The following is a 168,021-nucleotide window of genomic DNA, read 5'->3' as shown; positions in this document are numbered from 1 at the left end:
ACCCCAGTCAGCCCGACGCGACTCGTGCTCGGCTTCGCCTCCGCGCGTGTCGCCACCTCGCTTCGCTCGGCTCGAGGTCGGGCTGACTGGGGAACGAGGCGGTCAGCAAATCACGAGTGATTTGCTGGCCGCCTCTTGGTTTTCTAAACCCCAGTCAGCCTCCGAGGGTGCGTACGCCAAACGCGTCGAGCAGCTTGGTCGGGGCGATGTTGCCGATGAGCACGAACACGGAGTCGACCTCGCGGAGCATGAACGGGGCTTGGTCGCGCTTGACCTGCCGGAACTGCACGCGGCCCGGCTCGACGTTGACGACCTCGGTGCTCCACAGCATCTCGACCCGGCCGGCCTGGATCAGGCGCCGCAGCTCGTCGATGTTGCGTCGCTTGCCGCGGGTGAAGTCGGCCCCGCGGTAGCTGATCGTGACGCGGGTGTCGGGTTGGTTGACCAGGCCGATCGCGGCCTCCATCGCGACGTCGCCGAGCCCGACCACGCAGATCGTGCGACCGGCGAAGCTGCGCGCGTCGGCCAGGCTGTAGTGCACGTGGTCGAGCATGCCGTCGGCGATCGGGGCGTCGAGCAGGCGGGGGGAGCCGCGGCGCCCGAACGCGAGCAGCACCCGCGCGCAGTCGAGGCTGACGGGGTGGCCGTCGAGATCGCTGGCGAGCACCCGCAGGCGCCCGCCGCCGAGCTGCTCACAGCCGCGCACGCGCACGCCCTCGCGGATCTTCAGGTTGTGGCTGTGAATGATCCGCAGCCACTTGCCGAGCAGCTCCTCCTTGGTCGACTCGCGCAGCCACAGCTCGCCGACCATGGGCATGCCGAGCGGTTGATCGAACACCAGCTTGCCGCGCGGGAAGCTGCGGATGCTCTGGGCCGCGGTGGCTTGCTCGAGCACGATGTAGCGCAGGCGCTGCTGCTCGGCCTCGAGCGCGGCGCTGATCCCCGCTGGGCCGGCGCCGACGATGATTAGATCGAGCTGCTCGCCGCCGCCGCGGGGGCCGTTGCGGAGTGACTCCGCGATCGCCGCGACCGCGTGGGCGCCCTGGTTGATCGCGTTGCGGATCAGCGGGAGCCCGGTGACGTCGCCAGCGAGGTGGACCCCCGGCGCGCCCGTGGCCGCGAGCGCGTCGTCGATCCGGGGCAGCTCCGCGATGCGCTCGCCCTCGCTGATGATCAGCGATCCGTTGGGACATCGCTGCTCACACAGCGTGAGCCCGCAGCAGTCGTCGGGCTTGCTGACGACCGCGACGTAGGCCCGCATCTCCAGCACGTCGTAGGGGCAGGCGTCGATGCAGGCGCTGCATCCGATGCAAGTCGTGGCGTCGATCGTCGGGAGTCGCCGTCGCTCGGCCGGCCGCAGCGAGGCGTCGGCCTGGTTGCCGGCCTGTTCCTGCGCGAGCTTGGCCATGACCTCGAGCTGGATGCGATCGCGTCGCCGCGCCCACAGCCGCGTCGCACCCAGGCCCAGGCCGCCAGCGGCCAGGCTCGCGCTCAACCACCAAAACGGCGCGAGCCAACCGCCGCTCGAAGGCGCGGCGTCGGTCGGGGCTTCGAGTGCGGCGGCCTCACGGCTGAGCTCCCACAGCGCCGCGCGCTCGCTGCCCGCTGCGACCAACAGCGGAGTGTGCTCGTCGAAGCACACGGCCGCGTCGGTCGGCCCGCGATGACCCGCGAGCGCGCAGTGAGCCATGGGATCGTCGGCGCGCTCGGGATCGTGGCAGGTCGAGCAGGCCGAGAGCTCGACCAACGCGACGCTGGCAGCCTCGCGCCCCGACCAACCACGCGTGCCGATCGGCTCGAGCTGCGGGAGCGGGCCCTCGCCGCCGTTGCGCCAGCGGATCGCGGGCTCGCCCGGAACGAAGGCCACGCCACCCATCGCCGTGTGGATCTGGTGGCAGGTCGTGCAGCGCATGGTCTGGCTGGCGAGCAGGGCCGCGTGGGGGGCTCGCTGCGAGCGTTGCTGCGTGTGGCAGGTGGCGCAGGCGCTGGCGGGATCGTGCTGCGCGGTGGCGGGTCCGGGTCGGGCGTCGCCGTGGCAGCTGCTGCAGTCGAGCCCGGCGAGCCGATGGGGCCGGGAGATCGCGCGACCGCCCGTCTTGACCGCGTCGCCCCCGGTGAACACCAGCGCGGCCAGCAACCCGAGCGCGCCGGTCAAACTACCGACCAACCACCCACGGGTGCGCGTGACGTCGGAGCTGCGCTCGATCTTTGGCGCGCTGCGTCGCCGCCCGCGGATGCCCTGTGGCAGTCGAACCAGCGCGGGCGCGCTGCTCGGTGTCGGTGGTTGGTCGCGACTCGGCATCTGAAGCTCACCCACCCGCGAACAGCGTGACCGCGACAACGTGAACCACCAGCGCGACCAGCAGCGCGCCGGTCAGCAGCACGTGGGGGCCCAACCACCCACGCAGCAGCGCGGTGAGCAGACGCCGGGCTGGAAGCGCGCGCAGCTCGACGCAGGTGCGCAGCAGCGGCTCGAGGCCCGCGAGCGCCTGCTCGCGCGCGTGGGGGCGGCCGCCATCGCGACGCAGCTCGGCCGGCAAGCTGGCCTCCACGCGCTCGCGCAGCAACGACCGCGTCGCGCCCAGATCACGGCCCGAAGCGACGAGCTCGAGCGAGCCGAGCGGAGCCCTGGCCCACGGCAGTAGCTGTTGCGCGACAAGTTGCTTGAGCACCCCGGACTTGCCCGACAGCTCGCGTTGCAGCCGATCGAGCAGCAGCTCGCGCTCGCGGACCAGATCCTCGGGCAGCGCCCCACCGCGCTCGAGCTTGGTCAGACGCGAGGGGATCAGCGCGTAGCAAGCACCGCCGAACATGCCGAGCCCGAGCGTCATCCAGCTGAGGATCGCCAGGGTCCCGGCCGCGTTGGCGGGGACCGACAGCCCGGTGTGGGCGAGCACGAGCCCAGGCAGCAGCAAGCCGAGGCTGAGATGGGCCAGGTAGTACGGCCGGATCTTCGAGCGGGTGATCGGGGCAGGCTTGTCCTCGGCCAAAGCGCGCGCGCTGGCCTGCCGCTGCTTGGGTCGCATCCACCGCGAGACCAGGCGCTTGGGCAGCGCGTGCGCGACCAGGCCCAGCATCGCGAGCGCCGCGCTGACGCCCGCGAGCAGTCCGGGCCCAGTCGCGGGCGAGAGCTGCCCGCGCGCCGACAGCCCGACCGCCGCGATCAGCAGAGACAGCCCCGCCGCCGCCGCGAGCCCCACGAAGATCCCGCCCCATGGGATCACCAGACGCCGCGAGGCCGGACCGGTATCCCCGAGGTTCAGCATCGACGCCACCTCGGCGAAGTCGCGCTCGGGCTCGAGGCGGATGATCGCCTCGGTCGGGCACGACTGCACGCAGGCCGGAGCCTCGTAGTCGCGGCACAGATCACACTTGGTCGCGACCTCCGGGAACATCGACTCGAGGCTGAGCGAGCGCCGCTCGGCGGCGGCGATCAGGCTCGGCGCGAATTGATCGCGGGTCGGCTTGCCAGCCGCGATCGTGCGCGGCGCCATGCGAATGTTCTCCCACGGGCAGGCCTTCGCACAGTTGCCGCAGCCCGTGCACAGGTCCTCGCGGATGAACACCTCGCCCTGCGGATCCCGACCGATCGCCCCGGTCGGGCAGTCGATCATGCACACCGGGTTCTTGCAGTGCTGGCACGAGTTGGGCAGCAGCAGCTCGCGGGCCGCCTCCCCGCCGTCGAGCACCCGCAGCGAGGTCACGACCTTGTCGCCGCGCCGGACCAGCCGCGCGACTCCGTGGACTTGCTCGCAGCTCCACGCGCAGTGACCACAGCGGACGCACGCGTCTTGATCGATCGTCAGCAGCGACCGCGCCATCTGCATGCGATACAGATCCGCGAACACGTGGCGGGTCGTGTGCGGTGACGCCTCGACGGTCGCGGCCTGCCGGGCCTCGCGGGACGCGGAGATCCGACGCAGTCGCGGGATCACGTGGGGGTTGCGATCGACCAGGCTGCGAAACGCTTTGGGCGCGATCAACAACAGGTGACTCTCGCCGGTTGCGACGGCGAACAAGCTGCGTCGCTCGCCGTCGAGCAGCTCGGTGTCGCCGAAGAAGTCGCCGTCGGAAAGGTAAGCTCGGACCACGACGCCGCCGTCGGGCTCCTCGGTCTGCAATTGCACGAGCCCGTGCGTGATCAACCACAGTCCATCGCTGACGTCGCCGGCCGCGTAGACCCGCTCGCCACGCCGCAGCTCGCGGTGCTCGGCGGCGTCGAGCAGCAGCTCGAAGTCGGTCTCGGGCAGCGCCTCGGCGAGGCTGACCTGGCGCAGCAGATCCGCGGTGGCCCGACGTCGAAGCAGGCGCTGCTCTGGGGCCTCGCGCGCGTCGCCGCCGCTGCGACCGAGCGCGCGCTGAAACAGGGCCGCGGGGATCTCCGCGAGCTCGACCGGTGTCTTGGTGATCGCGTCGCTGCGTCGGCGCCCGCCTGGCAGCGTGGACTCTTCGCCGAAGGTCTCGCCCGCTCGGGCGACCCGCAGATGGACCGACTCGTCGAGGCCCTTGCGGGTGTGGGCGCGCAGCTCGACCTCGCCGCGGTTGACCACGAAGAAGCTGTCGCCGAGCTCGTCGACCGCGAACACCCGCTGACCGGCCTCGTACTTGTGCAGGCGCCCCGCGTTCTCGACCGCGCGGCGCCCCGCCGGATCGAGCCCGCGCAGGATCGGCGCCGTGAACAGCGAGTCGGGCCAGGTCGTGGACATGGTCAGGGGGCGGCGACGGTCCGGGTGTGGGTGGCGATCTCGACGACCTCGAGCTTGCTGAGCATCTCACGGGTCACCAGCGGACCGCTCGGCCGCAGCCCGGCCGCCGCCTGGCGGGTCTCGTAGTCGGCGAAGGCCTTGATCAGAAACGGCGGGAACGATCGGAACAAGAGCTGCGCCTCGATCTCGAATGGCGCCTTGAAGCTCGAGATAGGCAGATCGTAGGTCCACTGCATCGGCACGCCCGGCGGGGCTGAGCGCAGGTCGATGATCGCGTCGGGACCCTTGACCACGCCGCGGGTCGCGTCGAGCGAGCCAACCGGGAAGTAGATCTCGAACAGGGATTCTTCGCCGAACAAATTCGACTGACACTCGCCAGTGTCGATGTCGAACGGTGCGTCGTCGAACCGCGCCGCGCGGTGGAGCTCCTGGCTGGCGTCGCGTGGCAGGCAGCGGCCCGCGCGGTCGATGAAGCCGATGCACTTCACGCAGCGCAAGAACCCGTTTTGCAGGTTGATCAAACCACGCCCGCGAAACCGCGTGGCCGGGTCGAACTCACCGCCGCCGTCGAGCGATTGCCACTGCGGGACGTCGGGTCCATCGCGGACGTCCGCGCCAAACATGCCGAGTGGCTGCCCCTGCTGATTCACGATGCGATCACTGACGTTGACCGAGACAAACAGCTTGTCGCGCAGATCCTCGTCGCCACGATCGACCCGGCCGACCTCGTAGACGACCCGCCCCTCGGCGTCAGTGATACGCAGGTGGACCCAGAACTCTCGCTCTTGAGAGAACCCCGCCGGGATCTTGTGGCCCGCGCCAGTGTTCTCGATCACCACCGGAACCTCGAGCTTGCGCCCGCCGGGCACCAGCACGGGCTCGCCAAGCTCAAACCGAAAGCTGCGGCCGAGCAGCAGGTCGCGCCGTTGATCACCGCCGAGTGGGATCCCAGCGGCGTCGAGCTCGGGCTGATCAATATAGTGATCGTCGAACTCCGGAGTCAGCGGAATGTCGACGCCGGAAAAATAGTGGGTGGAGACGTCGCTGGGCTCGCCGGAGCCCGCGGCCACGCGCAGGTGCGGGAGCTCGCCGGGGTTGCGCGACTCGAAGTGGGTGCCGGGCGGGCAGCCGTTGCGCAGCGCGACGATATCCGGCTCGCCCGCGACCGGGGCGGGTGGATCTCCGCTGACGCACACACCCGGGAAGCTGCTCATGTGGCAGTCCTGGCAGTCGGCCGCGTCACGCCCCGCGCGTCGCTCGAGGGATGCCCAGTCGGCCCACTCGCTGTACGCGTTGCGCAGCCGCCTGAAGTGTTCGCCGCGATTGGGGCCTGCGATCGCGTCGGTGCCAAACAGGCGCACGTCGTGACAGGCGCCGCAAAACTGGCTCGAGCGCAGGTACGCGCGGGCGTCGTCGCTGGGTCGGCGGTGCACGCCCCCGGGGACCAGCGGCGCGTCGGGGCGGCCGGGGGCCCCCGCGATCAGCTCGGCGGGATCCAAGATGTAGCCGCTATTGGCGATGCCCGCCTGGCCCACGCGATCCTCGGGGCGCATCTCGAAGGTCTGCCCGGTCACCGTGGACAGCCAGCTCGGGTTGCCCTCGTAGAAGCCCGCGCGCTCGCTGCCCGGACGGACCGGCCCGTGGACCTGATGACAAAACCCGCAGTCGATGCCCTCGGTGGTGCTGGCCGGCTGCAGGTCCCGCAGCGGCCGACGGGTGCTCGAGTTGAGCGCGAGGCCGTCCCACGCAGGCAGCACCGCGCCCAGGTTCTCGCGCGGCGTGTGACAGTTGGCGCACCACAGCTCGCCGCCCGATCCGGTGATCGCGATGTTGGTGTCGGGGTCACGGCAGGCCGTGCGGGGATCTTGGGTGCGCAGGACTCCCGCGCCACCGGGGCAATCGTCGCTGCGCCCAGCCTGCTCCTGAATCAGGATCTCGAGCGCCTGAAACAGCGGGCTCTTGGCCGAGTGGCCCATGACCGAGCGCTTCCACTCGGCGGTCTGGCGGGGGTGGCAGCTGGCGCAGTCTTCGGGGCTGGTGTGCGCGGCGTCGAGCGGGGCGCGGCTGCCGATCTTGGGCTTGGGTGTCGTCTCGATCTGCGGCTCCGGCTGTGGATCGCCCGCGAGATCGAGCAGCACACCACCACCGATCACACCCAGACAGACCACGCCAACCACCGCGGACGCTCGCAAGATCCGCCGGACCACCGAGCGACCCGAGCGACGTGGGCGCGGGGTAGCGCTGACGTTGGCAGCGATCGGCGGTGGGTCTGGCTGTGGGCTCGCGGCCGCTGGGGCGCGCGGCGGGACGAACGACAATGTCGTGTTCGGGTTAGGGTCTGCGGGCGCGCCCTCGCGCAGGAACCCGGTCAGCTCCGCGTGGATCGTGGCCGCGTCGCTCACCCGCTGCTCGGGCGCAGGCGCCAAGATACGCAGGATCAGCCCTTGCAAACCCGGCGGCAGCTCGCGCGCAATCACGTCTGGGAGCGGCGGGACACCCTGGCTCGCCCGATCGATCGCGCTGCGCAGCCCTAGCCCCGCGAACGGTCCGCGCCCACACAGCAGCCGGTACAGCAGCAGCCCGAGCAGCCACCGGTTGGAGCTCGCGTCGTCGGGTTGACCGGCCGCGGCCGCGGGTGTGAGCCACTCGCGTCGCAGCTCGGCGGTGGGCGATGGGTCGCTCGGCGCGTCGACGCGGGCGTGGACCAGCGCGTCGGCGAGGACCCACACGCTCGGCTCGATCACCACGTTCGTCGGCCGCAGCAAGCCCGGGAACAGCCCGCGAGACTCGGCGGCCGCGAGCGCGCGGGCCAGGTCCGCGACCAAGCCGACGACGGGTCGCCAGCTGAGCGGCAGACCTTCATGGGTCCCCAAGAGCGCCGGTAGCTTGGTCTCGATCTGCGCGCGGACCAGCCACGGCCGCCCGTCGCTCGGATCCGGCCCGCCCTCGATGAACCCCCCGATCCCGGCCCGCCCGAGCACGAGCAATTCATCGGCCGCGCGCTGGTGACTAGGCGGCAGTCGCCACAGCTCGCGCTGATCCGCGCAGGCCCAGCGCTGGGCCACGCCGATCGGCTCGAGCGAGCGCTCGCTCACGGGAGGTTGGGCCACCGGTCCACCGTGCCCGAGCTTGTCATCGCCCGGCAAGCCATCATCTGAGGTCATCGGGCGGCCCAACGCCGGCATGACCGTCAGGCTTTCGAGCGGGTGCAAGCCGATCACCCGCAGCAGGCGTTGGCCCCCCCGCATGGCGCCTGGCCTCGCCCAACCCCCCTTGGAGTGCCCCGTCGAAGCCGACGGAGCCCCGCTCGACACCCCGATCGAGACCGGCTCGCGGGCCGCGCTGGTGGTGTACAAAGGATCGGAGCCCGAGGCCGACACGGGCCCGGATCCCGTCATGTCCGAACCCGAACCCGAGCGCCGCACTCTCGCCTACGCTGGGGCTGACAACAGCCCAGCTGACTCCTCTGAAGCCCCGCCAGCGCGCTCGGGCACCGCTGGCGCGCTCGAGCCCGAGCCCCGGCGGATCGGCGATTTCCTGGTCCGCCGTCTGATCGGCGAGGGCGGCATGGGCAAGGTCTACGAGGCCGAAGAGCGGCTGTCCAAGCGCCGGGTCGCGCTCAAGGTCCTGCGCAGTGAGCTGTCCCGCAGCGAGGTCGGCCGCCGGCAGTTCGTCAACGAGATGGGGATCCTCGCCAGCCTCGACGATCCTCACGTCGTCCGCTGCCTGCACTGCACGGAGGTCGACGGTGAGCTGATCATGGCGCTCGAGTTCCTCGAGGGCCAGACCCTGCGCGAGCGCATGCTGCAAGAGCGCGCCCTGGCCTGGGACGAAGTGGTGGCGATCGCCTGGCAGATCGCGGCCGCGCTCGAAGCCGCGCACGCGGGTGAGCAGCCGATCATCCACCGCGATCTCAAGCCCGAGAACGTGATGCTGCTCGACGGTGGGCGGGTGAAGGTGATGGACTTTGGGATCGCCAAGATCGTCCAGGCCGCGGCCGGCAACACCACGCACAGCGTCGGCACTCTTCAATATATGAGCCCCGAGCAGATCGACGCGCGCCCGCTCAGCCCGCGCTCGGATCTGTACGCGCTCGGGCTCGTCATGTGGGAGCTGCTCGCTGGCCGGCCGCCGTTCGAGGCCGAGTCGCCGCGGGTATTGCTCGACAAGCTGTGCACCGAGCCGGCTCCGCAGCTGCCAGCCGAGGCCCGGCGTGGCCTGCCGCGCGGGGTCGAGCAGCTCGTCATGCAGCTGCTCGAGAAGGCCCCGGAGGCTCGCCCCGCCAGCGCCAGCGTGGTGCTCGAGTGCCTCGAGCCGTTTCGCCCGGCCGAGCTGTCGACCGCGAGCGCGTCCCGGCCCACGACCCGTCCGGGGCGGAGCGTCTCCAACGAGGTCGCGGAGCTGAGCCCGGCGACCCCGATTCCCGTTGCCAGTCCCGCGGCAAGCCCCGCGGCGAGCAGCCCCAGCAGCCCCAGCAGCTCGACTGCGCAGGAGCTCGCGCCCAAGCGCTTCGACACCGTCGGCGTGGTCCAGCAGGCCGCCGCCCCACGCGAGATCCCCACCAAGCTCGCCGCCTCGATCATCGTCAGCCTGTCGCTCGCCGCCGGCCTCGTGACCTGGCTGATCCGTCTGCTCGGCAGCTGAACGCCACACCCAGAAAGACACCCATGCGCGTCGCAATCGTCGGAGTTCTCGCAGTCCTTGGCATGTCCCTCACCAGCACCGCGGTGTGGTCGCTGACCGCCCCCGGTGAGCGAGCCGGCGCGCAGGCGTCCGTCAAGGTCGAGCGCGGCGACACCCCGAAGCTTGGCGATCCCCAGCCCGACGATGTCCAGCCGCCCAAGCTGGTCGACAAGTCGACCTTCGTGGCCGGCAAGACCCTCATGGTCGAAGGCCGACTCGGCCACGGGCGGATGCTCGCCGACGCGCGCGGCGAGACCTTCCTGTTCGTCGACGTCCGCAGCGAGCTCGATCAGATCAATCAAATTGGCGCCCGCTCCGGCTTCGAGCCACTCAACCTCGCGGTCGTCATTGATCACTCTGGCTCGATGAAGGGCCAGCGCGAGCGCAACGCGATCGACGCGGCGGCTGGCATGATCCGCCGGCTGCGAGACGGCGACACGGTCTCGGTCGTGTCCTATGCCGAGCAGGCTCGCGTGGTGATCCCGGTGACCACGATCTCGAGCGCCAGCCGCGAGCGGTTGATTCGCGAGATGCTCGACGGCGTCAACGATCCCCCCAGCGGCAACACCTGCATCTCGTGTGGGATCGATCTGGGCATGCGCACGCTCTCGGGTCGGCGCGCGGGCATCGATCGCATGTTGCTGCTGTCCGACGGCGAGGCCAACCGCGGCGTGCAGGACGAGGGCGGCATGCGGGTCGTCGCTCGTCAGGCCCGCAACCAGGGCGCGACGATCTCCTCGATCGGCGTCGACGTCGACTACAACGAGCGCCTGATGTCGGCGATCGCCCGCGAGGCCAACGGCCGCCACTACTTCTCCGAGACCGGCGAGAACCTCGAGCAGATCTTCGATGAAGAGCTCGACTCGCTGGTCACCGCGATCGCCAAGGACGGCAAGCTGGTCGTCGAGCTCGCGCCCGGCGTGCGCGTGGCCGAGGTGCTCGATCGCAGCTACCAGCAGGTCGACCGGCGGGTGATCGTGCCAATGGGCACCTTCGCGGTCGGCGAAGAGAAGACCTTCTTGATCCGCCTCGAGGTCCCGCCGAGCCCGGTCGGCGAGCGGCCGATCGCCTCGGTGACCTTCAACTACGACGATCTGTCCGGCGTCGAGCCTGGCGAGTGCTTTGGTGAGCTCGCCACCAACATGACCGCCACCCCCGCCGAGGTCTCGCCGCTCGACGCGATCGTGCTCGGCCGCCTCAGCCGCAGCGAGACCGCGCGCACGCTCGAGCAGGCCAACGCCCTGTTCGCGCAGGGCCGCACCGCCGAGGCCCAGGCGGCCGTCGACGCTCACCTCTCGGAGATCAACGAGCGCCGCGAGGCGGCTGGGCTGTTGACGAAGGCCAAAGAGTTCGTCGACCCCTTTGGTCGCGACCTCGACGATGAATTCAACAAGCAGGCGAATGTCCTCGACGAAGCCAACGCGGGCTTCGTCGAGGCCGAAGCCGCCCCCGAGCCGGCCGCCGCGAGCCGGCCGGGCAAGGCCCAGGTCAAGCGCAACGCCGCGCAGGCCGACGCGTTCTCCCTGTGATTTGGCCTGTGATTTGGCCTGTGATTTGGGCTGTGACCTGGGCGGTCACTGGCCTTGGGTCGCCGGCGACTGCCTGAGCCGACGGGCCACGAGCACGCCGCCGAGCAGGCCGAACAGGTGCCCCTCCCACGAGATCCCGCAGCCCGCCAGGCCCGGGATCGCGCCGCTCAGCATGCTGCCGAACATGAACGCGATCACCACCGAGATGATGATCGACAGCAGCTTGCGCTCGTACCAGCCGCGCGTCAGCACATACCCAAAGTATCCAAAGATGACACCGCTGGCGCCAATGTGGACTGTCCCGGTCTCGCCGATCAGCCAGACTCCGAGTCCGCCGATCAACACGCTCGAGGCGGTCACCAGGGCAAACTCCTTGCGGCCCCAGAGCAGCACCAAGGTGCCGAAGATCAGCAGGCCAACGGTGTTCGAGAGCAGGTGATAGAAGTCGCCGTGGAGCAACGGGCTGGCGAGGATGCCGATCAGCCCAAACGTGCTGCGGGGGTGGATGCCGAACAAGTCGAGCAGGCCGTGGAACACCAGCGTGTCGACGATCTCGAGCCCCCATAGCGCCGCCAATGTGCCTGCCATCAGCTTGCAGACGAACTTCAGCTCGTCGAGCACGGTCGGTGTGACCGGTTGTGCGAGCGACGAGCTGAGGGAGGCGGGGCGTGGATTGGGTCGGGAGCGGAGGTGTTGCATTGTCGTCGTGCCGTCTGGCGGCGCGGCGAACTCTCGCTCGCGCGGTTGATTCCCGCATCTAGCAGCACGGGCTCTGTGCATACCCTGCACCGAGTCTCTCATCGAAGAGGTTACCATCGACGCTGGGCGGCCGCGGCTCGAGCGAGGGTCGAAGATGCGGAGGGGCACCCCGCCCGCCCCTCGCTGCCCTCCGCCTGCGGCAGCGTGACGCTCGAGGACTCGTCACACGACATCCAGACTTCGACGATGGACCCCCTCCACGATCGCGCGAAGTCTCCTCTTCGAGCGGCCTTGCGCGACCGGCCATCGTTCTGCGCAACCGACCATGACGATGCACGAGCTACTCGACGGCCTGAGCCTGAACCTCACTAGATCTGCTCCTGACACTCCTCCCCTTTGGTGTGTTTGATGGTCCAGCCACCGGCACTCGTGAACTGATCCTTGCATCGGGCGAAGCAGTCGCTGCAATCTGTCCCGTACTCGACACACGTGCCATACTTGAATTCCCAGTATCCACCGTACCAGGTCTTGCGCCAACGCGTTCCATAGATTTCATCTATGCTGCATTTTACTTGTGCGTTGGCTTGATTATCCTGAAGGTCTGCGTCGATGTCGGTGGTACCGCTATGTGTCATCAGATTCTCCTCATATTCTTCACTGCTGTCGCAGCCGAGGGCGCTGCCGCAGAGCAAAAGTGACAGTGTCAAAGTGGTGATGTGTGCCTGTTTCATGATGAGGGTAGGTTAGCGCCGGCGTGATGTTGGACGAGTGCAGCGCTCGGGTGGAACGCAGCGACGACACAACGAAGACGTCCGCGGAAAGTCATCAAGCTGGGCGGAATGCGGATAGAGCATCCAGTGGAGGGAAGGCGTCGCCGAAACGTTGCGCCGCTCGGAAGCCGAGTTCGTCGAGCAGGGACCGTGTGGTAGGTCTCCATGGCCGCGGAGCGACGGCGACGGCCATGGCGATCTATGTCCGAGCAACGTCCCGCCCTGCTGGTCGTCGCTCCCGGTAAGCGCAATCCTACGCTGCCGCAGAAACACTGCAACGAGTGGCTCGAGGCGGGAGCGCCTGGTCCAGTGATCGCAACTTGAATCGGAGCGCTGGGCAACATGCTCACCTACCTTCGACCATGAACGGCGACCTTGGCCGAGCGAACCTGGAGTCCGCCGTGGCTCTACTCCGTCGCGCGTACCCCGAGACGATTCCAGGCCTCGAGCGACCGACGCTAATGGCGGTGCTGAGCGACGCAGGCATGTCCAATCGAAACGTCGCCGCAGTGATAGGCGATTACTACGGTACCAGGGGGACCCTCGCCTGGATCACTGGATCACTGGATCACCAGATCACTCAGCTGCGGCCGCGCGACCGCGACGCAGAACTCCTCCCAACCAGGCGGCACCTCTTTTTCATAGCACCCGCCGAGGCTCCTTTGTGCGATCGCCTCCGCAGCCGCCACGACGACCGCGGGGCCCAGGTCCGAGTCGAGCTCGATGTCACGCAGTCGACGCGCCAAAGTTCGCAGTCGGTGCGACGCAGCGCCCCCCTCGACCTCGAGCAACTCGAAACATGCGATGCTCGACACGTCGAGCTCCGTGCGGTGTCGCCCGAGCCGAGCGTGGAGTCCACCACGGTCGCCAAACAGACCGCGCAGCAGGGCCAGTACCTCGCAGCGAACTCCGAAGATCGCCGCTGTCCGTTCGAGTTGCCGAATGCGGCCCTTGTCGGCGTCATCGCGCCGGACATAGTGCTCACGGAGCAGCCGAGATACGCGGTGTGCCCAGCTGGGGTAGGGGCGAACCCACTGCGGGGCCAGCAGGCACGCCAAGTAGCGACGGTTTCGTCGCAGCAGCGCTCGCACGGTCGCCCCGCCCATGCGCTCGTCGGTGAACAAGTCGCCCATGTCACTGGTGCGCAAGGCTGCGTGCAGGGGGCCGAAGTCCAGCGTCTCGGCCGTGACGGTGTCGAGCTCATGGCGTCGCTCGGAGAACAGCTCGCCATACAGCGCGCAGTGCACCACCCGACGCCGCGCGACCTCGCGTGGATCCTCGGCGCTCGAGACTGGCACCCGCTGTGCGAAACCCTCGACCATCGTGTGCATACCGGGCTTGGCCGGGTGCAGGCCCAACGCAGCCCGCACGGCGTCGACGCGTGCATCGGCGAGCGCTTCGACGCCCGACCCAGACCAGCGCTCGGTGAAGCGTGTGCTCGTCGCGGCGTACACGGCCACGTTGAAGCTACCTGCGGGCAGTCGGTCGAGCGCGTGCCTGAGCGCGGCCAGGCACGCGGCGTGCTCGGGCTCTAGCGCGGCTGTGTCACGCTTGAATCCCCACAGCCAGAACGCAAGATCGCGTGTGGCCACGCCCACCCCAACGCGGGTCGGTTCCAGCTCGTCGAGTCTGTCGTGAAGCAACGCCGACAGCGTCTCGGGGTTGGGATCTTCGTGACCCGCACGCGGCGGTGGTTGCAGCGCAGGTCGAAGCTCCGGCGGCCATGGCATCTCCGATGACGTCCACTCAAACGCCTGAGCCTCCGCGCCGACCAGCAACGCCATGGACCCGCGCACCCGCCAGTTCACAAACCTCGCGTCATCGAGATACTCGCGCTCGAGCGGCTCGCTGTAGACTCGCTAGCATTCGCCGGGCGCGAGTCGCCGCGCGACCACCCCCTGGCTCGCGCGGAGCTTCGCAACCGTCTGTCGGCGCTCGGGATCGAAGCAGCGCTCGATCCCGCCGACCAGCGGTGAGGCCGAGCGTAGCCGCAGCTGCGGCGCGTCGTCTGGCGTTAGATCGACCAGGAGTTGTTCGGAGCCGCGGTTGCGGATCTCGATGACCGCCCACACGAGTTGATCGTGAACCAGCAGCACCTGGGCGACCCATATCTGCGCGAGCTCGCTTCGTGCCAGCGCCCAGGCTGGCTTCGGGATCGGGTCGCTCACGCCGAGAAACTATCACGGATGGTGAGGAGCACACCGATCGTGGCCGGCTCCATGAAGGTGAAGACCGTGTACGACCCGACCCTCGTCGGCCATTCTCCTGGACCCCACACATTTTCCTGTGTCCATGGGACGCACGACGTGCGGAAAAAAATCTAGCAACAGCGAAAACGAGGTGGGCGGTCTCTCTTCGGGGTTCAGCAGCTTCGATGGGATCATCGACGAGCTGCGCTTTAGCGAGGGCGCGCTGACCCCCGCGCAGATGCAGCCCGTGCCTTGACGACGCGAACACCTTGCCTGTCGTGGGTCAGCCGATGTTCGGGCAGCTGACGTCGTCGATCGCGGCGCTGTTGTTGTCCTCGCGGCACTCTTCGATCTCGCCCGGGGTTTCCGCATCCACGCGCACGAAGAACGCGTGGGGCGGCGCGCCAACCAGCGGCGCGTTGACTTGCACGATCTCCGACTGGCCGGGCAACAGCACGTTGGTGGTCTGCGCGCTGGCGACCAGCTCGCCGCTGTCGTCCGCACCACGAAAGAACTCGACCGCGACGCCCGCGGGCACGCCCTGTGAGCCCTCGTTGCGCACGGTCGCGCGCAGGGTCACGGCTTCGGGGCACGCTCGCAACAACGACACGGCGAGATCGACCTGCAAGTCCGCGGCGTTGAACACTCCGTTGCCCGGGGTGGACACGCGATAATTATTGAAGCCCTCCGGCCCCCAGCTGTCCGGCTCGAACTGCGGGATGCTGCCGTCGGCCAACACGTTGGTGATGTGGTACGTGTGCTGATTCCAGATCTTGCGGGTCCGCACCCAGCGATCGTTGGAGTCGCCATACACGAACACGCCGTGGCGCAGCTGCTCGTCGCCGACGTAGCTCGGGCACCCGGGCGTGATCCCGGCCAGCTGGTACCAGTCGTCGCTGACCACCACCAGCTCGGTGTTGTTGTCGCCGTCCACGTCGACGGCGATCGGGTATTGCGCCGCGGTGCCCGAGCTGCTGGCGAACTCGAGCAACACCTCCCCGGTGGTTCCGTCGTAGACTCGCATGTAGCACTCGTCGTTGTAGAGCACCTCGGCGGCGCCATCGCCCTCGAAGTCGAAGATGCTCGACCCGGTCCGCGACGAGCTCACGTCCAGGGTCGGCACGCTCCACAGCACGTCGATCGTGGCCGGCTCCATGAAGGTGAAGACCGTGTACGAGTCGCCGACCGCCGAGGCGAAGTCGAGCAGACCGTCGCCGTTGAAGTCGTCGATCGTGGGCGGTCCGCCGTTGCCGACCCCAGGCATGTCGAAGCTCGCCAGCAGCGCGCCCGTGCCTGCATCGTGAACCCGGGCGAAGTTGGCGGAGGTCACGACCAGCTCGGGCAGCGAGTCACCGTCGAGATCCGCGATCGCGGTGTAGCCATCGGCGGCGCCGTTGGACCACAGCACCGAGCCGTCGAGCTCGTGAGCGAACGAGCCGCTGACAACCTCCTGCAACCCGTCGTCATCGACGTCAGCGATCACCGTGTTACCTCCAAACAAACCGTTGGCACCGAGCTCACCCAGTCCGAGCCCGGAGATCAACCGCCCGCTGCTGTCCAGGATCACCCCGCCGCTGACGATCTCCGCCTGGCCGTCCGCGTCCATGTCGGCGATGGCGATCGCCGCGACGCCTGCGAAGTAGCCCTGGTAGGGCGTGACCCCGTCTTGCATGGTCGAGGTCCACTTGATCGAGCCGTCACCTTCAAACGCGATCAGACCACCGCCAAAGGCGTGCGCCACCAGGTCGATCGAGTCGTCACCGTCGATGTCACCGAGCGCGGGCGTACGGCACAGGGCGACCCGGCCCAAGTCGGTGAACGCCTCCGCGTTGGCGGCCCACACGTCGAGGCCGCTGGAACCATCGAGCGCGCGCAGATACGCGTGGCCGGTGTCGCAAGCGCCGTCGCCGGTGTCGTGCGTGACGATCACGACCTCCGGTGTCTCGTCGCCGAGCAGGTCACCGACGAGCGGCATGCTGAGCACTTGATCGTACGCGGGGAGGATCGGCGAGCCGGTCCACGACCACTCCTCGATCGGCGCGAACGCAGCGGCGCGCGGCTCGACGGTGCACGCCGGTCCGCCCTCGGGCTGCGGCAGGCACAGGTTCAGCGTCGGCTCGCAGAACTCGTCGACCTCGCAATCGAACGAGTCCTCGCACGGGCCACCAGGTGACTCGCACATGTCCGCCAGGCACACCTGTTCGGCCGCGCAGCAGCCCTCGTCGCAATAGATGCCGCTCTCGCACGCGGGCACGCACTCACCTTGCAGGCACGCGTCACCGATCGCGCAACACAACGCCGGGGTCCCGCACAGCAAGTCCGACGGGCACTCGTCTCCGGTGTCGGTCTCGCCGTCCGTCGTGCTGTCACCCGTGCTCTCACTTGACTCGCCTGAGGTCACGTCGACCCCATCGCTGCCGCCGTCGCCGGTCTCGCCTCCACCCTCGGCGCTCCCATCGTTGCAGGCCGCGAGGGCAAGAACGAGGAGCCCGTGGGTTAATCCAGCGCGGCCCCGAGCGCGTCGCTGGGGCTCGAGGCCAAGGACTGAAACCGAAGGTGAATCGGGATCCTGCGAGGTCTCGGGACCCAGGGATCGGGCCTCAGAGGCGCGCTCGGGGTTGTGATGAATTACACCACGGGCTTCCAGCAGGGGGGTGCTCGTGCGAGCGAGGCAGATCAGTCGGCGCATGCCGAGAACATACACATTCGGCTCGACGTCGAGCACTGTCCCGATGGCCATCGGAGCGAACTCCCTGGTAGAACCCCGCGCTCGTTGGCGATCTCGCCGAGCTTGCACTAACGCGGCCAGAACACCCACACGACCGCAATGATCGGCGCCAGCCCGAGCGCGATCGCAACGATCCGGCCGCGAGTGGAGGACGGCGGTGGTTCGCCGCTTGCCAGCCGAGCGGCGGTGACGGACTCCGTCTCGAGCAACAGGCCTTCGATCCCGAGCGCACCGAGCAGCGCGATGAAGGCTCCCATGCCACTCACGCTGGCGGTAGCGAACGCGCCGTTTGGATCGACGCCGACGAAGATCAACGCGAGGCCCAGCGCCAGCGCTGCGACGACGCACACCCCTCCGACGCGCCTGGCCGGGGCATCGAGGAACTGCGTGGCCCACTCGATGTTGTTCGCCGCCCTCGCAAATTTCCACCACGTCACCATGCCGAGCACGAACACGAAGGCCGCGAGGACCAGTAGTGGGGCCAGGTCTTCGAGCACACGCGAGTCTACCTTCGTTTGGCGCGGCTCAGGAGTCGAGTTCGAGCGCGGCGAACTGGTCAGGGCTTGGGCCAGCCCATCGGGATGAACGACGTATTCGGCGAGCCGCCGCTATTGTGCAGGGTGACGTACAGGAGCCGGACCACGCCCTGACCCTCGATCAACTGCTTGGCGGGGGCCATCGGCGCCTTTACACAGCCGGTCGACCTCGGCGATGAGCTCGTCTAGGTCGTCGGCGTTCATGCGTAGCTCGTGCGCGGATCGGCCTGCGGCGCTCGCGAGACCATCGTACACGAACCACGTCGCGGCATGGTCGTGGATGCCGAGCCTCGCGGGTCATCGCGGAATTGCCCAGGCTCGTCGGAGAGGATCGATCGCTGAGGTCGGAAGGCTGACGAGCACGGCCCCAGGCTCGAGCCACGCGGCGAGCTGATCGAGCTGATCGCCGGCCATCGCCGTGCAACCGGTGACAGGGCTGTCGGGATCGCTCCACCGATGCAAGAAGATGCAGCTCCCCGCCGAGCTCACGCGCGCCGAATTGTGCTCGACCGTGATCGCCAGCTCGTAGTAGCGGCGCATCGGCTCGGCGCTGGTCCAGTCGCTCGAGATCGTCGCGCCGTCGACGATGCGGTTGTAGTGGGCGGACGCGGGATCGTCGACGCAGCGCAGGGTCGGCGACTCGCTGGTGTATTGCAGCTTGGTCGCGCTCGCCTCCGACCGGCCCCACGCGGATCCAATGGTGAACACCCCGGCTGGCGATCGCCCGTCACCCTCGCGCTTGCTTGGCCCGCGTGACCCCGGTGGCGCCCCATCACCGTGGAGCCCGCGACCCCAGGCCATGCCCGCGTGGCCGAGCACGATCGGGAACGCGTCGCCGACCGCCCGCCATGGACCGCCGACGGTGTCTCGCTGGTAGCGCTGGGCGTGCCCGTGGAAGCTGTCCCAGTCGTCGCCGCGAACCATGAGCAGCTGCCGCACCTCGGCCGCGATCGGGCCGGCGTGCTCGGGGCTCGGCGGGACCCGAAATCGATCGGTGACCTCGACGTGGCCGAGCAATTCCATGAACGAGGTCTGGTAGCCATCTGTCCAGTTGTTGGCGACCAGCAGCTGACCGTCGGTGGCCCGCCGATCTCCGACGACCCCGATATGGTCTGGCCCTTTGCGGCTGGCGATCGTCTCCATGAAGATCACATCGCCAGGTCGCGGCGGCTGGGTGGCGTCGAGGGCTGTCCAGTGGGCGCGAAACCACGGCAGCAGCGTGCGGACCCGACGGTGATCGATGTCGTCGTTGGCTCGCTCGACCATCGGGTAGCGGTGGGGGGCGCGGGCGATGTCTTCGTGGAGCTCCGCCTGCAGATCGATGCCCGCGTTGCGCAGCGCTCGCACGATCACGTCCGTGCACGCGCCGAGCTCGCGGGGGACGTCGCCGTTGGGGTAGGGGAGGGTCACGTAGCTCTGGTCGTAGCTCGCCCCGTTGAGCGTGGTCTTGATCGCGCCGATGTCGATGTCGAGCGGATCGGGGATCCCATCGCCATCGATGTCGCCCGGTGGTGGGCTCGCGCCCTGCGCAAGGTCACGCAATTGCTCGGATGCGCGCAGCAGCGGGGCCAATTCGAGATGATCGCCGCGACGCAGTCGCACGCGCTGGTCGCCTGCGCTGAGCACCTCGCCGCCGGTCTCGAGCAGCGGATAGACCTTGGTCGGCCAGCCGTCGACATAGAGCACGAGGATCGCGTGGGCGCGGTCGATCACACCGAGCGCGGACTCGGATGGCTCGAGCCCGGCGGGTATCTCAATCTGAACCTGGGCGTCGAGATCTCCGAACACACCAAGATCGACGACCCCGAGGGCCGACTCTGCGGTCGCAGCCTCGCGCGTGGCGATCGGGGGTGAAGTCGGAGGCTCGGGGCTCGGGGCCACTTGGGACGCCGAGGTCGGCTGCTCGTGGTGCGGCTGCTCGTTGGCCCGACAGCCCGAGCCGAGCAACGAGCAGCTCAGCCACAGCGCGCAGGTTGTCGGACGCGTCCACATGTCGATAGCCTACGATACCCCACCAGTGACGAGCCGACGCGACGCCCGCGCTCCGCTGTAAATTCCCAACGAGTAGACAATCACGGCTATCGTGAGAGACCTGCGATGTCCGCTACAGTCTCCGCTACCAGGACCTGACATGAATCGACTGCATCTCGATAGCACTCTGATCTCCCTCGCGGCCCTCGGGCTCGTGCTGATGCCGCTGGCCTGCACCGACGTCGACAGCGACGATGGCTCATCAAAGTTCACCGGTGTGACCTTCACGGCCGGCAGCGGCGACGGTGACGGTGATCCGGACGTCGACACCGAGACCGGATCCGACACCGACGAGCCCCCGGCCAACTGTGGCGACAGCGTCGTCGACCCGGGCGAGGAGTGCGATCTCGGCGAGGCCAACAGCGAGGGTGGCCAGTGCACGCCCCTGTGCACGATCGCCGCGTGTGGCGACAGCTTCGTGTTCGAGGGCTACGAGGAGTGCGACGACGGCAACGCCAGCAACACCGACGACTGCACGAACGCGTGCGAGACGGCGGTCTGTGGTGACGGCTTCGTGCAAGACGGCGTGGAGATCTGCGACGACGGCAACGACAACGAGGCCGACGAGTGCACCAGCGACTGCACGAACAGCACCTGCGGCGACGGTGTGGTCCAGACCGGAGAGCAGTGCGACGACGCCAACGACAACGACGCCGACGACTGCCCCGGGTCGTGCCAGTTCGCGTTTTGCGGCGACGGCTACCTGCGCGCGGGCGTCGAGCAGTGCGACGACGGCAACATGGAGAGCAACGACGCGTGCATCGCGGGGACCTGCGTGGACGCGTTCTGCGGTGATGGCTACCTCTATGAAGGCGTGGAAGAGTGCGACGACGCCAACATGGACGACACCGACGTGTGCCCGACCAGCTGCATCCCGGCCTACTGCGGCGACGGGTTCGCGTTTGCGGGTATGGAGGAGTGCGACGACGCCAACATGATCGACGACGACTTCTGCATGAACGACTGCTCGTCGAACGGCTGGTATGACGGCTTCGAGTCCAACGACCTGCTGACCTTGCCGTGGACGACCAACGGCAACGGCAACTGGGCGACCAGCGGCAGTCAGCCGCACGAGGGCGCCTACGTGGCCGCGAGCGGGACCATCTCGCACAGCCAGAGCACCAACTTACAGGTCAGCCTCAACGCCCCGCAGGCGGGCGAGGTCAGCTTCTGGTATCGCGTGAGCAGCGAGAGCAACTACGACTATCTGCGCTTCTATATCGATAACATCCAGCAGGGCAACGGCTGGTCGGGCATCGTCGGGTGGACCAAGGCCGTGTATCCGATCGGCGCTGGCGACCACACGTTCCGGTGGACCTACAGCAAGGACGGCTCGGTCAATTCCAACGAAGACAAGGTCTACATCGACGAGGTCTACGTCGGGCCACCTCCGTGACCCTGTCGAGTGTTGGGGCGCTCTAAGGCTGCGGCGGGCAGGGAAACTCGGCCTCGAGCTCGCCGACATCGACCAGCGCCTCGCACGAGGCATGACATAGCTCGATGCTATCCAGCGAACCGTCCGGGTCGGTGAACACCCACCCGTCACCCTCGGCGCAGCTGTCGAGTCGCGGGATCGTCTGCCCGTCGATCACGATCGTCAATTCATCGACGCTGGCTGCGGCCATGTCGAGCTGCACGGTGCAGCTGACAGCGGCCGCGATCTCATCGAGCGCGGCCAGCAGCGTGTTTGCGTCGGTTGCGTCGTAGAATCCGACCTCACCACCGAGGGCGACGCCACCAACCTGCGCGACCTCATCGAGCTTCATTCGCGGGTTGGTGGCCGGCGACACGCTCTCGGCCTCGATGTCGATGCCAATCACGTATGTGGGGATGTGGGCTCGCTCCCAGGCGTCGGCGACCACAAGCGGCAGGTTCTCGTCGTAGGCGTCGAACCTGGCGTCACCTTGTTTGCTCGGGTCGCAATTGGCGGCGCCGTCGGTCACCAGGATCATCGCCGCCGGGTCGTCGGGGCCCAGGGACTCGAGGTGGGCGAGCGCCGTTGCCACCCCCGCGGCGGCTGGCGTGGCGCCATAGAGGTCCATGTCGTCGGCGTCGGGGATCGCCGCCAGGATCGAGCTGGCGTTGCCGAGCGCCGGGGCGACCTCGGGGACGCTCGACACCATGCAGGCTTTTTCATAGCTCGAGGTCGCGTCAATCGAAGGAAACAGCGTGAGCCCGAGCCGCATGCCGTCTTGATATTGATTCGTGATCGCCGCGACGGTCGAATGCAGGCTGTGCCAGCGCGTGACCTTTTGAGTGTCATCGTCGTCGTCGTCGTCCCATTTGTTGTTGACCATGCTGCGAGACTTGTCGAGCACGAGGATCACGTTGGGCGGCACATTTGACGCGATCGCGGTGGTCGACTCACAGCTTTGAGACTCGCCGTCGCCGTCGCCGTCGGCGTCGGCGTCGGCGTCGGCGTCGCCGTCGCCGTCGGCGCTCGGATCCGGGGCGGCGGTCTCGCCGGACTCTTCGATCGCGATGCCATCTTCGTCGATCGGGCTGGCATTCGGTTCCTCGATACACGCGGTGATCAGCGTGGCTCCAGCGAGGGCAAACAATGAGGTGGTCAGACGACGTGATGAATCGGGCATAGGGGCAAAGTCCTCTCGAACTCCGACCATGGAAAAGCAAGGTCTAGGCCATGTCGGATGCGCATCATTGGACCCCAGTTCTCGTTCGCAATGGTGGGGTGTCTCCAGTCCGTCACGCGTCACGGGTCGCGCGATTGGCAATTAGCGTCGCCACCCAACTGGCGAATGAAAACTGGACCAACCAAGTGGCCTCAGCGCCGGCACATCGAGCGGATCGTCGCTGGATGACCGAACAGCGGGGGCCAGCTCTACGCCTGGCACCAGGTGACGCTGGGTGACACACGCGGCTCCGAGCCCGAAGACGAATTTTTCGCGATTTTCATGACCGGTTCACTCCCGGTTGGCACTACCTGACTGGTCGCAGGCGTGCTTCCGTCAGCGGCCACAGGTGTTCGTCACCACGTTCGACACACAGAAGAGACGGCTTTCGCGGCCGTCTCTTCGCCTTTTGCGCACTCGAGACGGCTCAGGCCAGGCCGCCGAGCAGCACATGGCGGTCGATCAGATCGGCGAGCGTCACGGCCGTGACGCCCAAGATCTCGTCGTCGAGGGTCTCGCCCGTGGCCTCGCAGGCCCCAAACAGCGCCTCGCGCAGGGTCTTTCCGGCGATCAGCAGCTCGAGCATGTGCGCCGAGCGTGGCTTGATGTCCACGAAGCGCGGCTGGTCGTCGGCGTGACGGTAGGCGATCACGGCCTGGCCCTCGGGCGTGGGCTCCGGCTCGGCGTCGGGGCCGAGCTTGGTCGGCAGCCGATGGACGGCCCAGCGATAGCGAACGAGCTCGACGGTGGCGTTGCACGCGATCGGTCGCTCGAGCTCGATGCCCACCTCGGTCTGGGGGCCGACCTCGCGCGGATCGTTGCGGATCGTGCGGATCGAGACCTGATGAGCGGCGAGCTCACCGAGCCACGGCGGGAGCGATGGATCTGCGTCCCAGCCCGGCCGCGCCCAGCTCAGGAACTGCGCGGGGATATCGCGCAGGTACACCGTCTGCGGCCCGGGATCGGCGATCCAGGCGTCGAGGTCGGCGCGCAAGCGATCGTCGCCGAGCCGGCCAGCGGCCCCGCCAAGGAACCCGCGAACGGTCTTGAACAGCCGGCCGTGGACCATGTGGTGGTACGCGAGCAAGCGCTGGCTGCCGCAGGCCAACATGCCCGCGCGCGCCGCTTCATCGAGCCCGAGCGCGGTGAGCTCCGCGTGTGGGTCAGCGACGACGCGATCGTGGCGCGCGCGGTCCCGGACGACCTGGCCGAGCGCGGATCGGATCTGATCGGGCTCAACCGACACTGGCCACCCCCGGCTCGTGGCCCGCGCCGCCGCGGCGGATCAGCGCTTGGTCATAGGTGGACTGCAGCGCGGTGACCTCGTCGAGCAGCTCGGCGAGCGGCGGGATCTTCTTGTCGCGCTCGAGCAACACGGGCACCGGACCGGTGCGCTCGACCACCCACGCCAGCAGCTCATGCACGGTGGGCTCGGCGGTCGCGCCGTGATCGTCCAGGAACATGTCGAAGCGGTCCCAGTGGGTGTGCCCCGCGACATGCAGCTGGATCACGCGCTCGAGCGGATAGCCGGCGACCATCTCGCGCACGTCAAAACCAAAGTTCTTGGAGTTGACGTAGACGTTGTTGACGTCGAGCAGCAGGCCGCAGTCCGCCTGCTCGCAGACCATGGTCATGAACGCGGCTTCGCTCATCTGCGGTCGGCCCATGGGCAGGTAGTAGGAGATGTTCTCGATCGCGAGCGGGCGCTCGAGGCGATCCTGAGCCTCGCGGATCCGGCCAGCGACGCGGGTGGCGGTGACCTCGTCGAGCGGCAGCGGCAGCAGATCGTGGAGGACGGCGCCCTGTTCGGTCGAGAAGCACAGGTGATCGCTGTGCCAGCTGCTGCCATGACGAGCCAAGAACCCGCGCAGATCTTTAAAATAGACGTCGCTGAACGGCTCGATTGAGCCGAGCGACATCATGAGCCCGTGGGTGATCAGTCGGTGCCGGGCCGCGATGTCCTCGAACATTCGGACCACGCGCCCGCCGCGGTTCATGTAGTTCTCGGGGCTGACCTCGAAGAACGCCACGCGGTCGTTGGCGAGCCCCTGTTGGACATCAGCCATGAATTCGGCGCGCAGCCCCAAGCCGACGCCGGTCGGCGTGCTGGGATCGAGGAGTCGTTCACGCATGTTGGTCATTGGGTCCAGAAATTGAGAAAGCGCCCGGGCCGGAACACGACCACGGGCGCAAGTCAGCGGTCGGTGACCGCGGGTGTCAAATCCAGTTGACTCAGGCAGCGCCGCTGCAAGAGGCTTCGTCCGACTCGCCGCTGCAGGAGGCTTCTGCGTCGGCGTCGGCGTCGGCATCGGCGGCGTCTTCGCTGCTGCACGAGGCCTCGGCGTCGTCGCCCTTGCAGGAAGCTTCGCCTTCGCCCTCGGCGGGGCCAGCCGAATCACCGGCGTTGACCTCGTCAGGGTTGGTGGTCTCGCCTTCCTTCTTGCAGCCAGTAAGGGTGAGGGTGCCTGCGCTAAGGATGGCCAGGGTGGCCACGATGTCCTTGAGGTTTGCCATTACGTTTGTCCTGATCCTTCGTCGATGTGCCCGGGGGGTGAGTTGCACTCGAACGGAGTTCGTCGGTGGGGGACCCCGGGTCGCTGAGATTGGGCGGATGCATATCATGGCGGCGCCCGTGCGTCACTGAACAATTGAATAGAAAATGTGCAAAAGCTCGCCTACCCACGCCAAGGATTTCGCGCTTGCACGAGAACACACGAATTTACTGCGCAGTTGGGGTTCTGCGCCATCTATGCGGGTTCGCACATCCGTTCACGGTGGCGGGTTTTTGGAAGCGAACAGGCCCGATCGCAGACGCGCGTTGTCAATTGGGTTGGCCAGCAAACGTATCTCGCTCGGGTGGATCTCGACGGCCAAGCGATCGAGCTGCTCGACATGCGCTGGCGTGGACCTTGCTTGGAGGTGCCGACTGATGATCTGTGAGGGGTAGATCTCTCGATCGAGCTCACCCGCCGCCCGCCAGCGCGCCACCTCGGCGTCCATCATCTCGATCAGCTCCTCGGCCTGCCAGCGCCGATGGGCGAGGGCGAGCCGCTGAAGCATCACGCACAGATCATCCAGCGAGCGCCGACCGCCCGAGGCCTCGCGGAGGCTGACGTCGAGGTCGAAGGCGATCGCGGCACCACCCCAGTACACCCGGCCGTAGCTGCCGCTGTTGCGCATGTTGTCGCTCGCGTGGGCGAGCGTGCGGACGCCCCCGCCGCGGCGAAATCCTTTGGCCAGCGCCGCGAGAGCCCGACGGATCTGCTCGTCGTGTCCGCGGTCTCGGTCCTGCTCGTCGTCGTGGCCGAGCAACCCTTGGCGCGCGCGCAGGATCTCCGTGTAGTAGGTGACGAAGCCCTCCGACATCCAGGGATCGGCGACCAGCGGCATGCCCAGGTGCAGGAGCTCGTGAGTGGCGACCCACTCGCCGGGGAGCTCGTCGTCGGTCGCGTCGTTGTTCAGGATCAACATGGCGCTGCCTCCACCCCCGCGGCGGGCCATGCCGAACAGCACCGGAGCGTCGCCCCAGCCGGAGGTCGGGATCACGACGACCGACACGCGCTCGCGCGGAAACCGGCCGTGCAGCTCCACCGAGCTCAGCGCCGCGGCGCGCAGCCAGGCTTCGATCCCGGCGTCGGTGGCCGCGCGTGGGCCGTCGAGCACGGCGACCTCGAACTCGCACTGCGCGACGGTGAACTCGATCGGCCGATAGTGGCCGAAGGCGATCCAGGCATTCCAGCCGAACGCGGTGTGATCGAGGCGCCGCCAGTCGTCGCGCTCGCCGTCTTCCTTTATGACGGGCCACGGGACGGTGGCGGCGACGCCCTCGGGCAGCACCAAGCGCGCGCGCGCGTCGATGTCCGCTGGGACCACCGCCGGGTACCAGAGCCAGCGATCGGGCGCGACCATGATCGAGTCACCCAGGCGCGACGAGTCGCGTCCGCTGGCGCGAACCGCTGCGTCGAGGTCAATCTCGAGGTCGAGGCAGCCGTGCTCGCCGAGCGTCTCGACCACCAAATGTTTACCGTCCCGCGCGAGCGTGGGGCCGCCGCGGACCCGCGCCGAGGCCACGAACGCCATCGCGTCGTCCGAGCTGCGCAGGCGGGTCGGCCGCGGGCCTTCAATGCACAGACCCACGTGCATCTGCTCGAGCGCCTCGTCGACGCGAATCTCGTAGGACCAGCGGGCTGCTGGCCCGGACGCCTCGGTGTCGCGGTCTTCGACGCTCGGCGTCACGCTGGTCGGCGTGGGTGCGCAGGCGCAGGCGATCAGGCCGGCGAGCACGAGCAACCGTGAAGTCGCGAGGCAAATGGTCGAGATCAGGGGCGAGGTCCACATCCGCTCGTATCCCCGGAGTTTAGCAGCCGTGGCGCATAGATGATGTGGGAGCATGCGCGCGTGAGCGGGACGACCCCCAAGCAGCTGACGCGCGAGCACGCGCTGGCGGTGTTGATCGTGTTGAGCGCGATCAACTTCGTCAACTACATCGATCGCTACGTGCTCGCGGCGGTGCTCGAGAGCGTGCGCTTGGACTTCGGGCTTGGCGACGCCGACGCGGGTCTGCTGGGGTTGATGTTCATGGTCGTGTACATGGTCGCCTCGCCGTTCACGGGCTGGCTGGGCGATCGAAGCACGCGCAAGTATCTGGTCGCGGGCGGCGTCGCGCTGTGGAGCCTGGCCACGGTCGGGAGCGGCTACGCCGACTCGTACGCGGAGCTCATGGTCATGCGGGCGCTGGTCGGGATCGGCGAGGCTGGCTACGCGACCGTGGCACCGGCGATGATCGCGGATCTGTTCGCGCCCCAAAAGCGCGGTCGAATGCTGGCCTACTTCTATCTGGCGATCCCGATGGGCTCCGCGCTGGGCTACGTGCTCGGCGGCTCGGTCGCCGGCAACTGGCAGACGCTCGTCGGCCCCGAGCTGCTCGACTGGCTGGGCCTGGCCGAGGCCGCGGATCCAGGCTGGCGTCTCGCGTTCTTGCTCGCTGGCGCGCCGGGGCTGTTGTTTGCGATCGCGGCCATGGCGTTGCCCGAGCCGATCCGCGGCGGCATGGACGGCGACGCCGGCAAGGGTGAAGCCGGGCTCGACAGTCCGCTGCTGGCGATCAAGCGGCTGTTTCGCAGCCCCGGGTGGCGGGCGACGACCGGCGGCATGATCCTGATGACCTTCACGCTGGGCGGGCTCGCGTTTTGGATGCCCACCTTCTTTCAGCGAGCCCACGGCATGGACGCCGGGGAGGCGGGGACCGTGTTTGGTGGGGTCACCGTCGTGGCCGGGCTGATCGCCACGCTGGTCGGCGGCTGGCTCGGCGATCGGGCGTTCGCGCAGGGCCAGGGCGGGTACCTGCGGGTCAGCGGCTGGGGGTTGCTGCTCGGCGCGCCAGTGGTGCTGGGCATGGGCCTGATCGGCGTGCGCACGCCCGTGTTGGTGCTGACCTTCGTCGCCGAGTTCTTCTTGTTCCTCAACACCGGACCGCTCAACGCGGCGCTGGTCGGGTGCGTGCCCGCGAACCTGCGCGCGAGCTCGATCGCCGTCAACGTCCTGATGATCCACGCGCTCGGGGACGCGGTCTCGCCGTACTTGATCGGGGCGGTGTCCGAGGGGATCGGGCCCGGGATCGCGGGTGGCGTGTTCGGGGCCACGGCCGAGATCGCGGGGCTGCGCCTGGCGTTGATGGCGACCGCCGTGCCGCTGGCGCTCGGTGGCCTGTGGCTGCTGCGCGGGGCGGCGGCGCTCGATCGCAACCCGCGTGGGCTCGCCGCGTGCGACTGACTACTCTGCCGGTGTCCACGCCTGATACTTCGCGACCGGCTCGGGCCCCGCGAACACCTGCAGCGCGACCATCTCCTGGTCGCCGTTTTGATAGCTGACCTCGGCGTTGGCCGGCATGTAGATCGTGGTGCCAGGCGCGATCGCGTGGGTCTCCCCGTCGATCGTCATGGTCCCCGTGCCCTCGAGCACGTGGATGTACTCCTCGGTGGGATCTCGGTGGACCGGCACCGCGGCGCCAGCGTCCATGCGCAGGCGACCGAGGTACGCGTTTTGGCCGAGCGCGAGGTGAGCGACCGTCGCCTTGCCGTTCGGGGCCGTGAACGAGGGCGCGAGCGCGAGCGCGACCACGGTGGCTTTGGCGGCGCTCGGCTGGGCCGGATCCTTGGGGTCGGCATCCGCATCGGGGGCATCGGTGGCCGCGGAGCTCTGAAGCGCCACGCTCGTGCAGGCACCAAGCAAGAATGTCAGGACCAGGGCCGCCGGGGACGAGGGAGAACGCATGGCGCAGCTTAGCGGCAAGCCCCGATGTCTGTCGCGGTATGGTGCCCCGGTGAGGCTCCGCCGCGCGACTCGGTGCTTGGGGTTGGCCGTCCCGCTGGTCTGGGGGCTGGCGAGCTCGGCGTCGGCGAGCCCGCCCGTCGATGCACCCGTACCCCCGCCGCTGATCGCAGGTGGCGAGCAAGTCCCCACCTGCGGGTGGCCGACCGCGGTCGCCGTCGGCGGTGGCGGACAGTGCACGGGCACGCTGATCCATCCGCAGGTGGTCGTCTACGCCGCCCACTGCGGCGCGGGCAACAAGACGATCCGATTCGGCGAAGATGCGTTCGCGGGCGGCCGCGAGGTCGAGGTCGAGTCGTGCCGCGTGTACCCGGACTACGCGGGCGATCTAGACCAGGGTCACGACGTGGCGTACTGCCGGCTGCAAGCGCCGGTCACCGATCTGGCCGTGACCCCGCCGCTGTTCGGGTGCGAGACGCAGCTGCTTACGGTCGGGACCGAGGTCGCGCTCGCGGGGTTCGGCCAGACCCTCGACAGCGACGGCAGCTCGGGGATCAAGCACTGGGGCGCGACCAGCCTGGTCGCCGTCACGCCCAGCAAGAACACGACCTTGGTCGGCAACCCCTCGGTCGCGGGCACGCCGTCGATCTGCTCGGGCGACTCGGGCGGCCCCGCGTTCTTGCGCCTCGCCGACGGTGGCTGGCGGACCTTTGGGATCGCGTCGACGGTGGTCGGGCCGTGTGGCGGCTACGGAACCCACGCCAGCCTCCACGGGGCGATCGGCTGGATCGAGCGAGACAGCGGGATCGACGTGACGCCGTGTCACGCGGCCGACGGCAGCTGGGCGCCCGGCCCCGCGTGCACCGCTGCGAACACACAAGCGCCCGGCCTCGGCAGCGGCACGTGGGACGACTGGTGCAGCGGCACCCCGGGCAGCGCAGCCTCGAGCTCGTGTGGGCCAGCGTGGGATCAGTTCGACGCCAAGCTGCCGCCGCGGGTCGAGATCCTCGCGCCGAGCTCGGGCGAGACCTTCTTGGAGGGCGCGCTCGTCGACGTCCAGGTCGCTGCGGTCAAGCACGAGGACGGGTTCGCGGTCGCGCGTGTCGAGCTCGAGATCGACGGGACGCCGAGCGCGATGGACGACAATGATCCCTGGTCGTTCGCCGGACTGAGCTTGCCGCCCGGGCCCCACACGCTGGTGGCGATCGCCGAGGACTGGGCCGGCAACCGGGTCGAGTCGGCGCCGGTTCTAATTGGCTTGGGCGATCTCGAGCTGCCCGAAGGGACTGGTGAGAGCGGGAGCGACGACGCCGGGGCCAGCGACGACGGCTCGCCCTGCAGCTGCGCGACTTCTACGCCTCGACCTGTGCCGTTTGCGCTGATGCTGATGCTAGGGATCTGCGCTGCCCTCACGCTCCGCCGACGACCGCCCGAGACTGCTCGCTGAAAAGCCTGTGAGCTTCAAGGCCCTCTTTCACCGATGAATTCATGAGTTTTGAGGTTGAGCCCCAAATACCTCATGATTCGCCGTAGCGATCATGCGTTTGCGTCTCACTCAACTACAAAAGCTCTCGTCGCTCGCGTTCCTTTCGTTCCTGTTGCTACCAGTCGTCGCGAAGGCAGGCGAACCACAGGTAGCGACACCCGAGCAGCCCCCGCCCGACAACCATGTGTGGAACGGCGCCGAGACCGAGCCCTGCGCGTGGCCGACGGTGGTCAAGGTCACCGGTGGTGGCTCGCTGTGCACGGGCTCGCTGATCCACCCGCGGGTCGTCATGTACGCGGCGCACTGCGGCGCGCAAGGCAAGACCGTGGGCTTTGGTGACAGCGACAACAGCACCAAGAGCAAGTCGACCGAGTACTGCAAGACCAACCCCAGCTACAACGGCGGTCAGGGCACCGACTGGGCCTACTGCGTGCTCAACGAGCCGGTCACGGAGATCCCGATCACCCCTGTCGGGTTTGGCTGCGAGGTCGCGCAGTACTACGGCAACGGCGAGGACGTCGCCGTGGTCGGGTTTGGCAACAACGAGGGCGACAACGGAGCCGGCCGCAAGCGCTGGGGGTGGACGTACATCTCCAACGCGGGCAACAGCCGGTTCGACGTCGGCGGTCAGGGCACCGAGACCATCTGCTCGGGCGACTCGGGCGGGCCCGCGTTCATCCGCTACGACGACAACTCCTGGCACGTCTACGGCATCGCCTCGACCAAGAATGACGACACCTGCAGCGCGGCCAAGGGCACCCACTCGCTGGCCGTCAACGCCGTCAAGTGGATCGAGCAGGACTCGGGGATCGACGTGACGGTCTGTCACGACATCAACGGCAACTGGGATCCGGGCCCGCTGTGCGGCAACTTCTTCAACGGTGAGCCGGGCCTGTCCTACGGCTCGTGGAACACCTGGTGTGAGGACACGACCGCGCTCGAGTGGAGCGCGACGTGTGGCACCGACTTCGGCGAGAGCGCCGAGCTCAACCCCCCGGTGCTCGAGGTCGTCGTTCCGTTTGACGGCGAGAGCTTCGACGCCGAGCCAGCGATGTTCGACATCACGGTCACCGCCGAAGACGACAGCGGCCTGCCCGTCGACGTGGAGATCGAGATCGAGGGCATGCTGCAGGGCGGGATCGTCAGCGAGAACCCGGCGGTGTTTGCCAACGCGGTGTTCTACTGCGGCGAGTACACGATCATCGCCCACGGCACCGACTTCTGGGGCAACCTCGGTCACTCGGACCCGGTGACCTTCACGGTCGAGGGCGACTGCATGGGGACGGACACGGGCGACGGTGACGGCGACCCCGGCGACGGTGACGGCGACCCGGGGGGCGGTGACGAAGACGACGGTGGTGAGCCTGCAGAGACCGGCAGCGACGAGCTGGGCGAGACCGGCTTGGGTGCGGACGACGGCACGTTCACCACGTACACCTGCAGCTGCGAGATCGATCGCCGCCCGCCCGCGCACGGTGCCTGGCTCGGGTTTGGGCTGCTGGGGCTGGGCCTGCTGCGTCGCCGTCGGTAAAGCGGTAATCTCCGCGGCCCCGATGGCTCGACCCCCATCACCCCGCGCCGAACAGCGCCTCGCGCACGCGTGCGACCGGCTCACGCCGACCGACGGCCCGCGCTGGGATCTTGGCTTCGATCTGGCCAGCGCCGCCGTCGGGGCCGTGGTGTTGGTGCTGATCGCCGTGACCTTCGGCGACTACGGCATCACCTGGGACGAGACCTGGCACCTCAATTACGGGCGCCACGTGATCCACTGGTACGCCTCGTTGTTCAGCGACGACGCCGCGCTGACCTACCGGGCCGACTACCTGTACGGCGGCAGCTTCGACGGCCTGGGCTACCTCGCCCGCCAGATCTCGCCGCTCGGTAAGTACCCGACGATCCACCTGTTCGGGGCGCTGGTCGCCTGCTTTGGGCTGCTGGGCGCCTGGAAGTTCGCGCGCTTGCTCGGCGGGCCCGCGGCCGGGTTCGTGGGCCTCGTGATGCTGGTGCTGACGCCCGTCTGGTACGGGCACATGTTCAACAACCCGAAGGACATGCCGTTCGCGGTTGGCTACGTGTGGGCGCTCTACTACGAGGTTCGGATCCTGATCAGCATGCCCGCGGTGCCACGCCGCGAGTGGGCCAAGGCATCGGTCGCGCTCGGGGTCGCGATGAGCGTGCGGATCGCGGGGCTGCTGACCCTGTGTTACCTGTTCATGCTCGTGGGCCTGTGGGTCCTGTGGCGGGCCCGCGAAGCCCGGGACGCGCGGCTGATCCCCCGCTACCTGCTGCGCTTCACACCTAAATTGATCGGGACCACCCTGGGCGCGTGGGCGCTGATGTTGGTGTTCTGGCCGTGGGCCCAGCTGCACCCGCTGCGGCGTCCCATCATTGCGCTCGCGCGGATGTCCGCCTTCAACCTGCACGAGCGCGGGATGCCGTTCGGCGACCGGCGGATCTCCTCGCTGTCGCCGCCAGGCGACTACCTGCTGCGCTACTTCGGCTTCAAGCTGCCCGAGCTGGTCCTGCTGCTGGTCGTGGGCGCGCTCGGGGCGTTCATCGTGCGCGCGGTCCGGCTGCGCAAGCGGACCAAGCGGCAGCGGCAGGCGGGCGGCGAGGGCCTGGAGGTCGCCAGCAAAGACGAGCGTCGGCGCGTGGCGATCGGCGGCTTCTTGGTGTTTGCGATCTTGTTCCCGCCGCTCTACACGATCGCCAAGCGCTCACCGCTGTACGACGGTCTGCGCCACTTCCTGTTCCTGGTGCCGATCTTCACGGTCATCGCCAGCGTGACCTTGACCCGGCTGGTGCGGTTGCTCGCGGCGCGCTCGCGGGCCGCCGCGTGGAGCGTGAACGCGCTGGTGTTGGCCTACTGGGTCCGCATGGTCCTCGCCATGGTCCATCTGCACCCGCACCAGTACCTGTTCTTCAACGCGTTCGTGGGCGGGCTGCCGGGGGCGTACCTCCACTACTCCACCGACTACTACGGCAACACCTATAAAGAAGCGTTCGAGACCCTGCGCGAGCATCTGTGGCGGACCGAGCGCGAGCGCTACCTCGCCGGCCCCTACGTGGTCTCGGCGTGCATGCCCGACTTCATCGCGCGCGAGTATTTGGGATCCAACTTCATCCTGCATCAGTCGGGCGGACCACCAGCGGAATTCTGGCTCGGGTACACCCGCAACAACTGCTACCTCAAGCACGACGAGCACCCCGAGCTGACCCGTGTCGAGCGCGAGGGTACCCTGCTGGTGTTGATCCGAGACATGCGCAGCGACGAGCGGCGCGGCGAGGTCTCGACCCTGCGGCCGGCCACGCGGGCCAAGCCGAAGCGACCCGCCCCGAAGCGTCCGACCCCGAAGCGGCCGACCACGAGCCGGCCTGGGGCATCCCGCGGCCCGCTGAAGACCACACCCGAGACCACGCCCAAGCCCGTGTCGAAGCCCGCGCCCAAGCCCAAGACGAAGTCCAAGCCACAGCCCAAACCGCCAGCTGACGCGGCGAAGCAGGAGCGTTGATGGCCGATCCCTCCCAAGCGAACGCGAAGCTGTCGAGCCAGCCAGGTTGGGCGGAGCTGTGTCGGGCGGCCGACGACCTGCACGCGGCCGAGCTGCTGCTCCAAGATCCGCTCGCGCCTGCGCGCACCGCCGTGCCGCACCTGCAAGAGTTCTGGCGATCAATGCACGAGGCTGGCCGCGCGGCCACGCTCGGTGCCCCAAGCGCGGATGATCCTGGCGCGTGGCTAGCCGGCGAGATCACCGGCGTCGACGCCCGGACCCGCGAGCAGCTCGCAAACCACTGGCGCGCGCTGTCGGCCGCCCAGCTCGACGTGAAGCAGCTCGAGTCGCACGCCCGCCTGGCCCGCCAGCTGCTGCAGACGCTCGAGCCGATCCTCGGTGGCGGTCCGCTGCGGACCCGCAGGCGCCGGGTGTTGTGGACCAGCGTCGGCCTGCTCATGTTGTTCACCCCCGTACTCACCTATGTCGCGCTGACGGCAGAGATCGAGGGTGAGGGTCCGTGGCGGGCCAGCTACTTCAGCGATCGCAAGCTCGAGGGCTCGCCGATCAACCAGCGCGAGCTCAGCGTCGACCACGACTGGGGCAAGGACGCGCCGCACGAGGCGGTGCCGCCCGACAAATTCTCGATCCGATGGGACACCTGCCTGCGGATCGACGACGATCAGACCGCGCCCGTGATCTTCCAGCTCAACGCCAACGACGGCGCCCGCGTGTTCGTCGATGGCGAGTCGCTGATCGACGGGTGGGAGCGGGACTCGGGCACGCGTCGACGCGGCATGGGGACCGGCGAGCTCACGCTCACGCCCGGTCTGCATCACCTGCGGGTCGAGTACTTCGAGAGCATGGGCTCGGCCTCGATCAAGCTGGCCGTCTCGTTTGACGACAGCGCCCCGGCGCCGCTGTCCCACGATCGGCTCGTGTACCCGGGCGACGAGTTCGACGAAGAAGACCCCTGCGCGGCGGTGCGGTAGGCGTGGCCGCGCGCGACCAAGATCCTCGCCGTCACCTGCTGGCGCTGCTGTTGCTCTTGGTGTGCGGGGCCCTGCTGTGGACCAGCGAGCGCGATCGCAGCGTGACCGCCGACGAGCAGCTCCACCTGATCCGCGGTCACGCGTTTTGGTGGACCCACGACACCCGCCTGAGCTACGCCCACCCGCCGCTGGCGAACGCGATCACCAGCTTGCCCTACGCCGGTCGCGGCGATGACCCGTGGGGGCTGGGCACGCGCCCAAATGGTGAGCCGCGCCTGCCGAGCGCGCGCGCGCTCGACCCCGAGACCACCCACGCCGAGGCGCTCCCGCAGCTGTCCGGTTGGGACGTCGGGCAGCCGCTGTACGTCTCGACCGGGTACTTTCGTCACGACTTCGCCACCGCCAAGGCCGAGCTGACCGGCGGGCGTCGAATGATGATGTTGTGGACGCTCGGGCTCGGGCTGTTCATCTATGTCTGGTGTGAGCGACGCTGGGGGTTTGTGGCGGCGATCATCTCGCTCGGCCTGTTCAGCGTGCACCCGACGCTGCTCGCTCACGGGCGCCTGGTGACCACGGACATGCCGATGACCGCGACCGCCTTCGTCAGCCTCGCGGCGCTGATCGGCTGGATCGAGCGGCCCGGCTGGGGCCGCGCGGCGCTGTTTGGGCTGGCGGCCACGGTGATGGTGCTGAGCAAGCACAGCGGGATCGCGTTTGTCGTGGTCATGAGCTTGATCGTGCTCGGCGCGGCGTTGCTCGGGCGCGGTGGGTTCGCGCCGGCCGAGAACGCGCCAAACACCGCGGCCGCGCGCGCGCGACGGGTCGGAGTCGTCGCCGGTCAGCTCGTGCTGATCGCCGCCGTCATGTTCCTCGCGATCGACACGATCTACTTGTTCGACCGGGTCGGGCTCAGCGTCGCGGAGATCCTCGCGGAGCCCGAGCCGCACAACTGGATCAGCAGCGGGTTCGACTACCAGATGCTCGAGCGCAGCCCGATCGGGAAGCTGCCGCGAAGCTGGCGACTGCCGCTTCCGTATACCTGGTTGGTCGGGGTCGCGACCGTGTCGGTCCAAAACGGCATGGGCCACGGCCACTACTTCTTTGGCATGCGGGCGCACGCTGGGCACCCGCTGTACTTCCCGGTCATGCTGTTCGCCAAGTCGCCGACCGGGCTGCTGGCGCTGGTGGGCGTGGGTGCGGCGCTGCTCGTCGCGCGGGTGCGGGCGGGCCTGCGGCCGAGCGTGGCGACCAGCGTGCTGGTCCTGTTCGGCGCCGTCACGCTCGCGAGCGCGTGCGCGTCGAGCATCAACATCGGCGTGCGTCACGTGCTGCCGCTGATGCCGATCATGGTCGTGCTGGCCGGTCGCGCGGGGCAGCTGCTGGCCCAGCGCGCGCCCGGAACTCCGCGGTGGCTGGCGGTCGGGCGGCGCGGTCCGGCGTTGGTGCTCGTCTGCGTGCTGGGCTGCGCAGGTGGAGCGGCGTGGACCTTCCCGGCCTGGCTCGGCGACTTCAATGCGGTGGTTGGCGGGCCCGCTGGCGGGCACGAGATCAGCGTGATCGGTGAGGACTGGGGCCAGGATCTGGGCGACCTCGCGACGCTCGCCGAGCAGCAGGAGTGGACGCAAGTCGCGTATCACACGACGTTCCCCCTGCGTCGCGAGGAGCTCGAAGCCCGGGGGTTGAAGGTGGACAAGATCGGCTGCGACGACCCAGCAAGGGCGGGGGACCCGGTCGTCATCCATCTCAGCGACTGGGTGAGGCGGCCGAAGTGTTTCGCGTGGCTCGGTGAGCGCGACCCGGACTTCGTCGTCAACGAGCACCTGCTGGTGTTCGCGCCCGAGTGATCGTCTCGCGGCCAGTGTAGTTGGGGTGCGTGCTCGCGCGTCGCCACCGCTTTGGGCTAAAACAGGGCATGCATGCGCGACTGATCTTACTTGGCGTGATCGCGGTCGCCGGCTGCACCCTGGAAAATCCTGCGTTCGACGAGACCGGCGGGACCCAGGGGGAGACGTCGGCGAACACCAGCGTGGACACGGAGGCCGGCAGCGGTGAAGAGGGGCAGCCGCTCGTGTGCGGGCTCGACTTTGGTCAACCGATTCAGATCAAGCTGCCGCCAACCTGCAACGAGGACGACGATCAGGGCTACGATCGCTGGTTCACCGTGCTCGGCGCGGCGGGCAGCACCTGGCAGCTCGGCGCCTGCACCAACCCCAATTGCGACGGCTGCGAGCTGTTCGAGCTTCCGCTGACCTTCGCCGGGATCGAGGTGGGGCAGCTCGCGTCGACTGGCGCTTGCCTGCGCGTGTCCGCCCGTCGGCGAGCACCGTTGAACCCCGACAGCTGCGAGTTCGACACGGTGGTCGTGTCCGAGTACGCCAACAATGTCGGTGCGCCGGTCTTGATCGCGCGCAATCACGACTCGGTCGGACTGCCGGTCGTCGATCCAGCGGCGGGGCCGATGCTCGACGGGTTCGACCCGCAGCTGGTGCTGGCGGATCAATGCGCTTGCAGCGAGTACCCGGCCGATTGTTGTGACGGTGTCGGACCGGCGCCGGCTGTGTACGAGTACGATCTCGGGCTCGCGGACACGATCGCCATCGATGAGCGGGACACGCTCACGATCGACGGCGTCGACTACGAATTCTGGGCGCTGGACGCGTCCGAGACCGGCGCGTGCGATGACCCAATGCGCGTCGCGTGGACGCTGACGCGCGAGTGAACGAAGGCGGCCACCACCGGTTGGTGGGGCCGCCTTGGTTAGACTGACTCAGCCGAGCGGGTTGCCGTCGAAGTCGCCGATCTTCAGCGGATTCGAGCGCTTGGAGTCTGTCGACGCCGGCTTGGGCTTGGCCTTGGGCTTGGTGGTCTTCTTCTTCGGTTGTGGCTTGGGCGTGGGCTTTGCCTCGGGCTCAGGCTCGGGCTCAGGCTCGATCTCTGGCTCCGGCTCTGGCTCCGGCTCCGGCGCTGGCGCTGGCTCCGGCTCGTCGATGCCGACCTCGGCGCCCGGTTCCGAGCTGCTCAGGGCGCTGACATCCACCGGGTCGGCGACGCGAGCGACCGCGTCTTCTTCGCCGAGCAGGGTGAACCCCAAGAACGCCACCAGCGCGGTCGCTGCCGCCGGGATGCTCCACTCGAGGAGCCGACGTCCAGGCCGCTCGACGACGGGCATGGACTCGATCGCGGCGAGGCGCAGCCGCTTGGCCTCGAGGTCAGTCTGGTAGCAGGCCAGCCGTTCGCGGTGCAGCGCTTCGATCTGGTCTGCCATCTCGGTCATGGCGCGGTCGTGGCGGCTGCGGCGGTCGGCTTGTTCGCGTCGGACGCGGGCCCAGGCTCGGGGCCGCTGGGCGACCAGGCGACCGCGAAGTTCGTCGATGTCACGGCCCTGTTGCTCGAGGTGTTGGGTGGCCGCACGCTTGGCGCTGGCAAAGCTGGCTCGGTCGCGCTCGAGTCGGTCGAGCTCGGCGAACGCGAGCACGACCGAGCAATCTTGGGTGTCATGCTTCATCGTCATCGCTCGTATTGACGTGTCGATCGCCAATCTGTTCACTTTCAATCAATACTGTCGCTGACGGGGTGCTGAGAGGGCGGCGTGTGACGCGATCGGTTGATTCCCCTCAGTCTCATCGAATTCTGATTCGCAGGGGATTCCCGGGTGGCGAGAGTCGCCGCCAGTGGCGGGCGCGAGCACGTCGGCGGGCGCGCGCCGGGCCTTCATTGGTAGCCAATGTAGAGCGATCGCTGAGCAGGTGGTATGTGTATAGTGTCGCACGGTGCACGAGCGCCTGCGCGTGCGTTCCATCGTCGCGCGGATCTGGGGTACAACCGCAACAATGCCCGTGGCCGACCCGCTCTCGATGTCCGCGCTCGAGCTCGCCGCCGCGATCCGCCACAGGCAGCTCAGCGCGCGCGAGGCCGTCGGCGCCCACGTCGACCACGCGCGGGCCGTCAACCCCACGATCAACGCGATCGTCGTCGATCGCTACGAGGCCGCCCTGCGCGAGGCCGAGCTCGCCGACGCTCACCTCGCTGGCGCCGACCCCGACACCCTGCCGCCGCTGTTTGGCGTCCCGTGCACGATCAAGGAGTCGTTCGCGTTCACCGGTATGCCCAACAGCTCGGGGCTGCTGCGCCGCCGTGATGTGATCGCCAGCGAGGACGCGACCACCGTCGCGCGGCTCAAGCAGGCGGGCGCGATCTGCATCGGCCTGACCAACGTGTCCGAGCTGTGCATGTGGATGGAGAGCAACAACCGGGTCTACGGGCGCTCGAACAACCCCTACGATCCGCGCTGCATCGTCGGCGGCAGCTCGGGTGGCGAGGGCGCGATCGTGGGCGCCGGGGCGTCACCATTTGGGCTCGGGGCCGACATCGGCGGCTCGATCCGCATGCCCGCGTTCTTCTGTGGCGTGTTCGGCCACAAGTCCACGGGCGGGCTGGTGCCTGGCACGGGGATGCACCCGCTGTCCGAGAACGAAGCGCTGCGCTACCTCGCGACCGGACCGATCACCCGCCGGGCCACGGATCTGATGCCGCTGTTGCGGATCCTCGCCGGGCCCGACGGGCGCGATCAGGGCGTGGTCGAGCTCGAGCTGCACGACCCCGACTCGGTGGATCTCGCCTCGCTCGAGGTCTGGCTGGTCGAGGACAACGGCAAGACCCCCGTCGACCACGAGCTGCTCGAGGCGCTCGAGCAGGCCGCGGACACGCTTGGGCGGCTCGGGGCCAAGGTTCAGCGTCGGCGCATGCCCGAGCTGGGTCGGGGCTTCGATCTGTGGTCCTCGGCCATGGCGCTGGCCGCCGACACGCCGTTTCGTGAGCTGCTCGGCGAGGGCGAGGCGATCCCGGTCGGGCGCGAGCTGCTGCGCTGGATGTTCCGCCGCTCGCAGCACACCTTGCCCGCGCTGGTGCTGGCGGCCGTCGAGGACTTCCGCCCGATCATCCCCGCGATCGAGGAGCAGCGCCGGCTCGTGGCCGAGGGCCTGGCCCTGCGCGCGCAGCTCGACGCGCAGCTGGGCGAGCGCGGGGTGCTGCTGTTTCCAACCCACCCCCGCCCGGCGCCGCGTCACTACGCGCCGCTGCTCCGGCCCTTCGATTGGGTCTACACTGCGATCTTCAACGTCATGGAGCTGCCAGTCACCCAGGTGCCCATGGGGCTGAGTCAGGCCGGGCTGCCGCTCGGGCTGCAGGTCGTGGGCGGCAGCGGCCGCGACCACGTGACGATCGCGGTCGCGTGTGCGCTCGAGCGTGAACACGGCGGCTGGGTCCGGCCGAGTCAACCTGCACGAGCGGAGCGCGTGGCGTGAGCGACCAGCCACAGCGCGCGTGGCCAGCCAAGCTGTGCCTGGTCGTGATCACCGTGGTGCTCGTCGGGGTCCCGTGGGCGTTCAAGCTGCTCAGCGCGCCGTCGATCGGCCAGCCCTGTGGTGGTGGCTTCGACTGCGCTGCGCTCGACGGGCGCTGCGTCGTCGGAGACAAGGGCAGCTACTGCACGGTCGTGTGCGAGGGTGACGAGGACTGCCCGGGCAAGGGGTACTGCGGGGTGCCGCCGCACGACACGTGGCGGCTGTGGTTTGCCCCGAGCCCCATGAGCGAGCGCGTGTGTGTGCCGCGAGACTCGAAGGGGCCGGCCCAGCCCCGGCCACCAACACCAAAGTCACCGAAACCCGAGCCGTAGCGCAGGCCCGTCAGCTCGGTCGCAGCTCGGCGAGGAGCTCGCGGTAGCGTTGCCAGCGAGCGGGCGCGAGCCGACCCTCGGCGACGGCGGCCTTGATCGTACAGTCGGGCTCGGCGTCGTGGCGGCAGTCGTTGAAGCGGCACGGACCTCGGTGCTCGATCAGCTCGCTGAACCCGGGAAAGAACGCCGCGAGCTGCGGCACGCTGATGTCGACCAGGCCGAAGTCGCGAAACCCAGGGGTATCGATCAGCTCGCCGCCGTCGGGCAGGCTGTGCAAGGTCGCGGTTGTCGTCGTGTGCCGGCCGAGGCCCGAGTAGCTGTTGATATCGCCGACAGGGAGCGCCAGCTCGGGCAGCAGGGTGTTGACCAGCGAGCTCTTGCCGACCCCCGAGGTCCCCACGAACGCGGCGCGACGTGGCTGCGCGGGTCGGTTGGCAAAGAACGACCGCAGCGCCTGCAGCCCAGAGGTGAGCTCGGGCGTGTCGCTGCGCGTGGCACAGACCACGAACACGGGGATATCGAGCCCTCCGGGGCCGTCGATCCAGGTCTCGCGGACGCGCGCGACCAGCTCCTGGGTCGCGGGCAGATCGGCCTTGTTGATGACCAGGAACGGCTCGATGTTGGCGGCTCGGGCCGAGATCAACGCTCGATCCACGAAGCCCGAAGGCGACGCGGGCACCGCCGCGACCACGATCCCGAGCACGTCGAGGTTGGCGGCGACCACGTGGGTGCGACCCATCGCGTCGCGTCGACGCAGCTCGGTGTCACGCGCGAGCCGATGCAGGCGCTCACCCACGACCTCGACGCGGTCGCCGACGACGTGCCCCGAGCGCCGACGGACCTTGACCGAGCGCACCTCACCCGACGCCAGGCGGATGTCGACCGCGACCCCGTAGTGAGCGACGAGGATCCCCGTCTCGAGCTCACTCGACGGTGTGCCCTGGCCCTGGGGATCGATCTCGGTCGCGCGCCATGATTGCGCTTCGGTGGTTCGAGCGTGGCGCCGCTTGCTCTGTCGTGCCGTCAACGGGACGCAGTATAGAGCAGCGAGCCGAGGCGCAAGTCGAGGCGCTGCGCTGGGCGGCGCCGTCGCGCCTGGCGGGCGCCGGGGGCGAGGGGACGGACGCGCTCGAGCGGCCCAGAATCGCAGCCAAACAGCTCGCAGCCGCTTGGAGACGGCGCCCCGGCTCGTGGAGGGCGCTCAGTCTTCGCGCGCTTCGAGGACGTCGACGCGGTCCTCGAGCTTGTCGACGCGGTTCCCGAGGAGCTCAGCCTGGACCGCGGCGCGCTCGCGTGAGTTCAGTGACGCAGTGACGCCCGCGGACACCATCCGGACCTGTGCGCTCAGAGCCGAGACCGCGGTCTCGATCGTGTCGAAGCGCCCGACGTGTCCAACGAGCAAGGCCTCGATCGTGTCGAAGCGCCCCTCATGTCGAACGACCGCGGCGTCGAGCGTGTCGAGGCGGCGATTGACGTCACCGAGCTGCGCGCCCAGATCGGCGTGCATGTCTCGGAGCTCTCGGAGGATGGCGGTGGTCACGTTGATCGGATCCGTCATGATCGTACCTGCACCTCCGCTTCTCGGCCACGCGCGCGACTCTCGTACCAGGTGCACCAACACCCGACTCACGCGGCCGTAGTGGGCCCCGCGGCCGGGCGCCGCGCGAGGCCTCGCAGATGACCTAGTTCATCGAGCATCTGTTCGAGCCAGGCCAAGCGCTCGGCCGGCGTCATCGCCAACGCGCGGCGACGTTGCTCGCGCTTGTGGGCCGCAAATGCGGCATCACGCTGGTCACGGTCGCTCATTGTGTCACCTCCGATAGCGCCTCGAGTGCTTCGATATCGGCGAAGTCTTGACTGCGTCCAGACTCGCGCTTGAGATCGAGCAGATCTCCAAGAGAGACGACGCTCGCAGTCGTCGTGCCCAACGGTACGCTTACCCGTCGATGATATGCGGCTTCGAAGTCAAACGGCTCGCGCACGAAGATGTCCACATCGAAGCTCGAATCCTGCGGGTCCCACAGCGAGAACACCTGCATGCCCTTCGTCTCCACCCAGCTATCCCGTTGGTCCGGATCAGCGAACGACTCGATGCCGACGGGCGCGCGCGGGCGCAAGCCCAGCCGGGTCAGCTGCTCCATTGCCCGACGCACGTTCTCCGGATCCAGACGGATGACGAGATCGAGATCAGCCGTTGTGCGCAAGTGTCCGTGCAGAACGACTGCCACTCCACCGACAACGAGGTACTCGACATTTGCCTCGCCGAGGACTCGTAGGACGCGTTCGATCCGGTTGGACACCGGAGCCGAGGATAGCAAGCTCCACGGATGAACGTCAGCGAGTGATCTCGCTCGAGACCTGACGAGCGCGCGCCCCGGCAAGCTAGAGCGCACGCAGCTGGTCCGAACCGTGGGGACAAGGGCGAATTTCTCCACCCGGTTCGCCCCTCAGGGCGAATTCGTGGGCGTGCGGGGCAGGTAGGTGCCGCTGTGCAGCGTGTTTTGGAGGCCAAGCACGACCTCGGCCGGCGCGGAGCCGTCGGTGGCGCCGTGGATCAGCCCGGTCAGGCCGGTCTGGGTGCCGTACCACAAGATCACCTGATCGCCGTTGGGGCTGACGCTCGGTCGGTGGGCCAGGGTGATGCCTTGCGCGCTCTCGACGTCGGGAAGCTCGATCGCCACGGTGGCCCCTGTGGGATCGCCGATCTCCGCGACGTAGAGCTTGTTGGCCCCGCCCTGCACGCCCGCGATGGCGATCCGGCTGCCGTCGGCCGACCACCCGTAGCTGGCGTTGTCGGTCGGCGTGGCGTCGAAGTACCCCAGCGCCTGATCGATGCGGACCTCGACGGGCTGATCGGCGCTCAGGTCGACGTAGTTGATGTAGCTGAGGTTGCTGGTCTGCGAGCGGTAGCCGAGCAGCTGCAGATCCGCGTCGAAGGTGATCTCTTCGAACTCCGTCCCGGGTGGATTGTCCGCGAGCTCGAGCCGCTCGACGACCATGCCGTCTTCGAACGTGACCAGGGCGATGCCGACGGTCGTGGGCTCCGAGAGCATCGTGTTGGTGTACGCGTACCAGATCCGGCCCTGGGCATCGAAGCCGTGACCGATCGTGGTCGGGCCGTCGGGCAGCAGCAAGTTGGTCATCGCTGGCGCGCCCGGCTCGGTGATCAGGGTTGGCAGCCCGACCGTGGTGGGCCCCGTGAACTCGATCAGACGCAGCTCACGATACCCGTTGGCCCCGTTGGTGCTGACCAGCATCCGCGTGTTGTCGTCCGAGAACACGATCGACGAGATGTGCCCGAGCGAGGGCGCGAGGTTGACGGGCGCCGCGGTTGGATCGGCGAGCGACACCCCGAGCGGGCTGAGCACGTTGACCTCGATCTCCTCGCGGTACACGAGCCGCTGATCGTCGATGTGCGTGAACATGAAGGCCGGGACGTTGTTGGCCGGGACGCCCTCGAAGGTCAGGTGATCGATGAAGATCGACTCGCTCAGCTGCGGGTGGAGGGGCAGCAGATACAGCTGCCAGACGTCGTTGGGCTCGACGTCGATCAGCACCGCCGCGTAGCTCGAGTCGGGGCTGCGGCCGAGCACCAGCACGGAGCCGCCGGGGTCGAGCGGCGGGGTGATGTCGAACGAAGACGTGAGCTTGCCGTCGGCGTCGTAGCTGACCCACAGCAGCAGGTCGGGGCCCACGTAGGGATCGGCGGTCACGCTCATCAGCGCGTTGGCGCCTTCATCACCAAACCACATGCTGTGCAGCCAGTTGCCATCTTGCTGGACGAGCGGCGAGAGCTTGAACACCCCCAGCGGGTCGAGCTGCAGCTGGTAGATGTCACCGTCGTGGGTGACGGCCTCGGCCCCGAACGGTGTCGCTCCAAACAACCCCGCGAGGCCGGTTCCGTTGGCGACGTACTCGGGCTCGGGGACGTCGTGCGGGTCGTCGAGGTGGAGCGAGACCAGCACCGAGTCTTCGGAGCCCGCGGCGATGTAGCGCAGGGGCTCGAGGTCCTCGGGGTCGCCGGTCTCGGTCTCGTCGGTGCTGCTGGTGTCGGTGCTGGTGTCGGTGTCTGGGTTGGTGTCCGTGTCGCTCGAGGTGGGGCTGGGACCCGAGTACCCGAGGCTCTCGTCGACGTTGGAATTGTCCGAGCAAGCTGCGACCGTGACGCAAAATAGTAAGGAAGACAGCGACGCGCGAGCCATGGCAGCAGTGTATCGCAACCGTCGGGGTTGGGACGGTCATCGGGTGGCGGCGCTGTGTGCCTAGCTCGGGCAGCGCGACAGTGCCACCGTGGCCCACCGTGGCCCATCGCGGCCCATCGCGGCCCATCGCGGCTCATCGCCGACTGCGGCTTGTTCGAGCGTGGGTGTTGCTACAGCTGCGGGGCCGTCCGCAGGCGCTGGGCCAGCATCGTCGTCAGGCGCGTCGCATCGGCCGTTTCCGCGACCAGCTCCGGCCATCGCGCTTGATCCCGCACGGACAGCTGCGACGGGTTGAGGTCCGAGTCGATCTTCAGACACGCTGGTCGCCAGCCTCTACCCGAGATGACCTTGGGCACGGCGGGCAGCTCAACGCCGAGCTGCCCGCATTAGGCTCGAGTGATCTCGCGCGTTCACCGTATTTCGTCCCGCTCAATGCCCTCAATCTGGGGATGTACACCCTCGACCCGAGCAGAGGCAGGTCTGCTGTGTGTGAGCGCGGCGTGAACAGCTACACTGCTTCCTTGGTACAGCGTGTCGCGCTCTTCTTGACCTCAGTCATGACCTTGTCGAGCGTCTCCGTGGGTACCTCCCCGAGCTGTGCTTTTGCTGCGTCCTCAATTTTCTTGAGAATTGCCTGCTCTTCCTCCGGTGTGGGCTTTTTGAGAGGCGCTTTCATGATCTCGGCGTCGACGATTTTGGTGAGTATGGTCAATTGTTTCGTCGTTAGGCGACAACCCTCGCACCCACTGTTGTTCATCTCCAATTCCTTGTTGATGCATTCGACAATTTTCTTCCTTCGAGCACTGTCGTCTGCTGAAGCGAGGGGCGAAATCCCCAGGACGAAAGCTGCGATTGTCAGCGTGATGAGGGTGCGGTAGTGTTTCTTGTACAAATTGCGAACGTTTGTCATGAGCAAAGATCCGTTCGTGAAAACGCTACAGCAACGACAGCGTCGGTGCAAGGTTCGTTGCCGGTTGCACGCGTTGCCGGCCGCGTTCCAGGGGGCCGCATACGTGAGGCGTACAGCGGCCCCGAGGAGCGAAGCGACTAGACGCGCAGCGGCTGCAGTCGCCGGACTGTCAGCGCAAGGCCGAGTTGGCCACGTAGATCGTGGCCGGCGCGCAACGACGCATCTGACGGCGCGACTTCGAACGGATCGGTGTTCCTAGTCGATGATCTGCCCAGCGTTCGCGAGCGCAATCGCCTCGACCCGCTGAACCTCGACAAACCCCTGCGAGCTAACCGGGTTCAACCCATCACTCGCCTCCATCGACGCATCCGCCGGGTTGTACAGCGAGTGCGGACAGTCGCGCAGCGCCCGAAAGAACACATTACCCTTATAGAGCCCCAGCTCGACGGTCGCGCTGGCGTACTCGGCGAGCACGTCGACGGCGGCCAGGATCGCCCGAGCCTGCGGATCATAGAGCCGCCCGTCGTAGATCTGCTGGGCATAGTTCTGCGACATGGTGTGGAACAGCTGGGTCGAGCGGCGATCCATGACGGCCTGGTAGACCGAGCGCAGGCCAGTCCCGAGCAGCTCGAGGCCGGGCGCCTCGTACACACCGCGGCTCTTGGTGCCGATGATCCGGTTCTCGAGGGCGTTGCGCATGCCGATGCCGTTGCGACCGCCGATCTCGTTGGCCTTGTACATGCATTGCAGCGGGTCGAGCGACTCGCCGTTGATCGCCACGCAGTCGCCCTTCTGGAACCGCAGCGAGACGGTCTCGACCTTGTCGGGGGCGGCCTCGGGCCACACGCACATCATCGGCTCGACGATGCTCATGGGGGTCTCGAGATCCTCGAGATCCTCGGCTTCGTGCGAGAGGCCGGCCAGGTTGGCGTCGGTCGAGTAGCGCTTGCGCGGGCCGAGGTCGACCTCGATCCCCTGCGTGGACAGGAATTCGATCATCTGCTTGCGCCCGGGAAATTGCTCGAGCAGACCCGGGTCGCGCCATGGCGCGTAGACCTTCATGGTCGGGGCGAGCACGTTGGTGTAGCGCTCGAAGCGGAGCTGATCGTTGCCGCGGCCGGTCGCGCCGTGGGCGAGCACGGTGCAGCCGCGGTCGCGCATCGGGCCGAGCAGTCCGTGAACCGTGACCGCGCGGGCGATGCCGGTCGTGTTCCAGTACCCGCCGTCGTACATCGCCTGGGTTCGGATCATGCGGAAGCACGCGCGCGCCATGTCCTGCTTGAGGTCGACGATCACGGTCTCGACACCGGTCGGGCGCATCTTCTCGCGCACGTGTTCAATGTCGCTCTCGTCGGGCTGCGCGAGGTCAGCGACGAAGCTGATGCACTCGACGCCGGCCTGCTTGAGCCGGGTCGCCACGGTCTTGCTGTCGAGCCCGCCAGAGACGCAGATCCCGACTTTTTTTCCCTCGAGTTGGTGGAGCAGCACGGCGCAGACGCTACATGCTGACCCGCATCCGTCCAATCTCGGAATTGCGGAATTTTGGGGCCTTGGGTGAGATGTTCATGCAGCTTTCTGCATATATGCAGGTCTCGATGAATGGTCTTGACGCCGGGTGACGGTGTCTCTATAAACCGAATCCGAGTTCAGGTTCGGTTCATGGCGAGCGCGAGCAAACCCCAGATCGGAGTCGAGACCGAGACGCTGCGGCGGACCGGCAAGCTTCGTCCTGCGCGTCAGCTTCGCAGCCAGCGCAGCCTCGAGCGCATCATCGAGGCGCTCGACGAGCTGCTCGAGACCAAGACCTTCGAGGAGATCACCGTGAGCGAGGTCTGCAAGCAGGCCGGCGTCGCGGTGGGTACCTTCTACGATCGCGTGGGCAACAAGGACGCGCTGCTCGAGCACCTGCGCGCGCGCGTGTACGCGGGGATCGTGGCGCAGATCGATCAGGCGTTCGCGCGCGAGCGCTTCGTCGATCTCGAGCTGCGCGAGCTGCTTGGGATCAACGCCCGCGAGATGGTGGAGATGCACCGCGCGCGGCGAGGGGCGATCCGGGCGATCATCGTCGAGGCCCGGCGCAGCGCCGCGTTTGCGGCTCATGCCCGTGAGCTGAACGCGGCGCTGATGCAGCGCGTGACCGCGGTGTGGCTGAGCAAGCGCGCGGATTTTCGCCCCGGCAACGCGCAGCTGCTGGTCCGCTCGGCGTTCTTGATGGCCGCCGGGTTTCTGCGCGAGACGGTGATCTGGGGCGATCTGTGGCCGGGCGAGACGAACCCCGATCGGGTCGGCGCCGACCTCGAGCACATGCTCACCACGTTCTTGTTGCCCGCCGAAGACGCCGGGCTGTCTGACTGAAGGAGACGAACGATCATGCGAACTGCACAAGAGTGGCTCGACGCCTACGGACAGAGTCATCAGAACCCGACCAACAAGACGATCCACTGGGTCTGCATCCCCGCGATCGTGCTGAGCATCTTTGGCCTGCTCGCCGCTGTGCCGACGCCTTTCGAGTCCCCGTGGCTGCACTGGGGCACGCTGCTGGCGATCGGGGCGGTCGGATACTACGCGCTGATCTCGATCCCGCTGGCGATCGGCATGGCCGCGGTCAGCGGGGTGATGTTGGTGCTGGTTCAGGGCTTGGCGGGGCTGCCGATCCCGCTGTGGGCCAGCTCGCTGGGGATCTTCGTGATCGCGTGGATCTTCCAGTTCATCGGTCACAAGATCGAAGGCCAAAAGCCGTCGTTCTTCGAGGATCTGCAGTTCTTGATGATCGGTCCCATGTGGCTGCTGGCGGCCCTGTACCGCCGCGTCGGCATTGGGTACTGACCCGCGGCTACTGCTCCGCGACCCCGGCGTTGGGCGCCGCCTCGAGCGGAATCTGAGCGTAACACCAGGCCTCGAGCTCGCCGATCAAGCGCGCGAGGCCGCTGCGATCGAGGGGGAGCTCGGCCAGGGCCAGCTCGTGGGCGAGCAGCCGCTCCTCTTCCAGATCGATGTGGAAGCTGACGCGCTTGGCTGGCTTGGTCTTCGGGGTCACGGTCACGCGCACCCGCAGGCCGCCGGGTGCGGGACTGTTCTGTTCTGGACCGGTGATCTTGGCCCGGACCGTCGCCGACTCGCGGTCTGGGTTGGCCCGGCGGGCGCGCTCGTCGTGGTGCAGCGCGAGCGCGAACACGGAGTCGATCAGCGCGAGGACGAGAGGCGGCACCGCAAGAGCTTGGCACCAACTAGGTGTCCGCGCACGGACCCACGCAAAATCGACCGCGATGTGCCGTGGGAGTCAGTAGGGGCGCTCGCCTGTGTAGTTGCCTGCAGGGGAGTAGTTGCAGACGGCCATGAACCACTCGCCCCCGCCAAACGGACTGTTGCTCGAGCACCGCGCGACGGCGCAGCCGATCTCGGTCGAGTCACGCCAGACGACTTGGGTGTAGTGCCCGCACACCTGCCCGGCGGCGCAGCGGTTGCTGGCGTAGTTGAAGTGCTCGCTCTCGGCGGCCCAGCTGGCGACGATCTGTTCGGGTTGGGCCATGTGCGAGCGCGCGCTCAGGTTCTCGCCGTACGAATTTTGGCTGTGTTCGAAGTCGCAGCGATCTGCCCAGGCCTGCGCGGTGGCTGCGAGCTGCCTCGACCAACGAACGGAGGGCAACGGCGGGTTTGCGGCCGGCGAGACGCGGGCCCGGTGAAGGTTGTGAGCGGCGACGAAGCCGTCGGCGAACGGGTCACTGGCTGGGGTTGGTGCTGGGGTTGGCGACGGCGATGGGGTGGGGCTTGGCGATGGGGTTGGCGGATCGGTGTGCCCACGGTGGCGCCGGGCGGGCGTGGTCGCGCGTCGGAGATCGTGATGGTTGCCAGTCGCCTCACGCGAGTGGCGACTAGACGCGACAAAGCCCGAGCTCTCGAGTGAGTGTCCGGGCTGCACGGGCGCGGGGGCCGACTGCTGTGGCTGCGCGCACCCAGCGGTGAGGACGATCGCCAGCGCCATGAGGGCAGGGGTCGACTTACGCTGGGTGCTCGGGCGTGCGTGCATGGATGGCTCGACGTGTACCGAGCCCAACAGCTTCTCGCGCGAGTAAAAAACGCCGGGGTCCCCGGGGCCGCGGCGCAGCGTGAGCGGGGGATCCCCTGTGAACGCCTGGCGCAGCGCGGGTGACACTGTCACCGACCAGGGGTGTTGGATGAGCGTGCGCTGCCCCCCGCGTCCAGCGACTCTCGCGATCCTGGCCAGCTGGCTCGGCCTCGCGCTGGGAGCATGCGGCTGTGAGTCGGGGGCGGTTGGGGAGCGCGGGCCCGGCGGAGTGGTGGTCGAGCGGATCGACCTGCGGGAGCGAGCGGTGCTCGAGGGCGAGGTGGTCGAGCGGCTCGACACCGGGGGCTACGTGTACCTGCGCCTGTCGATTATCCATGACAGCGCCGCGCCGTGGCTGACCCCGCACACGCAGCTGCGCTGGGTCGCGCTGGATGGCGAGCCGCCCGGCCTGGGCGAGCGGGTGCGGGCGCGCAGCCTCGGCCGGCGCAGCCGCGTGTGGGAGCCCAGGCTCGAGCGCGACTTCGAGGTCCTCGAGTATGTGGCGCTGCTGCGTTGACGCGTTGCCCGCGTCGGGCTGCGCGCGACTTTCCACAGGTTATCTGGCTGCGCAGGCGCGCTGTAGGGGGCAAACGCGATCGGCTATGCTCCGCGGCCGATGCTCGACCTGCCCATGCTCGCCGGGATCTCCGGGATCTCCGAGATCGCCGAGAACGGCGGGTACGTGCTGATCGCCAGCATCGCGGCCCTGTTCATCGGGCCGCTGATCTATCGCTTCGCCGGCCGCGACGGTCGGGTCTACTCGCTGTTCGATGGGGTGGTCGTCGTGGCCGTGCTCGGGCTCGCGCTGCTCGAGATCATTCCACTCGGGGTCGAGCTCGCGGGCTGGCCGGCGCTGCTGGCCGTGGTCGCCGGGGTGCTGCTGCCCAACCTCGCGGAGCGCAAGTTCGGGGGCAAGTCGACGCACCGGGCGGCGGCCTGGGCTGCGCTGATCGGGATGGCGTTGCACGCGTTCACCGATGGGCTCGCGCTGGTGGTCGGTGGTCACGTCCACGCGGGCAGTCACGCGATGGAGTGGGCGGTCGTGCTGCATCGCGTGCCCGAGGGCCTGGCGGTGTGGTGGATGCTGACCAGCCCCGACGACGGTGACGAGTCGGGGCAGCGCGCGGGTGTGATCGCGCTGGTGACGATCGCGACGGCCACGGTGCTGGGGTTCGTGCTCGGGGGCAGCACGTCGGTGCTCGACGACAGCCGGGTCGCTGGCGTGTTCGCGGCGTTCGTGGGCGGGTTGCTGCTGCACGTGGTCAGCCATGGGATCGGCAGCACGCGGTCGCGGCGGGCGGCGGAGCATCGCTACTGGCCGGGCGTGGGCGGGCTGCTGGGGCTCGCGCTGGTGTTCGTCGTGGTCGTGGTTCCGGCCACGCGAGATGGCCACGGGGCGGAGATCGTCGCGGCGTTCTGGGAGCTGCTGCTCGAGAGCGCGCCAGCGCTGCTGCTCGCGTACGGCGTGGCTGGGTTGATCGGCAGCGTGATGGGCGAGGCGCCGGCTCGGTGGCTACGCCGCGGCGGGGCGACGACGCAGGCGCTGCGCGGGGTGGTGTTTGGCTTGCCGCTGCCGCTGTGCTCGTGTGGGGTGGTGCCGGTCTATCGCTCACTGGTCGACCGGCGCGTGCCGGCCACGGCGGCGCTCGCGTTCTTGGTCGCCACGCCCGAGCTGGGGCTCGACGCCGTGTTGTTGTCGGTGCCGCTGCTGGGCATGGACATGGCGCTGCTGCGGGTCGGCGTGGCGTTCGTGCTCGCGCTGGTGATCGGGGTTGCCGTCGGTGGCTGGGTCGAGCGGCGCGAGCTCCGAGCGCGCGAGACCCAAGCGAGCGAGGCCGCGGCGGTCGACCAGGATCTGGCGCCCGCGGTAGCCAAGCCGATCCGCGAGCGCTTGCTCGACGGCCTGCGCACCGGCTACGGGGGGATCCTCGACAGCACCGGACCGTGGATCCTCGTTGGCCTGCTGGTCGCGGCGTTCCTCCAGCCGTTCGTCGACGCAGCGTTCTTCACCAAGCTCGGGCCGATGCTGCAGGTCGTCGCGTTTGGGCTGATCGGGCTGCCGGTCTACGTGTGCGCGACCGGGGCCACGCCGCTGGTCGCCGTGCTGATCGCCAAGGGTCTGTCGCCCGGGGCGGCGCTGGCGTTCTTGCTGACCGGACCGGCGACGAACGCGACGACCTTTGGCGTGCTCGAGCAGCTACACGGGCGCAAGGTCGCGCTGGCGTTCGCGGGCGCGATGATCATCGCGGTGCTGGGGTTGGGGTGGGGCGTGAACCTGGTGTGGCCGAGCGCGGGCGCGGACGCTGGCGTGGCGCATGTGCATGGTGAGCACGGGCCGCTGGCGGTCGCCAGCGCGGCGGTGCTGGGGGTGTTGTTCGTGGCCTCGCTGGTCCGGCAGGGTCCGCGGGGCTTCCTCGGGCGGCTCTGGGAGCTCGGGGGGCATGATCATGATCATGATCATGATGATCATGATCACGAACATCACGACGATCACGACGATCATGACCACCACGACGATCATGACCACCACGACCAGCCGAAGCCGCCGAGCAGCTGCTGCGCTCACTGAGGGACGACATCTCAGTCGTCGTCGTCGTCTTCTTCCTCGTCTTCTTCTTCCTCGTCTTCTTCCTCGTCGTCCTCGACTTCGTCCTCGGGCTCTTCGAATTCCTCGAGCTCCTCAAACTCGAAGACCCGCCCGAGCTCGTCGGCCGAGGCCGTGATCGCGTATTGCCCGTCAGGCGACACGTCGAGATCGAACATCCCCTTGCTCGGCACCTCGAAGCTGTCGAGCAACTGCCCGGTCTCGGCGTCGTACAGCCCGATCCCACCCTCGTAGATACACACGATCTGCTCGTGCTCAGGCCGCAGCACGGCCCCGCCGAGGCCCTTCTCCACGATCGGCAGCACCGTCGTATAGCCCCAGGTCGACGCCGACCAGATCGTGATCGGCCCCCGCCACCCGCGAGACACGACCCACTCGCCGCCGCGGTCGAGCTCGAGCGCGCCAACCGTACCTGGCCCGGCCTCTTGTTCCCACGCGAGCTCGCCGGTCTCGATCGACCAAAAACAGAGTGTGTCCCCGCCGCGGCCCGACACGATGTGCTCTTGATCCGCCGCGAACACGAACGACATGCCGCGCGGGCCCACGTCGTAGCGATGGATCAGCTCGCCGGTCTCGCGCGACCACAGGCAAATGGTCTCGTCGCGCGCACCCGAGGCGATCAGGCTGCCGTCGGCGTTGCTGCCCAGGGTCAGCACCGGGCCCACGTGTTCTTCGAGCTCGAGCAGCAGCTTGCCGCGTGGCCACGACCACACCCGCAGTCCGCCGCCAGCGTCGCCGCTGACCAGCTCATTGGCGGCCGTGAACGCCAGCGTGGTGACGGCGCGCTCATGGCCCTCGAGGCTGCGCTCGAGCTTGCCGCCGCGCAGCGACCAGACCGCGATGGTCTTGTCGCGCCCTCCTGTCACTGCGCGCCGACCTTCCGGTCCAAACCGAGCGCACAAGACCTGGCCATCGTGGCCGGCCAGTGTGTGACGCAGCTTCACGATGGATCCCTCCGGAGTTGGGCGCGGGTCGTTGCTGTCCTGCTTCTGTTCAACTGAGCTTCCTCGGGGTGGGGGTCGGGTTTGGCCATGTCCAGCCGGCCGGCCGAGATGATACACGCGGAACCGCGCATCGCCGCCCGCCTTTTTTTGCGGTCGCAAACGGGCTCTGGCGGGTACAGTGGGGCGTGCCGCGCGTTTTAATCGCTCTTCTAGGACTGTGCTCGCTCGTGAGTTTGGGCTGCGACCGCAAGTGGGACTTCGAGTGCACGGCCGCGTGGAGCGAGGACGGCGTCGAGGTCTGGCAAAAGGTCTACAGCTACCCGCAGATGCAAGACGAGCACGCCGCCACGGCGCAGTGCAAACAAGAGATGCTGGAGGCCAAGCCGAAGCGGGCCAACTCCGCGGTCTGTCATTGCGTCGGTCAGGAGTGATCAGGCGTACAGGCCGTCATTGCTCGACCAGCCGAATCGAGGCGGCGAGCTTGTCCCGAAATGTGTCATCGACCCCAGCGGCGGCCCACATCCAGCCGGGCTGGCCGGCTTGGGGATCAAACCACTCGGCCATGTAGGCCTGAACCTGCTCGGGCTCGAGCTCGAGCATGCCCTGCGCGTCCCGGGCGAGGGCGACGAAGATCTCCCTGTCGTTGCCCGCGAGGTCGATCGACTCGCTCCACAGCGAGGTCCAGTCTTCGCCCGACAAGCTGGCCTCGACCACGCGGGCGCCGAGCCACAAGTTGGCGGCCTGCTCGAGTCGCTCGCGCGGCTGCGGCGTGGCGTTGAACACCTGCATGCGGGCGATGATGCGCTGCAAGCTCGCGACCGGGTCGGTCGACGACACGCGGACTTTGATCGCGAGGATGCTGATCGGGCCGGCGACGAGCAGGCGGACGTCGAGCTCCTCTTGCAACAGCCGCTGACACAGGCGCGCGAGCGTGCGCGACTCGATGGTCGGCGTCGGGATCACCCGGCCGATCATGACGACCGCCCGGTTGCCGCGCTCGGGCTTGCCAGGGTGAAAGGACAGGCTGGCCGGCGCTTGCTCGGTCAGCAAGAAGGTGTCGGCGATCCGCTTGGGAGCCGGCGCGCGCAGGCGGTCGGTGACGTTGGGCTTGCCGGATCCAAACCCGATCGGGGCTTTCCAGCGGGTGCCGAGCCGGGCCACCGCCTCGCTCATACCCTCGTCCGCGGGGCTGCGGCCCGAGTGAACCAAGACCACGGCGTCGCGGGGATCGGTGAGCAGCGACCAGCCCTTCTCGAGCCGGTTCTTGGACAGATCCAGCAGGTCTTGCTTGGACGCGTACTCGTGCGCGAGCGGGTGGTCGAGCAGCTTGCTCGCGAGCGCGGCAGCAGCGAGCGCCGAGGGGCCAGCCTCGCGGTGTCGGGCCAAGACCTTGCCCTGGGCGATGGCGAGCAGCTTGGGGTTGCCGGCGTCGGCGAAGGTGCTGGCGAGCGCGGCGAGCAGCTCTTCGGCGTCGGCGTCACGTCCGTGGATGGCGATCTCGACCCGACCCGGGCGGCTGCTCAGCTCGAGTCGGGCGTCGAAGATGCGCCGCAGCCGGGCCGACAAGCGCAGCTCGATCGCCTCGAGCGCGGCCGTGGTCGCGGCGGCGCTGAGCTTGTCAGCGTCGACCGCGGTGGGCAGCAGCACGCGCACGTGGAACGCCGGGCTGTCGGTCTCGCGCAGCCAGTGCATGACCGCGCCGTTGTCGAGCTGGGCCACGAGCGGCGGCTCCCACGGGGGAGCGAGCACGCTGTTGGGATCGACCGGCTCACGATCGCTGCCGGTCTCGAACACGATCGGCGCGAGGGTCTCCTTGTTGCAGCGGCAGCCCCCGGTGAGCCCACCGACGACGGCGACGCCCACCACCAGGGCCGCGCGGGTCCTCGCCCAGCGGCTCACGCGTCGCCCCCGGCCGCTGTCTCGTTTTTGTCGGCGGGCTTTTTGTCGGCAGGCTGCTTGTCGGCGGCGGGCTGCTTGTCGGCGGCGGGCTGCTTGTCGGCGGCGGGCTGCTTGCCGGCGGGGCCACCCGTCGCCGGAGCTGGCTTCGCGCCCGGCTGAGGCGCGCCGTCGGCTGGTGGGCTCGGTGCGCTGTCGTGGGCCGGCGGGGGGACGTCTTGATCGGGATCGAGCAGCAACACCGCGCGGCGCGTGTCGAGCAGCTCGGGGATCGACGCGGCCAAGGTCGCGGCGGACTCGGGCAAGCTGGCCTGGGCCTCGCCAGTGGGCGCGCTCGCAGGTGGTCCCTCGGAGCCGGGCGCTGCGACCGGCGCGACCGGGTCCGCCGACGGCCCAAGCCCGTCGGCCTCCGCGGCGCTCGGGCGCGCGAGCGGCAAGCCCAGCACCTCGTCGCGCGGCCGCCCAGGCGAGCCCGCGCTCTTTGGGTTTCGTCGCTCACCCGCGCTGGCGAGGTGGCTGGCGAGCTCGAAGGGCGCGCGCAGATCAAAGCTGAGGTCGGTCTCGATCCGCACGCGCTGCGACTCGATCAGCTGAGCGAGCTCGGGCTCGACCGCGGGCGAAGTCGCGACGGCGCTGATCCGGGCCAGGCGCGCGGCGATCAGCGGCTCGGGACCCACGGCCGGCTCGTACCCGGCGGCGCGCAACACCAACAGCGGACGCCGGGGATCATCGGCGTAGGTGCATCGGACCCGGGCCTTTCCAGGATCGTCGCTGCCCTGCTGCTGGCGATTGAGGGTGCCGCACAACACCTGGGCCCAGGCCCGGGCGCTGAGGTCGCCGGGGACCGCCCACACCATGCTGTCGCCTTTTTGGCGAGGGACCCGGACGACGCGTGGCGCCGCGCCCGTGGCCGGCGGGGTCACGGCCGCGGCGATCGGCTTGCGCGGGCGCGCGGGTAGATCGGCGAACAGCGGCTCGACCCGCTCGAGCAGGGCCTCGGGCTCGTCGGGCCCGACCACGACCAGGGTCGCGAGGCGGTAGTCGTAGAAGCGCGAGAGCTGAGCGCCGACCCCCTGATCGAGCATGTCGCCGAGCGCCTGCGCGACCACGCGGCCGTCGTGGGCCATGCCGGGATCCTGCCACGCGGCCGCGGCGGCCTCCGGGGGGACCAGGTGCTTCACCCGGTCGTCGCCGCGCGCGTAGCTGAGCGACTTGAGCCACAGCTCGCGGCCGGTGTTGGGCGCCCGCAGCCGCAGCGCTTCGACCCGCAGCTGTTGATCGAGGCGCGAGATCGGGACTAGCGATTCGAACCGGACCTGCGCGACGCCGACGGCCATGGCCGCGAGCCCGCCGACGTCGTGGGCGGTGGCGATCGCCTCACCGGGCGCGAGCTCGCGGTTGCCCTGCTGAAGGTGGTAGGCGAGGGCGTGGATCAACCCGGGGAGGTTGTCGGGATCGTCGCGGGTGCCGAGCTCGAGCGCGAGCACGACCGCGGCGACCGGCAAGCTCGCGTCCTTGGCGGTGATCACCCGGAGGCCACAGGGAAGCACGACGTCGATGATCTGCTGGGGGGTCGCAGCGGCGGCGTCAAGCTCGTCAGCGGCGTCGGGCTCGTCAGCGGCGTCGGCCTCGTCTGCCCCATCTGGATCGTCGTCGGCGTCGGCGTCGGCGTCGGCGTCGGTCGTGGTGGGGTCGGACACGCCACCCGCGACGTTGGGCGGGAGCGGCTTCATGTTCAGGCCGCTCACGTCCCACGGCGACGCCAGCCCCACGCTCAACAGGGGGATCAGCAACGGAGCGAGGATGCGCAGCGTCATGCCGTATCTGTGCGTGGGCGTGGGTGGTGCTCAGCGAGCCGCGAAGATCGACCGGCCGCGGTACTCCGCGTCGGCGCCCAGCAGCTCCTCGAGGCGCAGCAGCTGGTTGTACTTCTCCGTGCGATCCGCCCGTGAGGCGCTGCCGGTCTTGATCTGCCCGGCCTCGGTTGCGACAGCGAGGTCCGCGATGAAGGTGTCGCTGGTCTCGCCGCTGCGGTGCGAGACCACGCAGCGGTAGCCGCTGCGATGGGCGACGCGCATGGCCTCGAGGGTCTCGCTGAGCGTGCCGATCTGGTTGACCTTGACCAGCAGCGCGTTGGCGACCCCTTCATTGATGCCCCGCTGCAGGCGGGTCTTGTTGGTCACGAACAGGTCGTCGCCAACTAGCTGAGTGGTCGCCCCCAGCCGATCCGTGAGCTGCTTCCAGCCGGTCCAGTCGTTCTCGTCCATGCCGTCTTCGATCGAGACCAGCGGGTACTTGGCGCACAGATCGGCGTAGAGATCGACGAGCTCGGCCGACGACAGCTCGCGCCCGCCCTCGCCCGACAGCACGTATTTTTGCTTGGTCTTGTCGTAGAACTCGCTGGCGGCGACGTCCAGGGCGAGGCCGATCTGCTTGCCAGGCTCGTAGCCGGCCCCGCGGATCGCCGTCATCAGGGTCTCGAGCGCCTCGGCGTTGCTCTGCAGGCTGGGCGCGAAGCCACCTTCGTCGCCGACCGCGGTGACCTTGCCGCGTTCCTTGAGCTGCTGCTTGAGGGTATGGAAGATCTCGACGCCGGCCCGCAGCGCGTCGCTGAAGCGATCGAAGCCGAACGGGACCAGCATGGTCTCCTGGAAGTCGAGGTTGTTGTCCGCGTGCGCGCCCCCGTTGATGACGTTCATCAGCGGGATCGGCAGGGTGCGGCACTGGGTCCCGCCGAGGTAGCGAAACAGCGGCAAGCCGGCGTCTTCGGCGGCCGCGCGGGCGCACGCGAGCGAGACCCCGAGCAGCGCGTTGGCGCCGAGCCGGGACTTGTTGGGGGTCCCATCGATCTCGCACAGGACTCGATCGATCTGGTTTTGGTCGCCAACCTCGAGCCCCTCGATCGACGGGGCCAGCGTGTCGTTGACGTTGGCGACGGCCGTGGTCACGCCCTTGCCAAGGTACCGGGTCTCGTCGCCGTCGCGCAGCTCGTGAGCTTCGTGCTCGCCCGTGCTGGCCCCGGACGGGACGGCGGCCCGGCCGAAGTTGCCGAACTCGGTGGTGACCTCGACCTCGATGGTTGGGTTGCCTCGGCTGTCGAGGATCTCGCGGGCGTGAACGGAGACGATGGTGCTCATGAGAGGAGGGCGCGAGTGGTCGCGCGGTCCGGCGGAGGGTAGCGCGTCGTTTGCGATGGCGCATCCACCCGAGCGCGCCCGGTTCCGCGCCGCCCATGACCACGGAAGAATGGGTTTTCCGCCCGTCTCCGGGTTTGACGGGTGCTGGCGGGCCCGGCTACCGTCCGCGCCGGTGCGCAGCATCCACATCGGCATGCTCGGTCTTGGCAATGTCGGCCAGGGCGTGCTGCGGATCCTCGCGGAGAACGGCGCGGCGATCAGCAACCGGATCGCCGCCAACCCGGTGATCTCGCGGGTGCTGGTGCGCGAGCTCGACAAGGCTCGCGCGCTCGAGGTCGACCCGGCGCTGCTGACCCTCGACCCCAGCGACGTGCTCGACGATCCCAACGTGCGCGTGGTCGTCGAGCTGATCGGCGGGATCGAGCCCGCGCGCAGCTACGTGCTGCGGGCGCTCGAGGCCGGCAAGCACGTGGTCACGGCCAACAAGGCGCTGCTGGCCGAGCGCGGCGAGGAGCTGTTCGCGGCCGCGGCGGCGCGCGGGCTCGACATCTACTTCGAGGGCTCGGTCGCGGGCGGGATCCCGGTGCTCCGGGCCCTGCGCGAGGGCCTGGCCAGCGATCGGATCGATCGCGTGATTGGCATCGTCAACGGCACCTCCAACTACATCCTCGACGCGATGACGCGGACCGGGGTGAGCTACGAGCAGGCCCTGACGGCGGCGCAGGCGGCGGGCTTCGCCGAGGCCGATCCAACCCTCGACGTCGAGGGTGGTGACGCAGCCCACAAGCTCGCGCTGCTGGCTCTGGTCTCGGTCGGCGTGCGCGTGGATCCCGATCGCATCCACACCGAGGGCATCACGCGGGTCCGTCCGTTCGACATCCGCAGCGCCCACGAGCTCGGCTATGTGATCAAGTCGCTCGCGCTCGCGGACTTCGACCAGCATGGCCGCCCGCACCTGCGCGTGCACCCGACCTTCGTGCCCCGCGATCACATCCTCGCCGGGGTCCGGGGCTCGTACAACGCGGTCGAGGTCAGCTCGCGCGCGCTCGGCCAGTCGATGTACTACGGCAAGGGCGCGGGCATGATGCCGACCGGCGTGGCCGTGGTGTCCGACATCATCGAGGTCTGCCGCGACATCGTGGGCTTCTCCGAGGGCGGCCCGCCGCCTGGGGCGTTTCGCGAGGTCCACCCGGTCGAGCCGGCGCCGCTCGACGATCTCGAGTGCGAGAATTACCTGTGCGTGCACGTCCCCAATGTCCCGGGGGTGCTGGGCAAGGTCGCCAGCTGTTTGGGCCGCCACGGGGTCAGCATCAAGCGCATGAACCAGGACACGCCGGGCGCGGATGAGCCGATCGACATGGTGATCATGACCGAGCGAACCCAAGAGGCCAAGGTCCGCGCGGCGGTGGCCGAGGTCGACACCTTCGATCTGGCGCTGATGCCCACCCACCGGTTTCGGATCCTCGACGCAGATGATCCGGTCGCGGACCAGGGCGGGGCAGGGGCCTGATGGCGCGACGCCTCGCCCACCCACCGGAGGTCCCGCTGCGCCGCGCCGCGCAGATCCGGGTGATCTACGCCGACACCGATCTCATGGGCGTGGTCTATCACGGGACCTACCTGCGCTACCTCGAGCACGCCCGGGTCGAGTTTATCCGCGAACTGGGGTTCGCGTACTCGGACCTCGAGCGGATGGGGGTCGGGCTGCCCGTGATCGATCTGTCGGTCAGCTATCTGGCACCCGCGCTCTACGACGACATCGTGAGCGTCGAGGTCGGGCTCGCCAAGCTCTCGTTCGCGCGGCTGCACTTCGTGTATCGGCTCAGCGTGCAGCCCGGCGACCGGCACGCCTTCGCCGGCCCGGACCCGCTGGTGCTGCTCTACGCCCAGACCTTCCATGGCTGCCTGAACATGCAAGAACGTCGCGCGACACGCCTACCCGAACCGGTCTACGACATACTCGAGGCGTACATGAGCGATCACGAAGGGACATCGGCATGAGTGACGAGACACCGCGAAAGATGGACCGCAAGCTGCTGCTCGAGTACGTGCGGGTGACCGAGGCCGCCGCGATCGCGTGCTCGCGCTTGATCGGCGCCGGTCGCAAAGAAGACGCGGACTCGCTGGCGGTCGAGGCCATGCGCCGCGCGTTCGACAAGGTGCCCGCGCGCGGGACCATCGTGATCGGCGAGGGCGAGCGCGACGAGGCGCCGATGCTCTACATCGGCGAGAAGGTCGGCCCCAAGGACGAGGAGCTGCCCGAGGTCGACATCGCCGTGGATCCGCTCGAGGGCACCAACCTGTGCGCGAGCGGGAAGCCGGGGGCGCTGGCCGTGCTGGCGATCGCTCCGCGCGGGGGTCTGCTCAACGCGCCCGACACGTACATGTACAAGATCGCGGCCGGGCCGGAGGGGGTCGGCGTGGTCACGCTCGACAAGAGCCCGGCTCAGAACGTGCTCGATCTGGCCGAGGCCAAGAACAAGCAGCCCGGCGACGTGGTCGTGGTCGTGCTCGAGCGGCCGCGCCACGACGCGCTGGTCGCCGAGCTGCGCGGCGCCGGGGCCAGCGTCCGCTTGATCACCGATGGCGACGTCAACCCCAGCGTCGCGACCGGGCTGCCGCACAGCGGGATCGACATGTTCATCGGCAAGGGCGGCGCGCCCGAAGGGGTGCTGTCCGCCGCTGCGCTGCGCTGCCTCGGCGGCGTGTTCGAGGGTCGCCTCGAGTTTCGCAACCCCGGCGAGCGCCAGCGTGCGCTGGGGATGGGGATGCGGGACCCCGATCGACTGCTGCGTCACACCGATCTGGTCAGCGGACCGTGCTTCTTCGTTGCATCGGGGGTGACCGACGGGCCGATCCTGGCTGGGATCCGCAAGGTCGGGCTCCGGACCCACGTCAGCAGCTTGGCGCTGCGCAGCGATACGGGCACGATCCGGCGGTTCGAGACCTCGACGCTGCTCGACCACCTCCCCGTCCATGATTGATGTGACCGGTGCGCGATAGGCACTCTGGCTAGTTGATCCGCGATTGTGGTCGTTGAGACAGGTGCGGGGATCGCATAGCCTGGTCAGGCAGGCATGACTGATTGGCTACGAGATGAGCAGTGCGGGGTAGCCCTGGATTTTCGGCACCACCCGGTGCTGATCTCGACCTGGGACGGGGCGCTCAGCTTGGAGATCATGGATCGCTACTACGCCTGGTCCGACGCGACTGCGGCGGCCGCGCTGGCGGCGGAGCAGCAGTTGCTGCACATCGCGGATCTGACCCGGGCACAGTGGCCCGACGCCGCCGTTCGCAAGCGGGTGTTCGAGCACAGCAGCGTCAACCTGTCCCGCGAGGTCACGCTGGCGACGATCGTGGTGTGTGGGGATCTGACCGACCGACTGACTGGCCTGGTCAGGAGCGTCGAGCAGCTCGGCGGGGGCCGACACCCCGCGAAGCTGTTCCTGGTCGAGACGGTCGCCGAGGGGATCTCGGTCGCGCTCGAGCAGCTGTGGAGCGCCCGGATTCCGCCGCCACTCGGGCTCGAGCCGGGGTGCTATCAGACACCGCGGCTCGACCTGGCCTGTTGATGGCCTGTTGATGGCCTGTTGATGGCCTGTTGACGGCTTGTTGATGGCCGGCTGACTACGCCTCTGGTTTGGCTTCTGGTTGCGGGCCGTCATCCGAGCTGGCGTCTGCGCTGGCGTCTGAGCCGCCGGACTCCTGCTTGGCGTTTCGCTTGGCGATCCGCTCGCTGTCGCGGGCGTAGTCGAGGTCCTCTGGCTTGGGCCTGCGCAGGAAGAACAGCCACACGCCCGCGGCGAAGATCGCCAGCGCGAAGTACTGCGCGGTGGTCAGCCCGAAGTAGCGCACATCTGGCGTGGCGATCTTGTCGGCCTCGGTCGCGCGCAGGAAGTCGAAGCAGAACCGGGCCGGCCCGTAGACCAGCGCAACGAGGCCGGTGAGCTTGCCGGGGAGGGCGTTTCGCCAGTCCCACACGAAGTACACGAACAGCGTCAGCGCGAGGATGACCAGGAATTCGAGCAGCCCGAGGTCATAGCGGAAGATCTCTTGGGCGGCCGAGCAGCACTCGGGCAGCGCGCGGCCCGTGGGGCAGCGACATGGCCACGGCCCGACCGCGCCGAAGGTGTCGGCGGAGACGATCTTGCCGGGGTGGTCGTGGACCAGGGCGCACGACAGCCGGCCAAAGCACATGCCGAGCAGCAGCCCGAACATGTTGCCGTCGGCGTAGACGAGGATCGGCTGCTTCTCCCGGCGCAGGAACCAGTTCATGCCGATGAACGCGCCAAAGAACCCGCCGACGCTCGACAGGCCGTTCCACAGCATCAGCAGGACCCACGGGTTCTCGCTGATCTTCTCGGGGAAGTAGAACAGCACCGAGATCCAGTGGGAGATCACGAAGCCGAACACCAGGACCCAGAAGATCTGGTCGCGGAACATCCACTCGTCGAGGTCCTTTTGCTTGGCGTAGACCTTGACCGCGACCTGGATGCCGAGCAGCACGCCGATCGCCACGAGGATCCCGAACACGCCGATCGTGAGGTGATCGCCGAGCAGCGGGATGTCGCTGCCGAACTCGAAGGTCTTCTCGGGGGCGACGACGTAGGGAATGGCGCCGAGCATCAGGGCGGGAAGGTAGCAGCCCCGCGCCGTTCTCGACAGCCGGGGCCCTGGCTCACCGGCTCCGCCGCCAGTCGGCTCAGAAGGTGATCGCTGGACCGACCGTGATGTCGATCAGCATGCTCGAGTCGTTGGGCAGCCACCCGCCGATGTGCAGCTCACCGAACAGGGCGAAGTTCTTGACGATCTGATAGTTGAAGCCGACCAGCGCGCCAAAGAAGAACGGGCCGATGCGGGCGACGTCAACGCGGTTGGCGCTGTTGGCGGTCGCCGTCACGTTGGCCGCGAGGTTGGTGTCGCTCGTGGGGTCGGTCTGGTCGCCCGTGCACGCCCCGTTGTAGGGCCACACTGGGTAGCAGCCAGTGCCGGTGAGATCGGTGTCGGCTCCGACCTCGAGGTCGTCGGGGATACTGTTGCCGTTGCGATCGTTGGCGAAGCCCATGTTGACGCGCAGACGGGCCGCGCCGCCGCCCGCGAACGCCCCGACGAAGGGCCTGAACTTCGAGGTTTCCTTGCCGAGGAAGTACTTGAACTTGGCGCCGACGGCCCACGTGAATTTGGTCGTCTGCTTGACCCCGACCGGCGTGGGGTTGCGGACGTCTTCCGCGAACGAGGTGGTCAGATCCTTGCCCGGATCGTCGCGGAACATCGAGGCGCCGGTCACGACCTGCAGGCGCCCGTACACGCCCAGCGACACGCGCTTGCCCACGCGAAACGACAGCTCGGGCGCGATGTGAAACGGCGCCATCGCAAACCCGGTCGAGACGGGGTGGTGCTCGGCGCACTCCTCGGCGTTGTAGGCCGTCATCATGTCGCCGGTGGTTCCGGGCGCGCCGAAGCTGTCGAACGCCTGGATGAGCTCGGCGGCCGGCACGTCTTGCACGTCGCGCGGGCCGGCGACCCAGCGGGCGATCGCGCAGCCGGACTCGGCCGGGCCGTAGACCTGCGAGCCAGCCGGAAAAAATTGGCGATAGGTGTTCTCGGCCGTGCCGCCGCCGAGCCCGGCGATGCCAAACCCGGTGCCGACGCCCAAGTTGATCCACACGCGCGGCAGGCTGCTGGGGCCCTTCGGCTTCTTCGGCTCGTCCTCGACCGTGGGCTCGACCTCGTCGGGACCCTCGTCGGCGCAGCTCTGCTCGAGCACGAGCGGCTGATCTTGGAGGCCGAGGTTGGCCGCCGGGTTCATCGACGCGTCGAAGGCGTAGATGAAGTACTCGATGTTGACGTCGCCGTGCTCGGCCGCGGGGATGTCGACCTCGGCCACGTTGGAGAACGCGGGCATCTCGGCGCCGATGAACTCGCTGTCGCTGCCGGCCTTGCGCCAATACAGGGCAGCCTGGCCACCATCAGGGACGCTGAGCAGCACCTCGAAGTGCAGCGGAGCCCCGCACGCCTCGACTGGTTCGGTGAGGGTGATCGCCTGGGGTGCCGAGGCGCCGCTGGCCTGCCGGGCCTGCTGCATGTACGCGGCGATGTCGTCGGAGCGCATCTCCATCGGCACGACGACGTAGTAATTGAGCGACACCGCGCGCTGGAGATCGGCGAGGATCTTGGCTGCAGCGCCGTGGCCCTCGGCCGAGAAAGTCAGCGCCGCCCGCAGCATGTACAGCGACGCGAGCACCGGATCCTGCCCGTTGCCCGCGCTCTCGGCCCCCGAGATCGCCGTGTTCAGGATGTTGTTGGCCTGGTCGTACTCGAGGTTGTTGGCCTGGGCGAGCGCGGCGTCGTAGGCCGCCTTCATCTCGTCGCGCGGGCCCGCCCACGCAGACTGCGGCGCGAGCAACCCGAGCGCGAGGACGCCGGCCGTAGCCAGCCCGATCCCACGGAGGGCGCGAAATGAGGAGGGGGAGGTCCGTGAATTCGAGACGGTTTGGCGGTCCATGTAGCGCTCCTACCGACGGCCCGGGGGGGCTGGCGTCGCCCGAACAAAGTCGGGACGACGCCCGCTCGGGACCCCAGGTACTCGCGCGGTTACTTGTTGAAGCAGGCGGGGTTGTCCGTGCGGTTGAACTCCACGCGACGGTTGGCTTCGCGGCCCTCTTTGGTGAGGTTGGAGTCGACGGGCACATCCTCGCCGTAGCCCTTGGTGGCGACGCGACTGGCCGCGATGCCCTTGCTGACGAGGTAGTCTCGCACGCTGTCGACGCGCCGTTGTGACAGCTTCTTGTTGTTCTTGTCGCTGCCCTTGCTGTCGGTGTGGCCACCGATCTCGATGGTGATGTCGGGGTTGTTGTTGAGCACCGTCACCACGTCGTCGAGGAGCTTGTGGTTCTTTTCGCTGACGTCGGCCTTCTTGGTGGTGATGCTGTGCTTGTTCGAGTCGAACAAGACCTTGTCATCGAGCTTGATCGCGCAAGGATCGACCTTGACCGCGAGATCCGGGCAGCCGTCCTCGTCCTGATCGCCGTCGAAGTCCTCGGGATCGTTGGGACACGAGTCGTCGCCGTCGAGGATCCCGTCCTTGTCGTTGTCGGCCTCGGGGCAGCCGTCCTCGTCCTCGAACTGGTCGAAGTCTTCGGGGTCGTTGGGACAGGTGTCGTCGCCGTCGAGGATCCCGTCTTGATCGTTGTCGGGATCCGGGCAGCCGTCCTCGTCCTCGAACCCGTCGGGATCCTCGGGGTCGTTGCGGCAGTCGACCTTGTCCTTCTGGTCGAGGTTGATCCAGACCCGATTCTCGTCGAGCGCGGAGGCATCCTCGACGCCGTCGCCGTCGTTGTCCTTGTCGGGGCAGCCGTCCTCGTCCTCGAACGCGTCGAAGTCCTCGGGGTCGTCGGGGCAGCCGTCGAGATCGTCGTCGTAGCCGTCACCGTCGCGGTCGCCAGCGGTGGGGGCCGCCGCGGCGGTGACGTTGCCGGGCGCGCGGCAGCGGACCGGATCGGTCTTGAGCTCCGCGATCTCGGTGTACTTGCCAGCGAGGATCACGTGCTCTTTGCCACGGTAATACTCGCCCATCTTGAGCGCCTCTTCGGCGAACTTGACGTTGGCTTCGGCGAGCGCGGTCTCTTTGGGTGCGCAGCCGATGGTCTTGGAGCCGTTGGCGATGGTGTCTTGCAGGCGGGTCTGCGTGCCGCCGACCTTGCCCTCGAGCAGCTTGCCCGCGCAGCTGCTGAGCAGCACCAGCGAACACAGCGAGGCCAGCGACACGAGCGGGGTGAGGGATCGAATTCGATCGCGCATCAGCCCTTGCTCCCCGTGTTGGCGCCGTCTTTTTTCTCGCCGGCGTCGTCACGCTCGACTTCGTCGATGCTGTCGATCTGCTTGCCCTCGGAGTCGACCATGTCGGTTGGGGCGGCGACAGCCTCGTCGCGAACCACCGAGCCGCCCTTCTTGACCCGCTGCGCCTTGACCTTGGCCTCGTTGGCGAGCTGCTTGGACCGCTCGCCAAAGTCGAAGGAGCGCTCGTACTCGCTGTAGCCCATCAGGATCTTGGACTGCTCGAGGTACGCGACCGCGCCCCAGTACTCGTAGGGCGCGTACTCTTCTGCGCCCGCGGCCTCGGCGTCGGCGACGGCCCGAGTCGCATCGGTCGCGACCTTCTTGAGGTAGCCAAACGGACCGCAGCCTGCGCACGCGACGACACACGCCAGCCCAATGAGCCGGGTGGCCAGCCGGGTGGCGAAACGAGGGGCAAGACGGGCAGAAACTGTGGGGCGGGTAGTCGGAGGGTGCACCGAGAACTCCCTGCTCTTGGGTCCGGCGGGGGAGCCGGGCGCTGGCAGCACGAGGCGTAGCCCCCGTACAACACAAGCGAATTCGGCGGCGACGATAGCAGGGGAGCGCGCACAGGGTCAACAACGCGACTACTTGGGCGCCTCGTGGGTGGTCGGGGTGCGCGAGGTCTGCGGTGTTCCCGCGGTGGCCGGTCGAGCGCTTGGCCCACGGGCCCGGTGCGGGGCATCGAATCTGTGCTGGATCTGGGATAGATTTGGCCCGCGCGAGGTGCCAATGGCGTGCGAACGCATCCAGTCAGGCTGTGGGCGCTCGTGAGCTGGGCGCCGCGGGGGTCGGATCGGCGGCTCGGACGGGCAGCCGCGGGGCTCATGAGTGTGGTCACCGCGCTCGGCTGCGGCGATCTGGACGAGCGGCAGCGCTTCGAGCCTGCGGTCGGGGTGTTGGAGATCGTCCAGACGATCCCGGCTGCGGGGGCTGTCGACGCGGACCCGCTCACGCAGATCGACCTGTGCATGTCGGCCGAGGTCGATCCGCGCGTGCTCGACAGCTTCGACGCGACCCTGCACTCGGCCGAGCTGACGTTCGACGTGGAGCACGAGGTTCAGCTGTTCAGCTGGCGGGGTCCGGGCAGCCGCTCGGCGCTCGCCGACGCGCGCTGGTGCCCGGGCTCGGTGTTGTCGCTGACGCCCAGCGGGGTGCTGCAGCCCGGGTTGACGTATCGGATCCAGCTGCGGCCGGCCTTGCTGGGCTGGGCTGGCGAGGCGCTCGACACCGACGCGGACGGCTGGAGCCCCAACGCCGACGGTGACCTGCGGTGGTTCCTCGAGTTTCGGGTCGCGGGGTCGCCGGGCGATGACGCGCCGGACGACGTCCCCGCGCTCGACGTGGGTCCGACGCTGACCCAGCTGTTCGAGCCCGGCGAGCTGTTTGATCCGCAGCGAGCCGCGTGCGGTTGTCATCAGGGCACCGACGAGCTGGCGAGCGCCCGCCTGGACCTCTCGGATCCGCAGATCGCGTGGGAGCAGCTGGTCCTGCGCACGGGCACGGAGTCGACGGGTGCGGTCATGGTCAGCCCGCGGCGGCCCAGCGAGAGCTACTTGATCCACAAGTTATTGCGGACCGACTCGGGTGAGCCGCTGCATGCGGTGCGCGGCGGGCCGATGCCGCCCGACGCACCGCTGCCGCACGCGGACCTGGTTCGGGTCGCGCACTGGATCGCGTCGGGGGCCCTCCAGTAGCCGCCGCGATCACGGCTCGTGCTGCATGCGGCCGACCATCTTGAGCATGGTCTCGAGGTTGCTGACCTCGGCCTCGGTCTTGGCGATCAGATCGTCGATCTCCTTGTTCTGGACCCCGAGCTCGCGGGCCTTGTGGAGCTGCTCGAGCGCGGCCTTGGTCTTGTCGAGACACTGGCTGACCTTGGCTGAGTTGATCGTCGCCTGACCGGCGCGTACGTCCGGCTTGCAGTCGCCGCGCTCGGCCTCACCGAGCAGGCGCAGGCCCTCGGTGAGGTAGTCGTTGCCGCTCTCTTTGCAGCCACCCACGCTCAGCGTGGCGAGCAAGAGCAGCGATGGCACCCAAGTCGGCCGTGACCCGATCATGCGAGGATCATCGCATGGAACCCGGTGCATGTTCCCGCACAATTCTCCGCCTGGGTGGCGGTTCGGCGACCCGTTCCCGGGGTACGCTGGCGAGCGTCGTTCTCGCCGGCTCTCAGCGATGAGGTTCTGGCCGGTAGCGGTGGAGTAGACTCAGATACTGCTCCGCGCGCTCGACCAGATCGTCGTAGGTCAGCAACATGAGGCCGGCGTAGTAGCTATTCTCGAGCCGGACCCTATCGCGCTGGGCCTTGCGCTCGTCGTCGGTCCCCGTGTAGCGACCGATGACCAGAAAGCCGCGCGGCCGGTTCATGGCGACGGAGGTCAGACCTTTGCGGGCCTCGTAGCTGCGCGTGAGCTGGGGTTCGTGTCGCACCACGTCGCAGTAGTCGACGAGCTGGCCCAGCCCCTTGGACGTCTCGGGGCTGTGGTACAGCCAGTCGTTGTAGCGGCTGAACACGGGATCCCGTGGGCGCTTCAACTCCCAGAGATCGGGGAACCCGTCGTGACGGACCGCGAAGAGGTCGACTTTTGCGCCGCGGGCGATCTCGTGCGGCGACCGGCAGTCGTTGTACTCGGGGCCCAGCAGCACATACCAGTGCTCATGGATGAACTTTCGATAGTCGTCCTCGGGCAACTCTTCGTCGAGCATCTCGCGAAACCGGCGGATGGCACGGCTCATGGAGTACGCGGGATGGGCGAGGGCGACCGCGACCGCCTCTCGAAGGTCGGTCTCGAGGTTCTCGGCATCCTTGAACACGAACTCGCCGCCGTTGGTCTGTTGAAGCACCGTCCGCGTGATCTCGGCGTCGTTGGTGGCCGTCACGATGATGATGGCGCGGAACGGATCGTCGCGGATCAGTCGATCGAGGAGATCGAGCCCGTGGCGCACGTCTTCATCTGCGCGATTCGGTGCAGACGGGAGACTCAGGTCGAGGACGACGACATCGGGACGCGAACGTCGAGCTTCGCTCAGCGCGTCGTCACGCGCGGAAGCCCGCGCGACTCGATAGCCGGACTCGGTCAGCCAGCGGACGTAGTCGGCGGCGCTCGAGTCGTGGTCTTCGACGACGAGAACGGAGTTGGGTACATGGCTGATCATGAGAGGCTCTCGGGACTCGCGGGTAGTTCGAGGAAGAAGCAGGTCTGCGCAGTGCGTGTGTCCATGCCGATACGCCCACCCATGAGATCGGCATACTTGCGCGCGATGGGCAGTCCCATCCCGGTGCCGAGCGGATGACCATCGCCCCCTTTCTTGGTTGTCACGCGAGGCTGAAAGATGCGCCCCCGATCGTCGGCGTGGACGCCGGAGCCGCTGTCGAGGATCTCGATTCGAATCGTCAGCAGTTCCTCGGCTCGGTGCGCGCGAACCTCCACGCGCGGGCCCGAGTCTTCGTCGGGTTCGGCCGAGGCCGCTTGGAAGGCGTTCTCGGCCAAGCAATAGAGGGCCTCACGAAACATGTGACGGTCGCAGCGAGACACCAGCGCAGGAGGAACGTTAATTGTCGCGTCGACCGACAAAAAGCGCTCCGTGAGTGGGGCGACGACCGACTCGATCTCCGGCAGGAGCACGACGTCTTCGATGTGAAGCTCGGGCTGCGCGCTCCACATGCTGGATTTTTCCGACAGCGCGATCTGAAAATCGATCTCTTGTGCGATTCGATCGAACTCCACGGAGATGTGCTCGAAGGCCTCCGGGGCGAGCTTCCTGCGCATGGACTTGAGGTGCGAGCGAACCGAGCCGGCGGTGCGCTTGAGCTGGTGCGAGAGCGCCGCCTGGACTTTTTGCTCGACCTCGGACTCGATCTCGGCACGGAGTCGCTCGGTGCGACTCGCTGCAATGTTCGTCAGCAATCCCGGCGCTAGGAGGGCCAGAAACATCAGGACCCATCGTTGGGGGAACTCGAAGCGAAGCAAGAAATTGCTGTTGCCGTCGGCGATGCAGCGGGCGACGAAATAGTCGCGGACCAGCGTGTTGCTAAAGCTGAGGCTATTTGTGCCAGTGTCATGGAGCCACTCGGCGGCGTCGGTTCCATCACGAAGCGGGCAAGCGCCTGCGATGAATTCCGTGTGCCAGCCAAAGCACTCTCCGAGGAGAAAATCCTGGTGGGCGATGGTCTCCAGCAGACCGGGAGCATCTTGATCGACCAGCGAGTCGAGGTAGCGCGCCGTGACCTTGACCACCCACTCATCGAGCTTCGCCGAGGACGGGGCCACCGACTCGATGGCCCGGATCATGAATCGTGCCGACGAAGATCGCTCAGCGAGGGCCCGAAAATCGTCGACCTCCGCACAGGCGCTCGCTAGCACCGCGAGCGCATCTGGACCAACAAACGGAGCGTACAAGGCCGCGATGTCCACGGTCTGGGTCGCGTCGTCAGTCACATGCAGAACCTACACGCAACAGTGGTCTACGGACAGGACGCGATGTTTGCGCGCGGCGGGAGTGACACCCTCGTCGTCCTCGCCTCCACCTACCTTCAGTTCAGCCTGGCAGCGGCTCGCTCGATGCAGGCCTGATCCTGCTGGGCCTGGCAGACCAGCAGCAAGCGCGACCACCCGCTGCGCTTGTCGGCGGCCAGCTCCACCGACAGCTCGGCCAGCTCCCGGGCCTCGTCGAGGGTCGCCGGATCCCGCGACAGATACAGCGCCAAATTCGACAGCGCGGTCGGTCGCTCGGGGTCGAGCTCGAGCGCGCGACGGGTCAGCTCGATCGCCTCTTTGGTCTCGCCAAAGCGATCGCGCACGGCCCCCAGCCCGATCAGCGAGCGCGAGTGATCCGCGAGGACCTGATCCAGGATCGCCCGATAGCCACGCTCGGCCTCGAGCCAGCGCACCGGTGACTCGGGCGCCCGGGAGAACTCGCCGTTGATCCACAGCGCGAGCGCGTCGGCGAGCCGCTCTCGATCGACCGGGTTGGTCAGCTGCGCGTCCCAGCGCGCGATCGCGTCGGCCAGCGGATCATCGCGACGGGTCACCCCAGGTGGCAGCGCGTGCTGATCCGGGGGCAGCTCGGCGATCCAGATCGGTGGCACGCCCTCGCCCGGGATCGCGACCCCGACGAGCACGGCGGTGCCGGGCGCCTCGAGCACGACGGCGCCCCGCCACGCGGACAACAGCGCGTCGATACGATCACGATCGCTGTCGCCCGCGGCGGCTGCGACGGCGTCCCACACCGCGGCCCGCCGGGCGGTCCCGCGCTGCCACGGGGTCGGGGTCCGGTACAGGTGCTGGGCCGGTATCGCGATCACGTCGGGTCGCGCGCCCTCGAGCGCGCGGGCGGCGAGCAGGCCCGCGCTCAGATCGTCGGACTGACTGAGGATCAGCGCGTCGGTCGGCGAGCGGGCCAAGACCTCGCGGGTCCACGCGTGCGGAGCCCACGATCGGGTCACGCGGGCGTCGGCGAGGCTCTCGAACCCGGCGGGCAGCCACAGCGCGCAGGCCAGCAGCGGCAGCATGATCCAGCGCATCAGCGGCCGCTCGGCCGTGAACCGGTGGATGCCCAGCGCCAGCGCCAGCGCACCCAGCAGCGCCAGCGCGAGCCCGGTCTGGCGATCGCGGCCGCCCATCGGATTGATCGCCACGACATAGACCAGCTCGACGGCGACCAACCACCCGACCCAGCGCAGCAGCCGGTGGTCGTCGTCGACGAAGTCCGCGAGCTTGGCCGGCTTGTCGGGCCCGTCCTTGCGCTCGCGGGCCGCGAGCGAGAGTGGCCGGGTGAGCCCAAACGCCAGGGCCGCGACCGCGATCAACAGCCCGATCGGCCCGAGGTCTTCGACCAGCCGCAGCGCGAGCAGACGCAGCTGCAGCAGCCACGCCTGCGGGCCCATGCCGCCCAGCTTGACCTCGAAGCTGTCGCGGATCGCCGTGGCTTGCACGTGCGCCCAGATCGTCGGCCAGGTCTGCGGGTCGCCCCAGTCGGCGATCGTGTCGCGGGCCGACGCGAGCGGCAGCGTCAGGACCACGACGCTCGCCAGCGCCACCGCCAGCGGCGCCCACCGGGCCCACGGCTCGGCCCGGCGCCACGCCAGCCACCACACCAGGATCACGGGCGGGACCAGGGCCAGGCGCAGGTCGCCAAACCCCCAGGTTGCGACGACCGCCGCGAGCACGCCGATGCAGCGGCGCGACAGCTGCCGTTGCTTGTCCACCGCCGGATCAAAACCCCACAGCGTGGCCATCAGCAGCAGCGCCGCGAACGCGTAGATCTCGACGACCCGACCGTTGCGCGCGAGCGTGAGGCCGAGCGGCAGCCACACCCCAATGATCCAGCTCAGCGCCCAGTGGACACCGCGGCGGCGCAGCATCGCCAGCAACAGGGCGATCGCGCCAGCCATGCACGCGCTCGAGACCACCGCCATGCGCATGCCCAGCGGCCCGATCGGGAGCGCCGTCGCCAGGTGCAGCAAGGGGACATAGCCGGGCACGCCGGTCGGGTGCATGACCCCCAGCCACGCGCCTGCACTGGCGATCTCGCCCGAGTCCAGCCAAAAGTGCGCAGGCGAGGTCGCGCACGCCAGCCACACGAACCCCAGCCACACGATCGCGAGCTCGTGCACGATCGAGTGCGGCGGTCGGGTGTCAGGCGGGGACATGGCGCGCCCCTCCTTCACCAGCTCAGCGGATCGGCGACCGCCAGCACCCGCGAGGCGGGGCGCCGCGCGTGACCAGCCAGCAGGGTCGGGGGCTGGCGCGGGCCGGGGCTCAGCACCAACATCACGGCCGCCGACGCCGGTCCGAGCGGCGCGTCGATCAGGCGGGTCCCCGCCGGGTCCAGGCAGCGCAGCGAGCTGTAGCGCAGCGCCATCGCGCCCGGGTCGTGGGTGTCACGCAGCGCCGCGATCGCAAATACGACATCGAGGCGCGAGTTGTCGGGCATGCCTGGCAGCTCGAGCAAGCTGGCCGGCACCGACCAGCTGAACTCGAGCTGGCCGGCGCCAAGATCGATCCCGGTCGCCGAGCTCGCGGCGAAGCGCACGGCCAGCTTGGCGGTCTCGACTGGCCGCAGTCGCTCGAGCAGCGCGAGCGCGAACCCGTTGGTGGGCTCGTCCTCGAGCACGGCTGCACAGGTCTGGCGCGCGTGCTCGATGTGACCCTGGGCCAGGTACACGTGCGCGAGCGTGGGCGAGGCGAGGCCGTGCTGGTCGGGCGGGGGGTGCTTCATCGCTCGTTCCCGATCAGTTCGTTCCCGATCCGCTCGACCGGCTCCGAAGTTGGCTCCGCCTCGACCCGCCTCGCGTGGCGCAGCTCGGCCGCGGCCGGGGTCAGCAGCGGTCGCGCGCGCTCGATGTCGGCGGTGATCGCCTCGCGCAGCGCGTCGACGCTGTCGAACCGCTGCTCGTCGCGCAGCCGAGCCACGAACGCGACCTCGACCGCGCGACCATAGAGCGTGTCGCCCAGGTCGACGTCGAGCGCGTGGACCTCGAGCGTGGTCGCGTCCGTATCCGTAAAGGTAGGGTTGGTGCCGAGGTTGGCGACCGCGGGCCAGCACTCCTGCTCGCGCGACTCGTCGGCGGCGAGCAGGCTCAAGAAGCAGGCATACACGCCGCCCTTGGGGTGCAGCGAGCGGCTCGCCACGTTCGCGGTTGGGTAGCCCAGGGTCCGGCCTCGCGCCGCGCCGTGCTCGACCGTGCCACCCACCGCGTACAGGCGGCCGAGCAGATTGGCCGCCTGCGCGACCTCACCAGCGGCGACCAGCTCACGGATCGCCGTGGAGCCCAGCTTCTCCCCGGCCAGCGGACCCGCTGCCGCGGCGATCTTCTCGACCACGCTGACCTCGATGCCGGCTGGTGCGAGCAGCACTCGTAGCTGCGCGGGTCCACCCACGCGCTTGGCCCCGAACCGGAAGTCATAGCCGACCACCACCGCGGCCGGGCGCAGACCCTGCAACAAGAATTGATCGACGAACTCCGCGGGTGACAGCTGTGAGACACCGACGTCGAACCGGAGGATCACCAGGGTGTCGACGCCGAGCTCGCGGCACACGTGCTCGCGCTGGGCGGGCGTCTGCAACCGCGGCGCGGCACCCTGCGACGCTCCGGGTCGCGCGAGCACCTCCGACGGGCGCGGCTCGAAGGTCACCACCGCCACCTTGGGTGCCAGCGAGCGGGCCCGCGCGATCAAGCCCTGGTGCCCGCGGTGCATCCCATCGAAGGTGCCGAGGCACACAGCCGTGCCGGCCGGCAGCGGCGAGAGCTCTCCGGGTGCGTGGGCCGCGGGGACGGTCGAGAAATCGAGCACGCGCATGTCGAGGTGGCGGATCCACAGCGAAGCTATCGGGGCCCAGCACCGAAGTCCAACCGCCCCGCCGTTCCCCCGCTCGCGCCCCGCTGGCTCGGGGCTCTTGGGCAAGGGTCGCGCATTTGGTAACGTCGTTGATCGATGGCGGGCAAGCAATTCCGCGGTGTGTTCACGGCGCTGGTCACTCCCATGACGGCAGACGGTCGCGTCGACGACCCGGCCCTGGCGCGCCTGGTCGAGGCGCAGATCGAGGCCGGCATCCACGGGTTGGTCCCCTGCGGGACCACGGGTGAGGCCGCCACGCTCTCGCACGCCGAGCACATCCACGTCGTCGAGGTCGTCACCCGGACGGCCGCGGGGCGCGTGCCCGTGCTCGCGGGCGCCGGCTCCAACGCGACCCGCGAGGCGATCGAGCTCGCGCGCGCGTGCAAGGAGCTGGGCGTGAGCGCGACCTTGCAGGTCGTGCCCTACTACAACAAGCCGCCGCAAGACGGCCTGATCCGGCACTTCGAGGCGATCGCCGACGCGGTCGCGCTGCCGGTCGTCCTCTACAACGTGCCGGGCCGCACGGTCACCAACATGCTGCCGACCACGGTCGCGCACCTGGCCAAGCACGAGAACATCGTCGGCATCAAGGACGCCACCGGTGATCTGCACGTCACCGCGCAGCTGCGTGAGCTGTGCGGCCCCGACTTTTCCCTGATGTCCGGCGACGACTTCACGCTGCTGCCGTTCCTGGCGACCGGCGGCGACGGGGTCATCTCGGTCGTGTCCAACCCGGCGCCCGCGCTGCTGGTCTCGCTCTACGACGCGTTTTGTGCCGGCAAGCTCGACGACGCTCGCGCGCTGCACTTTCGCCAGCTGCGGCTGACTCGGCTGCTGTTCAGCGACCCCAACCCGATCGCTGTCAAGGCGGCCATGCACATGCTGGGGCAGCTGGGCGTCGCGGTACGCTTGCCGCTGCGTCCGCTCGACCTCGACGCTGACCTCGCGTCCAGCCTGCGCGCGTGCCTGCGCGAGCTGGCCCTGCTCGACTGAATCTCCCTCCTGCGCTCTCGACTTACTCCGACCGGACCACCCAGAGGAATCATGACACAACGCATGCTCTCGATCATCATCGTAGGCGCCCGTGGGCGCATGGGAACGGCGCTCATCCGTGAAGTCATGGACTCGGAGGACATGACCCTCGGCGCCTGCGTCGATCGTTCGGGCGGTCCGGGCATCGGTCAAGACGCCGGTCGCCTCGCGGGCGGTCCCGACATCGGCGTGCTCGTGACCGACGAGCTCAGGCCCCGGCGCGGCAGCGTCGTCGTCGACTTCTCGCTGCCCAACGCCACCGAGGCCCGGATCCGGGCCTGCGTCGAGCAAGGGATCCCGCTGATCATCGGCACCACCGGGCTCAGCGAGGAAGATGACAAGCTGCTCGTCGAGGCCGGCCAGTCGATCCCGATCGTGTACGCCGCCAACTTCTCGGTCGGTGTCACTCTGTTGCTGCAGCTCGCGGGCGTCGCCGCGGCCGCGCTCGGGCCCGACTGGGAGGCCGAGCTGTTCGAGCTGCATCACCGGTTCAAGCGTGACGCCCCCTCGGGCACCGCGCTGCGCATCGGCCAGGCCGTCGCCGACGCGACCGGGCGCAAGTTCTCGGAGGCTGTGATGACCGACCGGGCTTCGCTTCGGCGGGCTCGCGAGAAGCAAGAGATCGGGGTGTTTGGGCTGCGCGGGGGGGACTCGCCGGGCGAGCACACGTTGATGTTCCTTGGGGAGGGTGAGCGGATCGAGTTGACTCACCGTGCCGGGGATCGGGCGATCTTTGCTCGCGGGGCGCTGCGGGCTGCGCGTTGGGCTGCTAGCCAGCCGCCTGGGCTGTACGACATGGTCGACGTGCTTGGGCTGCGCGAGTGAGCGGGCGGTAGCTGACCCGCGCATACACCTTGGCACTTCGCGGATTGCAGCCGCGCAACGCGTTGCTGGCATCCGGGTCCGCTTGGCCTGTCCTGCCCCAGTTGGAACGGCGTTGGCCTGTGCCCGGACGAGGGTCCTCGTCAGGATCTCCGCCGACTCTGCCTGGGTCCCTCTCGAGGATGCACAGGATCACCGGGAGGTTCGCATCGGACCTGGCCCTTGGCAGAGGCACCGACCGTTGCCAGAACCGTATCGTCGCGCAGCACGGCCCATGCAATCTGCTTCCCTTCACTATCCCAAGTTAGCGCTGCCCTTAGCCGCTCGGCGCTCAACTGGCAGTCACCTATTGCACGCCTCGCGGCCTCGCTGGGCCGGACCGGACCGGACGACGACAAAGACTCCCAGTCCGGAGCCCCCCAGTCCGATAGCCCTAAATAGCGAGGCGTTCGATCTCTACCAAGCGACGCCTATGCTCGCTGCAACCCAAACCTTCGCCTGACTCTTTGATGGCCTTTTCGTCACACCAACTAACGCTGTGCTGGTACACAACAAACTCGCCTCCTTCGACATAGAACTCATGTCGAAGGCTTTCGAGTGTCAGCCCCCGGTTACTTGTCGTCAGATCTTTGCCTGTAAACAGCACCGAAACCCCTCGATTCAATTCAGCGCCCTCGGAAACGTCAATCCGAATGACGAGATGCATTGTTCGTTCTTTTGAAACCACTGATCCTGAGTAGCAGCGCACGCGGGCATCAACAATTGCGGACTCCTCGTTGCGCCATACAAGATGGGTGCTAGGTATCATCTCCACACAACTTGATTCGCCAATGCCGGAGGTGAACTCTTCAGTCTTCCCACCCCTCGCTACGAGAACGCGAGAGAAAACCTGAGCCGCACCTGACTCGAACTTTTCCACGGGGTCCGTCGTAATTTCAAGCCCTGAGATTGCTAATTTTGGAGGATGAGTATCATCAATATACACAGCTGCGACGAGGCTAGATTCATCTGTTGAGAATGTAATTTGCCGTTCTTTGTCGATGGCGGGCTCAGGCGTCGCTGTAGCCTCGACTTGATCGTCATCCTTGGAGTCCGTTGACTTGGGCTCTGCCATATCTAGGTCTGGGCACGCGTGATATGGATCCATGGTCGGTGCCCTCTTGCAACTCGCGGGGATGAGGAGAAGCCCTACGAATGTCAGCGCGGCTTGGTTGCTGAGGCTTGCACGGGTCGAAAACATGACTCAGCTCCTAGTGGTGCATCAACCGCTCGATCGAGGTTGCAGCAATCGCTGTTTTGGTGGCCTTGTTGAAGGTGAAGAAAGTTCCAAGTCGGCCAATGAACTTTGCCGCCTCCCTTTTATCTTTGTTGTTTCCAGCTGCGGCAAGCGCATCACGTGTGCCTCCCGGCAGGTCTGTCACCTTGGATAATGGTGTTCCGGTTGTATGAAATGCCCGAAGAAGAGATCGTATCCCCGATCCATTTGGTGAGGGTAACTTTGCGTCATGGTCGAAAACTGTACCTCCCTGGCTCATCTGGAATGTGAAACCGACCAGAATTCGACGCGCGACCGGGTCGAGAGCGTCGATGTCTGCACGTGCTTGCGTAAGCGCCTCCGCGCCACTCATCGAAGAGTAGTATTCCTGAGCGATGGCCTGTTCAAGTTGAAGCCGTGCGTAGCCCATCATGGCGAAGCTAAAAGCCAAAACGCGTTCAGTTGGAATTTCCGCGGCTTTACCATTGTTCGCCCCCTTATTGAAGTTCTTCGGATCGAGAAAATCTGCGGGGAGAATCCCCAAGTCTACGAGTTCCTGGCCTTTGATGTAAAGTTGATCGAAACCCGAGTCGTCGTAGGTGTCAATGGTTTGACGAGAGTTGAAGAGCCCGCCTTCTCGGGCGATGGTAGCAAAGGCAAGCTCCATGTCAATTAGTCCGCCCCCCGGTTGGTCAAGCACCTGATCGGCCGCGATGATAACATCTTGCGATAAGCTTGTCCCTTGGCGAAGCGCTGGCAGGATGTTGGTCGCGGCGAAGCTGTCTATAGTTTTAACACGACTGCCACCAATATCGTTCACCGGATCATACTTCTCTTCGAGGATGCCTGGGTGATTTACGGTCTTGGTGACTGCCTCGACTTCGGCAAGAAACTCGTCTCGGTCGGTCGGAAGATTTCGGACAAACGCCTCGCCTTTAGATGGCTGATAGTAGTAGCTGTACCGATCCTCAGGGTCGTGTTGTATGCGTTGCGGCGTTTCTTCATCAAACGAAACACCAGGAGGCGCGCCGTTGCGGCCATTTGGATCACGCATTGTGCTCGGTTGAGATGACACGTATGCGTTTCGGTTGGGCCCATCTGTCAAACCCGACGGGTCAGGATTGAGCCATCGACCTAGCCAGGCGATATAATATCGAGCCGAGTGATATTCGAGTCCACTCTCCTCGTCCCGCTCCATCCCGGTGTAGCGGTATCGCTTCGCCGACACGTCGATGCTGGCGTTCACCGCCCGGTATGCGCTGGTGCCGTAGGGATGATACTCCTCGTGCGAGATGACGGCTCCGCTCCCGTCGACCTCGGTCGCGGCGGAGCCGAGGTGGTTGCTCAGTTGGTAGCGCCAGATGCCGGTCGGGCTCCCGACGGCGGAGCCGCCGTCGACAGTCTTGGTCTCGATGATACAGATGCGGCCGGTGTCGTCGCTGATGTGCAGTGACTCTCGCTCGAGGTCGAGGGTCCCGTTGATGCGCTTGCGGTACAGTTCGAACAGTCCGAGGTGGATGCGCTCCTCGGTCGTCGTTCCGGACTTCTCCACATACTTGCGGCTGCGCATCCCTCCCGCGTACTGGAAGTAGAGGGACTCTGTGCCTACGGTGACCTCGTGCAGCTCGTCGTCGTGATTCCACACCATGCTCGACAGGTGCGGCATCGCGGTCATGTTGCCGTGCGCGTCGTAGGTGTACGCGTGCGTGTACGGACCGAGGGCCGGGTCGCCGGGCGCAGAGGTCTTGTCGAGCCGGTTGCCGTCGGCGTCGTATTCGTAGTAGCGGGTCCAGCCGGTCCCCGAGGCGGGGATGTGCTGCATCTTCAGAATGTTGCCGACCTCATCGTACGTAAACTTCTGCGTGTACCGTCGCATCGCCGACGGGTCGCTGGTCATCGGCTGCGGCCCCGGCGTGATTTGCACATCAGTGCGCTGGGTCGTGCCTTGCGTGCTGTGTTCGCGGCCGGTGGCTTCGATGAGGCGGTACGTCGCGTCGTAGGTGTACGAGTTGGCCGCCTCGACGACGGCGTTGTTGAAGTAGATGGTCTGCTGCGCGGTGTCGCGGATGTCGGTGATGTTGCCGACGGGGTCGTAGTGGTAATGCAGGCCCTGCAGCGTGGTGTCATCACTGCCGCGGACGGTGGTGAGCGACGCGAGCCGGTAGGTCTCCGGGTCATAGGTGTACGTGGTCGTCGTGGTCGGGCTGGAAGTCGAGCCGTAGACGACACCCTCGCGTTGGCCGCGGGCGTTGTAGGTGATCTCCCCGACCACGGTCTCCGCGGTCGAGCTACCACGGTGCTTGACCTCGACAGCCTGCAGCGCGCCGCCCTCGTCATACGTGTAGTTCACCTCACTGTCGTCGGGCGAGATCGCCGTGAGCACCCGGTTGACCGCGTCACGCTCACTACTCGCCGAGAAGATCTCGGAGTCGAGCAGCGAGGTCGCGGCGGTTGCCATCGCGGCAATTGTACTCTGGCCCAGCAGCGCACTCCAGTCCGGCTGCGTCGTCTTGCTCGTGACCAGCTGCCGCTGCTCCTCGAGCGGGTTGCCCTTGAAGTTGATTTCCACCGTAGTGGCCACGCCAGCGCCGTCGTATACCCGATACACCCTCCCGACGTGGTTGGCATCCTCGGGGGCACCCAGTAAGTCACCATACACAACGCGCCCGAGCAACTTCTCGGACCCGCTCGAGACGCTGACCGTGCGGTCCACGGGCCGCCGCAGAGTGTCATACGAGAAGGAGAACCGCTGACTGCGGCTATCCCAGCCGCGCATGGGCTGGCCGAGGGCGTTGAGGAGGTTGTGGCGGGCACCAGCATCCTCGCTGCTGACCACCAGCGACTGGCCGAGCATCCCGTACGTCCGAGACTCGGCGGTGTTGTCACGCGCGTCGATGACCTCGAGCAGGTGTCCTTGGATGTCGAGCAGGGACTCGGTCGTGAGAAACGGCCGGCCGAGCGGCGGCGTCAAGTCGGTCCGATCCGAAATGCGCGCCAGTATTTCTCGTCAATTTTGCACGCTTCACATTGCAGCGCGATCATCCTCCTGATTTCGGAGGGAAACTTCGTGTGTGTCATCTCGTACTCATCGACGGCCACGCACAAATCCTCCAGCGCTGCGGCCTGTTCACTGTATTTGAGAAGGGAACGCACCTCGTCGAGGCACATATCGGGTGCCTGGTTCGCCAGGGCGTCGAGCAACTCGCAAATCTCGGGGTAGTGTTCGGAGGCGTCGTTCATAGGTGGACCTGCTCGGTGAAATTTCGGACGTAAGCCGTGATGATAGTATCACCTTCGACGATCACGTCGATGTCAAGGCCGTGATCACTGCTCATACACAACGCGCCCGAGCACACAGCTGGCACTGGCCGCCTCGAGCTTCGACAAAATTGGTGCCCCAGTAGCGATTGCTCTTCTTCTTACCTTCAACACGCAGTTGATACATCGGCTCTGCGCGTTGGTGGTGCCACTGCACTTCTGATCGAGCTCAACCAGGGCAGTGGCAGTGACCTGCGCAGGACGTCCTTCGACCACAATTCGAAAGGGTTCGTCGATCAATTCACCAAGTTGATTGGCCTCTTGGCGCGGGTGTACCTGAAGGATCACGACAACGTCGGCCGTGCGCAGTCCGTGACGCTGCCGGACCTCGAGACGCTGGGCTTCGAGTGGGACGCGGAGGGCCGACCGATCGAGGTGACGCCGCCGGGCCAGCCCCGCGCCCGGGGGATCGTACTTGGAGAGCCCCTCTACCTCGTTGTAGGTCATCGCATGAGCGGAGTCGACGAGACGACCTACGGGTGTACGCTGGACCCGTAGATCTGCCCCAGTTTGATGGACACCTCCGGAAGAAGAAGACTGGAGGACAAGCACCGTGCCACGCAAGAAACACAGGACATTCACACCGCAACAGAACGCCGAGGCCGTCAAGATCTGCCAGCGCCGGCATCCTACAGCACTCAATGAGCCTGTGCGGGCGCGGCGAAGATCGAATATCATCGACGAGCTCCGCGTACCGTTTGTCCAGCGATGTACCCCCCACCCGAGCCCACGCACATCGACCACAGCCTGGTCCCGGCCCCGCCCGAACCGGAGCCCTCGCCAGGCCTGCGCCTGAGCATGTCACTGCTCTGGCTACTCTTCGGCCTCCCGGCCAGCGCGCTGTTGTTTCTGGGCATCCCGGGGCTCTTCGCCAGAATTGGTGTCGACCGACTCGAGCACGCGGAGGTCCCGATCGAGGTCTGGTCCGAGCTCGAGCCGTGGATCGCCCTCGCCGTCCTGATGGCCGTCGTCAACGCCCGCTCGGCCTTCGCCCACCGCCGACAGCTCCCCTCCGACGAACAACGCCAGTTCCGCCGCCGCGCATGGTTCGTTCTTGGCGGGATCAACTTCGTCGCCTGGCGAGGCCTGTTGGCCCTCGAGCTCGTCCCGCGCACGGAGCTAAACCCCCTTTTGCACTACTTCGCCCTCTCGGGCCTCATGGTCTGGGGCAGCGCCAGCCTCGCGTGGATCAGCGGGCGCGCGCTGTCTTTCGTCTTCGCCCCGGTCGAGCGCTACGCCATGCGCACGCCGGCCCTCCGTGGCGGCCTCGTCACGGCGGGGCCTCTCTCCCTCGTCGCCGTCGTCGCCGTCACGGGCACCGCTCTCGAACTCGACGCCGACGAGCTCGGCGACGACCTGCGGGTCCTGGTCGCCGACAACTTCGAAGACGAGTGGTCCGTCGGCGAAGACGGGCCCGAGGTGATCCGTGGGGCGCTGGGCCCCGGGAGCACGGGCACGTCCGCCGGGAGCAACCGCCCGCCACCGCCCGACCCACCGGACGACTGGTTCTCGCGCTGCATCGAGATCCTCTACCGAGGCCCTCCGCAACCGCCCCTCTATCAGCGAGGCGTCACCCTGGCCCAAAGCTACACCTTCATCGACGCCGAGTCCGCTGCCGCCGACGCCGCGCTCTCGGTGTGCACACGACAGAAGCCACCCCGCGAGCTGTCGAGCTACTACACGAAAGTCGTCATCAACGAGGCCCGAGACCAGTATCGCAAGCAGCGGCGCTTCGGTCAGTGCCGGGTGCCGAGCCACGAGCACATCGGGCTGCCGCCGGGTGAGGCTCCCGAGGACTGCCTCCTCGACAAGCTGTGCCAGCTGTCCACCGAGCGGCCACAGGACTACGAGGTCCTGGTGCTCGAGCTCACCGGCCACGACGACCGCGAGATCGCGCGGCACCTGGGGATCAAGCGCGACGCGGCGAAAAAACGCCGTCAACGAGCCGAGCGTCGCATGCGCGAGTACGCCCTCGAGTGCATCGAGTAGGCGCCAAAAAATCTTTCCTGGGCTGTCCCCTTTTCACGCTCTGCTGAGTGGCCCTTCCGAACGCCGCCGTCACGCGACGCGGCCGGAAGGACATCCATGCATAGCCAAGACCGTGATCGTTCCCCCCAGTCTGTCCAGGAAGCCGTCTGCCGAGCCCGAGAACTCCATGGAGCCCCAGACGGGGGCCTGCTGTTCGGCGACGACGTCGACGAGGGCGTCGCTGGCCTCGCCAGCGACGCTGTACCCCCCGAGAAGATCCTCGTGCACCTCGAGGTGCTCGCGCGTCTCGCGGCAGCGCGGCGCGAAGGCCCGCTGGGGACGACGGCGATCAGGTGGCTCGAAACCCAAAATGTGGTCGCGAGCGGGGAGTCCGAGTCGACTCGCAGCAGCAGCCGCGAGATGGCGCGACGGACCTGGCACGATGGTCGTCAGCGGCGAGCGTTCGTGCTGCACACGAAGCCAAGCGACGGCACGCGGCCCGATCGCTGTGTGCGGATCTACTTCGACTGGGACGCCGAGCGGAACGTCATCGTGATCGGCTGGGTCGGCCGACACCCCTGATGAGGCCAGGCATCCTCGACAGCGACCACCCACTCTCGCCGTCCAATCGAGTAGGATGAGTCCTTTCCGCTGATGGCGACTAACGTCTCGCCAAAATCTTCGACGGGAATCAGCACCTGTGGCTCGCCCAGCATCGCGTCGAGGGTCCGCACGGCCTTGCCGCCGTCCTCCGCCTTGCCAAGCGCTACATCCAGCTGATCTCGCAACGCCTCGTCGTCGAGGTCGTCCATGGTCGGGACCAGCTCGCGCAGCCTCTGCACTGCGCGATGGGTGATGCTGTAGCGTCGATGTCCCGGAAACGGACCACGCAACATGGCGCGGGATGTAGCTCAGACGGACCCCAAACAACAGGGCCGGCGAGCGACGCTCGTGGAATTAACCCATGGCACCCGGCGGCACATGGTGCGATCGTCCGAGATCTTGGATTTGTTGCGATCGGACCCATGACCGCGCAATCTCGGGACATGCGCCGTCCGTTGGGCTCTGGAGTCCACCTCTGACCCCCTATCGGATGTCCTTTCCGCACGCGGAGAGGATGGCGAGCGAGATCTATATTGGCGAGCATGTTCGAATGCTAGCTGCTCGCGGGCTGCATCCATGACGCTACAATTGCAAGCGAAAATGGCTCCGGTGTGGGTCTCTCTTGGAGAGCGGTGAAGGGCGAGGACCCAGACGCGGCAGATGCCGCGAGGTAGAAGATTTGTAGCGGTTGATTCGAGAGTTTGCCCGCGGATGAGTGTCGTGAGGTGCCACCGAAACCCAGCATGGGTTCGTGGCGCTGCATTTGCGGAACGGCCGTGTCTGCAGAAGTAGCCGCTTCATCATCGGATGAACTGGGTGGGGTTCACGGTCATCTTTCCCTACGCCATGGAGCTTCGTTCGATACTGGTCGCGTCAGTGGGTGTCATACTGGCCGGCTGTCCTGCGACCACCGTAGTCGTCGGTGGATCATCGGCTGACAGCGACGGAACGACCGCAACCGAACCCGATCCCGACGGGGACGAGGGGGGCGACATCGTTGATGACCAACGCTCGCCGCAACAGGCGATCGACTCGCTCACCGCTGCGATCCTGGTCCAGAATCCGGGCGCGTCCAAGATCGAGATCGTATCGGCCCAGGTCGGCTACCAACTCGCTGAGGAAGAAACCTCAGGCGAGATCGCACCCAGCCTGCTCGCTGGCTACGTGGTCGCGTTCGAGTCCGGCGCAGTGATCTCGCGCCGTGTCCCGGTCAGGATCTCGCTCATCGAACCTGACGCACCAGTCGAGGCGCTCGGCGCCGAGGACCCCAACCCTGACGAAGGTGATGAACGTGCTGCGAACTAGTGTTCTCGTTCCGCTGGCGAGCCTTGTGCTGATGCGTCAGACATTGTGCACGAGCTGCCTCCCGGATGACGAGCCCTGCGAGTACGACCTGGTCCCGCTCGCGGCTGATGACGAGACGCCGTGGGGCACGACGCCCGCGGCAGACATCGCCACGCTAGAGCTCTCCCAGCACGGGACCTGGCGCTGGGGCGAGAGCACCGAGTACCTCGACATCGACCAGAGCGGATTCGAGTTGCCTGCGTGGGCGAGTTTCGTCCACGACCCCGAAACCGTACGTTACAGCGAGCACGTCGACGGCGGCCGGGGCGTCGCCTGCAACGGGCCTACGGTGTCGGTCGACGGGACTCTCACGATCAGCAGCGAAGCGGACGAGGTGATCCTCAGCGTCCCGCTAACCGTTCTGCGCGAGTTCGGGTCGGTACAGACGTACCTTTCGACGCCACAGTACTCGCCGATCAGTTCATTTTCGGCTGCGCTATCCGAAAAGGCCAAGTTCGACATGACGCAGGTCTTTGGCAGCATGATCTGGATTGACGGCGTCCGGCTGCAGATCGAGTTCTTCTACCACGGCCAGAGCATGCTCTCCGAGACGACAGGAGGAGGCGTGTTCACCCTCGTCGGCAAGTTCGAGGGTGACGAGTAGGTCGGACCGCGCGCTGGTGAGTCCCCGGATCGGTGCATGGAGGGCTCATCGAACCAGCGGCGGTGCGAAGCCTTCTGTCCCTCCCCGCGTCGGGAGGCGCGCGCGGGCGCCGACTCGCGCCCATGCGCGATCCCTCGATCGTCAGGCTCGATCCCAGCGAGCTGTTCCAGACCCCGTTCGTCTACATCGCGGGCCGCGGCGGGCTGCCGGGCCTCGTCGGCAACGAACAGGCCGAGAGGCAGCTGCGCCGGTTCGTGGATCTGGGCGGCATGATCATGTTCGACGACGCCGATCTGGCACGCGTGGGCGCCGACCATGTGCTGTATCGCAGCTTTTACATCATCGACTTTCCCGCTGGTCGCGCCCGCGGTCAGGACCACGTGCTGGGCGTGCAAGACGAAGGTCGCATCAAGATCCTGGTCATGCCCAACGATCTCGGCGGCGCGCTGGCCCGGGGCGACGACGGCTACTACCGCTGGAACTGCACGCCGGGCGGCAGCGTCCAGCGCGAGTGGGCGATCCGATTCGCGGTCAACATCCTGCTCTACGCGACCTGCACCGACTACAAGTCCGACCGCGCCCACGTCGAGACCCTGATGCAGAGTCGAAGGGGCCGCTGAACCGCTGATGCAGCGTGAGTGGAGCCTGACGATCGGGCACGAGCGGGGCTGCTGGCTTGGCCGCAGTTTCCAAAACTGGCTTTATTTGTCCTACGCTCCTGGTCGCCATAGTAGTCTGCCGAAACTGGGTCGTCCCACCCAACCCGAGCGAGCAGTGACACGCCAGCGCATCCGCCACGGTGGCCACGCTCGGCGCCTTCGGCCTGCTCTTCAAGCCCATCGTGCTCGGCCTGAGCTTCCGCGCGTCGAAGGGGCTCGAGGCGATTGGATCGCCGCAACGGATCGTGTGGTTCTACACCGTCGGTCAGGCGCAACACACGTAGCACATCGCACGTTGCGCACGGTCGATGATGGTTGGCGAGGTCACCGAAGCGTGTGGCCGACTCGGGCTCGAGGCGGGCATCGGGCTCGAGATCGACGCGATCTACGAAGGCGTCTTCGAGCTGGACCGGGCCATCGAAGTTCAGACCCTCGAGGGCCGCGCGATACTTCTAGCTCTAGCCGCTGACCCGATAGAAGGTGCTCGACATCACGAAATAGCCCTCCTGGGTGGTCAGCGTCTCGATCATCACGTTGGTCTCCAACAACTCGTAGCGGGCCTTCAACAGAATCTCGGTGCCCGTGTTGAAGCACTTGATGAGAAAGTTGTCAGTCGCCAGGTTCTGACCGCTCGCCACGCCGTCCTCGAAGGTCGCTGCCCCTTGATCGGTGCCGCAGATCAAGATGAACGAATCTCGTCCGACCATGGAGACAGTGGTTGGGTCCGAGGTGACGAAGTCGCGCCGGTGGTCGCTTCCGTTGAGCGGATCCGTTCCCATCCAGTAGCCCTGGAAGGCTTCCGCAGAATCGCCCAGGACGTTGGCCGATGGCGAGGCATCACGGGTCTCGACGTCGGCGCCGGCGGTGGTGCCAAACGTGAGCAGCGCGATCTGGGTAAACAGCTCGAGAATCAACATGGTCAGCTGGCTCAAAGGTCAGGGTTGGGGACAAGGTGTAGGTCGTTGCCCGGCAAGGGCCGCAAACACGAGGTCACGTGTTTACTAGCGACGGTGCCGTTTCGTCAAGGGCGTCTGCGGTTGTCAAACATCAGCCATCGTGGAATCCCGGACACTATCGTTTCAGACCGCTCACGGGATCTACCCACACACGGGCGGGTCCCCGCTGCCGTTGTTCCACACGCTGACGAAGTCGCTTCGCTCCCCGAGCCTGGCTATACCCATCGACATGCGCACCCCCCTGAGCGTCACAGGTCTGGCAGTCGCGCTCGCGCTATCGGCCTGCGCCCACGGACCCGACGCGGGCGCGCCCGCCCGGCAGGCCGTGATCGAGTCCAACATGCCCGAGCTCCAAGCCTGCTGGGACGATCTCGCGGGCGAGCACCCCGGCGTCGGAGGCTCACTCTTGTTCGAAGTCGACCTACGCCGCAACGGCAGCGTCGAGTGGGTCGACATCGCCGTCGACCAGCTCGGCATCGCCAAGCTCAGCGCGTGCACGGTCCGACGGATCAAAAACTGGCGATTCCCAGAGGAACGCAAGCGCCGATCAATCAGCTTCGGCGTCGGATTTCGCGGCTAGCCGCCCGCCCAGCGCTTGCGACCCCTGGTCGATCCACCGATGATACCGCCATGGCCGAGCGAGACCGGATCCTGGCAAGCCTTCGCGTGTGGGTGGCGACGGCGTGGGCGGACGGAACCATCGCCGACCCCGAGCGCGCCGCCCTGCGCCGACTGATCGGCTACGCGCAGATCAGCGAGGCCGAGAAGGCCGAGGCCCAGACCTGGCTCGACTCCCCGATCAACCTCGAGGTCGGCGATCTCCACGAGCTCTCCCTCGTGCGCCGGCAGTTCATCTACCGAGTGGCGGCCGCGCTGACCCGCGTCGATGACAACGTCGACTCGGCCGAGCGGGCCCTCCTCGACAAGCTCCGCGCCGCCCTCGACGTCGACCCAGGCGAAGCCGCCGAGCCGGACCCCGAGTAACGGGGGCCCGCCTGCGAACGCCCCCCAAGGTCCTGCCGCGCCCGCGGGCAGCGAGCTGCGCTCAAACCTGCGCAGCCCGCGAGGGAATTCGTGCTGAGCCCACTCCAGCCTGGATCTTTCGCATATATTCGAATATCTTGATGGTCGGATATCGCACTCGGCGCCCCGATGCCTGACCTGACCCAGACCGTGGACCTGCTCTCGGTCCTCGCCGACCCGACCCGGGTCCGGCTGCTGTCGCTGCTCGCCGACGCCGAGCTGAGCGTCGCCGAGCTCACGCGGATCACCGATCTCCCGCAGTCGCGCGTGTCCACCCACCTGCGCAAGCTCAAGGACGCGAGCCTGGTCCGCGATCGTCGGGACGGCAGCTCGAGCTTCTACGGGCTCGACGCCGACAACATGAGCGGCTCGGCGAGCGAGCTGTGGAAGCTGGTCCACGGTCGCCTCGATGATCGCCAGCTCGCCAGGGATCAACGCCGCCGCGAGGCCGCGCTGGCGGCTCGTTCGTCGCGGCTGCGCTGGCCCGACGAGGTCGCGGGCCAGATGGAGCGGCACTACTCGCCGGGTCGGACCTGGGAGGCCACGGCCCGCGGGCTGCTCGGGTTCCTGCGGCTCGGCTCGGTGCTCGACATTGGCTCGGGCGACGGCGTCAACGCGGAGCTGCTGGCCCCGCGCGCCGATCGTGTGGCGTGCCTGGATCTGAGCGAGCGGGTGATCGCGGCCGCCAAGCAGCGGCTCGAGCGGTTCGAGAACGTGGATTTTCACGTCGGGGACATGCACGAGCTGCCGTTCGACCCGGGCAGCTTCGACGCGGTGCTGCTGCTCCACACGCTCACGTACTCGGCGCGGCCGCAGCTGGCGATCCGGGAGGCCGCGCGGGTGCTGGCGCCCGGCGGCGCGCTGGCGGTCGTGACCCTCGCGCGGCACGAGCACCAGACGATCGCGCAGGCCTACGACCACCTCAACCTTGGGTTCGCGGCTGCTGAGCTCGGGACCATGCTGGGCGCGGCCGACCTGCGCATCGAGCAGTGTGAGCCCAGCTCCCGCGAGCGCCGCAAGCCCTACTTTCAAGTCATCACCGCGTTCGCGCGCAAGCCCTGAGACCAGCTCGTGACTACTCGAATTCCATCACGTATCGATCGTATCGCCACGCTCCGCGACCTGCTCGACAAGCGCATCGTGATGCTCGACGGGGCGATGGGCACGCTGCTGCAAGGTCACAAATTGGTCGAGGCGGACTACCGGGGCCAGCGCTTCGCCAGTCACGACCGGCCGCTGACCGGCAACAACGATCTGCTCTCGCTGACCCGCCCGGACATCGTCCGCGCGGCCCACCAGACCTACTTTGACGCGGGCGCGGACATCGTCGAGACCAACAGCTTCACCTCGACCTCGATCGCGCAGGCCGACTATGGGCTCGAGGCGCTGGCCCGCGAGCTCAGCCGCGAGTCGGCCCGGCTGGCCCGCGAGGCCGCCGACGCGTGCTGGACCAGCGAGCGCCCGCGGTTTGTGGCTGGCGCGGTCGGCCCGACCAACCGCACGCTCTCGCTCTCGCCCGACGTCGAGGATCCGGCCTACCGCGCGATCGACTACCAGACCTTGCGGGCGTCGTACGTCGAGCAGATTCACGGGCTGCTCGAGGGCGGCGTCGACGTGCTGTTGTTCGAGACGATCATTGACACGCTCAACGTCAAGGCCGCGATCATGGCGGCGTTCGACGTGTTCGACGCGACCGGTGACGAGCTGCCGATCATGATCTCGGGCACCGTCACCGATCGCAGCGGTCGGATCTTGTCGGGCCAGACCATGGAGGCGTTCTGGCGCTCGGTCACCCACGCCAAGCCGATCAGCGTGGGGCTCAACTGCGCGCTCGGGGCCGCGGCGATGCGCCCCTACGTGTCCGAGCTGGCTGAGCTGGCCGACTGCGCGGTGTCTTGCTACCCCAACGCCGGGCTGCCCAACGCGTTCGGCGAGTACGACGAGCTGCCCGAGCAGACCGCGGCCGAGCTGCACGAGTTCGCCGACAGCGGGCTCGTCAACATCGTGGGGGGCTGCTGTGGGACCACGCCCGCGCACGTGTCGGCGATCGCCGCGTTGGTCCGCGAGATCGCGCCGCGACGGCTGCCCGACCGGGCCAGCGACTCGATCGTGCTGCGCAACGAGTCGTACTTCTCGGGGCTCGAGCCGCTCACGATCGGCCGCGACACCGGGTTTGTGATGATCGGCGAGCGCACCAACGTGACCGGCTCGGCCAAGTTCGCCAAGCTGATCCTGGCCGGCGACTACGACCGCGCGCTCAATGTTGCGATCTCGCAGGTCCGCAACGGCGCCAACATCATCGACGTCAACATGGACGAGGGCATGCTCGACTCGGAGCAGGCCATGCGCACGTTCTTGAACCTGATCGGCTCGGAGCCCGAGGTCGCGCGGGTCCCGATCATGATCGACAGCTCCAAGTGGTCGGTGATCAGCGCCGGGCTCGAGTGCGTGCAGGGCAAGGCGATCGTCAATTCGCTGTCGCTAAAGGAGGGCGAGGCCGACTTCCTGGCCAAGGCGACGATCGTCAAGCGCCACGGGGCGGGGGTCGTGGTCATGGCCTTCGACGAGCAGGGCCAGGCCGACACCGCCGCGCGCAAGCTCGAGATCTGCAAGCGCGCCTACGATCTGCTCACTGGCAAGCTCGGCTTTGACCCGCACGACATCATCTTTGATCCCAACGTGCTGGCGGTCGCCACCGGGATCGCCGAGCACGATCGCTTCGCGCTCGAGTTCATCGAGGGCGCCAAGCTGATCAAGGCCGCGTGCCCGGGGGTGCGGATCAGCGGCGGGATCTCCAACCTCTCGTTCTCGTTTCGCGGCAACGACCCGGTCCGCGAGGCGATGCACTCGGCGTTCTTGTTCCACGCGATCAAGGCCGGGCTCGACATGGGCATCGTCAACGCCGGGCAGCTCGAGGTCTACGAGAACATCGAGCCCGAGCTGCGCGAGCGGGTCGAGGACGTGTTGTTCGTCCGGCGCGAGGACGCCACCGATCGCCTGATCGACTTCGCCGAGCGCTTCAAGGGCAAGAAGAAGTCCAACGTGCTCGACACCACCTGGCGCGAGCAGCCCGTCGGCAAGCGGATCGAGCACGCGCTGGTCCGGGGGATCACCGACTACATCGAGGCCGACACCGAGGAGGCCCGGCTGAGCTTCGCGCGGCCGCTGGAGGTCATCGAGGGCCCGCTCATGGACGGGATGCGGGTGGTCGGCGATCTGTTTGGATCCGGCAAGATGTTCCTGCCGCAGGTGGTCAAGAGCGCGCGGGTCATGAAGCGCGCGGTCGCGTACTTGATGCCGTTCATGGAGGCCGAGCAAGACGGGGGCAAGCTCGAGCCCGCGGGCAAGATCGTGCTGGCGACCGTCAAGGGCGACGTCCACGACATCGGCAAGAACATCGTCGCGGTGGTGCTGCGCTGCAACAACTACGAGGTGATCGATCTGGGCGTGATGGTCAGCGCGCAGACGATCCTGGACGCCGCGCGCGAGCACGGCGTCGACATGATCGGGCTCTCGGGGCTGATCACGCCCAGCCTCGACGAGATGGTCCACGTGGCCAAGGAGATGCAGCGGCAGAAATTCACGCTGCCGCTGCTGATCGGCGGCGCGACCACCAGCCGCCAGCACACCGCGGTCAAGGTCGCGCCCTGCTTCGAGCAGCCGACCGTGCACGTGCTCGACGCGTCGCGGGTCGTCAACGTCGTCTCGGATCTACTCGACGTGGAGCGCTGCCGGGCGATGGACGTGCGCAACCGCGAGGAGCAGGCGCAGCTTCGTGAGCTGCACAAGCGCAAGCGCCAAAACCCGCTCACGCCGCTGGTTCGGGCCCGACGGACCGCGCCCAAGCTCGAGTATCGGGCTGAGGATCTCGCAACCCCGCGCGCGCTCGGCCGTCAGCTGATCAACGACGTCAGCTTGGCCGAGGTCGCCGAGTACATCGACTGGACCTTCTTCTTCACCGCCTGGGATCTGCGCGGCGTGTACCCGAAGATCCTCGAGCACGAGAAGTACGGCGAGGCCGCGCGCGATCTGTTCGCCCACGGTCAGGAGCTGCTCGCCGAGCTGATTCAGGGCGACAAGCTGGGCCTGCGCGCGGTGCAGGGGTTTTGGCCGGCGAACTCGGACGGGGACGACATCGTGCTGTGGCAGCCCGACGCCGTCGGCGAGCGCGAGCTGACGCGGTTCTGCATGCTTCGCCAGCAGCAGCAGCGCGGCGGCAAAGAGGGTGAGGCCAAGGTCTACCGGTCGCTCGCGGACTTCGTCGCGCCGATCGACAGCGGCCTGGTCGACCACGTCGGCGCGTTTGCGTGCTCGGCGGGGGTCGGCGCCGACGCGCTGGCGGCCGAGTACGCCGAGGCGAACGACGACTACCGATCGATCATGGTCAAGGCCCTCGCCGATCGCCTGGCCGAGGCCTACGCCGAGCTGCTCCACGAGCGAGCGCGACGCAGCTGGTACGCGGTCGACGAGCAGCTGAGCAACGAGGCCCGGATCGCCGAGCGCTACCGGGGGATCCGACCGGCGTTTGGCTACCCGGCCTGTCCGGACCACACCGAGAAGGCCAAGCTGTTCGAGCTGCTCAACGCGACCGAGCAGGGCATCGCGCTGACCGAGACCTTTGCGATGACGCCGGGCGCGAGCGTCAGCGGGATCTATCTGGGCCACCCCGACAGTCGGTATTTCTCGCTGGGCAAGATCGCCCTCGATCAGGTCGAGGACTACGCCAAGCGCAAGCGCATGAGCGTGGCGGAGATCGAGCGCTGGCTCGCGCCGAACCTCGGGTACGAGGAGGAGGCCGCGAGCGCGACGGGCTGATGACAGCCTCGCTGCCATTTCAAGCTCCGGTCGACCGAGGCGTCCGCAAGCGGGCGAGAAGCCTCGCCCGAGCTGATGACAGCCTGATGACCGAGACTCGAGTCGGATCCTCGCGCTCGATCCAGGTCGCGGACGTCTCGCGCTACCAAGGGTTGGCGAAGCGCGGGTCGGTCAGGAACGTGGGGTCGGTCAAGCTGCCGAGGAAGGCGATCAAGTCAGCGCGGTCCGTGGCGCTGAGCTCGAATCCGGTGACCAGCTCGCTCTTGTTCGGGTTGTCGGCGCCGACACCCGCGTTGGCGCCAGCGTCGATCGTGCGGCCGCCAGCGGCGTAGTGATCGAGCACGGCGTCGAGGTCGGGGACGCTGCCGTCGTGCATGTAGGGGGCCGTCTCGGCGATGTTGCGCAGCGAGGGGACGCGGTGCTTTCCGAGGTCGCGCGGATCGTGGGTGAACTCGTAGAGGCCCGTGTTTGGCAGCGGGTACGCGCCTTCGTCGCCCAAATTGTAGAGCCCGGTGTTCTCGAACCGGCCGGCCCCGTCGTCGTGGTCCTCGCTGCGAAAGCTGGCGGTCTGCAGCGGCCCCGCGTGGCAATTGGCGCATCCGAGCGCTTCGAATTGGGCGAGGCCCCGCGTCGCGGAGGCATCGAGCGCGTCGGTATCGCCCGCCAAGTATGCATCGTAGGGCGAGCCGGCGGAGATCAGCGTGCGCTCGAACGAGGCCAGCGCGTAGGCGACGTTGGCGATCGTGAACGGGTCGTCTTGCGCTGGAAAGGCCTCGGCGAACAGCGAGGCATAGGTCGGATCTTCACGAAAGCCGACGAGCCGCTCGGCGATGACGTATTGCGCCCCCATCTCCAGAGGGACGTCGAGGAACAGCGGGACCAGAGCTTGCGCCTCGAGCGTGTCCAACACCGGGTTTGCCCAGGTCAGGGTTGGAAGATACGCAACGTTCGCGAGCGACATCGAGCTGCGAACCCCACGCTCGCCGTCGGCGCCCACGGAGGTCGCGTCGCCGTCGCTGAACGCCATCGATTGGAGGTGACAGCTCGCGCACGAGACATCTCCAGTGACGGACAACGACGGGTCGTAAAAGAGGTGCCGGCCGAGCTCGACCTTCTCGACCGTCATCGGATTGTCGGCGGGGACCCAGGGCGGGGCGAGGTGCTCGGGCAGCTCCCATACGTAGGGCGTGCCGGCCGGCGGGTCCGCGGGCGCGCATCCGGTGCCGCCGCCGATCAGCGTGACCGCGGCCACGCCAGCGAGCACGAGTCGCGCCATCAATCTCCCGACGCGAGCTCGAGCTTGATCGAGCCGTGGCACATGTTGCACGAGCCGCTCGCGGCCGGGTGGCCCATGACCTTGGCGGCGAGGTCTAGATCTGCAGGGTCGGGCTCGACCACCGGCCAAAACGGCGGATCGGCCTCGGGGCCGAGCTCCGTGCTGTAGTAGTTGCCGTTCGGGTCGGTCACCAGCGTGGCCACCACGTCCTCCTCGCGGTAGTAGCCGGGCGCTTGGCCCTGGCAGTGATCGCGGGCGTCGTCCGCTTGGCAGGGCGGCGCCGCGATCGGCAGCAGCTTCACGGTCGCGCCGCCGTAGGGGGTCGTCCGATCGGGCTGCCAGATCGTGCCCGCCACCTTGAACAGTCCGCGACCGGGGCCCTTGTCTTGGTGGCAGCCCATGCATTGGCTCCCGGGACCGCGACGGTGGGTGCGATCGCCGATCTGCAAGATGCTATCCGGGGCGTGTGACCGGGCGAGGTCGCGCTGGCTGACGTTGGCGCTGTCGAGCGCGGGGTCGCGCTCGAACTCGTCACTACCCGGCTGCGGCGTCGGGTCGACGGCGTCGGGCGTCTCGTCGGGTGCGGCCCCGACGTCCACCTCGAACACGCGCTGGGCGGGGCCGGTCTCGTCACTCATGAAGTGACGACCGAATTTGGTGAAGATCGGGTCGCACTCTGGGTCGGGGTCGAACGACATGCAACCGGCGACGAAGTCACCGCTGGCGAAGTCGACGGGCGCGTTCATGTCCACACCCGCGAGCAGATTGGCGAGGTTGATGCGCACACCATCTTGTCCGGGGACGAAGTCCTCGAGCTCGATCGCAATTTCATGCTCTCCCGCGCAAGAAAAGCCCTGATCGAGAGAGCCCTCGCAGGCCGTCGCGCCAATGTGCACGAAGAAGCTCTCGTGGGCGGCGGTCGCGGTGCTCAGCTGGAAGAACTTGTAGCCGTCTTTCCAACTCCACCATGTGCTCGGCTTGTTGAACGGTGCCTTCGCCGTCACGGCGTCGAGGTGGTTGAGGGCTGCCGGCAGGCCCACGCCGAAGCGAATCGAGACGTAGTCAGCGTGGTCGGGCGCGGTTCCAACGATCTGCGTGTTGGTCTCGGGGTCGCCGGAACAGTCGCCGGTGGCGTCGTTGAAGTCGAGCAGGGCGACCCCTCCGCCTTGCCACTCCTGGTCCTCGACCAGGGCCAAGGGCACGACCTCACCCGACGCGCGCACCAACTCGACGCTGTGGACGAAGGCCAAGAAGTCCTTGACCTCGAACTCGGCCCCAGAGGTTCCAGCCGGACCGAAGGTCGCGCCGCAGCGCACCACCTCGGTGCCAAACATCGGCGTGAAGGGGATGACGAAGGTACGCGGCGCGTCCTCGCTCGTGCCCTGGCAGCCGCCGGAGCTCGCGGTGATCGCCACCGCCATTGCCATTGCCGGCGCGAAGCGTCGAGCCTTCGAGCCAAGCAAGGCGTGAACAACCCGCTCAGGTGTCTCGAACTTGGTGTTGGGCATGGTCAGCCTCGCACGCTAGTGATCCGAGGGCCGCGGGGGCAATGCGGCACGCTGCCGCGCGACCGTTTGTCGCAGCGCCGGGCGGGTCACTGAAGGTCCTGCAGATCAGGGCGAACGCCGTACTCGGCCAGGGTCGCGCGGCCGTGCTCGCGCAGTCGCAGGGGCCGAGAGCTGGGGTCGTCGGCGAGCGCCCGCGCGAGCTCGAGCTCGACGATCGCGGCGTGGACCTTGGCGCCCTGTGGCCCGCGGGCGAGATCCAGCGCGGCCTCGAGCTGCTCGATCGCCTGCTCGCCGTGGCCTTCGTCGAGGGCCAGGCGTCCGAGCTCCAGATGGACGGCCCAGGTGAACGGGTGCTCGCGCTTGCCCGGCCCCGCGAGCATGGCCAGCGCGCGCTCGAGCTGCGCGTGCGCCTCGGCGCGCAGACCCAGCTCGCGGGCGATCTCAGCCAGCAGCACGCGCGCGCGGGCCAGGTCCGGGCTCTCACCATCGAGCGCCGCCTCATGAAAGGTGACGAGCTCCCGGGCGTGGGCGAGCGCGGCCTCGAGCTCGCCGTCGTGCAGCTCGAGCAGCGCGAGGGCCGACAGCGGTCCGATCCGACGCCGCTCGGTCGCCTCGGTCAGGGCCAGCGTGCGCTCGGCCTGGGCCGCGTGGGTGTGCGCGAGCTCGTACTCGCCCAGCCACCACGTGACCTCGGCGAGCTGGGCGTGCAGGGCCATGCGCCGGCTGTCCTCGGACTCGTAGCTGAGCTCGTAGACCTCCAGCGCATGAACGTAGAGCGCCCGGGCCTCGCGGTGCTCGCCGACGATCGTCAAGAGCGCCGCGAGGTTGCGCTCGGCCGTGGCGTAGTCCGGGTGCGTGGTCCCAAGCTTGACGGCGCTGAGCTGCAGGCTCTCGCGGGTGTGGCGAATGGCCAGGTGGATCTCGCCCGTCGCCCAGCGCAGCGCGCCGAGGTTTTGGTGGCAGACGCTGACGTAGGGGTGATCGGCGCCGTAGACCTGCTCGACCTCGGTGAGCGTCGACTCGAGCAGCTCGATCGCAGCCGGATAGTCGTGCAGGCGAAACTGCAGCACGCTCAGGTTCATCCGGGTCTTGGCGATCAGCGGGTGGTGGGCGCCGTAGGTCTCCGTCCACAGCTCGATCGCCTGGCGGTAGGCCTCGGCGCCGCGCTGCAGGTCGCGACCCGATCCGACCATCGCGTTGCCGTAGCTGACCAGGACCTGCCCGCGCTGGGCGGGCGAGGCGAGCTGGCCAGCGTCGAGCAGCGCGGTCGCGGCGTCGAGCTCCGCCAGCGCCTGGTCCCAGTGCTGCTGACGATCGTGCATGGCCGCCGCGTGAAGGTGCACGCGCACGGCGAGCTCGGGCGAGCGCGCCGCGTCGACACGAGGCGCGAGCAGCTCGCGGATCGCCAGCGCGCGGTCGAAGTCTCCGCGGCCCGTGTGGATCGAGATCAGATCGACGAGGACCACGATCTCGAGCTCACGATCGTCGAGCCGCGCCGCGCTGGCGAGCGCCTGCATGCTGGTGTCTCGGGCCTCATCGAGGCGGCCCAGCTCGTACAACAGGTGCCCGCGCTCGCGCTGCGCACGGCCAGCTCCGGCGCTGTCGTCGAGCTCCACCGCGCGCGCTCTTGCCTGCTCGGCGACCTCGAAGGCCTCGGCGTAGCGGCCGAGCTCGCTGAGCACACGCGCGCGCGCGAGCGCGTCCTCGACCCCGAGCAGCGCTTGCCATGGGTTCTCGAACAGCACACCCCGCCCGACCGCTTGCACGGCCGACAGCTCCGATACCTGGAGATCACGACAGCGCTCCGGATCGTCGAGCGCCAGCACCAGGTCCCGGGCCCGCGCGACCATCTCGACGTCGGCCGTCAGCAGCGTCTCGCTGAGTCCGGCGATGCCGCGCAGGTGTCGATCCAGGCACAACAGCTGCTCGCTCATGCGCTCGACCGGCAGCTCGGCGTCGACCAGGGTCGCGCGACAGACCTCGTGGCGGACGGCCGACCAGTGGGCGATCTCTTGATCCAGCCCGACCGCGACTTGCTCGAAGGTCTCATTCGCGAACGCGACCCCGGTCGCCTCGAACGCGGCCTCGACCTCCACTCGGCGCGCGTGGTCCCAGACCCCGGCGAACTGATCTGGCGGGGGCGCGCACGGGTTCTCGTGACCCTGTGCGGCCTGGGCCAGCCCAAACCCCGCGCCGAGCAGGCCCCCAACCAGCGCGAGCCCGGCGATCCTGCTGCGCCGTCGCTGGCGTGGATCGTCGTTGAGCACGGCCAGCAGCTCGTCCATGTTGGCGAAGCGCCGCTCGGGATCAAACGCCAGGCCCCGCACGAGCGCCGCGTGAACGTGTGGGTACGGGGGCGGGGGCGACAGGGTAGTTGGCGGACCCGCGAACTTGGCCACGAACACGCTCTTGGCGTCTTCGCGATCGAATGGGCGCGCGCCGTACAGCGCCTCCCAGAGCGACACACAAAACGCATACTGATCCGCGCGGCTGTCTGCGATCAGGCCCTGGTGCTGCTCCGGGGCCATGTACGCCGGCGTTCCGGCCACCCGCGAGCGGCCCGCCCCGCGCTGGTTGCCCCGCAGCTGTCGACCCACCCGCGCGAGCCCAAAGTCGAGCACGCGGACCCGGCCATCCGCGCCGAACATCAGGTTGGCCGGCTTGAAGTCCAGGTGCACGAGCCCGCGGGCGTGCGCGGCCGAGAGCCCCCGCCCGGCCTCGCTGAACACCCGCAGGATGTCGTGGAGCGCGGGCCGTGTGTCGGCCACGAGCCACTCCGCCATCGTGGGACCAGACAGGTGCTCCATGACGATGAACACGCCGACCATGCTGTCGTACTCCGCGTCATCCTCGAGCAGCGTCGTGTGCATGTCGGTCATCGAGCCCAGCGCGTCCTCGAGCCGGCCCGCGTCATGAATGGTGACCACGTTGGGGTGGGAAAGCTGGGCCAGCAGCTGCGCCTCGGACAGCAGCTCGTCGCGGGTCGTGCCGGTCTCGCTCACGTGCCGCCCGCGGCTGTGCACCACCTTGATCGCGACCCGGCGATCGAGCTGGGGGTCGTAGGCCGTCCACACTGTCCCGAATGCGCCGCCACCGAGGCGATGGAGCAGGACGTAGCGACCCAGGTGATCGAGCAGGCCGACCAATCCCTCGGAGGAGTCGGCCAGATCGCCGCTCGTCCATGTCGAGTTCGCGGCGTTCATCGTACTGATGACCCTGGTATCCACATCCGCGCCACTCATGACGTCAATAACGATAGGGGCGCGCGCGGCCGGACCAGCACGCAAAAACTGGCGCCGATGCCAGCAGATAATTCGTGTCCAAAAGAACGGGCGTCGTGACTTGGCCAGTCACTAAGGCCAGTCACTAAGGCCAGTCACGACGCCCACTCACGACGCCCACTCACGACGCCCGTTTTGGACAGTCAGCCGTGGATCACGGAGGGGGCGGGCAATCGATATCGAGCAGCGTCACGTAGCGGGCCCGGGTCGGAAACACCGGATGCAGCACGGTGCACTCGCGCACGGGGTGGTCGACGGTGACCGTGTACGCACCGCCAACATCGTCGGGCTCGAGATTGAACGCGACCCAGAACGGGAGCAGCGATGACTCGATCAGCGGGCTGTCGAGCAGCGGCGAGTGCTCGGCGTCGACCCCGTACGAGGTGCCTGGGGGCGGCGGCGGATCAAAGGTCACCGACGCACCGGTCGCGGTGGGCTGCAGCAGGCGAACGATGACCACGGCCTTGGTCTCGTCGGCCATGACCGTGGGATCTTGCTGCTGCAGGATGTTGAGCTGGGTGTCGATCAGCTGGTTGCTGATCTGCCCGAGCTGCAGGTCGTCGATGTCGTCCGCGGGCAGGTGCGCCGGGCGGATGCCGCCCCAGTATTCGGCTTCGTTGCCGTCGATCAAAAAGAACACCTCGGTGCTGGGCGGCATGCCCATGAGCTCGTAGAGCCCGGCCGCCGCGCTGACGGTCTCGAACCCGGGCATGTCCTTGACCGAGACGGTGGCGCCCTCGATGCCCATCATCGTGAAGAAGTCGGTGACCTCACCGCCAACCGTGATCTCCGTGGGCACGGGATCGCCGTCGCCGTCGCCGTCGCCGTCGCCGTCGCCGTCGCCGGTGTCCATGTCCTCGCCACCGGTCTCGGTGGTGGTGCCAGTGTCTTCGGTGCCGGTCGTGTCGCCCGTCGAGGTCTCGGCCCCGACTGGGGCGTCGTCGGCACACGCGGTCATGCCGAGCGTGCCGAGCGTGCCGAGCACCAGCCCGAGGGCCAGCGCGAGGTGGTAGTGGGGGGGGTGTTGGGTGTGTAGTTCAACGGTCATGTAGTTGCTCCATCCGGGCTGGCGGGGGCCAGGATCCGGGCCGGAGCGGGGCTCCGGTGACGCGAGAGTACCACTGATTGCACACTCGCATGAAAGTCCAATCACACTGGACGCGATGGCTCCAGCTCAAGCGGGCGACGGCTCGACACGCTGGGCACGCCGAGTGGTGACAGCAGTGGGAGGTGTCCGGCGAAACAAGATGAACGACACGTCGTCGGGCTTACACGGGATCTCGGGGTCCTCGCTGGCGCCCGCCATCCGCACCGCCAAGTTCGCGACCACGCGCTCGGCGGTGGCGTAGGGCTCACCCGCCCGGATCAATTCGATGATCTCGTCGTGGTAGAGATTGTCGAACACGCCGTCACTTCCCAACATCACGGTGTCGCGCATCGCCAAGCTCAGGCCCGTGGTCGCGGCGACGTGCATGGCGGGCATCCCGACCACGTTCGAGAGCAGGTGGCGCTCGTCGTGCATCAACGCGCCAGCCTCGTCGAGCAGCCCGGACTCGCGCGCGTAGCCGGTCGGCGAGTGCGGGATCGTGCGGAGCTTGAGCTTGCCCCGCTGGCCCACGACCATCAGCTCCGAGTCGCCGACGGTGTAGCAGCGCAGCAGGCCGCGAAAGATCGTGGCGATGACCAGGGTCGTGGCCGGCGAGGGGGAGCGCGCGACCAGCCGGGTGTTGGCCCGCTCGATCGCGGTCATGACGGAGTCACGCAGATCAGCTTGCTCAGGCTGGAGCTCGTCGAGCTGCTCGGCGAGCGACTCCAGCGCGACGCGCGAGGCCTCGTCGCCGCGGCCGTGACCGCCGACGCCATCGGCCACGGCGAGCACGGCCGCTTCGGGCCCGAGGTCGAACACTCCGACCGCGTCTTCGTTTGGATCTTGATCGCGGGTCGGCGACGGCCCGGTGAACACCACCGCCGTCCCGCCGCCCACCGGGATCAGGGTCGGACGACGCAGCTGCCCGTGAAGGAACAGGTGCGCCTTCACGCCGGCTCCACCGTCATGACGCCCGCACGCGCTTTTCTGCGGCGTACCTGAGCGACTTTCGCTTGATCCGCTTGAACGCGCGGTACATCACCGCGCCGTCGCGGTAGCGCATCCGGGCCTCGACCTCGATCGAGCGACGGACGAATTCACGCAGCTCGGGGTGCAGGCGCTTGAGCCGATCGGCGCCCTCGCACGGCCAGTCGAACGGCCACAGCGGCAGCTTGCCGGTCAGCAGCTGGTGGATCACCAACCCCGCCGAGAACACGTCCGAGCGGGCCGAGGGCCGGCCCATGGCCTGCTCGGGCGCCATGTAGCCGACCGAGCCCGAGGCCGAGCCCTGGATGGTCTTGCGCGCGAACTTGGCGATGCCGAAGTCCGCCAGGCGCAGGCGCTCGTCGGCGAACAGGATCATGTTGTCGGGCTTGATGTCGCAGTGGATGACGCCCCGCTCGTGCGCGTGGGCGAGCCCGGCCAGCATCTGCTCGACGTACTCGATCTTGGTCGTGAACTTGATGCGCTTGGAGATCCGATCATCCAGGCTGTGCTCGCCGAGCGGCTGCACGATCGAGAACACGCCTTCGATGAAGTCGGCGTTCTTGATCGGCATGATGTTGGGGTGATCGAGCTTGGCGGTGATCCGGACCTCGCGACGGAAGTCGTCGAGGTTGTCTTGCTTGACCACCCCGCCCAGCGGGATCTTGACCGCCACCGAGATGCCCTCGATGGTGTCGTAGGCCTCGTACACGTCTCCGAAGCCGCCACGAGCCACGCGACGCTTGAGGCGGTACTTGCCGAGTCGCTGTCCGACGCGAACCATGGTGATGCGATGTGTCCGCCTGCGTTCGGGGCCGCAGGGCGGTCAGAGTATCAGCCCAGCCCCGGCGATCGCCCAAGCCCTGATTTCCGCTCGACGCCGGGTTTCGGCCGGTTTCGCGGTTCTTGCGGGCCACGAAAGTCCCGCAGTCGAGGCTCGCACTCAGCGGGATACGCGCGAGCGCGCGTCCTCGCCGCTCAGGCGGCCTCGTCGACCTCGGTCGCCGGCTCCGGCGCTCGCTCACCGCTGCGCTTGTTGGGCCGCCAGGTCCCGGCGACCACGGCGGCCGGCGGCTCGCGGATGTCCCAGATCAGGCCGACGAAGCTCAGGCACCGCAGCGCGGCGTAGGTGATGTCGAGCTGCCACCAGTGAAAGCCCTGGCGGGTCGAGGCCTGGTAGTAGTGGTGGTTGTTGTGCCAGCCCTCGCCCAGGGTGATCAGCGCGAGGATGAAGCTGTTGCGGCTGTCGTCGGTGGTCTCGTACACGCGCTTGCCGAACACGTGGGTCAGCGAGTTGATCGTGTAGGTGCCGTGCCAGAGCAGGACCGTGCTCAGGGCGAAGCCGATCAAGAGGCCCGACCAGCCCATCGCCAACCACACGCCGACGCCCAGCAGCGTCGGCGGGATCCACCAGAACTTGTTGAGGAACATCAGCTCCGGGTAGCGGGCGAAGTCCTTGATCTTGGCGTAGTCGGTGGCTTCGGTGCCGTCGAAGATCCAGCCCACGTGCGCGTACCAGAACCCCTTTTGGACCGGCGAGTGGATGTCGAGCGGCCCGTCGGAGTGCTTGTGGTGATGCCGGTGATGAGCTGCCCACCACAGCACGCCCTTTTGCGCGCTCGACATCGCGAGCAGCGCGAGCACGAACTGAAACCACCGGCTGGTCTTGTAGGTGCGGTGCGAGAAGTAGCGGTGGTACACGCCCGTGACCCCGAACATCCGGATCACGTAGAGCGCCCCACACACGACCCAGTCGATCGGGCGCACGACCACGCTGGGCAGCAGCGCGAGCAGGGGGACGAAGTGCAGGGCGATGAACGGCATCCCGCCGACCCAGAGCCGCACGGGGCCGGTCGGCGGGGGGCTGTCGGGCGAGACTGAAGTTAGTTGCGCGGTGGCCATGACTCGTTCGCTCCGCAGCTGGGAGCGCCTCCACAAACTGCCCCAGAAACGCTGTCCTGAGCCCTTGCGGCGGTCATGGTTGTGGTCTCGGTTTGTCTTGGTTGTGTCCGCGTGCGCGTATTCGTGGGGTGCGCGAGTGCGTTCACACGTGCGCCTGCGTCACGCGGACTCGAGCGCGCTGCACGACGGCCGCGACCAGCTCGTGCGGGGTCCGCTCGGGCTCATCGTGGCCGCCTGATCCGCGCACGCCTCGAGGGCCTCGAGGTAGCTCTGGGTCACGTTGGTCGCGACGACGGCCCACGACATCGCGCGGTGTGGATACGACTCGAGCACGGCGCTGAGCCGCGCGAGCCGGGACTGGATCCGAGGGTCGGTGTCTTCGATGCGCGCGCGGATGAACCGGCAAGCATCGAGCAGCGGCCCCAACGAGCGGCGACACCCGGTCAGCAGCGCCGGGCCCAGGACCCGGTCGAGCTCGGCGAGCTCGAGATCGATGGCCAGCACCAGCAACGGCTCGGACCGGGTCGGGACCAGCCCGCGCAGCCTGGAGTGGCGATCGATGCGAGGGTCGAGGGGCTGCTGGAACTCCAGCCCGCCGAGGTGCTTGTAGATCTCGCGCAGGTCGTCATCGAGGGCCCGCTGATGCAGCAGCTCGAGCTCGGCGACCTCGCGCAGCTCTTCGGCGATCGCCGGATGGTCGTCCTCGCACGCCTGCGCGGCGGTGTGCAGCCAGTCGGGGATCGGGCGCAGCGGGCCGACTCGCATGCCCAAGAAATTGAGCAGGAAGCTCAGCGTGCCGGTCGGTGTGTAGAGCCGCTCGGCGATCAGCTTGGCCCGCGAAGCGGCGAGTCGGCGGGACGCGATCACGGCGGGCAGGTACTTGTTGACTACGCTGTTGCTCATCGCTCCGACTCCAATCCGTACCCATTGACCGTGACTGAGTGGCGGTTTCGCGCAACGCGAAATTTCGATTGAGCTGAATTTTGCTGAACTCGCGCACTTGATCCCCCGAACAGCTAACGTGCGAAAGCTAACGAATCCAGGCGAGCGTACAGCGTTCTCGTCGCCACTCGCTGCGAGATTTTCAACCTGAGCCAACGCTGCCGAGCCGACCCTACATGTGGTCGGCGCATGTACCGCCGGTTCAGTGGTCGGGAAATTACAATATATGTGTAGTCCCAGGATCGGTCAGGCGTCCGGCATGAACTTGTAGCCCGCACCCCGAATCGCCACGAAGTAGCGCGGCTCCTTCGGGTCCGGCTCGAGGTGCTTGCGCAGACGCAAGATGAAATTGTCGACCATCCGCGAGTTGGGATAGTTGTCGAGCTTCCAGACCTTCTCTTGCAGCTCCTGGCGATCGAGCACCCGGCCTGGGTTGTCGGCGAAGTAGCGGAGCAGGTCGTACTCGAGCGCGGTCAGCTTGATCTCTTCGTCGCCGCGGGTGGCCGAGCGAGCGGCGAAGTCGATCTCGGTCGCGCCGATCCGCATTTTCTGAGTGGTCTCACCGTTTTGTTGCTGCTCCCAGTCGCGGCGGCGCAGCAGCGAGCGGACCCGGGCCAACAGCTCGTCGAGCTCGAAGGGCTTGACGAGGTAGTCGTCCGCGCCGGCCTCGAGCCCGCGCACGCGGTCGGAGGTGCGGTCGCGGGCGGTCAGCATGAGCACTGGCGTGAAGTCGCCCGCGTCGCGCAGCTTGTGGCACAGGACGAAGCCGCCGTCGTCGTTGTCGGGCAGCATCACGTCGAGGATCAGCGCGGCGTACTTGCCCGACTCGATCAAGTGGGCGCCGGCGTCGCGGATCGAGTGGACGAGGTCGACGGTGTAGCCTTCGAGCTCGAAATTCAGCTTGAGCCCGGTTGCGAGGTTGCGGTCGTCCTCGACGACCAACAGGCGCGTGGGTTCGGCCATGGACTTGGATGGTAGCGTCATTTGAGCGGTTTGCGCTGGGGCAACTGCACGCGGATCGCCGTCCCTAGGCCCGGGCCAGCCGAGAGCGCCTCGATCCGTCCGCCGAGCCCCTTGACCAGCGCCGCGACCACGAACAGGCCCAGCCCGGTCCCGTGGCGCGAGCGCACCGCCTCCTCGGGCACTCGGTAGAAGCGCTGAAAGATGCGCTTGAGGTCGCCCTTGGCGATGCCGATTCCGTTGTCGCTGACGACCAGCTGAACGTGGCGGTCATCCGGGCGGGTGGTTTGCACGCGGATCTTGGGGGGGCCGTCCGAGTACTTGATCGCGTTGTCGATCAGGTTGGAGACGATCGTGCGCAGCGCCGTTGGATCGACGAACAGGACCATGTCTTCGTCGAGCTCGAACTCGAAGATGTCGGCGCCCAGGTAGTGGCGGCGAATGTTCTCGGCCGCGACTTGCTCGATGAGATCGGCGACCACGACCTCGCCGAAGTCGCCGGCCTCGCGTCCACCAACCAGGCGGCTGGCGTCGAGGATTCCGTCGACCAGGTTCACCAGCCGCGACACATCCTGCAGCATCATGACGCGCAGCTGCTCGCGGCGATCGGCCTCGAGCTCGGGCCGTGCCAGGGTCTCGGCGGCCAGCTTGAGCGAGGCCAGCGGGGTCTTGAGCTCGTGCGTGACCGAGTCGATGAAGCTGGTCTGGCGGCGGCCCTCGCTGATCTCGCGGACCAGGAACACGGTGAACATGACGAGCACCGAGATGATCGCCAGGAACGAGACGATGCCACCGACCAGCAGCCCGACGTTGCCGACGAAGGTCGCCTGCAGCAGCTCCATGTTCTTGACGATGACCAGGATCCACACCAGCAACAGCGTGATGGTGAGGATCACGGCGACCGCCGACAGGGTGATCGGCAGCGAGATCGAGCGGCGCTTGGGCGTGACCATGAGGAGGAAGCGGGCGGTGGATCAGCCCGCGGGTGGCACCAGGGCGAGGTCGGCGGCCGCGGTCGGGACTGCGTTGGGGTCGGCGAACAGGCCGGCGGCGAAGCGGACGCGAACCACGGCTTGGTCGGCGTCGACGCACAGATCCAGCACGTTGTCGTCGGCCCGACCGACCGCGGGACCCCCGGCGTCGTCGCCGACTCGCTGGGCTTGATCGTCGAACCCGCTCGGGGTGATCACGCGGCCGTCGGCGAGGTACAGCTCGACCTGCGCGAGGTCGCTGTCGCCGACCTCGGTCAGGGTGTCGGTCCAGTACGTGCGGATCACCTGGCGGGCCGCCGGACAGCGCGAGGGGCTGGGCTCGAGGGACTCGGCCGCGACCGCGCGATCGGGCTCGGACGGGCCCGTGATCTCGGCGTCGAGGCCCGAGAGCGGCGCGCCAGCTTCGCTGTAGAGCTCGCCGATCACGTGGATCGCGACGGGCGGGGTCTCGGGGCCGCCAAAATTGCCGGTCAGGGTGAGGCTGCGGTTCTCGTCGCCCTCGTCGGCCGGGGCCAAGAACGCTCGGGTCGGTCGTACGCGGTGGCCGTCGCCGCGCAGGATCGCGAAGTTGCGGGGATCGATCGTCAGCGGATCCAGCTGCGCGCCGAACACCAGCACGATTCGATCTTCGCTGATCTCGCTGCCCTCGAGCATGCGCGGCGGTCCGCTGACGCGGACGGTGGGCGTCGTGTCGGCCCCGTCGGCTTCGTCGGTCGTGTCGACTTCGGCGGGAGGCGCGGCCTCAGCCACGACCGGCTCGACGCCGAACCGACTCACGTGAGCCGAGAGCAGCAGGGGAGCGGGAGCGGGAGCGGCCTCGGGCTCGGCGTGCTGGTAGCGGCCCCGCACGCCCTGGTCACCCGCGCTCACACAGGCGGCAGGCGCGAGCGCGAGCCACACCACGCAGGCGCGGGTCGGTCGGTGGCTTCGCTTCGCGGACACGCGCGCAGCATACAAGTACACTCGCGCCGATGCTGCACCTGGCGGCCGGAACCGACGAGGGTTGGGGTCACTGGGCCCTCGAGCACATGGACGCGATCCTTCTGGATCATGCCCACTGCGAGAAGAAGGCGGCCTCGACCGCGCTGAGCATGATCTTTCGCTACCCGGGGTGCCCCCAGCTGATGATGCCGATGTCGGCGCTCGCGCGCGAGGAGCTCGAGCACTTCGAGCTGGTCGTCGGGCTGATCCGCCGCCGCGGCGGTGAGTTCGTCCGGCAAGAGCCCAGCCCCTATGCCGCCCGGTTGATGGCCGCGAGCCGCAAGCACGAGCCCGACCGCTTGCTCGACATCCTGCTGTGCTGCTCGCTGATCGAGGCCCGCAGCTGCGAGCGGATGCAGCTGATCGCGGGGGCGCTGGCGGAGCGCGGGGCCGAGGCGCCGGGGCACGACATGCACGAGCTGTTTGAGCTCTACGATGGTTTGTTGGTCAGCGAGGCCCGGCACCACGCGACTTACGTCGAGCTGGCGCGGGGCTGCGTCGAGATCGAGGAGGCCGCGCTTCAGCAGCGCCTGGCCGAGCTCGCCGCCCACGAGGCCACGGTCCTCGAAGCGGCCCCGCGCGATCAGCCGCGCATGCACAACTGAGCCGGGTGGCGCGGCGTGGTCAGGCAGCTCGCTGTCATTGGTTGCCATGCTCGCGGGCCGACGAGTGCCGCCTGACCCTCACAGCCATCTTCTCCTGACGACTGCGGGTGGTTCGGCTCCGCGCTATGCTCCGCCGCGATGCCAGACCCTCGCCCGTTTCGTGTGCTCGGCCTCCAACAAGTGGCGATCGGCGGCCGCGACAAGTCGGCCCTGCGCGCGCTGTGGGTCGACCTGCTCGGGGTCCCGCAGCTGGGCAGCTACCGGGCCGAGGCGGAGAACGTGGACGAGGACATCCTGCGGCTCGGCGCGGGTCCAGGCGCCGTCGAGCTCGATCTCATGCAGCCGCTCGATCCAGAGCGCCGGCCCAAGGTCCACGAGCCCGCGCTCAACCACATCGGGCTGTGGGTCGACAATCTCGCCGCCGCGGTCGCGTACTTGACGGCCCAGGGCGTCCGCTTCACCCCCGGCGGGATCCGCAAGGGCGCGGCCGGCCACGATGTCTGCTTCATCCACCCCAAGCCCGACGACGAGCACCCGCGCGCGGGCGAGGGCGTGCTGATCGAGCTGGTCCAGGCGCCGGCCGAGCTGCTGGGTCTTGGGGGGAGCGAGCGCACATGATCCCCCAGCCAGGCCGGCGGGAGCTCTACCCCGACATTCAGCCGCACGCGAGCGGCCACCTGCGGGTCTCGCACACGCACGAGGTCTACTGGGAGGTGTCGGGCAACCCGAACGGCAAGCCCGTCGTGTTTGTCCACGGCGGGCCCGGGGGCGGCACGTCTCCGACCCAGCGTCGCTTCTTCGATCCGGCGGCCTATCGGATCGTGCTGTTCGATCAGCGCGGCTGCGGCCAGAGCACGCCGCACGCCAACCTCGAGGACAACACCACCTGGCACCTGGTCGCCGACATGGAGGCGCTGCGCGAGCTGCTGGGGATCGATCGCTGGCAGGTGTTCGGCGGCTCGTGGGGCAGCACGCTCGCGCTCGCCTACGCCCAGCGCCACCCCGAGCGGGTCACCGAGCTGGTCCTGCGCGGGATCTTCATGCTGCGTCGCAAGGAGCTGCTGTGGTTCTATCAGTTCGGCGCCAGCGAGGTGTTTCCCGACGCGTGGGCGGGCTACCTCGCGCCGATCCCCGAGGCCGAGCGCGACGACCTGATGGCCGCGTACTACCGGCGGCTGACCAGCCCGGATCCACACGTGCGGCAGACCGCCGCGAAGGCATGGAGCGTGTGGGAGGCGAGCACCAGCTTCTTGCGGCCGCGCTCGGCGTACACCGACCAGGCCAGCGAAGACGCGTTCGCGCTCGCGTTTGCCCGGATCGAGTGCCACTACTTCGTCAACCGTGGGTTCTTCGAGGTCGACGCGCAGCTGCTGCGCGACATCGATCGGGTCCGCCACATCCCCGGCGTGATCGTTCAGGGTCGCTATGACGTGGTGTGCCCCATGGTCTCGGCCTGGGACCTGGCGCAGGTGTGGCCCGAGGCCCAGCTCGAGATCGTCGAGGACGCCGGGCACTCGTCGTATGAGCCGGGTACGATCGATCGCCTGATTCGCGCGACCGATCGCTTCAGGCGCTGAGCGCCAGTGAGCGCCCCCCCGGCCTCAGCCGGTCAGCTCGCCCCGCTTCTTGCCGTGCGAGGCCAGCCGCGTCGACGAGTCGGCGCAGTCGAGCCAGGGGGTGACCCAGCGCGGCGTCGCCCACAGCGGGGCCGGGGGGATCAGCGGCTGGCGGCCGAACGCGGGGCTGAGGCCCAGCGACGACTGCTGGCGAAGCCGATGAAACAGGTCCCAGAGCTGCTCGAAGTGCTGGCGCAGGAGCGGGTGCAGGTAGTCGGGGATCCCGAGCTGCAACATCTCGATGACCAGGTCTGGTTCGAACGCGGCGGTCGTGGGCGGCAGCCATGGACGCAGGCGCGACAGCAACGCGTGAAACAACGCGGCCGGCTCGAGCAGCACCGTCGCCTCGGAGTCGGTCACGGGCAGCAAGTCCGACTCGTTGCACAGGCTGCGCAGCAGGCCACTGAGCGCCACGCGAACACCAGGAGCGACGCGCGGGCTGTGGGTCAGCTGCTCGACCGCTCGCAGGCTGGTGGCGAGCTCATGGACCACGCGGAGCTGGACCCCCGCGATGTACCGCGCTTCGTGTCCGAGCGAGGTGAGCTTCTCGTACGCGAGCAGCTCCAGCGCGATCGGACTGATCACGGTCACGTGCTCGGTCAGCGCACGGTGCTCGCGATCGTGGTCGAGCCCTCGGATTCGGTCGATCACTGCGTCGATCATTGCGTGCTCCACATAGCACCCGTCGCGCGTGTCGAGCTCGCCTGCGCCAGTGATCGGCGATGCCATTTTCTCGCCGGGAGAAGCGACCCAAGACGCCACACGCACACGCTGCGAGCGGGCAGCGGCACCGTCGCGCCGGCCCGTCGGCTGGTGCCACGCCAGTGAGCGAGTCGCACACTCGTGATGGTTGCCCTCGCAGGCGTGGGTACATCCGCGATCTTTGGTGGTCGCACATGCAGCGCGCTGTCAGGTTTCGACTGCGTCCACACCGACGGATCGCGCTGATCGAGACTGTCGGCAGCGGCGAGCGACGCTCCCGCATTTGGCCTGCCACACCCCCGTTGTTGCACGCTGACCCAGATCGCCGCGGGTGCGTTCGGCTCGGCCCGGGCCCCGCGAGCACGCGGGCGTACCCGCCAAGCGGGTCTGCGCAGGCCTCGCATGGCGAGAAACACCGATCTTGGCCCCAACTCGCGCTGTCCCCGGGGGCCGCCGGTAGACGTCGCCGCCCGCGTCTGCCAAGCTCCGCCGGTGCCGCAGCAACGCTCCTTGTATCCTGCGATCACGCCGTACGAGAGCGGCTTTCTCCGGGTCTCACCGATCCACGAGCTGTACTGGGAGCAGTCCGGCAACCCCAAGGGCAAGCCGGTCGTGTTTCTGCACGGCGGTCCCGGCGGTGGCACCGATCCCAAGCACCGGCGCTTCTTTGATCCCCAGCGCTACCGCGTGATCCTGATCGACCAGCGCGGGTGTGGTCGCTCGCGGCCGCACGCGTCGCTCGATGACAACACCACCTGGGCGCTGGTCGACGACATCGAGCGGGTCCGCGAGCACGTCGGCATTGATCGGTGGCAGGTGTTCGGTGGCTCCTGGGGCAGCACGCTCGCGCTCGCCTACGCCCAGACCCACCCGCAGCGCACCACCGAGCTGGTCCTGCGCGGCATCTTCACCTTCACCGACGCCGAGATGGCGTGGTTCTACGGCGGTGGCACCGCGACTCTGTTCCCCGACGCGTGGGCCGACTTCCTGGCCCCGATCCCCGAGGCCGAGCGCGGCGATCTCATGCAGGCGTATCACAAGCGCCTGACCGGCGACGATCCGACCGAGCGCTCGCGCTGCGCGACCGCCTGGAGCTTGTACGAGTGTCGGGTTGCGACCTTGTTGCCCGACCCAGAGGTCGAGGCGCACTGCGAGGACCCCGGGTTCACGCTGCCGTTTGCGCGCATCGAGTGTCACTATTTTGTGAACGGTGGGTTCTTGCAGCACGACCGCCAGCTGCTCGATGCCTGCGATCGCATTGCGCACATCCCCACGTCCATTGTGCATGGTCGCTATGACGTGATCTGCCCGGTCCGCAACGCCTGGCAGCTGCATCAGCGCTTGCCGGCCTCGGAGCTGACGATCGTGCCAGACGCCGGGCACTCGGCGTTCGAGCCAGGGATTGTCTCGGCGCTGGTCGACGCCACCGATCGCTACGCGGGCTGAGCTCAACCTACCCGATGGGCGCCCAGCCACAGCCGCCTGCACCCTCGCGTCGCGTCAAGCTGTTCTCGGTGTGGTTTTGGTTCTACCTGGTCGCCAGCCTCACGGTGTTCTGGTTTGCCGTCGTGATCCCCTGGCTGCTGATCACCCCGTTTGATCGCCGCCGTCGGTTCTCGCACTGGTACGCCTACACCTGGGCCAACCATCTGCACGCCGTGTCGCCATTTTGGACGATCGTCGTCGAGCAGGCCCACCGCATGCGCGACGATCAGGCCTATGTGCTGGTCTGCAATCACCAGTCGAGCGGCGACATCCTCACCATGTTCTCGCTGCGCAAGCAGTTCCGGTGGGTCGCCAAGCGCGGCCTGTTCGCGCTGCCGTTCTTGGGCTGGATGATGGCGATGGCCGGCTATGTCGGGATCAAGCGCGGCGACAAGCGCAGCCGCGAGCGGATGATGGCCAAGTGCCGACGGCAGCTCGAGCGTGGCAACACGATCGCCATGTTCCCCGAGGGGACCCGCTCGACCACCCCGCAGATGCGCCCGTTCAAGCGCGGCGCGTTCGTGCTCGCGTGTGAGTCGAACACGCCTGTGTTGCCTGTGATCATGGTTGGGACCCACGAGACGCTGCCCCGCGCGAGCTGGGTGTTCACGCTGGAGCGGAAGATCTATCCGGTGCTGCGGGTGCTCGAGCCGATTGAGCCGGCGGAATTTCAGCATGATCCCGAGCGGCTCGCGGATGCGGTGTATGAGCGGATGAGCGAGGAGATTGCGCGGCTGCGGGGGGAGATCGAGGCCCGCGGCGGGCTCGAGGTCCGACCGCAGATCGGGGGGTAGAGCTCTGCGGAGGAGTCGCTGGGGCCCGCGGCGCGGTGCAGCGTCACGGAGCGTCACGGAGCCCAGCGAGCGCTTCGTCCTGTAGAACCGGTCGGCACGCGTCACCCGGGCCTGGCGCGCCAGCGAAACTCGACGTCGACGCGCGTGCTCGGGCACCACGGCGTCGGCCGACCGTCGATCATCAGCGGCTTGAATCGCCACTTGGGCACCTGCTCGGCGACGGCGTCGATGACCGCGCGTTGCGAGCTACGACCGCGGGCGGTGACCCGCTCGACCTTGCCCTCGGTCGTGATGCAGTGCTCAATGCTGTAGTGGATCGAGCGCTCGTCGATCAATGAGCCCAGCGCGATGAGCTCGGCCTCGCTCGGGGGTTGAAGGCGCGCTGATCATGAAGCTGATCGCCAAGGCTGATCCGGACCACCCACCGGTCAGCGTCCACCGACTCGAGCCAGAGACCGTGGCGCTGCTTGCCGAGCTCGCGGCCGATGAGGTGGAGCGACTGCGCGAGACGCACGACCCCGCGCGGCTGTTCGACCAAATTTCGACGATTCACCTCGAGTGGCGCGGCCGTCAGCTCGAGCTCGAGCCGCGCCTGACCCGAAGCCACCGTCTCTTGTTTGAGGCCATCGGCTCGCCGAGTTCACCGCGGATGCCCACGCTCAGGGTCTCGCCATCGACGTCTTCACCAACGCCGAGATCAAGTGTCGCGATGGCCACCTGCTCGGTCAGCTGATCCTGCACGCAGGGCAGGCCTCTCGCGCCGAGCTGCGCCGACGCCATGCGAAGGAGTTCGGCTCCGAGCGGGCCGTTGACGAGGCCGTCGCGCGTCTCCTCGAGGTTGGTTGCGTACGCGCCAGCGAGGAAACGATTCACGTCACTCGCAAGGGCAACGTCGTCGGCAACAGCCCTGAAGAGCGCGATTGAGGCTTGCCAAATTTCGCCAGCGCGTGTCGAGCCCGTCGAGCTGTCTCCGGCACGAACAGGATCTCGGCTGGTCTCAACTAGGCGCGCGCGTGGATCGCCGGTTTTAGCGCCGGTGGTACGGAGGTGCGCGCCACGGGGTAGGCGTTCGCCACGCTGAACTCGTGGGGCGCTGCATGGCCGCGCCAGTGCCAACCGTGCAGGCCGCGTCAACCACTGCTATCCTCGCCTCGTGGCATCACCCACCACCGAACAGCTGCGAGAGTACGCCCAGAGGGACTGGAGCTTCCGCGCCCGCACCAAGGCGGTTGGTTTGGGAGTCACCACACCCGACGAGGCGCTCGCGCTCTCGCAGATGCTTTGGGACCACATGCGAGCGCTCGACCCTAGCTGGCCCGATGAGCGGCAGCGGCAGGCGGATTTTGAGCATCATCAACGGGTCGAGCAACTCAAGCGGCGCCTCCGCGATGCCCACTTCCCTCGCTAGCACTCTGGCCGCGTTGGCCTGCGTGTTCGAGCGGCTCGGGGTTGACTGGTATCTGTTCGGTGCGCAGGCGGCTCTCGTACGCGGAAGCCGTCGAATGACGGCCGATGTCGACGTGACCGTTCTGCTGGGTGGAGTCGAACCGACACAATTGCTGATGGCTTTGCAGGGTGAAGGAATTCAGGCGCGTTTCGAGTTTGATGCCGCCTTCGTTCGGCAGTCACGGGTGCTTCCACTAATTCACAATAAACAAATGCCCGTAGACGTCGTGCTCGGCAGTCCGGGGCTGGATGAGTATTTCTATGAACGCGCAGAGACACTCGATGTTTCGGGCACGACGGTCCGAGTGCCGCGCCGAGAGGACCTCATTTGCATGAAGCTCCTCGCTGGCCGCCCGCAGGACCTTCAAGACGCTGAGTCGATGGCTAAAGTCGGCCCCGTAGACTTCGACGAGGTTCGAGGCTTCATCGAGAGCATGGCCGAGGCGCTGGCGGACGACTCAATTATCGCCATTCTCAACGCATTCCTGGTCGCGCTAGATTGAGAGGCGTGCCGAGTGGCTCAGTCCAGCGGGTGGACACGCTGCGCTGTGGGGTGGTGGCATGACGGACCAGGGCCGGAGCACCGACGAAGGCTGATGAGCTCCCACGCCCCTGGCGGCAGGCTTGGGCGAACCACCAGCTCGACGGGCTGCCCCTCGAAAGTCTCGACCTCAGCGAGGGGTCGAAGCGCGTCGTCCTGAACCTTGGGGTTGAGACGGAAGCGCCCGCCGTCGGACAGCTCGATGGCGAGCACCCGCATCTCCATTCGCAGCGGACCGCAGGCCTCGGCATGATAGGTGCCACGCAGACGCAGTGTCCGGTCGCCCACAGCCTCCGGAGCCAAGCGGCGCTCGAGCTCGACGCTCGACTCGACCGCGCGAATGTCCACGGTGGACTCGGGAGGAGCGACGGGGAGCGGGGCGCCCCCTGCCTCGGGGGACAGCGGAGGTGGTTGCGCTTGTCCGGGCCCGAGCGGCGCGACGCAGCGCAGGGCATCGATCCGTGCCCCCGCGCTGAAGGTGGGTGTTCCTCCTTGGCGCGACACGATCTGAAAGTCGCCGAAGGCGACGACCTGCCCCTCGGGCGGCGCCTCCGACTGCTGACCTCGGCCGATCGCGACGAGGGTCTTGTCTGCCAACTCGAGGACCTGCGCACGTTCGAAGGGCGAGGTCTGGACATACCGGAAGTTACCGACGAAGCGCGCCGCCCCGGCGCTCGAGTGAGTCCGCAGGGCGTGAATGTCGTGCACGAGCGGAGCGCGCCGATAGTCGTCGCTGTCGGCACAGCTCCGCGTAGGCTCGTCTCGCTCCGACTTTGCTGGCGTGTCTGGAGCACGCTCGGCGCATGCCAGGACCAGCCAGAGAAGCGCGCCAGCCAACGGGCGCCAAGCGCTGAAGCATCCACGGCTCGGGTTAGCGCGGCGTTCAACACACAGATGAAGAGACAGGCGTTCGTCGCGGGACATGGCGTCGTCGATTCGCAGTCGATCCCTACCAGCCCGTCCATGTTCGTGCCACCAGTCCCGCACGGTTGAGCCGGCGGATATCCAGCATGATCTCGAGCGCTCACGGACGCGGTGTATGAGCGGACGAGCGGGTAAATTGCCCAGCTGGGGGGGAGAACGAGGCCCGCGGCCGGCTCGAGGTCCGACCGCCGGTCCGACCGCCGACAGAGGGCAGATCGTTGCGGGCCTGCTCGAGACGCAGACCACCCGCGATAGGTGAACAATACAGTGGCACTGGGACCCTCGTGGGGGCAGACTTGCTGGGTGGACCGCACAGAGCGTTTGGGCGCCGAGGCCGAGGGGGCGCTGCGAGTCTATCTGGGCCGGCGAGTCGAGCATTCGATGTTTCTGCTATCGAACATGCGCGAGGCCGGCATTGAGGCGAGCGAGCACCCCCGCAGCGGCGTATATGTGGGGGCGTTCGCGGGCGCCAACTTGGTCGGGGTCGCCTGCCACTACCGCAAGGGCAACCTCGTCGTGAACGCCCCGAAGCACGCTGTCGAGCTCGGCCAGGCGGCGGTCTCCGCCAGCCGCCGGCCGCTCGCTGGCGTCGTTGGTCCCGATTCGCAGGTCACTGCCATCGCCGACGCGCTTGGCCTCCCGGTCGGGTCCGACGCCCAAATGGACGAGTCCGACGGACTCTATCGGCTCGAGCTGGCGCAGCTGCGAGTCCCCGAACCGCTGCGCGACGGTGAGGTCGTGGGCCGGCCGCTCGACGCGGCTGACCTGGACCGCGTGTGCGCCTGGTCCGTCCGTTACCATGTCGAAACGATCGGCGAGACCGAGACGCCGGAGCTGCACCGGGACGTCAAAGCCGAGCACGAGGCCGCGCTGGGTCGCGGCGATATCTGGGTGCTCGAGCGGCGTGGCGAGCTCGTCGCCCGGACCGCCTACAACGCCCGCCTCCCCGAAGCCGTACAGGTCGGCGGTGTGTGGACGCCCCACGAGCTGCGCGGCCTCGGGTTTGCCCGCTGTGTGGTCGCTTCGCACCTGCTCACGGCCCGCGACGCTGGCGTGCGCACGGCGATCCTGTTCACGGACGACGCGAATACGCCGGCCCGACGCGCCTATGCGGCGCTCGGGTTTGAGAGGATCGGCCGCTATCGTCTCCTGCTCCTGCGAAGCCCCTTCAGGCATGGCTAGAGCGCCGATCAGTTTGAAGTCGCGTCGTCAGGTGCGTCTGGGGCCGCTCCTGCTGTTGTCGACTCGGCGCTCGCAGTATGCCGGGGGCCGCGCGATCATGGCTCCGGAGATGTCGGGCTGGCGTACCATCGTGACATGAGCGCAGACCGTGACTGGCGGATCTGCTTCGAGCAACGCGGGACATATGGATCGAGTAACCATGAAAACCCAGACCCTCGGCTGGATCTTCAGCGTCGCCCTGTTCGGTTGCGCCGACTTCGTGTCGGTACCGGATGCGGAGCTCGGCCCGCTGATCTTCGTCGAGTCGACGCCGGACGACGACCAGAGAATTGCCTCGCTGACCACCGATGGCCAGCGCGGCGCCGAGCTGGGCGGCCGCCATGCGTCGATCATCTCCCCCCGCTGGTCGCCGAGCGGAGCGATGATCGCCTACCTCGGCCTCGAGGATGAGCAGGTTCGCGATCTGTGGCTCGTCGACGTCGACGGGACACGGCTCTCGTTTGTCCGCGACCGCGAGCAGCTCGTCGTGCGTGACCGGCAGACGGGGATGGAGACGGTCGTGCTCGATGCCGGCGCCCAGGCACACGAGTGGAGCCGCGACGGCCAGCACCTCGCGCTGGCTGGACCCGAGTTCGCGCTGTGGCTGGTGACCGTCGGCGATGGCAGCGTGCTAAGTATCGCCGACCTTCGCGCCTCGGTCCCCAACCTCGACTGGGGGCCGCCGTAGGTGTCTGGTCACCTCGCGGGTGGCCCAGCGCCTGCGGCCGGACCTCAACGGTAGTAGACTCGGGGCGTGGGTTGGGCGACGGGATACATCGAGGCGCTCCAGAACGGAGAGACAGTCAGCTTTCGTCCGCGCGGCCACAGCATGAAGGGCCGGATCAACAGCGGTGACCGCTGCACCGTCGAGCCGGTCGGTGACCGGCAGCTCGAGGTCGACGACATCGTGCTCTGCAAGGTGCGTGGCGCTCAGTACCTCCATTTGATCAAGGCGAAGCGCGGGTCCCAGTTCCAGATCGGCAACAATCGCGGCGGCATCAACGGCTGGGTATCACGTACTGCGATCTACGGGATCCTGATCGACGTCGAGCCGTGATCTTCGGCTCGCGTGGAACGGCGGAGTTCGAGGGTGCTCGCCAAGCAACCCACTCGACACGCCTTGGGCGCGCCTGCTTCAGAGGCTGTTCGCGGTCGACATCATGATGCGCCTGCAACTGCATGATCGACGAGCTGACCTGCGAGGGCTATGCTCAACGCGTGGCGCTGCCGCTACACGATCGGGTCGGGCTCACTACCGACCAACGCGCTGAGCTCCTCGAGCTGCTCGCTTCGCACCACATGCTGCAGGACGTCGCGCGCTGGCGAATGGTCAGCGACATCGTCACCCAGGACGAGTACTCGCTCGACGTGATCGTGGCGTGGGACCACGGCTTGTTCTTGGTCTACGACACAACCTGACTGGGCGGGCTCACGGCGGTCGCCGTGTGGGACCACGCCCCGAGCGCTGACGCCTTGCTCGACGCCCGGCTCGAGCGCGGCTGGGAGCCCACACCCACCGCCACCCGCGACGGCGACGTGATCATGGGCCACGCCGCGACTCGCTACTCCCCTCGCTAATCGCCATGCCAATCGCCACGCTCACCGAAGTGCGCCAGCTGTGTTCGAGCGACTACGACGCCTATCTTGCGCGTGTCGACGAGCTGGACGCGGTTCACCGGGACGCGCTCCCCGGTATTTTTCGTGCCCGCGAGTCTGGTCGGCCGCGCACGCTCGAGTACTTTGAAGCGCTGCTCGCAGATCCCAACACGCTCATGATCGGTGCGTGGGTCGAGGCTGAGCTGGCTGGGTATGCCCACGCGATCCTTCGCGAGGTCGAGCACCTGGGGATTCATGTTGGCCGCCGCTATGTCTTGATCGACAACTTCGCCGTTGGCCCCCGCTGGCAGCGGCGTGGGGTTGGGCGTGCGCTGGTCGACGCCGTCGCGGATTGGGCCAAGCAACGTGGCGCGACCGATCTCGAGCTCGAGGTCTGGGAGGTCAACGCGGGCGCCATTCGGTTCTATGAGGAGATCGGCTTTGAGCCGCAGCGGCGTCGGCTGGCGCGGTCGCTGGCTTGAACGCTGCCAGCTTTCGTCCGCGCGGCCACAGCATGAAGGGCCGGATCAACAGCGGCGACCGCTGCACCGTCGAGCCGGTCGGTGACCGACAGCTCGAGGTCGACGACATCGTGCTCTGCAAGGTGCGCGGCGCTTCTTCAGGGGTGCGGTTACGGTATACGTCGAGGAGCCCCGATCCGACGGTTGTTGTATTTGTTGTACTTGTTCACCAACGGGTTCGAACTCAGCCGCGAAGTCAAAGAAACTGGCAGCGAGTTCGAGGTTGTTGCGAAAGTCCGTCCACTTGCCGGCCATGCGGGGTGGGGAACCAGGTGTTGTGTGAGCGCAGAGGGCCGATGTAGGGGGGCTGGCGCCCTGGCCGAGCCCAGGTGGAGTAGGGGGACCCCCTGACGGGGACCCCTGCGGGTCGAGGCTGCTGGCTGGGGATGCAGTCGGTCGAATGGACCAGCTGAACGGTCCAACTGTCCTTGCGGCCAGTCGGGGCTGAGTCGCTGTCGCGAAACGCAACGTTGCGAACTGCCAGATGTAGCCGCTGCGGCCGTCGATAATTTTTGAGGGTTCTGCAGTGGCACCAGGGAACTTCATGAGCTACCTAAGGCGGCACATGAAAACCACGCTGTTTCGCCGCAATCTCATCAGTTCTCTCTTTATCGCAGCGCTGTTGTCGACGGCCGGCTGCGACACCATTGGTCCGTTGGTCCTGCAATCGAGCGATGTATCCATTGACGCCTATGAAGCCCTCAGTCGCGAATGGGTTCGTTGGTCCGTGAGCACTCCGTATGCCGATAGTCCAATCAATGACGTGACTGGAGAGCTCTGTGGAGTCGGGCAGCCCGACGGCGTGTGGTTCCTGGCCGCCACCTACGGCGGCCAAGTCGAACGAGACTGTACGATCCCCGCAAATACTCCCCTGTTTTTCCCGCTCCTCAACACCTTCAATGTCCCCAGCGACGCCTGGGCCGAGGCCAACTACGACTATTACGTCAACACGCTCGCGCCAAACTATCTCGCCGACACCCGCGCGAAAACCTGCGAGCTGACCTTGCGGATCGACGGCGAGGACCTGCTCGAGGACACCGCTGCGCTCGACGCCGAGCTGTGGGTCGCCGTGACCGAGCCCTTCTCGGTCGAGCTTGCCGACGACAACTGGTGGAACAACAACGGCTTCACGAAGCCGGGTGGGGCCTACGGCTATGCCGTCGTCGGCGGTCACTGGGCCCTGTTCAAGCCGCTCTCGCCGGGCGACCACACCCTCGAGTTCGGCGGAAAGACCTGCAACGGCGAAGCGGTGGCCTTCGAAACCCTGGCGGTCTACCACCTCCACGTCGAGCACGGGCACGGAAACGGGCACGGGCACGGGCACGGAAACGGGCACGGAAACGGGCACGGGCACGGAAATGGTCATGGCCACGGCCACGGCCACTAATCCAGCGAGTTGAACAGCGGGACGCGGGGCCCTCCGGGCCCCGCTCGAGCGTCTGGGTCGCTACTGCGCGCGTCCGTCCGTGGAATGGGTCCGACAGCTCGGGGATCCTCAATCCCGCAGCCGCACCGATTGTCCGTACACCGCAACCAACGGGAACGCTGGGTGTCACCCTGGGTGCTTGCGTGACGACGCGGTGCTCGCCGTCACATTCGTCACCGACGAGGCAGGGCGTTGGTCGCCGCCAAGAACGGGGACCCGTGGGCAATCGTGCAGCATCATGAGCGCGAGCAGGCAGGTGCGCAGCTCGACGTCGATCAGGCCACGCCGGAGGAGCTCGGGGACCTCCGCCAGCGGAATCCACACGCAGCCAGGCTCGACCGCAGGTGAGGGCGGGTCGACGAGCTCCCAGACCCGGTAGCGGTGGCGCAGGGCGAGCAGGCGACCGCCGTCTTCGGCGAGCTCCGTGTCGAAGCGCAGCGTGGCCCGAGCGCTGGCGATGGGGGACGACGCCGGACCCGCGCTGGGCCCCAGACGCGGACCTTCTCGCTGGCCCGCGTCGAGGCTGATGCGGGCCAGCAGCCACCACTGGCCGGCGCGGGTGTGCACGTAGAGGTCGATCGGGACGACCGCCGCACGGGTCAGCATCGGCTGGGTCCAACGCGGGACCTCTCGCTCGCTGGCCGTGACCTCGACGAAGACCAGGCCCGCCCGGAGATCGGCGGAGGCTCCGTCAGCGACCAGGCCGCGCGCCGACCATGTCCAACCAATGAGCTCGTCGAGCGGGGCCCGGTCGAGGTCCCACGACCACGACAGCCCGGCGAGGGTCGTGGCGGCCGTCGAGGTCGTGGCGGCCGACGGAGGCTCGATCGCAACCGCGAGCGCACAAGCGAGTACGGAGCGCAGCGACATGTTGACGGCGTTGGGCTGCGCGAGGGTCTCGCGTAGCTCGGCGAGCGTCGCCCACCGAAACCGCTCGTCGCTCGAGAGCTCCACCTCGTGGTCGACGAGGACGACCATGTTGCGATTGCGCTTGGCCAGGAAGAACTCGGCCTGCTCGGGGAGCTCGACGTCGACGACCACGGCGGACGAGCGGGGCGCGAGGAATTCGCTCACCCCCGCTGGCAGGCGACCTCCGTGCGCGCGCGAGTAGTTGCTGCGCGTCGCCTGCAGGGTCGGGCCGAGCTGGACCGGCTGCGGATCGCCGGGCTCGAACTTGGCTTGAACGAGAAACTCGGCGCGGCCGTCGGCGATGCGCATCAACAGGCCGAGGATGCCGACCTCGTCCTGGGCGATCAGTGGCTGGGTGACTCGACGGCTCGCGGCGGAGCCCCAGCCGAGCTCGACCTTGGCACCGATGACCGAGAAAAATTGGCCGCTGTCATGTGCGAGGGCGAGGCGCGATGGATCCAAGCTCCAGCGCTCGAGCCCCGCGAGCTCGATCGGCTCGACATGTGCCTGGCAGCGCGCGCGCGCGTGCCCGAGCCACTGCGAGAGCGCCGGCCCCGACTCGGCCTCGAGCGACCGGCGCAGCGCCGCGCACAGCTGCGCGGAGCTGCGTAGGGTGCTCACGGATCCCCACGCGCGACGAGCAGGGGACGGCTCGACAGCTGCCACACGCCGTCCACGAGGAGCAGCGCGCGGGCCCAGTAGGTGTGGGCGATCGAGGGCGGCTCCGGAAGCTCGAAGCGCAGCGCGATGTGTCGCTCGGCTCCGGCGGCGAGCTCGAACCCCTGCGCGCGGCTGGGCTCGTGTGTGACGCCGTGGCCGAGGCCGTCGACCACGGCGATCGCCGCTCCACGGATCACGCTGTCGCTGGTGTTGGTGATGCGCAGCTCGACGGGCGCCGTCTCGCCCGCTCGCAGCCGCTTGGGCAGGTTGAACTCGAGCTCGAACGACGTGTGTGGCGGTCGATCCTGGATCAGCGAGCAGTCGTTGCACTCCCACTGCTGACGGGTGCCGACTGGGGCGGACCGGTAGGCGCGCAACAGCGTGGGCTGCAGCCCGCAGTAGGGACACGGCCGGCCGTCCGTGGCGCCGGAGAAGTCCGAGAACGCCCAGAGACGAAACGGCCAGAGGCCCCCGGCGCACAGACCCTCGACGGCGCGACTCACGAGCTGCGCGTGGGCACTGACCCAGCCGCGCTCCGTGAGCGCGAGCGCCTCTTCGAAGTCCGCGGCCTCGCCAACGACCGCACATCCCGCGAGCTCCGCGAGCCTGGCCCCGAGGCGGAGGACTCGCTCGCCGGCTTTTTGGAGCGGCGCGCCCCACTCGCGGACGGTCGGCGTCCAGGCGCGCATGCGTTGCTCGAGCGAGCGCGCGGCGGCGTACAGGCTGCTGTCGACGGTGAGGCTCGGGCGTGGCTCGACTCGCAGCTCGATGCAGTGGTCGTCGGTCTTGGCGCGGGTGAGGTCGAGCCAGAGCTCGTCGCCTACGGAGGTACGGAACGCGCGGGGCTTGCCGAGCTCGACGCCGGCCTCGCGCTCGATCGAGGTGAACCATGTCCATGTCCATGTCCACGCCGCGTCGCGGCTGGGTGTCGACGCCGCGTCGCTGAGCACGGCTCGGACGAAGGGCGTGGCGCCTGAAGCCGGCAACCCAAAGCTGAGGGTGTCGGGGCGGGTCGCGTCGCGTCGCGCAGCCTCGGCGACCCAGCCGGGCCAGCGCGTCGCGCCAGCCACGAGCTCGGGATCACCGAGCAAGAAGTACGGCAGCTTGGCGTTGGCGTCGGGGCGAACCTCGTTGAGGCGCACGACGGCCTCCCCGAGCGTCGCGCTGGTGTGCAGGGCCCACAGCACATCGAGGTAGCTACCCGAGCGGACCATGGTGACCTGATCACCCGTGATCACCGCGCTGGCCGAGCCCGCGAGGGCGTGGAAGGACACGGTGGGAACGCCGGAGCCCCACACGGGTGACGAGAGGTTCCCCGTCCCGCAGCAGTCCATGACGACGACGGGTGCGTCGTAGCGCCGAGGGTCGACGCGAGGAAACGCCGGGAACCCCGGACGGTAGCTGCCGTCGCGGGGGCTGGCGCAGTCCATGCCCAGCACGCAGCGCTCGCTCGGCTCGGTCGGCGAGCGGACCAGCGAGCGGGCCCCGCACAGATACCCCTGACACGCGCAGTAGGGCCGGCCGTGGCCCTTGAAGAAGAGCAGCGACCAGCGCCTGGCGACGACCTCGAGGGCGGCCTTCGAGGCGACGAGCGCGTCGTCGACGACGAGCAGCGGGGCGTCCGTGTTCTGGGCCTCGGGATCGAACGGTGGCAGCGAGATCCAATTCGAGCTCGCGCTCCCCGTGGTGAACACGAGCGACTGGGCCGCGGCGTAGGCCGCCGCGATCTCGGGGCCCATGATCGACTTTGCGATGACGCGCGTGAAGCTGAGCGGGTCGGCGCCCGTGATCACGCCCCAGGGGCGGTCGCACAGCTGCGTGTGGTGCTCGCGGGCGCGGCGGAGCAGATCGAACAGCCGCGTGGGGTTGGGGCGTCCGTCGTCACCCCACGCGGGAACGGCGAAGGTCAGGCTGACCAGCGAGGGGGCGCGGGCGAACACCTCGTCGAGCGACGGGCCCTCGCGGCCGGGTTCGAGCACGATGAGGCAGCGGCCGGAGGCCCGGGCGAGCAGCCGAGCGCCCGCTTCGACGACCCCGCCGGCCGCGGTCACGATCACGCGACGGGGGTCGCCGTCGCTCGCGGGCTCTCGATCTGGGGTGGCGAGGGGCTCGCTGACAGCCGCCACGGTTGGTTCGTGACCGAAGCCCGCGCCGACCTGATCGCCGAGGATCGGGACGCCCCGACCGCGAGTCCACGCTCTCGCTGCGCTGATGTACGCGCAGGGCTCGCGGCACAGCCACAGCTGCGGCTCGGTGGGGTGTTCGGGGCTCACCTCGCGCAGGATGATACATGCTCCATCGTCGCCGCCAACCGCCGAGGTGGCGACGGTTGCCTGGCCCGCGCGACCAAGTGTATTCCGACGACGATGTCCCGTTGCCTGGCCTGTAGCGCGCAGATCGAGCCGTTCATCGACTTCGGGTCGATGCCCATCGCGAACCACTTCCCGACCCGCGCGGGGTTTCGAGACGAGTTCTTCTTCAACCTCGCCGTCGCTCGCTGCCCGAGCTGTGAGCTGGTCCAGCTCGTCGAGCTGGTCGAGTCCACGCGGATGTTCCACGACCACTACGCGTACTTCTCGTCGACCTCGGCGGGGATGGTCTCGCACTTCGCGGCGTTCGTGGACGAGCTCGGCCCCGTGCTCGAGCCGCACTCGGGCACCCGCTCATTCGTTGTCGAGCTCGGGAGCAACGACGGGATCATGCTTCAACATCTCGAGGCCGCCGGGCACCGAGCGCTGGGTATCGAGCCCTCGGCCAACGTCGCCGAGGTCGCCCGCGCGCGCGGTCTCGACACCCACGTCGCGTTCTTCACGACGGCCCTGGCACACGCGCTGCGCGAGGCGCATGGACCCGCCGACGCCGTGGTCGGGGCCAACGTGTTGTGCCATGTCGACGCGATCGGCGACGTCCTCGAGGGTGTTCGCTCGCTCCTGGCGCCGCGCGGGGTGTTTTGCTTCGAGGATCCCTACCTCCCGGAGATCCTGGCCCGCGGCGCGTTCGATCAGTTCTACGAAGAGCACGTGTTCTACTTCCGTGCGCGCAGCGTGGCGAAGCTCGCCGCGCGGCACGGGCTCGAGCTCATCGATGTCGCACCGCGAGTCGTGCACGGGGGGTCGATGCGCTACACCCTCGCGCAGGCGGGCGCGCGGGCGCCCAGCCCTCGGGTCGCCGCGCAGCTGGCCTACGAGACCAGCCTCGGCCTCGACACGCCCGCCCCCTACGAGGCCCTCGCGGCCAAGGTCTCGCGCCTCGCGGTGCAGCTGCGCGAGACCCTCGAGCAGCTCCGCGCGGAGGGCAAGCGGGTCCAGGGCTACGGCGCGACCGCCAAGAGCTCGACGATGATCAACTACGCCAAGCTCGGGCCGGAGCTGATCGAGAGCATCTGTGACGTCACGCCCGCCAAGCAGGGGCGGTTCTCACCGGGGGCCCACATTCCGATCGTGCCGCACGAACAGTTCAGCGCCAACTATCCCGACGTCGCGCTGCTGTTCGCGTGGAACCACGCCACGGAGATCTTCGCGAAAGAGCGCGGCTTCGAGGCCGCCGGCGGACAGTGGCTGACCTACCTGCCCGAGGTCGCGCTCGGATCCTCTGGCCAGTGATGGCCGGGTGATCGAGAGCTATTGCAGCTCGGCGAGCACGGAGCGTAGCTCGTCACAGACGCGGTCTTGCTCCGCGTCGGTCAGCGAGGGGTACATCGGCAGCGAGAAGATCTGCTCGGCGACAGCCTCCGTCACGGGCAGGTCACCCTTGGCGTAGCCGAAGTGGGCGAAGCCCTCCATGGTGTGGCACGGCCACGGGTAGCTGATGTTGAGGTTGATGCCGCGCTCGCGCAGCGCCGAGATGATCGCGTCGCGCTTGGGGTGACGGACGACGTAGACGTAGTAGACGTGGGTGCGCTCGGGGCCGACCACGGGCAGGCGTAGCTCGGTGTCGGCGAGGCGCTCGGCATAGCGGGCCGCGAGCTGTTGACGCCGCTCGATGTAGGCGTCGAGGCGGGTCAGCTTGCGGTTGAGGAGCTCGGCCTGAAGCTCGTCGAGGCGCGTGTTGTGACCCCGCTGGAGCACGTAGTAGCGCTCGGCCATGCCGTAGTAGCGGAGCCGTCGGCAGGCAGCCGCGAGCGCGTCGTCGGAGGTCGCCACCAGCCCGCCGTCTCCGTAGGCGCCGAGGACCTTGGTCGGATAGAACGAGAACGCGGCGATGTCACCGAAGCTGCCCGCGCGCGCGCCTCGGAGCGTCGCGCCGTGAGCCTGGGCGCAGTCCTCGAGCACCGCCACCCCGCGCGCGCGGGCGAGCTCGAGCACGGGGCTCATGTCGACGCACTGGCCGTACAGGTGGACGGGCAGGATGCAGCGGGTCCGCTCGGACAGCGCGCCCGCGAGCGCGCTGGTGTCCATGAGCATGGTCTTCGGGTCGATGTCGACGAACCGTGCCCGGGCGCCGACGGTGTTGATCGCCACAATCGTGGGCGCGGCGGTGTTGGAGACGGTCACGACTTCATCACCGGGCCCGACGTCGAGGGCCTCGAGCGCGACCACGAGGGCGTCGGTGCCGTTGCCGACGCCGACGCCGTGCGCGAGGCCGCAGTAGCTGGCGAACGCGTGCTCGAAGCGCTGGACGCTGTCGCCGAGGATCAGGCGGCCCGAGCGAAACACCTGCTCGACGGCGTCGAGCAGATCGTCGCGCTCGGCCTCGTACTCGCGCAGGTACCCCCAGACGTTGATGTTCTCTTCGCTCATTGCTGCTCCCGACGCTTGGCCATGTGCCAGCGAAGCGTACGTTCAAGCCCGAGGTCGAAGTCAACCTCTGGCCGCCATCCGCTGCGGACCCGGAACCGCTCGGCGTCGACCCGCACGCTGCGGCCGTCGATCGCGGGGAGGCCCGGCGGGGGCGGGACGTGGGTGACCGAGATCTCCCGGCCAAGCTCGGCGCCCACGAGCGCGGCGACCTGGGTGATCGCGCTGTGCAGGCTGAGGGAGCGACCTGCACCGACGAGGTAGTGGTCGCCCGCGAGGGTCTCGACGTGGCGCTCGGCGGCGAGCAGGGCCTCGACCGCGTCGTCGAGGTAGAGGAAGTCTCGCAGAGGCGCTCCACTTCCGTAGATCGTGAGGGGCTGACCCGCGAGCGCGCGCTCGATCATGATCCCAATGACACCTCGCTCGGGCGCCCGAGGGCGGTGGCTCGGCCCGTAGACGGTGGTCAGGCGCAAGCTCGCCGCCCGCACCCATCCGCGCGCGTGGGCTTCGCTGAGCAGGACCTCGGCCTCGCGCTTGTGCACGTCGTACGGGGTCGAGGGGGCGTCGACGAGGCCGTCGTGGAGGACCCCCTGGTGGAGGCCCGCGACGGTCTCGGTGCTCGACAAGATCACGCGCAAGGGTTGCGAGCGTGTGCGTGCCCACTGGATCAGCTGCCGAACTGGATCGACATTGATGCGTCGGCTGGCCGCTGGATCGCGGATGCTGTGCTGCGCGCTGGTCTGGGCCGCGAGGTGGAATACCGTCTCGACACCCTCGAGCAATGTCGACCAATCGATCGCATAGGAGAGATCCAGGCTCGTCCATTGCGAGCGGTCATCATCGGGAGGCGGCGTGCGGGCGACGAGCCGAACCGGCCGTCCTGCCGCGCGCAGCCGCGAGACCAGCTGCGTACCTATGAAGCCGCTCGCACCAGTGATGAGGCAGGGCAGTGGCATGGGGACAACCAAAAACGAGAAGAGGACCCTCCAGGGGTCCTCCTATACGTTCTTCGTCGCGAGACGAGAGACTACCAGCAGAGCAGCTCGTTGTACTCCTGGAACAACTCGTCGCTCTTGTAGAGCGCGCCGATCGTGTGCTCGATGTTGTTGTACACGTCGTCGCCGAGCTTGAGCTCTTGCGCACGGTCGAGGGCCCGGAACAGCCGATCCTTGAGCGCGTCCGACAGGACCTGACCCTCGAACTTGCTGATGTGGCACTCCTCGTTGCCCATCTGCATCGGATCGAGCTTGCTGTAGTCCAGCTTGCTGTAGTCCAACTTGCTGTAGTCGAGACCTGCCATGCCGCTGTTCTCCAGCGAGGCGGGCTGCGGAACGCCGCATCCAGTGGCGATTGCCCCGGTGCCCACGGCGAGGCCGACGAGAATGTTGCGATGAGCGGTGGTTGACTGCTGGATATGCTGCATGGTCGATCCTTGGTGCCGAAAGTATACAGGTTAATCTGATGTGTCAAGCGACGCGGTCCCGCTTCCTGGCCGCGCAGGAGTGTCGTACCCACCGTTTGGACGGCGACCAGCCACGACATCGCTACAGCCCCGCAACATGTCGCCATATGCAGTGTGCGTGCCGTCGATCCCGGTCGACTCTTTGCCGATGTGAAGCGGTTGAGCGAGGTAGCGCTCGAGGTCCATGGCGACCTGAAATCGGGCCCTGTCGGCGGCAGATAGCTCGATCTGGGCGAATACGCAGAGCTCGATGGTGCGTGCGACGGCCTCGGCGAAGCGCCGCTGACTGGCCAAACGATCAAATACCTCGTCCGACCGCAGCTCTTCGGCCCAGGCGAGGATCTCGAGGACCTCGGCCACGAGCTCGACGTGGAGGGGCTCGACCTGGCCGTTGGACAGCGCGCTCGAGTGTGACGCGAAGAAGTCGACGGCTGGCCAGTAGCCGCGCGCGGGCGCCCGAGGCCCAAGGAACACGCGGCTGGTCCCCAGCGGCTCGAGGTCGGCGAGCACGGGGTTGTCAGCGTGCTCACTGACGACCCAGATTCGCCTGACGTTGGCCTGAACGTCAGGGGCAAAGCCGGGGCGGCTCCGGGCACCAGCGAGACCTCCCGTGTTGTCCGGATGCAGCGGAAACACCAGCGTCTGGCGGGCGTGGGTGAGGACCAGGCGCTGCTGAAGCTCGTCGAGCAGCTGCATGCGACCGAGGCCCGCGCCGCCGAGGAGCCAGCACGATCCCCCATCGACGAGTGGGCACAACAGATCGAGCACACGCAGCCCCGTCGGTGCGAGGCGCGAGCTCACGTAGCCCTGCGCGAGCGTGAAGCCCAGCTCGATCATTCGCTCGGGCGTGAGCGGGACGACGCGCGGCTCACTGGCGCGCAGTCGTGCGCCTGGCCGCAGCGACTCGTGATCGGCTTCACTGATCGCCAAGCTGCGCGCACCGTCGCGCGACGAGATGACGATCTCGGCCCCTGCCGAGGTCGCGAAGCGGTCGAAAATTTGCAAGTCGTCGGCGTCGCGGTGACGCAGCTCCACGAGGGGCCCTCGCAGGTTCTCGATCTCGACCTCCATCGGCTCGAAACTAGCACCTCGGGGGTCGGGTTCGAAGCATGGACACGCCCGCGCTTTTGTGCGATCGCTGCTCACTCCGAGCCCATGCTCACGCGACAGGCATACGGGACGCAGCTGCTCGAATTGCTCATCGGTGGGGCGAGTCTGGTCGCGTGCGGGTGCCGAGAGCCCAAGCCAGCGCCGTCCGAGAACGTGGGCCGCGGGGTCACCAGCGACTCGGAGCTGTTCGTGTTCGTCGAGGCGCGCCCGGTCGAGCGGCTGCGGGCGTTCGCGGAGGGCCCAACGTGGATCCCCGGTCGCGGCCTGCTGTTCACGGACATCCCCAACGCCCAGATGCTGATCAAGGGTGACGCCCCCGGCAGCCTCGAGGTGTTCGCCGAGCCCAGCCGGGGCGCCGCGGGCACGAGCCTCGACAACCAGGGGGCGCTGGTGGTCTGCGAAGGGAACGAGCGGGGGGCCGGGGGCCGGGCGGTGGTTCGCTGGTCACTCGATCCGGCCGCGCGCAGCGTGATCGTCGAGCGCTACGAGGGCAAGCGCTTCAATAGCCCCAACGACCTCACCATCGACGACCAGGGCCGGATCTACTTCAGCGATCCCCACTACTTCGACGACCCCGATGGCGAGCTGCTCGAGCTCGACGTCGAGGCGGTGTACCGGGTCAACGCCGATGGCAGCGAGCTGCTGCGGGTGCTTGGAGACGGGCAGGTCCAGCGTCCCAACGGCGTCGAGCTCAGCCCCGATGCCCGCACCTTGTATGTGACGGACACGATGATCGGCGGACCGGCGTTGCTCTACGCGTTCGCGCTCGACGAGCAGGGGCTGCCCACGGGTGAGCGCGAGACCGTCTACGATTTCGGCACCGGACGCGGGGGCGACGGGATGTGCACGGACGCGCGCGGCAACCTCTATGTCACGGCCAGCGCCCATCGTCCCCCAACCGCCGAGCGGGACTCGCCCGCTGGCCTCTATGTGTTCTCGCCGGCGCACGCGTTGCTCGAGGCCTATCCGATCGCGGACCAGGTGCTGACCAACTGCACATTTGGTGGTGAAGCTAACACGACAATCTATGTCACGGGCGCTCAGTTCGTGTGGACGGTCGAGGCTCGACATCCAGGATTCACCCGTGGATCTGAGCGCTGAGGAGCTCAGCGAGCTCGCAAGGCTATTGCAGCGACTCGCCGACGCGGGCGGGGCGATGCCGAGCACGCCGCGCGTCATCTGGGACGCCCTCGCGGGGGTCGTGCCACGCCTCGCGGTCGAGCTGTTCTTGGTCCAAGACGGCGCGGTGTGGCTGACCTGGCGCGACGACGCGCAGTGGCGCGGTTGGCATGTGCCAGGCGGGTTCGTGGGCGTGGGCGAGACCCTCGGCGACGCCGGCCGTCGGATCGCGGCGCGCGAGCTCGACATCGAGCTCGAGGTCGAGACCGTCGTGGCCGACTACGCCTGGTCGGATCACCCGTGCGGGGCCGTCCTGTCGCTGCTGTGCGCGTGCAGGTGGGTCGGCCAGCCCAGCGAGGGGCAATTTTTCGACGCGCTGCCCGAGCCCATGGTCCATCGCCACAGCGAGATCGTCAGGCGGTTTCGCGCTAAAACCTGAGGCTGCGCTCGAACGGCGAGGTGCCAGTGAGCGATGGCGGACGCACGGGGTAGACCTCCTGCCGGATCGCCAGCCGCGGGCTGCGATCGTCGGCGCACGCGGTGTTGGCCGAGTGGAACACGAGGTGGTGGGTCAAGACCACATCGCCGGCCTCGGCCACGAATTCCCACGGCGGATCTTCGCGTGGGACCTCGGGGTAGGTGCCCCCGCGGAAGCTGGGATCGGGGTGCTCGCGCAGCCACTGGTGCATGATGCGGTGCGAGCCGGGGACGTAGGTCGTGTTGCCACCAAACGGTCGAGTTGGGGCGAGGGCGACGTGGACGGCGAGACCACGCTGAGGATCGCCGGAGTCGATGTGACCGCGCCGCTCGAGCCGGGGGCGGGCGTCGGGGTCGTAGGGGTTGACCCACAGCGCGAGGCGGCGACGGTTGGGATCGCTGGGATCGGTGGGCCCGAGGTGAAAGCCGAGCTCGCCAAAACAACCGGCGAGGACGTCGAGCAGCCCTGGTTGCTCGACGAGAGCGTCGAGACCCGGCGCCTGCTGGTGGTAGTAGACCTCGTAGCGCTGCCCGGGGCGATCGGCGTTCCACGCGTCGAGCGGGCGGGGATCGCCGACGAGCGTGGCGACCTCGAGCCGCGCAGCGGCGAGGACCTGGGGGTCGATCAGTCCGCGAATACGGCAAAACCCGTGGCGGACGTAGTGCTCACGCCAGTCGAGCGACTCGTCGATGGGCCAGCGATCCGTGCTCACCATTGAGCTGGCGTGGTCATGTGGAGGTTGCCGGTGCCACCGACCTCGAGGTTTCCGCTGATCGTGCTCGACAGATACGCGATCGCATGATTCTCGAGCAGGTTGCCGCGCATGACCAGCGCGAGCGTGCCGTCGGGGTTTTGGCGATCACGCCAGCACACGTTTGCACGAATGGTGAACCGGCGATCGTCACCCACGTCGACGCGCAGGGGCTCGCGGTTGCTGTACTCGATCACGCCGAAGTCCAGACCGTCGATGCGGACACCGCGGATGTCGTAGGTGGAGATCTCCAGCGCGCGGTCGTCGGGACCGACGCTGTAGCGCAGGACGCCAGAGAACGAGTAGCAAGCTTCTCCGCCGTCTGACTCGATTGTCGTCAGCGCGGCGAGCTTTCGCGTGTACCCGCAGGTGCCGTCGACCAGCTCCTCAGGCGGGCCGCTCCACTCGGTCTGGGTCACTTCGATTTTGGAGGGCATCGCAACCCAGGCTATCAGGATTTCTTGGAGCTCACACTCTGTTGTCAGCGCGAGCACACCGCCCTCGCGCGCCGTCGCAGGGGTTGGCAACTCAACGGTGAGTCGCGATGATGATACTCACGGAATCGTCGCGAAGACCGCGACGCAAGCACGGCGGAAGGACGGCGAGCGAGAGTTCTGCAGCTCGGCCAGGTCGCTCGCCCGTCAGCGGGCGCTGTGACCAGTGATCTTCGGGTCAGGTCGCGAGGCTGGGGGCCGCGGTTGCTCTGGCGTCTGTCCTCACAGTAGAAGTACGAGCTTCATGGATGCGAGCCGCGACAACGTCAGCTTTCTCGGGGCCAATCTCGATCACCCGGAGAGTGTGTTCGTAGACGCAGACGGCACGGTCTACGCCGGGGGTGAGGCGGGGCAGGTGTATCGGATCAGCGTCGACGGCGAGCAACGGCTGCTGGGCACGACGGGCGGCAATCTCCTGGGCCTCGTGGTCGATGGGGACGGCGTGGTGCACTGCTGCGACTGCGCGCAGGCGGCCGTGTTCAGCGTGGCGGCCGACGGCGAGGTTCGCGAGCGCTCGCGGGGGACGGCGGACCGACCGATGCGGTTCCCCAACCACCCGGTGTTCGACGCCGAGGGCAACCTCTACGTGTCCGACTCGGGCAGCTACTGGGAGCCCGACGGCTGCATCTACCGGATCCGGCCCGACGACACGACCGAGCTGTTTCACGCCGGACCGCTCCACTATCCCAACGGCATCGCCATCGACCCGACCCAGCGGTGGCTCTACATCGCGCAGAGTCCTGCCTGGAACGTCGTGCGGATCTCGCTCGAGGCGCCCGACAGCCCGGTCGAGCTGGCGTTCGAGCTGCCGGAGCACACGATCCCCGACGGCATGTGGTTCTCGGCTGACGGTCGGCTTCACATCGGCTGCTACCGACCCGACCAGGTCATCGCCTGTCACCCCGATGGTCGCGTCGAGGTCGTGATCCGCGATCGCACGGCCGAGCTGATCCTCGCGCCGACCAACGTGTTCCCCCACGAGGGCAAGCTGTACATCGCCAACCTGGGCGGCTACCACATCTCCGTGGTCGAGACCGGTGCGCAGCGAGGCACCGTTCACCAACCCTCGCTGCGGAGCGGTCGGGCTCGATGAGCGGCTCGACTCCTCCGGCTCCGGCTCTGGCTCTGGCGCTGCCTCGTCGGGCGATCTTGCTCGCGGGGGGCTCGGGCTCGCGGCTGCGGCCCGTGTCTCGCGTGGTCAACAAGCACCTGCTCCCGGTCGACGATCGACCGATGATCTACTACCCCCTCGCAACCCTGATCGAAGGGGGCGTCGAGGAGGTCCTGATCGTCAGCAGCCCCACCGGTCTGCCGCAGCTGCAGGCGCTGCTCGGCGACGGCACGCAGTTTGGGATCCGGCTGGTCTATCGCGAGCAAGTGGCGCCGCGCGGCATCGCCGAGTCGCTGATCATCGCCGAGGACTTCATCGCGGGAGAGTCGGTGTGTCTGATGCTCGGCGACAACGTGATCGGCCCCGGGGTGGTGCGGGCAGGGGGGCGCCCGCCGAGGCCAGACTGCGCCACGGTCTTCATCAAAGAAGTCTGCGACCCGCGTGAATTCGGCGTGGCCGAGCTCGACGCGAGCGGCGTGGTCACGGGGCTGGTCGAGAAGCCGAGCGCGCCCAGCTCTCACCGGGCGGTGATCGGCATGTACATCTACGGTCCCGAGGTCAGCGCGGAGGCCCGCGCGCTGACACCCTCGGCCCGCGGCGAGCTCGAGATCACCGACCTCAACCGTCGCTACCTCGAGCGCGAGGCCCTGGTTGTCGAGAGCCTCGGGGCAACGCCGTGGTTTGACGTCGGCTCCCCGCGGGCCCTGACCCGGGCCTCGTGGACGCTCGGCGAGGACCGTCGAAAAGGGGCGCCGCGGTTTGGCTGCCCCGCCCGGGCGGCGTTCGAGCGGGGGCTGATCGATCGCGCGCAGCTTCGTCGCCTCGCGGAGGTCGAGGCGGGCTCGAGCTACGGCGCGGAGCTGCTCGCCGACAGCGACTCGGCGCCCGTGAAGGCGCTGCCCGAGATCCTGCTGGACGCTACGCCGACGACGCTCCCGGATGGTCGCCAGCTGCGGGTCGTGCCCCTCAACAACGCCGCGACCACGCCGACCCTGGTAGCGACCTTCGACGCGGTGCGCGAGTTCATGGGCAGCTACGGGGCGCTCCATCGCGGCGCCGGGCCGCGTGCGCGCCAGACCATCGCGCGCGTGACCGAGGCGGTCGCGACGATCCGTCGGTTCATCGGGTGTCCGCAGACCCACGGCCTCGTGTTCACGGAGAACACCAGCGCCGCGATCAACCTGCTGGCGCGCACCCTGGCGTTCAGCGCGGACGATGTGATCCTGATCTCCGACATCGAGCACACGTCCAACAACCTCCCGTGGCGATACAACACGCCCGCCGAGGTGATCGAGTTCGTGTCGGACCACCACGGGGACGTCGACTACGCCTCGCTCGAGCAGCTCGTCGAGACCCACGGCGCACGCCTGCGCTTGATCGCGATCAGCGGCGCCTCGAATCAGACCGGGCACATCCCCGACCTCGCCCGGATTGCGAGCCTCGCCCACCGCTACGACAGCCTGCTGTTCGTCGATGGGGCGCAGCTCGTGCCGCACCGCCCGGTCGACATGGCCGCGCTCGGCGTCGACGCGCTCGCGTTCTCGGCCCACAAGGTCTACGCCCCGTTCGGACTCGGGGTCCTCGCGCTGCCCCTCGCGGTCCTCGACACCGTGCCCGTGAACCCCGGCGGAGGCTCGATCGACATGATCAGCGACCACGACGTGATCTGGTCGCCGGCCATGCACCGGCATCAGACGGGGACCTGGAACGTCAACGGCATCATCGCGCTCGCGGCCTCGTGCGCGGCGATCGAGCGGGCCGGCTGGGATCGCGTGATCGCCCACGAGCGTGAGCTGGTGACGCTCGCGGTCGCGGAGCTCGGGTCGGTGCCGGGACTTCGTGTCCACGCGCCGCTCGCCAGCTACCTCGAGGGTGATCGGGTCGGCGCGTTTCCGTTCACGCTCCCCGGCTACCACTGCGCGCTGCTGGCCGCGATCCTCGACCACGAGTACGGGATCGAGGTCCGGGCCGGGACGATCTGCAACCACCGGCTGGTGCGTCGGTGGTTCGATGTGTCTGACGAGCAGCAGCGCGCGGTCGAGGCCGAACTCGGCCAGGGCAACCGGCTTGCGACCTACGGCATCGTTCGCGCCAGCATCGGCATTCACAACACCCGCGAGGACATCGAGCGGCTCGGCGCGGCGCTGCGCAGCGTCGCCGAGCACGGGCCGCGCCTGCGCTACCGGGCCGTGCCCGAGCAAGAGATCTATGTGCCGGACGAGCAGGTGACGTCATGAGCTTCAGCCTTCACCATCTCATCACGCGGGCGGCCCAGCGGGACCCCGAGGCCCCCGCCCTCGTCGCCGGGGCCCGGGTCGTGTCGTACGGCGCCCTCGCCCAGCGGATCAACGCGATCGCCACCGTGCTCGTGCAGCTCGGCGTGCGTCGTGGCGATCGCGTGGGCCTCTACATGCGCCGCAGCGTCGACAGCGTCGCGGCGATCTTCGCGATCTCGCAGGCGGGTGGCGCATACGTGGGCTTTGATCCCTCGGCCCCGCCTGCTCGGGTCGCGGCGGTCATCGATGACGCCGAGCTCGACTGTGTGCTCGTCGACGAGCACCACCATGAGGCGCTCCTCGCCGCGCTCGAGCACAGCGATCGGCGCCTCGCGGTCGTCGGCGGTCCAACCGGCCACGCGCAGATCGACACCACACCCTGGTCCGCGGTCGACCAGCACGACACGCCCGAGACGCCGCTGGTCGAGCTCGGGGTCATGGAGCAGGACCTGTGCGTGTTGTTCTACACCTCCGGGACGACCGGCAAGCCCAAGGGGGTCGCCCACGACCACCGCAGCATGCTGAGCAACGTCGAGTGGGCCGTCGCGCAGTTCGATCTGCGGCGTGATGATCGCTTCGCGCACGTGACCTCGCACCACTTCGATCTGTCGTGGTTCGAGCTGTTCGTCAGCGTGTTCGTGGGCGGCGTGCTGGTCCTGGTGCCCGAGCGCCTCGTCGCGTTCCCCGGTGAGCTCGCCGAGCTGGTGATCGCCGCCGAGGTCTCGGTGTGGTGCTCGGTGCCGGCGGTCCTGATCGGCCTGGTCCAGCGCGGAGAGCTCGAGGCCCGCAGCTTCCCGGCGCTTCGCAGGGTCCACTTCGCCGGCGAGCGGTTTCCGACCAAGCACCTGCGCGCGCTGATGGCAGCGGTCCCCGGGCCGCGCTACTGCAACATGTTTGGGACGACCGAGACCCACATCGCGGCGTTTCACGAGATCGACGAGCTGCCTCCTGGCGATGAGTGGTTGCCGATCGGGCGGGCCTGCGCCCACGTCAACCTCATGGCCGTCGATCGCAACAACGACGCCGTCGACGTCGGGGGGACCGGGGAGCTGCTGATCCGCGGCCCGAGCATGATGGAGGGCTACTGGCGCCTGCCCGATCGCACCGCGCAGGCGATCGTCGAGCTGCCCGTGCCCGGGAGCGCGCGCCAGGCTCGCTGGTACCGAAGCGGTGACCTGGTCGTGCGCCTCGCTGACGGGGGCTTTCAGATCGTCGGTCGCGCCGACCGTCGCGTGAAGGTCCGCGGCTACCTCGTCGATCTCGACGAGGTCGAGCAGGTGCTGCTCAACGACAGCCGGGTGATCGAGGCGGCGACGCACGTCCACGAAGAGGGAGAGCTCAGCGCTCACGTCGAGGCCGCCGTTCGCCTTCGGGCGGGCGTCAGCGCGACCTCGGCGAGCCTGCGGATGCACGTGGCCCAGTCGATGCCGACCTACGCCGTGCCCGAGCTCGTCGCGATCCTCGACGAGTTCCCCCGGACCGGCCACGGAAAGTTCGACCGGCGCGGGCTGGTGGCCGAGGTCGCCAAGCTTCGTAGCGCGCGCCGCCAACGAGCCGGCGGCGCCGAGCCCCGCGACGCGGTTCGGGCCTTCATCGCAGAGCTCGTCGGTGGGTCGCTCGACGAGCTCGACGACGACGGCGCGCTGATCGACGGCGGCTGGATCGACTCGATGGACATCGTCGAGCTCGTCGCTTTCCTCGAGGAGCGGTTTGACGTTCAGATCAGCAACGACGCGTTCGTGATCGAGAACTTCGAGACCGTCGCCGCGATCGTCCGCATGATCGACAGCATGACGGAGCGCTGATGCACCTGCGCCGGCCACCGCGGACCCTCGCCGAGCTGTTGCTGCGGCAGGCCGAGCGCTGGCCGGAGTGTGTGGTTCAGACCTTCGCGGACCCGAGCGGCGGCAGCGAGCGCAGCCTCGGATCCCTCGCCCGACGTGCCTGTGAGCTGGCCGTCCCGTTGGCCGCGCGCGCGCAGCCGGGGGATCGGGTGGTGCTCGCGCTCGGTCCCGGCCTCGACTTCGTGGACGCGCTGTGTGCCTGCTTCGTGGCTGGTCTCGTCGCGACGCCGGTCCCGCTGCCGCGGCAGGCGGGGGCCCGAGCGCGGCTCGAGGCGATCGTCGCTGCGTGTGCGCCCGCGGTGATCGTGACGGAGTCCGCCGTGCTGACGGCGGCCCCGACGGCTTCGAGTCGGGGGCCGACATCGAAGCCGACATGGGTCGATCTCGAGACGCTGCGGCGGGACGCTGGCGACCTTGCCTCGGCAGGACTTCGGCCGCTCCACCCCGGTGTCGCGGGCGAGCTGGCGATCTTGCAGTACACCTCGGGGTCGACCGGATCACCTCGGGGCGTCCGCCTGACCCACGCCAACGTGCTCGCCAACCTCGCGGCGATCGCCGAGGGCTTCGCGCTCGATCGGGACAGCGTGGGGGTGTCGTGGCTGCCGCATTTTCACGACATGGGGCTGATCGGAACGGTGCTCGCGCCGATCTACGCCGGCTTTGCGATGCATCGAATGGCGCCGGCGCAATTCATGGCTCGACCCGCGACCTGGCTCGAGGCGATCTCGCGGACCGGGGCGAGCGTGTCCGGCGGGCCCAACTTTGCGTACGAGCTGTGTGTGCGGGCGGTCGACGACGAGACCCTCGCGCGGCTGTCTCTGTCGCGTTGGCGGGTGGCGTTCGTGGGCGCCGAGCCGGTCCGGGCCCCGACCATGGCGGCCTTCGCTCGCCGCTACGCCGCCGCTGGCTTCGAGGCCCGGTCGCTGCTGCCCTGCTACGGCCTCGCCGAGGCGACCCTGTTCGTGACCGGGGTCGCGGTCGATCGGGCCCCCGAGGCCGTGGGCTTCGACGTGGACCAGCTCGACCGCGGTGAAGCGCGGCCGGTCGGAGAGTCCGAGGGTGCCCGGGTTCGAACTCTGGTCGGTTGTGGCGCACCCCGGGCCGAGCCGCGGGTGAGCGTCGAGGACCGCGCGGGGCGAGAGCTGCCGGACGGCATGGTTGGCGAACTCGTGGTCCGCGGCGCGAGCGTGAGCGCGGGCTACTTCATGCCAGCGGGCGAGGGGCAAGCGGACGAGGGCGTCGCGGCGCGGACTGGAGACCTGGGATTCATCCATGCAGGCGAGCTGTTCGTCGCGGGTCGCAGCAAGGACCTGATCGTCGTCCGCGGTCGCAACGTCTACCCCGAGGACGTCGAGGCCGAGCTGGCCGGGTGGGGTCCGCCGCTGCGTCCCGGTCGGGCTGCTGCGTTCGCCGTCGAGGGCGAGGGCAGCGAGGAGGTCGTGCTCGTGCAGGAGGTCAGCGTCGAGGCCGAGCCTCCCGGCGGCTGGGATGACCTCGCGGCCGCGCTCTACGAGCGAGTGAGCCGGGCCCACGAGCTCGAGCTGCGCGCGCTCGTGCTGGTCCGCGCGGGGCAGGTCCGTCTGACCTCGAGCGGCAAGGTCCGGCGCTTCGACGTCCGCGAGCGCTGGGTCGGCGGAACGCTCGAGCACCTCGCCGTCGCGCGAGGGTCCGGCCTCGAGTTCTCGCATCTCGCGAACTTGGATGCCGACGATCGGCGCGCCCGCGTGCGCGCGGAGCTCGAGCGCTGGCTCGAGGTCCACGCGGGTCGGCGCCCTCGCGGCGGGGAGCCCCTGTCCAGCTTGGGGCTCGACTCGCTGATGCTCGCTCGACTCGGGGCCGCGCTCGCCCCAACTGGCGCCGTCGATCTTCCGACCTTGCTGGGCGCGACGCTCGACGGCGTCGTCGAGCGGATCGACGCGGGCCTGTGTGCGGTCGCGGTCGCGGTCGCGGCGCCCGAGCTCGCGCCCGCTGGCCCACAGTCGTACCCACGGGCCGACGGCGCGGCCACGCTCGCGGAGCTGGGGTTTTGGCACAACGCGCGGCTGGTCCCCGAGACCAGCGCGGACGTGCTGGCCCGGTCAGCCTGGATCGACGGGACCTTCGACGCCGAGGCGCTCGCCGAGGCCCTGCGCGCCCTCGTCCACACCTGGCCGATGCTGCGCGCGCGCTTCGTGTTCTCGCGCGGCGTCGTGACGCGCTCGATCGCCGCGCCGCCGGCCGAGATCCTGGTGTGTGACGAGCGACCGGGCGCCGACGCTGCGACGGTGCTCGCGGACATGCGCGAGTGGGCGCTGCAGCCCATGGATCTCGAGCGGGGCCCGCTGCTGCGAGCCCGGGCGCTGCGTGGGCGTGATGGGTGGCTGTTCGGCCTGGCGATCCACCACGCGATCGCGGATGAGACCGCGCTGCGGCGGCTGGCCGACGCGCTCGCCCGCAACTATGCGCTGGCGCGGGCGGGCGACCGCGGGCTGGCTCTGGGCGCGCGCGAGCAGCCGAGCTCGGCGCCCGTCGCCGAGGCCGAGGCTGAGCGTCTCGCCAGCGCGGACGGGCGGGCCCTGGCTCAGCGCTGGCGCGAGCGGCTCGCCAGCCTGCCGCGCGCGCTGGCGATCCCGCCCGACACGTCGCCGCGTCCGGCCCTGGTCTGTGGCCGCCGCCTCGATCACCGCGCGCTCGCGGATCTGCGGGCCCTGGCGTCGCGCCACGGGTGCTCGCCCTTCACCGTGCTCCTGGCCGTCGTCGTCGCGATCAGCGATCGGATCGGCGATCGGACCAGGCGCCGCGGCGGGCCCGTGTGCGTGACGATCCCGGCCGACACCCGGACCAGCGGGGCCTTCGTCGATCAGGTCGCCTGTCTCGCCAACCTGTTGCCCGTCGTGATCGAGGCGCCTACTCACGAGCGCTTCGCTGACCTCGTCGAGCGCTGCGCAGGGCGCCTCGCCGAGGCGATCGCGGATCAGCAGCTCCCCTACGCGCAGCTGGTGTCCGAGCACCCCGGGCTGACCCCGGAGCTGGTGCTCAGCTATCACCCCGCGCTCGACGATCACGGGCTGCAAGCCTGGGCGGCGGGCCTCGCAGACGTCGAGCTCAACCTTGGTGGGCTGCGGCTGCGGACCGCCCAGCTCGATCCGCGCCACGCTCAGTTTCCCCTCCACCTGCGCGCCGTCGTCCATGCGGGGGCGCTCCACCTCGGCGTGGTCGCCAGCGCGAGGCGCCACCAAGTCGCCGCGCTCGAAAATCTGCTCGAGCGGGTCGAGCTCGCGATCACGACCTTCGCTCAGCGGCCCGAGGCAGCCGCGTCCGCGGTAGGGTCGGTGGACGAGCTCGCCGCGGCGCCGCGATCCCAGCGAGTCGAAGCCCCGCAGCTGCCGACGCCCTGGGTCCTCGAGCGGATCCGCGATCAGGCGGCCCGCTGCCCCGACGCCTGCGCGGTCGTATCGGCGGGCGGTCAGCTGAGCTACGCGGGGCTGCTCTCGGCGGTCGACGCTCTCGCGGGTGAGATCGAAGCTCGTGGCGCGCGGCAGCAGGAGGTCCGCGTGGGCCTGTGTCTCCCGCGGGGTCCCGAGCTGCTCGTCGGCCTGCTCGCCACGCTCGAGGCCGGGGCGGTCCACGTCGCGCTGGACCCGAGTCTGCCGCCTGCCCGGCTGCGCGAGCTTGCGACGCGGGCCCGGTGTGAGCTGCTGGTGACCGGTCCCGGTCTGCTCGCGGGTGTCGACGTGCCGCGTCTCGAGCCGCGCTGGGTCGCGCCGCCGGCCGGGAGCTCGCGCCGACGCAAACAGCCACCAGCGAGCGCGCTCGCGTGCGTGCTCTACACCTCGGGCTCGACGGGTGAACCCAAGGGCGTCGCGCTGACTCGCGGCGGGCTCGCCAACCTCATGGCCTGGGCCGTGGACGCCCAGGGCGAGCTCCTGTCCGGGCGGGTGTTCGCGGGCACGGGCGTCGGATTCGATCTCTCGACCTTCGAGCTGCTCGGACCGCTGTGCTGCGGCGGCACGGTCGTTTTGGGTGTGGAGCCGCTCGGTGTTCCCGATGCTGCGGGCGTCACCTTGCTCAACACCGTCCCGTCGCTGGCGGCGGCGATGCTGACGACCGGACGGATCCCCGCCTCGCTGCGCGGGATCAACCTCGCGGGCGAGGCCCTGAGCTGGGGTCTCGTCGAGGCACTCCGGGCGCGGGCACCCGAGGCGGTGATCCACAACCTCTACGGGCCGTCCGAGACCACGACCTACTCGACGGCGATGCGGCTGGGCGCGGCGAGTGACGGGCAGCGTGCGCCCGAGATCGGCGTGCCGATCGCGGGGACGATCTGTGCCCTCGCGCCTCTCTCCGGGTCGGGGGGCGGGACGGTCGAGCCTGGCGCCGAGCTGTGGATCGGGGGGGCCGGCCTCGCTCGCGGCTATCTCGACGATCCTGGGGCCACGGCCGCGCGCTTCATCCCCGATCCCGCGGGTGCGTCCGGGGCCCGGCTCTACCGCAGCGGCGACCGATGCGAGCTCGATGAGCACGGTCGGCTCCACTACCTCGGCCGCCTCGATCGCCAGCTCAAGCTCGCAGGGGTCCGCATCGAGCCCGGCGAGATCGAGGCCGCGCTGCTCGGCTTCCCGGGCGTGCGGCAGGCGGTCGTGCGCGTCGACGAGGGGCGGCGGGTCCTGGTCGCGCACGTCGTCGCTGACGCAGCGGCGATCGAGCCCGAGCTCGTGCGTCGCGAGCTCGCGGCGCGGCTGCCTGCGGCGATGGTGCCGGGAGAGATCGACGTGTGCGAGCGACTGCCGCGAACGTCTCGCGGGAAGATCGATCTCGCGGCTCTCGCCGCGCGACCCGCTGTCCCGCGCTCGTTCACCCCGCCGCAGACCGAGCTCGAGCGCGAGCTCGCGGCGCTGTGGGCCGAGCAGCTCGGGGTCACGCAGGTCGGACGGGACGATGACTTCTTCGCGCTCGGTGGCCACTCGCTCGCCGCGACGATCCTGCTCGCCGAGGTCGCGGCCCGCTACGGCGTCGAGCTGCCGATCCGCGCCCTGTTCGAGCGCCCGAGCCTCGCGGTCCTCGCTGAGACGATCGAGGCCGCGCAGAAGCTCGCCCAGGGTGGGTCGGCACAGCGCGACTTGGCGCTGGAGCTCGACCCGCAGCGGACCCGCTGGCCGTTGACGGCCGAGCAGCTCCGCATGTGGATCGCCGATCAGATCCGACCGGCGCGCGCGGCTTACAACATGCCCTTGGTGCTGCGCTGGGACGGAGCGCCCGGAGCTGAGCAGCTCGGCGACGCGCTCGCGGAGCTCGTCGAGCGCCATCCGATCTTGTCCACGCGCATCGATCTCGACGGGGACGTGCCCGAGCAGGTCGTTGACGCGTCTCCCCAGCTCGCGGTCGAGCGTGTCGCGCTCGAGGCCCTCGCGGGCCGCTGCGCCGAGGAGGCTGCGCGCCCGTTCGAGCTCACGCGCGAGGCCCCGCTGCGCGCCCGGCTGTTCGAGCTCGACGGTGAGCGGCGGGTTGCGATCGTCACCCTTCATCACCTCGCGGGTGACGAGCGGTCCTGGGAGCTGCTCGTCGCCGAGCTCGCGGCGGCGCTGGGCTTTGGCGTTCGCCGGCGACGGCTCGAACAGGCCGCGCTCGCGGGCTTCGGCGACCATGCACACTGGTCGCGCGCGCGCTTCGAGCCCGCGACGCCCCGGGCTGCCGCGCTCGCACGCGCCTGGGCCGAGGCGCTCGCGGGGCTCTCGCCGCTGACCCTCGGCGAGGTTCAGCCCAACGCGGGGGAGCTCGGTGAGCCGGTCCAGCTCGAGCGACACGTCGACGCGCAAACCGTGACCCGGCTCGATGCGCTCGCGCTCGCGCTCGGTGGCTCTCGGTTCGCGGTGTGCTGTGCTGCGCTCGCGCTGACCTGCGCGCGGTGGACGGGGCAGGGCGACCTCCCGCTCGCCACGCCCCTGTCCACGCGTCGGCACGCGGCGCTGGTCGAGACGGTCGGGCCGCTGCTCGAGACCACCGTGCTGCGCGTGCGCCCTCGCGACGCCGACACTCCCCGTGAGCTCGCGGCGCAGGTCTCGGCCACGTTGATCACCGCGCTCGAGCGCGGACCTGCACCGTTGACGGAGATCGCCCGCGCGGGCGGGGACCTGCACGGCGACCTCGGCTCGCTGCTGCGGGTGCTGGTGACCGCGCGAGCGCTCGGGCCAGCGCGCGTCGGCGCGCTCGAGGTCGCCGAGCATCCGCGTGCAACGACCAAGGCCGACCTGACCGTGACGCTCATCGAGCTCGGCGGCGGGCTGACGGTGCGTCTCGAGTATGAGCGCGAGCAGCTCGGCGCGGCTGCCCCGGCGATCGCCGAGATGCTGGTCCGCGCGCTCGAGGCGTTCGCGGACCAGCCCGACACGCCGCTCGACCGCCTCGCGCTGCTCGACGCGAACGAGCGGCGCGCCAGCCTCGACTGGGGGAGCGGCCCCGCGACCCCCGAGTTCGTCCCCATTGTCGACGCGATCGTCACGAGGGCGCGAGCGCGGGCCGACGCCGTCGCCGTCGCGGGTGCGGGCTACGAGCTCAGCTATGGCTGCACGATCGAGCTGGCGCTGCGCCTCGCTCGGTGGCTCGGCGACCAGGGGCTGCGGGCCGAGGACCGGGTCGCTGTGTGTCTCGAGCGCGGGCCGTGGCTGGTGCCGACCATGCTCGGCGTGCTCGCGGCTGGCCTCGTCTATGTCCCCCTCGAGCCTCGCCTGCCGCCGGCCCGGCTGCGCGAGCTCAGCGTGCGCGCGGGCGCCAAGCTGGTGCTGACCGAGCCAGCGCTGCGCGAGCGCCTGGGCTCGGATGTGGCGATCGCCCTGGTCGGTCATGAGGCGCCGTGGTCCCGGGTCCGTCCGCGTGAACGGCCGGCCCCCGTCGCGCCCGATCAGCTCGCCTACTTGATCTACACCTCTGGATCTTCGGGCCGGCCCAAGGGCGTGGCGATCACCCAGCGCAGCGTGAGCGCGCTGCTGCAGTGGGCCTCGGATGATCTGCTGGCCGACGCCCTCGCGGGCGTGTTCGCGGCCAGCTCGGTCGCCTTCGACCTGTCGATCTTCGAGCTGCTCGCCCCGCTGCATCGCGGCGGGACGACGATCCTCGCCCGCGACGTGCTCGAGCTCCCCGAGCACCCCCAGCGCCGGCGAGTCACGCTGCTCAACACCGTGCCGTCTGCTGCCTCGGCCCTCGTCGATCAGGTTCCAGCGGGGATCGAGCACATCAACCTCGCGGGCGAGCCGCTGCGGCGTGAGCTCGTGGCGCGGCTGTCCGACAAGGCGCCAGGGCGACGCATCCTCAACCTCTACGGCCCCGCCGAAGACACGACCTACTCGACGGGGGGGGTCGTCACGCCCGGCAGCGGGCCGGCCCGACTCGGCGCTCCGCTGCCCGGCACGCGCGTGTACCTCCTCGACGAGGCTGGGCAGCTCGCGGCGCCCGGCGCCCTCGCCCAGCTCCACCTCGCCGGCGTCGGTCTCGCTCGGGGATACGACGCGGAGCCTGCCGCGACCGCGCTGTGCTTCGTGCCCGATCCCCACGGGCCCCCGGGCACCCGGATGTACGCGACCGGAGACCTCGTGCGGCGGCGCGGCGCGGACATGGTGTTCGAGGCCCGCCGTGATCGTCAGGTCAAGGTTCGCGGGGTTCGAATCGAGCCCGGCGAGATCGAGGTCGCGCTCGAGGCTCTCGACGGCGTGGCCGAGGTCGCCGTGGTCCCTCGGCCCAGCGGTGCGGCTCCGACCCACCTCGTCGCGCTGTGTCGCCTCGCGCCCGACGCAACGATCGAGCTCGACCGGCTGCGCGAGCACTGCGGGCAGATGTTGCCATTCGCTCATGCGCTCCGTCTGCACCTCGTCAGCGCGCTCCCGCGTACGGCCAGCGGGAAGCTGGATCTCGCCGCGCTCGAGGTCGTGGTCGAGGACCTCGAGCGCCGCGCGGTCGAGCGCTCGGCCGAGCTGATCGAGCCTCCGCAGAGCGAGGCCGAGCAGGTCATTCGTGAGCTGTGGGCTGATCTGCTCGAGCTGCCGCCGCAGCGGCTCTCGGTCGAGGCCGACTTGTTCGCCCTCGGCGCGCACTCGCTGTTGGTGCCCCGGTTCCTCAACCGCCTGCAGCGTCGCTACGCCGTCCGGCTTCCGGTGCGCGCCGTGTTCGAGCAGCCTCGGGTTCGGGCGCTCGCTCAGCGCCTGACGGCCGCGCAGGCGGTCGAGGAGGAGCAGCTGCTGGCGCTGCTCGATCAGGTCGAGCACCTGTCCGAGGCCGAGGTCGATCGCTTGCTTGGCGACGCGAGGGGCGACGGGGAAGGGATCTAGTGGACGTGACGGACCGCCTCCAATCGCCAGTCGACGTGAGGTGGAGCGCTGGCGCCACTTGGGGCGCACCACGGCACGCGCTGTCGTCTGAGTGGTCCAGCAACATCAGCGCGTGAGCGGGGGTAATGTGCTTTGTCTGGAAACGAGATGTCCCTGGATTGAGTTGTCCTCGGTGCTCAGTAATGTCTATATCGGCGCGGCGTCAACGGTGCAGGCATGGAGGAGGGGAAGTTTGATGCCCTGCTTTCGCTGCTCGCCGGGGCCGCGTTCGTGCCCATCGGAGAGGCGGAGGTTCCCATGAACGCTTTGGTCAGTTCGGCGGCAGCAGCGAGGATGCGCGGCCGCTGCCGGAGAGGGTTCATCGCGTCGAGGTTGCGAGCGGGACCGTCGTGGGGCCCGCTCGCGGTGTGATCGTGAGCACAACACACATGACCCGGGGGCCGCTCTCAGCGGGCGTTACGTGCTACTACAGCAGCGGCGCGGGGTCACAGTCACGTGACGTCGCGATGACACACTATGGAAACCAACATGAAAAAACTCGATACTGTCCTAATTGGCACTTTACTCGTCTTCGGTACATTGCTCAGCCCCGCCTGCGGTGATAACGGCACCACCGATGTCGGCAACGAGGAGACCGCTGGCGACGGGGACGGGGACGCGACCGGCGATGGGGATGGCGACCCAGGTGATGGGGATGGCGACCCAGGTGATGGGGATGGCGACCCAGGCGATGGCGACGGCGACAACATGGAGTGCATGACCGACGTCTGCGCGACCTACGGCGCCGCGGTGCCCACCGTCGCTGGCCAGATCGTCGACATGGCCGCCGTCGATCCGCTGTTCATGGACGATTTCGCGCCGCTCGTGGCCCAGGGTCCCGCAGCGGTCGACGCGTTCAAGGCGAGCTTGGCAAACTTCATCTCCGACGCCTACGGCTGCACCACGGATGCATACACAGGCCCGACGATGGAGGTCGCTCACGCTGGGATGGCGATCACACAAGAGGAGTACGACGCGTTCCTCGGCCTGATCGTCGGTGTGCTGTCTGGTGCGGGTGTGCCCGACGACGACATCAACTTCTGCTTTGCCCCGCCGCTCGTCGATCCGACCTTCGCGGCGACGATCATCGGACAATAGACCGATGCGTGGCGCTCGTTGGATTAAATGGTCGGCGCTCGGGATCACCGTGTCGGTGCTCTCGTTCGTCGCTATCGTGGGGGTCGCTCACACACCGTGGGGTCGGCCGCTGCTGGGCTACTTGAGCTTCCTGGGCATGAACGGCATGAACTCGGGATGTCCAATTGGCGCCGAACTCGATCCAGCGCGCGCCGCTGAGCTTCGCGCCGCGTCGCTCGAACCACTGCGCGGCGCGACGCCCTCGGTGTCGCGTCGCGTGCTCGGGTTCGAGCTCGGGACCAGCCGACGCGACGAGGTGCTCACCTGGTCCCGCGACCAGGGGCTCGAATGTAGCCCACCGCCGCGCCAGCCCAACAGCTCGGACTTGCGCTGCACCGGCCTGCAGCTGCGTGGTACCGACACCCGTGGCAGCGTCAATTTCAGCTTTGACCCGGAGGATCGCTTGCTCGATGTCGAGCGCGCCGTGCGAGTCGGCGACGCCGGTCTCGCGACCGAGCTCGGTTCGGAGCTCGAGGTCGAGATCGCTCAGAATTCGGGCGCGCTCAGCTCGAGGCACGGCGAGCTGACGGCCGGTTACCTCAGCCGGGGTCCCCTCAGTCAGAGCGCCGCGGAGTTTCGCTTCGAGGACATGCGCGCGCAGGTGATCGTCACCAACATGGGCGACGGCGCGTTCTCGATCCGCGGGATCCACCAGAGCTTGCTTTAGACCCGCCCCATTGCAACGGAGTCGAGGTCCCAATTACCTCAACCTCGAGCCCCGACAGCGAAGCTAAACGAGGCCCAGTAGCTGCGCCAATCCGCGGTCGCGCACGCGTCTTCATCCCGCCGCCCCGCACAAGGCTGCATGTACACCAAGCGCAACAACCACGCCCCGGGCTGATCGATCATGAACGCCACGACCCCGCCCGCGTCCGTGGTCCCGCGCGCGGTCACGACCCCGTTCACCCGCGAGTGCAACGCGCTGACCGCCACGCCCGCCAGCGGCTTGCCAGCGAACAGCACCTTGGCCCGCAGCGGCTCGCCGGGCTGCATGCGATAGGGATCATCGAGCAACACAATCTCCATGCGATGCCCGAGCGGCTTGCGATGCAGTCGCCCGCGCGAGCGCTCGCCCACGCGGATCAGCGACTTGATCGAGCGGGTGTATCGCTCGTGCTCCTCGACGCGCGGCGCTTGTTGCCCACGGACGGCCTGCATGTCCGTGAGCTCCTCGTGCTCGAGATAGAACGTGAATTTTTCGTCGCTCAGCGTGATGTCGACCCACTCGCGCTCGAGGCCGAACAGCCCCAACCCGTCGCGCTCGAACGTGCGCCCGTCGACGACCGGATCGGCGCCCGCGGCCGAGCTGCGAGTCAGGTCCTCGTGCGCGCAGCGGTGGCGCAGCTCGAAGCCGTGCACCTTGGCGGGATCGTGCGGGCGCGAGGCCTCGGGGACCAGGTGATCGCCGACGAACAGATCGATCGTCACGGGCTCGTCGATCGCCGGGGTGTAGTCGCGCGGGGCCAGCCAGTAGTCGTGGGCGTGAGCCGTGACCGGGCACGAGAGCAGCATCAACGCGAGGAGTCCGAGGGGGCGGCGCACGCCCGCGAACGTACCACTCCAACTCCTGCGTGCAGGCCTACGACCAGCTGTAGCGAGGCGCATCGCGGACGGGTCAGCTGTCAGACAAGACCCGTTCGGCGCGATGTCGCCCCCGAACTTGCGCAGCTCCGTGAGTGTCACCGTGAGTCCGAGGCACGGCTCGACCATCACGGCGTGTTCAGAGTCGTGTCGGTCACGCGGGCATGTCGCGGTGACCGATCCCCACGACGTGGTGCTCGGCCGTCGCACCGTCGTGTTGCAGGACTCAGGCGTGAGCCAACGAGGTCGCGGCTGCGCCCAGCCGCGACTACCACAGAGAGTAAGACCATTGTTCCCATTGATAGGTGTTAGCGTGGGTGTAGACGGAGCCGTCGGGCCTCGCCCCCAGGTGGAGCCCGTGCGCCACCGATGTCAACAGGAAGCGTTCACCCACTGGCTCGATACGCCACCGTTCCCACTCGGCGCGATTGGAATGCACATACACTGTGCCGTCCGGGCGCGATCCCAATTGTGTCTGATGATAGCTGACGATGAAGACCTCTCCGCTGCCGGCGTCCTGAACTGTCCAGGTCTCCCACTGAAGCCGATTTGTGTGGGTGTAGACGGAGCCGTCTGGCCGCGCGCCGAGGTGCTTCGTACTATCACTGCACGCTTCTGCAAAATCAAATCGGGAACCCGGACTCGGAGTCTTCGCTGGGCGGTAAGGGCTTCCGAATGGGGCCGAGCACTGCGGATAGGGCCGAGCACTGCGGATAGGACGTCCGATGCGGGGTCGTGGATCTCGCGAATATCGCGCCACCCTGAGATCGGCGTGTTCGTCGGCCGGTCATCGAAATGAGTGACTTGACAATGAACGCGAGCCTCGGAGACCGCGCGCTCGAAGGGAGCTGGCGCCTCGATCTTGGCGAGGGACTCTGGGATCCGCGTGACTTGGAGTCGACCTGAGCACGACATCGTCTCAGCTTTGGCGCCGTGCTAGCCTAGCGCGCCAATCAGCCCATGGATGTGCCGCCGAGCTCCTCGGCGAGGAGGTCGACGAAGCGCCGAACTCGTGCGGTCAGGTGGCGGCGACTGGGGTAGAGCGCGACGACTGGGGCTTCCCCCTGGGCGAGGTCGGGCAGGACTGGCACGAGTCGCCCGTCCGCGATGTCCCCCTCGATCAGGAAGGCGGGCAGGTACGCAATTCCCCGATCTAGGAGCGCCGCCGCTCGCAGTGCTTCGGCGCTGTTCGCTCGCAGCCGGCCCCGAACTGGGATCCGGGTTTCGTTGCCCTCGTCGTCCAGGAAGCGCCACGACTGCGACCTGGCTCGCGTGCGGAAAACCAGGCACTCGTGGGTCGAGAGAGCGTCGAGGTGCGGAGGGTGCCCGTGGCGCGCCAGGTAGGTGGGGGACGCGCAGAGCGATGCGCGGAAGTGGGTCAGCACTCGGGCGATCATTCCACCCGGCGCAGTGATCGGAGCCAGTCGCACGACCACGTCGAGTCCCTCGTCCACCACGTCCACGGGGCGATCGGTGAACTCCAGGTCCAGTCGAACGTCGGACCAGCGCTCCAAGTAGCGGACAGCGATGGGAAGCACGACGCTACGTCCGAACGCGTCGGGGAGGCTGACCCGCAACGTTCCTCGGGGCTCACCGGCGCTCGCGTCGAGGCTCGTCTGCGCAGCGTGGGCCGCTGAGAGCACTCGACGTGCGTGCTCGGAGAAGGTGCGCCCTTCCTCCGTGAGCCGTATCGAGTGACTCGTCCGCTGAAAGAGACGTGCGCCAAGGAGGCCCTCGAGGCGAGCGACTGCCTTGCTGGCGGCGGAGCCGGTGAGGCCGTGCGCGCGACCGGCCACGACGAAGCTCTCCGCATCGGCAGTGGCGAGAAACAGGCGAAGGTCCGCGAGCTTGAGCCCTGCCATTCCACCGTTGTCGCCGATGCACGAATTCTCGTCAATCCAAGCAGGAATACAATTCGCTCTGCTGTCGATCCACCCTCGGGGGCGGCCACGAAGGGCCGAGAAGGAACCGAGGACACCCATGACCCGCGACGTCGTCTTTCCCGCCGATCCCCACAGTCTCTACGAGGCCCACGGCTACTCACCCGCCGTTCGTTCGGGCGGCCTTCTCCATGTCTCGGGTCAGGTCGGGGCCAGGCACGACGGCTCGCCCGAGGTCGGCTTCGAAGCTCAGGCGCGGCTCGCGTTCGAGAACCTCGAGGCGGTGCTTCGAGCGGCAGGGTGCTCCTTCGACGACGTCGTCGACGTCACCCTCTTCGTCGTCGATCCCGAAGCGCATCTCGAAGTGTTGGTGCCCATCCTCCAGGCACACTTCGGGCGACCGTATCCCGCGTTGACGGCCGTTGGTGTCACGTGGCTCGCCGGCTTCGATGTGGAGGTCAAGGTGGTGGCGCAGCTTCCATCGAGCTGAGCGCGCGCACCATGCCGTCGCGGTGGGGTCGACGTGCACGCGGGCGCGGCCGTGCCCAGCCGCGATCGTCACCGGCTCATGGCGCCGTCGACGTTGCGGTACAGGTACACCGCGCCGGTGCGCGCGCCGTTGCGGCGAGGTCGAGCACGCCGTCGCCGTCGAAGTCACCCGTCGCTCGCGGCTGAGTAGGTATCAATCGAGCGCGCGCCCAGCTGTGCGTCCGCGCTGTGACAGCGCGGAGACGACGGTGCGCGTCGACGCAGAATCTGAACGCGGCATCGCGCTCGCGGCCCTCGGCTCTCGGCGCTGAGTTCAGCCGACCCGCCGCGGGCCGTGGCCAGTGACCCCATGTTGAAGCTCGTCCAAGTTCGCTAGAGTGGATCTTGGTATGAGCGTAAACGTGAATGTCACCTACCTATCCACCTCGCTGGTGCAGGCGCGAGCATCGTTGGAATCGATCTTGCGCGAGCCGTTCCCGGTCGGGACCCAGCTCAAGGTCGGAATTTCAGTCAACCCGATTGGTCGTGTGCTGGGGGTCTCGCCGACGTTCATGACCGGGGGCGCCGCGAAGCTGCATGGCAAGATGAACCGCGACTACCGCTGGGGGGTCACCGCACTGTACTTCCTGTTCGAGACCTCGTCCTACGGCGAGTGCCAGGCGGCCGAGCGAGCGCTGATCGAGCGGCTGTGGGAGCTCGCGCCGGGCTCGACGCTCAACGAGGTCGGTGGAGGAGGCGGCAGGAGACCGGTCGGGCACCGCAAGTACTTCGTGTACCTGGCCCGCGGTTGAGCTGCAGCTGGGGGCGCGAGCCCCGATCTGCAGCGCTCGCCAACCTGCCAACTCAGCCGTTGGGGATGCCCGCGGAGCTGAGCGCGAAGCCGGTCATGTCGCTGTAGGTGTAGGCCCCGACCAGGTTGCTGAAGGTGTCGATCGTGCCGGTGTCCGGGTCGACGCGATAGGCGTCCGTGCTGGCGAAGCCGACGGCCCACACGTAGCCATCGAAGTCGATGCTGATCCCATGGGCGTAGGCCGGCAGCGGGATCTGTTTGGTGACCTGGAGGGTCTCGGTGTCGATGCCGACGAGCGTCGCGTCGAGCTGGCGGCAGTGCCACAGCGTGCCCTCGCCGTCGGTCATGCAGCCGCCCCACGCGTTCCCGCCCGGGCTCGGGAGGGTCTGCCAGGTCTGGAGCTGGGGATCGAAGCGCGAGGCCCCGCCGCCAGCACAAAACCAGGGCCGACCGACCGAGTCGACCGCCATGCCGTAGCTGGCCACGCCGGGGCCGCTCCAGATCTGGTAGCTGAAGTTGTTGCGGTCGACACGAACGAGGCGCGCGCCACCGGTCTCGATGCCCCAGAAGTGACCGTCACCATCGACGGCGCCGCCGTACAGGCCGATGCTGCTCTGGATCTCTGGGATCGCAATGGTCTGCTCGACGACGCCGGTGTCACCGTCGAGCAAGAGCACTTGTGTGCTCCCTGCACCGTTGGCCCCGGAGGTCCACAGCTTCTCGTTGACCCAGCTACACGTGGACTCGTCCCACGTGCCCTGGGCCCACGCCAGGGGCCGGTTGGAGGTGTACGCGAGCGGTGTATGCCAGGCGACGCACTCCTCCTCGCCCCAGGGCAGCAGCTCGGCGCCCCCGCTGGTCTGGATGCCAGGTGTGCCGTTGGACTCCTGGCAGTCATCGATGTTGTGGTAGATCTTCGTTACGCCGCCGTTGCGGCTGGCGATCGCCACATTGGCAGACAGCGAGACGGAGGTTCGCGACGGGTTCCCGGCCTGGTCGGGGCGCACATAGTAGCGACCCTGTTCGATCATGGTCTTGGTGTCGATCTTGGACACCGAATTTTGACTGCTGTTGGCGATCCAGATGTTGGACAGGGTGTCGCCGCCGGTGCCACCGCAGCTGTGTGGCGCGTCGGGGATCGACAGGTCGAACTTGGCCTCGCCGTCCTCGTTGCCCTCGCCGTCGGAGTCGGCGCTCGAGTCATCCGTGCCGGTCTCACCCTCGTTCCCCTCGCTCGCGGTCTCGTCGGCGCCGAAGGTCGTCAGCGTGGTCAGGCCCGAGCCTTCGTCACCCCGGCCTTCGCTTGCACTGCCATCGCCACAGCCGAAAATGAGGGCCGCCCCCATGAGCAAGGAAACTCGTCGCATTGCTGGAGCGTATCAGCTGGCGTCAAAAAATAGTGCATGGAAGCGCAGGCACCCTTGGGTGTGACTCCTGGCCGCCAAAACGGCCTCGGTCCTGCGGCCGAGCTCGTCGAACCGACGCGGCGGCAGCTGTCGCTCCTTCAATCAGGGTGTTCGCGGCTACACCGTTGTCTGCCGGCGGTGCCGCTCGGGGGAGGCGGGTCGAGACCGCCAACGGGGCGTGACCCAGACCTAACCGCTGGTCAAATTCCGCGCGCGCATCGTCGCCCGCCGCAAGCAGGACCACGAACAGTTCGGGCGCAGCTTCAGTCACGAGGTCACCAACGTGTGGCGGATCGTCGCGGGCAAGTGCCGCGAGACCTGGCCCTCATTCTCGGCCGAAGAGCTCGACGCCGACGTGATGGCCGAGCTCGACGAGCTGCCCCGGGCCTGACCCAATCAGCCCAGTCGCCCGGCGAGGCGCCTGTCGCTGACCCGCCAGGGCCCGCGCGATCGCGTGTGCTGATCTGCATACACGACTAAGGCAGCCCCAGACCTGACATGTCACAGGTTTCTTGAACTTGTTACGGACTCAGGACACTAGTGTCGTGCTCAGGTCGACTCCAAGTCACGCGGATCCCAGAGTCCCTCGCCAAGATCGAGGCGCCAGCTCCCCAATTCACCGGTCATGCCGCTCTGAGCCCACCAGACGCCGCTGAGGACGCCGCGGCTCGCGGTGTTGGAGAGGACGAGATCGTCCGAGATCATGCGCCCCTCGTCAGTCGTCAGCACCCCAGGCTTGCGCCTAATCGCACTCTTGGAGACAGAGGTGGACTCACTGCCTGGCGCGTAGGTCAGCCATTTCAATCAATGTGTTTGCTGCGCCGAGTATCAATGAGCTGTCCGTACTCCTCCCGGACTGGGAGGCCATAGCCAAGCCGCAGTCCTATCGGGTGAAGGAGTCCAAGGCGCGGGGAGTTCTATCGGGTGAAGGAGTTTAAGGTGCGGACCAAGCAACGTCGCGCTCGTCGTGCCGCCTGACGTGGGCCGTCGAGGCGCCATGAGCGTGGCGGCTCGCGGATGCTGGCGATCGAATCTCGCGCTCGCAATCTCGCGGATCTTCAGCATCGTCTACACTCCGAGCCAGGTTCACTCCAAGCTGCGTTCTCCTTCCTGGTATTCTCGCATCGCGGACGGGTCAGCTGCCAGACAAGACCCGTTCGGCGCGATGTCGCTTCCGAACTTGCCCAGCTCCTTGAGCCCGAGGCACGGCTCGACCATCACGGCGTGTTCAGAGTCGTGTCGGTCACGCGGCGAAGTCGAGCTCGAGCTGGCCAACAGGCGCTGGCCTCGGCCGCGGAGGCGGACGGGCACCGAGGCCGAGCTCGGCGAGCACACGCGCGATGTCGTCGGGCTTGTCGGCGACCTTCACCAAGCGCATCGCACCGCGGCAGCGCGGGCAGGTCATGGCCCGCCGTCCGTCTCCAGGGTGAGCACCGCGTGCTCGCGGTCTGCCGCGATCTCGATCGTCCCCGGCACAAACGCTTCGTCGTCACCACCCGTTTCGGGCTCGGACCTGAAGTCCCCGGACCACAGCGGGACCCAATGAACGAGCTGACGGTGACAACCTCGCCTCGTCGTCAGGAGTCGCTTGTCGCGGAGCTGCTTGTTCGCCTCGGGCGTCGGCTGGGTCTGTGACAGCCGAAGGTAGCGCATCGAACCCAGCCGCAGGGCATGCGCTTCCCCCCCGTAGATCGATCGTCGCGTAGCGATCGATCAGGCTCGACGGCGCCGAGCCCTAGACGGCGCGACGCTCGAAGTGAACCCGCTCGTACTCGAAGTAGGGACCCGGGTCGCACTTGGCCTGCGCTCTCACCTGACCTGTCTGTTAACACTTGGCGCTCGTGAACAAGCTCAGCTAGTCGAGATCCAAACACGTGGCGCGGTACTCGAAGCAACTGGGTAGATGTTCAAGTTCGCTAGTGCCCAGTTTCGCCACTACTTTCGAGTTGGGCGGACCCGGCGCGTTTTGGGACTCTCAGATCAAACCAACGGCTCCGCACGAAGTTTCAGCCATGTTATGCTCGACGCGGTCGCTAGATGTCCCCGGGTTTCGTCGCCTGACGCAGGCTTGGGCCCTGCGCCGGCTGTGGGGGCCGCAGATCGGCCTGCGCGCCGGGGCGGTGTTCCTGCGCGAAGACGAGGCCAACCCCGGCCTGCGCAAGCTCGACACCGGAACCCTCGTGCGCTTCGATCAGCGCCTGCGCGCGACGGCGGCCCGGCTGCTCGAGGTCGAACTCGGCGAGGCCGCCGGCGCCGTGCCCTGGCCCAAACTCGACACGTCGGCGGCCTGCGGGACTTGCGTCCACGTCGGTGCTGGCGCGTCGACGAGGTTGGCGAGAACGAAGCGAGCGCAGACGATTTATCGATCGGTTCCGCGGCGATCCCCAGACCTACGCAGGGTCTGGAAATACCTCGATTCGTCCGTCCGAGCGAACCTGAAGCAGATCGAAGACCGCTTCTTTGAGCGGCGCTCGGCCGTCGATGATACCGATCCGAGGGGAGACTGGGAACATATCCGGCAGGGCAAGCCACAACAGCCGAACCTTCAGCGCTCCGCTCCGGGTTAGAAACATCTCGAACGCCGCTGAGTGCGGTGTAGCTACTGCATGCCTCGTCCACGCGAAGTGAAACGTCACCGGATCCCGACGGACGGCGGTGAGGAGATCGATCAACGAAGCCTGCTGCCCTCCCGCTCCACACACCTCGGCGTTGACTGGCAGCCTCAGGCTCTGATCGAACGCGTCCAGATTGAAAAACGCCTCCGTGACGCCGTGCTGCTCGCAGTCGAGCTTCATTTTTCGCATCGCGTATCGAACAGTATTGCGAAACGAGTTTATTAGTGTCATCTTGCTCTGTGTCCTACCCTGGCTATTCATGACAAGTCTCCCGTTGACAACTACTCCATCGCTGGATTCGGTGTCCACTCCGTGTCCCAGTCAATGTCACCTCGCGTCTCTCGATCGCTGTTCAGACCTGCAGAGTGATCCGTCACGGTCATTACGGGTGTCCAGGTGTCTCCGACATCCCGCGGCCCACCAAAATCAATATAATCCGTAGGCTCGCCTCCATAACGCTGATCGGCTAAAACAACCAGCTCGTTGCTTGTGTCATCGGGGATTTCCCCATTCTTATCAAGACTGTAGTCGCTGGATATCCACCCAGTCTGAGCATCGACGATATATCTGTCACCATTGGCGAGTTCAACCTCAGTCACGGCGTGGTTCACGACTGGATCTGAACCGGGAATTCCGTCTCTCGTCATGATATGGATCAACCGTACGTTCTCAGCCACGCCCGCCTCGAGCAGCGAGCGCGCCAGCGCGTCTGCGAAGGCCTGACAGTTGTAGGTGTCGACATCGTACGGTGTGTCACCCCCCCCAGCGCCGATCGCTGTCGCGGCCATGAATGCTTTGAGACCCTCCTCAGTGCTGGGAAAACGGCCCTGGCGGGCAAAAGCTGCCGCGTAGACCGTCAAGGCTTGGGCGAGCACCGCCGCCGATGAAGCGTTCTGAAGCAGATAGACGCTCGCTTGTCCAGCGCTCATCACCCCGATGACCCCTCCAATGCTGCACGGCAGAAGGGCAGTTTTAGTCAGAGCAGTGAACGCCCCATCGACGCTGACGTCGGTAGGTGAGACCCAAAAACTTGGAGTGCTCGGGACGCAGGGTGCGCCTCCCTGGACACCACACGCGATGAACGAATTTACAGAAACCCCCGGGTTATGGTCCATGATGTCACAAGCTAGACTGTCCTCTGTGCATTGAAGCTTCGTCGAGCGCGACAAGAGGATTGAGGGGTTCACTCCTCTGTCACATTTTATCGTCGCACCGTCGACAACTTGCAGATGATATTCGTTGGGTACACTCATGTTAACTCGTTGAACGATTAGAAGCAGTAGCCAAACAGCTCGAAGGGTGAGACGATCTTGCCCTTGACCCGAGCCTCGATGTGCACGTGGTTAGTGATCCCCGGATACTTGAGCTCCAGGTTCTGCGCGAATCCGATCGTGGCCCCAGCCTCGACGCGGCCGGTGAGGATCCCCTGGACATAGAACAGCTTGAGTTCGACGTCGGCCCACGCGTCGCGGCCCCGGATGACCAGGCCGCGGTAGCGAGGATCCTTGGCGTAGGGTAGCGCCTCGCGCACGACCTCGCCGACGATCGGCGAGTAGATCTCCTCGCCCGCTCGGGTCACGATGTCGAGCCCACGGTGAAGCCGCGCTCCCCTCGGGGCTCCGAACTGGCCCGAGCCGTGCTTGTCGTGGCGCCGGCTGCGTTGCTGACGGACGATTTCCCTGGCGAACTGCATGGCCGTCAGTTGAGCTTGATGAGCGACCCGACGATGTCGACCGGCCCGCTCGAGGTGAAGGTGAACTGCGTCCCGGTGAGCTCGACCTCACCACCGCTCTTGAGCACCAAGGAGGACGCGCCGCAGGTGATCGTAAACTCGTTTTCGGCCTGGAGATTCATCTTGCCGCCCTCGAGGGGCTTCTTGTCGTCGATCTTGCCGACGCCGAAGTTCTGGCCCCCGCTCACGGCCGAGGTCGCCCCGCCTGACACGGAGGTCGACGAACTCCCCGACACGGTGGTCGTCGTGTCGCCGCCGACGCTGATCGCTCGGTCGCCGGTGACCGAGATCGTCTCGTTACCCGTGATCGAGACCTTCTGCCCCGTGAACTCGCCCTCGCCGTTCGCCGGCGCGCCGTTGACCGTGAGTTCGCGGTTGCCCTCGACGGTCACGGTCTCGTTGCTGCCGACGCTGCGCGTGCGGTTGTTAAGGACCTCCTCGTCGTAGTCCTTTTGCGCGTGGACATAGATCTGCTCGGCGTTCTTCATGTCCTCGAAGCGCAGCTCGTTGAAGCCGTCGCCGCCGATGCTGCTGTTCGACTTGATCGTGGTCTTGGTCTTGTGATCCGGCAGGGCGTAGGGCGGGGTGTTGTCGCCGTTGTAGACGCAGCCGACGATCAGCGGACGGTCGGGGTTGCCGTCGAGGAACTGTACGACGACCTCCATGCCGATCCGCGGCAAGAACCACGTGCCCCAGCCCGGGCCGCTCCACATCTGGGCCACGCGGACCCAGCACGACGACGTCTCGTCGAGGGGCGAGAGCCGGTCCCAGTGGAACTTGACCTTAACGCGCCCGTGGACGTCGGTGTGGATCTCCTCGCTCGCCGGTCCAGTCACGGTCGCCGTCTGTGCGCCGTAGACCTTCGGCTTCGTCGCGCTACGCGCGGGTCGAAAGGCCGCGCCCGCAGACACACACACGAAGCTGTTTTCATAGCGAGCGCCGCCGCTATCGGCACCCAGCTCCTCCTCAGCCGCCTCGCCGAAGTGCGCGACCCGTGTCAGCAAGAGCTTGGCCTCGGCGACGTCCGGGTGGGGGTGGTCGGCGATCACGAACAGGCCGCCCGCGCGAAACCCAGTCACGTTCGACGAGCCCTCGCCGCGACCGCGCTCGACGCTCATCATCTCGAAGCGCTTGGCGGTCTGCGGCGCCTCGTCCTCGTCGACCTCGGTGCCGACGTAGCTGGCGTCCCCGTCGCGGTCCTCGAGTCGTCTGCGGTCGTCGGGGATGTAGATCTCGCGCACGCGGCCCTTGGGGTCCTGGCCCTCGACCTCCGACTCCGGCGGGGCCTTGGGATCGGGGCGCTTCCAGTTGAACTGGCGCGTCGTGACCTTGGTGACCTGCTCCGGCCGCGACCACTCTAGGTGCTGGATTGACTCGGTGTCGGCGAGATCGGGGCGCTTGTTGATGATCGGAACCGTGTCCTCGATCACGGCCACGATCGCGGGGTAGTCCTCGTTGGGCCGATCCGGGCCGTGGTCGACGAGGACCATGGTCTCGAGCGCGGCGTCCACCTCGACGTCGAAGTAGTACGAGATCCCCTCCTCCTCCATGAGCCGATGGCAAAACTCGAGATCGGACTCCTTGAATTGCACGCAGTAGTCCCGCGGCAGGTAGGTGGCGTTGAGGAGCGCGGCGTCGACCTTGCGGCTGTACTCGCCGAGGCCGGCGCCGAGCACCTCCTCGAGGATCTGCGGGACGGTCTGGTTTTGGAAGATCCGCGTGTCGACGCGCTGGGCCAAGGACGCGAGCGCGGGCACGACGTTGACGCGCACGGCAAGGACGTCGCTGGCGACGTCGATGGTTCCGACCTCGTTAATGACCCCGCAGACCACACGAAACACGCCGTTGCGCCCGAAGGTCAACACGAGGTCGGCGCCGAGGAGTTCGTCGACGCTGGCGGTCGCCTCCCAGTCCTCGGTCAGCAGCACGAGCGAGAGGGCGTAGGGCGTGCTGATGCCCTCGACGAAGCTCATCTCGCGCACGTACCAGTCGAACTCGGGGCCGCCGTGGACCACGGCCTCGTAGCGGACCGGCTCGAGCTGATCGCCGAACAGCATGCTCGTGACCTTGCGGGCGGCGCCGCCGAGGCCGTACTTGGTCACCCCCTCGGCCGCCTTGCCCGCGGCCTTGGCGACGATGTGGTCCTCGCCAAGGAGCGTCTCGACGCCGCCCTTGGCCAGGTTGCCCGCGGCTTTGGAGACTCGCTCGACGCCGTAGTCGATCGCCTTGTCCGCGAGCGGTTCGAGCTTGTCCCCGATCTTGGTCTTTCTTGAGCTCATGCGTTTTGCCTCTCATGCAAGGTATAGCCAGCCATTCACCTTGAGAAGGAGGTCACGCGCCCTAACAAGTAACTACTACCCCGGGGCGGATACAGCGGCGATGCGTGGGCGTACATCGACCTCGAATTTCGGGTTTTCGAGTCGGCGCGTGAGTGACTCCTTGAGCCGCTGTCGGTCCCGCTTCTGGAAGAAGTCGGCGCCGAGATCCGGGCACGTCTGGTACAATTCCCGCGATGGACACCGCCGCCGCACCGCTGCTGGACACCGAGACATTCTCGGCGAGCAGTCAGCGTGACGCGCTTGGCCGCGTGCTCACTGCGATCTCCCCCGACAACTCCGAGGTCACGTACACCTACGACGAGGGCGGCGGCCTCCAGCGCGTCGAGCTCGAGCACCGCGGGAGCCCGACGATGGAGACCGTCGTCGGCGAGATCACCTACAACGCCCGCGGCCAGCGAGACGTGTCGTCTACGGCCCCGCGAACTCCCCGGCCACCACGACCTACGCCTACGATCCGCAGACCTACCGGATGGCCCGACTGTCGACGATCCGCGCATCCGATCAAACCGCGCTCCAGGGCCTGCACTACCACTACGAGCCCGCAGGCAACATCACCGACATCCGCGACACTGCGCAACAGACCGTCTACTTCCAGAACGCCGTCGTCGAGGCCGCGAACTCGTACACCTACGACGCGACCTACCGCTTGATCAAAGCGACCGGCCGCGAGGACGCCTCCGAAGGCACGACCCAGCGCACCCACGAGCAGCTCCCCGTCAGCCCGCAGCCGATGACGTCCGACCCGTCCGCGATGCGACGCTACACGCAGCGGTACGCCTATGACAGCGTCGGCAACATCCTGAGGATGTAGCACATCCCCGCCGCGGGGAACGGCTGGACGCGGCACTACCAGTACGCCGAAGCTGGCAACCGCCTGCTCGCCACCTCCGCCCCGGGCGACGCCGCCAACGGCCCGTACTCACACACTTAAGGCCACGACGCCCACGGCAGCATGACGACCATGCCGCACCTCGCGGCGATGGACTGGGACCACGACAACCAGCTCCAGCACGCGACCGCCGGCACGGAGCAGGTCTACTTTCAATACGTGGGCGGGATCAGGAGCCTCAAGTACACCGAGAAGCAAGGGAGCACGACCGAAAAGCGCATCTATTTCGGGCCTTTCGAGCTCTATCGCAAGCGCATCAACGGCGCGCTCGACCTCGAGCGCGAGTCACTGCACGTCAGCGACGGCACCGGCCGGATCTGCATCGTCGAGACCAAGGCCGTTGATAGCGGCTCGTCGGTCGGGAGCCCGACCGGCATCTGGCGCTACCAGCTGAGCAACCACCTCGGCGCCGCCGCGACGAGGTCGACGGCGCCGGGGCGGTAATCTCATACGAGGAGTACCACCCCCTAGCTAGCTCGCCGGCCACGGCGTCGGGAGGCAGTCACGATACGAAGACAGCGGCAGACTGTCGTCTTCGATCACCGCCGCAAGCAGCCGCACAAACCCATCGAACAACGCCTCGGCCGAGGCCTGCGTGTAGAGATCCGTCCGGTAGAGCAACCAGCCGCCGAGTCCGAGCCCGTCATCCCCTTTCTGCAGAATCAAATTGAGCTCGAACTCGCTGGTGCCATGGCTGAAGTCCAGGCCGCGCAGCTCGAGACCGTCGAGCTGCAGGCGTCGCTCCCCCGGCACGTTGGCGAGCTCGAACATGACCTGAAACAGGGGCGGGCGGGCGAGCCCCGGGTGCTCGAGGCCGAGCGCCTCGATGAGCTCGTGGAAGGGCGCGTCTTGATGGTCGTAGGCCCCGACGCAGACGCTGCGCACGCGTGCAAGGAGCGCTGCGAAGCTGGGGTCCCCGTCGAGGTCGACCTGCATGACGAGGAGGTTGATGAAGCAGCCGAGCAGACCCTCGAGCTCGACCCGGGTTCGGTTGGCGACGGGGGTGCCCACGCCGATGTCTCGCTGGCCCGAGAGCAGGTGAAGCTCGGCCAGGTAGACAGTCAACAGGACCATGAACAGCGACGCTCCGCGGGCGCTGGCGAGGGCCTCGGCGGCTCGGGTCACGGGGTCGGGCAGGGCGACGGCGATGCCTGTGCCACGCCAGGTCTGGCGCTCGGGCCGGGGGAAGTCGGTCGGCAGGGCGAGCTCGAGCTCGCGCTGGTCGAGCTGCTCGATCCAGTAGGCGAGCTGGGCCTCGCGCGCGCCCTGGGCCAGGCACTGATGCTGCCAGCTGGCGTAGTCGCGGTAGTGGACCTCGAGGGTCGGGAGCGTGGGCGGCTGGCCGCGGCGGAAGCTGGCGTAGGAGTGGGACACCTCCGCGCAGAACACCCCGGTGGACCAGCCATCGGACACGATGTGGTGGACGACGAGGACCAGCACGTGGAGCTGATCTTGGAGCTGGATCAGGACCCCGCGTACCGGCAGATCTTGGCTGAGATCAAACCGGCGCTGGCCCTCGCGCTCGGCGATCGCCTGGGCCTCGGCGATCGCGTCGGGCTGACCGCGCAGATCGATCTGCGTGAGCGGGAAGCCGCCAGCTTCATCGACGCCGCGGACCCGCTGGTGGGAGTCAGCCGGAGTGGCCCCGAGCTCGAACACCGTGCGCCAGGCCGCGTGCCGAGCGAGCACCAGGTCGAGCGCCCCGACGAGGGCGGCGCGATCCAGGGCGCCGTCGAGGAAGAAGGCGAAGGGGATGTTGTGAAACGGGTGCGCGGGGTCGGGATCGAACAACATCCGGGCCTGCGCGTGCGCGAGGGGCCCGCGAGCGGCTCCGGCTTCGGCCGTGGCGATCGCTGTGAGTGATGGACCGGCGCGTGCCTCGTCGACCTCGCTCGCGTCGATCAGCGCGGCGAGCCGAGCGATCGTTGGCGCACCATCAAAGAAGTGCGTGAGCGGCAGCGAGCTGTCGAGCTTGGCGCGGATCCGGACGACGACCTGGGTCGCGAGGAGCGAGTGGCCGCCGAGCTCGAAGAAGTCATCGTGGACGCCGATCTCGTCGACCTGAAGGACCTCGCGCCAGACCGCTGCGATCTCGGACTCGACCCGGTTGCGGGGGGCGACGAAGGCGACGCGCTCGGCTCGGGCGCCAAAGCTCGGGGCTGGCAGCCGCGCGCGGTCGAGCTTGCCGTTGACCGTGAGCGGCAAGCGGGGGAGCACGACGAAGGCATCGGGGACCATGTAGTCCGGCAACCGCTGGGCGAGGGCCTCTCGCCACGCGGACACCTGGCGGGCGGCGAGCTCGTCGAGCAGGGGGGTGCTGGCGAAGTCGCTCGCGGATCCAGGCGCTCGCTCGCGTAGCTCGGGAACGCAGCCTGGGTCGACGCCGCGCGTGAGCACGGCGTCGAAGTAGCCAGGGCGCGGGCCTGGACGAAGGGCGACAGCGTAGCCGTGGCCCTCGGCGAGACGGGCGAGGGCCTCGGGGTCGACGCTGGGACCGGCCTCGGCGGCGCAGCGCTGGCGCAGCGCGGTGGCGTCGAGGGTGGGCTCGGCGTCGAGCAGCTCGAGGGTTCGCAGCGCCGCGCTGATCCTGGCGTCACGGACGTCGAGACACACCACGCCCGCTGGCTGTGCGCTGGCTGTGCGCTGGAGCTGGTGGTCGAGCGCCTCGAGGCTCAGCGTCGACGCGTCGATCTGGTCGAGCTGGTCGCGCGCGAGATTTACGGGCGGTGCACCACCGACGTGGACGACGACGTCGTAGCGGGCCCGCGTGAGCTCGTTGTGCCAGCGCCCGCGCTTGAGGCCGATCTCGACGCCGGTGATGCCGGGGATCCAGTCGCCCAGGCGGCGCCAAAACTCGACGTCGAGCAGCAGCTCGCGCTCGCGGTGGCGTCGCTGGGCGACGCGCTGGCGCAAGATCACCCCGCGGGTGTCCGGGGTCGCGCGGAACAGCTCGATGCTCGCGTGCAGCGGGTCGAGCAGGCGAAGGTCGCGGACGTCTCCGATGAACAGCCGACCGCCGGGCTCGACCCGCGCGCACAGCTCGGTGAGGACGTCGAGCAGGTACTCGACGCTCGGGAAGTACTGGATCACCGAGTTGAGGATGATCGTGTCGAACCGCTCCTCGCCGAGCTCCGCGAGGGCGTCGCTGCCGAGCTCGCGCAGCTCGACGCGCTCGCCCAGGTCGGGGAGCGAGGCCAGCACGGCGCGGGTGTAGGCCAGGATGTCCGGCGAGAAGTCGGTCGCCAGGTACCGCGCGCAACCACCCGCGAGCTCGAACAGCAGCAGCCCGGTGCCACAGCCGAGCTCGAGCGCGCGGGTGGGCGCGAGACCGCGGATCCGCGCCACGGTCTGGCCGACCTGCTCGCGAATGTGCGCGTCGGGGAGCTGCTCGCCCGTGTAGCTGCTGTCCCAGCCGAACGCGTTGAAGGTGACCCCCGGTTCGGGGTCGAGCTGGCCGTGGGTGGTGTCGAACACTGCGCGCCAGGCCCCGACCTGCTCCTGGGCGAGCGCGTGGAGGCCCGGTTGGTGAGCGACCACGTCGAGCCCGAGGTACGCGACGAGCCGCGCGCCCCCGGGTCCCTCGACGCTCTCGACCACCGCCTCGCGAATCCCGGCGTCGGGGAGCTCGCGCAGGGCCTGGACCAGCTCGCCGGGCTCGACCCGATGGCCGCGGATCTTGAGCTGGGTGTCGACGCGACCAAGGAACACGAGGGCGCCGCTGGGATCGAGCTGGGCGAGGTCGCCGCTGCGATACATGCGTGCGCCGTGACCGGCCGGATCGGGCACGAAGCGCGAGGCGGTGCTGCCTGGTCGACCCCGGTAGCCCCGCGCGACCTGGACACCGCCGAGGTGGAGCTCGCCGCGACAGCCGAGCGGACACGGATCGCCGGCCGGATCGAGGACGGGCGTGTGCATGCCAGCGAGCGGGCGGCCGAGCGGTGGCGTGTCGCGGCGCCCGGGCTCGAGCTCGCCGGCGATCGCCCCGACCGTCGTCTCGGTCGGACCGTAGTGGTTGAACAGACGCAGCGCCGGGCGCTGGGCGGCGAGGGCGGACAGCAGCCCGGGTCGCGCCGCTTCCCCGCCGACGACGAGGTGCGAGCGCGGCACCAGCCCGAGCTCGCCGCCCGCGAGCAGGGCGTCGAGGTGGGAGGGCACGATCTTGGCGAGATCGATCCCGCGAGGCTCGATCGCCCGCGCGAGCCCGGTGGGATCGAGCAGTCGGGTCCACGCTGGCACGAACAGCGAGCCGCCGCGGGTGAGCGTCGGCCAGATCGCCGTGTGACCGAGGTCCGCGGCGAGCGTGGACAGCAGCACCGCGCGGGGACGAGGGGGGAGCTCGAGTCGCTCGGTGACCGCGCTGACGTAGGACGAGAACGCCCGGTGCGTCACGACCACGGGCCGCGGGGTCCCGGTCGAGCCGGAGGTGTGGAGCACGTAGGCCGCGTTGGCCGGGTGGAGGCGCGACCGCGGCGGGCTGCGGCGGGGCGCCGCGGTCGACCACGGCGCCTCGTCGATGCAGTCGAGGGCGTCTGGGTCAGGCCAGTGGCCACGCAGCGAGCGGTGGCTGAGGACCAGCGTGGGCTCGACGCCCGCGACCAGCTGGGCGACGCGGGCTGGAGGGGCGCGCTCGTCGAGGGCCATGAACGCGCCGCCGGCCGTGAGCACGGCGAGCTGAGCGACGAGCGCGTCGACGCGGCGCTCGAGGTACAGACCGACGATCGACTCGGGACCCACGCCACGCTCGCGCAGCATCCACGCCCACGCGTGGACCCGACCCATGAGCGCGGCGTAGCTGAGCTGCCCGTGCTCGTCCTCGAGGGCGATCGTGTCCGGAGCGCGGGCCGCCGCCTTGGCGACGCGCTCGTGCACGAACGCGAGGTCCTCCGATCCCGCCGTCGCCGGTTGGCCAGTGGTCCAGGCGGACACCTGCTCGCGCTCGGGCGCGCTCATGCGCGGGAACGTGGCGATCGGCTCCGTCGGTCCGGCGAGGGCCCGCGCGAGGGTCTCGACCAGCGCGGCCCCGATTTGGGCCGCGAGCTCGGGCCCGATCCGATCGGGGTCGTGGAGCAGGTGCAGCGCTGGGCCCGACGCGTGGTCCCAGACGCACGCGAGGCTCAGGCTGGCCGAGTCGCAGGCGTCATCGTGATCGAGGACCCGCCAGCGACAGCCGAGCGCGTCCCATGGCCGCGGGCGGGCGACGAAGCGGAACCCGAGGGCGACGCGGGCATCGTCGAACGCCCGCGCGTCGAGGACCGGGAGCGGCTGCCGCTCGAGCTCGACCTCCGCGTCGTCGCACAGATCGAAGAAGCGCTCGGCGGGTGGGAGTGGCACACGCGTGAGGCAGGTCGACGCGAGCAGCCCCACGCAGCGGTGGAGCTCGGGAAACACGCGGCCGTCGGTCACGCGCCCGAGGCTGAGGCTCGAGCGGTTCAACCGGCGGCCGAGCGTGGTTCGCCAGGCCGTGAGCACGAGGGCCTCGGCGGCGATCAGGTCGGCGTCGCACTCGGACACGAGGCGGGCCCGGAGCGAGGGCGACAGGTCGAGCACGTGGCGGACGGACCTGGTGCCGGGGCCGGGCTCGAACGCTGGGCAGGTCCGCGCTTGGCTGCGCTGGTGGTCGAGCGCGTCACGCAGATCGGCCTCGTCTTCGTGGCGCTGGGCCGCGTAGGCGTCGTCGTGAAGCAGCGCGCGCTGCCAGCTGGTGTAGTGGGCGAAGCTGGTGGGCGGATCGCCTGCGACGGCGGGCCCGAGCGACTGCAGGATCACGAGCAAGCTCGGAGCGTCGAGCAGCAAGGCGGACGCGGCGACCCACAGCTGCGCGCCAGCGTGAGCGGGGTGGGTCATCAAGGTCGCCCGCAGCGCGGGGCCCTGGCCGACGAACCGGGCATCGGCCAGGAACTGCGCCCAGGCTCGGTCGCGGTCAGCCTCTGAATCGGGCAGGACCTCGACCGCCCAGGCGAGCGCTGGCGCTGTGCTGCGCGGGACCTGGACGGGCACCTGCATGCCCACGATCGGGGCCACGGTCACCCCGAGCTGGGCGTGGGTCCGACAGGCGTGCTCGAGCGCGGGACGTAGGACGGACTGAAGCGCTGCCGGATCGGGCGACCCGCTCAGCTCGACGCGGGCGTAGGTCGGCGGCGCGTCTTCGCCGACTCGCAACCACAAGCGCCGCTGTTGCGGCGACAGCTCGGTCCACCCGTCGACGCTCACGCGGACCCCTGCGGATCGTCGAGGCCGCGGGTCGCGGTCTGCTCGGCCATGGTCACCAGCAGCTCGCGCGCGCCCGTGAACGGCTCGCGGCCGTGGGCGAAGCGCATGTTGTCGAGGAGCAGCAAGTCGCCGACGCGCCAGCGCAGCGGCACGCCCTCCTCGGCGTAGATCGAACGAATGTGGGCGATGGCATCGTCGGGGATCGGCGAGCCGTCTCCGAAGTAGGCGTGACGGGGGAGCTCGGCCTCGTCGAACAGCGAGCGCAGCGAGGCGCGGACCGCTGGCTCGAGCGCGCAGACGTGGAACATGTGGGCGGAGTTGAACCACACCAGCGCGCCGCTGGCCGGCTCACGGGCGACCGCGGGGGAGCGGTAGCGCGTGCACAGTCCCCCGTCGGGCGTCCACTCGAAGGTCATGCCCGCGGCCCGGCACGCCGCCTCGACGCGGTCGCGATCGTCGGTTGCGAACACGCGCTGCCACGGGAGGTCGAGGTGGGTCCGATAGTTGCGGACGTAGCAGACCCCGAGTCGCTCGAACCGCTCGCGCAGCTCGGCGTCGATGCGCTCGCGGACCCGGACCCCGTCGACGATCGGGCTCGCGCCACCGGTCTCGGCGACCTGGCGGCAGTGAAACCACAGCCACCGGGGCCAGTGGCTGGCGTAGGCCATCTCGTGATGGGCCATGATCCCCGCGTCGGCGGGGTACTCGGTCGAGGTGTAGACCCCCGCGTCGAGCTTGGTGCGCGGCGTCGAGGGCTCGTCGTAGTCCATCAGGGCCGGGGTCAGCAGCCGGCAGTCCTCGCCGAGCTGGTCGGCGCGGCGCGGCGCGAGGCCCCGCACGAGCAGCCCGCCGTGGGTCCGGGCGAGGTCCATGAGCCGCTCGCGCTGGCTGCCGAGCCAGGCGCGGGGATCGAGATCACCGACCTGGGCCTCGAGCACGAGGGGGCTTTGGCGGCCGTCGACGAGCGGGGACGCGCGGAACAGCTCGGCGCCGGCTCGGGCGACGGCTCGGGCATCGGTCGGGGTCGGGGTCGGGGTCGGGCGTGCGCTGTCGAAGCCGCGTCGCTGGTCTTCGCGGCGCGAGCGGGCGCGGGCCCGACGTCGCTGCCGGGTCTCGTCGCGCTTGCTGGTCACGAGGCTGCGCTCGGGGTCGGCGATGACCTCGGTGACGATCGCGTCGAGCTCGGCGCTCCAGGTTGCGATCTGGGCTGCGTCGAACAGCCCGCTGTTGTACTCGATGTGGCCGATCAGGGCGCCGCTGGGGTCGGTCTCGAGCCGCACGGTGAGATCGCGGTTGGCGACGCCGCGGTCGAACTCTCGCGGGGTCCAGTCGAGCGCCCCGCGCTCGCTCAGCGCCCGCCGTGTCGGCTCGTTGAGGAACGTGAACATGACCTGAAACAGCGGCTGGTGGGTGAGGCTGCGCTGCGGTCGGAGCTCGTCGACGACCGCCTCGAATGGGAGCGAGGCGTGGGTGAGCGCGTCGAGGCAGGTCGCGCGGACGCGGCGGAGCAGCTCGACATAGGTGAGCGCCCCGGACACATCGAGGCGCAGGACGACGGTGTTGACGAAGCAGCCGATCAGGCCCTCGAGCTCGGGCCGATCGCGCCCGGCGACCGGCGAGCCCACGCACAGCTGGGTCTGTCCGCTGACGCGAGCGAGGAGCAGACCGACGCAGGCGAGCATGGCCATGAACGCGGTGGCCTCGTGCGCGCGGGCGAGCTCGGCGAGGGCCCGGCCGCGCTCGGGGGCGAACCGCAGCGGGAGCCGGGCGCCAACGTGGCGCTCGACCGCGGGACGAGGCCGCGCGAGGGGCAGCTCGAGCCGCTCGGGCGCGCCCGCGAGCGTCGCCCGCCACCAGGCCCGCTCGGTCTGGGTCTCGGGGCGAGCGAGCCGCTGGCGCTGCCACGCGGCGTAGTCGGCGTACTGCAGGGGCAGCGGCGCGAGCTCGGCCTGCACGCCACTGCGGGCCGCGGCGTAGAGGACCTCGAGCTCGCGCACGAGCACGCCGACGGACCAGCCGTCGGCGATGATGTGGTGGAGGTTGGAGATCAGCACGTGGCGCGCGGCGTCGCAGCGCAGCAGCTCGAGGGCGAGCAGGGGTCCGTCGGCCAGCGAGAACCG

The 168,021-nt window shown here is 68.3% G+C and carries 145 protein-coding genes (1 of these 145 cut by a window edge); 63 read left to right on the top strand and 82 right to left on the bottom strand.

All coding sequences use genetic code 11. The annotated features are described in order from the left end of the window. Positions 1 to 154: 154 nt before the first annotated feature. Genes ENSA7_RS30745 through ENSA7_RS30735 form a run of 3 tightly spaced genes read right to left on the bottom strand, consistent with a single transcriptional unit; the run spans position 155 to position 7,954 of the window. On the bottom strand, positions 155 to 2,302 hold the full coding sequence (locus ENSA7_RS30745; RefSeq protein ID WP_146158321.1) for an NAD(P)-binding domain-containing protein: 2,148 nt from the start codon (positions 2,300 to 2,302) through the stop codon (positions 155 to 157). A gap of 7 nt (positions 2,303 to 2,309) precedes the next feature. Beyond that, positions 2,310 to 4,706 carry a cyclic nucleotide-binding domain-containing protein gene (locus ENSA7_RS30740; RefSeq protein ID WP_106092950.1) on the bottom strand — a complete coding sequence of 799 codons (2,397 nt, stop codon included), beginning with the start codon at positions 4,704 to 4,706 and terminating at the stop codon, positions 2,310 to 2,312. Between the two features lie 2 nt (positions 4,707 to 4,708). After that, the gene (locus tag ENSA7_RS30735; RefSeq protein ID WP_106092949.1) at positions 4,709 to 7,954 is read right to left on the bottom strand and encodes a serine/threonine-protein kinase; all 3,246 of its coding nucleotides are present in this window, start codon (positions 7,952 to 7,954) and stop codon (positions 4,709 to 4,711) included. A gap of 25 nt (positions 7,955 to 7,979) precedes the next feature. Between ENSA7_RS30735 and ENSA7_RS30730 the strand changes: the two genes are divergently transcribed. Together ENSA7_RS30730 and ENSA7_RS30725 are read left to right on the top strand one after the other, a co-directional pair. Continuing rightward, positions 7,980 to 9,350, top strand: a complete 1,371-nt coding sequence (locus tag ENSA7_RS30730) for a serine/threonine-protein kinase (RefSeq protein WP_244923964.1) — start codon at positions 7,980 to 7,982, stop codon at positions 9,348 to 9,350. 62 nt (positions 9,351 to 9,412) lie between these two features. Beyond that, a complete protein-coding gene (locus ENSA7_RS30725) occupies positions 9,413 to 10,918 on the top strand; it encodes a vWA domain-containing protein (RefSeq protein ID WP_181234273.1) in 1,506 nt (501 codons plus the stop codon). A 45-nt stretch (positions 10,919 to 10,963) separates the two neighbouring features. On the opposite strand, the gene ENSA7_RS30720 is transcribed toward ENSA7_RS30725, so the two are convergent. The 4 genes from ENSA7_RS30720 to ENSA7_RS30705 form a co-directional block, all read right to left on the bottom strand. Next, positions 10,964 to 11,539 carry a rhomboid family intramembrane serine protease gene (locus ENSA7_RS30720; protein ID WP_219908088.1) on the bottom strand — a complete coding sequence of 192 codons (576 nt, stop codon included), beginning with the start codon at positions 11,537 to 11,539 and terminating at the stop codon, positions 10,964 to 10,966. Positions 11,540 to 11,985: 446 nt separating this feature from the next. Beyond that, a complete protein-coding gene (locus ENSA7_RS30715; protein WP_106092947.1) occupies positions 11,986 to 12,348 on the bottom strand; it encodes a hypothetical protein in 363 nt (120 codons plus the stop codon). A 599-nt stretch (positions 12,349 to 12,947) separates the two neighbouring features. Next, complete coding sequence (locus ENSA7_RS30710) at positions 12,948 to 14,171, bottom strand: hypothetical protein (RefSeq protein ID WP_146158320.1); 1,224 nt, start codon at positions 14,169 to 14,171, stop codon at positions 12,948 to 12,950. A 75-nt stretch (positions 14,172 to 14,246) separates the two neighbouring features. Continuing rightward, complete coding sequence (locus ENSA7_RS30705) at positions 14,247 to 14,555, bottom strand: hypothetical protein (RefSeq protein WP_106092945.1); 309 nt, start codon at positions 14,553 to 14,555, stop codon at positions 14,247 to 14,249. 172 nt (positions 14,556 to 14,727) lie between these two features. On the opposite strand from ENSA7_RS30705, the gene ENSA7_RS45115 reads away from it, so the two are divergent. Further along, positions 14,728 to 14,832 (top strand): LamG domain-containing protein, encoded by a 105-nt coding sequence (locus ENSA7_RS45115; RefSeq protein ID WP_146158319.1) that lies wholly within the window; start codon positions 14,728 to 14,730, stop codon positions 14,830 to 14,832. 27 nt (positions 14,833 to 14,859) lie between these two features. Here ENSA7_RS45115 and ENSA7_RS30700 read toward each other — a convergent pair whose 3' ends face one another. The 4 genes from ENSA7_RS30700 to ENSA7_RS30690 all read right to left on the bottom strand — a co-directional run bounded on the left by ENSA7_RS30700 (position 14,860) and on the right by ENSA7_RS30690 (position 19,832). Further along, positions 14,860 to 17,316, bottom strand: a complete 2,457-nt coding sequence (locus tag ENSA7_RS30700; RefSeq protein ID WP_106092944.1) for a hypothetical protein — start codon at positions 17,314 to 17,316, stop codon at positions 14,860 to 14,862. A 56-nt stretch (positions 17,317 to 17,372) separates the two neighbouring features. Then, positions 17,373 to 17,801 carry a hypothetical protein gene (locus ENSA7_RS30695; RefSeq protein ID WP_106092943.1) on the bottom strand — a complete coding sequence of 143 codons (429 nt, stop codon included), beginning with the start codon at positions 17,799 to 17,801 and terminating at the stop codon, positions 17,373 to 17,375. Positions 17,802 to 17,860: 59 nt separating this feature from the next. Continuing rightward, the gene (locus tag ENSA7_RS45890; RefSeq protein WP_280524049.1) at positions 17,861 to 17,983 is read right to left on the bottom strand and encodes a hypothetical protein; all 123 of its coding nucleotides are present in this window, start codon (positions 17,981 to 17,983) and stop codon (positions 17,861 to 17,863) included. A gap of 154 nt (positions 17,984 to 18,137) precedes the next feature. Continuing rightward, entirely contained in the window at positions 18,138 to 19,832 is a 1,695-nt protein-coding gene (locus ENSA7_RS30690; RefSeq protein WP_106092942.1) for a DUF1287 domain-containing protein, read from the bottom strand. 139 nt (positions 19,833 to 19,971) lie between these two features. Between ENSA7_RS30690 and ENSA7_RS30685 the strand changes: the two genes are divergently transcribed. Continuing rightward, the gene (locus ENSA7_RS30685; RefSeq protein WP_106092941.1) at positions 19,972 to 21,267 is read left to right on the top strand and encodes a DUF4215 domain-containing protein; all 1,296 of its coding nucleotides are present in this window, start codon (positions 19,972 to 19,974) and stop codon (positions 21,265 to 21,267) included. Positions 21,268 to 21,289: 22 nt separating this feature from the next. On the opposite strand, the gene ENSA7_RS30680 is transcribed toward ENSA7_RS30685, so the two are convergent. The 5 genes from ENSA7_RS30680 to ENSA7_RS30655 all read right to left on the bottom strand — a co-directional run bounded on the left by ENSA7_RS30680 (position 21,290) and on the right by ENSA7_RS30655 (position 26,842). After that, the gene (locus ENSA7_RS30680; protein ID WP_146158318.1) at positions 21,290 to 22,465 is read right to left on the bottom strand and encodes a vWA domain-containing protein; all 1,176 of its coding nucleotides are present in this window, start codon (positions 22,463 to 22,465) and stop codon (positions 21,290 to 21,292) included. Positions 22,466 to 22,931: 466 nt separating this feature from the next. After that, positions 22,932 to 23,750 carry an HvfC family peptide modification chaperone gene (locus ENSA7_RS30670; protein ID WP_106092938.1) on the bottom strand — a complete coding sequence of 273 codons (819 nt, stop codon included), beginning with the start codon at positions 23,748 to 23,750 and terminating at the stop codon, positions 22,932 to 22,934. Next, positions 23,740 to 24,636, bottom strand: a complete 897-nt coding sequence (locus tag ENSA7_RS30665) for an MbnB/TglH/ChrH family RiPP precursor modification enzyme (protein WP_106092960.1) — start codon at positions 24,634 to 24,636, stop codon at positions 23,740 to 23,742. The genes ENSA7_RS30670 and ENSA7_RS30665 overlap by 11 nt, the downstream gene beginning before the upstream one ends. A 100-nt stretch (positions 24,637 to 24,736) precedes the next feature. Continuing rightward, on the bottom strand, positions 24,737 to 25,018 hold the full coding sequence (locus tag ENSA7_RS30660) for a hypothetical protein (RefSeq protein ID WP_106092937.1): 282 nt from the start codon (positions 25,016 to 25,018) through the stop codon (positions 24,737 to 24,739). Positions 25,019 to 25,273: 255 nt separating this feature from the next. After that, the gene (locus tag ENSA7_RS30655) at positions 25,274 to 26,842 is read right to left on the bottom strand and encodes a M61 metallopeptidase family protein (RefSeq protein ID WP_146158317.1); all 1,569 of its coding nucleotides are present in this window, start codon (positions 26,840 to 26,842) and stop codon (positions 25,274 to 25,276) included. Positions 26,843 to 26,902: 60 nt separating this feature from the next. On the opposite strand from ENSA7_RS30655, the gene ENSA7_RS30650 reads away from it, so the two are divergent. Further along, the gene (locus ENSA7_RS30650; RefSeq protein ID WP_244923963.1) at positions 26,903 to 28,276 is read left to right on the top strand and encodes a spinster family MFS transporter; all 1,374 of its coding nucleotides are present in this window, start codon (positions 26,903 to 26,905) and stop codon (positions 28,274 to 28,276) included. Here ENSA7_RS30650 and ENSA7_RS45110 read toward each other — a convergent pair whose 3' ends face one another. After that, positions 28,277 to 28,777, bottom strand: coding sequence for a cupin domain-containing protein (locus ENSA7_RS45110; RefSeq protein ID WP_219908087.1), 501 nt, complete (start codon positions 28,775 to 28,777; stop codon positions 28,277 to 28,279). It lies immediately after the preceding gene. 49 nt (positions 28,778 to 28,826) lie between these two features. Between ENSA7_RS45110 and ENSA7_RS30640 the strand changes: the two genes are divergently transcribed. The 6 genes from ENSA7_RS30640 (at position 28,827) to ENSA7_RS30615 (ending at position 37,462) form a co-directional block, all read left to right on the top strand. Then, positions 28,827 to 30,221, top strand: coding sequence for a trypsin-like serine protease (locus ENSA7_RS30640; RefSeq protein ID WP_181234272.1), 1,395 nt, complete (start codon positions 28,827 to 28,829; stop codon positions 30,219 to 30,221). A gap of 91 nt (positions 30,222 to 30,312) precedes the next feature. Beyond that, positions 30,313 to 31,791, top strand: coding sequence for a trypsin-like serine protease (locus ENSA7_RS30635; protein ID WP_106092934.1), 1,479 nt, complete (start codon positions 30,313 to 30,315; stop codon positions 31,789 to 31,791). A gap of 22 nt (positions 31,792 to 31,813) precedes the next feature. Beyond that, complete coding sequence (locus ENSA7_RS30630; protein ID WP_106092933.1) at positions 31,814 to 33,772, top strand: ArnT family glycosyltransferase; 1,959 nt, start codon at positions 31,814 to 31,816, stop codon at positions 33,770 to 33,772. Next, positions 33,772 to 34,743 carry a PA14 domain-containing protein gene (locus ENSA7_RS30625; protein ID WP_106092932.1) on the top strand — a complete coding sequence of 324 codons (972 nt, stop codon included), beginning with the start codon at positions 33,772 to 33,774 and terminating at the stop codon, positions 34,741 to 34,743. The genes ENSA7_RS30630 and ENSA7_RS30625 overlap by 1 nt, the downstream gene beginning before the upstream one ends. A 2-nt stretch (positions 34,744 to 34,745) precedes the next feature. Next, positions 34,746 to 36,587 carry an ArnT family glycosyltransferase gene (locus tag ENSA7_RS30620; protein ID WP_106092931.1) on the top strand — a complete coding sequence of 614 codons (1,842 nt, stop codon included), beginning with the start codon at positions 34,746 to 34,748 and terminating at the stop codon, positions 36,585 to 36,587. Between the two features lie 68 nt (positions 36,588 to 36,655). Continuing rightward, positions 36,656 to 37,462 (top strand): hypothetical protein, encoded by an 807-nt coding sequence (locus ENSA7_RS30615; RefSeq protein ID WP_106092930.1) that lies wholly within the window; start codon positions 36,656 to 36,658, stop codon positions 37,460 to 37,462. A gap of 48 nt (positions 37,463 to 37,510) precedes the next feature. Here ENSA7_RS30615 and ENSA7_RS44390 read toward each other — a convergent pair whose 3' ends face one another. Then, positions 37,511 to 38,248, bottom strand: a complete 738-nt coding sequence (locus ENSA7_RS44390) for a hypothetical protein (RefSeq protein ID WP_181234271.1) — start codon at positions 38,246 to 38,248, stop codon at positions 37,511 to 37,513. Between the two features lie 325 nt (positions 38,249 to 38,573). Here ENSA7_RS44390 and ENSA7_RS30600 point away from each other — a divergent pair, with 325 nt between their 5' ends. Beyond that, positions 38,574 to 40,046: an amidase gene (locus tag ENSA7_RS30600; protein ID WP_106092928.1), complete on the top strand. Its 1,473-nt coding sequence runs from the start codon at positions 38,574 to 38,576 to the stop codon at positions 40,044 to 40,046. Beyond that, the gene (locus ENSA7_RS30595) at positions 40,043 to 40,417 is read left to right on the top strand and encodes a hypothetical protein (RefSeq protein ID WP_106092927.1); all 375 of its coding nucleotides are present in this window, start codon (positions 40,043 to 40,045) and stop codon (positions 40,415 to 40,417) included. Before ENSA7_RS30600 ends, ENSA7_RS30595 begins: the two co-directional genes overlap by 4 nt. A 10-nt stretch (positions 40,418 to 40,427) precedes the next feature. Here the strand turns inward: ENSA7_RS30595 and rsgA are convergent, their stop codons facing one another. The 8 genes from rsgA to argG form a co-directional block, all read right to left on the bottom strand. Then, positions 40,428 to 41,444 carry a ribosome small subunit-dependent GTPase A gene (gene rsgA / locus ENSA7_RS30590; RefSeq protein ID WP_106092926.1) on the bottom strand — a complete coding sequence of 339 codons (1,017 nt, stop codon included), beginning with the start codon at positions 41,442 to 41,444 and terminating at the stop codon, positions 40,428 to 40,430. Between the two features lie 174 nt (positions 41,445 to 41,618). Continuing rightward, on the bottom strand, positions 41,619 to 41,975 hold the full coding sequence (locus ENSA7_RS30585; protein WP_106092925.1) for a hypothetical protein: 357 nt from the start codon (positions 41,973 to 41,975) through the stop codon (positions 41,619 to 41,621). 68 nt (positions 41,976 to 42,043) lie between these two features. After that, positions 42,044 to 42,223 carry a hypothetical protein gene (locus ENSA7_RS30580; protein WP_106092924.1) on the bottom strand — a complete coding sequence of 60 codons (180 nt, stop codon included), beginning with the start codon at positions 42,221 to 42,223 and terminating at the stop codon, positions 42,044 to 42,046. After that, a complete protein-coding gene (locus tag ENSA7_RS42660) occupies positions 42,220 to 42,717 on the bottom strand; it encodes a DUF6036 family nucleotidyltransferase (RefSeq protein ID WP_146158316.1) in 498 nt (165 codons plus the stop codon). The genes ENSA7_RS30580 and ENSA7_RS42660 overlap by 4 nt, the downstream gene beginning before the upstream one ends. Before the next feature lie 147 nt (positions 42,718 to 42,864). Then, the gene (locus ENSA7_RS30565; RefSeq protein WP_106092921.1) at positions 42,865 to 44,619 is read right to left on the bottom strand and encodes a hypothetical protein; all 1,755 of its coding nucleotides are present in this window, start codon (positions 44,617 to 44,619) and stop codon (positions 42,865 to 42,867) included. A 170-nt stretch (positions 44,620 to 44,789) separates the two neighbouring features. Further along, the gene (locus ENSA7_RS30560; RefSeq protein WP_106092920.1) at positions 44,790 to 44,975 is read right to left on the bottom strand and encodes a hypothetical protein; all 186 of its coding nucleotides are present in this window, start codon (positions 44,973 to 44,975) and stop codon (positions 44,790 to 44,792) included. 152 nt (positions 44,976 to 45,127) lie between these two features. After that, positions 45,128 to 45,529, bottom strand: coding sequence for a hypothetical protein (locus tag ENSA7_RS30555; RefSeq protein WP_146158315.1), 402 nt, complete (start codon positions 45,527 to 45,529; stop codon positions 45,128 to 45,130). Between the two features lie 255 nt (positions 45,530 to 45,784). Continuing rightward, positions 45,785 to 47,017, bottom strand: coding sequence for an argininosuccinate synthase (gene argG / locus ENSA7_RS30550; protein ID WP_106092918.1), 1,233 nt, complete (start codon positions 47,015 to 47,017; stop codon positions 45,785 to 45,787). Positions 47,018 to 47,188: 171 nt separating this feature from the next. On the opposite strand from argG, the gene ENSA7_RS30545 reads away from it, so the two are divergent. Both ENSA7_RS30545 and ENSA7_RS30540 read left to right on the top strand, forming a co-directional pair. Continuing rightward, entirely contained in the window at positions 47,189 to 47,884 is a 696-nt protein-coding gene (locus ENSA7_RS30545) for a TetR/AcrR family transcriptional regulator (RefSeq protein ID WP_181234270.1), read from the top strand. Between the two features lie 15 nt (positions 47,885 to 47,899). After that, positions 47,900 to 48,355 carry an Mpo1 family 2-hydroxy fatty acid dioxygenase gene (locus ENSA7_RS30540; protein ID WP_106092916.1) on the top strand — a complete coding sequence of 152 codons (456 nt, stop codon included), beginning with the start codon at positions 47,900 to 47,902 and terminating at the stop codon, positions 48,353 to 48,355. Between the two features lie 7 nt (positions 48,356 to 48,362). On the opposite strand, the gene ENSA7_RS30535 is transcribed toward ENSA7_RS30540, so the two are convergent. Together ENSA7_RS30535 and ENSA7_RS45885 are read right to left on the bottom strand one after the other, a co-directional pair. After that, positions 48,363 to 48,737 (bottom strand): hypothetical protein, encoded by a 375-nt coding sequence (locus ENSA7_RS30535; RefSeq protein WP_106092915.1) that lies wholly within the window; start codon positions 48,735 to 48,737, stop codon positions 48,363 to 48,365. Positions 48,738 to 48,809: 72 nt separating this feature from the next. Next, a complete protein-coding gene (locus ENSA7_RS45885; protein ID WP_280524050.1) occupies positions 48,810 to 49,511 on the bottom strand; it encodes a CAP domain-containing protein in 702 nt (233 codons plus the stop codon). 193 nt (positions 49,512 to 49,704) lie between these two features. Between ENSA7_RS45885 and ENSA7_RS30525 the strand changes: the two genes are divergently transcribed. Both ENSA7_RS30525 and ENSA7_RS30520 read left to right on the top strand, forming a co-directional pair. Beyond that, on the top strand, positions 49,705 to 50,112 hold the full coding sequence (locus ENSA7_RS30525; protein WP_106092913.1) for a hypothetical protein: 408 nt from the start codon (positions 49,705 to 49,707) through the stop codon (positions 50,110 to 50,112). A 99-nt stretch (positions 50,113 to 50,211) separates the two neighbouring features. Then, positions 50,212 to 52,164 (top strand): permease, encoded by a 1,953-nt coding sequence (locus tag ENSA7_RS30520; protein WP_106092912.1) that lies wholly within the window; start codon positions 50,212 to 50,214, stop codon positions 52,162 to 52,164. Positions 52,165 to 52,175: 11 nt separating this feature from the next. On the opposite strand, the gene ENSA7_RS30515 is transcribed toward ENSA7_RS30520, so the two are convergent. Beyond that, a complete protein-coding gene (locus ENSA7_RS30515; RefSeq protein WP_181234269.1) occupies positions 52,176 to 53,144 on the bottom strand; it encodes a WD40 repeat domain-containing protein in 969 nt (322 codons plus the stop codon). 227 nt (positions 53,145 to 53,371) lie between these two features. On the opposite strand from ENSA7_RS30515, the gene ENSA7_RS30510 reads away from it, so the two are divergent. Beyond that, on the top strand, positions 53,372 to 53,575 hold the full coding sequence (locus ENSA7_RS30510; RefSeq protein ID WP_146158312.1) for a hypothetical protein: 204 nt from the start codon (positions 53,372 to 53,374) through the stop codon (positions 53,573 to 53,575). Between the two features lie 16 nt (positions 53,576 to 53,591). On the opposite strand, the gene ENSA7_RS30505 is transcribed toward ENSA7_RS30510, so the two are convergent. From ENSA7_RS30505 to eno, 3 genes are read right to left on the bottom strand one after another with little or no spacing between them, the layout of a single operon-like run. Then, positions 53,592 to 55,043, bottom strand: coding sequence for a hypothetical protein (locus ENSA7_RS30505; RefSeq protein WP_106092909.1), 1,452 nt, complete (start codon positions 55,041 to 55,043; stop codon positions 53,592 to 53,594). Beyond that, the gene (locus ENSA7_RS30500; protein ID WP_146158311.1) at positions 55,040 to 56,857 is read right to left on the bottom strand and encodes a peptidase M16 family protein; all 1,818 of its coding nucleotides are present in this window, start codon (positions 56,855 to 56,857) and stop codon (positions 55,040 to 55,042) included. The genes ENSA7_RS30505 and ENSA7_RS30500 overlap by 4 nt, the downstream gene beginning before the upstream one ends. Before the next feature lie 30 nt (positions 56,858 to 56,887). Next, positions 56,888 to 58,177 (bottom strand): phosphopyruvate hydratase, encoded by a 1,290-nt coding sequence (gene eno / locus ENSA7_RS30490; protein ID WP_106092906.1) that lies wholly within the window; start codon positions 58,175 to 58,177, stop codon positions 56,888 to 56,890. 172 nt (positions 58,178 to 58,349) lie between these two features. On the opposite strand from eno, the gene ENSA7_RS30485 reads away from it, so the two are divergent. The 4 genes from ENSA7_RS30485 (at position 58,350) to ENSA7_RS30470 (ending at position 61,749) form a co-directional block, all read left to right on the top strand. Beyond that, positions 58,350 to 59,687, top strand: a complete 1,338-nt coding sequence (locus ENSA7_RS30485; RefSeq protein WP_106092905.1) for a homoserine dehydrogenase — start codon at positions 58,350 to 58,352, stop codon at positions 59,685 to 59,687. Further along, positions 59,687 to 60,178 carry an acyl-CoA thioesterase gene (locus ENSA7_RS30480; RefSeq protein WP_106092904.1) on the top strand — a complete coding sequence of 164 codons (492 nt, stop codon included), beginning with the start codon at positions 59,687 to 59,689 and terminating at the stop codon, positions 60,176 to 60,178. The genes ENSA7_RS30485 and ENSA7_RS30480 overlap by 1 nt, the downstream gene beginning before the upstream one ends. Further along, a complete protein-coding gene (gene glpX / locus ENSA7_RS30475; RefSeq protein ID WP_106092903.1) occupies positions 60,175 to 61,161 on the top strand; it encodes a class II fructose-bisphosphatase in 987 nt (328 codons plus the stop codon). Before ENSA7_RS30480 ends, glpX begins: the two co-directional genes overlap by 4 nt. Positions 61,162 to 61,254: 93 nt before the next feature. Next, positions 61,255 to 61,749, top strand: coding sequence for a hypothetical protein (locus ENSA7_RS30470; RefSeq protein WP_106092902.1), 495 nt, complete (start codon positions 61,255 to 61,257; stop codon positions 61,747 to 61,749). A 55-nt stretch (positions 61,750 to 61,804) separates the two neighbouring features. Here the strand turns inward: ENSA7_RS30470 and ENSA7_RS30465 are convergent, their stop codons facing one another. From ENSA7_RS30465 to ENSA7_RS30450, 4 genes are all read right to left on the bottom strand, one after another. Further along, entirely contained in the window at positions 61,805 to 62,803 is a 999-nt protein-coding gene (locus tag ENSA7_RS30465) for a prolipoprotein diacylglyceryl transferase (protein ID WP_106092901.1), read from the bottom strand. 76 nt (positions 62,804 to 62,879) lie between these two features. Next, on the bottom strand, positions 62,880 to 64,682 hold the full coding sequence (locus tag ENSA7_RS30460; protein WP_146158310.1) for a hypothetical protein: 1,803 nt from the start codon (positions 64,680 to 64,682) through the stop codon (positions 62,880 to 62,882). Between the two features lie 89 nt (positions 64,683 to 64,771). After that, positions 64,772 to 65,977, bottom strand: a complete 1,206-nt coding sequence (locus tag ENSA7_RS30455) for an OmpA family protein (RefSeq protein ID WP_146158309.1) — start codon at positions 65,975 to 65,977, stop codon at positions 64,772 to 64,774. After that, entirely contained in the window at positions 65,977 to 66,471 is a 495-nt protein-coding gene (locus ENSA7_RS30450) for a DUF4398 domain-containing protein (protein ID WP_181234268.1), read from the bottom strand. The genes ENSA7_RS30455 and ENSA7_RS30450 overlap by 1 nt, the downstream gene beginning before the upstream one ends. A 369-nt stretch (positions 66,472 to 66,840) precedes the next feature. On the opposite strand from ENSA7_RS30450, the gene ENSA7_RS30445 reads away from it, so the two are divergent. Continuing rightward, the gene (locus ENSA7_RS30445) at positions 66,841 to 67,710 is read left to right on the top strand and encodes an Ig-like domain-containing domain (protein WP_146158307.1); all 870 of its coding nucleotides are present in this window, start codon (positions 66,841 to 66,843) and stop codon (positions 67,708 to 67,710) included. A 9-nt stretch (positions 67,711 to 67,719) separates the two neighbouring features. Here the strand turns inward: ENSA7_RS30445 and ENSA7_RS30440 are convergent, their stop codons facing one another. From ENSA7_RS30440 to ribF, 6 genes are all read right to left on the bottom strand, one after another. Beyond that, complete coding sequence (locus tag ENSA7_RS30440; RefSeq protein ID WP_146158306.1) at positions 67,720 to 68,073, bottom strand: hypothetical protein; 354 nt, start codon at positions 68,071 to 68,073, stop codon at positions 67,720 to 67,722. Positions 68,074 to 68,185: 112 nt separating this feature from the next. After that, a complete protein-coding gene (locus ENSA7_RS30435; protein WP_106092895.1) occupies positions 68,186 to 69,172 on the bottom strand; it encodes a Shedu anti-phage system protein SduA domain-containing protein in 987 nt (328 codons plus the stop codon). After that, positions 69,169 to 70,455, bottom strand: coding sequence for a sensor histidine kinase (locus tag ENSA7_RS30430; RefSeq protein WP_106092894.1), 1,287 nt, complete (start codon positions 70,453 to 70,455; stop codon positions 69,169 to 69,171). Before ENSA7_RS30430 ends, ENSA7_RS30435 begins: the two co-directional genes overlap by 4 nt. Before the next feature lie 95 nt (positions 70,456 to 70,550). Continuing rightward, entirely contained in the window at positions 70,551 to 72,668 is a 2,118-nt protein-coding gene (locus ENSA7_RS30425; protein ID WP_146158305.1) for a protein O-mannosyl-transferase family, read from the bottom strand. Positions 72,669 to 72,682: 14 nt separating this feature from the next. Next, positions 72,683 to 73,237, bottom strand: a complete 555-nt coding sequence (locus ENSA7_RS30420; protein ID WP_106092892.1) for a hypothetical protein — start codon at positions 73,235 to 73,237, stop codon at positions 72,683 to 72,685. Beyond that, the gene (gene ribF / locus ENSA7_RS30415) at positions 73,234 to 74,424 is read right to left on the bottom strand and encodes a riboflavin biosynthesis protein RibF (RefSeq protein ID WP_146158304.1); all 1,191 of its coding nucleotides are present in this window, start codon (positions 74,422 to 74,424) and stop codon (positions 73,234 to 73,236) included. The genes ENSA7_RS30420 and ribF overlap by 4 nt, the downstream gene beginning before the upstream one ends. Positions 74,425 to 74,454: 30 nt before the next feature. Between ribF and dapA the strand changes: the two genes are divergently transcribed. Together dapA and dapB are read left to right on the top strand one after the other, a co-directional pair. Next, positions 74,455 to 75,351, top strand: a complete 897-nt coding sequence (dapA, locus tag ENSA7_RS30410) for a 4-hydroxy-tetrahydrodipicolinate synthase (RefSeq protein WP_106092890.1) — start codon at positions 74,455 to 74,457, stop codon at positions 75,349 to 75,351. Positions 75,352 to 75,402: 51 nt separating this feature from the next. Then, entirely contained in the window at positions 75,403 to 76,215 is an 813-nt protein-coding gene (gene dapB, locus ENSA7_RS30405) for a 4-hydroxy-tetrahydrodipicolinate reductase (protein WP_342352851.1), read from the top strand. 430 nt (positions 76,216 to 76,645) lie between these two features. Here the strand turns inward: dapB and ENSA7_RS42655 are convergent, their stop codons facing one another. The 4 genes from ENSA7_RS42655 to ENSA7_RS46370 form a co-directional block, all read right to left on the bottom strand. Continuing rightward, positions 76,646 to 77,326 carry a hypothetical protein gene (locus tag ENSA7_RS42655; protein WP_146158303.1) on the bottom strand — a complete coding sequence of 227 codons (681 nt, stop codon included), beginning with the start codon at positions 77,324 to 77,326 and terminating at the stop codon, positions 76,646 to 76,648. Positions 77,327 to 77,462: 136 nt separating this feature from the next. Beyond that, the gene (locus ENSA7_RS30400) at positions 77,463 to 80,438 is read right to left on the bottom strand and encodes an RHS repeat domain-containing protein (RefSeq protein WP_106092889.1); all 2,976 of its coding nucleotides are present in this window, start codon (positions 80,436 to 80,438) and stop codon (positions 77,463 to 77,465) included. Continuing rightward, positions 80,435 to 80,707 (bottom strand): hypothetical protein, encoded by a 273-nt coding sequence (locus ENSA7_RS30395; protein ID WP_106092888.1) that lies wholly within the window; start codon positions 80,705 to 80,707, stop codon positions 80,435 to 80,437. Before ENSA7_RS30395 ends, ENSA7_RS30400 begins: the two co-directional genes overlap by 4 nt. Positions 80,708 to 80,791: 84 nt before the next feature. Continuing rightward, the gene (locus ENSA7_RS46370; RefSeq protein WP_244923961.1) at positions 80,792 to 81,232 is read right to left on the bottom strand and encodes a hypothetical protein; all 441 of its coding nucleotides are present in this window, start codon (positions 81,230 to 81,232) and stop codon (positions 80,792 to 80,794) included. A 261-nt stretch (positions 81,233 to 81,493) separates the two neighbouring features. Here ENSA7_RS46370 and ENSA7_RS30385 point away from each other — a divergent pair, with 261 nt between their 5' ends. Further along, complete coding sequence (locus tag ENSA7_RS30385; protein WP_106092886.1) at positions 81,494 to 82,774, top strand: RNA polymerase sigma factor; 1,281 nt, start codon at positions 81,494 to 81,496, stop codon at positions 82,772 to 82,774. Positions 82,775 to 82,870: 96 nt separating this feature from the next. Then, positions 82,871 to 83,335, top strand: a complete 465-nt coding sequence (locus tag ENSA7_RS42650) for a hypothetical protein (RefSeq protein WP_146158302.1) — start codon at positions 82,871 to 82,873, stop codon at positions 83,333 to 83,335. Here ENSA7_RS42650 and ENSA7_RS30370 read toward each other — a convergent pair. After that, positions 83,272 to 83,649 (bottom strand): hypothetical protein, encoded by a 378-nt coding sequence (locus tag ENSA7_RS30370; protein ID WP_146158301.1) that lies wholly within the window; start codon positions 83,647 to 83,649, stop codon positions 83,272 to 83,274. The genes ENSA7_RS42650 and ENSA7_RS30370 overlap by 64 nt on opposite strands. Positions 83,650 to 84,163: 514 nt before the next feature. Between ENSA7_RS30370 and ENSA7_RS30365 the strand changes: the two genes are divergently transcribed. From ENSA7_RS30365 to ENSA7_RS44380, 4 genes are all read left to right on the top strand, one after another. Further along, on the top strand, positions 84,164 to 84,661 hold the full coding sequence (locus tag ENSA7_RS30365; RefSeq protein WP_106092882.1) for a hypothetical protein: 498 nt from the start codon (positions 84,164 to 84,166) through the stop codon (positions 84,659 to 84,661). Then, positions 84,642 to 85,304 carry a hypothetical protein gene (locus ENSA7_RS30360; protein WP_146158300.1) on the top strand — a complete coding sequence of 221 codons (663 nt, stop codon included), beginning with the start codon at positions 84,642 to 84,644 and terminating at the stop codon, positions 85,302 to 85,304. The genes ENSA7_RS30365 and ENSA7_RS30360 overlap by 20 nt, the downstream gene beginning before the upstream one ends. Before the next feature lie 122 nt (positions 85,305 to 85,426). Beyond that, positions 85,427 to 85,924 carry a DUF4159 domain-containing protein gene (locus ENSA7_RS30355; protein ID WP_106092880.1) on the top strand — a complete coding sequence of 166 codons (498 nt, stop codon included), beginning with the start codon at positions 85,427 to 85,429 and terminating at the stop codon, positions 85,922 to 85,924. Between the two features lie 179 nt (positions 85,925 to 86,103). Further along, positions 86,104 to 86,247 carry a hypothetical protein gene (locus tag ENSA7_RS44380; RefSeq protein WP_181234266.1) on the top strand — a complete coding sequence of 48 codons (144 nt, stop codon included), beginning with the start codon at positions 86,104 to 86,106 and terminating at the stop codon, positions 86,245 to 86,247. A 174-nt stretch (positions 86,248 to 86,421) separates the two neighbouring features. Here the strand turns inward: ENSA7_RS44380 and ENSA7_RS30350 are convergent, their stop codons facing one another. After that, positions 86,422 to 86,895: a hypothetical protein gene (locus ENSA7_RS30350; protein ID WP_106092879.1), complete on the bottom strand. Its 474-nt coding sequence runs from the start codon at positions 86,893 to 86,895 to the stop codon at positions 86,422 to 86,424. 253 nt (positions 86,896 to 87,148) lie between these two features. Here ENSA7_RS30350 and ENSA7_RS30345 point away from each other — a divergent pair, with 253 nt between their 5' ends. From ENSA7_RS30345 to metH, 4 genes are all read left to right on the top strand, one after another. After that, the gene (locus tag ENSA7_RS30345) at positions 87,149 to 87,499 is read left to right on the top strand and encodes an AgmX/PglI C-terminal domain-containing protein (RefSeq protein WP_106092878.1); all 351 of its coding nucleotides are present in this window, start codon (positions 87,149 to 87,151) and stop codon (positions 87,497 to 87,499) included. Positions 87,500 to 87,549: 50 nt separating this feature from the next. After that, positions 87,550 to 87,903 (top strand): tellurite resistance TerB family protein, encoded by a 354-nt coding sequence (locus ENSA7_RS30340; RefSeq protein ID WP_106092877.1) that lies wholly within the window; start codon positions 87,550 to 87,552, stop codon positions 87,901 to 87,903. A 168-nt stretch (positions 87,904 to 88,071) separates the two neighbouring features. After that, complete coding sequence (locus ENSA7_RS30335) at positions 88,072 to 89,004, top strand: ArsR/SmtB family transcription factor (protein ID WP_106092876.1); 933 nt, start codon at positions 88,072 to 88,074, stop codon at positions 89,002 to 89,004. A 9-nt stretch (positions 89,005 to 89,013) separates the two neighbouring features. Further along, positions 89,014 to 92,757: a methionine synthase gene (gene metH / locus ENSA7_RS30330; RefSeq protein WP_280524047.1), complete on the top strand. Its 3,744-nt coding sequence runs from the start codon at positions 89,014 to 89,016 to the stop codon at positions 92,755 to 92,757. Positions 92,758 to 92,899: 142 nt separating this feature from the next. Here metH and ENSA7_RS30325 read toward each other — a convergent pair whose 3' ends face one another. The 11 genes from ENSA7_RS30325 to ENSA7_RS30275 form a co-directional block, all read right to left on the bottom strand. Then, positions 92,900 to 94,033 carry a methanobactin export MATE transporter MbnM gene (locus ENSA7_RS30325; protein WP_181234265.1) on the bottom strand — a complete coding sequence of 378 codons (1,134 nt, stop codon included), beginning with the start codon at positions 94,031 to 94,033 and terminating at the stop codon, positions 92,900 to 92,902. After that, positions 94,033 to 95,541 carry an MbnP family copper-binding protein gene (locus ENSA7_RS30320; protein ID WP_106092875.1) on the bottom strand — a complete coding sequence of 503 codons (1,509 nt, stop codon included), beginning with the start codon at positions 95,539 to 95,541 and terminating at the stop codon, positions 94,033 to 94,035. The genes ENSA7_RS30325 and ENSA7_RS30320 overlap by 1 nt, the downstream gene beginning before the upstream one ends. Positions 95,542 to 95,627: 86 nt before the next feature. Continuing rightward, on the bottom strand, positions 95,628 to 98,744 hold the full coding sequence (locus tag ENSA7_RS30315; RefSeq protein WP_181234264.1) for a serine/threonine-protein kinase: 3,117 nt from the start codon (positions 98,742 to 98,744) through the stop codon (positions 95,628 to 95,630). 232 nt (positions 98,745 to 98,976) lie between these two features. Beyond that, positions 98,977 to 99,870 carry a hypothetical protein gene (locus tag ENSA7_RS30310; protein WP_146158299.1) on the bottom strand — a complete coding sequence of 298 codons (894 nt, stop codon included), beginning with the start codon at positions 99,868 to 99,870 and terminating at the stop codon, positions 98,977 to 98,979. A gap of 126 nt (positions 99,871 to 99,996) precedes the next feature. Next, on the bottom strand, positions 99,997 to 100,860 hold the full coding sequence (locus ENSA7_RS30305) for a PP2C family protein-serine/threonine phosphatase (protein WP_106092872.1): 864 nt from the start codon (positions 100,858 to 100,860) through the stop codon (positions 99,997 to 99,999). Positions 100,861 to 100,873: 13 nt separating this feature from the next. Next, positions 100,874 to 101,677 (bottom strand): serine/threonine-protein kinase, encoded by an 804-nt coding sequence (locus ENSA7_RS30300; protein WP_106092871.1) that lies wholly within the window; start codon positions 101,675 to 101,677, stop codon positions 100,874 to 100,876. Between the two features lie 194 nt (positions 101,678 to 101,871). Then, on the bottom strand, positions 101,872 to 102,795 hold the full coding sequence (locus ENSA7_RS30295; RefSeq protein WP_106092870.1) for an acyl-CoA desaturase: 924 nt from the start codon (positions 102,793 to 102,795) through the stop codon (positions 101,872 to 101,874). 159 nt (positions 102,796 to 102,954) lie between these two features. Further along, positions 102,955 to 103,698: a hypothetical protein gene (locus ENSA7_RS30290; RefSeq protein WP_106092869.1), complete on the bottom strand. Its 744-nt coding sequence runs from the start codon at positions 103,696 to 103,698 to the stop codon at positions 102,955 to 102,957. A 285-nt stretch (positions 103,699 to 103,983) separates the two neighbouring features. Continuing rightward, entirely contained in the window at positions 103,984 to 104,700 is a 717-nt protein-coding gene (locus tag ENSA7_RS30285; RefSeq protein ID WP_181234263.1) for a response regulator transcription factor, read from the bottom strand. A 17-nt stretch (positions 104,701 to 104,717) separates the two neighbouring features. Continuing rightward, positions 104,718 to 105,650, bottom strand: coding sequence for a sensor histidine kinase (locus ENSA7_RS30280; protein ID WP_106092867.1), 933 nt, complete (start codon positions 105,648 to 105,650; stop codon positions 104,718 to 104,720). Positions 105,651 to 105,671: 21 nt separating this feature from the next. Continuing rightward, positions 105,672 to 106,631: a hypothetical protein gene (locus tag ENSA7_RS30275; RefSeq protein ID WP_146158298.1), complete on the bottom strand. Its 960-nt coding sequence runs from the start codon at positions 106,629 to 106,631 to the stop codon at positions 105,672 to 105,674. A 29-nt stretch (positions 106,632 to 106,660) separates the two neighbouring features. On the opposite strand from ENSA7_RS30275, the gene ENSA7_RS30270 reads away from it, so the two are divergent. From ENSA7_RS30270 to pip (ENSA7_RS30260), 3 genes are all read left to right on the top strand, one after another. Continuing rightward, positions 106,661 to 107,275 carry a MiaE family protein gene (locus ENSA7_RS30270; protein WP_106092865.1) on the top strand — a complete coding sequence of 205 codons (615 nt, stop codon included), beginning with the start codon at positions 106,661 to 106,663 and terminating at the stop codon, positions 107,273 to 107,275. 138 nt (positions 107,276 to 107,413) lie between these two features. Next, positions 107,414 to 107,893 carry a VOC family protein gene (locus ENSA7_RS30265; protein ID WP_106092864.1) on the top strand — a complete coding sequence of 160 codons (480 nt, stop codon included), beginning with the start codon at positions 107,414 to 107,416 and terminating at the stop codon, positions 107,891 to 107,893. Further along, positions 107,890 to 108,852 (top strand): prolyl aminopeptidase, encoded by a 963-nt coding sequence (gene pip / locus ENSA7_RS30260; RefSeq protein ID WP_106092863.1) that lies wholly within the window; start codon positions 107,890 to 107,892, stop codon positions 108,850 to 108,852. The genes ENSA7_RS30265 and pip (ENSA7_RS30260) overlap by 4 nt, the downstream gene beginning before the upstream one ends. Positions 108,853 to 108,876: 24 nt before the next feature. On the opposite strand, the gene ENSA7_RS30255 is transcribed toward pip (ENSA7_RS30260), so the two are convergent. Continuing rightward, entirely contained in the window at positions 108,877 to 109,554 is a 678-nt protein-coding gene (locus ENSA7_RS30255) for a hypothetical protein (RefSeq protein WP_146158297.1), read from the bottom strand. A gap of 531 nt (positions 109,555 to 110,085) precedes the next feature. Between ENSA7_RS30255 and pip (ENSA7_RS30250) the strand changes: the two genes are divergently transcribed. After that, positions 110,086 to 111,039, top strand: a complete 954-nt coding sequence (gene pip / locus ENSA7_RS30250) for a prolyl aminopeptidase (protein ID WP_244923960.1) — start codon at positions 110,086 to 110,088, stop codon at positions 111,037 to 111,039. A gap of 14 nt (positions 111,040 to 111,053) precedes the next feature. Continuing rightward, entirely contained in the window at positions 111,054 to 111,872 is an 819-nt protein-coding gene (locus ENSA7_RS30245) for a lysophospholipid acyltransferase family protein (protein WP_106092860.1), read from the top strand. Between the two features lie 101 nt (positions 111,873 to 111,973). On the opposite strand, the gene ENSA7_RS30240 is transcribed toward ENSA7_RS30245, so the two are convergent. Beyond that, a complete protein-coding gene (locus ENSA7_RS30240) occupies positions 111,974 to 112,207 on the bottom strand; it encodes an energy transducer TonB (protein WP_106092859.1) in 234 nt (77 codons plus the stop codon). Positions 112,208 to 112,442: 235 nt separating this feature from the next. Further along, positions 112,443 to 112,652 (bottom strand): hypothetical protein, encoded by a 210-nt coding sequence (locus tag ENSA7_RS30230; protein WP_146158296.1) that lies wholly within the window; start codon positions 112,650 to 112,652, stop codon positions 112,443 to 112,445. Between the two features lie 373 nt (positions 112,653 to 113,025). Between ENSA7_RS30230 and ENSA7_RS30225 the strand changes: the two genes are divergently transcribed. Next, positions 113,026 to 113,280, top strand: coding sequence for a hypothetical protein (locus tag ENSA7_RS30225; RefSeq protein WP_106092856.1), 255 nt, complete (start codon positions 113,026 to 113,028; stop codon positions 113,278 to 113,280). Between the two features lie 22 nt (positions 113,281 to 113,302). Beyond that, the gene (locus ENSA7_RS30220; RefSeq protein WP_244923965.1) at positions 113,303 to 113,821 is read left to right on the top strand and encodes a DUF6036 family nucleotidyltransferase; all 519 of its coding nucleotides are present in this window, start codon (positions 113,303 to 113,305) and stop codon (positions 113,819 to 113,821) included. 17 nt (positions 113,822 to 113,838) lie between these two features. Here ENSA7_RS30220 and ENSA7_RS30215 read toward each other — a convergent pair whose 3' ends face one another. Further along, complete coding sequence (locus ENSA7_RS30215) at positions 113,839 to 114,567, bottom strand: hypothetical protein (protein ID WP_146158294.1); 729 nt, start codon at positions 114,565 to 114,567, stop codon at positions 113,839 to 113,841. Between the two features lie 597 nt (positions 114,568 to 115,164). Between ENSA7_RS30215 and ENSA7_RS30210 the strand changes: the two genes are divergently transcribed. The 7 genes from ENSA7_RS30210 (at position 115,165) to ENSA7_RS30180 (ending at position 119,508) form a co-directional block, all read left to right on the top strand. After that, entirely contained in the window at positions 115,165 to 115,965 is an 801-nt protein-coding gene (locus tag ENSA7_RS30210; RefSeq protein ID WP_146158293.1) for a GNAT family N-acetyltransferase, read from the top strand. 199 nt (positions 115,966 to 116,164) lie between these two features. Further along, entirely contained in the window at positions 116,165 to 116,692 is a 528-nt protein-coding gene (locus tag ENSA7_RS30205; protein ID WP_106092852.1) for a hypothetical protein, read from the top strand. 66 nt (positions 116,693 to 116,758) lie between these two features. Continuing rightward, positions 116,759 to 117,061, top strand: a complete 303-nt coding sequence (locus ENSA7_RS30200; protein ID WP_106092851.1) for a hypothetical protein — start codon at positions 116,759 to 116,761, stop codon at positions 117,059 to 117,061. Between the two features lie 122 nt (positions 117,062 to 117,183). After that, entirely contained in the window at positions 117,184 to 117,423 is a 240-nt protein-coding gene (locus tag ENSA7_RS30195) for a hypothetical protein (RefSeq protein WP_244923959.1), read from the top strand. A gap of 24 nt (positions 117,424 to 117,447) precedes the next feature. Next, the gene (locus tag ENSA7_RS45880; protein WP_280524046.1) at positions 117,448 to 117,582 is read left to right on the top strand and encodes a hypothetical protein; all 135 of its coding nucleotides are present in this window, start codon (positions 117,448 to 117,450) and stop codon (positions 117,580 to 117,582) included. A gap of 5 nt (positions 117,583 to 117,587) precedes the next feature. After that, on the top strand, positions 117,588 to 118,082 hold the full coding sequence (locus ENSA7_RS30190; RefSeq protein WP_106092850.1) for a GNAT family N-acetyltransferase: 495 nt from the start codon (positions 117,588 to 117,590) through the stop codon (positions 118,080 to 118,082). Between the two features lie 604 nt (positions 118,083 to 118,686). Continuing rightward, positions 118,687 to 119,508 carry a hypothetical protein gene (locus ENSA7_RS30180; RefSeq protein WP_146158292.1) on the top strand — a complete coding sequence of 274 codons (822 nt, stop codon included), beginning with the start codon at positions 118,687 to 118,689 and terminating at the stop codon, positions 119,506 to 119,508. Between the two features lie 165 nt (positions 119,509 to 119,673). Here the strand turns inward: ENSA7_RS30180 and ENSA7_RS44375 are convergent, their stop codons facing one another. Both ENSA7_RS44375 and ENSA7_RS30165 read right to left on the bottom strand, forming a co-directional pair. After that, complete coding sequence (locus ENSA7_RS44375; protein WP_181234262.1) at positions 119,674 to 121,077, bottom strand: NDP-hexose 2,3-dehydratase family protein; 1,404 nt, start codon at positions 121,075 to 121,077, stop codon at positions 119,674 to 119,676. Continuing rightward, on the bottom strand, positions 121,074 to 123,389 hold the full coding sequence (locus ENSA7_RS30165; protein ID WP_106092846.1) for a hypothetical protein: 2,316 nt from the start codon (positions 123,387 to 123,389) through the stop codon (positions 121,074 to 121,076). Before ENSA7_RS30165 ends, ENSA7_RS44375 begins: the two co-directional genes overlap by 4 nt. Before the next feature lie 93 nt (positions 123,390 to 123,482). Between ENSA7_RS30165 and ENSA7_RS30160 the strand changes: the two genes are divergently transcribed. Continuing rightward, complete coding sequence (locus ENSA7_RS30160) at positions 123,483 to 124,718, top strand: class I SAM-dependent methyltransferase (protein ID WP_106092952.1); 1,236 nt, start codon at positions 123,483 to 123,485, stop codon at positions 124,716 to 124,718. An 18-nt stretch (positions 124,719 to 124,736) separates the two neighbouring features. On the opposite strand, the gene ENSA7_RS30155 is transcribed toward ENSA7_RS30160, so the two are convergent. From ENSA7_RS30155 to ENSA7_RS30140, 4 genes are all read right to left on the bottom strand, one after another. Continuing rightward, on the bottom strand, positions 124,737 to 125,855 hold the full coding sequence (locus ENSA7_RS30155) for a DegT/DnrJ/EryC1/StrS family aminotransferase (RefSeq protein WP_106092845.1): 1,119 nt from the start codon (positions 125,853 to 125,855) through the stop codon (positions 124,737 to 124,739). Further along, on the bottom strand, positions 125,852 to 126,808 hold the full coding sequence (locus ENSA7_RS30150) for an NAD-dependent epimerase/dehydratase family protein (RefSeq protein WP_106092844.1): 957 nt from the start codon (positions 126,806 to 126,808) through the stop codon (positions 125,852 to 125,854). Before ENSA7_RS30150 ends, ENSA7_RS30155 begins: the two co-directional genes overlap by 4 nt. A gap of 71 nt (positions 126,809 to 126,879) precedes the next feature. After that, the gene (locus ENSA7_RS30145; RefSeq protein WP_146158291.1) at positions 126,880 to 127,152 is read right to left on the bottom strand and encodes a hypothetical protein; all 273 of its coding nucleotides are present in this window, start codon (positions 127,150 to 127,152) and stop codon (positions 126,880 to 126,882) included. 153 nt (positions 127,153 to 127,305) lie between these two features. Next, positions 127,306 to 128,385, bottom strand: coding sequence for a hypothetical protein (locus ENSA7_RS30140; RefSeq protein ID WP_181234261.1), 1,080 nt, complete (start codon positions 128,383 to 128,385; stop codon positions 127,306 to 127,308). Between the two features lie 84 nt (positions 128,386 to 128,469). On the opposite strand from ENSA7_RS30140, the gene ENSA7_RS30135 reads away from it, so the two are divergent. Continuing rightward, entirely contained in the window at positions 128,470 to 129,525 is a 1,056-nt protein-coding gene (locus ENSA7_RS30135; protein ID WP_181234260.1) for an SMP-30/gluconolactonase/LRE family protein, read from the top strand. Next, a complete protein-coding gene (locus ENSA7_RS30130) occupies positions 129,509 to 129,982 on the top strand; it encodes an NUDIX domain-containing protein (protein ID WP_106092840.1) in 474 nt (157 codons plus the stop codon). Before ENSA7_RS30135 ends, ENSA7_RS30130 begins: the two co-directional genes overlap by 17 nt. Here ENSA7_RS30130 and ENSA7_RS30125 read toward each other — a convergent pair. Both ENSA7_RS30125 and ENSA7_RS30120 read right to left on the bottom strand, forming a co-directional pair. Continuing rightward, positions 129,972 to 130,733, bottom strand: coding sequence for a phytanoyl-CoA dioxygenase family protein (locus tag ENSA7_RS30125; protein WP_146158288.1), 762 nt, complete (start codon positions 130,731 to 130,733; stop codon positions 129,972 to 129,974). The genes ENSA7_RS30130 and ENSA7_RS30125 overlap by 11 nt on opposite strands. After that, positions 130,730 to 131,209: a hypothetical protein gene (locus ENSA7_RS30120; RefSeq protein ID WP_146158287.1), complete on the bottom strand. Its 480-nt coding sequence runs from the start codon at positions 131,207 to 131,209 to the stop codon at positions 130,730 to 130,732. The genes ENSA7_RS30125 and ENSA7_RS30120 overlap by 4 nt, the downstream gene beginning before the upstream one ends. Positions 131,210 to 131,510: 301 nt before the next feature. On the opposite strand from ENSA7_RS30120, the gene ENSA7_RS30115 reads away from it, so the two are divergent. From ENSA7_RS30115 to ENSA7_RS30080, 6 genes are all read left to right on the top strand, one after another. Next, positions 131,511 to 132,359, top strand: coding sequence for an SMP-30/gluconolactonase/LRE family protein (locus tag ENSA7_RS30115; RefSeq protein ID WP_106092837.1), 849 nt, complete (start codon positions 131,511 to 131,513; stop codon positions 132,357 to 132,359). Next, on the top strand, positions 132,356 to 134,614 hold the full coding sequence (locus ENSA7_RS30110) for an aminotransferase class V-fold PLP-dependent enzyme (RefSeq protein ID WP_106092836.1): 2,259 nt from the start codon (positions 132,356 to 132,358) through the stop codon (positions 134,612 to 134,614). Before ENSA7_RS30115 ends, ENSA7_RS30110 begins: the two co-directional genes overlap by 4 nt. Further along, entirely contained in the window at positions 134,611 to 136,458 is a 1,848-nt protein-coding gene (locus ENSA7_RS30105; protein ID WP_106092835.1) for a non-ribosomal peptide synthetase, read from the top strand. The genes ENSA7_RS30110 and ENSA7_RS30105 overlap by 4 nt, the downstream gene beginning before the upstream one ends. Further along, positions 136,458 to 144,794, top strand: a complete 8,337-nt coding sequence (locus ENSA7_RS30100) for a non-ribosomal peptide synthetase (protein ID WP_106092834.1) — start codon at positions 136,458 to 136,460, stop codon at positions 144,792 to 144,794. The genes ENSA7_RS30105 and ENSA7_RS30100 overlap by 1 nt, the downstream gene beginning before the upstream one ends. A gap of 579 nt (positions 144,795 to 145,373) precedes the next feature. Beyond that, a complete protein-coding gene (locus tag ENSA7_RS30085) occupies positions 145,374 to 145,931 on the top strand; it encodes a globin family protein (RefSeq protein WP_181234259.1) in 558 nt (185 codons plus the stop codon). A gap of 4 nt (positions 145,932 to 145,935) precedes the next feature. Continuing rightward, positions 145,936 to 146,637 carry a hypothetical protein gene (locus ENSA7_RS30080; protein WP_146158284.1) on the top strand — a complete coding sequence of 234 codons (702 nt, stop codon included), beginning with the start codon at positions 145,936 to 145,938 and terminating at the stop codon, positions 146,635 to 146,637. A 38-nt stretch (positions 146,638 to 146,675) separates the two neighbouring features. Here the strand turns inward: ENSA7_RS30080 and ENSA7_RS30075 are convergent, their stop codons facing one another. Next, the gene (locus tag ENSA7_RS30075; protein ID WP_181234258.1) at positions 146,676 to 147,512 is read right to left on the bottom strand and encodes a DUF4198 domain-containing protein; all 837 of its coding nucleotides are present in this window, start codon (positions 147,510 to 147,512) and stop codon (positions 146,676 to 146,678) included. A 992-nt stretch (positions 147,513 to 148,504) separates the two neighbouring features. Beyond that, a complete protein-coding gene (locus tag ENSA7_RS30070; protein WP_106092828.1) occupies positions 148,505 to 149,413 on the bottom strand; it encodes a LysR family transcriptional regulator in 909 nt (302 codons plus the stop codon). A 118-nt stretch (positions 149,414 to 149,531) separates the two neighbouring features. Here ENSA7_RS30070 and ENSA7_RS30065 point away from each other — a divergent pair, with 118 nt between their 5' ends. Both ENSA7_RS30065 and ENSA7_RS30060 read left to right on the top strand, forming a co-directional pair. After that, entirely contained in the window at positions 149,532 to 149,921 is a 390-nt protein-coding gene (locus tag ENSA7_RS30065) for a RidA family protein (RefSeq protein ID WP_106092827.1), read from the top strand. 388 nt (positions 149,922 to 150,309) lie between these two features. Continuing rightward, a complete protein-coding gene (locus ENSA7_RS30060) occupies positions 150,310 to 150,711 on the top strand; it encodes a hypothetical protein (RefSeq protein ID WP_146158283.1) in 402 nt (133 codons plus the stop codon). 52 nt (positions 150,712 to 150,763) lie between these two features. Here ENSA7_RS30060 and ENSA7_RS30055 read toward each other — a convergent pair whose 3' ends face one another. The 4 genes from ENSA7_RS30055 to ENSA7_RS30045 all read right to left on the bottom strand — a co-directional run bounded on the left by ENSA7_RS30055 (position 150,764) and on the right by ENSA7_RS30045 (position 153,769). Then, on the bottom strand, positions 150,764 to 152,077 hold the full coding sequence (locus tag ENSA7_RS30055) for a Vgb family protein (protein WP_146158282.1): 1,314 nt from the start codon (positions 152,075 to 152,077) through the stop codon (positions 150,764 to 150,766). Between the two features lie 588 nt (positions 152,078 to 152,665). Beyond that, entirely contained in the window at positions 152,666 to 152,821 is a 156-nt protein-coding gene (locus tag ENSA7_RS44365) for a hypothetical protein (RefSeq protein ID WP_181234256.1), read from the bottom strand. A gap of 538 nt (positions 152,822 to 153,359) precedes the next feature. Continuing rightward, on the bottom strand, positions 153,360 to 153,521 hold the full coding sequence (locus ENSA7_RS44360; RefSeq protein ID WP_181234255.1) for a hypothetical protein: 162 nt from the start codon (positions 153,519 to 153,521) through the stop codon (positions 153,360 to 153,362). Beyond that, entirely contained in the window at positions 153,518 to 153,769 is a 252-nt protein-coding gene (locus ENSA7_RS30045; RefSeq protein WP_106092823.1) for a hypothetical protein, read from the bottom strand. Before ENSA7_RS30045 ends, ENSA7_RS44360 begins: the two co-directional genes overlap by 4 nt. A gap of 266 nt (positions 153,770 to 154,035) precedes the next feature. Here ENSA7_RS30045 and ENSA7_RS42640 point away from each other — a divergent pair, with 266 nt between their 5' ends. After that, positions 154,036 to 154,683 (top strand): hypothetical protein, encoded by a 648-nt coding sequence (locus tag ENSA7_RS42640; protein WP_146158281.1) that lies wholly within the window; start codon positions 154,036 to 154,038, stop codon positions 154,681 to 154,683. 329 nt (positions 154,684 to 155,012) lie between these two features. Here ENSA7_RS42640 and ENSA7_RS30030 read toward each other — a convergent pair whose 3' ends face one another. Genes ENSA7_RS30030 through ENSA7_RS30020 form a run of 3 tightly spaced genes read right to left on the bottom strand, consistent with a single transcriptional unit; the run spans position 155,013 to position 158,742 of the window. Continuing rightward, positions 155,013 to 155,984, bottom strand: a complete 972-nt coding sequence (locus ENSA7_RS30030) for a DUF4280 domain-containing protein (protein WP_106092820.1) — start codon at positions 155,982 to 155,984, stop codon at positions 155,013 to 155,015. A 17-nt stretch (positions 155,985 to 156,001) separates the two neighbouring features. Further along, positions 156,002 to 156,424, bottom strand: coding sequence for a peptidoglycan DD-metalloendopeptidase family protein (locus ENSA7_RS30025; protein ID WP_106092819.1), 423 nt, complete (start codon positions 156,422 to 156,424; stop codon positions 156,002 to 156,004). 5 nt (positions 156,425 to 156,429) lie between these two features. Beyond that, positions 156,430 to 158,742, bottom strand: a complete 2,313-nt coding sequence (locus ENSA7_RS30020) for a type VI secretion system Vgr family protein (RefSeq protein ID WP_106092818.1) — start codon at positions 158,740 to 158,742, stop codon at positions 156,430 to 156,432. A gap of 529 nt (positions 158,743 to 159,271) precedes the next feature. Between ENSA7_RS30020 and ENSA7_RS44355 the strand changes: the two genes are divergently transcribed. Together ENSA7_RS44355 and ENSA7_RS30010 are read left to right on the top strand one after the other, a co-directional pair. Then, complete coding sequence (locus ENSA7_RS44355; protein WP_106092817.1) at positions 159,272 to 159,613, top strand: hypothetical protein; 342 nt, start codon at positions 159,272 to 159,274, stop codon at positions 159,611 to 159,613. 141 nt (positions 159,614 to 159,754) lie between these two features. Then, positions 159,755 to 160,135, top strand: a complete 381-nt coding sequence (locus ENSA7_RS30010; RefSeq protein WP_106092816.1) for a hypothetical protein — start codon at positions 159,755 to 159,757, stop codon at positions 160,133 to 160,135. Positions 160,136 to 160,162: 27 nt separating this feature from the next. On the opposite strand, the gene ENSA7_RS30005 is transcribed toward ENSA7_RS30010, so the two are convergent. Both ENSA7_RS30005 and ENSA7_RS30000 read right to left on the bottom strand, forming a co-directional pair. Continuing rightward, a complete protein-coding gene (locus ENSA7_RS30005; RefSeq protein ID WP_106092815.1) occupies positions 160,163 to 165,901 on the bottom strand; it encodes a non-ribosomal peptide synthetase in 5,739 nt (1,912 codons plus the stop codon). Further along, positions 165,898 to 168,021, bottom strand: partial view of a condensation domain-containing protein gene (locus tag ENSA7_RS30000; RefSeq protein WP_181234254.1) — the 3' end only. It continues 5,019 nt past the right edge of the window; only the last 2,124 of its 7,143 coding nucleotides appear in the window; the start codon falls outside the window, past its right edge; the stop codon is at positions 165,898 to 165,900. The genes ENSA7_RS30005 and ENSA7_RS30000 overlap by 4 nt, the downstream gene beginning before the upstream one ends.

Source organism: Enhygromyxa salina, assembly GCF_002994635.1.
Taxonomy (GTDB): domain Bacteria; phylum Myxococcota_A; class Polyangia; order Nannocystales; family Nannocystaceae; genus Plesiocystis; species Plesiocystis salina_B.
The sequence above is the reverse complement of the archived record's forward strand: the minus strand, read 5'-3'. Positions and strand labels throughout refer to the sequence as shown.

Bases quoted from the DNA above. Each gene is read 5' to 3' on its own strand.
- ENSA7_RS30335 (WP_106092876.1), top strand. From the start codon at position 88,072: ATGCCTGACCTGACCCAGACCGTGGACCTGCTCTCGGTCCTCGCCGAC.
- ENSA7_RS30210 (WP_146158293.1), top strand. From the start codon at position 115,165: ATGTTTCTGCTATCGAACATGCGCGAGGCCGGCATTGAGGCGAGCGAG.
- ENSA7_RS30465 (WP_106092901.1), bottom strand. From the start codon at position 62,803: ATGCTCGGCGCCATTCCCTACGTCGTCGCCCCCGAGAAGACCTTCGAG.
- ENSA7_RS30110 (WP_106092836.1), top strand. From the start codon at position 132,356: ATGAGCGGCTCGACTCCTCCGGCTCCGGCTCTGGCTCTGGCGCTGCCT.
- ENSA7_RS30345 (WP_106092878.1), top strand. From the start codon at position 87,149: ATGCGCACCCCCCTGAGCGTCACAGGTCTGGCAGTCGCGCTCGCGCTA.
- ENSA7_RS45110 (WP_219908087.1), bottom strand. From the start codon at position 28,777: ATGCGTTCTCCCTCGTCCCCGGCGGCCCTGGTCCTGACATTCTTGCTT.
- ENSA7_RS30360 (WP_146158300.1), top strand. From the start codon at position 84,642: ATGAACGTGCTGCGAACTAGTGTTCTCGTTCCGCTGGCGAGCCTTGTG.
- ENSA7_RS30680 (WP_146158318.1), bottom strand. From the start codon at position 22,465: ATGCCCGATTCATCACGTCGTCTGACCACCTCATTGTTTGCCCTCGCT.
- ENSA7_RS30420 (WP_106092892.1), bottom strand. From the start codon at position 73,237: ATGAAGCACCCCCCGCCCGACCAGCACGGCCTCGCCTCGCCCACGCTC.
- ENSA7_RS30080 (WP_146158284.1), top strand. From the start codon at position 145,936: ATGCGTGGCGCTCGTTGGATTAAATGGTCGGCGCTCGGGATCACCGTG.
- ENSA7_RS30525 (WP_106092913.1), top strand. From the start codon at position 49,705: ATGAGCGTGCGCTGCCCCCCGCGTCCAGCGACTCTCGCGATCCTGGCC.
- ENSA7_RS30440 (WP_146158306.1), bottom strand. From the start codon at position 68,073: ATGATCGGGTCACGGCCGACTTGGGTGCCATCGCTGCTCTTGCTCGCC.
- ENSA7_RS30045 (WP_106092823.1), bottom strand. From the start codon at position 153,769: ATGCGCTACCTTCGGCTGTCACAGACCCAGCCGACGCCCGAGGCGAAC.
- ENSA7_RS30290 (WP_106092869.1), bottom strand. From the start codon at position 103,698: ATGAGCAACAGCGTAGTCAACAAGTACCTGCCCGCCGTGATCGCGTCC.
- ENSA7_RS30425 (WP_146158305.1), bottom strand. From the start codon at position 72,668: ATGTCCCCGCCTGACACCCGACCGCCGCACTCGATCGTGCACGAGCTC.
- ENSA7_RS30285 (WP_181234263.1), bottom strand. From the start codon at position 104,700: ATGGCCGAACCCACGCGCCTGTTGGTCGTCGAGGACGACCGCAACCTC.
- ENSA7_RS30540 (WP_106092916.1), top strand. From the start codon at position 47,900: ATGCGAACTGCACAAGAGTGGCTCGACGCCTACGGACAGAGTCATCAG.
- ENSA7_RS30010 (WP_106092816.1), top strand. From the start codon at position 159,755: ATGACGACCATGCCGCACCTCGCGGCGATGGACTGGGACCACGACAAC.
- ENSA7_RS30625 (WP_106092932.1), top strand. From the start codon at position 33,772: ATGGCCGATCCCTCCCAAGCGAACGCGAAGCTGTCGAGCCAGCCAGGT.
- ENSA7_RS30100 (WP_106092834.1), top strand. From the start codon at position 136,458: ATGCACCTGCGCCGGCCACCGCGGACCCTCGCCGAGCTGTTGCTGCGG.
- ENSA7_RS30115 (WP_106092837.1), top strand. From the start codon at position 131,511: ATGGATGCGAGCCGCGACAACGTCAGCTTTCTCGGGGCCAATCTCGAT.
- ENSA7_RS30270 (WP_106092865.1), top strand. From the start codon at position 106,661: ATGCTGCACCTGGCGGCCGGAACCGACGAGGGTTGGGGTCACTGGGCC.
- ENSA7_RS46370 (WP_244923961.1), bottom strand. From the start codon at position 81,232: ATGACCTACAACGAGGTAGAGGGGCTCTCCAAGTACGATCCCCCGGGC.
- ENSA7_RS30140 (WP_181234261.1), bottom strand. From the start codon at position 128,385: ATGGAGGTCGAGATCGAGAACCTGCGAGGGCCCCTCGTGGAGCTGCGT.
- ENSA7_RS30745 (WP_146158321.1), bottom strand. From the start codon at position 2,302: ATGCCGAGTCGCGACCAACCACCGACACCGAGCAGCGCGCCCGCGCTG.
- ENSA7_RS30600 (WP_106092928.1), top strand. From the start codon at position 38,574: ATGCCCGTGGCCGACCCGCTCTCGATGTCCGCGCTCGAGCTCGCCGCC.
- ENSA7_RS30615 (WP_106092930.1), top strand. From the start codon at position 36,656: ATGCATGCGCGACTGATCTTACTTGGCGTGATCGCGGTCGCCGGCTGC.
- ENSA7_RS42655 (WP_146158303.1), bottom strand. From the start codon at position 77,326: ATGGCAGAGCCCAAGTCAACGGACTCCAAGGATGACGATCAAGTCGAG.
- ENSA7_RS30635 (WP_106092934.1), top strand. From the start codon at position 30,313: ATGCGTTTGCGTCTCACTCAACTACAAAAGCTCTCGTCGCTCGCGTTC.
- ENSA7_RS45885 (WP_280524050.1), bottom strand. From the start codon at position 49,511: ATGGCGCTGGCGATCGTCCTCACCGCTGGGTGCGCGCAGCCACAGCAG.
- ENSA7_RS30065 (WP_106092827.1), top strand. From the start codon at position 149,532: ATGACCCGCGACGTCGTCTTTCCCGCCGATCCCCACAGTCTCTACGAG.
- ENSA7_RS30030 (WP_106092820.1), bottom strand. From the start codon at position 155,984: ATGAGTGTACCCAACGAATATCATCTGCAAGTTGTCGACGGTGCGACG.
- ENSA7_RS30660 (WP_106092937.1), bottom strand. From the start codon at position 25,018: ATGGCAAACCTCAAGGACATCGTGGCCACCCTGGCCATCCTTAGCGCA.
- ENSA7_RS30655 (WP_146158317.1), bottom strand. From the start codon at position 26,842: ATGTGGACCTCGCCCCTGATCTCGACCATTTGCCTCGCGACTTCACGG.
- ENSA7_RS42650 (WP_146158302.1), top strand. From the start codon at position 82,871: ATGCATAGCCAAGACCGTGATCGTTCCCCCCAGTCTGTCCAGGAAGCC.
- ENSA7_RS30255 (WP_146158297.1), bottom strand. From the start codon at position 109,554: ATGATCGACGCAGTGATCGACCGAATCCGAGGGCTCGACCACGATCGC.
- ENSA7_RS30700 (WP_106092944.1), bottom strand. From the start codon at position 17,316: ATGGCCATCGGGACAGTGCTCGACGTCGAGCCGAATGTGTATGTTCTC.
- ENSA7_RS30195 (WP_244923959.1), top strand. From the start codon at position 117,184: ATGATCGACGAGCTGACCTGCGAGGGCTATGCTCAACGCGTGGCGCTG.
- ENSA7_RS30295 (WP_106092870.1), bottom strand. From the start codon at position 102,795: ATGGCCACCGCGCAACTAACTTCAGTCTCGCCCGACAGCCCCCCGCCG.
- ENSA7_RS30265 (WP_106092864.1), top strand. From the start codon at position 107,414: ATGCCAGACCCTCGCCCGTTTCGTGTGCTCGGCCTCCAACAAGTGGCG.
- ENSA7_RS30245 (WP_106092860.1), top strand. From the start codon at position 111,054: ATGGGCGCCCAGCCACAGCCGCCTGCACCCTCGCGTCGCGTCAAGCTG.
- ENSA7_RS30025 (WP_106092819.1), bottom strand. From the start codon at position 156,424: ATGCAGTTCGCCAGGGAAATCGTCCGTCAGCAACGCAGCCGGCGCCAC.
- ENSA7_RS30470 (WP_106092902.1), top strand. From the start codon at position 61,255: ATGACTGATTGGCTACGAGATGAGCAGTGCGGGGTAGCCCTGGATTTT.
- glpX (WP_106092903.1), top strand. From the start codon at position 60,175: ATGAGTGACGAGACACCGCGAAAGATGGACCGCAAGCTGCTGCTCGAG.
- ENSA7_RS30435 (WP_106092895.1), bottom strand. From the start codon at position 69,172: ATGATCAGCCATGTACCCAACTCCGTTCTCGTCGTCGAAGACCACGAC.
- ENSA7_RS30685 (WP_106092941.1), top strand. From the start codon at position 19,972: ATGAATCGACTGCATCTCGATAGCACTCTGATCTCCCTCGCGGCCCTC.
- ENSA7_RS45890 (WP_280524049.1), bottom strand. From the start codon at position 17,983: ATGGCCCCCGCCAAGCAGTTGATCGAGGGTCAGGGCGTGGTCCGGCTC.
- ENSA7_RS30355 (WP_106092880.1), top strand. From the start codon at position 85,427: ATGCGCGATCCCTCGATCGTCAGGCTCGATCCCAGCGAGCTGTTCCAG.
- ENSA7_RS30545 (WP_181234270.1), top strand. From the start codon at position 47,189: ATGGCGAGCGCGAGCAAACCCCAGATCGGAGTCGAGACCGAGACGCTG.
- ENSA7_RS30155 (WP_106092845.1), bottom strand. From the start codon at position 125,855: ATGAGCGAAGAGAACATCAACGTCTGGGGGTACCTGCGCGAGTACGAG.
- ENSA7_RS30070 (WP_106092828.1), bottom strand. From the start codon at position 149,413: ATGGCAGGGCTCAAGCTCGCGGACCTTCGCCTGTTTCTCGCCACTGCC.
- ENSA7_RS30740 (WP_106092950.1), bottom strand. From the start codon at position 4,706: ATGTCCACGACCTGGCCCGACTCGCTGTTCACGGCGCCGATCCTGCGC.
- ENSA7_RS30455 (WP_146158309.1), bottom strand. From the start codon at position 65,977: ATGCGCGATCGAATTCGATCCCTCACCCCGCTCGTGTCGCTGGCCTCG.
- dapA (WP_106092890.1), top strand. From the start codon at position 74,455: ATGGCGGGCAAGCAATTCCGCGGTGTGTTCACGGCGCTGGTCACTCCC.
- ENSA7_RS30190 (WP_106092850.1), top strand. From the start codon at position 117,588: ATGCCAATCGCCACGCTCACCGAAGTGCGCCAGCTGTGTTCGAGCGAC.
- ENSA7_RS44365 (WP_181234256.1), bottom strand. From the start codon at position 152,821: ATGATCTCGGACGATCTCGTCCTCTCCAACACCGCGAGCCGCGGCGTC.
- ENSA7_RS30520 (WP_106092912.1), top strand. From the start codon at position 50,212: ATGCTCGACCTGCCCATGCTCGCCGGGATCTCCGGGATCTCCGAGATC.
- ENSA7_RS30665 (WP_106092960.1), bottom strand. From the start codon at position 24,636: ATGCGTGAACGACTCCTCGATCCCAGCACGCCGACCGGCGTCGGCTTG.
- ENSA7_RS30060 (WP_146158283.1), top strand. From the start codon at position 150,310: ATGAGCGTAAACGTGAATGTCACCTACCTATCCACCTCGCTGGTGCAG.
- ENSA7_RS30120 (WP_146158287.1), bottom strand. From the start codon at position 131,209: ATGCCCTCCAAAATCGAAGTGACCCAGACCGAGTGGAGCGGCCCGCCT.
- ENSA7_RS30020 (WP_106092818.1), bottom strand. From the start codon at position 158,742: ATGAGCTCAAGAAAGACCAAGATCGGGGACAAGCTCGAACCGCTCGCG.
- ENSA7_RS30565 (WP_106092921.1), bottom strand. From the start codon at position 44,619: ATGGCTCGCGCGTCGCTGTCTTCCTTACTATTTTGCGTCACGGTCGCA.
- ENSA7_RS30310 (WP_146158299.1), bottom strand. From the start codon at position 99,870: ATGACCGTTGAACTACACACCCAACACCCCCCCCACTACCACCTCGCG.
- ENSA7_RS30205 (WP_106092852.1), top strand. From the start codon at position 116,165: ATGAAAACCCAGACCCTCGGCTGGATCTTCAGCGTCGCCCTGTTCGGT.
- ENSA7_RS30370 (WP_146158301.1), bottom strand. From the start codon at position 83,649: ATGTTGCGTGGTCCGTTTCCGGGACATCGACGCTACAGCATCACCCAT.
- ENSA7_RS30150 (WP_106092844.1), bottom strand. From the start codon at position 126,808: ATGCCACTGCCCTGCCTCATCACTGGTGCGAGCGGCTTCATAGGTACG.
- ENSA7_RS30725 (WP_181234273.1), top strand. From the start codon at position 9,413: ATGTCCCTCACCAGCACCGCGGTGTGGTCGCTGACCGCCCCCGGTGAG.
- ENSA7_RS44390 (WP_181234271.1), bottom strand. From the start codon at position 38,248: ATGAAGCATGACACCCAAGATTGCTCGGTCGTGCTCGCGTTCGCCGAG.
- ENSA7_RS30460 (WP_146158310.1), bottom strand. From the start codon at position 64,682: ATGGACCGCCAAACCGTCTCGAATTCACGGACCTCCCCCTCCTCATTT.
- ENSA7_RS30160 (WP_106092952.1), top strand. From the start codon at position 123,483: ATGTCCCGTTGCCTGGCCTGTAGCGCGCAGATCGAGCCGTTCATCGAC.
- ENSA7_RS30385 (WP_106092886.1), top strand. From the start codon at position 81,494: ATGTACCCCCCACCCGAGCCCACGCACATCGACCACAGCCTGGTCCCG.
- ENSA7_RS30105 (WP_106092835.1), top strand. From the start codon at position 134,611: ATGAGCTTCAGCCTTCACCATCTCATCACGCGGGCGGCCCAGCGGGAC.
- ENSA7_RS44355 (WP_106092817.1), top strand. From the start codon at position 159,272: ATGGCCCGACTGTCGACGATCCGCGCATCCGATCAAACCGCGCTCCAG.
- ENSA7_RS30055 (WP_146158282.1), bottom strand. From the start codon at position 152,077: ATGCGACGAGTTTCCTTGCTCATGGGGGCGGCCCTCATTTTCGGCTGT.
- ENSA7_RS30280 (WP_106092867.1), bottom strand. From the start codon at position 105,650: ATGGTCACGCCCAAGCGCCGCTCGATCTCGCTGCCGATCACCCTGTCG.
- ENSA7_RS30585 (WP_106092925.1), bottom strand. From the start codon at position 41,975: ATGACGGATCCGATCAACGTGACCACCGCCATCCTCCGAGAGCTCCGA.
- ENSA7_RS30300 (WP_106092871.1), bottom strand. From the start codon at position 101,677: ATGGTTCGCGTCGGACAGCGACTCGGCAAGTACCGCCTCAAGCGTCGC.
- ENSA7_RS30445 (WP_146158307.1), top strand. From the start codon at position 66,841: ATGAGTGTGGTCACCGCGCTCGGCTGCGGCGATCTGGACGAGCGGCAG.
- ENSA7_RS30135 (WP_181234260.1), top strand. From the start codon at position 128,470: ATGCTCACGCGACAGGCATACGGGACGCAGCTGCTCGAATTGCTCATC.
- ENSA7_RS30480 (WP_106092904.1), top strand. From the start codon at position 59,687: ATGGCGCGACGCCTCGCCCACCCACCGGAGGTCCCGCTGCGCCGCGCC.
- ENSA7_RS30365 (WP_106092882.1), top strand. From the start codon at position 84,164: ATGAACTGGGTGGGGTTCACGGTCATCTTTCCCTACGCCATGGAGCTT.
- ENSA7_RS30555 (WP_146158315.1), bottom strand. From the start codon at position 45,529: ATGACAAACGTTCGCAATTTGTACAAGAAACACTACCGCACCCTCATC.
- ENSA7_RS30710 (WP_146158320.1), bottom strand. From the start codon at position 14,171: ATGGCGTTGCTGGTCGGCGCGGAGGCTCAGGCGTTTGAGTGGACGTCA.
- ENSA7_RS30180 (WP_146158292.1), top strand. From the start codon at position 118,687: ATGAAAACCACGCTGTTTCGCCGCAATCTCATCAGTTCTCTCTTTATC.
- pip (WP_106092863.1), top strand. From the start codon at position 107,890: ATGATCCCCCAGCCAGGCCGGCGGGAGCTCTACCCCGACATTCAGCCG.
- ENSA7_RS30325 (WP_181234265.1), bottom strand. From the start codon at position 94,033: ATGGCGCGACTCGTGCTCGCTGGCGTGGCCGCGGTCACGCTGATCGGC.
- ENSA7_RS30630 (WP_106092933.1), top strand. From the start codon at position 31,814: ATGGCTCGACCCCCATCACCCCGCGCCGAACAGCGCCTCGCGCACGCG.
- ENSA7_RS30715 (WP_106092947.1), bottom strand. From the start codon at position 12,348: ATGAAACAGGCACACATCACCACTTTGACACTGTCACTTTTGCTCTGC.
- ENSA7_RS30320 (WP_106092875.1), bottom strand. From the start codon at position 95,541: ATGCCCAACACCAAGTTCGAGACACCTGAGCGGGTTGTTCACGCCTTG.
- eno (WP_106092906.1), bottom strand. From the start codon at position 58,177: ATGAGCACCATCGTCTCCGTTCACGCCCGCGAGATCCTCGACAGCCGA.
- ENSA7_RS30580 (WP_106092924.1), bottom strand. From the start codon at position 42,223: ATGAGCGACCGTGACCAGCGTGATGCCGCATTTGCGGCCCACAAGCGC.
- ENSA7_RS30395 (WP_106092888.1), bottom strand. From the start codon at position 80,707: ATGAACGACGCCTCCGAACACTACCCCGAGATTTGCGAGTTGCTCGAC.
- ENSA7_RS30315 (WP_181234264.1), bottom strand. From the start codon at position 98,744: ATGAACGCCGCGAACTCGACATGGACGAGCGGCGATCTGGCCGACTCC.
- ENSA7_RS44360 (WP_181234255.1), bottom strand. From the start codon at position 153,521: ATGACCTGCCCGCGCTGCCGCGGTGCGATGCGCTTGGTGAAGGTCGCC.
- ENSA7_RS30500 (WP_146158311.1), bottom strand. From the start codon at position 56,857: ATGACGCTGCGCATCCTCGCTCCGTTGCTGATCCCCCTGTTGAGCGTG.
- ENSA7_RS30735 (WP_106092949.1), bottom strand. From the start codon at position 7,954: ATGCGGGGGGGCCAACGCCTGCTGCGGGTGATCGGCTTGCACCCGCTC.
- ENSA7_RS30145 (WP_146158291.1), bottom strand. From the start codon at position 127,152: ATGGCAGGTCTCGACTACAGCAAGTTGGACTACAGCAAGCTGGACTAC.
- ENSA7_RS30690 (WP_106092942.1), bottom strand. From the start codon at position 19,832: ATGTGGACGCGTCCGACAACCTGCGCGCTGTGGCTGAGCTGCTCGTTG.
- dapB (WP_342352851.1), top strand. From the start codon at position 75,403: ATGACACAACGCATGCTCTCGATCATCATCGTAGGCGCCCGTGGGCGC.
- ENSA7_RS30340 (WP_106092877.1), top strand. From the start codon at position 87,550: ATGGCCGAGCGAGACCGGATCCTGGCAAGCCTTCGCGTGTGGGTGGCG.
- ENSA7_RS30230 (WP_146158296.1), bottom strand. From the start codon at position 112,652: ATGGCGTCGGCGCAGCTCGGCGCGAGAGGCCTGCCCTGCGTGCAGGAT.